This window comes from Verrucomicrobiaceae bacterium (assembly GCA_016713035.1).
In the GTDB taxonomy this organism is placed as follows: Bacteria; Verrucomicrobiota; Verrucomicrobiia; order Verrucomicrobiales; family Verrucomicrobiaceae; genus Prosthecobacter.
In genome coordinates this window covers 286,838-517,523 of the sequence record JADJPW010000004.1, presented here as the reverse complement: position 1 = coordinate 517,523, position 230,686 = coordinate 286,838, and the positions used below count along the sequence as shown (strand labels likewise).

The 230,686-nt window shown below is 59.2% G+C and carries 177 protein-coding genes, 2 tRNA genes, 3 rRNA genes and 15 pseudogenes (2 of these 197 cut by a window edge); 95 read left to right on the top strand and 102 right to left on the bottom strand.

The genetic code is table 11. From position 1 onward, the window contains the following. Together IPK32_16370 and IPK32_16365 are read left to right on the top strand one after the other, a co-directional pair. On the top strand, positions 1–312 hold the 3' portion of the coding sequence (locus IPK32_16370) for a DUF2200 domain-containing protein (GenBank protein MBK8093502.1). 81 nt of this gene lie to the left of the window's left edge; only the last 312 of its 393 coding nucleotides appear in the window; its start codon lies off the left edge, out of view; it ends in the stop codon at positions 310–312. A 40-nt stretch (positions 313–352) separates the two neighbouring features. Then, positions 353–805 carry an SRPBCC family protein gene (locus IPK32_16365; GenBank protein MBK8093501.1) on the top strand — a complete coding sequence of 151 codons (453 nt, stop codon included), beginning with the start codon at positions 353–355 and terminating at the stop codon, positions 803–805. A 149-nt stretch (positions 806–954) separates the two neighbouring features. Here the strand turns inward: IPK32_16365 and IPK32_16360 are convergent. Both IPK32_16360 and IPK32_16355 read right to left on the bottom strand, forming a co-directional pair. After that, positions 955–3,619: pseudogene (locus tag IPK32_16360) on the bottom strand (DUF1592 domain-containing protein). Between the two features lie 9 nt (positions 3,620–3,628). Beyond that, complete coding sequence (locus IPK32_16355) at positions 3,629–4,828, bottom strand: hypothetical protein (protein ID MBK8093500.1); 1,200 nt, start codon at positions 4,826–4,828, stop codon at positions 3,629–3,631. A gap of 188 nt (positions 4,829–5,016) precedes the next feature. Between IPK32_16355 and IPK32_16350 the strand changes: the two genes are divergently transcribed. Further along, positions 5,017–6,366: a metallophosphoesterase gene (locus tag IPK32_16350; GenBank protein ID MBK8093499.1), complete on the top strand. Its 1,350-nt coding sequence runs from the start codon at positions 5,017–5,019 to the stop codon at positions 6,364–6,366. A 55-nt stretch (positions 6,367–6,421) separates the two neighbouring features. On the opposite strand, the gene IPK32_16345 is transcribed toward IPK32_16350, so the two are convergent. After that, positions 6,422–7,807: a hypothetical protein gene (locus IPK32_16345; protein ID MBK8093498.1), complete on the bottom strand. Its 1,386-nt coding sequence runs from the start codon at positions 7,805–7,807 to the stop codon at positions 6,422–6,424. A gap of 132 nt (positions 7,808–7,939) precedes the next feature. Between IPK32_16345 and IPK32_16340 the strand changes: the two genes are divergently transcribed. The 3 genes from IPK32_16340 to IPK32_16330 all read left to right on the top strand — a co-directional run bounded on the left by IPK32_16340 (position 7,940) and on the right by IPK32_16330 (position 11,456). After that, a complete protein-coding gene (locus IPK32_16340) occupies positions 7,940–9,511 on the top strand; it encodes a long-chain-fatty-acid--CoA ligase (GenBank protein ID MBK8093497.1) in 1,572 nt (523 codons plus the stop codon). 65 nt (positions 9,512–9,576) lie between these two features. After that, positions 9,577–10,176, top strand: a complete 600-nt coding sequence (locus IPK32_16335) for a hypothetical protein (GenBank protein MBK8093496.1) — start codon at positions 9,577–9,579, stop codon at positions 10,174–10,176. Next, a complete protein-coding gene (locus IPK32_16330; GenBank protein MBK8093495.1) occupies positions 10,173–11,456 on the top strand; it encodes an MHS family MFS transporter in 1,284 nt (427 codons plus the stop codon). Before IPK32_16335 ends, IPK32_16330 begins: the two co-directional genes overlap by 4 nt. Before the next feature lies 1 nt (position 11,457). On the opposite strand, the pseudogene IPK32_16325 reads toward IPK32_16330, so the two are convergent. Together IPK32_16325 and IPK32_16320 are read right to left on the bottom strand one after the other, a co-directional pair. Beyond that, positions 11,458–12,572: pseudogene (locus IPK32_16325) on the bottom strand (thiolase family protein). 63 nt (positions 12,573–12,635) lie between these two features. Then, positions 12,636–14,074: pseudogene (locus tag IPK32_16320) on the bottom strand (malonate decarboxylase subunit alpha). Between the two features lie 207 nt (positions 14,075–14,281). On the opposite strand from IPK32_16320, the pseudogene IPK32_16315 reads away from it, so the two are divergent. From IPK32_16315 to IPK32_16305, 3 genes and pseudogenes are all read left to right on the top strand, one after another. Then, positions 14,282–15,872: pseudogene (locus IPK32_16315) on the top strand (putative DNA binding domain-containing protein). 23 nt (positions 15,873–15,895) lie between these two features. Continuing rightward, positions 15,896–18,475 carry a VWA domain-containing protein gene (locus IPK32_16310; GenBank protein ID MBK8093494.1) on the top strand — a complete coding sequence of 860 codons (2,580 nt, stop codon included), beginning with the start codon at positions 15,896–15,898 and terminating at the stop codon, positions 18,473–18,475. A 78-nt stretch (positions 18,476–18,553) separates the two neighbouring features. Then, the gene (locus IPK32_16305; GenBank protein MBK8093493.1) at positions 18,554–19,306 is read left to right on the top strand and encodes a DUF695 domain-containing protein; all 753 of its coding nucleotides are present in this window, start codon (positions 18,554–18,556) and stop codon (positions 19,304–19,306) included. Positions 19,307–19,353: 47 nt separating this feature from the next. Here the strand turns inward: IPK32_16305 and IPK32_16300 are convergent, their stop codons facing one another. The 6 genes from IPK32_16300 to IPK32_16275 all read right to left on the bottom strand — a co-directional run bounded on the left by IPK32_16300 (position 19,354) and on the right by IPK32_16275 (position 26,622). After that, positions 19,354–20,526, bottom strand: a complete 1,173-nt coding sequence (locus tag IPK32_16300; protein ID MBK8093492.1) for a hypothetical protein — start codon at positions 20,524–20,526, stop codon at positions 19,354–19,356. Between the two features lie 438 nt (positions 20,527–20,964). After that, positions 20,965–21,279 carry a hypothetical protein gene (locus IPK32_16295; GenBank protein ID MBK8093491.1) on the bottom strand — a complete coding sequence of 105 codons (315 nt, stop codon included), beginning with the start codon at positions 21,277–21,279 and terminating at the stop codon, positions 20,965–20,967. Between the two features lie 45 nt (positions 21,280–21,324). Next, entirely contained in the window at positions 21,325–22,584 is a 1,260-nt protein-coding gene (locus IPK32_16290; GenBank protein MBK8093490.1) for a glycosyltransferase family 1 protein, read from the bottom strand. Between the two features lie 34 nt (positions 22,585–22,618). After that, positions 22,619–23,533, bottom strand: coding sequence for a sugar phosphate isomerase/epimerase (locus IPK32_16285; protein MBK8093489.1), 915 nt, complete (start codon positions 23,531–23,533; stop codon positions 22,619–22,621). A gap of 42 nt (positions 23,534–23,575) precedes the next feature. Next, a complete protein-coding gene (locus IPK32_16280) occupies positions 23,576–25,945 on the bottom strand; it encodes a ComEC/Rec2 family competence protein (protein MBK8093488.1) in 2,370 nt (789 codons plus the stop codon). Between the two features lie 23 nt (positions 25,946–25,968). Continuing rightward, positions 25,969–26,622, bottom strand: a complete 654-nt coding sequence (locus tag IPK32_16275) for a hypothetical protein (GenBank protein MBK8093487.1) — start codon at positions 26,620–26,622, stop codon at positions 25,969–25,971. 106 nt (positions 26,623–26,728) lie between these two features. Between IPK32_16275 and IPK32_16270 the strand changes: the two genes are divergently transcribed. The 3 genes from IPK32_16270 to mtnA are packed head-to-tail and all read left to right on the top strand — an operon-like array spanning position 26,729 to position 31,159. Continuing rightward, positions 26,729–27,571 carry a carbon-nitrogen hydrolase family protein gene (locus IPK32_16270; GenBank protein ID MBK8093486.1) on the top strand — a complete coding sequence of 281 codons (843 nt, stop codon included), beginning with the start codon at positions 26,729–26,731 and terminating at the stop codon, positions 27,569–27,571. Positions 27,572–27,620: 49 nt separating this feature from the next. Next, the gene (locus tag IPK32_16265) at positions 27,621–30,068 is read left to right on the top strand and encodes a U32 family peptidase (protein MBK8093485.1); all 2,448 of its coding nucleotides are present in this window, start codon (positions 27,621–27,623) and stop codon (positions 30,066–30,068) included. Beyond that, a complete protein-coding gene (gene mtnA, locus IPK32_16260) occupies positions 30,065–31,159 on the top strand; it encodes an S-methyl-5-thioribose-1-phosphate isomerase (GenBank protein ID MBK8093484.1) in 1,095 nt (364 codons plus the stop codon). The genes IPK32_16265 and mtnA overlap by 4 nt, the downstream gene beginning before the upstream one ends. On the opposite strand, the gene IPK32_16255 is transcribed toward mtnA, so the two are convergent. Then, positions 31,125–31,721 carry a cyclic nucleotide-binding domain-containing protein gene (locus IPK32_16255; GenBank protein MBK8093483.1) on the bottom strand — a complete coding sequence of 199 codons (597 nt, stop codon included), beginning with the start codon at positions 31,719–31,721 and terminating at the stop codon, positions 31,125–31,127. The genes mtnA and IPK32_16255 overlap by 35 nt on opposite strands. 56 nt (positions 31,722–31,777) lie before the next feature. Further along, positions 31,778–32,842 (bottom strand): hypothetical protein, encoded by a 1,065-nt coding sequence (locus tag IPK32_16250; protein ID MBK8093482.1) that lies wholly within the window; start codon positions 32,840–32,842, stop codon positions 31,778–31,780. A gap of 303 nt (positions 32,843–33,145) precedes the next feature. Here IPK32_16250 and infA point away from each other — a divergent pair, with 303 nt between their 5' ends. From infA to IPK32_16235, 3 genes are read left to right on the top strand one after another with little or no spacing between them, the layout of a single operon-like run. Next, positions 33,146–33,469 carry a translation initiation factor IF-1 gene (gene infA, locus IPK32_16245; protein MBK8093481.1) on the top strand — a complete coding sequence of 108 codons (324 nt, stop codon included), beginning with the start codon at positions 33,146–33,148 and terminating at the stop codon, positions 33,467–33,469. A 42-nt stretch (positions 33,470–33,511) separates the two neighbouring features. After that, positions 33,512–34,051, top strand: coding sequence for a ribonuclease H-like domain-containing protein (locus IPK32_16240; GenBank protein ID MBK8093480.1), 540 nt, complete (start codon positions 33,512–33,514; stop codon positions 34,049–34,051). Continuing rightward, a complete protein-coding gene (locus IPK32_16235; GenBank protein MBK8093479.1) occupies positions 34,051–34,452 on the top strand; it encodes a hypothetical protein in 402 nt (133 codons plus the stop codon). Before IPK32_16240 ends, IPK32_16235 begins: the two co-directional genes overlap by 1 nt. Here IPK32_16235 and IPK32_16230 read toward each other — a convergent pair. Then, positions 34,447–35,340 (bottom strand): hypothetical protein, encoded by an 894-nt coding sequence (locus IPK32_16230; GenBank protein ID MBK8093478.1) that lies wholly within the window; start codon positions 35,338–35,340, stop codon positions 34,447–34,449. The genes IPK32_16235 and IPK32_16230 overlap by 6 nt on opposite strands. Before the next feature lie 72 nt (positions 35,341–35,412). Continuing rightward, positions 35,413–36,006, bottom strand: a complete 594-nt coding sequence (locus IPK32_16225) for a hypothetical protein (protein ID MBK8093477.1) — start codon at positions 36,004–36,006, stop codon at positions 35,413–35,415. 156 nt (positions 36,007–36,162) lie between these two features. On the opposite strand from IPK32_16225, the gene IPK32_16220 reads away from it, so the two are divergent. Both IPK32_16220 and IPK32_16215 read left to right on the top strand, forming a co-directional pair. Then, positions 36,163–36,411: a hypothetical protein gene (locus IPK32_16220; protein MBK8093476.1), complete on the top strand. Its 249-nt coding sequence runs from the start codon at positions 36,163–36,165 to the stop codon at positions 36,409–36,411. Between the two features lie 156 nt (positions 36,412–36,567). Further along, positions 36,568–37,392: a type II secretion system protein gene (locus tag IPK32_16215; GenBank protein ID MBK8093475.1), complete on the top strand. Its 825-nt coding sequence runs from the start codon at positions 36,568–36,570 to the stop codon at positions 37,390–37,392. 83 nt (positions 37,393–37,475) lie between these two features. Here IPK32_16215 and IPK32_16210 read toward each other — a convergent pair whose 3' ends face one another. The 4 genes from IPK32_16210 to IPK32_16195 form a co-directional block, all read right to left on the bottom strand. Beyond that, positions 37,476–38,927 (bottom strand): DUF1501 domain-containing protein, encoded by a 1,452-nt coding sequence (locus IPK32_16210; protein MBK8093474.1) that lies wholly within the window; start codon positions 38,925–38,927, stop codon positions 37,476–37,478. 19 nt (positions 38,928–38,946) lie between these two features. Beyond that, on the bottom strand, positions 38,947–40,017 hold the full coding sequence (locus IPK32_16205; GenBank protein MBK8093473.1) for a DUF1553 domain-containing protein: 1,071 nt from the start codon (positions 40,015–40,017) through the stop codon (positions 38,947–38,949). Further along, complete coding sequence (locus tag IPK32_16200; GenBank protein ID MBK8093472.1) at positions 40,010–42,358, bottom strand: DUF1549 domain-containing protein; 2,349 nt, start codon at positions 42,356–42,358, stop codon at positions 40,010–40,012. The genes IPK32_16205 and IPK32_16200 overlap by 8 nt, the downstream gene beginning before the upstream one ends. 64 nt (positions 42,359–42,422) lie before the next feature. Beyond that, positions 42,423–42,854 (bottom strand): type II secretion system protein, encoded by a 432-nt coding sequence (locus tag IPK32_16195; protein ID MBK8093471.1) that lies wholly within the window; start codon positions 42,852–42,854, stop codon positions 42,423–42,425. Positions 42,855–43,049: 195 nt separating this feature from the next. On the opposite strand from IPK32_16195, the gene alaS reads away from it, so the two are divergent. The 3 genes from alaS (at position 43,050) to IPK32_16180 (ending at position 47,512) form a co-directional block, all read left to right on the top strand. Continuing rightward, a complete protein-coding gene (alaS, locus tag IPK32_16190) occupies positions 43,050–45,971 on the top strand; it encodes an alanine--tRNA ligase (GenBank protein ID MBK8093470.1) in 2,922 nt (973 codons plus the stop codon). A gap of 129 nt (positions 45,972–46,100) precedes the next feature. Beyond that, the gene (locus tag IPK32_16185; protein MBK8093469.1) at positions 46,101–46,883 is read left to right on the top strand and encodes an ABC transporter permease; all 783 of its coding nucleotides are present in this window, start codon (positions 46,101–46,103) and stop codon (positions 46,881–46,883) included. After that, complete coding sequence (locus IPK32_16180; GenBank protein ID MBK8093468.1) at positions 46,880–47,512, top strand: ATP-binding cassette domain-containing protein; 633 nt, start codon at positions 46,880–46,882, stop codon at positions 47,510–47,512. The genes IPK32_16185 and IPK32_16180 overlap by 4 nt, the downstream gene beginning before the upstream one ends. A 27-nt stretch (positions 47,513–47,539) precedes the next feature. Here the strand turns inward: IPK32_16180 and IPK32_16175 are convergent, their stop codons facing one another. Beyond that, positions 47,540–47,956 (bottom strand): DUF4339 domain-containing protein, encoded by a 417-nt coding sequence (locus tag IPK32_16175; protein MBK8093467.1) that lies wholly within the window; start codon positions 47,954–47,956, stop codon positions 47,540–47,542. Positions 47,957–48,152: 196 nt separating this feature from the next. On the opposite strand from IPK32_16175, the pseudogene IPK32_16170 reads away from it, so the two are divergent. The 3 genes and pseudogenes from IPK32_16170 to IPK32_16160 all read left to right on the top strand — a co-directional run bounded on the left by IPK32_16170 (position 48,153) and on the right by IPK32_16160 (position 52,012). After that, positions 48,153–50,095: pseudogene (locus tag IPK32_16170) on the top strand (potassium transporter Kup). A gap of 85 nt (positions 50,096–50,180) precedes the next feature. Continuing rightward, positions 50,181–51,320, top strand: a complete 1,140-nt coding sequence (locus IPK32_16165) for a DUF4118 domain-containing protein (GenBank protein MBK8093466.1) — start codon at positions 50,181–50,183, stop codon at positions 51,318–51,320. A gap of 17 nt (positions 51,321–51,337) precedes the next feature. Beyond that, the gene (locus IPK32_16160; protein MBK8093465.1) at positions 51,338–52,012 is read left to right on the top strand and encodes a response regulator transcription factor; all 675 of its coding nucleotides are present in this window, start codon (positions 51,338–51,340) and stop codon (positions 52,010–52,012) included. Here the strand turns inward: IPK32_16160 and IPK32_16155 are convergent. The 5 genes from IPK32_16155 to glmS all read right to left on the bottom strand — a co-directional run bounded on the left by IPK32_16155 (position 52,005) and on the right by glmS (position 57,206). After that, entirely contained in the window at positions 52,005–53,411 is a 1,407-nt protein-coding gene (locus tag IPK32_16155; GenBank protein MBK8093464.1) for a sulfatase, read from the bottom strand. The genes IPK32_16160 and IPK32_16155 overlap by 8 nt on opposite strands. A 1-nt stretch (position 53,412) precedes the next feature. Then, a complete protein-coding gene (locus tag IPK32_16150; protein ID MBK8093463.1) occupies positions 53,413–53,730 on the bottom strand; it encodes a sulfotransferase in 318 nt (105 codons plus the stop codon). Positions 53,731–53,769: 39 nt separating this feature from the next. After that, on the bottom strand, positions 53,770–54,387 hold the full coding sequence (locus IPK32_16145) for a sulfotransferase (GenBank protein MBK8093462.1): 618 nt from the start codon (positions 54,385–54,387) through the stop codon (positions 53,770–53,772). A gap of 192 nt (positions 54,388–54,579) precedes the next feature. Further along, the gene (locus IPK32_16140) at positions 54,580–55,323 is read right to left on the bottom strand and encodes a hypothetical protein (protein MBK8093461.1); all 744 of its coding nucleotides are present in this window, start codon (positions 55,321–55,323) and stop codon (positions 54,580–54,582) included. A 32-nt stretch (positions 55,324–55,355) separates the two neighbouring features. Next, entirely contained in the window at positions 55,356–57,206 is a 1,851-nt protein-coding gene (gene glmS / locus IPK32_16135; protein ID MBK8093460.1) for a glutamine--fructose-6-phosphate transaminase (isomerizing), read from the bottom strand. Positions 57,207–57,302: 96 nt separating this feature from the next. On the opposite strand from glmS, the gene IPK32_16130 reads away from it, so the two are divergent. Then, a complete protein-coding gene (locus IPK32_16130; GenBank protein ID MBK8093459.1) occupies positions 57,303–58,346 on the top strand; it encodes an FAD-binding oxidoreductase in 1,044 nt (347 codons plus the stop codon). Here IPK32_16130 and IPK32_16125 read toward each other — a convergent pair. The 6 genes from IPK32_16125 to IPK32_16100 all read right to left on the bottom strand — a co-directional run bounded on the left by IPK32_16125 (position 58,343) and on the right by IPK32_16100 (position 65,636). Continuing rightward, positions 58,343–59,929, bottom strand: a complete 1,587-nt coding sequence (locus IPK32_16125) for an RNA-directed DNA polymerase (GenBank protein ID MBK8093458.1) — start codon at positions 59,927–59,929, stop codon at positions 58,343–58,345. The two genes, IPK32_16130 and IPK32_16125, sit on opposite strands and share 4 nt — an antisense overlap. Positions 59,930–60,243: 314 nt before the next feature. Further along, positions 60,244–61,938: a metal-binding protein gene (locus tag IPK32_16120; GenBank protein ID MBK8093457.1), complete on the bottom strand. Its 1,695-nt coding sequence runs from the start codon at positions 61,936–61,938 to the stop codon at positions 60,244–60,246. Beyond that, a complete protein-coding gene (locus IPK32_16115; protein MBK8093456.1) occupies positions 61,935–63,689 on the bottom strand; it encodes a hypothetical protein in 1,755 nt (584 codons plus the stop codon). Before IPK32_16115 ends, IPK32_16120 begins: the two co-directional genes overlap by 4 nt. Before the next feature lie 99 nt (positions 63,690–63,788). Continuing rightward, positions 63,789–64,223: a TPM domain-containing protein gene (locus IPK32_16110; protein MBK8093455.1), complete on the bottom strand. Its 435-nt coding sequence runs from the start codon at positions 64,221–64,223 to the stop codon at positions 63,789–63,791. Between the two features lies 1 nt (position 64,224). After that, positions 64,225–65,028: a TPM domain-containing protein gene (locus IPK32_16105; protein MBK8093454.1), complete on the bottom strand. Its 804-nt coding sequence runs from the start codon at positions 65,026–65,028 to the stop codon at positions 64,225–64,227. Continuing rightward, positions 65,028–65,636 (bottom strand): LemA family protein, encoded by a 609-nt coding sequence (locus IPK32_16100; GenBank protein ID MBK8093453.1) that lies wholly within the window; start codon positions 65,634–65,636, stop codon positions 65,028–65,030. The genes IPK32_16105 and IPK32_16100 overlap by 1 nt, the downstream gene beginning before the upstream one ends. Positions 65,637–65,727: 91 nt before the next feature. Between IPK32_16100 and IPK32_16095 the strand changes: the two genes are divergently transcribed. Next, positions 65,728–66,333: an rRNA methyltransferase gene (locus IPK32_16095; protein ID MBK8093452.1), complete on the top strand. Its 606-nt coding sequence runs from the start codon at positions 65,728–65,730 to the stop codon at positions 66,331–66,333. Here IPK32_16095 and metH read toward each other — a convergent pair. Next, positions 66,327–70,109 (bottom strand): methionine synthase, encoded by a 3,783-nt coding sequence (gene metH, locus IPK32_16090; protein ID MBK8093451.1) that lies wholly within the window; start codon positions 70,107–70,109, stop codon positions 66,327–66,329. The two genes, IPK32_16095 and metH, sit on opposite strands and share 7 nt — an antisense overlap. Before the next feature lie 185 nt (positions 70,110–70,294). On the opposite strand from metH, the gene bioB reads away from it, so the two are divergent. The 5 genes from bioB to IPK32_16065 all read left to right on the top strand — a co-directional run bounded on the left by bioB (position 70,295) and on the right by IPK32_16065 (position 78,479). Next, a complete protein-coding gene (gene bioB, locus IPK32_16085; GenBank protein MBK8093450.1) occupies positions 70,295–71,338 on the top strand; it encodes a biotin synthase BioB in 1,044 nt (347 codons plus the stop codon). A 525-nt stretch (positions 71,339–71,863) separates the two neighbouring features. Beyond that, positions 71,864–72,859, top strand: a complete 996-nt coding sequence (locus IPK32_16080) for a hypothetical protein (GenBank protein ID MBK8093449.1) — start codon at positions 71,864–71,866, stop codon at positions 72,857–72,859. A gap of 149 nt (positions 72,860–73,008) precedes the next feature. Further along, a complete protein-coding gene (locus IPK32_16075; protein MBK8093448.1) occupies positions 73,009–74,526 on the top strand; it encodes a ThuA domain-containing protein in 1,518 nt (505 codons plus the stop codon). Positions 74,527–74,650: 124 nt separating this feature from the next. After that, the gene (locus tag IPK32_16070; GenBank protein ID MBK8093447.1) at positions 74,651–77,815 is read left to right on the top strand and encodes a LamG domain-containing protein; all 3,165 of its coding nucleotides are present in this window, start codon (positions 74,651–74,653) and stop codon (positions 77,813–77,815) included. A gap of 49 nt (positions 77,816–77,864) precedes the next feature. Next, positions 77,865–78,479, top strand: a complete 615-nt coding sequence (locus tag IPK32_16065; protein MBK8093446.1) for an aquaporin — start codon at positions 77,865–77,867, stop codon at positions 78,477–78,479. A 150-nt stretch (positions 78,480–78,629) separates the two neighbouring features. Here the strand turns inward: IPK32_16065 and IPK32_16060 are convergent, their stop codons facing one another. Continuing rightward, the gene (locus IPK32_16060; protein MBK8093445.1) at positions 78,630–78,902 is read right to left on the bottom strand and encodes an HU family DNA-binding protein; all 273 of its coding nucleotides are present in this window, start codon (positions 78,900–78,902) and stop codon (positions 78,630–78,632) included. Positions 78,903–79,029: 127 nt separating this feature from the next. Here IPK32_16060 and IPK32_16055 point away from each other — a divergent pair, with 127 nt between their 5' ends. Further along, positions 79,030–79,572 (top strand): gamma carbonic anhydrase family protein, encoded by a 543-nt coding sequence (locus tag IPK32_16055; protein ID MBK8093444.1) that lies wholly within the window; start codon positions 79,030–79,032, stop codon positions 79,570–79,572. A gap of 55 nt (positions 79,573–79,627) precedes the next feature. Next, complete coding sequence (locus IPK32_16050; GenBank protein MBK8093443.1) at positions 79,628–80,314, top strand: bifunctional nuclease family protein; 687 nt, start codon at positions 79,628–79,630, stop codon at positions 80,312–80,314. Between the two features lie 6 nt (positions 80,315–80,320). Here the strand turns inward: IPK32_16050 and IPK32_16045 are convergent, their stop codons facing one another. After that, positions 80,321–81,652 carry a hypothetical protein gene (locus IPK32_16045; GenBank protein MBK8093442.1) on the bottom strand — a complete coding sequence of 444 codons (1,332 nt, stop codon included), beginning with the start codon at positions 81,650–81,652 and terminating at the stop codon, positions 80,321–80,323. Next, complete coding sequence (locus IPK32_16040) at positions 81,612–82,961, bottom strand: PQQ-like beta-propeller repeat protein (GenBank protein ID MBK8093441.1); 1,350 nt, start codon at positions 82,959–82,961, stop codon at positions 81,612–81,614. Before IPK32_16040 ends, IPK32_16045 begins: the two co-directional genes overlap by 41 nt. On the opposite strand from IPK32_16040, the gene IPK32_16035 reads away from it, so the two are divergent. Beyond that, positions 82,960–83,184 carry a hypothetical protein gene (locus IPK32_16035; protein MBK8093440.1) on the top strand — a complete coding sequence of 75 codons (225 nt, stop codon included), beginning with the start codon at positions 82,960–82,962 and terminating at the stop codon, positions 83,182–83,184. The genes IPK32_16040 and IPK32_16035 overlap by 2 nt on opposite strands. Positions 83,185–83,370: 186 nt before the next feature. Here IPK32_16035 and recG read toward each other — a convergent pair whose 3' ends face one another. Beyond that, positions 83,371–85,437: an ATP-dependent DNA helicase RecG gene (gene recG, locus IPK32_16030; protein ID MBK8093439.1), complete on the bottom strand. Its 2,067-nt coding sequence runs from the start codon at positions 85,435–85,437 to the stop codon at positions 83,371–83,373. Positions 85,438–85,450: 13 nt separating this feature from the next. Continuing rightward, positions 85,451–86,590 (bottom strand): Gfo/Idh/MocA family oxidoreductase, encoded by a 1,140-nt coding sequence (locus IPK32_16025; GenBank protein MBK8093438.1) that lies wholly within the window; start codon positions 86,588–86,590, stop codon positions 85,451–85,453. 103 nt (positions 86,591–86,693) lie between these two features. Here IPK32_16025 and IPK32_16020 point away from each other — a divergent pair, with 103 nt between their 5' ends. The 6 genes from IPK32_16020 to IPK32_15995 all read left to right on the top strand — a co-directional run bounded on the left by IPK32_16020 (position 86,694) and on the right by IPK32_15995 (position 94,032). Further along, positions 86,694–88,784 (top strand): response regulator, encoded by a 2,091-nt coding sequence (locus tag IPK32_16020; GenBank protein MBK8093437.1) that lies wholly within the window; start codon positions 86,694–86,696, stop codon positions 88,782–88,784. Between the two features lie 54 nt (positions 88,785–88,838). Further along, positions 88,839–89,222: a BlaI/MecI/CopY family transcriptional regulator gene (locus IPK32_16015; GenBank protein ID MBK8093436.1), complete on the top strand. Its 384-nt coding sequence runs from the start codon at positions 88,839–88,841 to the stop codon at positions 89,220–89,222. A gap of 15 nt (positions 89,223–89,237) precedes the next feature. Beyond that, complete coding sequence (locus IPK32_16010) at positions 89,238–91,316, top strand: SLBB domain-containing protein (protein MBK8093435.1); 2,079 nt, start codon at positions 89,238–89,240, stop codon at positions 91,314–91,316. A 50-nt stretch (positions 91,317–91,366) separates the two neighbouring features. Beyond that, on the top strand, positions 91,367–92,332 hold the full coding sequence (locus IPK32_16005; protein ID MBK8093434.1) for an amidohydrolase family protein: 966 nt from the start codon (positions 91,367–91,369) through the stop codon (positions 92,330–92,332). Positions 92,333–92,998: 666 nt separating this feature from the next. Beyond that, positions 92,999–93,898: an IS630 family transposase gene (locus tag IPK32_16000; protein ID MBK8093433.1), complete on the top strand. Its 900-nt coding sequence runs from the start codon at positions 92,999–93,001 to the stop codon at positions 93,896–93,898. Next, entirely contained in the window at positions 93,895–94,032 is a 138-nt protein-coding gene (locus IPK32_15995) for a hypothetical protein (GenBank protein ID MBK8093432.1), read from the top strand. The genes IPK32_16000 and IPK32_15995 overlap by 4 nt, the downstream gene beginning before the upstream one ends. Before the next feature lie 154 nt (positions 94,033–94,186). Here the strand turns inward: IPK32_15995 and IPK32_15990 are convergent, their stop codons facing one another. Both IPK32_15990 and IPK32_15985 read right to left on the bottom strand, forming a co-directional pair. Further along, positions 94,187–96,754, bottom strand: a complete 2,568-nt coding sequence (locus IPK32_15990; GenBank protein MBK8093431.1) for a discoidin domain-containing protein — start codon at positions 96,752–96,754, stop codon at positions 94,187–94,189. A gap of 84 nt (positions 96,755–96,838) precedes the next feature. Beyond that, a complete protein-coding gene (locus IPK32_15985; protein MBK8093430.1) occupies positions 96,839–97,573 on the bottom strand; it encodes a DUF1080 domain-containing protein in 735 nt (244 codons plus the stop codon). A gap of 107 nt (positions 97,574–97,680) precedes the next feature. Here IPK32_15985 and IPK32_15980 point away from each other — a divergent pair, with 107 nt between their 5' ends. Next, positions 97,681–98,361: an rRNA pseudouridine synthase gene (locus IPK32_15980; GenBank protein ID MBK8093429.1), complete on the top strand. Its 681-nt coding sequence runs from the start codon at positions 97,681–97,683 to the stop codon at positions 98,359–98,361. 43 nt (positions 98,362–98,404) lie between these two features. On the opposite strand, the gene IPK32_15975 is transcribed toward IPK32_15980, so the two are convergent. Next, positions 98,405–99,322, bottom strand: coding sequence for a TIM barrel protein (locus IPK32_15975; GenBank protein ID MBK8093428.1), 918 nt, complete (start codon positions 99,320–99,322; stop codon positions 98,405–98,407). A gap of 166 nt (positions 99,323–99,488) precedes the next feature. On the opposite strand from IPK32_15975, the gene IPK32_15970 reads away from it, so the two are divergent. Further along, positions 99,489–100,634 (top strand): cytochrome P450, encoded by a 1,146-nt coding sequence (locus tag IPK32_15970; GenBank protein MBK8093427.1) that lies wholly within the window; start codon positions 99,489–99,491, stop codon positions 100,632–100,634. Between the two features lie 118 nt (positions 100,635–100,752). Here the strand turns inward: IPK32_15970 and IPK32_15965 are convergent, their stop codons facing one another. Continuing rightward, entirely contained in the window at positions 100,753–101,733 is a 981-nt protein-coding gene (locus IPK32_15965) for a tetratricopeptide repeat protein (GenBank protein MBK8093426.1), read from the bottom strand. Positions 101,734–101,843: 110 nt separating this feature from the next. On the opposite strand from IPK32_15965, the gene IPK32_15960 reads away from it, so the two are divergent. Then, entirely contained in the window at positions 101,844–102,623 is a 780-nt protein-coding gene (locus IPK32_15960) for a DUF1080 domain-containing protein (GenBank protein MBK8093425.1), read from the top strand. Positions 102,624–102,632: 9 nt separating this feature from the next. On the opposite strand, the gene IPK32_15955 is transcribed toward IPK32_15960, so the two are convergent. Then, the gene (locus IPK32_15955; protein MBK8093424.1) at positions 102,633–104,321 is read right to left on the bottom strand and encodes an SUMF1/EgtB/PvdO family nonheme iron enzyme; all 1,689 of its coding nucleotides are present in this window, start codon (positions 104,319–104,321) and stop codon (positions 102,633–102,635) included. Positions 104,322–104,730: 409 nt separating this feature from the next. Between IPK32_15955 and IPK32_15950 the strand changes: the two genes are divergently transcribed. Beyond that, positions 104,731–107,313 carry a c-type cytochrome gene (locus IPK32_15950; GenBank protein ID MBK8093423.1) on the top strand — a complete coding sequence of 861 codons (2,583 nt, stop codon included), beginning with the start codon at positions 104,731–104,733 and terminating at the stop codon, positions 107,311–107,313. 3 nt (positions 107,314–107,316) lie between these two features. On the opposite strand, the gene IPK32_15945 is transcribed toward IPK32_15950, so the two are convergent. From IPK32_15945 to IPK32_15935, 3 genes are all read right to left on the bottom strand, one after another. Beyond that, the gene (locus IPK32_15945; GenBank protein MBK8093422.1) at positions 107,317–108,516 is read right to left on the bottom strand and encodes a hypothetical protein; all 1,200 of its coding nucleotides are present in this window, start codon (positions 108,514–108,516) and stop codon (positions 107,317–107,319) included. Between the two features lie 22 nt (positions 108,517–108,538). Beyond that, complete coding sequence (locus IPK32_15940; GenBank protein MBK8093421.1) at positions 108,539–108,856, bottom strand: hypothetical protein; 318 nt, start codon at positions 108,854–108,856, stop codon at positions 108,539–108,541. Between the two features lie 104 nt (positions 108,857–108,960). Continuing rightward, on the bottom strand, positions 108,961–109,401 hold the full coding sequence (locus tag IPK32_15935) for a hypothetical protein (protein ID MBK8093420.1): 441 nt from the start codon (positions 109,399–109,401) through the stop codon (positions 108,961–108,963). A 149-nt stretch (positions 109,402–109,550) separates the two neighbouring features. On the opposite strand from IPK32_15935, the gene IPK32_15930 reads away from it, so the two are divergent. Together IPK32_15930 and IPK32_15925 are read left to right on the top strand one after the other, a co-directional pair. Beyond that, the gene (locus tag IPK32_15930) at positions 109,551–109,892 is read left to right on the top strand and encodes a sulfatase-like hydrolase/transferase (GenBank protein MBK8093419.1); all 342 of its coding nucleotides are present in this window, start codon (positions 109,551–109,553) and stop codon (positions 109,890–109,892) included. Positions 109,893–109,895: 3 nt separating this feature from the next. Beyond that, positions 109,896–110,867, top strand: a pseudogene (locus IPK32_15925) (sulfatase-like hydrolase/transferase). Between the two features lie 19 nt (positions 110,868–110,886). Here the strand turns inward: IPK32_15925 and IPK32_15920 are convergent. After that, entirely contained in the window at positions 110,887–111,576 is a 690-nt protein-coding gene (locus IPK32_15920) for an SGNH/GDSL hydrolase family protein (GenBank protein MBK8093418.1), read from the bottom strand. A gap of 151 nt (positions 111,577–111,727) precedes the next feature. Between IPK32_15920 and dusB the strand changes: the two genes are divergently transcribed. Together dusB and argS are read left to right on the top strand one after the other, a co-directional pair. Then, the gene (dusB, locus tag IPK32_15915) at positions 111,728–112,741 is read left to right on the top strand and encodes a tRNA dihydrouridine synthase DusB (protein MBK8093417.1); all 1,014 of its coding nucleotides are present in this window, start codon (positions 111,728–111,730) and stop codon (positions 112,739–112,741) included. 394 nt (positions 112,742–113,135) lie between these two features. Continuing rightward, positions 113,136–114,887 carry an arginine--tRNA ligase gene (gene argS / locus IPK32_15910; GenBank protein ID MBK8093416.1) on the top strand — a complete coding sequence of 584 codons (1,752 nt, stop codon included), beginning with the start codon at positions 113,136–113,138 and terminating at the stop codon, positions 114,885–114,887. A 208-nt stretch (positions 114,888–115,095) separates the two neighbouring features. On the opposite strand, the gene IPK32_15905 is transcribed toward argS, so the two are convergent. Beyond that, positions 115,096–115,338 (bottom strand): hypothetical protein, encoded by a 243-nt coding sequence (locus IPK32_15905; protein ID MBK8093415.1) that lies wholly within the window; start codon positions 115,336–115,338, stop codon positions 115,096–115,098. Between the two features lie 12 nt (positions 115,339–115,350). Between IPK32_15905 and IPK32_15900 the strand changes: the two genes are divergently transcribed. The 5 genes and pseudogenes from IPK32_15900 (at position 115,351) to IPK32_15880 (ending at position 119,540) form a co-directional block, all read left to right on the top strand. Then, positions 115,351–116,136, top strand: coding sequence for a hypothetical protein (locus tag IPK32_15900; protein ID MBK8093414.1), 786 nt, complete (start codon positions 115,351–115,353; stop codon positions 116,134–116,136). After that, the gene (locus tag IPK32_15895) at positions 116,133–116,459 is read left to right on the top strand and encodes a hypothetical protein (protein ID MBK8093413.1); all 327 of its coding nucleotides are present in this window, start codon (positions 116,133–116,135) and stop codon (positions 116,457–116,459) included. The genes IPK32_15900 and IPK32_15895 overlap by 4 nt, the downstream gene beginning before the upstream one ends. Positions 116,460–116,622: 163 nt before the next feature. Then, on the top strand, positions 116,623–117,933 hold the full coding sequence (locus IPK32_15890; GenBank protein ID MBK8093412.1) for a PQQ-binding-like beta-propeller repeat protein: 1,311 nt from the start codon (positions 116,623–116,625) through the stop codon (positions 117,931–117,933). A 55-nt stretch (positions 117,934–117,988) separates the two neighbouring features. After that, positions 117,989–119,030, top strand: a pseudogene (ruvB, locus tag IPK32_15885) (Holliday junction branch migration DNA helicase RuvB). Positions 119,031–119,054: 24 nt separating this feature from the next. Beyond that, positions 119,055–119,540 (top strand): hypothetical protein, encoded by a 486-nt coding sequence (locus IPK32_15880; GenBank protein MBK8093411.1) that lies wholly within the window; start codon positions 119,055–119,057, stop codon positions 119,538–119,540. Between the two features lie 103 nt (positions 119,541–119,643). Here the strand turns inward: IPK32_15880 and IPK32_15875 are convergent, their stop codons facing one another. The 6 genes from IPK32_15875 to dnaN form a co-directional block, all read right to left on the bottom strand. Next, complete coding sequence (locus tag IPK32_15875) at positions 119,644–120,435, bottom strand: hypothetical protein (protein MBK8093410.1); 792 nt, start codon at positions 120,433–120,435, stop codon at positions 119,644–119,646. Between the two features lie 231 nt (positions 120,436–120,666). Then, positions 120,667–122,301 carry a PQQ-binding-like beta-propeller repeat protein gene (locus tag IPK32_15870; GenBank protein MBK8093409.1) on the bottom strand — a complete coding sequence of 545 codons (1,635 nt, stop codon included), beginning with the start codon at positions 122,299–122,301 and terminating at the stop codon, positions 120,667–120,669. A 79-nt stretch (positions 122,302–122,380) separates the two neighbouring features. After that, on the bottom strand, positions 122,381–124,651 hold the full coding sequence (locus IPK32_15865) for a PQQ-binding-like beta-propeller repeat protein (protein ID MBK8093408.1): 2,271 nt from the start codon (positions 124,649–124,651) through the stop codon (positions 122,381–122,383). A 259-nt stretch (positions 124,652–124,910) separates the two neighbouring features. After that, positions 124,911–125,831, bottom strand: a complete 921-nt coding sequence (locus IPK32_15860) for a type II secretion system protein (GenBank protein MBK8093407.1) — start codon at positions 125,829–125,831, stop codon at positions 124,911–124,913. A 268-nt stretch (positions 125,832–126,099) separates the two neighbouring features. Then, positions 126,100–126,708, bottom strand: a complete 609-nt coding sequence (locus IPK32_15855) for a hypothetical protein (GenBank protein MBK8093406.1) — start codon at positions 126,706–126,708, stop codon at positions 126,100–126,102. Positions 126,709–126,760: 52 nt separating this feature from the next. Further along, entirely contained in the window at positions 126,761–127,858 is a 1,098-nt protein-coding gene (gene dnaN / locus IPK32_15850) for a DNA polymerase III subunit beta (GenBank protein MBK8093405.1), read from the bottom strand. A 73-nt stretch (positions 127,859–127,931) separates the two neighbouring features. Between dnaN and IPK32_15845 the strand changes: the two genes are divergently transcribed. Then, positions 127,932–128,852: an SDR family oxidoreductase gene (locus tag IPK32_15845; GenBank protein MBK8093404.1), complete on the top strand. Its 921-nt coding sequence runs from the start codon at positions 127,932–127,934 to the stop codon at positions 128,850–128,852. A gap of 8 nt (positions 128,853–128,860) precedes the next feature. Here IPK32_15845 and IPK32_15840 read toward each other — a convergent pair whose 3' ends face one another. After that, on the bottom strand, positions 128,861–129,460 hold the full coding sequence (locus IPK32_15840; GenBank protein MBK8093403.1) for a hypothetical protein: 600 nt from the start codon (positions 129,458–129,460) through the stop codon (positions 128,861–128,863). 149 nt (positions 129,461–129,609) lie between these two features. Here IPK32_15840 and IPK32_15835 point away from each other — a divergent pair, with 149 nt between their 5' ends. Continuing rightward, a complete protein-coding gene (locus IPK32_15835; protein MBK8093402.1) occupies positions 129,610–130,296 on the top strand; it encodes a sigma-70 family RNA polymerase sigma factor in 687 nt (228 codons plus the stop codon). A gap of 25 nt (positions 130,297–130,321) precedes the next feature. Here IPK32_15835 and recR read toward each other — a convergent pair whose 3' ends face one another. From recR to IPK32_15820, 3 genes are read right to left on the bottom strand one after another with little or no spacing between them, the layout of a single operon-like run. After that, positions 130,322–130,930, bottom strand: coding sequence for a recombination protein RecR (recR, locus tag IPK32_15830; protein MBK8093401.1), 609 nt, complete (start codon positions 130,928–130,930; stop codon positions 130,322–130,324). Beyond that, positions 130,927–131,817: a hypothetical protein gene (locus IPK32_15825; protein ID MBK8093400.1), complete on the bottom strand. Its 891-nt coding sequence runs from the start codon at positions 131,815–131,817 to the stop codon at positions 130,927–130,929. Before IPK32_15825 ends, recR begins: the two co-directional genes overlap by 4 nt. Positions 131,818–131,826: 9 nt before the next feature. Continuing rightward, entirely contained in the window at positions 131,827–132,711 is an 885-nt protein-coding gene (locus IPK32_15820; GenBank protein MBK8093399.1) for a uracil-DNA glycosylase, read from the bottom strand. Between the two features lie 148 nt (positions 132,712–132,859). On the opposite strand from IPK32_15820, the gene IPK32_15815 reads away from it, so the two are divergent. The 7 genes from IPK32_15815 to IPK32_15785 all read left to right on the top strand — a co-directional run bounded on the left by IPK32_15815 (position 132,860) and on the right by IPK32_15785 (position 143,962). Further along, entirely contained in the window at positions 132,860–133,531 is a 672-nt protein-coding gene (locus IPK32_15815; protein MBK8093398.1) for an ABC transporter ATP-binding protein, read from the top strand. Further along, positions 133,528–136,692, top strand: a complete 3,165-nt coding sequence (locus tag IPK32_15810) for an ABC transporter permease (protein ID MBK8093397.1) — start codon at positions 133,528–133,530, stop codon at positions 136,690–136,692. Before IPK32_15815 ends, IPK32_15810 begins: the two co-directional genes overlap by 4 nt. Before the next feature lie 211 nt (positions 136,693–136,903). Beyond that, a complete protein-coding gene (locus IPK32_15805; GenBank protein ID MBK8093396.1) occupies positions 136,904–137,374 on the top strand; it encodes an RNA-binding protein in 471 nt (156 codons plus the stop codon). A gap of 154 nt (positions 137,375–137,528) precedes the next feature. Beyond that, positions 137,529–139,751 (top strand): prolyl oligopeptidase family serine peptidase, encoded by a 2,223-nt coding sequence (locus tag IPK32_15800; protein MBK8093395.1) that lies wholly within the window; start codon positions 137,529–137,531, stop codon positions 139,749–139,751. Between the two features lie 231 nt (positions 139,752–139,982). Beyond that, positions 139,983–140,252: a hypothetical protein gene (locus IPK32_15795; protein ID MBK8093394.1), complete on the top strand. Its 270-nt coding sequence runs from the start codon at positions 139,983–139,985 to the stop codon at positions 140,250–140,252. 129 nt (positions 140,253–140,381) lie between these two features. Then, positions 140,382–141,296, top strand: coding sequence for a universal stress protein (locus IPK32_15790; GenBank protein MBK8093393.1), 915 nt, complete (start codon positions 140,382–140,384; stop codon positions 141,294–141,296). Then, on the top strand, positions 141,293–143,962 hold the full coding sequence (locus IPK32_15785; GenBank protein MBK8093392.1) for an HAD-IC family P-type ATPase: 2,670 nt from the start codon (positions 141,293–141,295) through the stop codon (positions 143,960–143,962). Before IPK32_15790 ends, IPK32_15785 begins: the two co-directional genes overlap by 4 nt. A 170-nt stretch (positions 143,963–144,132) precedes the next feature. Here the strand turns inward: IPK32_15785 and IPK32_15780 are convergent, their stop codons facing one another. The 8 genes from IPK32_15780 to IPK32_15745 all read right to left on the bottom strand — a co-directional run bounded on the left by IPK32_15780 (position 144,133) and on the right by IPK32_15745 (position 152,525). Further along, a complete protein-coding gene (locus tag IPK32_15780) occupies positions 144,133–144,597 on the bottom strand; it encodes a hypothetical protein (GenBank protein ID MBK8093391.1) in 465 nt (154 codons plus the stop codon). A gap of 3 nt (positions 144,598–144,600) precedes the next feature. Beyond that, complete coding sequence (locus IPK32_15775; GenBank protein ID MBK8093390.1) at positions 144,601–144,762, bottom strand: hypothetical protein; 162 nt, start codon at positions 144,760–144,762, stop codon at positions 144,601–144,603. Beyond that, positions 144,752–145,480: a hypothetical protein gene (locus IPK32_15770; GenBank protein ID MBK8093389.1), complete on the bottom strand. Its 729-nt coding sequence runs from the start codon at positions 145,478–145,480 to the stop codon at positions 144,752–144,754. Before IPK32_15770 ends, IPK32_15775 begins: the two co-directional genes overlap by 11 nt. A gap of 36 nt (positions 145,481–145,516) precedes the next feature. Beyond that, entirely contained in the window at positions 145,517–146,548 is a 1,032-nt protein-coding gene (locus IPK32_15765; protein MBK8093388.1) for a DUF4917 family protein, read from the bottom strand. 21 nt (positions 146,549–146,569) lie between these two features. Further along, positions 146,570–146,758 carry a hypothetical protein gene (locus tag IPK32_15760; GenBank protein MBK8093387.1) on the bottom strand — a complete coding sequence of 63 codons (189 nt, stop codon included), beginning with the start codon at positions 146,756–146,758 and terminating at the stop codon, positions 146,570–146,572. Beyond that, complete coding sequence (locus IPK32_15755; GenBank protein MBK8093386.1) at positions 146,755–149,094, bottom strand: N-6 DNA methylase; 2,340 nt, start codon at positions 149,092–149,094, stop codon at positions 146,755–146,757. Before IPK32_15755 ends, IPK32_15760 begins: the two co-directional genes overlap by 4 nt. 117 nt (positions 149,095–149,211) lie before the next feature. Further along, positions 149,212–149,973 carry a DUF3800 domain-containing protein gene (locus IPK32_15750; protein ID MBK8093385.1) on the bottom strand — a complete coding sequence of 254 codons (762 nt, stop codon included), beginning with the start codon at positions 149,971–149,973 and terminating at the stop codon, positions 149,212–149,214. Positions 149,974–149,975: 2 nt separating this feature from the next. Beyond that, positions 149,976–152,525 carry a DEAD/DEAH box helicase family protein gene (locus IPK32_15745; GenBank protein ID MBK8093384.1) on the bottom strand — a complete coding sequence of 850 codons (2,550 nt, stop codon included), beginning with the start codon at positions 152,523–152,525 and terminating at the stop codon, positions 149,976–149,978. Positions 152,526–152,857: 332 nt separating this feature from the next. Here IPK32_15745 and IPK32_15740 point away from each other — a divergent pair, with 332 nt between their 5' ends. Both IPK32_15740 and IPK32_15735 read left to right on the top strand, forming a co-directional pair. Beyond that, positions 152,858–154,180 (top strand): HlyC/CorC family transporter, encoded by a 1,323-nt coding sequence (locus IPK32_15740; protein ID MBK8093383.1) that lies wholly within the window; start codon positions 152,858–152,860, stop codon positions 154,178–154,180. Between the two features lie 226 nt (positions 154,181–154,406). Next, positions 154,407–155,687: a dihydroorotase gene (locus IPK32_15735; protein MBK8093382.1), complete on the top strand. Its 1,281-nt coding sequence runs from the start codon at positions 154,407–154,409 to the stop codon at positions 155,685–155,687. A 36-nt stretch (positions 155,688–155,723) separates the two neighbouring features. Here IPK32_15735 and IPK32_15730 read toward each other — a convergent pair whose 3' ends face one another. The 6 genes from IPK32_15730 to IPK32_15705 form a co-directional block, all read right to left on the bottom strand. Continuing rightward, positions 155,724–156,527, bottom strand: a complete 804-nt coding sequence (locus IPK32_15730; protein ID MBK8093381.1) for a class I SAM-dependent methyltransferase — start codon at positions 156,525–156,527, stop codon at positions 155,724–155,726. Between the two features lie 132 nt (positions 156,528–156,659). Further along, a complete protein-coding gene (locus IPK32_15725; GenBank protein MBK8093380.1) occupies positions 156,660–157,172 on the bottom strand; it encodes a hypothetical protein in 513 nt (170 codons plus the stop codon). A gap of 11 nt (positions 157,173–157,183) precedes the next feature. Further along, positions 157,184–157,516 carry a hypothetical protein gene (locus IPK32_15720; protein MBK8093379.1) on the bottom strand — a complete coding sequence of 111 codons (333 nt, stop codon included), beginning with the start codon at positions 157,514–157,516 and terminating at the stop codon, positions 157,184–157,186. A gap of 53 nt (positions 157,517–157,569) precedes the next feature. Beyond that, positions 157,570–159,030, bottom strand: a complete 1,461-nt coding sequence (locus IPK32_15715) for a DUF1501 domain-containing protein (GenBank protein ID MBK8093378.1) — start codon at positions 159,028–159,030, stop codon at positions 157,570–157,572. Positions 159,031–159,054: 24 nt separating this feature from the next. Next, entirely contained in the window at positions 159,055–159,546 is a 492-nt protein-coding gene (locus IPK32_15710; GenBank protein ID MBK8093377.1) for a hypothetical protein, read from the bottom strand. A 20-nt stretch (positions 159,547–159,566) separates the two neighbouring features. Then, positions 159,567–162,605 carry a PSD1 domain-containing protein gene (locus tag IPK32_15705; GenBank protein ID MBK8093376.1) on the bottom strand — a complete coding sequence of 1,013 codons (3,039 nt, stop codon included), beginning with the start codon at positions 162,603–162,605 and terminating at the stop codon, positions 159,567–159,569. A gap of 121 nt (positions 162,606–162,726) precedes the next feature. On the opposite strand from IPK32_15705, the gene IPK32_15700 reads away from it, so the two are divergent. Beyond that, a complete protein-coding gene (locus IPK32_15700; GenBank protein ID MBK8093375.1) occupies positions 162,727–163,986 on the top strand; it encodes a tyrosine--tRNA ligase in 1,260 nt (419 codons plus the stop codon). Positions 163,987–163,990: 4 nt separating this feature from the next. Here the strand turns inward: IPK32_15700 and IPK32_15695 are convergent, their stop codons facing one another. The 3 genes from IPK32_15695 to IPK32_15685 form a co-directional block, all read right to left on the bottom strand. After that, entirely contained in the window at positions 163,991–170,086 is a 6,096-nt protein-coding gene (locus tag IPK32_15695) for a DUF3857 domain-containing protein (protein MBK8093374.1), read from the bottom strand. 63 nt (positions 170,087–170,149) lie between these two features. Beyond that, positions 170,150–170,848, bottom strand: a complete 699-nt coding sequence (locus IPK32_15690) for a DUF1080 domain-containing protein (protein ID MBK8093373.1) — start codon at positions 170,846–170,848, stop codon at positions 170,150–170,152. Positions 170,849–170,856: 8 nt separating this feature from the next. Then, positions 170,857–172,458, bottom strand: coding sequence for an OmpA family protein (locus IPK32_15685; GenBank protein MBK8093372.1), 1,602 nt, complete (start codon positions 172,456–172,458; stop codon positions 170,857–170,859). 156 nt (positions 172,459–172,614) lie between these two features. Between IPK32_15685 and IPK32_15680 the strand changes: the two are divergent. Continuing rightward, a pseudogene (locus tag IPK32_15680) lies at positions 172,615–173,390 on the top strand (SDR family oxidoreductase). A gap of 47 nt (positions 173,391–173,437) precedes the next feature. Here the strand turns inward: IPK32_15680 and IPK32_15675 are convergent. Next, complete coding sequence (locus IPK32_15675) at positions 173,438–174,058, bottom strand: sterol desaturase family protein (GenBank protein MBK8093371.1); 621 nt, start codon at positions 174,056–174,058, stop codon at positions 173,438–173,440. Positions 174,059–174,378: 320 nt separating this feature from the next. Between IPK32_15675 and IPK32_15670 the strand changes: the two genes are divergently transcribed. The 9 genes and pseudogenes from IPK32_15670 (at position 174,379) to IPK32_15630 (ending at position 183,687) form a co-directional block, all read left to right on the top strand. Further along, positions 174,379–175,803 (top strand): phosphatidylserine/phosphatidylglycerophosphate/cardiolipin synthase family protein, encoded by a 1,425-nt coding sequence (locus IPK32_15670; protein MBK8093370.1) that lies wholly within the window; start codon positions 174,379–174,381, stop codon positions 175,801–175,803. A 105-nt stretch (positions 175,804–175,908) separates the two neighbouring features. Then, positions 175,909–177,411, top strand: a complete 1,503-nt coding sequence (gene xylB / locus IPK32_15665; protein MBK8093369.1) for a xylulokinase — start codon at positions 175,909–175,911, stop codon at positions 177,409–177,411. A 149-nt stretch (positions 177,412–177,560) separates the two neighbouring features. Then, positions 177,561–178,283, top strand: a complete 723-nt coding sequence (locus tag IPK32_15660) for a choice-of-anchor E domain-containing protein (protein MBK8093368.1) — start codon at positions 177,561–177,563, stop codon at positions 178,281–178,283. A 141-nt stretch (positions 178,284–178,424) separates the two neighbouring features. Beyond that, the gene (locus tag IPK32_15655) at positions 178,425–179,168 is read left to right on the top strand and encodes a c-type cytochrome (GenBank protein ID MBK8093367.1); all 744 of its coding nucleotides are present in this window, start codon (positions 178,425–178,427) and stop codon (positions 179,166–179,168) included. A 54-nt stretch (positions 179,169–179,222) separates the two neighbouring features. Then, the gene (locus IPK32_15650) at positions 179,223–179,801 is read left to right on the top strand and encodes a histidine phosphatase family protein (GenBank protein MBK8093366.1); all 579 of its coding nucleotides are present in this window, start codon (positions 179,223–179,225) and stop codon (positions 179,799–179,801) included. A 22-nt stretch (positions 179,802–179,823) separates the two neighbouring features. Further along, positions 179,824–181,011, top strand: coding sequence for an exo-alpha-sialidase (locus tag IPK32_15645; GenBank protein ID MBK8093365.1), 1,188 nt, complete (start codon positions 179,824–179,826; stop codon positions 181,009–181,011). Positions 181,012–181,067: 56 nt separating this feature from the next. Further along, the gene (locus IPK32_15640) at positions 181,068–182,186 is read left to right on the top strand and encodes a glycosyltransferase family 1 protein (GenBank protein MBK8093364.1); all 1,119 of its coding nucleotides are present in this window, start codon (positions 181,068–181,070) and stop codon (positions 182,184–182,186) included. Continuing rightward, a pseudogene (locus tag IPK32_15635) lies at positions 182,183–183,003 on the top strand (UDP-2,3-diacylglucosamine diphosphatase). Before IPK32_15640 ends, IPK32_15635 begins: the two are co-directional and overlap by 4 nt. A gap of 24 nt (positions 183,004–183,027) precedes the next feature. Beyond that, positions 183,028–183,687 (top strand): hypothetical protein, encoded by a 660-nt coding sequence (locus tag IPK32_15630; GenBank protein ID MBK8093363.1) that lies wholly within the window; start codon positions 183,028–183,030, stop codon positions 183,685–183,687. A gap of 66 nt (positions 183,688–183,753) precedes the next feature. On the opposite strand, the gene IPK32_15625 is transcribed toward IPK32_15630, so the two are convergent. The 8 genes from IPK32_15625 to IPK32_15590 form a co-directional block, all read right to left on the bottom strand. Continuing rightward, positions 183,754–184,011 carry a hypothetical protein gene (locus IPK32_15625; protein ID MBK8093362.1) on the bottom strand — a complete coding sequence of 86 codons (258 nt, stop codon included), beginning with the start codon at positions 184,009–184,011 and terminating at the stop codon, positions 183,754–183,756. A gap of 191 nt (positions 184,012–184,202) precedes the next feature. After that, positions 184,203–184,817, bottom strand: coding sequence for a hypothetical protein (locus tag IPK32_15620; protein MBK8093361.1), 615 nt, complete (start codon positions 184,815–184,817; stop codon positions 184,203–184,205). Between the two features lie 330 nt (positions 184,818–185,147). Then, on the bottom strand, positions 185,148–185,303 hold the full coding sequence (locus tag IPK32_15615; GenBank protein ID MBK8093360.1) for a hypothetical protein: 156 nt from the start codon (positions 185,301–185,303) through the stop codon (positions 185,148–185,150). A gap of 40 nt (positions 185,304–185,343) precedes the next feature. Continuing rightward, positions 185,344–185,463: a hypothetical protein gene (locus IPK32_15610; protein ID MBK8093359.1), complete on the bottom strand. Its 120-nt coding sequence runs from the start codon at positions 185,461–185,463 to the stop codon at positions 185,344–185,346. Positions 185,464–185,475: 12 nt separating this feature from the next. Beyond that, positions 185,476–185,697: a hypothetical protein gene (locus IPK32_15605; protein ID MBK8093358.1), complete on the bottom strand. Its 222-nt coding sequence runs from the start codon at positions 185,695–185,697 to the stop codon at positions 185,476–185,478. 81 nt (positions 185,698–185,778) lie between these two features. After that, positions 185,779–186,345 carry a hypothetical protein gene (locus tag IPK32_15600; GenBank protein ID MBK8093357.1) on the bottom strand — a complete coding sequence of 189 codons (567 nt, stop codon included), beginning with the start codon at positions 186,343–186,345 and terminating at the stop codon, positions 185,779–185,781. Then, positions 186,308–186,643 carry a hypothetical protein gene (locus IPK32_15595; protein MBK8093356.1) on the bottom strand — a complete coding sequence of 112 codons (336 nt, stop codon included), beginning with the start codon at positions 186,641–186,643 and terminating at the stop codon, positions 186,308–186,310. Before IPK32_15595 ends, IPK32_15600 begins: the two co-directional genes overlap by 38 nt. A 47-nt stretch (positions 186,644–186,690) precedes the next feature. Continuing rightward, positions 186,691–187,593, bottom strand: coding sequence for a hypothetical protein (locus IPK32_15590; GenBank protein ID MBK8093355.1), 903 nt, complete (start codon positions 187,591–187,593; stop codon positions 186,691–186,693). Between the two features lie 362 nt (positions 187,594–187,955). Between IPK32_15590 and IPK32_15585 the strand changes: the two are divergent. From IPK32_15585 to IPK32_15570, 4 genes and pseudogenes are all read left to right on the top strand, one after another. Further along, a pseudogene (locus IPK32_15585) lies at positions 187,956–189,495 on the top strand (sulfatase). 65 nt (positions 189,496–189,560) lie between these two features. Next, the gene (locus tag IPK32_15580; GenBank protein MBK8093354.1) at positions 189,561–190,085 is read left to right on the top strand and encodes a TSUP family transporter; all 525 of its coding nucleotides are present in this window, start codon (positions 189,561–189,563) and stop codon (positions 190,083–190,085) included. Between the two features lie 48 nt (positions 190,086–190,133). Beyond that, on the top strand, positions 190,134–190,442 hold the full coding sequence (locus IPK32_15575) for a hypothetical protein (protein MBK8093353.1): 309 nt from the start codon (positions 190,134–190,136) through the stop codon (positions 190,440–190,442). Beyond that, a pseudogene (locus IPK32_15570) lies at positions 190,346–191,538 on the top strand (hypothetical protein). The gene IPK32_15575 and the pseudogene IPK32_15570 overlap by 97 nt, the downstream one beginning before the upstream one ends. Here the strand turns inward: IPK32_15570 and IPK32_15565 are convergent. The 9 genes and pseudogenes from IPK32_15565 to IPK32_15525 form a co-directional block, all read right to left on the bottom strand. Further along, positions 191,535–193,435: pseudogene (locus IPK32_15565) on the bottom strand (RecQ family ATP-dependent DNA helicase). The pseudogenes IPK32_15570 and IPK32_15565 overlap by 4 nt on opposite strands. Positions 193,436–193,585: 150 nt before the next feature. Further along, positions 193,586–193,744: a hypothetical protein gene (locus tag IPK32_15560; GenBank protein MBK8093352.1), complete on the bottom strand. Its 159-nt coding sequence runs from the start codon at positions 193,742–193,744 to the stop codon at positions 193,586–193,588. Between the two features lie 4 nt (positions 193,745–193,748). Next, positions 193,749–195,155 carry a hypothetical protein gene (locus IPK32_15555; protein MBK8093351.1) on the bottom strand — a complete coding sequence of 469 codons (1,407 nt, stop codon included), beginning with the start codon at positions 195,153–195,155 and terminating at the stop codon, positions 193,749–193,751. Next, positions 195,130–195,486 (bottom strand): hypothetical protein, encoded by a 357-nt coding sequence (locus tag IPK32_15550; protein MBK8093350.1) that lies wholly within the window; start codon positions 195,484–195,486, stop codon positions 195,130–195,132. Before IPK32_15550 ends, IPK32_15555 begins: the two co-directional genes overlap by 26 nt. Positions 195,487–195,734: 248 nt before the next feature. Further along, positions 195,735–196,112, bottom strand: a complete 378-nt coding sequence (locus IPK32_15545; GenBank protein MBK8093349.1) for a hypothetical protein — start codon at positions 196,110–196,112, stop codon at positions 195,735–195,737. Then, positions 196,109–196,900, bottom strand: a complete 792-nt coding sequence (locus tag IPK32_15540; protein MBK8093348.1) for a ThuA domain-containing protein — start codon at positions 196,898–196,900, stop codon at positions 196,109–196,111. The genes IPK32_15545 and IPK32_15540 overlap by 4 nt, the downstream gene beginning before the upstream one ends. Before the next feature lie 18 nt (positions 196,901–196,918). Beyond that, a pseudogene (locus tag IPK32_15535) lies at positions 196,919–197,915 on the bottom strand (dihydrodipicolinate synthase family protein). Further along, positions 197,902–198,926: pseudogene (locus IPK32_15530) on the bottom strand (epimerase). Before IPK32_15530 ends, IPK32_15535 begins: the two co-directional pseudogenes overlap by 14 nt. A 14-nt stretch (positions 198,927–198,940) precedes the next feature. Then, positions 198,941–199,966: an SMP-30/gluconolactonase/LRE family protein gene (locus tag IPK32_15525; GenBank protein MBK8093347.1), complete on the bottom strand. Its 1,026-nt coding sequence runs from the start codon at positions 199,964–199,966 to the stop codon at positions 198,941–198,943. Positions 199,967–200,074: 108 nt separating this feature from the next. Here IPK32_15525 and IPK32_15520 point away from each other — a divergent pair, with 108 nt between their 5' ends. From IPK32_15520 to IPK32_15510, 3 genes are all read left to right on the top strand, one after another. After that, a complete protein-coding gene (locus tag IPK32_15520; GenBank protein ID MBK8093346.1) occupies positions 200,075–200,689 on the top strand; it encodes a DUF502 domain-containing protein in 615 nt (204 codons plus the stop codon). Beyond that, the gene (locus IPK32_15515; GenBank protein ID MBK8093345.1) at positions 200,655–200,990 is read left to right on the top strand and encodes a hypothetical protein; all 336 of its coding nucleotides are present in this window, start codon (positions 200,655–200,657) and stop codon (positions 200,988–200,990) included. The genes IPK32_15520 and IPK32_15515 overlap by 35 nt, the downstream gene beginning before the upstream one ends. 346 nt (positions 200,991–201,336) lie before the next feature. Then, positions 201,337–202,071: an alpha/beta hydrolase gene (locus IPK32_15510; protein ID MBK8093344.1), complete on the top strand. Its 735-nt coding sequence runs from the start codon at positions 201,337–201,339 to the stop codon at positions 202,069–202,071. A 3-nt stretch (positions 202,072–202,074) separates the two neighbouring features. On the opposite strand, the gene IPK32_15505 is transcribed toward IPK32_15510, so the two are convergent. Next, entirely contained in the window at positions 202,075–203,436 is a 1,362-nt protein-coding gene (locus tag IPK32_15505; protein ID MBK8093343.1) for a c-type cytochrome, read from the bottom strand. A gap of 108 nt (positions 203,437–203,544) precedes the next feature. On the opposite strand from IPK32_15505, the gene IPK32_15500 reads away from it, so the two are divergent. Genes IPK32_15500 through IPK32_15485 form a run of 4 tightly spaced genes read left to right on the top strand, consistent with a single transcriptional unit; the run spans position 203,545 to position 206,847 of the window. After that, positions 203,545–204,477 (top strand): glycosyltransferase family 9 protein, encoded by a 933-nt coding sequence (locus IPK32_15500; GenBank protein ID MBK8093342.1) that lies wholly within the window; start codon positions 203,545–203,547, stop codon positions 204,475–204,477. Continuing rightward, on the top strand, positions 204,470–205,105 hold the full coding sequence (locus tag IPK32_15495; protein ID MBK8093341.1) for a nucleoside monophosphate kinase: 636 nt from the start codon (positions 204,470–204,472) through the stop codon (positions 205,103–205,105). The genes IPK32_15500 and IPK32_15495 overlap by 8 nt, the downstream gene beginning before the upstream one ends. Further along, positions 205,105–206,034 carry a methionyl-tRNA formyltransferase gene (locus tag IPK32_15490; GenBank protein ID MBK8093340.1) on the top strand — a complete coding sequence of 310 codons (930 nt, stop codon included), beginning with the start codon at positions 205,105–205,107 and terminating at the stop codon, positions 206,032–206,034. The genes IPK32_15495 and IPK32_15490 overlap by 1 nt, the downstream gene beginning before the upstream one ends. A 9-nt stretch (positions 206,035–206,043) precedes the next feature. Beyond that, positions 206,044–206,847, top strand: coding sequence for a purine-nucleoside phosphorylase (locus IPK32_15485; GenBank protein MBK8093339.1), 804 nt, complete (start codon positions 206,044–206,046; stop codon positions 206,845–206,847). Here IPK32_15485 and IPK32_15480 read toward each other — a convergent pair. Continuing rightward, positions 206,804–207,307 (bottom strand): hypothetical protein, encoded by a 504-nt coding sequence (locus IPK32_15480; GenBank protein ID MBK8093338.1) that lies wholly within the window; start codon positions 207,305–207,307, stop codon positions 206,804–206,806. The two genes, IPK32_15485 and IPK32_15480, sit on opposite strands and share 44 nt — an antisense overlap. Before the next feature lie 147 nt (positions 207,308–207,454). Between IPK32_15480 and IPK32_15475 the strand changes: the two genes are divergently transcribed. The 8 genes from IPK32_15475 (at position 207,455) to IPK32_15440 (ending at position 215,858) form a co-directional block, all read left to right on the top strand. Continuing rightward, positions 207,455–208,081 (top strand): DedA family protein, encoded by a 627-nt coding sequence (locus tag IPK32_15475; GenBank protein ID MBK8093337.1) that lies wholly within the window; start codon positions 207,455–207,457, stop codon positions 208,079–208,081. A gap of 386 nt (positions 208,082–208,467) precedes the next feature. Then, positions 208,468–210,012 (top strand): 16S ribosomal RNA (locus tag IPK32_15470). 173 nt (positions 210,013–210,185) lie between these two features. Continuing rightward, positions 210,186–210,261 (top strand) — tRNA-Ala (locus tag IPK32_15465). Between the two features lie 28 nt (positions 210,262–210,289). Next, positions 210,290–210,366, top strand: a tRNA-Ile gene (locus IPK32_15460). A 191-nt stretch (positions 210,367–210,557) separates the two neighbouring features. Next, a 23S ribosomal RNA gene (locus IPK32_15455) occupies positions 210,558–213,399 on the top strand. 141 nt (positions 213,400–213,540) lie between these two features. Then, positions 213,541–213,656: ribosomal RNA gene (gene rrf / locus IPK32_15450) — 5S ribosomal RNA — on the top strand. Together the 16S, 23S and 5S rRNA genes with 2 tRNA genes alongside form the textbook arrangement of a ribosomal RNA operon. Before the next feature lie 226 nt (positions 213,657–213,882). After that, a complete protein-coding gene (locus IPK32_15445) occupies positions 213,883–215,124 on the top strand; it encodes an MFS transporter (GenBank protein MBK8093336.1) in 1,242 nt (413 codons plus the stop codon). Continuing rightward, positions 215,121–215,858 (top strand): type III pantothenate kinase, encoded by a 738-nt coding sequence (locus IPK32_15440; GenBank protein ID MBK8093335.1) that lies wholly within the window; start codon positions 215,121–215,123, stop codon positions 215,856–215,858. Before IPK32_15445 ends, IPK32_15440 begins: the two co-directional genes overlap by 4 nt. A gap of 2 nt (positions 215,859–215,860) precedes the next feature. Here IPK32_15440 and IPK32_15435 read toward each other — a convergent pair whose 3' ends face one another. Then, positions 215,861–216,751: a tyrosine recombinase XerC gene (locus IPK32_15435; protein ID MBK8093334.1), complete on the bottom strand. Its 891-nt coding sequence runs from the start codon at positions 216,749–216,751 to the stop codon at positions 215,861–215,863. Between the two features lie 252 nt (positions 216,752–217,003). Here IPK32_15435 and IPK32_15430 point away from each other — a divergent pair, with 252 nt between their 5' ends. Continuing rightward, positions 217,004–218,032 carry an LptF/LptG family permease gene (locus IPK32_15430; protein MBK8093333.1) on the top strand — a complete coding sequence of 343 codons (1,029 nt, stop codon included), beginning with the start codon at positions 217,004–217,006 and terminating at the stop codon, positions 218,030–218,032. A 214-nt stretch (positions 218,033–218,246) separates the two neighbouring features. Here the strand turns inward: IPK32_15430 and IPK32_15425 are convergent, their stop codons facing one another. Then, complete coding sequence (locus IPK32_15425) at positions 218,247–219,764, bottom strand: arylsulfatase (protein MBK8093332.1); 1,518 nt, start codon at positions 219,762–219,764, stop codon at positions 218,247–218,249. Positions 219,765–219,891: 127 nt separating this feature from the next. Here IPK32_15425 and guaA point away from each other — a divergent pair. Next, positions 219,892–221,413: pseudogene (gene guaA, locus IPK32_15420) on the top strand (glutamine-hydrolyzing GMP synthase). 35 nt (positions 221,414–221,448) lie between these two features. Here guaA and IPK32_15415 read toward each other — a convergent pair. The 6 genes from IPK32_15415 to IPK32_15390 all read right to left on the bottom strand — a co-directional run. Beyond that, positions 221,449–223,500, bottom strand: coding sequence for a hypothetical protein (locus tag IPK32_15415; protein MBK8093331.1), 2,052 nt, complete (start codon positions 223,498–223,500; stop codon positions 221,449–221,451). Between the two features lie 61 nt (positions 223,501–223,561). Beyond that, positions 223,562–224,980, bottom strand: coding sequence for a right-handed parallel beta-helix repeat-containing protein (locus IPK32_15410; GenBank protein ID MBK8093330.1), 1,419 nt, complete (start codon positions 224,978–224,980; stop codon positions 223,562–223,564). 147 nt (positions 224,981–225,127) lie between these two features. Further along, positions 225,128–228,868, bottom strand: coding sequence for a protein kinase (locus IPK32_15405; protein MBK8093329.1), 3,741 nt, complete (start codon positions 228,866–228,868; stop codon positions 225,128–225,130). Positions 228,869–228,904: 36 nt separating this feature from the next. Beyond that, positions 228,905–229,630: a sigma-70 family RNA polymerase sigma factor gene (locus tag IPK32_15400; protein ID MBK8093328.1), complete on the bottom strand. Its 726-nt coding sequence runs from the start codon at positions 229,628–229,630 to the stop codon at positions 228,905–228,907. Between the two features lie 56 nt (positions 229,631–229,686). After that, on the bottom strand, positions 229,687–230,406 hold the full coding sequence (locus tag IPK32_15395; protein ID MBK8093327.1) for a hypothetical protein: 720 nt from the start codon (positions 230,404–230,406) through the stop codon (positions 229,687–229,689). A 24-nt stretch (positions 230,407–230,430) separates the two neighbouring features. Then, positions 230,431–230,686, bottom strand: partial view of a hypothetical protein gene (locus IPK32_15390; protein MBK8093326.1) — the final stretch only. It continues 326 nt past the right edge of the window; the window shows 256 of its 582 coding nt (coding positions 327–582); its start codon lies beyond the right edge, outside the window; the stop codon is at positions 230,431–230,433.

The following is a 230,686-nucleotide window of genomic DNA, read 5'->3' as shown; positions in this document are numbered from 1 at the left end:
CCGCTCTACATCGCCAAGGCGGAGAGGAAGGGGCGCACCAAAGCGGAGGTGGACACGATCATCCGCTGGCTCACCGGCTACAGCCCGCAGCAGCTTGATGCAGTGCTAGCCGCGCAGAGTGACTTTGAGACTTTTTTCGCCCAAGCTCCGCAAATGAACCCGCAGCGCAGTTTGATCACGGGTAGCGTCTGCGGCGTGAGAGTGGAAGAAATCGCTGACCCGCTGATGCGTGATCTGCGCTATCTCGACAAACTCATGGATGAACTGGCCAAAGGAAAGGCCTTGGAAAAAATCCTGCGTCACCAGCCATGAACACGGAACCGAAAGACTGCATCCTGCTCTCCAAATAACCATGCCCAGCCACACCATCACCCTTCATCGCGTGCTCAAAGCGAAGCCCGAGATCGTTTACAAAGCCTTCCTCGATCCCGATGCTCTTTCTCGCTGGCTGCCGCCGAATGGCTTTCTGTGCAAAGTCTTCCATCTCGAGCCAAAAGTCGGCGGCACTTTCAAGATGGCCTTCACCCAGTTCAGCAGCGGCCACACGCATTCTTTTGGAGGCGAATACCTCGAACTCGTGCCGAACGAACTCCTCCGCTACACCGATGTCTTTGATGACCCGAACCTGCCCGGCACCATCGAAGTCACCGTGAAGCTCAAAGCCGTCTCCTGCGGCACCGAGCTCAGCGTCACGCAGGCCGGCGTTCCCGAAGTGATCCCGGCAGAGATGTGCTACCTCGGCTGGCAGGAGTCGCTGCAGCATCTCGCGATGCTCGTCGAAGGCGGACCGCCTGCTGAGGCATAACCCCATGAACCAGCACGCCGAGCATGAGGCGCTGGTCTGGCCCCGTGCGATGCGGAGCGGGAGTTTCTGCAAGGCCAGACAGTGCATGCTGACACTACGGCGCTTTCTAACCAGGCATGATTCATCAGAGGCAGCTAGGCTCGGTGAGCTTACTTTGTCCTGAACTCGTAACTGCTGACAAGCGCATGGATGAACTCCCGCATAGCGAGTTTCTTCTTCCCGGCCTTCGCTAACATATCATCCACCAGCGGCTCATCGCGAAAGCCGAGCGGTCTTCCCAGAGCGAACTCGATCAAGGCTTCACTGAAGCTGCGGGCGAAGGCGTCGGACTTGCTGGCGATGATGTTTCGCAGCTCGAAGTAGTCTTTAAACGCGGGGCCTTTGTGGAAGGCCGCGGCGGAGTCGATGGTCCAGGTCTTCTTGCTCTTGGGGTCGGGTTTGCCGTTGGCGTCGAGGGCGGTGTAGCTGTCTTCGGTGCGCCATTGGCCGGCGGCGTCGAAGTTTTCGAGGCCAAAGCCGATGGGGTCGATTTTGCGATGGCAACTAGCGCACTGCGGGTCCTCCTGATGCGCGAGGAGTCTCTCGTGCGTGGTGAGCACTTTGCCCGCGAGGCGTGTGATGGCAGGCACGTTTGCAGGAGCGGGCGGCGGCGGGTCGTGCAGGAGCTTGCGCAGTACCCAGGCGCCGCGCTCGACGGGGCTGGTGCGTTCGCCATTGCCGCCCATGAAATGAATGGCTGCCATGCCCAGCAGGCCGCCGCGCGGCGAGTCCTTCGGCAGCGACACTTTCTCGTAGCCTTCGCCCTTCACGCCGGGGATGCCGTAGTAGTGAGCGAGCACGCGATTGATGACGACGTAGTCGCTTTTCAAAAGATCACGCAGGCTGGCGTTGTGCTTCAAGATGTGCGCGATGGTCTCATGGATCTCGCCTTTGGCCGCGACCTTCGTGCCGGAGTCAAAACGCGGATACAGCGCGCGATTCACCTCAAAGAAGTCGATGCGATCCAGGCCGAGCCATTGATGGACAAAGGCCGTCAAAAAGCCCTCCGAGCGCGGATCATTGAGCAAGCGCTCGGTTTGAGCGGCGAGCACTTCGGGCTTCGAGAGATCGCTTTTACGCAGCTCGGTATCTGGCGGAGCACTCCAGAGGAAATACGAGAGCCGTGTGGCGAGTTCGGGCGCGGTGAGCGGCCTACGTTTGTCATCGGGCGAAGGCTCCGCGAGGTAGAGAAACATCGGCGAGGCCAAAACGACCGCGAGTGTGTCCTTCAGCGCGGCCACGGGCTTGTCACCGGCTTTGCGGCGCACGTCGTAAAGGCTCATCAAGCGATCCACATAGTCTGACGGCGGCGTGGTGCCGCGAAAGGCCTCGGTGGCGAAGCGCTCGAAGGCAGCGCGGAGCTCAGTAGCGGCGGGTGCGGGCGATTTGTCATCGAGCGGCAGCTTCAGGGCGGCAAAACCGGGCGGCACGGGCTTGGTGGCATTCGGCACGCGCTCTACTTCGATCCAGTCCACCCATAGCGCCAGGCTCGGGGCCGATGCCGTTGCGTTTCACGGCTTCGGCACGCTTGCGATTGCCTTCTTCGTTGGTGTCCCAACTGCCTTTCTCGCGGAAGAAAAGCGAGCGGTTCTCTCGAGTCAGGTTGCCACGCGTCAGGGAGAGCGGAATCTCGATGGTCTGAGGTTGCTCGATGGTCCCGGTGATCTCGTAAGTGTTCAGCACCTTGCCTGTGCGGGCATGGATGCCGAAGTCGAGGAAGCGACGCTCTGCAGGTGTATCCTTCACGGCCGCTGCTCGCACGCGGACGATGTAATCTCCCACCGGCCAGTCAAAAGGCACCAGCAGCTCGATGTAGTTCACGTTCAGCTCCGCTGGATGTCGCGTCTGCGTGCCGAGGTAGGCCCCGCGATCCACATCCGGCATCTGCGTGTAATACTCGTGATACTTCAACCAGCCCGCTCCGAGCGAATCATTCGCGAGATCGGCATCGTTCTCGCCTTTCTTATCAAAGCCAAACGTGCGCGGATTCGGGGCACCAGGGATGCGTGCCCACTCGCGGCGGAGGCGTGATTCGCTATTTTTCACCTCCTCGCGGATCTTCGCGACGATCTCCTTGTTCTCCGGCTTCGCCATGGCCTCATCGACTGCCTTCACCCACTTCTGCGCACGCTCGCGGGCATCGATTTGATACTTCACGAAGTCTTTCACCTTCGGCGTCGTCGTTTCGGCCTCGTAGTGCAGCTTCTTTGTGACACTCGCCGCCGTTTGCCACGCAAAAGCCTCCTCCAGCGCCTCGCGACCGAGCGCCTGATACTGCTCGATCTGGTTTGCCGACATGAAAAGGTTCGAGCCTACGGTATCAAAGGCCCCAGAGCCACCATCTGGCGGCAGCTCCGCCACATTGATCTCCACGCCGAGCAGTTCCCGCAGCGTGTTTTTGTATTCGCGACGATTCAGCCGCCGCATCGTGATCACGCCCTTTTGATCGCCCAGCGTCCTTCGGGCCGCGACCATCACATTCGCCAGATCATCGAGGAAATCCGCCTTTGCAGCACTCGAGGGCTGTTTCTCGTCTTCTGGCGGCATATCGCCCGAATTCATCGCATTGAGCACCTTCTGCCACTTTTCGGCGATTTCGACATTCGTGATCGCTACCGGCAGATCATCGACGCGGAACTTTCCTTTCTGCTTTTCCGGCCCATGGCAGCTCACGCAGTGCTCTTGGAAAAGGGCACGATGTTTTTCTGGCATCGCCGGATCGGCAGCGAGGAGCGATTCAGCAGTGAAAATGGCGAGAAGGAGAGCGCGGAGCATTGGGGAGCATTAGTTGAGTAGCAGATGAAACACACGCAGCGCATGGCCGGTGGATCTGGCATCGGTTGGCGCGATGATACGGACCTTTGCCATGTGGCTGCCAGGTGGGAGGCTGTCGTCTAGGATGAGTGCCCAGGGTAGATGCAAGCCACTGCTCCACTGCGTGAAGGTATTGGATTGCCGAAACTCGCCGCCATCGATGCTGCACTCGATGATCCCAGCATCTGGCCCAGCGGCGATGAAGAGACCGCAGCCAGTGCCGGTGAAGCTGAACTCAAACGCTGCGCCAGACTGCGTAGCGACAAGAGCGGGCACATCGACAAAACCAGCTCGCGTGCCTTTTTTATCCGTGGGCCTCCACGCGGGCTCCAGCGTGAATCCTTGGAGGTTCTTTGCCTCCGCGATGTTGCCGAGGCGGCCTTTGGCATAGCTTTGCGCATCGATCATGGCTGGCAGAGCGTGCGGTTTTGCGGCATCGGCCAGCGGTTTGGCAAAAGCGGCATCGAGCATGCGGGCGACGCTGTTGGCGTAGAGCTGATGACCAAAGGCGGAGGGATGCAGGCCTTTAAAGTCCCTGTCCCAGGTGAATTCTCCTGCGTCGATGCGGTCGGTGACTTCGAGTGAGAGATTCAGCGATGGATTCTCATACGCCACGGCCACTTTTTCATGCTGTGCGATGGAGGTGGGCACCTTGCCCTTATGGTAGTCGTCCATGTGCGGTGGCATGACAAAGTGGAGCTGCACGATGTCGGTGAGTGGGCTGACACTGCGCATGTGGCGCACCACGCCCTCCATGCCGCGCAGCATCTGATCGGGTAGGGTGGGGATGTTCGAGCTGTCGTTCACCGCCGCTTCGACAAAGAGCAGATCGACCGGCCCTTTTGACAGCACATCGCGCTCCAGTCGGAACGCATGTGGCACAGAGCCCATCGAGCCGATGCCAGCGTTGATGAAATCGAATTTCGTGTCTGGGAATTTTCTGGTGAGGTAGTCGCAGGTGTGCTGCCGCCAGGCTCCGCCTGCCGTGATGGACCCACCGAGGAAAATCACCCGACCGCTCTTTTCCTGCGAGAATTTGCGCTGGCAGTTCGCCAAGCCGCCTCGCAGTTCATAGTAATCATGTCCCTTCGGTAATTTCGCGGGATCGTAGGTCGTCTGGGCGCTGAGAAACGAGCTCAGCAGGAGGTAAAGGACAGACAGGGATTTCATGGGGCGACAACAAACGTGTGTGCATGGCGATTTTCTCGCCAGCGGACCTGTTTGGCTGCATTGCTTGTTCGATTCGGTGGGATCTGGTTCGATTTGGACGTGGGAGTGAGGCGCTACACTTACCGTTTGCTGACAAATCGACAGCGTATGCTTGATCTGCTGCTGACAGACCTGGATAGGATGAGCGAATGAGAACTCACTACGCTCTGCTGTTTGCCCTGCTGCCCCATTTTTTGATCGCTGCTGTGTCGGATGAAAAGCCGAAGGGCGGAGGCAAAGGCGGCGGGAATGGCGGAGCAGGGCAGGGCGGGCAGGTGGAGCCAGCGGTGGTGCCACCGTATTTATTCAATGTGTGGCTGTGCAGGCCAGGGGCAGACTCCGTGACGGTCAGTATGCTGGCGTGGGAGGCAATGGAGGCTTTCATCGAGTATGGTGATGGATTGAAGACGCCAGCGCTGAAGCTGAAGGCTGGCGAGCCTCAAAACATCGTGCTCGACGGTTTGAAGCCCGACACGGCTTACAACTACCGGCTGACTTATCGCCGCGCGGGTGGCGAGGCGGTGCAGGATGTGATGCGCAGCTTTCACACGCAGCGGAAGGCTGGGCAGAGCTTTTCCTTTGTCGTGCAGGCAGACTCACATCTCGATAACAACACCGATGTCCGCGTTTACCAGCAATCCCTGGCCAATATGCTCGCGGAGAAGCCGGACTTCATGATCGACCTGGGCGATACGACGATGGTGGACAAGTTTGGCAAATTCTTCCGCCGCTCCGAGTCGCAGTACAAGGCGCAGCGCTACTACATGGGCCGCATCGCGCATAGTGTGCCGGTTTTCATGGTGCTGGGGAACCACGACGGCGAGCGCGGCAGTGACCCTGAGATGTCTGAATGGTCACTGGGCATGCGGCACACCTATTTCCCGAATCCCACCGATGGAAATGATAAGCATAGCTACTTCGCTTTTGAGTGGGGGAGCGCACTTTTCATCGGCCTGGACCCTTTTTGGGCCACGATGCAGCGTGGAGCCTCTGGGTGGGACATGACTCTGGGTGAGAAGCAGTATCGCTGGCTGGAAAAGACTCTCGCGAGCAGCAAGGCGGCGATGCGCTTTGTCTTCATCCATCACCTCGTCGGCGGCCTGGGCCGTGATGTGCGCGGCGGGGCCAAACCTGCCGCCTACATGGAATGGGGCGGCAAAAACGCCGACGGTAGCGAGGGCTTCACACAAAACCGCCCTGGCTGGGAAATGCCGCTGCATCAGCTCTTCAAGAAGCATGGCGTGAACATCGTCTTCCACGGGCATGACCATCTATTCGTCAAAGAGGTGCCACAGCCTGGTCACCCCAGCGGCGGCACTCGCAGCGCTGAGGAGTATGGCTACGGCGGTGTCATCCTCGGCAGCAGCGGACATCTGCGAGTCAGCGTCTCAGCGAGCGAGGCCAAAGTGGACTACGTGCGCAGCATCGTGCCCGGTGTGACGCGATCCGATCTGGAAAATGGAGCGGTGGAGCACAGCTACACGATCACGAAGCCGTAGTTCAGCAGGTGGTTTTCAATGCGGCGATTTTTTCGACGCCGGTGCTGGATGTGATTTACCGGGCCAGAGCACGCAGCACTTCTAGCGCCTTGGTTTCAAAGAGCCTTTGCCACTCTGGGGCGACGATGACATCGCAGTCCTCCTGAGCATAGCCGCTGTTTCGCCGTTGCTGCTCGGTGGCGGTGTACCAGATGTAGCCGTTCGTGTAACCAGAGACATGGGCGTTGGCATCCTGCGCAGCTTTTTTGATGTTTAGGCCCACCTGCACAGTGATTTCACCGGGGAAGGTGACGATCTTGAATGCACCCACTCGCAGGCCGCAGACTTCGGCGTCTAGCGTGAGGCTGTTTGCAGCTTTGGTCTCGGCGAGGTGTTTTTTCAGCAAAGCGAGGTTGGCATTCAGTCGCGTGAGTTTTTCCATGATGGCGACGTTGCCGAGATAGGCCTCCACGAGCGCTTTGTTGTCAGCATCGAGCTGCTGGAGCGGCTTGGCGTTGTCGAGATAGCCCTGGGCGTAGTGTGAGGGTGTTTCGGGCCATAATTTGTGCTGCATGAGCAGCGGGAGGAAGGTCTTGAAATTGATGTTCGTGGTCTTCAGGGCCGCGACGAGGGCTTTTTGCTCGGTTTCGATGTTCGAGATGCGTTTTTCGAAATCTGCGGCTCGGGGCAGTGGGAGCACTTCGCGGCTGATTTTCAGTGTGGCGTCGTTTTGCGGCTCAAATCGACGCAGAGCGGCCAAAACGCTCGCTCCGAGCATGGTGCCGAGTGGCTCGGCATCCGCGGGGCGGCTGACCTCTTTGTAATGCACCGGATTGATGTCTCCGCCGCAACCTTGGACAAAGAAGGCCATCGCGCCGGTGGCTTCTTCGATGACCTTGGAGGCAAAACCGGGATAGTCCGCCGAGTTGCCCTTGCTCGGAGGGTTCATGATCGGATGGCAGGAGAACTGATACACGACCGCAAAAGGGGAGCCGTCTTTTTTGCGATCCAGCCGCAGGAGGCCGATCTGCGGATCGATCGGCCCTGTGCTGAGCACGTCTTCATCACGCGGCATCGAGTAGGCGCGGCGCATGTCGATCTGCGTGCCATCTTTGAGGAACATGCGGCGGTTTTCGCTGATGCGGCTCTCATTACCGGTCCCCGCGCTCACTTTGACCGGAACGAGGCTCTTCGCGGCATCTTTGACGGCTTGGACGACGAGCTGCTGCAAATCATTTCGAACGATGCCGTGGCAGTGGCTGGCATTGATGATGACCTCGTCGGCGATGCCGCTGAGTTCCTTCCGCACATTCGAGAGGAAGCCATTGCCGATGCGTCCGATGCCTCCGATGGCCACCGCATCTACGGTGATGAGCACAGCGGTCGTTTGATCGCTCTTTAAAACGAGTGCTTTGGCAAAACACGGATCATTCACCGGCACGGTGCGGTCGGTGATGTCCATTTTCGCGATGCCTGCGAGGATTTCGGCATGTAGCGGCAGTGTGAGGAGGAGAGAAAAGAGCAAGAACTTCATGGCTTTCCCACCAAACGACGATGGGAGCAGGGTTTCAGCCGCGTTCTTTGGAACCACCGCATGGAAATACCCCTTTCTCCCCTCGATTTTGCTCGCCGTGCGCGGCGTCTTTACCCGGACCGCGAAGCTCTCGTCGATGGTGCGCTGCGCCTGACCTACGAGCAGTTCTTTGAGCGCTGTGACCGCTGGTCTGCTGCGCTGCAATCACTGGGCGTGCGGCAGGGTGACCGCGTGGCGCTGATCTCGCCCAACACGCACTCGCATTTGGAGGGCTACTACGCTGTGCCGCAAATCGGCGCCGTGACAGTGCCGATCAATTTCCGGCTCACCGCACACGATTTCGCCTTCATCCTCAAGCACAGCGGTGCGCGGGTGGTCTGCGCCCATGCGGACTACCTGGATGCGGTGGATCGCATTCGAGCCGAGGTGCCCAGTGTAGAGCACTTTGTGGCGCTGGAGGGCGAGAAAGCTGGGTGGCTAGACTACGAGGCGCTGATCGCTGCTGCTTCACCGGTCTTTGAAATCGCAGCCATCGCCGAGACGGACATGATCTCGCTCAACTACACCAGCGGCACCACGGCGAATCCGAAAGGCGTGATGGTCACGCACCGAAATACCGCACTCAACATCATGGGTCATCTCATGCACACGCAGATCACCAGCGCGGATCGCTACCTCTGGGTGTTGCCGATGTTTCACGCCAATGGATGGTGCTTCACCTGGACGATCACGGCCGTGGGTGCCAAGCACATCTGCCTGCGCAAAGCCGACCCGAAGGCGATCTTTGAAACCATCGCCCGAGAAGGGATCACACTGCTCTGTGCGGCCCCCACGATTCTCATCAGCATCGCCAATGCGCCGGAGGAGTTGCGACGCACTGCTCCGAGGGGTGTGCGTGTTTTCACCGCAGGTGCGCCACCCGCTGCGGCCACCATTGAGCGCATCGAAGGCGAGCTAGGCTGGGAGATTATCCATGTGTATGGCCTCACAGAGGTCTCACCCATCGTCACGATCAGTGAGCCACGGCCAGAGCATGAAACGCTGGACCCCACAGCCCGTGCCCGCGTGAAATCACGCCAGGGCGTGGAGTATCTCGGCAATGCGGAAGTCCGCGTCGTCGATGACGAAGGCTGCGAAGTGCCGAAGGACGGCTGCACGCTCGGCGAGATCATCATCCGTGGGAATGCGGTGATGGCAGGCTACTACAACGATCTGGCAGCTACCGCGAAGGCCATCCGCGATGGATGGTTTTATAGTGGTGATGCTGCTGTGGTGCATGCGGATGGCTACATCGAGATCCGCGACCGCTGGAAGGACATCATCATCAGCGGTGGGGAAAATATCTCTTCCGTCGAGATCGAGGGCACGCTGCTCCGGCATCCAGCGATTCAAGAAGTCGCTGTCGTCGGCCTGCCGCATAAAAAGTGGGGCGAAACGCCGCAGGCCTTCGTCGTGCTGAAACCAGGTGCGACGACGACCGAGGCAGAGCTGCGCCTGTTCTGTCGGGATCATTTAGCGCACTTCAAAGTGCCGCATGGCTTCGACTTCATCACCGAGCTCCCCAAAACCGCCACCGGCAAAATCCAGAAGTATGTCCTGCGTGGCGGCCGAGCAAACATCGCGGCGCAGTAAACTACACGGCCTGCGGATCAGGTCTTGACTCAAGTGTGGCGGACATGATTCAATAGGAGACCATCATGAAAAATAAATTCCTCCCGTTTATTCTGTTCGGTATTCTCGGTGCATTCTCAGGCATCGAGGCACAGCAGCCAGACAAGGCCGCCCAGGCAGAGATCGCCAAAAAATATCCTTCACTTCGCCTTCAGATCAAAGTGGGGAAGCGCAATAAGCCGGTCCAAGGATCAAGCTTCATGAAAATCATGACGATGACGCCAGAGGTCGTAGTCGAGAGTGCATCCACGCAGCCGATTGCGGCCATGTCAGCCACTTTTCTGCTCATCACGATGGAAACAGAGTCCAAATACAGGCGCGGTGACGAGCTGCTCACCGTGGCTACAAATGAAAGTCTGGAAATCCCCGCTGTGCCGAAAGGCGTGCGGCGGAATTTTGAATTCGCCCCGCTGGAGTCACGCTACGACTCCGATCGTGATGCCACGAACGTCGGCGGACAGGTGTACAAATACTACATCGCGGCGGTGTTTGCCGACGACAAGAAGCTCCTCCACTTTGAGACGAATTGTCCAGAGCTCGATAAGCACCTCAAAGCGCACCCCGAGCTGAGGGAGAAATTTCTGGCCATGAAACCTGAGCAGACTTTTCGCACGCGTTTCCAGTGAGTGCGGCTACCTCCACGCGCCGCGTTGTGCTGGCGAGCTTCATCGGCACCACCATCGAGTGGTATGACTTCTTTCTTTATGTCACGGCGTCCGCGTTGGTGTTCGGAAAGCTGTTTTTCACGCAGATGGACCCACTGGCAGCGACGATGGCTTCCTTTGCCACGAATGCGGTCGGATTCTTCGCTCGGCCGCTCGGAGGCATCGTTTTCGGTCACTACGGGGACAAGCTAGGGCGCAAGTCGATGCTCGTCACCACGCTCATGATGATGGGGCTTGCGACCTTCGCCATCGGGCTGCTGCCCACATATGATCAGGCAGGCATCCTCGCCCCAGTGCTGCTGGTGGCGCTGCGCTTTATTCAAGGGCTAGGTGTCGGTGGTGAGTGGGGTGGCGCGGTATTGATGGCCGTGGAGCATGGGAAGGCTGGGCAGCGTGGTTTTTTAGCTAGCTGGGTGCAGGCTGGGGTGCCTATCGGATTGCTCATCGCGACGGGTGTGTTTCGCACGCTTTCATCGGTCATCCCGGAGGAGTCCTTCCTCGCTTGGGGGTGGCGTATCCCATTCTTGATCGGCATTTTGCTCCTCGGCGTCGGCATGTTTATCCGCCTGCGCATTCTGGAGAGCCCGGTCTTCACAGAGGCCAAAAAAGCCAATGCTACGACGGAAATGCCGATCCTGGAGGTCATCCGCCGCTATCCGCGCAATGTGCTGCTGGCGATGGGGGCACGCTTTGGTGAGAATGCCTTCTTTTACATCGTCACGGCCTTTGTCCTCACCTATGCCACGCAGCAGGCAGGCTTCTCGAAGGATCAAGTGCTCCAGGCGGTGCTCATCGGCTCTGCGGTGCAGTTTTTCGCTATTCCGTTCTTCGGTTGGCTATCGGATCGCATCGGTCGGCGGCCCGTGTACATCGGCGGGGCTGTTTTGATCATCGCTTTTGCCTTTCCCTTCTTTTGGCTCATCGACACGCGTTCTACCGCTGCGCTTGCTGTTGCAGTGACGAGTGGGCTCATCATTCACAGTGCGTTGTATGGACCGCAGGCGGCGTTTTTCAGTGAGCTCTTCGGCACGCGGGTGCGATACAGCGGTGCATCACTCGGTTATCAGCTCGCCTCACCGATGGCGGGCGGGCTCGCGCCACTCATCGCCACGGCGCTGCTGGCACAATCGGGCGGGAAGCCATGGCCGGTAGCGCTATACCTCATCGGCATGGCCGCAGTCTCGATCCTTTCGGTGTTTTTCGCCGAAGAAACGAATCGCAAGTCACTGGAGCAAGACTGACTCAGCGCTCCACCGCCATCGCGATGCCCATGCCACCGCCGATGCACAGACTAGCAATGCCACGCTGATAGCCTGCGTCCTCCATCAGGTGTAGCAGCGTCACCAGCACCCGCGCACCACTAGCGCCGATGGGGTGGCCTAGTGCGATGGCACCACCGCGCTGATTGAGCCGCTCTACATCGAGTCTCAGCTCCTTGGCGCAGCCCAGCGTCTGCACAGCGAAGGCTTCATTGATTTCCACAGCATCGACCTCATCGAGCCGCCAGCCTGTTTTTGCCAAAACGGCCGAAATAGCTCCCACGGGCCCCAAACCCATCAAAGCCGGATCACAGCCCACAGCCGCTGTCGCGACGATTTTCGCCCGTGGAGTCATGGAGGCTGATTCTGGCCCCAAAACGACCCATGCGGCCCCATCATTGATCCCAGAGGCATTTCCGGCCGTCACGGTGCCGTCTTTGCGGAAGGCGGCCTTGAGCTTCGCGAGCGATTCGGCGGTCGTATCGGCACGCGGGTGCTCATCACGGCTCAAACCGGCCACAGGGATGATCTCGCGGCTGAAATCCGCCTCACTCACTCGCAGCTGACTGCGTGCGGCGAACGCATCCTGCTCTGTCCTTGTGATGCCGAGCTTGTCCGCGATACGCTCCGCCGTCTCGCCCATGCCGATGTGCAGCAGCGGGTCACTCAGTCCATCGACAAAGAGTGCATCCTTCAGCGCCGCATCACCGAGCTTCCGCCCCCAGCGCTGATCCATTGCATAGTGCGGAGCGCGGCTCATCAACTCCACGCCGCCAGCCAGAATGAAGTCACTTTCACCGCTGGCCACCGCTGCTGCGCCTAGACCCACAGCTTTCAGGGATGAGCCGCAAGCCATGTTGATCGTGTATACGCAGGCACCTCCTGCGGCAAACCCAGCTTCAGACTCACTTGGCGTGCCACATTCATGCCGCAGCCCGCTTGCAACACCTGACCGAGGATGACTTGGTCGATTTTCGCGTCGATGTGCATGCTCATTGCCAGCTCGGTGGCCAGATCTGCTGCGTGCAGGTCTTTCAATGCCCCACCGAATTTGCCAATGGCCGTGCGCTTTGCGTCGTAGATGAATACAGGTCTCATAAAGATATGGGGGGCTAGAAGGACATCATGGCCCGCCATCCAGTGGATGGCAAAGTAAGTGATTCACTCCATCAACAGCGGGCGGAATTCCATCTGGTCGAGCACATCACGCTGCAAATCGAATCCAGGCGTCACCTCGACCAATCGCAGCCCCTGCGTCGTCAGCTCAAAGACCGCACGCTCCGTCACATACAGCACCTGCTGTCCGCGTGCGATGGCGGATGGCCCGTGAAAGCACACATGCTGCGTGCTGCGCACGAACTTGGCATTCCCTTGGCCAGAAAGGTGCAGCAAAACACGACCTTTCGTGCAGCGTGGCTGATATTCACGAAGCCGCCTACACCGGAGAACCGGCCTGCAAAGCTCGCCACATTCACACTACCCTCTGCGTCGATCTCCACTGCGCCTAGCACCGCGATGTCGAGCCCGCCACCGTCGTAAAAGTCAAATTGCGATGGCTGATCCGTCACCGCCTCTGGGAAGTGGCTGCACCCGAAATCCAGCCCGCCTGCCGGCACGCCACCGCTCGGGCCGCTCTCGACGGTGAGCGTGAATTCACTCAGTCGCCCCGTTTCCGCCGCCACGGCAGCGACCGTTTCGGGCAGGCCGATACCGAGATTCACCACATGGCCTCGTTTGATCTCGCGCAGTGCCCGTGTGCCGATGCGCTTGCGGTCACTATCACTCATCGGCGGCAGATCAAAAGCCGCGTTCGAGGTCACGAAGTCCGCATTGAACACCGTCGCGAAAGTCTGATCATGCTGCACTCCACCACTCGGCACGATGTAGTCCACCAGGATGCCTGGCACACGCACCGATTTCGGATCTGGCAGCGCATCCACCACGCTCTCCACCTGCGCGATCACGATCCCGCCGTGATTCTTTGCCGCCTGTGCGATTGGTAGGACCTCACTGATCAGCGCCTCATTGGCCATACTCAGATTCCCGCGCCGGTCCGCATACGTCGCCCGGATCAGTCCGACATGGATCGGGATCGACTTGTACCGCAGCCACGTCTGGCCATCTAGCTCCACACGCTCGACCAGTGGCTCCGTCGTCCGTGCATTGAGCCGCCCGCCTGTATGGATGGGGTCGATGAAGGTATTCAGCCCCACCTGAGTGAACAAACCGGGCCGCTTTGCCGCGATCTCACGCGTCAGCACGCTCATGACTCCTTGCGGCAGATTGTAGGCCTCCACTTCATTCGCTAAAGCCAGCGCACCCAGCTTAGGAGCGAGATTCCAGTGTCCACCGACGATGCGCTTGAGCAAGCCTGCATGCGCCAGATGATTCAGCCCACGCTCCAGCTTATCCCCCTGGCCAGCGCAGTAAAACAGCGTCAGATCATTTGGCGTGCCCGTTTTTAAAAAGCGCCGCTCCAGGGCCGCCGTGAGCATTTCAGGGTGCCCTGCACCGACAAAGCCGCCCACCGCCACCGTCTTACCAGATGGGATGGCCGCGACAGCATCATCAGCAGAGGATATGAGGGCAGGGGCTCGCATGAAGCGCGGAGTCTTAGGCGAGTCGTATGGAATATCCACGCAAAGTTCATCGCCCGCCCACTCGCAGCATGGAGGGCAGACCTTCTCAGCCACACTGCGCCTGAAACACTTTCAGCCTTTCCGGTAATTGAAATCCCCGCTCCGCCGCCGAAAGCATCGAGCAGTTATCCAGCCTGCCACGCCCAATCCATCACTCATCACTCCCCGATGCCCCTGCCCATCGACATCCAAGACCTCTTTACCGGCCGCGTGGTCGAGTGGGAGCGTCTGGAGTTCAAGGAAGGCTGGAACCCCGAGGCGGCGCTGCGCACCATCTGCGCCTTCGCGAATGATTTTCATAACTGGGGAGGTGGTTACCTCGTCTTTGGAGTGGAGGAAAAGGATGGGCGTCCCGTTTTGCCGCCGAAGGGCCTAGAGGCCGCGCAGGTGGATGCGATCCAAAAGAAGCTGCTCGAACTCGGCCGCTCCGCGATCCAGCCCTCGTATCATCCTCTGGCCGTGCCGACGACGGTGCAGGGGCAGGCTCATCCTCGCCGTGTGGGCACCCGGCGGACAGGCGCGGCCTTACAAAGCCCGCACCTCGCTCGGCAAAGACGCGAAGGAATGGGCCTGGTTCATCCGCCACGGCTCCTCCACCGTGCAGGCTCGCGGTGCGGACGAGCAGGAGCTGCTCTCGCTCGCCGCGAAGGTGCCCTTTGATGATCGCACGATGCCCTCCGCGAAGGTCACGGAGCTCTCGCGGGAGCTGATCGTGCAGTTTCTTCAGGAGGTGGAGAGCGATCTCGCTGGACCGGCGGCGGACATGCCGATGGAGAAGCTGGCGCAGCAGATGAACCTCGCGGATGGCGCGGGCGAAACCCTCGCGCCGCGAAATGCAGGCCTGCTTTTTTTCCACCCGGAGCCGTGGCGCTTCTTTCCGCAGACGCAGATCGATGTGGTGTGGTTCCCGGATGACACGGGCGGAGATCGCTTTGAGGAAAAGACCTTCCGTGGCCCGCTCGCTCGCATGCTGCGGGAGGCGCTGGACTACATCCGGCGGAATTACCTCAAAGAAATCGTCATCAAGCACGCAGACCGCGCCGAGGCCACTCGTGTGGAAAATTTCCCGTATCCCGCCGTCGAGGAGGCGGTGGTGAACGCCATCTACCATCGCAGCTACGAGGAACGCGAGCCGGTGGAGGTGCGCATCACGCCGCATGAGCTCATCGTGCTGAGTTTCCCCGGCCCGGACCGCAGCATCAGCCTCGACGATCTGCGCCAAGGCCGCGCCGTGTCCCGTCGCTACAGGAACCGACGCGTGGGCGAGTTTTTAAAGGAACTCGACCTCACCGAAGGCCGCGCCACCGGCATCCCGAAAATCCTCCGCGCCATGCAGCGCAACGGCTCCCCGCCCGCCCTCATTGAGAGCGACGAAAGCCGCCTCTCTTTCATGATCCGCCTCCCCGTGCATCCCGAGGCGGCGCATTTGCTGCTGGAGGAAAGCGACCCAGTGACCGTACAAGTCACAGGGCAAGTCACAGGGCAAGTCACAGGGCAAGTCACAGGGCAAGTCACGCCGGAAGTGGAGAAGCTGGTCCTATCACTTATTGATACGATGAGCCGACTTCAGCTCCAGACTGCTTTGGAACTGAGCAGCCGGACTAACTTCGAGGAACGACACCTAAAACCCGCCCTCTCCAGCGGCCTCATCGAAATGACTCGCCCCGACAAACCCAACAGCCGCCTGCAAAAATATCGCCTCACGGACAAAGGCCGCGCCTGGCTGGCTCAGCATCGGCCCAGCAACCTGAAACCTTAAACTTGGAACCTTGAACTGACCTCGTGGACTGGGAATCACCCAAACTTCTGCTTTTGATCCTCCCGGCGCTCGCGGCGCTGTTGTGGATCGAATCCGCGTCTTCGCATCCGATGACGGGGTTGCGGAAGAGACTGCTGCTGGTGGTGCGGGCGGTGATCGTGATGCTGATCATCGCGGCGCTGGCGGGACCGGCGCGGGTTTCGCAGACGGGGCGGAAGGCGCTGGGCATCGTGGTGGATGCGTCGCAAAGCATGGGCGAGGAAGGGGCGAAGAAGGCGATGGAGCAGGCGCGGCGGCTTCAAGGCGAAGCGGGCGGGATCGATAGCTTCATCGTGCAGCTTGGTGCGAAGCCGGATCTGCTGCCGGAAAAGGCCACGGAGGCCGAAACGCAGAATTGGCAGGTGAAAAACGGTGGCGACAGCCATTACGCGGCGGCGCTGGAGTATGCGGAGGCGATGTTTCCGCCGGGAACGAGCCGCAATGTATTGATCATCGGCGATGGACACGAGACACGCGGCGATTTGCTCGCCGCAGCACGCGAGGCGGCGGTGAGCGGCATCAAAGTGCATGCACTGCCCATCGCGGGACCGAAGAAACCGGATGCGCGGGTGCGGTCGCTCATTTCGAATCGCTCGCGGTTGTTTGAAGGCGCGAGTTTGCAGCTCACGGCCACGGTCGAGAGCACCATTGAAGCGAGCGGCGTGCTGCGACTCTTTGAAAACGGCATCGAGGTGGAAAAACGGCCTGTGCAGCTCAAGCCGGGTACGCCGAGTGTGCTCACGTTTCAACGCACTCCAGCAACGCGGAGCATTTACCATTATCGCGCCGCTTTGGACGGCATCAGCGGCGATACCTTGCCAGGGAACAACAGCTCGCTCGCTATCGTCGATGTGCGTGGGCGGTTGCGCATGCTCTACATCGAGAGCGATGCGGCGGAGGCTCGCTACCTCACGCAGGCGATGGAAAAAGAGGGCGTGGAGCTCGATTTGCGACAGCCGGGCAATCTGGCTTTCAGCCTCGACCAGCTCGCGGGCTACGACGGGGTCATTTTGAGCGATGTGCCCGCGCATCAGCTTGGTGAGCCGCTCATGAACATGCTGCGTGATTACATCGACAAGCTTGGCGGCGGCTTGCTCATGCTCGGAGGGCCGGGATCTTTCGGCACGGGTGGCTACTATCGCACACCGATCGAAGAAACGCTGCCTGTGAGGCTCAAAGCGCCGGATGAAGAGGAAAAGCAAAGCGCGGCCGTGGCCATCGTGATGGACCGCAGCGGCTCGATGGCTGGTGAGAAGCTCGAAATGGCGAAAAGCGCCGCTATCGCCACCGCCGAGGTTTTGGGTCGCAACGACAGCATCGGCGTGTGGGCCTTTGACAGTGAAGCACACGTCGTCGCGCCGATGACGCGGCTCACCTCCACCGCCGCGGTCACCGGCCAGATCGCCGCCGTGGCGAGCGGTGGCGGCACGAACCTCGAACCAGCCTTCAAACTGGCTCGCGAGGCTCTTTTGCGCGTCAAAGCCCGCGTGAAGCACATGATCGTGCTCACCGATGGCCAGACGGCGGGCGGTGGTTATGAAGCCTTTGCGTCGCAATGCCGTGGTGAAGGCATCACCATCTCCACCGTGGCGATTGGCGAGGGTTCCCACGTTGCGCTGCTGCATGCCATCGCGAGCGCGGGTGGAGGTCAAAGCTACTCGACGACCGATGCGAGCACGATCACGCGCATCTTCACGCAGGACACGCTCATGCACACCGGCCGCATGATCCGCGAGGAGCCCTTCACGCCTCAACTCGTCGAAAAACATCCGATGCTCGCGGGCTTCGAAAAATGGGACAGCCCGGATTTGCTCGGCTACGTCAAAACCACGCGTAAAGCCGCCGCGCAGTCGCCACTGCTCACCGACACCGGTGATCCGCTGCTGGCGCATTGGCGATTCGGCCTCGGCAATGTCACCGCGTTCACCTCCGATGCGAAAAGCCGCTGGGCTTCGCTGTGGATCGCCCGCTGGCCGGGTTACAGCCGTTTTTGGTCACAAATCCTGCGTGAAACGGCTCGCCCGCCGCAGGGTCGCTTCATGGATCTCGCCACAACGATGCAAGGCGATGACGCGAAGATCACCGTCGATCTTTTGAGCGATGCGGGCACCCGTGCGAACAACGCCGCTGTCACCGCCGAGGTCTTCCACATCGTCGCCGATGCCCTCGGTGCGCCGATGAAGCCCACGCAGCAGCTCACGCTCACCCAAACCGCCCCCGGCGAATACAGCGGCCACTTCCAGCCAGATGAAGCCGGCGTGTATCTCATCCGCGCCCGCAGCGGTGCCGAAATGGTCAGCGCCGGTCTCGTGCACAATCCGAGCAGCGAAGCCAGCCTCGGCACCGTGAACGAAACACTGCTCCGCGAAGCCGCAAATCTCACCGGTGGCGAGTTTTTGGCCGAAAACGCCGCTTTGCCGAACTTGGAGACGACCAAAGCCATGCAGCACATCGAGCTGTGGCCGGACTTGGTGCTCGCGGCATTGCTGCTGTTCTTGATCGACACCGTCATCCGCCGCTGGGAGCACGCGAGCGGGATTTTGGCGGTGGTGTTGAGAAAGTAGCCCTGTTCCTGCGGAACAGGGTTTGCGCTTGTTGCACAGCAACAAGGCTACTTTGGTCTCGACACTGCGAAGGCCGCCGTGCTAGACGAAGGTATGAGCGTTGTGCCTGAACAGAACTGGGAAAGCTACCTTTATCGCACCGACAATGGACCGGTGATTTCCACTTTTTACACTGAGGCCGATAAGATCGAGCAAAGTCGTTTCCCTCATTGTGCCAGGATCATTATTCCGATCCAAAAGCCGAATGAAAACGGTGGGCCTGCCAATGAGGAGGCGGATGTGCTTTGGGCGATGGAGGATGATCTGGCGGCTCTCTTGACAGAAAATGAGGCTGATTGCCTCATGGTCGGACGGCTCACCCACTCTGGAAAACGCGAGCTGGTGTTTCAAGTGGGCGATTGGGACCAGTTTCGGCCTTATGTAGGACTTTGGCTGAGAGAAATCGACGCTTACGAAGGCATGGATATCTCAGAACATGAAGGTTGGGATTTTTTCTTCGATTCGGTTTGGCCCTCGCCCGAATCATGGCAATGGATTACGGACAAACGCGTCGTGGCGTCATTGATGGAGAGTGGTAGCGATCCAGAAAAACTTCATGTGATTGAATACTGTTTCAGAGGCAGCGAGCAGCCTTTGAGAACCCTGGCACAGGTTTTGTCGGGGCGAGGTTATCAAATGATGGAACTGTCTTCGTCTGAAGAGAGGCTGCTGATGTCAAAAACTATGCCGCTAGACATGCAATTAATCGGGCCGGAGTCGGTCTATTTAATGCATCAAGCAGAAAGTTTAGGTTTGGAGTTTGATGGCTGGGGCGCACTTTCGGTCAAGTAGCCCTGTTCCTGCGGAACAGGGTTTGCCCTTGTTGCGCAGCAACAAGGCTACTTTAGCCCTCGCAGATACTCCAACGCCGCTGCGCGGAATTCCGCCTCGGTCGGAAGCTTCCCGGTGCGTTGCTGGAAGTCCGCGATGTGTTTCCTCGCCCACGTGAAGTAGCGCTGATGCGTGTGCCAGAGGGGCTGCTTTTCGTTCTTTTCGTTGATGAGCCAGAAACCGCCCGGTTTATCGGGGGTGCCTTCGTTGTCGTAGAGTTCCCAGTAGAGCACGAAGGGGCAGCCCCATTCGAGCGCGGCGATCATGGTCTCGATGCTCTTTTTGTTTTGCACCTCCGGCGAGTAGCGACGCGCGGGGAAGCCGTATTCGCCGATGAAGACGCGTTTGCCGGGAATGCCTGGCTTGGGCTTCAGCTTCGACTCGATGTGGTTGAGCGAGGCGTGGAGATCGTCGCGGATGCCGCGCTGCAAGCTGTCGTAGCAGGAGTAGCTGACGAAATCGACATCTACCTGCGGGAGGATGTCGTTGGTGAGGCATTGGCCGCCTTTGAGGAAGGGCTCGACGAGGTTTGCCTCGGTGTAGTGCCAGACTTCGACGTTTTGATGCGGCGTGTCGCGCTTTGCGTCGTCGATGGCCTGCTGGCGGACCTTGAGCCAGGCGATGAAATTGTCGCCAAAGTGCTCGGGGAAGGGCTGTTTAGGGTCAAAGTGCGGTCGCAGGTGCCAATCGCCCTCCCAGTGACCGAGGTAGAATTTTTTGCCGCTGCCACTGTAAGTGCGCAGCAGGTGCGCGGTGAGGTCAAACATCTCGCGTTCCTCCAAATCGCGTTCCTCAGGCTTGAACGCGCCCGCGCTGCCATGCGTGGTGAAGGGATAGGCCCAGATGAAAACGTGCGTGAACGGCATGTCGAGCACCGCGCGATGCGTCGGGTCCTTCGCGGCAATCTCCGCGAGGGTTTTCAGCCCCAGATCATTGTTGAGCACATTCGCCTTCATCTTGCCAAACGAGGCCTGCTTCGAGATCGAGAACTTCATGATGCCCGACCCCAGCTCCGCGATCAGCTTCGCACTCTCTAGCAAGGGCTCGTCTTTCGTGAACTGATACCGCGCGCCGATGGCCTGCGTGCCGAGGAGCATGTTCGGCGGCTGCGCCGCCAATGACGAAATCAAAATGACGAATGAAGAAAAGAGGAGAGGCCAAACGACCTGTTTGTAGGTCATGGTAGTGTCATGTCTCTAGGCGGAAGTGATGTTAGTTCTATGCGTCTAAGTATACCGTCTGGAAACTGGTAGTATAGGTGGTTATCGTCTACTCCACGCGTTACTCCATAGTGTCCGTATAGAAAGTCGGGTTTGTGAGGTGGAAATGTCGATTGGACAGTCCATGTGCCGGAACTGCTGTCTTTGGTGAAAATCGCCAAGTGCTCGTTTGGTGAAGATTCGGAGGCACATTCGTGAACGACGATCGTGGTATTCGTTGGGCTGCGAAACGTGCTGATTGAATCGCCTTCCGGACGGCCCATAGATGCAACCCAATCCTCATCGAATACACTGCGAACACGAGCGAGCTCTTTGGCAGACTTTGAATCGATAAGCGTCAGTGATGCGTAAGTGTGAACGGAGTCTTTTGGGGACCAACGCACCTTTGGAGCATCCAGTTCATCGATTTGTGCAACATAAGGCAAGTTTACTTGGCTTGTGCATGCAGCAAGCAATGTCAGAGATGTTATGATTAGCAGCGGTTTGATCATACTTGATGTCGCGGAGTTCGGCGGGGCGGGTGCTGAAGAAGTCGTAGGCGACTTTGTTTTTGGCGGCCATTTCTTGGAAGGTTGAGTACACGATGCCGTCGTCGGCACCGGCGAAGATGGGCTTGGCGGTCTTCAGATCGTAGAAGCGGGCACAGAGGACCTCGGTGGAGGCGGGGTCCGCGATGTAGTCGGTCTTGCCTTGGTCGTTTTTGGTTTTACGCATCGGTCGGGGACAGGCTGGGTGGCTGTGGCTTGGTCATGGCAGCACCTAGGGTGTGGCGCGAGTCACTGGGTGTTTCGCATGTGATTCGACCCAGCGCAGTAGCACGTCGGTATCTGGTTTCACGGCGAGTAGCCCGGCGTACTTCTGCGAGGTCTCTCGGAAAGAGGGCTCGGTGAGCAAGCGGCGTAGTGCTGCCGTGACACGCTCGGGCTCAAAGTGGTCTGGCTGGATGCTCAGGCCTGCTCCCATGCGCTCGATGCGGTCTGCATTGTCTGGCTGATCATGTGCCATGGGCATGATGAGCTGGGGCACACCTGCGGCAAAGGCCTGTGAGAGCGTGCCGATGCCGCCATGATGGACCAGAGCTGCGGCACGCGGTAGCAGGTGGCTAAAAGGTGCATACTCCACCACGATGCAGCCCGGCGGCAGATCCGCAGGCACCTGGGACGGGTAGCGAGTCAGTAGCATCGCACGCCTGCCGAGTCTGCGCATGCTTTCCACGGCTGTTTGGAAAAAGCGGGCGGCCTGCTTGTTCGCACTGCCTGCGGTAAAGAGCACGGGCGGCTCTCCAGCGTCTAGAAAGGCGGCAAGCTCTGGCGAGAGTGCTTTCCCACCGCCTAGGTCCTCTAGCGGGAATGTCCACTGGAGCATCTCTCGCGGCCAGTCTGGCTGTGGAGCTGCGAACCAGTCGGGGAAAAGCATCAGCGTGCCATCGGGCGAGTCCCACCAATCCCGAAAAAAGCTGCGAGGAGGGGCCACGCCGTTTTGTTTGCACAAGGCACGCAATTTCGGCATCACGATGAAATCGACTGGGTTCGGCAGAGATAGAATGAGCTTTTTGAACCACAGGGGGCGTGTGCGGAAGCTCTTAAAGGCCGGATGCAGTAGCGGCGGCTCATACGCACTCATCACAGGTGCTGGCTGCATGTGCATGGTGATCAGCGGCACGCCCAGCTTCTCCCGTGCGAGCCGTCCTGCGATGGCTGTCACGGGCGCTAGGATCAAATCCACGGGTGGATGACTCTCCACGGCGGATAAATAGGTTTCTGCCAGCTTGATAGCCTCCTCGAACAAGGCTTTCGGGCCCTGCAAAAGCTGCCAGATGCGTGGATCTTGGAGCAAGGCCTCAAAATCCTCAGCACGGCCCAGGGGCACGCATTTCAGCCCCTGATCCAGGATGTGTTTCTCAAATAGACAGGACGTGATCATCGTCACCTCATGACCACGGGCTTTCAGGAGGCGGCCCAGCCACATCAGGGGAAAGACATCTCCCGCGCTGCCTAGTGGTAAGAGGTGGATGTGCATGTGGAGGGATCTAGCGGATGGGCGGGTATTTGCGCTATGCCAGCAGCGGCCTGAGCATGTCGCAAATCTCTGGCACTCGGACAAATGGGTCTTCTTTTGTCTCAAACTCCAGGGTGAACCAGCCTTGGTAATTCGCATCGCGCATGATCTGGATCACACGCTTCACATCACTGGGCTCGCCTTCCTTTGCTCCCTCACGCTTGATTTCCATCTTGAGCTGCACGTTGACCGAGTACGGGGCGATTTTGGCCAGATCTGCATAAGGGTCCGCTGTGTGGAAATTGCCGCTATCGAGGTTGATGCCTGCCCAAGGGCTTTTCGCGGCACGCACCATTTTGATCAGGTTATCCGGCAGTGCGACGATGCCGCCGTGGTTCTCTAGGCCAAGGAAGACGCCTTTTTTACCTGCGTAGTCGAGGCACTCTTGGTAGGAGGCGAGGCAGTTCGCCACCGCCTCTTCTTCACTGAGGCTTTTTTCCTTGGCACCGGCAAAGACGCGGATGTGCGGCGCACCCATGATGGCGGCGTAGTCGATCCATTTTTTCGTGTAGGCGATCTGTTCGCTGAGTTTGTCACCTTTTGGCAAAGCGAAGTTATTGCCCACGGCAGTGCCAGTGAGCTGCACACCGCGCAGGTAAGCGCGGCGCTTCACTTCGAGCAAAAAGGCCTCATCCACATCGGGTGGGAAGAAATAGCTCGTCACCTCGGCTCCAGCCACGTTGTTGTCACCGCACCAGTCGATGAAGTCCAGGATGCTCCAGGGCTTGCGGTCGCTTTTGGGCTTTTGTTCCTTGTCACGCATCCATTGGAAGTACTCGCGGAAGCTGTATGCGGCCACGCCGAGCTGCATGCGGCTTTTGCCGGGGCGGACGATGGGCTCGATAGCGGATGCAGAGGAGGCAGCGAGGGCGCTGAGACTGGTGGTGATGAAGTGACGGCGTGTGGACATGGCGGTGATCTGAGAACGCCCAGGGAAAGCTGGATCGTGCCGTTATTCAACTGCTACGGCCTGTTTTCGTCGAAGGGCGAGCTCGGCGGCACCGCGCAGGGGTTGGACGCGCATTTCATCTGCTTGCAGCTCGATCCTGATGCCGCCGGTGGCAGATGGATTGAGCAAAGGCACCCGCTGCTCGGTGCACCAGGACTCCAGCCTCGCGGGCATTTTCAGCAACAGACGACCAGGCTCTGCAGCGTGGATGACCACCCTCGGAGCCGCTTTTTGGAGGAACTCCGGGGAGCCTGCTTCATCGCTCTCGCAGTGGCTCTGGATGAGGACGTCGCAGCGGATGTCTGCGCCGGACTCCAGCAGAGCCTGCTCGGTGTTCCAGCCCGCATCGCTCGTCCACAGCAGCCGCCAGCCGTGTAGATCTGCCCGCAGCACCATGGCGCGATCATCGCCACGTCCGGTGCGTGCATGGGTGCCGGGATGCAGGCAGATGAGACGCGTGTTTTTTTCATCCGCACCTGGGCAGAGGCCTGCATCGGTGGGTAGAGCCTTGAGCAAGGGGGTGAGCGAGCCGCTTTGCAGGCTGTGCAGCACCGAGTTTGCCGGGGCGGCCATCTCTTGTTCCACCGCACTGAGATAGAGTGGTGGATGGCCAAAATCTGGCGCTACCGCATCCACCGCGCCGACGTGGTCACGATCATTGTGACTGAGGAAGATGCCCTCCAGGTGATTCACGCCTGCGTGGCGCAGCGCAGGCTTCAGTTGAGCACGGTAATCCTGCGTATGACCTGTATCGAGCAGCCAGTCACGCCCATCCACACGCAGGTGGTTTGCGGCACCGCAATCCGGCATATCCAGCACATGCCACGTCGCAAAAACCTCTGCTGAGCGCGGAGTGGAGCTGACGTGGAGATTCGCCCCAGGCAGCGCCGCGAACCACGCCGCGCAGTAGATCATCGCACGAGCTAGGGCCCAGTTCGCACAATTGATCGTGGAAAGCAGGCCGCTGAGATGCAGCGCCGCGCTGATCATGCCCATGCATGTCACTGCCAGTGATAGCGTGGAGAGCGGCACCAGCACCAGATTTGCCACCACGGCCACGGGCGTGATGCTCTGAAAATGCAGCCAAATGAAAGGAACACTGCCCAACCATGCCGCCACTGACACGCCCAGATTCCCACCGATCCAGCGCCGTGCATCACGCATGCGGAGCTGCCACCAGCTCGCGTGTCGATCAGGTAGAAAAGGATCGAGCTCCATCCATGGGCGCAGTTTTTCGGAGAGCGAGTCCGACCACATCGAGATGCCCCACAGCACACCGAAACTCAGCTGAAAGCCTGCTAAGAAAAGCTGATGACTATCCGCCACCAGCACCAGCAGCGCGGCCAGGCCCAGGGAGTTCTGGAGCGAGGAGCGGCGATCCGCCAGCGTGGAGAGCAGCATCACCGCGATCATCCACGCCGAGCGTGCCGCCGAAGGGCGCCAGCCCGTGATGAAGGCATAGACAAAGACCGTCGTGATCATCGCCACCACCACCCGCGAGCGGCGCTGGCGCAGCATCCGTAGCATCTGGCCGATGATGATGCCTAGCAGACCGACGTGTAGTCCACTGACGGCGAAAACATGCAGCGTACCACTATCTCGAAAAGCCTCCTCCACCTCCTCCTGCGCCTCCTCGGCCACGCCCAGCGCCATCGCACGGATCACACCTGCCGTGGCCGCATCCTGCGCGATGCCACGCGTTAGTCGCTCTGCGATCCAGCTCCGTGAGGCCTCTGCCGCATCCAGCAAAGCACAGCGCAGCGGCTCACCACGGCCAGGGAGCACACGCACCGCCTCCGCGTCGATGCGGCCCACGAATCCACGCCGCAAAGAGTGCGTCTCGGAGTCAAAGCCGCCCGGATTCATCCGCACACGCGGCACGTGCAGCACACCCCGCAGCTCATACTGCCCTGCACCGGGGAAGCTCACCCCACGTGGCAGCCTCACTAGCAACTCACCCGTTTGCTGAATGCTCCTACCATCCGCGAACACCACGCTGTGAAAATGGATGGCCGCATTCGCCCGATTCGGCAGCACGCGGGATTCGTGATCAGGCCGCAGACTACCACGCACCGTCACCACTGCGCGGCTCTCTGCCTGAGATAGCAGCATGGCACGCAGCGGATGACGAAAAGTCGCCTCCAGATGCAGGGCATGCAGTGCGGCAAAGACACCGATGCATGCCACCAGCGCCAGCCACACACGCCGCCACATCAAAGCCAGCGCACTGAGCCCCAGCGCCGCGCCACAGGCACTGGGGGAGTCGATGGCACCATACTCCGCGATGAGCAGGCCCCCTGCTGCGGCAAATGCGGCGAGCAAGAGCGGATTGAGCCGCGCCCAGGCATTGAATCGGCCCACGCTGGCACACATACGCAGCACAGTGAGGGTTTTGCTCAGCTCTGCGATGCGGCGCTAGCTAGAGCCGCCTTGTTTTTCTGCTCCTGGATGTGCTTGAACTCGAGCTGCTCGATTTCGCTGATCTTGTGGTAGGCGTTCGCGCTATGCCGTGTGCCGGGGAAGTTGCCGATCACTTGCTCCAGAATTTCACGCGCCTCAGCGTAATCATGCAGATGCGTCATATTCACCTCCGCGATGCGGAACATGATGAAAGCCGCATCATCCACCGGCCACTCGCGGCTCTGGAGATGCTGCCTGAGCTCATTGAGTGCCATCTGCGGCTCATGCAGCCGCTCCGCATACACCTTGGCAATTTCTGCGACAGGGAAGGGGTCCTCTGGCTTCTCCTCCATCATCTTTTTGTAGAAGCCGATCGCGGCTTCATAGTTGCCCTGCGAAATGCTGGCGGCCGCCTTCATCATGTCATCCTGCTCTGTCTCCTCCCCACTGGAGAAAACGGCCTGCCCCATCGCATCCCCGATCCACGGCAGCAGGTATTTCACCGCCAGCACACCACCCACGCCACCCAGTGCGATGAAATAGACCAGCTTCATCCCATCACTGGCCGCCATGACTTTCTGATAGGCGAGGTAGCCTCCGATGAGGACGAGCACGACGATGCAAATTCGGATCAAGAGCTGGTTGTTCATGAGCGGGAGAGGTGAAAAAGCTGCTCCAGGCTATCAAACCGCCCTTCACACGCCAAGCGCGAAGTTTGGCAAATCCGTGCTCGCTGTCACGTTTGGCATCCTCGTCATGAAAATCGCGCATTGTCAGTATGAGTCGTGGGTGGGTGACTTCGAGCACAACCTCGGCCGCTTCGAAGAAGGCCTCAAAAAGGCCGATGAGGCCGGTGCGGCACTCGTTTCCTTCCCCGAGTGTTTTCTCACCGGGTATCCTGATACGGAGGAATTGGCCCGCAAGGGTGCCTTTGCCGTCGATTCACCACCCATCCGCCGCGTCTTGGAAATCACCGCTCGCTATGCCGCAGCGGCCATCGTCGGATTCAATGAATCGCGTGGTGCAGATCTCTACAACACGGCGCTGGTCGCCCATCACGGCCAGTTGCTCGGCCAGTACAGCAAATGTGCGGCCTATCAGCGATTTCACCGCCAGGGACGTGAGTTTCCGGTGTTCGAGATCGCGGGTTTGAAGTTCGGCGTGCTCATCTGCGCAGATGGCGGCTACATCGAGCCTGCACGCATCCTCGCGCTCAAAGGAGCCCGTGCCATCATCGCCCCACACTTCAATTACATCTCCGCCACGGGCCTGATCCGGCATTTCATGAAAGTCCGTGCAGATCACGCCGCCCGCGCCGTCGAAAACAGCGTCTATTTCGTCCGTGCGAACAATGTGGTGCTCGATCCGGCCAAAAGCGGCATCATCAAAAGCGAAGGCGTCGGTTACGGCGATAGCTACGTCATGGACCCGAGTGGAGAAATCATTGTCCAGAGCCGCCGCCATGCGGAGGACTTCATCACGGCGGAGCTCGATGTCTCCAGCCGTTCAGATACGGCCTGGGGGCTGACCAAGTCGGCTTGGAGCCTGCGGGAGTTCGGAGCTATCGCTCAGGCGGCGATGCAGGATGGGAAAGGATGATTTTCTGAATGACGAATGGAGCATGCAGCACGAATGACGGTGTCTTTTCATGCCTTCTCCTGCTTCCAAACCCGAACTCCTCTCTCCTGCTGGCAACTGGGAGTGTGCGCGTGCCGCTGTGGCCAATGGCGCGGACGCGATCTACTTCGGCATGCCGCGATTCAATGCACGGCTGCGGGCGGATAACTTCACCGCGGAGGATTTGCCAGAGCTGATGAAGTTTCTCCACGAGCATGGGGTGAAGGGCTACGTGGCCTTCAATACGCTCATTTTCACCGCCGAGCTGCCAGATGCCGCGGCGCAATTGCGCCTGCTGGAAAGCTCCGGCGTGGATGCCGTGATCGTGCAGGATCTGGGCCTCGCACGCATGGTGAAGGCTCTCACGCCGGGTCTGCGACTGCATGCGAGCACGCAGATGACCATCACATCGCCGGAGGGGCTAGAGTTCGCCCAGCAGCTCGACATTGATCAGGCCGTGCTGGCACGTGAGCTGTCACTGCGGGAGCTGGAGCGCTTCAAGGACTCGCCCGTGCCGCTGGAGGTCTTTGTGCATGGTGCGCTGTGTGTGGCGTATTCCGGCCAGTGCCTGACGAGTGAGTCGCTAGGAAGGCGCAGCGCGAACCGTGGCGAGTGTGCCCAGGCCTGCCGCATGCCGTATGAAATGCTCGTCGATGGCGTGGCGCGTGATCTCGGGGACAAGCGCTACCTTCTCTCCCCACAGGATCTCGCAGCGGTGGATGAAATCCCGCGCCTCATCGAGCTAGGCATCCGCAGCTTTAAAATCGAAGGTCGGCTGAAGACGCCGGAATACGTGGCGGCGGTCACGCAGGTCTATCGTGCGGCGATGGATCGTGCGCTGGCGGGGAAGCCAGCTCCTGCGACGGAGGATGACCGCTATGCACTGGAGATGACCTTTTCACGCGGCCTCTTCACTGGCTGGATGCATGGTGTGGATCACCAGCAGCTCGTGGGTGCTTATTATGGCAAAAAACGCGGCCCCTACGTCGGCGCCGTCACTCGCATCCTCGGTGCGGATACGCTGGAACTGAATGAGCTGCGGCTGGACATGAAGCCCGGTGATGGCGTGGTCTTTGAAAACCTGGATGACACGAACGCGGAGCAAGGGGGCAGCATTTATGAGCTACGCGGCACTCGCATGAGCTTCCGCCACGGGCACTTGCGCATGCAGGACATCCCCACCGGCACGCGGGTCTTTAAAACGAGTGATCCAGCGCTGAACCGCGCCCTGCGTCAGTCGTTTGAAAAAGACATCCCACAGCGAAAGCTGCACCGGCTCGATCTCATGGTCACCGGCATGGCGGGTGAACCGCTACGCGTCAGTTGCGGCGCGGCACTGGTCAGCTCCTCCATGCCGCTGCAAGCCGCGCTGAAACGGCCACTCACGCCTGCGGCCTTCATTGATCAGTTCAGCCGCCTCGGCGGCACGGCCTATGAGCTCGGCCAAGTCGATTTCCAGGTCGAGGGCGAGGTGATGGTGCCCGTGAGTGAACTCAATCGGATGCGGAGAGATTTGGTCGCCGCATGCGACATGCAGCCTGCGCAGCTACCTGCGCCAAAGCGGGCTACGAGCACGCTGGAAGGCATGCTGGCCGCTGCAAAAGCCCCCCAAGAGGCACCTGGAGCCCCCAAACAGGAATTGTTCGTTCTTTGCCGCACGAAGGAGCAAATCAGCGCGGCACTCGAATGCGGCATTTCCCGGCTGTACCTCGATTTTGAGGATATTCGGCGCTATGGCGACGTGGTGGCGGAAATCCGTGATTCGGGCTCCAAATCGGAAATTTGGCTGGCGACGCCGCGCATCCAAAAATCCGGCGAAGCGGGCTTTTTTAAGCTGATCGAACGTGCGAAGTCGCATGGCGTGCTGATTCGGAATCTGGGAGCCATTTCACACTTCAAAGAGGCCGGTTTGCCGATCACGGGCGATTTTTCGCTGAACGTAGCCAATCCGCTCACGGCAGAAATCTTGAAGAAGACGGGCCTGGAGCGGCTGACGATCAGTTACGATCTGAATATCGAGCAAGTGCTCGACCTGCTGGGTGGAGCACCACCGGCGTGGTTCGAGCTCACACTGCATCAGCACATGCCGATGTTTCACATGGAGCACTGCGCCTTTGCGGCGTTTTTGAGTGAGGGGACGAATTTTACCAACTGTGGGCGTCCCTGTGACCGGCACCGCGTGCATCTGCGTGATCGCGTGGGCATGGAGCATCCGCTGAAGGCCGATGTGGGCTGCCGGAACACGCTTTTCAATGCTGTGGCGCAAACAGGAGCGCAGTACTTCACCGCGCTGCGTCAGGCAGGACTGGGTGCCTTCCGCGTGGAGCTGCTGGAGGAGGACGGCGCGGAGTCTGCACGCGTTTTGAAGACCTACCAAGAGCTCCTCGCCGGCAAGCGCGATGCGGAGGCGATCTGGCGTGACCTGAAAGCGCAAAGCCAGCTAGGTGTTACTCGCGGGACCATGGCAGAACTCGTATGAACGTAAATCAACAACCTTATCGCACTGTCTGGATGCCACAGGATGGCGTGGTACGGATCATTGAGCAGCGGCGGCTGCCGTGGGCATTTGAGACGGCGGATCTGACGAGCGCTGCGGCGGTGGCGGAGGCGATCCGTGACATGGCGGTGCGCGGTGCGGGCTGCATCGGGGCGACGGCGGGTTATGGCATGGCTTTGGCCGCTATGGAGGCGCGGAGTGAGGCGCAGTTGGCCGAGATGGCACAGATGATGATTTCCACGCGGCCTACGGCGGTGAATCTAGCCTGGGCGGTGCAGCGAGTGCTGCGGGTGCTGAAGAATTTGCCGCAGACTGAGTGGAAGGCTGCGGCGCGGCGTGAGGCGGAGATGATCGCGGATGAGGATGCGGCGGCGTGTGCGCAGATCGGGGTGCATGGGCTGGAAATCCTGCGCCGGATCGCGGCGGGCAAGCCGGATGGCGTGGTGAATGTGCTGACGCATTGCAACGCAGGATGGTTGGCCTTTGTGGACTACGGGAGTGCGACGGCTCCGATCTATGCAGCGCATGATGCAGGCCTGAAGGTGCATGTGTGGGTGGATGAGACGCGTCCGCGCAATCAAGGTGCCAAGCTCACGGCCTGGGAGCTGGCGCAGCACGGGGTGCCGCACACGGTCATCCCGGATAATGCGGGTGGGCATCTCATGCAGCATGGCATGGTGGATGTGGTGATCACGGGGGCAGACCGCGTGACGCGCTGCGGCGATGTGGCGAATAAAATCGGCACGTATCTGAAGGCGCTGGCGGCGCGGGACAATGGGGTGCCGTTTTATGTGGCGCTGCCGTCCTCGACTTTCGATTGGGAGATGGAGGATGGTGTGAAGGGTATCCCGATCGAGCAGCGCAGTGGCGATGAGGTGGCGTGGATGGAGGGGCCGGATGCGAGCGGGCAGCTCCAGAGCATCCGCGTGACTCCGGCAGGCAGCGCGGTGGCGAATCATGCCTTTGATGTGACTCCGGCACGGCTGGTGACGGCGCTGATCACGGAGAAGGGTGTCTTTGAGGCGAGCGCAGCAGCTCTCAGCGACTGCGCACGGCTTTGCGGCTGGCGATGATGCGCTTTTTCGGCGGACGGGCGAGTTTGACGGCTTTGACAGTTTTCACCGCCTTCGCGCTGCGTGTGTTGGCCTCACGGAGCTCGCGCAGTTCTTTCTCGACCGTGGCGAGGCGGCGTGAGGTGGCCTCCAGCTTCCGCACGACGAGACGGGCGACGAATTCGTAGAGTGAGGCGTGGAAGTCTGGGTCTTCCTCACGCGGATGGATGTCCTGGAGGAATTTTTGATCGACGGCGAGGCAGACGGCCTTGGTGCTGGCGAGGACGGAGGCGAGACGCCGGTCCTGATTGACGAGGGCTAGCTCACCAAAGACCTCACCTGGGCGGGCGATGGCGGCGACCTTTTTCCCGCCGACGTGGACCTCCAGCTCACCACTGAGCAGGACGTAGATGCGGGAGTCGATGCTGCCCTCTTTGATGATGGTGTCACCGGGCTCGCACTGGAGGAGGCTGCTGGAGTTCAAAACCTCGTCGAGCTGCTCCTCATTGAAGCTGCTGAGTGCGGGCACCGTGGTGAGGGGTGAGCCCTGGCGCTCGTCATGGATGTAGGCGAATTCTTTCATCGGGAGTGCGCTGATTCTGTCAGGAACGTGATGCTGCCGACAAGGAAAAGTTTTGCTCATTTTACACCGCTCTTCACAGCCGCGTCGTAAGCGGGCCAAAAGGCTGCGGGGGGCTGGAGGTCTTTCCCCTGGTCGTCAAAACGGGTGCCGATCTCCTGGAGTGAGAGGCTTTTTGCCACGTCGATGCCGGCGGTGATGTTTTGTGGGGTGAAGACCAAGCGGGTGAGCTGCATACCATTCAGCGGCGACAGATCTGTCACGGGCGTCTCGGCGATGTGTAGGCGCTGGAGTGCGGTGCCGCTGAGTGGGGTGAGATCCTTCACCTTTGTGCGATGCAGGGTGAGGCTGACGAGGGGGACGGTTTTGAGTGCAGAGATGTTTTCCACCGGGCAGCCGGTGAGCCAGAGCATCTGGATGGGGCATTTTGCGATGCCGCTGATGTCGGCGATCTGGGACTCGACGGCGTTCAGTTCGATGAGTGGCATGCCTTCCAGGGCACTGAGATCACGCACGGGGGTGCGGCTGAGGTAGAGCTTTTCCAGCGGCATGCCACGCAGTGGGGAGAGATCCTGGGCCTTGGTGTCTTCGAGGTAGAGCTCGACGAGTTTTTTGCCCTGGAGTGGGCGCAGATCGCTCACGGGCGTCTCGCTGAGGTCTAGGGCGAGGGGCTCGATGTGCTGGAGGAATTTCACATTGTCGATTTTCGCTCCGCGCAGGCTCAGGGCGATGACTTTGCCCTCCTGGATGTTGAATTCGCCATTGCCCTCGTAGGCAGGATTGTGGTGCTTCACCTCGATGTGCATCTTCTCCGGCGTCCAGTGGACATTCACGGCTGCTTCAGCCGTTGGGGGTGTTTTTGGGGCCTCTGGAGTTGGCTGAGGTGCTGCGGTGGCCACTGGAGCTGCTGGGGCAGGGGATGGCGCCGTATTCTTGGCATCATCACCGCACTGGCTGAGGAGTGGTAGGATCAAAAGCAGAGGCAGAAAGGGCAGGCGCAGGTTCATGCCGCGCCGCATGCCGGAAAACTCGCTGCCATGCAAGGAAGAAGTGTCCGGGCGTGTATCCTGACTCTCCAGGGGCTGCTGCTGGGGCTGGGCTTTGGTGATTTTCCGCCTTGTCATCCACGCCTACGCGTACATCCTGCCCGGAACATCGTCTCTTTTAAGTATCCATCCATGCAGAACCGACCCCCGAATCGCGGCCCATCGAACCAATCCTCCCGTAGCGGCCCGCCGCATCGTAGCAGCGGCCCTCCCCGCGGCATTGTTGGCAGCAGCGGCCCGCCTCGCGGTATCGTCGGTGGCAGTGGCCCCCCACGCGGCATCGTGAGTAGCAGTGGCCCGCCTCGTGGCATCGTCGGTGGCACAGGTAGCGGAGCGGCTGGTCCTGGCATCGGTGCACCGGGTGCCCGTGGTGGTAGCCCGATGCAGCGCAGTGGCGGTATCGGCAATACACCCCATCGTGGTGGCGGTCAGAACCGTGGCGGCGGCGGTGGCTCACAGCGCCGGCCTGAGCCAGAGCCAGAGATCAAGCAAAAGGAAGAAGCCATCGAACTCGAAGGCGTGGTGTCCTCCGTACTCGCCGGGACGATGTTCCGTGTGAAGCTGCGCACTGGGCATGAAGTGCTCGCCCACATCTCTGGTAAGATGCGGAAGAAATTCATCCGTCTAGTCATCGGTGACGCGGTGAAACTGGAAATGTCCCCCTACGACGTGAACAAAGCACGCATCGTGTACCGCATCGGCTAATCGGGTGCCGCATTCTCCCACCTCTCTCCCTCCGCAGCCCCGATGGCAGGTGACATCGTCTATTTTGACTTGGAAACACGCCTGACCGCTGGTGACGTGGGTGGCTGGGGTAATAAGCACAAGATGGGCATCTCCGTCGCCTGCACCTACAGCACGCAGGCAGAGGAATACCGCATTTACACGCAGGATGAGTCCGCAGATCTCGTGGAGCAACTACGCCGCGCGGATCTGGTGGTGGGCTTTAATCATGTGGGTTTCGATTATGAGGTGCTGCTGGGTCAGTGCCTTTTTGATTTCCGCGATCAGCTCAACAGCCTCGATTTGCTCATCGACCTCGAAAAAGCCCTCGGCCACCGGCTGAAGCTGGAGGCCGTGGCCGCAGCATCCCTCGGCATGGGAAAGACGGCGGACGGGCTCGATGCCATTCGCTGGTGGCAGCAGGGCAAGATGGACCTCATCGCCGAATACTGCTGCTACGATGTGAAGGTGACCAAATGCGTCCATGAATACGGAGTGAAGCACGGCCATGTGAAGTACCATGATCGCAATGGTCGCGAGCAATCCGTCAAAGTGAACTGGTGATGAAGTCCGCGCTTTTCGAGCTCATTCGCCGCGCCGCGTGGGCTCCCGCACTCGTGCTGGTGGTGCATCAAATCGTGCTGCGCACGCCCTGGCGGCGTGATTTGGATTTTTGGATGCATTTTTCCGGTGGGCTGGCCGCAGCGTATCTATGCTGGCATGGGGTGGAGTCCTTTCAGCCCTGGATCGGGACGCTGACGCGTGTGGGGCGGGTGCTTTTCGTCTTCGCCTTGGCGCTGACCATCGGGGTGTTTTGGGAATTCGCGGAGCTGGCCTCGGATGTCTTCCGTGGCACACGCATCCAGCAGGATGTGCGGGAGACGATGCACGACCTCATCGCTGACTCCTGCGGCGCGGCACTGACTCTCGCTATGATGCTGTGGCGGACGCGGGGCCGATCATAGCCCCAGGTGCCCGAGTGCCAGCAGCCCATAGTAGGTGTACTCGCAGTCGAGCGTGTCGTCTGTCCAGTTCCCATGAAAGCCGCCCGCCGCGCTCCACAGCGAGTCCACGAAGTCGAGGCAGGGCTCCTTCAGCCGCGAAAAATCTGCCTGCACCGCATCCAGCGCATGCAGAGCCACCGCCGTGCTCAGCAGATCCGGCAGCGGAGCATGTGGCATCGCCAGGAAGCCGCCAGCAGGCAGGCAGCGAGCCATTAGCCACTCCACTGCCTGTGCAGGCGGAGTCATTTCCAAATGACGATGCAGTGCCACCATCGCTGCCGTAGCCGTGGTGGAGCCCACAGGGATGCCGGGCTCATTCGACCACGCTCCATCCGGTGTGCGCAGGCCGCCCATGCACTCTGCCAGCCGCCATGGAGCAGGCGGCAGTGAGCCGAGATCCTGATACGCACCCCAGGCCAGCAGACAGCCGTAGGCGCTGCCTTTTTTCCTCCCTGGAGCCTGGTGATACCCCCCATCCTCGCAGCGGTAGGCCTCGATCCGCCCCGCCAGCTCTTCTTTTGCACTTTGGGTCAAACTCGTGCCAGAGCCCATATTCGCCCAGCAGCGTGCCAGGCAGCACAAATGCACAAAATCCAGCCCCTCTCCGCTGCCGTAGCCACGGAGCCACGGTCGTAGATCCGGCAGCGCCGCCTCTGGCACCAGCAGGGCCTTTAGCCCCTCCATGCCGAACACGCTGTAATATAAATCTGGCCGCTCATCGCGGTCGAGGAAGCCCCCACCATCCACTGCGAGCCTAGAGCGCAAAAACGCCTCCACCAGCGGTGCAGACTCGCCCAGCACCTTCGGCGCAAGGCGGGCGACTTGGAGCATTTCGAGACGGAAAGACATCTTCGCAACAGATCGGAGCGAATAGGTCGAAAAAACAGCTCCCAGAGCCGCCCTCGCCTACTCTTTCGTGGTTTACTCCTTTGCCGTGATCGGAGCAGGGGCCGCCGTGCGCGGCAGCCACGTCGTCATGTCCAGTGTGTAGCTCGTTTCACCTGGAAAGAGCACCGCAAAGCGCTCCACCGGCATCCCCTTGGCCGTGTGATGGATCACCACACTGAGAGAGCCCTCCTTGGTCGCTGACATGGCGTAGCCCTTTGATCCAGCGGGGGTTTTGCCAGTCCACACCCCATGCAGTACCACCACCTCGTCGGGGAATTGCAGCGGCTTCCCATCCGGCGCGGAAAAGGCAAAGGCCAGCTCCGGCGCAAAAGCCCCCGCACCCTCGAAACTCCACTTCAGCACACGGTGAATGTACTCGCTGGCTTTTTTCTTCAAAGCCTCCCGCTGCGGCTCCGGCGTGAGATCGTAGTCCGCCTTCGTCAGCGAAGGGGCCGTATTCGGGTCTGCCTCACAACTACGCGGATCGATCTCCACCGTCACCACACAGCCGCCAGCCCCATCAAAGTCCGTCCGCACAGGGATCTCTGGCAGTGGGTGTGCCCAGGCCAGCGGCGCTGCGCTGAGGAAAAAGAGGGCGAAAAATCGGCGGAAAGGTGTAGCGGTCATGGGGGATGCGAGCCCATTAAACGACCGGATTCCCCCGATCCCACGAAAAAAATGATAGCCGAAGGGGCATCTTTTCGTCTTTAATACCCTATTCCGCGACATCAGGGGCTCCTTGACCGGGGTGCCCCCACGGAACCTCAACCCAAAGACAAACACATGAAAGCCATCCTTACCACCCTCGCACTCGTCACCCTTTCCGTCTCCTCCTACGCAGGCTGCGGCAAGACTGAAGACGTCTCCGGCAAGCTCAAGAGCGTCGATGCTGAAAAGAAAGAAATCGTCATCGGCACCAAAACTCTCAAGCTCACCCCAGCTGTGACCAACGCTGCTGAACTCGTCGGCAAGCAAGTGACCGCCAAAGTCGGCCACGGCAAAGTCGAGTCCATCGAAGCCAAGAAGAGCTAAGACTCATCCTCATATCATCATTAACTGATGTGAAACCCGGAGGCATCCCCTCCGGGTTTTTTGTTCACAGGCACCTCGTTTTCTGGTCCAATCCCGCCGGATGCACGGCCATCCAGGCCGTGTGTCCGCATAACATAAAACATAGATACACATACCATGAAAACGAACACACAACCCACAGCCAGACAGCGCGGCTTCACGCTGATCGAACTGCTGGTGGTCATCGCAATCATCGCCACACTCGCGGCGTTGTCGGTGCCCGCCATCCAGACGATGCTCAAAGCCGGCAAGCAAACCGAAGCCATCAACAACTGCCGACAGGTCATCATGGCCATGAAGCAGTATGCCCAGCGGAATGGCTCCCAATACCCTGATGCCGCCACCGATCCGGTCACAGGCAATACGGCACGCAGTAGCAACGAGGCCTTCCGCAGCCTCATCCGCCAGCGCATCGTCTCCGAAGAAAAAATCTTCGGGGCACCCGCTGGTTACAAGCCCAATGGCGTCATCGGCACCTCCCCCGGTTACGAGCAGGCACTGCTCCCCGGCGAAGTACACTGGGCCATCACCGCTGGTCTCACAGATACCAGTGATGGCGGCATCCCGCTCGTCTATGAAAACCCCGCAGAGCCCACCTGGCCTCCGAAATGGAATGCCAGCGCCGCCGGGCAGATCCGCCCGGGTCGCACCTGGGTCGGCAGCCAGATCGTCATCGGTCGGCAGGACTGCTCCGTCAGCATTGTGGACCTCGATGGGGCCAAAGGCCTCGTCACCGTGCCCACCCTCGGTGCCGGGCTCGACATGTTCACCCAGCCCACAGAGGGCTCGACCATGAATGTGCTCATGCCCGAGCTCCCCGGTGGCACCATCGGCAAGACCCCATCGCCGCCAATTCCCCCCGAAGGAGAAAACAAGGCCCGTGATGGCTTCCCACCGCTGCTCCCCGGTTCTGCTCCTGCCTCCTCACCGCTGAACAACTAACCAGCGATTGCCTCAAAAAACTGATTCATCCACCACACCGCCGGATTGCGCATCGCAGTCCGGCGGTTTTTTTAATTCATTCCTCACACCAGCAAATCCTTCACCACATGCCCGTGGATGTCGGTGAGGCGGTAGTCGCGGCCTTGGAAGCGATACGTCAGGCGTTCGTGGTCGAAGCCGAGCAGGTGCATCACCGTGGCCTGGAAGTCGTGCACATGCACTTTGTTCTCCGCGATGCTGAAACCGAGCTCATCCGTGCTGCCGTAGTCGAATCCGGCCTTCACACCGCCACCTGCCATGAAGAGCGTGTAGCAATCCGGGTAGTGATCGCGACCCAGCACCTTGCTCGCCGCTGTGCGGCCCTCGCGGAAAGGCGTGCGGCCAAATTCACCGCCCCAGATGACCAGCGTGTCTTCGAGCAGGCCGCGCTGCTTGAGATCTTTGATCAAAGCGGCCACGGGCTTGTCCGTGGCGGCCATTTTGCTCGTCAGGCCGGTGGTGATACCGTTGCCCTCGCCGGTGCCATGGAAGTCCCAGCCCCAGTCGAAGAGATTCACAAAGCGCACGCCTTGCTCCACCAGACGCCGCGCCAGCAGGCAATTGTTCGCAAAGCTCGCCTCGCCCGGTTTCGCGCCGTAGGCCTCCAGGGTGGCCGCGTTTTCCTTTGAGATGTCCATCACCTCTGGCACACTCGTCTGCATGCGATACGCCAGCTCATACTGCGCGATGCGTGTGACCGTCTCAGGATGTCCAAACTCTGCCACCTGCTGCTGGTTGAGCTGATTCAGCACATCGAGCGTCTTGCGGCGCATCTCGCGGTTCATGCCAGCTGGATCACTCACGAACAAAACGGGATCGCCCTTGCTACGGCACTGCACGCCTTGATACACGCTCGGGATGAAGCCGCTGCCCCAACAGCCCTGCCCGCCGCTCGGCTGCGTGCCGCTGGAGATGAGGGCTACAAAGCCCGGCAGATCCTGATTCTCCGTGCCCAGGCCATACGTCGCCCACGAGCCCATGGAAGGCCTGCCCTGCCGCGCATGACCGGTGAAGAGCAGCAGCTCCGCTGGCGCATGATTGAACTGGTCCGTCGTCATCGACCGCACCATGCAGATATCATCCGCGATCGTGTGGAAGTTCGGACACGCATCGCTCATCCACATCCCCGCCTTGCCGTAACGCTCAAAGGTGCGCGGTGTGCCCATCAGCTTCGGCACACCCGTGGTGAAGGCAAAGCGCCGCCCTTTGAGAATCGAATCCGGGCAGTCCTGCCCGCTGCGCTTCACCAGCTCCGGCTTGTAATCAAACAGATCGAGATGCGGCGGCGCCCCGCTCATGTGTAGATAGATCACCCGCTTCGCCTTCGCCGCATGGTGCCCATGCTTCGGGATCATCGGGTTCGTCGATTGCGGCAACGCCGCAGCCTCCTGCTGCATCGCATGCATCGCGATGGCCCCGAGGCTGAACTGCCCCGTCGCTCCGAGGAACTGGCGGCGCGTGGTGAACTGGAGTTGGTCGTGAAAAACAGGGTTCATAAAAGCAGGCAGGTTAAAGTTAACGGCGCATCAAAAACTCATCCAAATTCATGACCACATTCGCCACGGCGGTCCAGGCGGCGAGTTCGGGGAGGTTGGCATCCTTTTCAGCGGGTCCGAGAGGGTCCGTGGCCATCTTCGTCGCTGCGGCGGTGTCCTTTTGATACGTCGCGAGGCTTTCCGCATGAAGCTGCGTCAACGCGGTCAACTCATGTGCGACGGGTTCGCGACTGAGACAGAGCTTGAAGAGGTGCGTGAGGCGTTCGGGCGTGGATTTCGCCTCGCGGACGATCCGCCGCGCCATCGCTTGATGCGTTTCGATGAAGACGGGATCGTTCAGCGTCACGAAGGCCTGTAGCGGTGTGTTCGTGCGGCTGCGGCGGATCAAGCAGACCTCGCGATTGCCAGCGTCGAAAGTGGTGAAGCTCGCATACGGCGAATTGCGCCGCACCTCAGTATAAAGGCTGCGGCGATGCGCATCTTCGCCCTTGCTGACCTCCCAGTCGTTGCTGCGACCAAAGGCGGTGGTGAGGCCGAGATTCGGCGTGACGGGGCGCACGGGCACTCCGAACATTTTTTCCGAAAGCAAACCGCTCACGGCGAGCGCTTGATCACGCAGCAACTCGCCCGTGGGACGAAAACGCGGCCCGCGAGCCAGCAGGCGGTTGTCGGGATCGCGTTCGTTGAGTTCAGGAGTCGATTTGGAGCTTTGGCGATACGACTCACTCGTCACCATCAGCTTCAACAGGTGCTTGATGTCCCAGCCGCTGTCCATCAGCTCCGCAGCGAGCCAGTCGAGTAGCTCGGGATGAAACGGCAGATCGCCTTGGCTGCCGAACTCCTCGCTGCTGCGCACGATGCCGGTGCCAAAGAGGCTTTCCCACAGTCGGTTCACGGTCACGCGGGCCGTGAGCGGATTGTCACGGCTCACGAGCCACTTCGCCATCGTGAGGCGATTGCGCGGATCGTTCGCGGGCAGCGGATTGAAGACCGCAGGCGTGGCCTCATTCACTTCATCGCCCAAAGACTGCCAGTTCCCGCGAAGCTGCACTTTTGTCACGCGGCGCTGCTTCGGATCAAGATCACGCATGATCGGCACCGTCACCGGCTTGATCGCGGCGAGTTCTTTTGGTCGCCGCAGCGAGGCGTGTGCGCTCGGCGGCGGATTCTTTGGCGATGTTGCGCACAAAGTAGTCCGTGACGAACTTCTGCTGTTCCGGCGTGCGTTTCGACTGCGCCAGCGCGGCGATGACATTCGCGGGAATCTTCGCCGCTTGCTGCACACGAGCATCGCCGGTGAAACTAAGGCGGAAGTTGCCGAGCGTGTGCTGCTTGAACTCGCTCTTCTGCTCCAAAGTCACGCGCAGCTTCGCGCCCGCAGGCACCACGATGGGCGAGTTCGTCAAAAGCGTGAGCGTGTGCGGCTTTTCAGCCGCGCCACCGACGGCCCAGCCCTTGCTTTTGGCTTCCAGGAACTTCACGGCCTCAAAACCACTCTGCGAGTAATCCGCGAGCGCGGTGGTGAAGCTCAGGGCCACCGGTCCGCTCACCGCAAAGGCCTTTTCCTTCTCTGGCGCGGGTGTCGCCTCGCTCTTCCACAGGATTTGACGCTTTTCATCGAGCAGCACCACGCGGAACCCATCGAGACGCTTGCTCACGCCATCGAGCCGGTTCCACACCACCACGCGATCGACGGGCTTCGCGGCCTTCAGATCGACCTCCCACCACGGATTGTCGTCGTTCCCGCTCGTGTGCGACACGCTGCCCTTTTTGTAGTCGCCGTCGGTGTTGCCATCGTTCGCACGCTTCGCCGCGGCGTCCTGATACTGGCTGCTGTGACTCGCCACGCCCTTTGGCGCGATGTTTTCCGCGCCGCTGAAAACCTGCACCTCGGCGAGTTGCAGCATCTTTTTCGGCCCGGGCAGCTCCACGCGAACAAATCGCGTCAGCGGAGCCGATTTGGCATCTGGCGGCACCACCTCGGCCTTCAGGCTGGTGAGCACAAAATTGCCGAAACCGGCCTGCGGAGCCGTTTCGAGCCTCAACGCGCTCAGTTTGTCGCCCGCGAGCGGCAGTTCGACCGTGTAGCTCGCCGTATCCTTGTTCTTCGCGAGGAGCACGCGACCATCGTTTTCGATCTTCGCGCCGCTTTCGCTCACTTTGACCGGCTTCGGGCTCTGCCAGCCCAAATCACGGGAAAAGCCGCGATCCCACGCGTCGAGCCCGGCGAGCCATTTGGCGTCCGGTTTGCCAAATTGGGCTTCCAAAGCAGCGATCTCGGCTTTCAGCGTTTCGCGCTGCTTTTTCGTCTCTGGCGTGTCAAAGCTGTGCAGCGGCACCTCGTCTTTTTTGTCGCTGTCGGCGCTTTGATTGAGGAAGGCGTAGAACTGGAAGTACTCGTTGATCGTGATGGGATCGTATTTGTGCGTGTGGCACTGCGCACAGGCCATCGTGGTGCCCATAAAGACAGCGAAGGTCGTGTTCACGCGGTCGATGATCGCCGCGTTGCGGAATTCCTCGTCGTCGGTGCCGCCTTCATTTTGCGTCATCGTGTTCCGATGAAACGCAGTCGCGATGAGCTGGTCATCCGTCGGGTTCGGCAGCAAGTCGCCGGCGTTTTGCTCGATGGTGAATTGATCAAAGCGCATGTTCGAGTTCAAAGCGCGGATCACCCAGTCGCGATAAGCCCAGATTTCACGTGGCTGGTCGCTGGGATAGCCTGAGGAGTCCGCGTAGCGTGCGAGGTCCAGCCACTGACGGGCCCAGTGCTCGCCGTAGCTTGGCTTGGCGAGGTAATGGGAGACCATTTCGTCATAAGTGCTCAGTGCTGAGTGCTCAGTGTTCGCTTCGCGGCTTCGCAGCAGTTTGGGCAGGAAGCGGTCGAGTTCTTCGAGCGTCGGGGGCAATCCGGTGAGATCGAGTGACACGCGTCGGATGAGCGTGGCGGCATCTGCCTTCGGCGAGAACTTCAGCCCCTCTTTAGCCAGCCTTTGGGCCAGAAACGCATCCACCGGATTCACTTTGCCGGACTGAGCACTTGGCACCGCAGGCTTCACGACTTTCTCATAGCTCCAGTGCTTCCCCCACTTCGCGCCCTGTTTGATCCACTCTTTTAAAAGTGACACCTGCGCGGGTGAGATCGTCTTGTGCTGCTTCGGTGGCGGCATGATCTCATCCAGGTCCGTGCTCACGATGCGCTCAATCAGGGCGCTCTTGTCTGGATCACCTGGAACCACGGCGATGACGCCGTCGTTGCTCTTTTTGGAGCTGGTTTCGTCATCGAGGCGCAGTCCAGCTTCACGCTTCTTTTCGTCGGGGCCGTGGCAGAAGAAGCAGTTCTCGCTCAGGATCGGGCGGATCTGCTTGGAAAAGTCGATGGGCTCCGCGAGGACGGAGGAAACGAGAAGAAAAGTGAAAAGGGGGCGAATCACAGGCGAATTATACGCTTCGACCACCGTGATTTTTGACACAGAGATGCAGGGGCACGCCCGCTGGTCATGGGTTCGCGGAGTAGTTCCCTTCGGAGGACTCTGTCTGGATGTAGATCAAATCCTGATCGCTGAGGGCCAGGAAGCGCATCGCTCCCGTGATTTCAGCGTCGCCCATGCTGGGGATTTGGAATAACCGCCCCTTAAATGCTCCGCTGGTAGCAGAGCAGCCATCTTTGAGCTTGTAGATACTGGCTTGTTCATCTCCTGACACGACGAATTTTGCCCCAGCGGCACTGGCAAAGGACGCCACATTGGCGATTTCTTGAGCGTTGCGCTTGTCCCTTTGCTCCTTCGCACCCTCATGTGCTACCCTAAAGCCCATAATCGCGATTGTTGCTAGAAAAGCGATCACCACGATGACCGTCAGCAACTCAATCAAGCTAAAACCGTAAGATTTTGGCTTGTAAATTTTAATACGCTTTAGCGGGTAACTCATAGTATGGTAATTACAGCATACATACTTATTCTAAGTTTCTCAAGCCTGGAGTTGAGGAAAATGAGCCCTCTGGGGACCTTTTTTACCCAATCTTGCCCTGCACCTCCCTTATCCCCGTAGTTCATACGGACAGGGAAACGCCTCCTTTACCACTCCATAGCCCCCGCTAACGTCCGCGCTCCTTTTCCCAGCCCCATGTCCGCCAAGATCCCTACCGCCGCCGAAATCCGCGCCACTTTCCTCGACTTCTTCAAGTCGAAGCAGCACACCATCGTCCCCAGTGACAACGTGGGCTACACCAGCCGCGACGGCGCACGCATCTTCACCAATGCGGGCATGAACCAGTTCGTCCCCATCTTCCTCGGCGAGCGCAGCGCGGATGTGGACACCTGGCCCGGCGTTTTGGCCAAAGGCCTGCCCACTCGCGCCGCCGACACGCAGAAGTGCATCCGCGCCGGCGGCAAGCACAACGACCTCGAAGACGTGGGCCTCGACACCTACCACCACACCTTCTTCGAGATGCTCGGGAACTGGTCCTTCGGCGACTACTTCAAAAAAGAAGCCATCTCCTGGTCCTGGGAGCTCATCGTCGAGCGCTTCAAATTCCCGCCGAGCCGCGTCTTCGCCACCATCTACCAGCCGAACAAGGAAAAAGGCGACCCCGCCGACCGCGATGAAGAAAGCTGGAACCTCTGGGCTGAAAAATTCCGCTCCGTGGGCCTCGATCCCGACATCCACATCGTCAACGGCAACAAGAAGGACAACTTCTGGATGATGGCCGACACCGGCCCCTGCGGCCCCTGCACCGAGATCCACATCGACCTCACCCCCGGCGCCATCGAGCTGAGCGAGGACCGCCAGCGTGAAGGCGCCAAGCTCGTCAACGGCAGCGACGCGAGCTGCATCGAGATCTGGAACAACGTCTTCATCCAATACAACGCCAACCCCGACGGCACCTTCACCCCGCTGCCCGCGCAGCATGTCGATACCGGCATGGGCTTCGAGCGCCTCACCAGCATCATCCAGGGCACGAAGAACTTCACCGACTTCGAAACCGCGAAGATCAGCAACTACGACACCGATGTCTTCAAACCCATCTTCGATGAGCTGACGAAGCTCAGCGGCAAGCACTACCAAAGCACGCTGCCCAAAGCCAACGAGCAGGGCCACGTCATGCCTGTCACCGAGCAGGAAAAGATCGACGTCGCCTTCCGCGTCATCGCCGACCACATCCGCACGCTCAGCTTCGCCATCGCCGACGGCATCCAGCCCGGCAACAGCGACCGCAACTACACCCTCCGCCGCATCCTGCGCCGCGCCGTGAAATACGGCCGCACCCTCGACTTCAAAGAGCCCTTCTTCTACAAGCTCGTCGATGTCCTCGCCTCCCACATGGGCGATGTCTTCCCCGAACTCCGCGTGAAGAAAGAGCAGGTCAAAGCCGTGCTGAAGCTGGAGGAGGAGGCGTTTAATCGCACTCTCGACCGCGGCGTGGCTCTTTTTGAAACAGAGCGCATCAATATGGGACGCAGTGCGCAAGCTAGTGCCACCATTGATGCAGTAGGTGAACTGACTCACATCAAAGGGTTTGAAATCTATGTAAGCCCAAAAGGGGTGCCTGGAATCTCAGGAGCATTCGCCTTCCAACTCTACGACACTTTCGGCTTCCCTATCGATCTCACCGAGCTCCTCGCCCGCGAACGCGGCCTCACTGTTGACACCGCAGGCTTTGACAAGCTCATGGATGAGCAGAAGCAACGCGCTCGCGAAGCCGGTCAGAAGAACAAGCAGGTCGTGTCTGTCAGCGAGATCGAAACCAAGGACGCCACCAAGTTCCTCGGTTACGACACGCTCGAAACCGACGCCAAAGTGCTCGAAGTCGTCGCCATGAAGGACAAGACGGCGGTGGTGCTCGACTCCAGCGTTTGCTACGCCGAAATGGGCGGCCAGATCGGCGACAGCGGCCAGATCATCCTTGGTGCGAACACTTTCAAAGTTACAAGCACGCAGAAAGTCGGAAACACATGGCTTCACTTTGTGGAGGACGGCAGCGAGGCAGATGCACCTAGTGTCTTGGGGATTGGGGGGGGGGTAAACCCCCGGGGGTTGGCGCCCCCCCAGGGCACCAGCGTGCGCCTCGCCGTCGATGCCACGCGCCGTCACGCCATCGAGCGCCACCACACCGTCACGCACATCCTGCATTGGGCGTTGCACGAGGTCGTCAGCAAGGACGCCACGCAGAAAGGCTCCAACGTCACGCCGGACAAGCTCACCTTCGACTTCAACAGCGCCGCTTTGACCGCCGCGCAGCTCGCCGACATCGAAAAACTCGTCAACGAGCGCATCGTCGCCAACGACATCGTTTCCTGGACCGAAGTGCCCTACACCGACGCCAAGGCCAACAGCGGCATCATGCAGCTCTTTGGCGAAAAATACCCCGAGAACGTCCGCGTCGTCCAAATCGGCGGTAAAGCACATGCGCTCGATGGTTGGAGCATGGAACTCTGCGGCGGCACCCACACCCGCCACACCGGCGAAATCGGCCTCTTCCGCCTCGTCGCCGAAGGAGCCGTCGCCGCCGGCGTCCGCCGCATCGAAGCCATCGCCGGCATGGAGGCCTACAACGCCGCCAAAGCCGATGCCGACCTCCTCAAGCTCCTGGCAGGCAAAGTCAGCGCCCAAGGTGCCGCCGACCTCGAAAAGAAGCTCGACCAACTGCTCACGCAGCAAAAAGAGCTCGAAAAAGCCCTCAAGTCCGCCCAGCAGCGCGAAGCCTCCGGCAAAGCCAAAGACCTCCTCGCCACCGCCGAAGGCAACGCCATCATCGCCAACCTCGGCGACGTGGATGCCGATTACGCCATGGCGCTGAACGACGCCCTCAAAGGCCAGTTCAACGGCATCATCGTCCTCGCCGCCACCGGCGGCGGAAACGTCACTTTGATGGCGAATGTCGGCAAAGACCACCAATCCAAAGTCCAAGCCGGCAAGATCATCCAAACCATCGCCCCCATCGTCGGCGACAAAGACAGCGGTAAGCCGGACTTTGCCCGTGGAGGTGGCAAAGATGTCTCCATGGTCGATGCAGCCCTCGCCGAGGCTCGGAAGCTGGTCGGGTAACACTGTCGAGTCTTGATTCAGAAGCCTTTACTCTGCGGCGTTCCAAGCTCTGCGGTGTAAATCAGAGTCAAATCGGCGATTCCACGTCCGTTCGTATCGCCCATTAATGCTCTCTCACCGAAAAACCTGATGCGCCTCAATCGCTCCAACGCCTGCTGGCTGGCTCTCGCGTGCATCACGGGGGCTTATATCGTGTTTTGGCTGCTGTTGCTCGGGGCCACTGCGACTTACTCGACACCGCATCATTGGCTGAAGGTGCTGCAATCACCGGAAATCCGCCAAGCGACCTTTTTGAGCCTGGTGAGCTGCACCGCAGCGGCGGCCTTCGCTTTGCTGCTCGCCGTGCCGGTGGGCTACCTCATGTCGCGGAAGGATTTTCGCTTCAAAGCGCTCGTCGATGCGATGCTCGACATCCCCATCATTCTGCCGCCCCTCGTCGTGGGGCTGTGTTTGCTGATTTTTTTCCAAACATGGCTGGGGAAGCAAATCGAGAGTGTGTGGGCCTTCACCTACACGGTGAGTGGCGTGGTGCTGGCGCAGTTCGTGGTCGCGGCATCATTCGCGATCCGCACGATGCGGGGGACGTTTGACCATCTCTCACCACGGCCAGAGGAAGTCGCGCTGACGCTGGGCTGCACACGCTTTCAGGCACTGTGGCATGTGGCGATGCCTGCGGCACGGCGTGGCATGGTGGCGGCCTTTTGCATCGCCTGGGCGCGGAGTCTGGGTGAGTTCGGGCCCATCCTGGTCTTCGCCGGAGCCACGCGGATGAAGACAGAGGTGCTGCCCACCACGGTCTGGCTCGAACTCAGCGTGGGCAATCTGGAGGCCGCCGTGGCCGTGAGCCTGCTCATGGTGGCGATGGCCATGCTCGTACTCATCGTCGTGCGCACTACCGGAGAAAAACCATGATCCAGCTCGAAAACATCACCTGGCAGACCAGTGGACGCGTCATCCTCGATGATGTGACGCTCACACTGCCGCGCGGAGCCTACGCGGTGCTCATGGGCCGCACGGGCTGTGGTAAGACGACGCTGCTGGAGATCCTCTGTGGCCTGCGGCATCCGCAGCGTGGCCGCATCCGCCTGGAGGACCGCGACGTGACGGATCTGGAGCCACGAGAGCGCGGTATCGGCTACCTGCCGCAGGATTTGGCCCTGTTTCCCGGATTACGAGTCGCGGAGCAGATCGGCTTTGCCCTGCTGCTGCGTGGGATGCCTCCAGAGAAGCGCGTGCATCAGCTCGCCGAGGAGCTAGGCATCACGGCGCTGCTGCAGCGCATGCCGGATGATCTCTCTGGAGGTGAAAAGCAGCGTGTGGCCCTAGCCCGTGCACTCGCCGCCAGTCCGCACATTCTGCTGCTGGATGAGCCCCTCTCCGCCCTAGATGAGGACATGCGCGGAGAGGCCGCCGCCATGCTCAAACGCATCCAAAAAGAGCACCGCCTTACCATTCTACACGTTACCCACTCCGAGGCGGAGGCCGTCCAGCTCGCCGAGGTGAGGCTGCGGATGGAAGGCGGAAAAATCAGGATCGAGTAAGGCCGCATCAGCACCGAAAAAGAGCCATCACTTCTTTTTTCCGAAACCAAAGAACTTCTTGAGCACGCCACCAGAGGCCTTGTCATCAGCTTCGGTGATGGTAGGCGCTTTCGGCGCAGTGAGGCGGCGCTTCGGCGCGGTGGCCTCGCCATTGCCATTGGAGATAGGCACGGGAGTGACCGCCACATCTTCAGCGGAAGCTGGAATGACGATCTTTTTCATCGGTCCACGCACTTTCGGCTCCGGGGCAGGCTCTGGCATGTGGGCGGGCAGCGTGGCACTCCACCAAGTGGGAGTGAGTGCCGCCACCGTGCTCCATTCCTCCAAATCAGAATGCCAGACGAGACTCTCTGAGTCGAGCCGGTGCTCCCGTGCGAGTGCGGTCATCTGTGACTCGTCGTAGGGTCCCTCGGCAGCGCCGTCGTGATCAATGTACCAATTCATGCGCCGTGAGAGTAGAGCGTGTTGAGCCGCTTCTCAAAAAGAATGTCATCGGATCGCTCCCCTACCTGATCAGTAGAATCGCATTGTATAACCGGGGCGGCGCAGGTAGGGAATAGACCAGCTTCACACATTTTTAACGCCGCGCATTCGGCCCTTCACTGGTAGATCCGGCCCTATCGCGCAGCCTTTGCTCGTCATGAGTGACCCCGACAAACACGGCCTCCACCAGCTCTCCACCACCACCCTCGTCATCGCGGCGCTGGGAGTAGTCTTTGGCGACATCGGCACCTCGCCGATCTATACGCTGAAGGAGTGCTTCAGCCCTCATAGCCCGCATCACGTCGACCCCACGCATGCGCACATCCTCGGCGTGGTCTCCTGGTGCTCTGGTCGCTCATATTGCTCGTGTGTGTGAAGTATCTCATCTTCATTCTGCGGGCGGACAACAAAGGTGAGGGCGGCGTGCTCTCCCTGATGGCCCTGGCCTCGCATGGCATGAGCGAAAACTCGAAACGCCGTGTGGTGATCGTGCTCCTAGGCCTTTTCGGTGCCGCGTTGCTGTTTGGTGATGGCATCATCACGCCAGCGATCTCGGTGCTCAGTGCCGTGGAGGGTCTCAAAGACGGTGGCGTGCTCGGCGCGGCTCCGACGGATGCTTTGGCGGCCGAGGCGTGGAATCATCACATGCAGTGGCTCATCATGGGAATCACGATCGTGATCCTCATCGTGCTGTTTTCAGTCCAATTTCTTGGCACCGCGAAAATGGGGCGCTTTTTCGGCCCGATCACCGGCTTGTGGTTCGTCAGTCTCGGCGCACTCGGAGCCTCGCACCTCATTAGCGGGCCGGAAATCCTCGCCGCCTTCAATCCCTGGCATGGGTGGCACTTTTTGATGACCGGCGGTCATGCGGGCTTCGTCATCCTCGGCAGTGTTTTCCTCGCCGTGACCGGTGGGGAGGCCTTGTATGCTGACATGGGGCACTTCGGTGCCGGACCGATCCGCCGCAGCTGGTTCTCGCTCGTTTTTCCAGCACTAGGGCTCAATTACCTCGGTCAGGGTGCCCTTTTGATGCACAACCCCGAAGTGGCGCATTCGCCCTTTTTCCAAATGGCTCCTGGCTGGGCTATGCTGCCGCTCGTGCTGCTCGCCACCGCTGCCACGGTCATCGCATCACAGGCTCTCATCACCGGCACCTACTCGCTCACGCTCACCGCAGTGCAGCTCGGCTACCTGCCGCGTTTGAGCATCCGCCACACCTCCGAGCATGCTCGCGGCCAGATCTACATCCCCCTGGTGAACTGGGTGCTCATGCTCGCCTGCCTAGCCCTCGTCGTTGCCTTCCGCACCTCGTCCAATCTCGCTGCTGCCTATGGCGTAGCCGTGACGATGACCATGCTCATCACCACCATCCTCTTTTACTTTGCCGCACGGCATTTGTGGAAATGGAGCGTGCTCAAAACGCTGCCGCTATGCCTCGTGTTTGGCACCATCGAACTCGCCTTCCTCAGCGCCAATCTCGTGAAATTCTTCGATGGCGGATGGTTCCCGCTCGCTGTCGGCGCAGGCATCTTCATCGTGATGACTACCTGGGCCACGGGTCGCCGACTGGTGCGTGCATCCATGGAAAAAAGCTCCCTCACGCAGGAAATGCTCATTCAGAGCCTCGCCTCAGGGAAAGTCATCCAAGTGCCCGGTACAGCTATTTTCATGACCAGCACCAGCGGGCGTGCCCCGATTGCCCTGTTGCATAGTTTGAAGCACTACCACGCCATCCATCAGCGAGTTGTCTTCATGACTTTGATCACCTAAGACGAGCCCGGGGTGCCACCGAGTCGCCGCGTCGAGGTCGAAAACCTCGGCGAAGGCTTCTGGCGTGTTACAGGTCGCTTCGGCTTCATGCAAAAGCCCAACGTCCCGCGTCTGTTGCGCCAATGCGCCGCCCAAAACCTCGAAGTCGAGTCCGAAAAAGCCACCTTCTTTCTCGGACGCGAAATCATCATCCCCAGCGCCAAACCCGGCATGGCTAGATGGCGTGAGCACCTCTTCTCCTTCGCCAGCAAGCTCGCCCAGCAACCCGCGACCTACTTCCAGATCCCCATCGGTCGCGTCATCGAGCTCGGACAGCAGGTTGAAATCTAACGTAGAACGAGTTTTCACACCTTCTTAACGCCGCTGCATCGTCTGTTCACTAGCGATGCTTCATTTCACACGCAGGATAGTTCCCATGAACGACTATCTATCCTCTCCCAAAGCACGCGAGCTCGTGCCAGTGGCCGTGGTGGGGCAGTTTAGCTGGGGGATGACGATCCTCTTTGTGTTGGCTTCGGTGTGCTGGGTGCTGCTGCCTTACACGGGCTATCTTGTCTCCGCGCTTGTGTTTCTGATGGCCATCGTGCTCGCGGGCACGCGGTGGAATCGCGGGCCAGTGCTGGCCATGGGCGTGGTGAGCGCGCTGGTGTGGAATTTCATCTTCATCCCGCCGCAGTTCACGCTGCACATCGAGAAGCCGCAGGACATCATCATGTTCGCCATGTTCTTTGTCGTGGCACTCAGCATGGGCCACCTCATCACGCGCTTGCGGGAGCGTGAAGCCGCACTGGAGCAGCACCACCGCGAACGTGAGCAATTGGTTGAGGCCAAACATCGCGCCGAACTCCTCGCGGAGTCCGAGCGACTGCACCGCACACTGCTCGATAGCGTGTCGCATGAACTGAAAACTCCCATCGCCATCATCCGCACAGCTTTGGATGGCCTGGGGCAGGGGAATGCCTTCGCGGCGGAGATCGAAACAGCCAATCGCAGGCTCCAGCGCATCGTGGAGAACTTTTTGGAGATGACCCGCGTCGAGTCCGAGGCGCTGAAGCCACGTCCCGACTGGTGCGAGATCAGCGATGTGCTCCACGCTGCCACTACGCCGCTGCAAAAGGAACTCAGCAAGTATCCACTCCGACTCAGCGGCACCGATGATCTGCCACTGATGATGCTCGATAGCCGCTTGCTCGCCCAGGTTCTCGGTAATGTGCTCCACAACGCCACGCTTTATGCGCCAGCAGGCACGGAGATCGAAATCCACACCGCATTGACGAATGGCACGCTGGAGCTGCGAGTCCGCGATCACGGCCCGGGATTGCCCATCGGCACGGAGGACCATGTGTTCGATAAATTTTACCGCGCCCCCGATTCACCCGCCGGAGGCACGGGTTTGGGTCTCGCCATTGCTCGCGGCTTGATGCGGGCCATGAAAGGCGACATCGAAGCGCACAATCACCCCGAAGGCGGCGCGGAGTTTGTTCTTCGCGTAGAACGAGTTTTCCAACTCGTTCCCTCCGACTCACCATCATCCCCAACCTCTGAAACGAGTTAGAAAACTCGTTCTACGACATGAGTAAAGCCCTCATCATCGACGACGAACAGCAAATGCGCCGCCTGCTGCGCATGGTGCTCGAATCGCGTGGTTACGAGGTCTGCGAGGCGGCTGACGGCCAGCTCGGGCTGCAAGAAGCCGCGTTTCAGCGCCCCGACGTGGTGCTGCTCGACCTCGGCTTGCCCGGACTCAGTGGGATCGATGTTTTGAAGCGCCTCCGTGAGTGGAGCGATGTGCCTGTGCTCATCCTGAGCGTCCGTGATCAAGAAACCGTGAAGGTCGAAGCCCTCGAACTCGGCGCCGATGACTACGTTACCAAGCCCTTCGGCACCGCCGAGCTGCTGGCACGGCTGGATGTCATCCAGCGTCGGCGTTTCACCCGGCAGAGCCCCGAAATCATCGCCGGAGCCCTAAAGCTCGATCTCCTCCACCATGAAGCCACTTTGGCCGATACTCCCATCAAACTCACGCCCACAGAGTTCGCATTAATAAAGGTGCTCGCCGAGCACCCGGGCCGCATCGTCACGCAAAATCAGATCGTGAAGCAAGTCTGGGCCGGTCAAAGCAGCGACCCTAGCGAAGGCCTGCGCGTCCACATCAATCACCTGCGCAAAAAGCTCGGCGAAACCGGCCCACGCATCGTGAACGAGCCGGGTATTGGTTATCGGTTGGAGTCAGAAACGGTTATTTGAGCGGAGCCCGTTTCACTTCCACCACGCTGGGCACATCCTTGTTCATGGCGTCGTAGGCGACTTTGAGGCGCTTCACCTCGTCGGGGTGTTGGTTGGCGAGATCGCTTTGCTCAGTGGGATCGTTTTGAAGGTCAAAAAGTTGCATCGCGGCCGGTTTGACGCCTGTGGTGACTCCGGGATGTGAATCGAGATTATACTGCTCGTAAGGGGCAAGGATCGTCACTCCATCTGGAGCGCGGGGATCGAGCCATCTGCCATCTGGGCGGGGTTTGAGCAGCATCTCACGAGCGGGCAGTACATGCAGCTTCCACCGCGCATCGCGGATGGTGTGCAGTTTCGGCCCCTGATGGCCGAAGATGAACTCATGCGGCGCTTTGGCCTCACCAGTCCAGATCGACAGCAAATCACGACCATCGAGTACGCGGTCATCCGGCATCTTAGCACCCGTGGCAGCGAGGACAGTGGCGAAAAGATCCATCGTCACCGTGAGTGTGTCATTCACGCGGCCAGCAGGGATTTTCCCCGGCCATCGGGCGATGCACGGCACACGGTAGCCGCCTTCATAATTGGTGCCTTTCATGCCACGCAGGCCGCCGCAGCTTCCGCCGAACCACGCGCCGTTGTCGCTGGTGAAAAGCACCAGCGTATTGTCATCGAGCTTATTCGCTTTCAGCGCATCCAGCACAGCGCCGACGCTGTCGTCGAGATCGAGCAATGCATCGCCATACAAGCCAGCGCCGCTCTTTTGGTAGTTCTCCTCGGAGGCCGCCAGCGGCTTGTGCGGCATCGCCTCGGCAAAGTAGAGGAAGAAGAGCCTCTTGGCATTTCGTGCGATGAAATCGACCGCTCGCTCTGCGTAACGCGTGGTCAGCGTAGCCTGCACAACCGGGTATTCCGCCACCTGCGTGCCCTCCAGCACCTGCACGGGCCGCATGTCGTTCGAATACGGGATGCCGTAGTACTCATCAAAGCCACGATCCGTCGGTAAAGTGTCTGGTTGGTGCCCCAGATGCCATTTTCCGACCATGCCGGTGGCATAGCCTGCCGTCTTCAGCACCTGCGCCAGAGTGACCTCTGTTTTTGGCAGTGTGAGTGCATCTGCCAGCGGGCCACCATCGGGTGCAGGATTCTGCGTCATGCCGCAGCGCCAGGGATAGCGCCCCGTCATGAGTGAGGCACGCGTGGGAGCACAAAACGGCGCTGGCGTGTTGAACTGCGTCATCCGTGTGCCCTCGGCTGCCATTTGGTCGATGCGCGGTGTTTTGAAGCGCGGATGCCCATAACAGCCCAAGTCCCCGAAGCCCAAATCATCCACCAAAATAACGACCACATTCGGTGGCGTCGCAATAGCGCAGAGCAGAGGGCAAAACGCGATGAGGAGGAGCAGGCTGTGCTTCATATTAGGTGGGATAGCCAAAAGCATCGAAAGCAAAACGCCATTGCGTAGCGATACGAGCACGCAGAGCCTCATTATGCGGGTGCTTATTCTTCTGGTAGCCGCTCAGGCTGGCGCAGTAGCTGGTGACTCGTTCGCAGGCACGGGCAATCTCTGGTAGGGCGAAGGCATCGTAAATATTGCGGATGGTGCCGACAGGATCGCGATCAAGGTTTTCGTAGCGCACTTCGATCAATTGCCCGGCAGGGACACATTCTCGATCATGGAGATAACGGCGCATAACCACTTCATAGGCCTGGAGGGTGTGTTCTTGGTAGTCCAGACCTGGATCATCATGCCAAGAAAGACCTGGAACGAGTGCTTACCAGAGCTTCTGCATGGAATGGAACACCTCATGTGGATCTCGCACGATGTGAATGAATCGGGCGTCAGGGAAGAGCTCCAACAGCAGCGGAATGCGGCAGGTGCTTGTTGGATTTTTAAATAGGATCTGCCTACTGCCTCCAGCGGCGTAGCTGATCTTTTTCACCAACATGCGATAAGTGTCTTTGAAGCGCTGGAGCTTTTCAGCGGGCACATTTTCTAGCAGTACCGATTCACTGAAGTGATGAATGAGCCTGCGTGGAAAGTAGAAACATTTGTAACTGCAAATATCCCCCAGGATGCCTAGTGCCATTTCCTCCTCCTGAGCAGACTCCAGAGTCATGCGCACATTGTCCATGCCGCGTGTGGCAGGCAGCGCCGCGCGTAGGAGGGCAAGCTCCGGCCTAGTAATGCACATGAATTGGCGTGGCAACGAAGTCTGGAGGTAGGAGATGAAGGCAAAACGCGGATCAAGGGCGAGCAAATTATGCAAATGCGTGGTGCCACTGCGAGCATGGCCGATGATGAAAATCGGAGGCGCAGATAACTGGTGTGCTCGTATCGCACGATCATACAAAAGCCGCTCCAATTCCGCAGCGGGCTGCCGCAGAAGCATGGTAGCGATCGTGCAAAGGCGAGAAGGTAGACTGCGGCGGCTGTAAGGTGCGTTTTCACGATATTCCGACCAAAAGTGACTCCACGAGGACGAGGCCATTGGGTGGACGATGGCGGGATTTAAATACCAGGGGGAGACATTCACAAGAAAGCGGGAGTATGAGTGATCTTAGCCGCTTTCAACGAGCCTCAATCACTTCTCCTTGTCCAGAAGTGACTGCATCATGGTTTGGATGCTCTCATTGGCCTTCGGGTCTTTCGGCAATGCATCGAGGATGTTGCGCAACTGTTGAAGGTATTTGCAGTCACTCAGATTGGCACTGACAGCGGAAAGATGCTCACGCAGCTCATTGGTGGCACTCTGGGTCGTGAGTCGTAGATCTGGGGCGATCTCTGTAGGTGCCTCCGCAGCGATGCTGTTGCAGACTTCCAACACGCGTAGCCATAACCCGGTGTCGATGAGATGGGACAGGTCGTCGTCCTGCATCTCGTGCAGCAGGCGGCTCATTTCATCCTGCGTCAGGCTTATTTCCGTGCGCAGCTCTTTCCACTGCTCCATTTCGGCCATTTTGCCCTGCGCCATGAGCCGCGGCATGATGCCATCTCCCACACCGATCATGCGGCAGTAGGTGACGAGGTCTTGGTTGTTGTTGCGGAATTGCTGTGAGTCCGTGGCCTGCCAGATGAGGTGGCTCTCTGCCACGAGACTGCCGAGGATGAGTGCGGCTTTCGCTCGGTCCACGGGCGGTGTGGGTGGTGGTGGGCGGAAATAGAGCCGCCAACGGGCTTTCGCCGTTTTCCCGAGAGCATCGAGGAATTCTGCGGGTGAGGTTTTTTTCGCCGCGATGAGCGCTGGGGTCGATTCCTGGCCGCAAACTGCCCTCAGGCCGCAAAGCAGGCCTAAGGCGAGGATTTGGCAAAAAATTCGGTTTTTCATCAAGCGTGGTTTTAGACGGGGAAAGCCCATCTTTACTCGACTGTGACGCTTTTCGCCAGATTTCTCGGTTTATCGACATCACAGCCGCGAGCGACGGCGGTGTAGTAGCTCAGGAGCTGTAGCGGGATGACATTGAGCAGCGGCGTGAGGTAGCTGGGACAGTCGGGCACGTAGATCACATCATCGGTGATGCGCTCCAGCTCGGTGCGGCCCTCGGTGGTGACGGCGATGACCGGGCCTTTGCGGGCGCGGACTTCCTCGATGTTGCTGACGTTTTTATCAAAGACGGCGTCGTCCGGCGCGATGAAGACGCTCGGCATGTCGGGCTTCACCAGTGCGATGACGCCGTGCTTCAGCTCGGCGCTGGGGTGGCCGCTGGCGTAGATGTAGCTGATCTCCTTCATCTTTAGCGCTCCTTCGAGTGCGACGGGGTAGTTCGCCTGGCGGCCCATAAAGAGCATGCCCTCGGCATGGCAGTGCTTCTCGGCGATGGCCTTGATCTTGTCCGCTTGCTTCAAAATGGTCACGATCTTGTCGGGGATGGCCTCCAGCTCATCAATCATCTCCAAGCCATCCACGCTACTGAGGTGGTGGATGCGCCCGAGTAGCAGGCTGATCAATGTGAGGATCGTCACCTGCGAGGTGAAGGTCTTTGTCGCTGCCACGCCGATCTCCGGCCCAGCGTGGATGTACACGCCGCCGTCGCTCTCACGCGCGATGGTGCTGCCGACAGTGTTCACGATACCGAGGCAGCGGATGCCTTTGCGCTGGCCCTCGCGCATCGCCGCGAGGGTATCAATCGTCTCGCCGCTCTGGCTCATGACGAATTGCAGCGTATTCTTGTTCGCCGGCACATTGCGGTAGCGGAACTCACTCGCGATCTCCACCTCCGTCGGCACGCGTGCCAGCGTCTCGATCAGATACTCACCCACCATCGCTGCATGATACGCCGTGCCGCAGCCTGCGAGGATGATGCGGTCGATCTGCGCCAGCTCACGCGGCGTCATGTTTAGCCCTCCGAGGATGGCGGTGCATTCATCGCGTGAAAGGCGGCCACGCATCGCATTGCGCATCGCAGTGGGTTGCTCATAGATTTCTTTGAGCATGTAATGCGGGAACTCGCCCTTCTCCGCATCGTCCGCAGTGAACTCCACGCGGCTGACCTTCACCTCCGCAGGCACACCCTGGTGTGATTGCACATCGTAGCTGTCCTGCGTGATGGTGACGATGTCGTAGTCATTCAGATAGACCACGTCACGCGTGTGATTCACCACTGCCGCCACATCGCTGGCCAGAAAGTGCTCATTTTTACCGAGGCCGATGATCAGCGGGCTGCCCAGCCGCGCCCCGACGATCACGCCCGGTAGATCCGCATGCATCACTGCGATGCCGTAGGTGCCCTTCACACGACCGAGAGCGGCCTTCACTGCACCGACGAGCCGCTGCATGCCATCTTTCTCGGTCGATTCATCATAGTAAGTGCCGACGAGATGTGACAACACTTCCGTATCTGTCTGGGAGTGAAACACATGCCCTTTGGCGACAAATTGATCCCGGATCGTCTGGTAGTTCTCGATCACGCCATTGTGCACCAGCACCAGTTTGCCGCCCTGATCGGGATGCGGATGTGCATTCTCATCCGTCGCTGGTCCATGTGTCGCCCAGCGGGTGTGGGAGATGCCCATCGTGCCCTGCGGGGCCGCCTGCTCCACTGCCGCACGCAGATTATCGATGCGCCCTGCCTTCTTCACGATGCGCAGCCCATCCACGCCATTGAGCGCCATCCCCGCCGAGTCATAGCCACGGTATTCCAAACGACGCAACCCATCGAGAAGGATGGAGCTTGCCTGACGAGTGCCGATATAGCCGACGATGCCGCACATAGATAATTTTGAGGTAAGGGGTGAAAAAAGGGGCGAACCCTTACTCCCTGCCACATCCTGCGCTACTTATTCGTTTTTCGGCCCAACCTACTCTACATGCCTCCCCGCATCCTCATCATCGGCCAAGGCCTCGCTGGCACCGCGCTTGCATGGCGGCTGTGGGAGCGTGGCGTGCCGTTTGTGCTCGTGGACCGCGAGGAGGCGGTGACATGCTCCAAAGTCGCAGCCGGGCTCGTCACTCCCGTCACAGGCATGCGGCTGAAGGTGAGCTGGCGTTTTGAGGCGTTTTACCGTGAGGCCGTTTTCTTTTACCGCCGTGTCTCGCAGACATTGGACACGCGTTTTTTCTTCCCACGCGGTCATGTGCGCCTGCTGAAGGATGAAATCGAACGCGAAAAATGGCCGCGTCGTCTCGCCGAAGCCGAGGTGGCAGACTTTGTCACCACGCAGTCACCGCAGCTCGATGCGGAGGTTTTTACGACACCGCATGAAGGCTTCCAAATGCGCCACGCCGCCTGGATGGACACTGCGGCCTATCTCGACGCCAGTCGCGGCTTTTTCGCCGGACACGGTCAGTATCAAAAAGCCGATGTGAGGCCCGAAAACGTCGTTTCGGATGAAAAGAGCGTCACCTGGCGTGGCGAGGCCTTTTCGCACGTCATCTGGGCACAGGGCTGGGAAGCTGCGAGGCATCCGTTTTTCGCCTGGGTGCCCTTTCAGAGCGCCCTGGGCACCATCCTGACCGCGCAGGCCGACCTGCGTGGTGAACGGCGCATCCTCAATCGCGGCTGCTGGCTGCTCCCGATGAAGGACGGCACACTGCGAGCCGGATCGACCTACGAATGGCAATTCGCAGGCCCCCACACACCCTCCGAGTCCGCCGTGGCCGGTTTAGAGACCAAACTACGTGCACTGGTGAAAACACCGCTCCAAGTCCTCTCTTCCCAAAGCGCCGTGCGGCCCATCATCAAAGGCAAACAAGCCCTCTGCGGCACACACCCGTCCCACCCCCGCGTCGCCTTCCTCAACGGCCTCGGCTCCAAAGGCACCCTGCGTGCCCCCTGGCTCGCCAAGCAACTCGTCGAGTACCTTCTCGACGGCACCACCCTAGACGCGGAGCTGGATTTGCAGGGGAACTAAGGCCTCTTTTCGCCGAGCATATCCCATGCCTTGAAGAGCTTTTCGCCCTGCTGCGGGTTGATCATCTTCACATATCCGAGCATGCCGCTGACCCAACCTGTGAAGTTGTCGTGGCCGATGCGGTTCTGTGCAGGGATGCTGGTCTTTGCAGCCTGGTGCAGGATCGCTCGCAGTTGACGGCGGGTCTTGCGTGGGACGTTGCAATGATCATTCACCACCACGCCAGTGACGCTTTGCTGCGCGTTGCGGCGCTGGATGCGGGTTTTCGCTTCGTTCACCTCGAAGTGCTCGTCCTTCACGATGTGGTGGAGGCGGCTGAGGATCAAAGCGGTGGCTTTCGCTGCTTCGTCATCTGTAGAGAAGGTCAAATCGTCGGCGTAGCGCGTGTAGGTCCAGCCATGCTTCGCGGCGAGTGCGGCAAAGCGCAGATCGAGCTTCCGGGCGCAGAGATTGCTCAGCGCGGGGCTGGTGCAGGCTCCTTGCGGCAGCGCTCGCGGCCCGGTGGCGACGTGGAAGGTCTGCCCATCATACTCGACGGTGCGGCGCGGGCATTCTGTGCAGATCAGCGCCAGCACAGTCGCTACCGAAGGCGAGTAGCCGAGCTGCTGAAAAATGCCGCGCACTCGTGGGAGGGTGATGCTGGGAAAAAAGTCCTTCAAATCCGCATTCAAGACCACGTCCTTGCCCGTGTGCGAGCGTGCGTTCGTTAGCGTGCCGCGTCCTTTGACGAAACCATGCGCCACACCGCTCACCGGCACGCGTTCGAGGATGTTTTGCAGGATCCAGCGCTGTGCACGGGCGAGGTCGGCATGCGGCGCGGCGAGTTCACGCACGCCGCCGCTTTTCTTCGGGATTTGAAAGCGGATGTAGTGCGTCACCACAGCCACCTCGGCATGAAAAGCGAGCCAGCGCAGTCGTTTTACCGGCAGTTCGAGTGCTGTAGCCACTTCAGCGGGAGTGGAAAGCACAGGCAGCTTGGCTTCCTGAAGTTTTTCGACATGCGAACGCCGATCCGCCAGTCCGCCGGAGACGCCACGACCGAGGAAGATGATGTCCGAGGCCTTGCGATGAGCGATGGCGGCCTCGCGGTCGGCTTTGCGTTTCGCGGCCTCGGCTTTCTTTTGGCGCTTCAGCTCGGCCTTCGCGGCCTTGTCGGCATTCACCGCAGCCTGACCTTGATGCCGCGCCCAGTTGAAATCAGGCCGCAACTCGGCCATTTTTTCGCCGATTTCATGGATCTGCGTGAGTTCCTCTGGCGTGATGAGCCCCTCGCCCACCATCGCGCGATCAATCATGAGCGTGCGTGGGTCTGTGACGGGCGGAATGACGCTCTGACGGCCAAAAGCGAACAAATTGCTCCAAAGCGGCCTTCCCATGGCCTTTGCCTGTTTTTTCGCCGCTTCGCTGGAAATGGCCTCAAACACTTGCGAGTCGAGATGAGCCAATGTTTGCCGTTTCGGCGGTTGCGGAGGTGTTTTGGCCTGCGGCACGGCATTTCTCACCGGCGTCGTTTCCCGGCGCGGGAGTGGTGGAGGCGTGCTGGAGCCGCCAAAGAGGCTTTTGATGAAACTGAACAGTCCCATGGGTGTGTTCTGCGTCCGAAGAGGTGATGTTTCGAGATTTTCCGGGAGGGGCGCATGCGTCACTGACTACTTGCTCAGGACCAAGTCCGTTCACTCAGGCAATTGCGCATACCACGCACGTGAGAACGTTTGGGTTGCCTTGGCCAAGTGCTGGGTGACGCGATTGCCACCCGAACAACGGGCTTGGGGATGCATGGACGGGCAACTTCATTCGCGGCGGAACACCGCAAGGATGGTCTCAGTGAGCATGCGTCCCCTCTCGGGAAATGTGGGAAAGATCTTTTTCGGTGGTGGCGGCCTCCGTGGTTAAGGGTTCATGTGCGGAACCCAGACCAGAGCCTCTCATACAGAGATGGCGTTCTTGGGTCAACCGGGTTCAAAATCGTTCTGCGGAAGGCGATGAGGTGGCGGCACGGCCCTTTCCTCAGTCCTCCTTTAAAATGATGCGAGCAGTCGCATTTGGCGCGTTTCATCATGCCATCGCGGTCGAGCAGCAGCTCCACGTTTCGTGTCTGCACCTTGCCGATGTGCAGCTTGGTGTCGTTCGGTGCATCGGCGCTACTCATCACGCGAACCTCGCGGTCGGCGATGGCACGTGCGGCTTTCGCCTCCTCGTTCTCTGGCCCGAGCTGCGCCTCGCCGAGCACCTGCGGCATGATTTGCCGCCAGCGATAGACTTGGTGCGGCAGATCAAAGATCACCTGCCCGGAATGCGCGAGATGCTTCAAAGCAGCCGCGGTCATCGCGTCCGAACTCGCCGCCGCGCTCGTCAGCGAGGAGAGGTTCGCGCTTTGTTCCTGCTTCAACGTGGCAGCGACTCTTTCGATCAGTGCCGTGGTCGGTTCCTGCGGAGGATGCAGCAGATCGAGAGCGCTGCCACGCGTCCAGTCATTCGTCGTCCAGCCGGAGAGGCCGAGCGTGAGCTTCATCGGTCCCATGTGCGCGATCCACAGGCTGGGCAGGCCCGTGCCGAGCAGGCACACCTCCACGCGATCGATCAGCGGCAGCAAACGGGCGAGCGTGAGCAGCCTGCGCACGCCCCACACGCGGATCGGCTCCATCGACTGCGCACACGGCGGCGCGGAGCGGTCGATCACACGCTGCTCCCATGGCTCCAGCACCAGCTCTGGCGCACGGCCTTCTACGATCTCAAAACGCAATGCACGCGGGCTACGCGGTGCTTTGTGACGGCGCAGCCAGGCGAGTAGCGAGTACAAGCCCTGCCGCGAGAGTGTCAGGCGTCGCATCGGCAGCGTCATCGCGCCCTGGAGCTGCATGAAGCCGCGCAGCCAGCCTGCGGGCAGGTCGATCTTTTCTTCACGATAGTCATCGCCACCCTGCACATTCACTTCAAAGCCGGAGGGATCGACGGTGAACCGCGCGGGCTGGTAGGTGCGCAGCGTCTGGAAGTGATTAAACAGGTCCCATGAGTAGTCCACATTCGTCGTTCCGCACTGCACGCCACCAGCGGAGGCAAAGCACTCGTCACGCTCCACGCTGAGGCAGCCGTAGCTCGACTCATCCGCGCTGAAGCACTCAAAAAAGACCACGTCTGGTGCCACGGTGATGACTGGGTCGCAGGGCAGGAGCATGCGCCACAGCTCCTGGTCATGCTTACGCAGATGATCGGAGTATTTCGTCCGCGCGGACCAGTAGCGCTTTCGCGCCACGTCGAACTGCTTCTCAAAATCACGCGGGATCGCCTCCTTGTGCTTTGCCTGCACGATTAGCTGCGCTTCACGCGTCGCGTCGTTGCGCATCAGGCGCTCGCGTTGCAGCTCGCCCTTCTTCCATTCGTCGTAAGCTGTTTTGTCGCGGGGTTTGAAGCGCAGGTCGTTGATGACCACGTCATGCAGCGCGGAGATGGCCTCGCGGAAGGCCAGCGGGTTCTTCAGAGCCGCGTCAAAGGCCACCGCGTCCCGCGCCAGGTTCGGCGCGAGCGAAACGACCTGCCCGCCGCTGTTTTCGGCGACGTGGCTGCGTCCGCGATAGGCAAAGGTGATGTTCATGCGGCGGCCTTGAGTTGAGTTTCGGCCAGCGGATGCAGTTTCAGCTCCGGCAGCGCGGTAGTGACCGCTTGCTCCAGATCCGGTCGGAGTGCCAGCAGCGACATCACCGACGCGAGCGCCGCTCGTGCCTCCGGCCCGCGGATCGAGCGCACGGTGGCGACGAGCACGGGCAGCAGTTTTACATCCGGCGCGGCCGCCAGCGCATCGGCGATCTGCCGCAGCGCCTTCAATTTCTGCCTACCACCGCGATGCACGTCCAGCAGCACACTCGTCCACACGGGCGCGAGGTCCTCCGCATTCACCGGCGGCTTTTCGGCACGAATCGTGAGCACATCCACCATGCGCATGCGCAGGTCGGGATACGGCGTCTCCGCGAGCCGGCTCCACAGCGCCGCATCGGCCCAGCCGGTGGAGTTTTCCTGCTCCATCCACGCCCAGGCACCTTCACGGATGCCCGCATTGGCACTGTCAAAGAACCGGCAGGTCTGCGCCACGTTGTAATGCTCCGCCGTGCCGATCTGCGCCAAAACCCAGCGTGCGATCTCGCCGCCCAGGCCGAGGCACTGCGCCCGCCACAAGCCTGCTATGATCGCTCGCTCCGTCGCGTCACGTGGCGGTGTCTTTTCGAGGAAGCGCAGCCCCAGTCGCGAGATCGGCGCGGCCTTCGCGGAGGCAATTTCGACGCGTTGAGCGAGCGAGAGCCGATCTTCGCGCACATGCTTCAACATCGCGTCGCAGAGCAACTGGGCCACTTTCGGGTTCTCGTTCTTCAACAGGACCAACCACGTCTCCAGCGGCCAATTCGCCGCTTCTGCGCAGTTCGCGAGCAACTCCGCGCCGTAGCTCTGCACCTCCTCATCCGCGTGACCGAGCATACGCGTCAAAATCTCCGCCGTAGGTGCTGCGGCGATCATTTTGGCCAGTTCGCGGTGCCACGCGAGCGCCCAGATGCGAACGAGTCGCGACTGCGCCGCAATGACCAGCTCCAGCGCCGCCGTCACACCGCTCGCCGAGCGCCAATGCCGCGAAAAAGACGGTTCTGGCCGCAAATCCGCCAAAGTGCGTCCTTCTTTGAGCGAAGCCCTCAAATTGCTGAACTCCACCGCCTCGCTCTCGCCATGCAGCGCATGCATGAGGCTCCAACTATCGATCAAATGCTCCCCAGCCGCCAAATCCGCATCCGCAAAGCCTGCCAGCGCCGGAACGATGGCCGTGAGATAGTGTGGGCCATCCTTGAAGCCCAATTTGCGAAAGTAGCGCCAAACGCGGCGCTGCAGGTAGTAGCGCGTGCGGTATTTGAAGAGGCGGTGCTTGGGCTTCACCGGTGGTTTCACGGTGATCATCTTACCCGTCATTGGACTGCGAGTCGAGTACTCCAAAACAGGCATCACATCGCGAGGCGTGGCCAGGATTTCAGATTTGATGATTGTACGTGTGGCTTGGTCCCATTTCCGGTCCATTTTGCGCACCCGCCGCACCAGCCGGTCAAATACCACCAGGAACCTCGCCATCGCCGCATCATCGCCACGAGCCTCTGCCGCTTTGAAAAGCCGTTTCACAACGACTTGGTGGCCCTGTTTGTCGAGTGGCAGCTCTAGGTAGCGCTGGATCATCGTGCGTGCCCAAGGCCGGGGATCGTTTTTCCACTTTTCTGCCAAGCTGGCGAGCATCTTCGGCTGGTCCATGCTGCGAATCGTGTCGAGAAACGCATCCGCTCCCGCGCTGAGTTGTTCCTCAGCCAGAAGATGCATGCCGCGTTGATCACTCGAATTTCCCACGGGCGCGGAGTCTGGGGAGAAAGCGAAAAAGCGTCAATGAAAAGTCTTCGGGAATTACTTCAATACACACTGTCACTCTCTTACGATCTCATCAGGCAACTCATTGTGATCGGTGGGCTGCGAGGGGAAATGGGTCGCTAAAACGTCGCCGATTTGCTGTATCACGCGGATGAGTGCGCCGGTGTAGTCCCCGGTGCGGAAGCCCGTGGAGAGCTCGGTGGCGAGGTGGTTCCAGAAGCCGGGGGTGCAATGCTGGTGCAGGGCTTCATCGCCAATGATGGCGAATTTTCGCGCGGTGGGCGCGATGAAGATGAGCGCGGCGTTGCGGCGGGCGGTTTGGTGCATCTTCAGGCGTGCAAAGGCCTCCCAGGCTCCGCGCACGGCATCGGTGACGCTGCGGTTGGTGATCAATACGCGGATCTCACCGCTGGAGCGTGATTCTGCATCGCGAATGGCGGCGAGGACGGCCTCGTCGCGGATGTGGGTGATCATTTCGTCGGCATTCATATCACCAATCGCCACTGGCGCCTCCTCCGCCCGTGCTGCCGCCGCCGTCTGACCAGGAGGAACTTGCACTGGTATCCCAAGACGTGCCGCTGCTGTTCCAGCTCGTGTTACCGATGGACCAATCGTTGTTATTTGACCATGAAGGATGCAAAATGCGCCGACCATCTGGTCCATATAAAACGCCGCCGAGACTTTGTTGCCGTCGTTTATTGAGCCAGACTGCAAAGACGTACAAGCCCATGATTCCTAATATTAAATAAATGGCAGTGTAGTCTTTGCCTGCCTTTTGCTCCGCTACGGTTCTGCCGGTGCCTTTATACTCGCCCTTGGTCGCAGTGATCATTGCATCCACGGCCAGGCTCGCGCCACCGGTGTAGTTGCCACTGCGGAAAAAAGGCTTCATCGCTTCGATGATGCGGTGGCATTCTGCGTCGGTGAGGCTGGCCTCCAGGCCGTAACCGGTCTGGATGCGCATTTTGCGGTCCTGGGTGAAAACGAAGAGCACCGCGCCATTGTCCTTGTCTTTTTGGCCGACGCCCCAGCTCTCGAAGGCACGCGTGCAGTAGTCCTCGATGCTCGAATCCGTGAGCATGCGGGAGTAAATGGCGACGAGGAGCTGATTGGAGCTGTCGCGCTCGAACTGGGCGAGTTTTTCGTTCAACTGATCCGCCTCCGCAGGGCGCACGGCGCGGGTGTAATCATTGAAAAAACGCTGCGGCTTCACCAGCGGCGTCTCAGCAGCGTGGCTGGTGAAAAACGCCGACGTCAGGAGCAGCGCGGCGCAGATGGTGCGCAGGGAGTGCATCAGGGTTGGGCCTTGCTGCCGCCGCCGAAGTTAAAGTCCACTTTGGGAGGCTCTTCGCTGCCTTCCTTGGCTTTGAAGTAGGGCCGCTCGGTGAAGCCAAGCGCACCTGCAAAGAACACACCTGGGACACTCTTGATCTTGGTGTTGAAGGTCTGCACGACTTCGTTGAAACGACCGCGCTCGACGCTGATGCGGTTCTCCGTGCCTTCGAGCTGCGCCTGGAGGGACTGAAAGCCCGCGTTGGCCTTCAAGTCGGGGTATTTTTCCACGATGACCATGAGGCGGCCCAGGGCACCTCCGAGAGCCCCCTGAGCCTTTTCAAACTGGGCCAGTTGCTCTGCATCTTGAGGTGCATTGTTGAGCTGCACTTTGCCGACAGAGGCACGGGCCTCGGTGATGTCGGTGAGCGTGCTTTTTTCGAAGTTCGCCGCGCCTTCGACGGTCTTCACGAGGTTTGGGATGAGATCGGCACGTCGCTGATACACATTTTCCACCTGTGCCCAGGCCGCGTTCACACCCTGATTGGATGAAACGAGACCGTTGTAGCTGCTGACGCCCGCCAGAGCGAGCACGACGAGGATTCCGATGAGGACGAGGGAGGCTTTCATAGCGGCTGCGAGTCTAGGAGGTGGCAGCGCGGTGACGAAGAGAATTTTGGACCAAAATTGCATCCTGAGCAGATGACGCCATGATCGGCGCATGAACGAAAAACCCACTCTCTCCAGCGCCAGCGGCGGTTTGCCGTCTTCCGTGCGGTGGGCGCAGCTCATCCTGCGTGATCGGCTCGGTGCCGGTGACGTGGTGGTGGATGCGACGATGGGCAATGGGCACGACACGCTGTTTTTGAGCGAATGCGTGGCTCCAGATGGTCGCGTGTTTGCCTTTGATGTGCAGGCAGCGGCTTTGACGGAAACGGCGAAACGTGTGCCGATGGAGCGATGCACGCTGATTCATGCCGGACATGAAACGATGCGTGAAAAGCTGCCTGCGGAGCTGCATGGGCAGATCGCGGCGATCATGTTCAATTTGGGCTACCTGCCCGGCAGTGACAAAACATGCATCACCCGCACGGAGACGACGCTCGCGGCTTTGAGTCAAGCCGCCGAGCTGCTCCGCCCCGGCGGCATCATCACGCTGGCCGTGTATCCCGGCCACGAGGGCGGTGCGGAGGAATCCCGCGAAATCTCGAAATGGGCTGCGCAGCTCGATCCGCGTCGTTTTGAGGTGCAGCATCTGCGGCCCGTGAACCGCAGCGCGGCTCCACCGGAGCTGTGGCTGATCTGGCGCGGCCTGCGCACTCAATAACCGAGCCACGGGCCGAGCCAGCGCTCCATTTCTTCGACGCTCATGCCTTTGCGCTTCGCGTAGTCTTCGACTTGGTCCTTTGCGACGACGCTGATGCCAAAGTAGTGCGAGTCTGGGTGCGAGAAATACAAGCCGCTCACGGCGCTGCCGGGATGCATCGCCATACTCTCTGTGAGCTCCACGCCGGTCTTCGCAGTCGCATCGAGCAGGGCGAAGAGAATCTCCTTCTCCGTGTGATCCGGCTGCGCGGGATAACCCGGTGCTGGACGGATGCCACGGTAGTTTTCTTTAATGAGATCCGCGTTTGCGAAGTCGCCGGGCTTTTCATAGCCCCACGCAAACCTCGCCTGCTGATGCAAATACTCCGCAAAGGCCTCCGCGAGCCTGTCAGCGATACCTTTGCTCAAAATGGCCTGGTACGGATCTGGCACGGCATCGAACTCCTTCGCCAGCTCATCCGCGCCGTGAATGCCGACGCAGAAGCCGCCGATGTGATCGGTGCGACCGCTGTCTTTCGGGGCGACGTAGTCGCTGAGGGCGTAGTTGGCGGTGTCTTTCTTGATCACCTGCTGGCGCAGCGTGTGGAAGGTCGTTTTGAGCTTCCCGCCTTCATAGACCTCGATGTCGTCGCCGACGCTATTCGCCGGGAAGAGTCCAAAAACGCCTTTCGCGGTGAATCGCTTCTCCGCGATGATGCGGTCGAGCAGGGCCTGGGCGTCGTTGTAGAGCTTTGATGCCTCGGCCTCGGCTTTGACCTTCATTTCGGCATCTTCATGCGCGGAGGAGAAACGCTTGTCGGCGGCGATCCAGCGCCCACGCAGCTCCCACGAGTGGAAGAAGGGCGACCAGTCGATGAACTCGCGCAGCGTGGCGATGAGCTCGGGGCCTTCGAAAGTCTTCGTGCCGGTGAAGCTCGGCGTGGCGATGTCCTGCGTGCTCCAGTCGAACTTTTGGCCCTTCTCACGCGATTCGGCGATGCTGAGGAGCTGGCGGTCCTTTTTCTTGCCGTACTCCTCTCGGAGCTTCGCGTGGCGTTCCGCGTTTTTCTTCACGAAGTCGGCTCGCTGGTCCTCGCTGATGAGCGAGGTGGTCACGGGCACGCTGCGGGAGGCATCGAGCACATGCACGATGGGTCCGCTGTATTTCGGCGCGATCTTGATGGCCGTATGAGCGGCGCTGGTGGTGGCACCACCGATCAAAAGAGGCTGCTTGAAGCCCAGGCGCTCCATCTCGGAGGCGACGTGCACCATTTCATCGAGCGACGGCGTGATGAGGCCGCTGAGGCCGATGACATCGGCGCCGACTTCGATCGCTTTGTCGAGAATCTTCTGGCACGGCACCATCACGCCCATGTCGGTGACCTGGTAGTTGTTGCAGGCCAAAACGATGCCGACGATGTTTTTGCCGATGTCATGCACATCGCCCTTCACGGTGGCGAGTACGATTTTGCCCGCGCTGCGCTGCGCCGGGTTGGCGAGCTTTTCCTGCTCCATGTAGGGCTGCAAGTAAGCGACGCTCTGCTTCATTACGCGGGCGCTCTTCACGACCTGCGGCAGGAACATTTTGCCCGCGCCGAAGAGGTCGCCGACGACGCTCATGCCGTCCATGAGCGGGCCTTCGATGACGCTGAGCGGCTTGCCGAGCTTCGCGAGTGCCTCGGCGGTGTCTTCGTTGATGAAATCGGTGATGCCTTTGAGCAATGCGTGCTCCAGGCGCTTCTCGACGCTGGCTTCACGCCAGCTCATGTCGATCTCGGCCTTCTTCGCACTGCCAGCTTGGCCTTTGAACTGCTCGGCGTAATCGACGAGCACCTCGGTGGCCTCTTTGTTGCGGTTGAGGATCACATCCTCGACCTTCACGAGCATCTCCTGCGGGATCTCCTCATACACCTCGAGCATGCCGGCATTCACGATGCCCATGTCCATGCCTGCTTTGATGGCGTGATACAGGAACACGCTGTGCATGGCCTCGCGCACCTTGTTGTTGCCGCGGAAGCTGAAGCTGATGTTGCTGACGCCGCCGCTGACCTTCGCGTGAGGCAGGTTCGCTTTGATCCAGCGCGTGGCCTCGATGAAATCGACGGCGTAGTTGTTGTGCTCCTCGATGCCGGTGGCGACGGTGAGGATGTTCGGATCGAAAATGATGTCCTCGGGCGGGAAACCGACTTCATCGACGAGGATGCGATACGCCCGCTCGCAGATGCGGATCTTGTCTTCGTAAGTCGCGGCCTGGCCCTGCTCGTCGAAGGCCATCACGACGGTGGCTGCGCCGTATTGTTTGATCTTGGTGGCGTATTCTTTGAACTTCGCCTCGCCTTCCTTCAGCGAGATGGAGTTCACGATGCCTTTGCCTTGCAGGCACTTCAGACCAGCCTCGATGATCTCCCACTTTGAGGAATCGACCATGAAGGGCACTTTGTTCACCTCCGGCTCGGTTTGCAGGAGCGTGAGAAACTTCGTCATCATCGGCACGCCGTCGATGAGGCCCTCGTCCATGCACACGTCGATGACGTTTGCGCCGCTCTCGACCTGCTGACGCGCGATGGCGACGGCTTCCTCGAGTTTGTTTTCCTTGATGAGCTTCGCGAATTTCGGCGAGCCGGCCACGTTCGTGCGCTCGCCGATCATAAGATAATTCGAGCCGGGGCTGAGCACATACGGCTGCGAGCCGCTGAGGCGCATCGTGTGCGGATCGGCGGGCACTTCACGCGGCGCGAGACCTTCCACGGCCTTCGCGATGGCGGCGATGTGCGCAGGCGTGTTGCCGCAGCAGCCGCCCATGATGTTCACGAAGCCGCTGCCCGCGAAATCCTTCGCGTAGCCCGCCATGTCCGGCGGCAGCAAATCGAAGCCCGTGGGTGCCAGTGGGTTCGGCATGCCCGCATTCGGATACGCCGACACGAAGCAATCTGCCTTCGCGGCGAGTTCTTCGAGGAAGGGGCGCATCTTGTCCGGGCCAAGTGAGCAATTCAGACCGATAGACAGCGGCTTCACATGCCGCATGGCATTCAAATACGCCTCCGTCACCTGCCCGGAGATCATCGTCTCGCCACCGGGGCCGACAGCGGCGCTGATCTGCACCGGCAGCTCGATTTTGTCCTCTTCAAAGACCTCGCGAATCGCCACGAGGGCCGTCTTCGCGTTCAGCGAGTCGAAAATGGTCTCGACCATGAGCGTATCGACACCACCGGCGATGAGGGCGCGGACTTGGTGCTTATACGCCTGCTTCACTTGATCGAAGGTGACGTAGCGGAAGCTCAGATCGCTCAGGTCAGGGAACTGCGTGAGCGAGACGGTGAGCGGCCCGATCGAGCCTGCGACGTAGCGCTTCCGTCCAGTCTGTTCGGCGACGATGTCCGCCCATTTGCGGCACTGACTTGCCGACTCGAAATTGATCTCCCAGGCGAGGTCATTGAGGAATTTGTCCTCAATGATGCCCTGGAAGAATTCCGGGCACTTTTTGCCTTCCCGGAAAAATTCCGCCTGAGCGATGCTCGTGGCCGAAAAGGTATTTGTCTCGATGATGTCCGCCCCAGCCTCCAGGAAGCGCTTGTGGATGTCCTCAATGATGTCCGGGCGAGTGATGGAGAGGATGTCGCCATTGTTTAGGATGTCCTTCTCATTGTCACGGAAGCGCTCACCGCGTGCGCTGGCCTCATCGAGCACGCCCTTGGCCTTGTATTCGCGGATGGTCGTGCCCATGGCCCCATCGATGACCAGGATACGCTGGCGCATGGCGGCTTCGAGTTCGGGACGGCAGTTGGGACGGGCGGGCATGCCCAGAGATTAGCGCCATAGGCGGCTAGGTCAACCCTCGCATCAACGCATCATGATTTGAGGATGCGTAACATGAATCTGATGCATATACTCTGGCCAGGCGGTTCGCCGTTCAGAGCATAGGGCTACTTTTCCCGTGCACCACCGCGCTTCCCGTCCACCATCCCCGGCCCTCCCACTCTCACATGACCTTTTCCGAGCTCCACCGCATCTATCACCAGCCTTTCTTTGACCTGCTGAAGCAGGCCCGCGCCGTGCACGACGAAAACTGGAGTGGCAATGAAGTGCAACTCTGCACACTCCTGAGCATCAAAACTGGCGGCTGTAGCGAAGACTGCGGCTACTGCGCCCAGAGTGCCCGCTACACCACAGGCGTGCAGGCAGAAAAGCTCATGCCAAAGGAGCAGATCATGGAGCGGGCTATTGCGGCCCGTGCCAATGGCTCCACCCGCTTCTGCATGGGTGCCGCCTGGAAAGGCGTGCGCAAAGGAACACAGAAATTCGATCAGGTGCTCGACATCGTGCGGGATGTCTCAAAACTCGGCATGGAAGTCTGCGTCACCCTCGGTGAACTCGGCGCAGAAGAGGCCTGCGATCTGAAGCAGGCGGGCGTCACAGCCTACAATCATAATGTGGACACCTCGCCAGAGCATTACCCGAACATCGTCAGCACCCACACCTTTGAAGATCGCCTACGCACCATCCGCCATGCGCAGGATGCAGGCATGTCCGTGTGCTGCGGCGGCATCCTCGGGCTCGGGGAGACCATCGACGACCGCCTGAAGATGCTGGAGGTCATCTCCAACTTCAATCCGCAGCCCGAAAGCGTGCCCATCAATGCGCTCATGCCCATCAAAGGCACGCCACTGGGGGATAACGAAGTCGTGGATTCCTTTGCCTTCATCCGCATGATCGCCGTCACGCGAATCGCCATCCCGAAAGCCAAAGTGCGCCTCAGCGCTGGCCGCACCAATCTCAGCCGCGAGGCGCAGGCCCTGGCCTACTTCGCCGGCGCAAACAGCATCTTCTACGGAGACAAGCTGCTCACGGCGGCCAATCCGCGTGCCAATGAAGACATGCGCCTTTTGCGCGATCTCGGCCTCGCGCCGCTCGATCCGAATCCCGGCCTAGAAGCCCCCGCTGCATGCTCGGATATGCCTTTCTCACCATGCTGTGCAGAAGGCTCCATCTGCGAAACCAGCCCCCAGGCGACTCTCTGCGCTGCGTAAAGGCAGCGATTGGCTTCTCGACGTCTCCCGCGCAGCACTTCCTCCCAGTCTGATGGGCTGGAGGAGGGTCATTGCTTGAGCCTAGCGGAAAAGAGTAAAGAGTGCTGCCTCCGGCTGACAGGCTTCTGGCACGAACACAACAACCTTGCCCTCATAGAAGCGTTTTGATAGCCTTGAGGCATGTTTGGCAAAAAACACCTCTTCATTGGCATCACGCTCTGGGCTATTGGATCAGGGACTCTTCGCTTGTCAGGCCAGTCAGCCACCAATTTGGTGAAAAACGAGGAAGAACCAGCTGCCGAGCGAGAGACGCTGACTCCACGCGAAAAACAATTCAATGAACGCCGTCTTGCGCTTATCAAACGTCGCCGTCAGGCCATCAGCGGACATGTGGCAGATGATAATGCTTCCAGATTGCTCGCTAAGCTGCCATCCGGTGAAGTGAAGTTGGATAACCGAGACCAAAGGTCCCTGACGCAGAGCCTCTTGGAGGCTTTGGATGTCCCAATTAGCTCGCAGTTGTTGGTGTTTTCAGGGTCGGCGTCACAGGGGACCAAGGTTAATCCGAAAAATCCGCGAGCCATTTACTTCAATGACGAAGTCTATATCGGCGTGGTTCCAGGTGGTTTGTTGGAGATGATCGGCGTGGACGCAAAGATCGGCGGTGTGCTTTACACGTTTCAGGGGGTGGGCACAGGGCGAGCGCCTACCACCACTGGCGGAGCTGAATGTGCACGCTGTCACTCCAGGCCGCAGTCAGGCTATGCGCAGGGTTTTTTTGTTCGATCCGTCATCCCGAATGACAGTGGGATGATGGTGGGTGCTGAGCTGTTAGGCTTTGAGGGGCATGAGCGCCCATTAGGGCGTAGGTTTGGCGGTTGGTTCGTGACCAGTGCTCACCCAGACATCTTTGGCAGATCTGGACTCGTTGCAGAAACGGATGCTGCGAATTCCAGGCGCATCATGGGTTACAGGTCCATCCAGCCCGGACAGCTTTATGATCCTAAGATGCATCTCGGGGAGACGAGCGACATCCTGGTGCACCTCCTGCACGAGCATCAAATTGGTTTTCACAACCATGTCGCGCGAGTGCTCATGAGCGCGGAGGACGACGGTCTCGAGAATGGTCAGCGCGTCATGCCGACTCATCAGCGGGACGTTGATGATTTAGTTGAGTACATGTTATTCCGCCGAGAAGCGGCGCTACCTGAGAATGGAATCGTAGGGAACCCGCAGTTCATTGCGGACTTCAGCCGCAATCGCCATGCGGCCAAATCGGGCGCTGCGCTGAAGGATCTCGAACTGACGACGCGGCTCCTCAAGCACCGCTGCTCCTACATGATCTACACTCGCCCATGGGCAGAGATGCCGCCAAAGGTGAAGAGTGAAGTTTATGCAAAACTTCACGCTGCCCTCTTCGGCAATGATGTGAGTGGCCGCCATCTGCCTAGAGAAGAAAAGCGCCAGATCATTCAAATCCTGAGAGACACACTGCCCGATCTGCCTGCCGATTGGAAGTGACGAATTTTATTGTCGCCGAGAACCCAAAAGCATAAAATCAAGCCATGAGCAACCAGACTTCCTCCACGAAGGCCTACCCAGGTTCCCTGTTTAGTTGTCTTCGAGCATCTCCACTGGAATCCTTGAAACTAGTCCTCTTGAGTTGCCTCATGTGCACCGTCATCGCTCATGCACAGGTAGCAGAGGTCGAAATCGCGGAGCTGCGGTTTGATCGTCGATTTGAAAGTGGTGCCACCGGCGAGGCACCCACTTTTCCCGCTTGGATTACGGGGGTTAGTCAGCAAGGAGGCGCTTTTTATGATGAGCCAGCTTCATGGCAAGTGCCAGACACCGTTGCAGATGGCACAGGGCGATTAACCATTCATCTCGATCGCTCCAAGCTAAACGGCGACCTCGCCACCACGATTCTCTTCTCGGCCGTGCAGGCCACGGATGTCGCCGTGCAGTTGTTTGATGATCAGGGTCGTGTCGTGGTGGTCGATCTATTCGGCAATTTGGTGGAAGTGAGTGCGGCGTTTACCACCAACACCTTTGTCATTCCTTTAACCAAGTATCCGACGGCATCCAAGATTGTCATTCGTCACGTTCACGGAGCTGTGGCGATCTACGGCGCTGTTCTGTATCCTGTCATCGGTGAAGGGGTCATGGATGATGAAGAAATCAAGAAGCTCGCACGCAAGCTCGGTGACCCACTCAGCCCGGAGAATCCGATCGTGAAGAATCTGCAACACATCACCGCATTGCCAGCAAAGCCAAGTGTGACGACTGCGGCACCTGCGCAGGTATCCGTAGCCCCCCAGGCAGCAGCGCCCAAAAGCAAAGCCATGCCTGCCGCAGCGACCATGGATTGCGGCCCGGGAGTGGGCATGGGATGCATGTGCGGCGTGAGACGCTCCACTGCTGGTGGACCACCCATTCTTTTGGTGCCGCCGGAACTGCCAGCGATCAAGCCCTTCAAACGCCCTCTGGCTGTCCTGGTGGAGGATTCACACGGCGGCACGGATATTTACAACGAATATAACTTCGGCTCCGCTCAGCTAGCCCGTATTCTCAGAGCCCAAGGAGCTAAAGTGGACAGCACCCGTGATGTCCCAGGGTACGACGCGACAAAAGGGCTCACCCGCGAGTTACTCGATCCGTATTCCATTCTGATCTTCAACGGCCGCTTCAATGGCCGCAACTACCCCTTCAGTGATGCTGAAATCAGCGCGGTCAGTGATTGGGTCCGTGCGGGTGGCGGACTCTTAGTGACCAGCTCATCGCCCACCGCTAGCGATCACTTGGATGCCTACTTTTACAATCCGCTCATCAGACCTTTCGGCCTTCAGTTCGGCTGGGAAAAAATCGAAGGCCAATATAAACTCGGCACTGAGGACTCCAAGCATCCCATCATGAATGGGCTAACCGAGTTCGCCATTTACCACGGCATCTCTGTGATCCCAACATCAGAGGCTATCGACGTCGCTCATGTGGGCAACAAAAGCGTGATCATGGCTAACCAATATGGCAAAGGACGCGTCATTGCCTTCGGTGCCGGCAGTGCGGTTCAAAACCAAGCTCTCAATTCACGAATCATCAACAGTAGCTCCAGCCGCATCGTCAATGCGAACACGAATCTGCTCATGAATCTGACGCTCTGGCTGTCTGATGCCGAAGCGGCGCAGTAGTCGGCAGCTCAGCATCCGGCCAAGACGATCTGGGTCATGGATTTGACCTGCTTTTTATGAATGGGCAAAAAAGCTCCACGGCTTCGATGAAAGACCGGGTGCTCCAGACTGCTTTTCTTCATCCATGTCCTTCCGCTACCTCCTTTTGTGTATTCTGTGCTTTCCGTGGTCAGCCCTCGCCCTGCAGGAAACCTGGGAAACGGGCTACAGCGGCGAGGACGTGAGTGGGAAGCATGTGCTGGGGCATTGGTCGTTTGAGAAGACGGATGCGCTGAAGCTCCATGGCGCGGTTTTGAGTGCGAAGGGCCGCTTTGGCAGTGCTTTGGAGTCGTTTCCGGGGTTTCCAGTGGAGGATGTGCGGCATGCGGCGCTGGTGAGCGTTCTGCCTGTAAAAGGGGCGTTCACATTGGAGATGTGGATCAAGCCGAAGATGGCATTTAAACCAGAGCTGCGCTGTTTTTTGCTCGATAAGAAGTATGTCGATCAAACCGACTACCAGTGGCAGATCGGCGAGGCGGACAAAGGCGGACTGCGACGCATGTGGGTGACGCTGGGCTTCGGTGCGGAGTCGCGGACGATCTATTCGCTGCCTTTTGAGCTGAAAACGGACGCGTGGCAGCATGTGGCCTTCACTTATGATGGCGCGGGCGAAGGGCGATTTTATCGAAATGGAGCCTTTGCAGGTGGTTCACGGCTGCAGGGCGTCGGAGCCGTCGTTCCGGGCAAAAAGGAGCTCAGCATCGGTGACCGGCTGGGGAGCAATTACGGCGGTTTTCCCGGTTTGATCGACGAAGTGCGTGTTTGTGATGGAGTGCTGAGTTTCGAGCGTGTCGCACTGCAAATCGCTGCTTCGCGGAGTGTCTGGCGGCGCATGGAGACGGCCAAACCCATCGCCATTACCGTCACCAACCTCAAACGCGACGTTTTGAAGTCCGCCACGCTCAAAGCCAGCCTCGCTGGCAAGACAGAGGAATTCCTGCTGCCGGATCTGGCCGCAGGAAAGAGCTTCACCGCGAATTACTCGCTCAATACCGCGCTCAAAGCGACCACCTATGAGCTACGAGCACACTTTGCGAGTGGCGACTACTCGACAGAGCAGAGCACGGTGCTGAAAATCGTGCCACGCATGCCCATACGCATGCCAGTCATCATGTGGGGTGGCGGCGGGGATGAGATCGCACGGATGAAGGACATCGGTTTTACCCACTTCATCGGTCTCGGTGCCGATTATGGTGAAATCTGGCAGCAGAAGAAACTCGTGCCACCAGCGAAGCCAGAAGTGATCGCGAAGAACCGTGTCATGCTCGATACCGCGCTGGAAAACGACCTCGGAGTCATCGCCAGCCTCTCACCCGCTCACGCTTTGGAGAGTGATGTGAAAATTCTCCGTGTGGACAGGGCAGGGAAGCCCTACACGCGGCAGGACATCGCCGCTTCGATGCCCGAGTTTGCGCCCTTTTTCCAGACGGTGGGGCAGAGCGTGGCGCGGGCCTATGGTGATCATCCAGCCTTCACCACGGCACTGATCGACACGGAGGTGCGTGACTCCAATCAAGTCAGCTTCAATCCCACCGATGTGGAAGCCTACAAAAAATTCGCCAGCGCGGACATTCCTACTGAGGTGATGTCGAAGGGGGGCGTGGATTGGACAAAGCTGAAGGACTTCCCCGCAGACCGAGTCATAGCGGACGATCACCCAATATTAAAATATCTGCGTTGGTTCTGGACCGTGGGAGATGGCTGGAACGGTCTCCACACCGCACTGCACAAAGGCGTGAAGATGAATAGTCGTCTCTGGACATTCTTTGATCCTGCGGTGCGGCAGCCGAGCATCAGTGGTGCGGGTGGCGGCGTGGATGTACTGTCTCACTGGACCTACACCTATCCAGATCCGCAAAAGATCGGCATGTGCGCCGATCAGCTTTTCGCCATGAGTGCTGCGAGTGGCAAAAACCAGCGTGTGATGAAGATGACGCAGCTCATCTGGTATCGCTCACAGACGGCACCCATCAGCCAGAAGGCGGCGGGGGAGCTCGTCGCGTGGGAAGATCACGATCCAGAGGCTGCCTACATCACCATCGCGCCACTGCATCTCAAGGAAGCCCTTTGGACCAAGATCGCACGGCCTATCGAGGGCATCATGTATCACGGCTGGCAATCGTTGGTGCAGACGGATAGCCCTGGGGCTTATCGTTTCACGAATCCAAACACGGCACCGGTTCTGAAACAGCTCATCAAAGACGTGATCGAGCCACTAGGCCCGACGCTGATGTCGATTCCCGATGAGCGGAGCGAGGTGGCGTTTCTGGAGAGTTTCACCTCGCAGATGTTCGCCCGGCGCGGCGGCTATGGCTCGAACACAGGCTGGGAGGCAGATGTATGGCTGGCGCTCCAGCATGCGCATGTGCAGACGGACATTATCTTTGAGGAAACACTGCTCAAAAATGGCCTCAGTGGCCGCAAGGTGCTCGTCATGCCATTTTGTGATGTGCTGACGAAATCCGTCGTCGCCCGTATCGCAGACTGGCAGAAGAAAGGCGGGAAAATCGTAGCAGATGAGTTTCTGTGCCCGGCTTTGAAGGCCGATGTGCTGATCCAGAGCTTCAAACGCGAGAAGAAAGCCGCCGAGGACAAAGCGAAGGTGCTGGTGCTGGCAAAGTCGTTCAAGGCGCGGCCACAGAAAGTCTCCTGCGACAATCCAGAGATCATCACTCGCATGCGCCGCTTTGGGGACGCGACGTATGTCTTTGTGGTGAACGACAAGCGTGAATACGGCAGTTACGTCGGCCAGCATGGCCTCGTGATGGAGAATGGCTTGCCCGCGAGTGGCATGGTGAGCCTGAAAGCAGAATCGGCCAATGTGTATGAGCTCACCGGCACCCAGTTCATCGTGCCGAAGCGCGGCGATGACGGCAGCAGCATGGGCTGGAAGGTCGATTTGGGGCCTGGTGACGGGAAAATCTTCGTCGTGCTGCCAAAGCCACTTTTGGGCCTGAAGCTCGATTTACCGGAAAATGCCACCGCAGGCCAAAAAGCGGCCATGAAGCTGCAAATCACCTCCACGGGTGATGCGCCGCTGAGGGCGGTGATTCCCGTCAAAATCGCCATTCGCGACGCGAACGGCGTTTTGACCGAAGGAAGCGGGTATTATGCCGCAGTAAACGGTGTGGTGGACTTGTCGCTCGATCTGGCACCGAATGATGATTCCGGCACCTGGGAGGTCCGAGTGAAGGAACTCGCAAGCGGCATGGAGGCCGTGAAATGGATGCAGGTGAAGCGTGATTTATAGACTTTAGGCCTTGCCAAGGTGGCTTTTTTCTGCTGGAATGCAGCCCCTTATGAAAAAGTACATCTCTGAAATCATCGGCACCTTCTTCCTCGTCTATACCGTGTGTTGCACGGTCAGCACCAATCAGCCGCTGGCGGCCATCTCCATCGGTCTCGCACTGGCCGTCATGGTCTATGCAGGTGGGCATCTCTCTGGCGCACATTACAATCCCGCTGTGACCGTCGCGGTGCTCCTTCGTGGCAAAATCGGCCTCACCGATGCCATCATTTACATCTTCTGCCAGACCGTGGCCGGCGTCGTCGCTGCCATGGTCGCTAAAACCCTCGTCGGTGCCGGCACAGATCCCAAACCCTTCCCTATCGACAATTTGATGCTCGCTGAAGCGATCGGCACCTTCGCCCTGGCCTGGGTGGTGCTCAACGTCGCCACCACCAAAGCGAACAACAACAACAGCTTCTACGGCGCGGCCATCGGCCTTACCGTGACCAGCGGCGCAGTGGCAGTGGGTGGCGTCTCCGGCGCAGCCTTCAATCCTGCCGTCGCTACTGGCGCTGTGGCCATGGGCCTGCTCAATGGTGGCCAGCTCTGGGCCTACTGGGTCTTCTGCATCCTGGGTGGTGCAGTCGCCGCCATCGTCTTCAAGGCGATCAAAGCAGATGATTAATCCGTAGAGACTCTCCCAAAATCGAACTCCTTCGAGCCCGTCCGGTCTGCATGGCCTGACGGGCTTCTTATTGGCTTGGCTCTGGGATGCGGGCACAAAAAAAGCCGCAGACCACTTTGTGGGCTGCGGCTTTGGGTGCTCTGGGTCAGATTACAGAGATTTCTTGAGAGCGGTGGAGGTCACGAAGCGGACGCTCTTGGAGGCCTTGATCTTCATGGCAGCGCCAGTCTTTGGGTTGCGGCCAGTGCGGGCCTTGCGGGTCACAGGCTTGAAGGTGCCGAAGCCGATGAGCTGCACGGGGCCTTTCTTCACTGCTTTGGCGATGGAGGAGAGCACTGCTTCGAGAGCGTCGCCAGCGGCACGCTTGGAAGTTTCGCCGCCGAGGGCTTTCTGAACTTGTTCGATCAATTGCGCTTTATTCATGGGAGGTGTTGTTGGTGTTGTTGATTGCTTGACCCGTAAGGAAAAATCGGGCACGCGCTCTATGAGGCGAATCGCATGATTCCGTCAAACCCAAAAATACCGCAACCCTTGATCCCAGGCCGAAAAGATGAGCACCACGAAACTGAAAAACTTCTTGCTTCCTAGCTCAACACCCTCCGTGCATGAGAGTGTTTTCATCGCTCCGGGGGCGGTCGTGGTCGGCGCAGTGGACATCGCGGAGCACGCCAGTGTGTGGTACGGCTCCGTGTTGCGTGGCGACATCAACCGCATCGTCCTCGGGCCGCGTACGAATGTACAAGACGGCTCCGTGCTGCATGTGAGTGACGATTGTGCCTGCATCCTCGGTGCAGACGTGACGGTGGGGCACCGGGCCGTGGTGCATGCCTGTGAGGTGGGTGATGAGGTGCTCGTGGGCATGGGCGCGATCATTTTGGACGGTGCCGTCATCGGTCCGCGCTGCGTCATCGCCGCAGGTGCCGTGGTGACAAAGGGCAGCATCATCCCAGAGGGCTCACTCGTCGTCGGCACGCCTGGACGCATCGCCCGCACCCTCAGCCTGGAGGAGCAGCGTGCCAATGCGGCCCTCGCGGCGAAGTATGTCGAGGTTTCCCGCCGCTACCGCGAGCTGGGCATGCAGGCAGGGCATTGAGGAAAAACAACAGCCCCGTCTTGCCATCACGTCGCTCCGTTCTTTAATCTCACTCATGAATCAGGAAGTCATCGCCGTGCAGGTGCGTGCCGTCTTGCCACTGGAGGGCAGCTTTGCCGTCTTCCTCGGCAACTCGGACAAAACATTCGTCATCTACGTGGACGAGGGAGTCGGCGCAGCCATTTCCATGTTCATGCGCGGCGTGGCAAAGGAGCGCCCACTTACCCATGACCTCATCGCACACATTCTGCTGGCCTTCGGTGGCAAAGTGGAGCGCGTCATCATCAATCACGTCGAAGGCAGCGTCTTCCACGCCCGGCTCATCCTCTCCGCAGAGAACGAGCTCCACATCCGCAAAGTCGTGGAGATCGACGCACGCCCCAGTGATAGCATCGCCCTAGCGGTGCATCAAAATGCGCCCATCTACGTCGCGGCGGAGGTTTGGAGTGCTGTCGATGACGTGAGCGAAACTCTCGCCCGCATCGAGGCAGAGGGGCTCAAATCCACCGCCGAGGCCATCGTGCCCCCTGGCGTGGAGGAAATGGTCTCCGATGAGGACGGCGTGGAGGATGAAGACGTGGCCGATGAGGTGGAGGACGAAGAGCTCGCGGCCTTCTCCGACGAAATCATCGACGCTATCGCGGATCAATCTGGCATCTCTCCGAACAACGACACCTACGATGACGGCTACGGCCATCTCGATGATGACGACGAAGAGGGTGAAGAGTGGAAGAAGGGCTGATCTCCATCACTCCCGCAGCACTTCGAGCCCGCAGAGCAGCGTTTCCCCCTCCTGAGCCGTCAGAGCCACGGTGAGTGTGCCATCCGTGATTTCGACATCCGGGATGGTTTTGATCTGAGCGGTGAGTTCAGCCGGTTGGATGTTTTGCGCAGCCATTTTGCCCTGCACCGAGACATCGAAACGGCGCTTTTTTGAATCTGGCGCTGAAAAAGTCAGCTTCAGCGTGCAACGGCCATTTTTGAGGCCGCTCAGTGTCACTCGGCGTAGCCCATGCACACCGCTAGCGGCCACCCAGGGCCAGCCTTCGCCTTTTTTCATCCACAGAGAGTGCTGGTAGAAGTACTCAGGCTTCTCAGGCTCCGTCTTGAGTTCGATTTCGGGCGAGGGGCCACCCACACTCGGGTAATCGAGCCACAGCGTGCCATCCCGCGTCTTGCGGTCTCCTGGAGCACCGAAATTGATGCCGATGCGTTGGATTTTGCCATTCAGCGCGGCCTTCGGCACAGCGCCCCAGGTGGCCCATTGCTCGAAGTCCTCGGGCATTGAGTAAAGCGCGAGGCCCATCGGCAGCGGGTAGCTACAGGTGCATCCCTCATAAAAATAAGGCACATTCAAAATGCCTCCCGCAGGCACGATGCTGTTCGTGCAGCCGCTGCGTGGGCCACTGATGTGCACAGTGCCGCTTTCCACCTTCTTGTCATAAAACGCCGCCGTGCCGCTGCGGAAGGTGAAAATGCCGCCGTAGTCGAAGCCGCCGTCACAGCCATAGCTTTTCGGAAACACACGCGCTTCTTGTTCCAAGGTGAGCGGATTGATCCGCAGGCCCGCTTTGGGCTGCTCGGGCGACCAATCGTTCTTTTGCTCAGGCGGACGATACTGTGCCTGCTGGATGCTCTGCATGTCCACGGTGCCAAATTTCGCGCGGAGCTCCGGCTGCTCGTATTCATCGAACACGCGACCGGTGTAGATGTCGCTGAAAACAGGCGCGAGGAGCTTGTAATCGACCTTTCCTTTGCGGTTCGTGGCATCAAGCCAGTCCTTGTCCGCGGTAATCATCACGCCATCGACGATCTTCGGCTGCGGCGAGCGCTTGAAGTTGCTCAGCGCATCATCAAACCACAGCATGCCGAGCGGTGCCTGCACGCGCGTGTCTTCACTCGGCTTCCAGTCGGCGAGGTAGTTCGTGGAGCCGGTGAGTGCGCCGCGTGTGTAGAGGAGTTTGGCACCTGGGCCGACAACTTTGCCGCCATTTGGACGCAGCATCTCGGACCATGGTTCGTGTCCTTCGCCTTCGAGATCAAAAATGATGCTGGCAAAGTAGCAAGGCAGCTCGGTCATGACTCCCAACGACCACGACGCGTTCACCATAAAGTCCTGCTTTTCTCAACCGGAAACCTGCATCGTAGTCTTCGGCCAAAACGACGAGATGATATTGGCTATTGAGCAGGATGGCTTCGATCAATCCGGGCTTGTTTGGACCAATCATGAGAGCGTAACCACGATTAGTGCCTGCCGCAGCGATGGCAGCTTTTGCGAGGTCTTCGTCTGCTTTTTGAAGGATAATTTCCCGCTTCCAGCGCTTCGTTTCGCCGCTACCGGGGCCGTAGGCGCTCAAGACGCCGTCGGTGGTGACGACGAAGCATTTGTCATCGGCGAGGATGACGCTGTGGGCATTGGTGAAGGTGTCAAAGGGGACTTCTTTGTCGGCGGCGTTGAGGGTGCGCTGGATGCCTTTCTGGCCTTCGGCTCGCGGTTTGTCCTCGTGGCGTTTCGCGCTGATGGCTTCGTCAAAGAGAAGGCCGCGGCGGCGGAGCTTCGCGGCTTCTTTTTCAGCGGGCGTCGAAGCGAACCAGCCACCTGTCAGCCGACCAGCGGACGGTAGCTCGAATTCTTTGATCGCACCCGTCTTCAAATCCAACCGCGCCGGATACGCCGTGCTGCATGGCACGATGAGATCCTCGCCGTCGATCAGCAAATAGCCCTGCGGCGCGAGGCCACCCATGGCCTCGGTGGCGTGTGGATGCGTGCCGTAGAGGTAGGAGCAGCGGTCGTTTCGCCAGATCTCGGTGCCGGTGGCGGCATCGCAGCAAAATACGAACGTGCCTTCGAGAGGCCAAACACCGGCGGCGAAGTAAACGCGGCCCTCTTTGGCCACCGGTCCGCCGCGCACGGGCCACACGGAGATGAGGCGCTGATTGCCGAGAAGCAGTCGATTCGAGGGAACGGCCCGTTTTTGCCAGACAGTGCTGCCATCGGCGAGTTTCACGCAGCGCACGATGCCGTCGTCAGAGCCGAAGATGGCCGTTTCGCCGACGATGACAGGCGCGAAACGCACGGGCCCATCGGCGAGTGCTCGCCAGAGCTCTTCGCCGCTATCCGTATCGAAGGCGATGATGCAATCCTCGCGTGAACTGCCGACGAGGAGGCGCTTTCCGGCCACGACGGGCTCGTAGCTGCGATCGAACTGCAAGCGCTGTTCTTTGAAGGCCGGGCGCAGTGGTGGCAGCTCGCGTGACCAGAGCAGATGGGGCTCTGCGGGCATTTTTTGCGTCGTTGCGGCCGTGCGGCCGGGGTCGTGCCTCCACATGGGCCAGTCGGCGGCGTGAAGAGTGACGGCGAAAAAAACGAAGGTGGCAGAGCGGAGCATGACAGGCTTACTCTACGGCATGATCGCTTTAAAACTCACCCCACTGCTCGCGATTTCCTTTTCGTCCGAAGAGGAAGCACGGCGCATGATCGGGCTTTTTGTCGTCGCAGGCATGATCGCGCTCATTTTGAAGGGATTCTTCATCGCACGATGGTTCGCCAATCGACGCAAGAAGCGCCAAGAAGCGGCAGCGGCGAAACGTGCGAATCGTGACGCTGCCTAGCCTGCATTTCTCACACTCCGGGTAAAAAAACACCTCAGTCTGTTTTCGTGTCCGCCTTGTCGGAGTGCTCAGTGCTTAGTGCTCAGTTGATTTCCTCCTGGTGATTGCCACTGAGCACTGAGAACTGAGAACTTCGTTCCTGAAATTGTGTGAGAAATCCAGGCAAGCGTGTGCCCGTTCATCACCTCACTGCATCATGGCCTGGGCTTTCTCTGGAGTCGCGACTTCCTCGCGGAAGGCGGCTAAAGCTGGGCGCTGGAGCTCTGGGTCCTCCTCCAGCACGCGGTCGGCCAGTTGGCGTGCGAGGCGGACGAGCCGTGTATCCGCCAGCAGCTCTCCGAAGCGCAGCGGAGCGTCTCCACTCTGCGCATGACCGAGGATGTCGCCGGGGCCACGGCGTTTCAGATCTTCCTCCGCGATGAGGAAGCCATCCCGCGTCTCCTCCATGATGGCGAGGCGTTGCTTGTTCTCCTCATCCTTGTCATCGACAAATAAAACGCAGTAGCTGGTGTGGGCTCCGCGTCCGATGCGGCCACGCAACTGATGAAGCTGCGCTAAACCAAAACGGCCCGCGTCATGGATGAACATGACGGTGGCATTGGGCACGTCGATGCCTACCTCGATGACGGTGGTGCTCACCAGGGCATCAAAGCGGCCAGCGCGGAAGCGCTTCATCACGTCCTCCTTTTCCTCGGGGCTCAGTTTGCCGTGCAGGAGGCCAACTTCGAGCGGGGCGAGCTGCTTGGACCACTCGGCGTGGCCTTTGACCGCGGCTCCGGCATCCACTTTGGCGGATTCCTCGATGAGTGGATAAACGATGAAGCCCTGGCGGCCTTCCTCGATCTGATCGCGCAGGAATTTCGCGGCCTCAGCCTGCTTCGACTTCGCTCGCACCTTGGTGATGATTTTCACGCCATCGCGTGGCCGCTGGTCGATGGTGGAGACATCGAGATCACCATAAACGGTGAGCGTGAGCGTGCGCGGGATGGGCGTGGCTGTCATGACGAGCACATCGGGTGTGTTGGACTTACGGATGAGCTTTGCTCGCTGTGCGACGCCGAATTTATGCTGCTCGTCGATCACGATGAGGCCGGCATTGGAGAGCAGCTCGTCATCAAAGAGCAGCGCATGCGTGCCAATGACGATGTGTGGGCGATGCGTGTCGTCTTTTTTGTTCCCCGTCCGCAGGGCGATGGTGAGTCCCAGTGGCTCCAGCCACTTGCGGGCGTTTTGGGCGTGTTGCTCGGCCAAAATCTGCGTCGGGGCCATCAGCACGCCTTGAGCACCGCTCTCGACAGCGCGGAGCATGGCGGCAAAGGCGACGACGGTCTTGCCGCTGCCGACATCGCCGTGGAGCAGGCGGTTCATGGGGATGCGGCTGGCCATGTCACGATGGATTTCGTCCAAACAGCGACTTTGGGCCTCGGTGAGCTGGAAGGGCAGTTCGGCCAAAAAATCTCGCAAAAGCTCGCCGGAGCCATTTTGCGGCCTTCCGCCTGCGTGGATCATTTTTCGGCGTCTTTGAGCGACGCGGAGCTGGTAGCCGAAAAACTCCTCCAGGGCCAAATAGCGCCTCGCAGTGGCCAGCGTGGCCTCATCGCTGGCGAAATGCACCTCTCGCAGGGCCTTGGCGCGGCTCATGCCGGCGAACTCGCTCTGCGCGGAGGGTGTGGGCAGTAGGTCGCTGATGAAATCGGGCGGCAGATGCTCAAAGACATGCCATGCAGCCACGCGCAGCGCCTTCTGCGTCATGCCTCCGCGTAGCCTGTACACGGGTGTGATGCGCCCGGTGTGGATTTTGGCCGCTTCATCATCGCCAGCGCCTTTGATGACCTCGTACTCCGGGTGCACCATCGAGAGGCGGCCTTTGAATTCCTTGATCACGCCGAAGACGATCAGCTCCATGCCCTCGGCGAGTGATTTGGACAGCCAGGGCATGCTCCACCACTTCAGCGTGAGCTGCTGCCCGAGTCCGCCACCGGCCTGCTCCACCGTGGCCTCGAAAGTCCCTTTTCCACGGCCAAAGAATTTATTCGCACACTTGGTGATGATGACGTGATGGCAGGCTGGCAGCTCAGAGGCCTGAAAAGCCAGCGCATCCATCCGCCGCCGGTCCTCATGCCGGAAGGGCAAATGCCAGACCACATCCGCCATCGTGCTGATGCCCTCTTTCGCCAAAGCACGCGGCACATGCGTAGGCATGCCGGGGACGGCGAGGAGGGCGAGCTGGAGGTCTGGGAACACGCGGCCCATGCTGGCGAGTGCATCACCAAACCGCGAGCGGATTCTCCCGTTTCGTGAGCGGTAGTGTGACGCGTTTGCCGCCTTGGATGTGGGATTCAAAGACGGCGCTGATCATCTCGATGAGCTGGCGACCGTGGGCGGCATCGCAGAGTGGTGCGCGGTCCTGCTCGATAGCGGCGAGCAGATCGAGGCCGGGGATTTCATGGCTGGCGACTCGGCGTCCGATTTCTTTGTCCGGGAGGATCGGCTGGCGGGCTTCTTTGCCCGCCTGAATCCACGCGAAGGGCTCCTGGTCCATGCGGAAGTCGATCACGCCCTGATTGCCAAAGATACGCAGGCCAAAGGATGCCGGATCGTCGTAGGCAGGCTTTTTCTGGCGTGCATCATGGATGCTATCGAAGAAGAGCGGGACGCCACTCTGCATCTCGAAGCGGGCATGCACCTCATCACCCGTGAGTGGGCCGATGCCCTCGTCGCCGTCTTTGACACCCGCTTTGGTGGCGGGTTTGCCCTTTTGATAAACACCTGCCGTGCAGGCCAGCGCGGCACCACCTAGGGCGAGTGCGGTGCCCATGACATGGGAGCCCAGCACCCACATATCTAGCCCGCCGCCGCGTGCGTCTTCTTTGCCCCGGCCACGCATTTCGATCACTTGGCCGATGGCACCGCTGGCGATGAGCTTTGCCGCCTCGGCCAGGGCAGGGTGGTAGCGGTTGCGGTGAGCGATGGCGATCTTGGTGCCGGTTTTGGCAGCGGCAGCGATGACCTCATCCGCCTCGGCACAGGAGCGCACAAAGGGCTTTTCGATGTAGATGCCCCTGGCACCGTGCTCGATGGCGGCCAGCAGCATGTCGCGGTGCTGGTCGATCTGGCGCGGGCCGATAGCCACGATGTCTGGCTTCTCAGTGGCCAGCATGGCCCGGTAGTCGGCGTAGGGCTTGCCGGTGCCGATTTTTTTCATCTCCGCATCGAGTCCCTGCGCATCTGCATCCGCGATGGCGGCTATTTCCGTAGCGGGGATGGCCTTCCACATCGTATCCAGGCCGTGGCCGTAGTTCCCACGGCCCGTGTGACCGATGATGGCCACGCGGTATTTTTTATCTGCGGCGAAAGAGGACAGAGGGAGAGCGGCGAGGGCGGTGAGGAGATGGCGGCGGTGCATGGCGTCCGTCTGAACGCCACATGCGGACTCAAACCTGCATCGTCTGCGCATTCGACAGCGCATAAAGGCGGTGCAACATAGGCTCTCTACGAATCTACCCCGCATGGCCGCACCCACTGCCCACGCTGCTGAAAACGAGCATGACCTACGACTGCGCATCCATGAGCAGGAGGCCATGCTGCATCGTCTGCGCATGCGCCTGCCATATCCGCCCGCAGGCGGGGTGGATGAGCTCGCGCGGAGTGAGGAGCGCTTCGCCCTGGCTGTGCGTGGCACCAATGACGGCATCTGGGACTGGGACATACGGACCAATGAAGTCTTCTTCTCCCCGCGCTGGAAGAACATGATCGGCTACGAGGACGAAGAGCTGGCCAATACCTTCGCCGCCTTTGAGCAGCTCATCCATCCAGAGGACCACGAGCGGGTGCTGCGTGAGCTACAGGCCTACCTAGCCGGCCAGATCGAGCGCTATGCCGTGGAGTTCCGCTTTCGACATAAAGATGGCTCCTGGCGCTGGATTCTCGCCCGTGGCCGTGCCCTGCGTGATCCTGATGGCAAGCCCTACCGCATGGCGGGCTCGCACACCGACATCACAGAGCAAAAAAACACCGAAGAGCAGCTACGCCACGCCCGCCTCGCTGCTGAGGCTGCCAATCGTGCCAAAAGTGCCTTCCTCGCGAACATGAGCCATGAAATCCGTACGCCGATGAATGGCATCATCGGTATGGCGGAGCTGCTGCTGAAGACGGATCTCGACCCCAAGCAGCATGAGTACCTCCTGATGCTGAAAAGCTCTGCGGAGAGTCTGCTCTCGCTGCTCAATGACGTGCTCGATTTCTCCAAGATCGAAGCTGGCAAAATGGAGCTCGATGAGCAGGACTTTGATCTGCGGCACACCATTGCAGACACGCTGCTCGCTCTGAGTGTGCGTGCGATGCAGAAGAATCTCACGCTCACACACACCGTGGCAGAGGACGTGCCCGCCATGCTCCTGGGGGATGATGGCCGCCTGCGGCAGATTTTCATCAATCTCGTGGGCAATGCCATCAAGTTCACCGATCGCGGCGGTATCTCCATGAGCGTCCGCATCGAAAGCCGTGCGATGGACCGCGTGACACTGCATTTTGAGATTCGCGACACGGGCATCGGCATCCCGCCGGAGTCCCAGCCACGCATTTTCGATGCCTTTACGCAGGCAGAGAGCACGACGAACCGTCGCTACGGTGGCACCGGGCTCGGGCTAGCCATCTGCCGCGACCTCGTGGAGCTCATGCATGGCCACATCTGGGTGGAGAGCGAGCCTGGCCAAGGCAGCACCTTCCACTTCATCGCGAATTTTGGCAATGCACGCGGCACAGAGACAGCGCCAGCCATCACCGCTGGTGCCGCAGGCATGCTCCCACTGGCGGAGAAGCCCATGCACATCCTCGTCGTCGAAGACGGGCGTGTGAACCAGCTCGTCGCAGCGAAATTGCTCGAAGACCGTGGGCACAAAGTCGATGTCGCCTCGAACGGACTCGAAGCCGTCGATGCCGTGCGGCAGCACAGCTTTGACGTCATCCTCATGGACGTGCAGATGCCAGAGATGAATGGCTTTCAGGCCACTGCCGCCATCCGCCAGATCGAGGAAAAGCACGGCGGCCATGTGCCCATCATCGCCATGACTGCCAATGCGCTCAAAGGCGACCGCGAGCAGTGCATCGCCGCAGGCATGGACGACTACGTGGCCAAGCCCATCCACAGTGCCGATCTCCTGCATGCCGTAGAGCGTTTCATGCATGGCCGAGCGGCTGCCCCACCGCGCCAAGAGCTCTCCGAGGCAGTTTTGAGTGAAAAACCACGCCGCCGCACTGCAAGCGCCTTCAAGGCAGAGGCCTTCATCAAGGCCGCTGGCGGCCCAGAAATGGCGCGGGAGCTCATCGCCATTTACGCAGAAGATTCGGCCCAATTCCTCCAAAGCGCCTCTCAGGCCCTCACGGCTGGAAACGCCGTCGCACTCTATGAGGCCGCACACTCGCTCAAAGGCATGCTCGGCGTCTATACGGCCACGCGTGCCTCTGAAACAGCCTCACACCTTTGTCACCTCGCTCAGGACGGCGATCTCTTCGGTGCCCGTGCTCTTTTAGAGAAGCTCAAAAAAGAATGCACCAAGCTCGGCACCGCCCTGGAAAGCCTCAAGGAGCGTGTAGGCTGAAAAATCAACCTTAGGCATTGACAAGCGTGCCGCCATGGGCTGAAAATTCAGCCCATGAAAAAAACGCCCCCACTCAGTCGCCGTGAACGTGAGGTCATGGACATCATCTTTGCTCGCGGTGAGGCCACGCTTTCGACGATCTCAGAGGACATGGAGTCCCCGCCCACGCGGCCTGCGCTGCGCTCCATCCTCACCATCCTGGAGAGCAAGGGCCATCTCCGTCACCGGCAGGAGGGGCGAGAGTTCATTTATCTCCCAGTGCATTCGCGGGAGGAGGTGGGCCAAAGCACGCTCAGTCGGGTCATCGGCACCTTTTTTGGCGGATCGCTGAAGCAAGCCATGGCCGCCTATCTCAGCCACCCGCAGACTCAGCTCACTGAGGCGGATGTCACCGAGCTGCGCCGCTTTCTCGATCAGGCCAAACGCAAAAAATCCTAACCCACGCGACTCACCATGCACCTCAGCCGACTCCTTCACTCCACACCGAGTTGGCTACTCGATGTGGCGATTCAAAGCACCGTGCTCCTCGTCATCGCGGGCGCTGTGACCACGCTCGCGCCACGACTGTCTGCGGCGCGGAGACACTTCATCCAGGCGGCCTCGTTGCTCCTCATCCCCATCATCATGCTATGCAGCTCCCTCGCTCCGAGCTGGCGCATCCCGCAGAGCATGTGGACGGCTGCTCCTACCCACACCGAGCAGCATGCGGATCCCTTCGCCGCTACTACGGCACTGCCAGCAGTAGCTACGAATATCTCCATGATGGTGAGCCCGGCTGATGCCGCCCCTTCATCCATCTGGGCATGGATTTGGCTCGCCGGCATCGGTGGCGGATGCATCGCCATCGGCTTCGCGGCACGGTCACTGCGGCGATTGAGCGCATCCTCACATCCAGTCGCTTCGCCGGAGGTGCAGCGGGCCTTTCAGGAGGAAACGGCATCCTTACACCTCCAGCATCGTAACATCTGCCTACGCATGAGCCACGACTGCCCAGTGCCGATGACCTGGGGCCTGCGGCACCCAGTCGTGCTCCTGCCACCACAGGCTGCGGAGTGGCCGCAGGATCGGCTACGGCTTGTTCTACGGCATGAGTTGGCACACATCGCACGTGGGGATCACCTCATCTCACTGCTCACCACAGTCTCCGCATTTCTGCTATGGTTTCATCCACTCACCTGGCTCATGCTGCGGGCTAGTCAGCTCACCCGTGAGCAGGCCTGCGACGATCTCGCTTTCGCCCAGAGCGATCAGAGTGCGGCTGACTTCGCGCAGGAGCTTTTAGCCGCCGTCGCATCGCTGGGCACACCTTCGGGTCGCCGTTGGCTGCCACTGGCACTCGCCATGTCCATCTCCGCAGGTGCCAAAGCCATGCGCTTCCGTCTGGCGAATATCATTCAGCCAGATCGCACACGCCAGAGCTACTCCGCCGCGCAAAAAGCAGCGCTGCTGCTGCCGCTACTGATCGGTAGCTTCGCACTGGCCGGGCTAACGGCCTGTCGCAAAGCCGCCACCCCACCCGCAGCAGCCAAAGACGCCCAAATCCTAGTCACTAGCCGTTTCATCAGCGTGCCCGTGGACTCCCCCGTACTCGCTGAAGCGGGACTCGTGCTCAATGATGGCTCCGATCTGCAAAACCTCGGTATTTTGAACGAGGAGCAGATCAACAGCCTGCTCAATAAGCTCGCTCAACAAAAAGGCGTCCATCTCCTGAGTGCCCCGAGCGTCACCACACGCAGTGGCCAAAAGGCGACCATGGAAATCACGCGTGAATTCATCTATCCCACCGAATTCGAGCCTGCAAAACAGCTCGCCAAAGACCAGCCCGTCATCCCCACGACCCCCACAGCCTTTGAAATGCGTCCCGTCGGCATCCGCATGGATGTCACGCCGGAAGTGGGAAGCAATGACTCGATCGAATTGGTCATCAGTCCTGAAATCACCAGCTTCGAGGGCTTCATCGACTACGGCTCACCCGTTCGGAAAGCTGGCGACACCACCGGCACTCCGCTCACACAGAATGAAGTGAAGCAAGCCGTCTTTCACAGCCTGAAGACGACGACGAGCGTGGTGCTCCAAGGTGGTCAAAGCGTTGTCTTCGGTGGTCTAGGCAGACCACATGACTCTCAGCTCACTGGCAAGCCCGATTTCAATGCCGCAGCGCCCCATCTCACCACGGATCGCCTGCCAGAGACCCAAGAGCTCATCTTTTTCGTCATTCAAGCCAAGAGGATCGAGGTCACGGGAGCCCCTATGCAGCCTGCCAAGCCGAAAACAGCCTCCCACAGCCCCGAAGAGCCTACTGTGACCATTTTCGGCCAAGTCAGACGCCAGGGCAAATACACGCTCAAACCCGGCATGACGGCCCAAGACCTCATTTCCCAAGCAAATGGCCTATCAGAGCACGCAAACGCTACCAAAGCAGAACTCGAGCGCGGCCCGCAAAACGCTCGCACCAAGCAAAGTCTCGATCTCACTCGCGAAGGCACCAAACCACTCGAAAACGGCGACATCCTCATCGTGCCCGAGCGGTGAAAATGCTCGTTCCTGGAGAAAGGGCAGAACTCACCGCGTTTGTGACCGTGATGAACCGCCGCCACTTTCTCCACGCCACCACCGGAGCCGCCCTCACCTCCTGCTCGACCTTCAGCGCACCAGACTCGCTCATCATCGACACGCATCAGCACCTTTGGGATCGCCGGGTCATCAGCCCGCCATGGCTCCAGGATGCCCCAGAAGTGCTGCGGCACGATTTTGTGACCGCGGATTACCTCCAAGCCAACGCCGGTCTGAACGTGAAGGCCATCTACATGGAGGTCGATGTGGCACCGAAGGATCATATCCAGGAGGCGGACGACATCGTGGCCCAATGCCGCGCTGGAAACACACCCACCATCGCCGCCACCATCGGCGGCAGACCCGCTGCGGATGATTTTGAGGCGTATGTAAAGCGCTACGCAGGCAATGGCATCGTAAAAGGCCTGCGCCAGGTGCTTCACGGCGGATCCACGCCTGCGGGATACTGCTTGAGCCGTGATTTTATCCGTGGCGTTCGCACACTCGGCAAACACGGCCTCAACTTCGAGCTCACCATGCGCCCCACCGAGCTGAAGGACGGTGCCAAACTCATCCGCGAATGCCCGGATACGCGTTTCGTGCTCGACCACTGCGGCAACGGTGATCCGAAGGCCTTCAACCACAAACTCGCCCCCGGTTTGAAGCGAAGCTGCACCACCAATGAATGGAAGCGCGGCATTGATGCCGTCGCCGCCGCCCGCGCCGATGTGATGTGCAAGATCAGCGGCATCGTCGCCTTCGTCCCACCGGGCCAATGGCATGCCGAGGACCTTGCCCCCGTCGTGAACCACTGCCTCGACACCTTTGGCCCCGACCGCGTCTTCTTCGGCGGCGACTGGCCTGTCTGCCTCCTCGGCAGTCCCGTCCGCAGCTGGGTGGATGCGCTGAAGCAGATCATCTCCTCACGCCCCACCAGTGAGCAGCGGAAGCTGTGGAGCGGGAATGCAGTGCGGTTTTATGGGCTGAAGGTTTGAAGACCTCCCGGAGGGAGGAAAGAAATTAGCCGGTGGTGCTACGAAGTCGCGAAGCGAAACCACCGGATCATCGCGAAACATCTTCAGTTCACGAAACGCGTCCTGAAAGGACGCAAGAAGTTCGCTTTGCGAATGAAGCATCCAAAACGCCGAACAGCGCTTCTCGCGTCCTTCCAGGACGCTGTTCAGCAGGGTGTGGCTATTAGGGTGATCCGGGGGTTCTCAGCCGCTTCGCGGCTTTCACCCCGGCTAATCTCTTGGCTCCTCCGGGAGCTGGACTCTCTTGAGATATTCTGCTACTTCACCGAAGATATCGATGAAAGTTATCTACCCATCCAACAAAACGGTCTCTATCTGGATTGGAACCTTCTCGTCTGAGTCAGACTTTGACTTAACGGTGGAGACCGCTGTCGTGCCAGTTCTTGGCCTGCCCGTTGCCATAGAGTCAACCTGCGAAATCAGTTTTGAGAGCGAACCCGTTGCGATCCACGCGCTCTTAGAAGGATTTTCTGGGTGGGAAACATTTATCGAGGCTGCAAAAGCTTCAGCATCTGTCTGTGGGATACAAAAGGCCAATGCAGCTCTAGTTTGCTACTAGACCGGTTCTCAAAAAGAATGTCATATTGAGGCTGTACTTTTTAGAATTGCGGTAATTAATAGGCGGCGGTGGCCCGCCCGTGCATCACACTCAATCTCGAAAACGCGACCTTGGAAGAGGTCGGCGTGGCGATGGATTGCTCACCCACGAAGAAGGGCTTTCGTCGGCTTCAAGCGCTGCGCTGGCTTTATGAAGGCAAGAGCCGCGAGCAAGTCGCTGACCTCTCAGGCTTCAGCCTGCGGCAGGTTTTGCGCTTTATCCAAGCCTTCAATCTCGCCGGCCTTGATGGTCTCATTCCTGGGCGTAGCAGCGGCCGTCGCCGAATCCTGCCCAAGGAACAAGTGAACGAAAAAATTCTGCCTCTCATCGAAGATCCGTCGCTGGCTGGACAGAGCCACTGGACTGCGGTGAAGTTGCACGGCTGGATCAAGCAGAACCTGCAAACGCAGCTCGGCTACAGCACCACCGTGCGCTATCTCCACGAGCACGATTACCGCCTCAAAGTTCCGCGCCCCTGGCCGCTCAACCAGGATGAGGACAAGCGCCAAGCCTTCTGCCAAAAGCTCCAGCGCTGGGTGGCCGATCCGAGCGTCGACCTGTGGTTCAGCGACGAAAGCGGCTTTGAAGGCGATCCGCGCCCGCGCCGCACCTGGACCAAGATCGGCAAGGTGCGCCACTCACCTTATCTCGGCGAGCACATCCGCTACAATGTGTTTGGCGCAGTGCGGCCCAAAGATGGAAGGCTCGGCGCACTGCTCTTCAACCTGTGCGACAGCGTCACTTTTCAGGTGTTCCTTGACACTCTAGCTGAGGAGAATCCGCACGTGGCAGGACGCCGCGCCATCCTGGTGCTCGACAACGCCTCATGGCACAAGACCAAGAGTCTTAACTGGCACCACTTTGAGCCCGGAGTCTGCCACCACGCTCGCCCGATCTCAACGCCATCGACCGCTTGTGGCTGCGCATGAAGGCCGACTGGTTCAACGGCTGCATCGCCAAGACTTCCGCGCAACTTCAGGACCGTATCATCGAGTCCCTACGCTCTTTGTTCGACCAGCCATCCATCCTTCAGTCCCAGTGCCGCCCAAAGACGCGTTTATGACATCCTTTTTGAGAGTCGGTCTATATCTCATGCATAGACGCACCAGCCAATTGGCAGACTTTGAAGTTCCTGGGGTCGTTCTCGGGATCCGACAACGATGGATGAAATAACCGAGGAATGACCCGATAGCATATCCGATCATTGGGTGTGGTCCTCACTTCTTCACCGCCCCGAGCACCTGAAGCTCATGAATGGACCAGTAGGTGCCCTTCGCTTCACCGAGTTGGGAGATGCGGATGGATTTGGCTTTCGTGGGCTGGGTGAAGAGGTAGTCGATGACGCCGGCTTCGCCCTCGCCTTGCAGCGTGGGTTTCTCCCATTCGGTGCCGTTTAGGGAGAGCTCGATTTTGTATTGGCGGGGGTAGTCGTTGCGGGATTTGCCGGTGTCGAGGGTGAGGCCGGTGATGTCGGTGGGCTCGGGGAGGTCGATTTGGAACCACATGTCGGGGCTCTGCGGCTTGCGAGTGTCCCAGCGGGTGGCGAGGTCGCCGTCGATGGCTTTGGCGACTTCTTTGTCGTTGTGACTGGCGGTGAGTTTCCACGCGGCGCGGTTCGGCAAGGGCTGCGGGTAGAGGGCGCGGAGTTCTTCGATGGTCCACGGAGTGACGCGTTTGCCGAGTTCTTTGCGCAAGGCGGCGACTTCTTTTTTGTCCACGAGCTTGCCGCTATTTCCAAAGGCTTTGCGGATGTAGCTGGCGACATCAGCGATCCATTGGTCGTTGTTGGTGGCCATGGGAACCATGGCGGCTTCGTAGGTTTTGCCGTCGATGGGACCGGCGAGACCATTGAGCATCACACGCACGATGGCATCGCCCTGCACGGCGGTGCGTGATCCGGCGAGCGGTGGGGCGAGTGTGGCACCTGCGCGACCAGCGATGGGCATGCCCGCGCCGTCGAAGCCGTGGCAGGCAAAGCAAAGCGAGCGGAAGATCTCCTGGCCGCGTTCGAGCTGCTTCTTTTCATCCTTCGTGAAGCTGCCGCTGATCTTTGGTGCCTCGACAAGCAACTGCGCGCCGATTTCCTTCACACCGACGCTGGCGGAGGTCATGAGCGTCATCTGCGCTTCGTCTTTCCATTTGGGCCAGTTGAGGTGCTTCGCCGTGTAGAGCGTCTGGAGCACCACAGTGGGGTCTTTGTCGGCCTTGAGGGCTTGGATGTCGGCGATCAAAGCGGTGTCGCCTTTTTTGAGCAGCGATTCAGCGACGCGGATGGCGCTGGCGCGGACTTGCGCGTGCGCGTCCTTCATCGCAGCGCGGAGAATGTCCGGCGTGACGGCATCGAGGCCTTCCAGCGTCCAAAGCGCATGCAGGCGGGCGAGGTGATTGTCGTGCTTGAGCAGCGAAACAAGCGCCGGGACCACGGATGGGTCGTTTTTGACGATGAGCATGCGCTGCGCGGTATCACGCCAGAAGCCGTTCGGATGCGTGAGATGCGCGACGAGCTGTGTGGGCGTTTCGCCGATCATTTTCGGCTGCGGGCCGGGTTTGTGGTCTTTGTGCACGAGACGCCACACACGGCCATGACCAGCGACGTGCTGCATGCCGGTGGGCTCGATGGCTCCGCGGAGGAAGCTGCCGGGTTTGACCCAATTTCCTTCCTGAATGATGCCGCGATACGCATCAACGATGTAGAGGCAGCCATCGGGGCCGGTGGTCATGTTCAGCGGGCGGAAATTCGGATCGCTGCTGCGGATGAACTCGCTCATCTGCTCCTCATACGGGTTCGCGACGGTGGTGATGCCGTCTTTGATCTCCACCGTGGCGCGGCGGATAAGACGACCAACAGGCTCAGGCAGGAAGACGTTGCCATAAAGTTCCTTCGGCAGGCGATCCCCGCGATACACGGTCTGTCCGGCGCAACCGGTGAAGTGGTTCAAGCGCTTGTCCTCCGGCGAATGGAAGCGTCCGGGGCCGCCCTGGAAGTCGCCGAGCCCGACGATGGGCCACACGGTGTCGAACTTCTCGCTCTTTTGCTGCATCACATTGATCGCGGCATACAGAATGGGTGCCTGGTAATTCCACAGGCCTTTTTCGCCGCCGGCATTGCTCCACCACATCTTGCCGTAGTCATCCTGAGCCAGGCCCCACTGACCGCCATTCGGCGCGGTGTTCTCTTTGAGTGCCGGCTGCTTCTCGCCAGCCCAGCGCAGGCGGTAGCCGTTGTAGGTGGTGTAGATCCAGTTATCCAGGCCCCACACGAGACCACTGGGCTGATGCTCCATGTTTCCACCACGCGGCCCGCCGACATACCAGGGCGCTTGCTCATCGGCCACGCCATCGCCATTTGCATCGCGATGCAGCGTGATGTCATTCGTGTTCGTGATGCCGACCAGCACCCGATCATCCAGCGGCAGCACCATGCGGGGTAGCAACAGGTTGTCCATATAGACGCTGTGTTTGTCGAAGACGCCGTCGCCCTTCGTCGATTCATGCAGCGAGATGCGGCTCTTCGGCGTGAGTTCGTCCGTGCCGTCGATGTCCTGCATGTAGGTGCGCATTTCGACGACGTACATTTTGCCATCGCCATCAAAGGCGATCGCCATCGGCTCTTTGATGAGCGGATCGCTCAAAACCAACTCCAACGAGTAGCCATCCGGCAACTGGATCGTTTTCAGCTCTTCCTCCGGGGTCTTGGCCTGGATGGGGAAGGTGTAAGTCGGGTTTGTTTGCGCAAATACTGCGGAACTCGCGAAGGCGAGGATGGAGAGAATACGAGGGGTCATTTTGAGGGGCGCAGTAGTCGTGAAAAGGGGCGGAGGTCTTGCAACCACCGCCCCAATGATTCTGCGACCGCTTGGCCACTCGGGCTATTTTTTGGCGTCGGCTTCGGAGAGGATCTTTTTCGCCTCATCCGCGTCGATTTCGTGCACGAAGAGATTCCGCCAGCGGATCTCGCCACCGTGGGTTTGCAGCATGATGGGGCCTTTGGCGGGGTAGGGGATGGCTTTATCGGGATAGTTCTCCATCGGAGCACCATCGACGACGAGCTTGTCATTCAGCCACACCCAGGTGCGGGCTCCGATCTGGCGGATGCGAAAGCTATTCCACTCGCCGAATTCTTTGTCAGCGATCACGAGCGGATCACGTCCTGGAGTATCGGGTGTGTTGTTGAAAAGACCGCCGGAACCGAGATGCGGACGACGTGTGGGCTTCGCTGGATCAAAGACCTGATTTTTATCCCAAATCTGCACCTGCGGCACACCGCGCAGGTAGATGCCGCTGTCGGCTTTGGCGACGGTCTTGTATTCGATGAGGAACTCCATGTCGCCGAACTCCTGCTCGGTGGTGGCGTAGGGGCCGTGACCGTAGTTGACCAGCTCGCCGTTCTCGACCTTCCAGTTGGTGGGGAATTCCTCGCGCATTTTTTTCAGCGCAGCGTCTTTCTTTTCACCGGTGAGCTTCTGGACGCTGTGTGGATTCAGCCCATACCAGCCAGTGAGGTCTTTGGCATTGAAGATGGCCTTGAAGCCAGCGGGAGGCTCGGCGGCGTGGAGGGTGACGAGTGAGAAGAAGGCGGCGATGAGCGATGCGGTGTGTTTCATAGCGGTCTTGTTCAGTCGCAGGCAGCGCGGAGCTTCTTTCGCGCTTCTGATGTCGTGGGCACTTGGCAAAGCGCCTTCTGTGGAGCATGGGGACATAGTTTTCCTCCATGCGCCGCCTCGATCAGATTCTCTCCTCCCTCGGTTACTGCTCACGTCGCGAGGCTGCGGCGTTCGTCAAGGATGGCCGGGTGAAGTGCGGCGGCGTGACACTGAATAGGGCGGACATGCGTGTCGATGCGCATGCGATCACGCTGGATGATGATCCGCTGGAGGCCCCCGATGGTCTGCTAGCGGTGCTGCACAAGCCCATCGGCTATGTTTGCACGCACAATGGCGACGAAGGCCCCACGATCTATGAGCTACTGCCGGATCAGTGGCTGCGGCGAAACCCCGCCGTGACGAGTGTGGGCCGACTGGATAAAGAAACGAGCGGACTGCTGCTGGTAACGGACATCGGCAGCATCGTGCATCAGCATACTTCGCCCAAGTCGGCGGTGGAGAAGGTGTACATCGCCACTCTGGACCGCGATCTGGAGCCAGGCCTGATTGAAATATTCGCCCGTGGCGAGGTGATGCTCCGTGGCGAGGAAAAGCCCTGCCTAACCGCAAAGCTGGAAATCCTGGATGCACGCAGCGCACGCCTGACGCTCACGGAGGGCCGCTACCACCAGGTGCGGCGCATGTTTGCCAGCCAGGGTTGGCATGTGGAGCATCTGCACCGCGAGCGTGTGGGTGAATACACGCTCGATGGACTCGCGGAGGGCGAGTGGCGGCTAGTGGAGGCGTGAGTGAGTCTCGCTCGGACCATGCGGGGAATCACTGGCACCCACTTCACTCCACGGAGCAGATTTGCACGCCCTGCTTCAGTGAGGCGAGCTTGTCACTGCGCTTTGGGATGAATTCCTGGCCCAGCCAGCCGGTATAGCCAGTTTCTTGGATAGCACGGATGATGGCGGGGTAATTCAGCTCCTGGGTCTCATCGATCTCGGCGCGGCCAGGGACGCCACCCGTGTGATAGTGTGCGAAGAACTCGTGATCGCGGCGGATCGTGGCGATGACATCACCCTCCATGATCTGCATGTGGTAGATGTCATAGAGCAGGCGGAAGCGCGGTGAGCCCAGTTTTTTGCACAAAGCGACGCCCCAGGCGCTGTGATCGCACATGTAGTCCGGGTGGTTCACTTTGCTGTTGAGCAGCTCCATCACCAGCGTGACGCCAAGCTTCTCACACAGCGGCAGCAGGCGCTGGAGGCCCAGTGCGCAGTTCTCCAGCCCCTGCGCATCGCTCATGCCATCGCGATTGCCGCTGAAGCAGATGACCTGCGTGAAGCCCGCCTCCGCGCTAGCCTGCAAAAGCGGCTCATAGGCCTGCACGAGCAGGTCGTGATGCTCCACGCGATTCCAGCCCTTCGGGATGGGGCCGATCTTCACGCCATCAGGTCCATCAATGGTCGGAAAGCTGACCATGGCGCAGTGCAGACCATGTTTCTTCACCGTGGCAAAATCTGGCGGATCGAGCAGCTCGATGGAGCCAAGGCCGATCTCTTTGGCTGCGAGGCAGAGATCCTCCAGCGGGATGTCCTTGTAGCACCACTTGCACACGGAGTGGCGCACTTTGCCCTTGCCACCTGCGGCTTGATCTGCGGCAGTGAGCTGACTTTGCAGCATGGCGGCGACGGCGCTCACTCCAGCGAGTGTGCCGAACTGACGGCGAGAAAAAGCAGGCGTGGTGATGGATGGGCTCGACATAGCCCCGCAGCCTACACAGCGCCGTAGGCCGCTGTCACGAGGAAATCCGCCGCCGAGCACTTTCGCTCGTAGAATGAGCACCTGGGGCGCAAGAATTGCCCGCAAGCTGTGCTTTCCTCCAGGGCTTCATTCGCCATTTTGGGCTCTCCTTCGTTATTTACATCACATGTCCGCTTTTTCAGATCCTTTCCAAGAAGCCCGCGCTAGCACGGGCGTGATGCAGTGCCCATTTCACGGTGAAAACATCACCATGATCCTCCGCCATGAAGATGTGCGAAAGGCATCAAAGGACTGGCAGACCTACACCTCGAATGTGCCCTTCCGCGTGCCCATCCCATCAGAGGAAGACGTGCGCAGCATGCGCCAGCTCCCCATCGAGACCGATCCGCCAGAGCACACCGACTACCGCGCCATCGTGGAGCCCTTTTTCCAGCGGGCAAAGGAGCCCGCCATGATCGCCCAGGTGGAAAGCCTCCTCAGCAGCATGCTCGACCAGGCCTTGAGTCGCGAGAGCATCGAGATCGTGAATGAATTCGCCCTGCCCGTGCAGTCGCGGGCGCTGACCTACCTGCTCAATACCAGCGAGAGCGAGGCAGACACCTGGATCGGCTGGGGCATCCATGTCTTCAAAGTCACTGGCGGAGAGTTCAAAAAAGGCACCGTGCTGGAAGACTACCTCACGCAGAAATTTGACGAAGCAGCGGCGAATCCAGGTGGGGCGGACTTTTTCTCCGCGCTGGTGAATGCGGAGTATCGCGGCAGTCGGCTGACGCGTGAGGAATGCATGGGCTTTGCCAATCTGGCCTTCGCAGGCGGTCGTGACACGATCATTCACACCATCTCCTGTGCCCTCGGTTATCTGGCAGAGCATCCAGAGGCGCTGGAGTTCCTGCGGGCCGATCCGAAGCGCATCACACTCGCCAGTGAGGAGTTTTTCCGTGTCTTCATGCCACTCACCCACATCGGTCGTGTGTGCCCCGCCGACACGGATGTGAATGGCGTCACGGTGAAAGCAGGTGAGCGCATCTCCCTCTGCTGGTCCTCAGCGAACTTCGACGAAGCGGCCTTCCCCGCGCCTGCGGAGGTGCGGCTCGACCGGAAACCCAATCCCCATCTCAGTTTCGGCTTTGGCACGCATCTCTGCCTCGGTGCCCCACACGCACGCCTGATCCTGCGCACGCTCCTGAAGCTCCTCTGCGACCGTGTCCGCCGCATCCACATCCTCAAAGCCGAAGAACGCATCGAGCACGAAGCGAAGTTTGACCGCACACTCGGATATGACTCGCTGCTCGTGAAAATGGACCCTCTTTAATCGGTGGTCACCTGACTACTGAGTCCGCCGTAAAGACAAAATCATGATTTGGTCTTTGCTGAGCCCAGCCAGAAAAAACAGCGAACAGCGAACTGAGAACCGGGAACTGAAGAATCCCTCACTCCACGCCCGTCAGCTCAAACAGGTTCTTCGGCTGCGGGCGCTTGCCTTCGGCCACCTCTGTGATGATGCCCATGAGCGTGAGATTCACCTCATTTTGCGGCTGCTGCTTGAGGGCTGCACGCATCGTTTTTTGCGCAGCCTGGGCATTGCCATGGATGAGATAGGCCACTGCCAGATTACCCAGCAGCTCGGGGTTCAGCGGATCTTGGCCTACAGCTTCCTCAGCCGTCTTCACCGCCTCTGCGCTGCGACCTAGCTCCAGTAGGGCACCGCACAGTTCACGCGGGATCACAGACTCATTCTTTTCGATCTCGTAGGCACGAGAGAGCACGGCCATCGCTTTATCGCAGCGGCCCAGTGCATGCCAGCCTTTGCCGATGAGCCAGAGCAGCCGCCAATTCTCGCCAGAGCGGTCCAGCACGATCTCGAGCTGCTCGATGGCACGCTGGATCTCGACCGAGGACTTTTTGTCCACGGGAGAGCCGGGATTGCGCACGTTTGAGGTGATGACATGGCCTGCCTGCTGGAAGATCGTATCCAGGGTCGCCTGCTCACGTTGTGCCTTCGCTTCGCGTGCGGCCTCACCATCTTCAGCGGGCTTTTCACCCGCCTTTTCTGGGTCCCAATCACGCGGCCCCACCACCGTGCGGACATTCTCGCCATTGATCCAGGCGATGGTGGCCTCCTTATAAGTCCCCAGGCAGAGCCACGGGCACGGTGGACTGACTTTTTGATCAAAGGCATCACAGAGCACCGCATCATGCCCGTCAGATACACTGAGCCCCATCGACTCCAGCTCCTCCATGAAAGCGCTAGCCTCCTCACCATCGGTAAAGCTCACTCGGGCCAGCGACGAGTCCGCGCAAAAAGTCTGGTTCGGCACATTCATGATGAAAGCCTCTGCACCGCCCGGATAGCGGTGAACGATTGCCTCGTTTCTTAGGACGACAGTGAATGCTTCGATTGCGATAGCCATGCCCGGATCAATGACGCGTCGTGGCAGGATGTCTAGTGTGTGGTTGTCAGGTTGTTTTTACGCGTTTTTGGGCAAACACCGCTTTCTACGTGCGTTCTACCGCGCCCACCATGAATCGCCTCCTTCTCTTCGCTGTACTCGCCTTTTCCTCCGCCCTGGCTCAGGACGGCTTCAAACCACTCTTCAACGGCAAAGACCTCACTGGCTGGGATTGCAATCCGGAGCTGTGGAAGGTGGAAAACGGAGAAATCGTCGGCACCACCACGGGGCCGGAGCAGCTCGCGTATAATCAGTTCCTCATCTGGCGTGGTGGGAAGGTCAAAAACTTCGAATTGAAGGCCAAAATCCGCCAGAAGGGCAACAACACCGGTATCCAATACCGCAGCAGCGAGAACACCGACAAAAAATGGTCCATTCGCGGCTACCAGTGCGACATCCACCCGAACGCCGCCTACCGCGCGATGATGTATGAGGAAGGCGGTCGCGGCATCGTCTCGCAAAACGGGCAGAGCGTCGTCATCGACCCCTCCGGCGTGAAATGGCTCGCGGGCGAGCATGATCCCGTCGAGGCCGACATCGCCGAGTGGCATGAGTACACCGTCATCGCGAAGGGAAACCATCTCGTGCACCAGATCGATGGCAAAACGACGATGGAGCTCACTGACTTCGAGGAGGTCAAACGCACGCTCGAAGGCCTGGTCGCCTTCCAGATTCATCGCGGTCCCGCCATGGAGGTCCACATCAAGGACGTGATGCTCAAAGAACTGCCGGAGGGTGGAGTGATCGACTTCGCCACTCATCCCATCCCCAGCGATGCCCAGATCATCGAGGCAAAGGCCGCGAAGAAGAAGGCCAAAGGGAAGAAAGCGGAAGCCAAGAAGAGCCGCTGATCGAGTCGGCTATTTGGCCTGCAACCGGTAAAAAGCCGCATTGTCCGTAGAAGTGAATTCAAACTCTAGCTCCCCCTGCGCGTTGAGTTGGATTTGTGGCACCGTCATCGGGAATGGAGTGAAGTTGATCAAGTTGGCCGATTTTTGAATGCCCAAGGTCAGTTTGAAAGCTCCCGTTGTGGCATTTCGGGTCAAAAGCGGTGTGCCGACATTTAGTTCCTGTACTTGCGTGTTGCTGTACAATCCTGCGCTGTTCGCTCCTGAGAATAATGTCGTGACGAGTGCAGTCTGATCAGTCTGCCAATCGAAGCCGAGCGCGGCGAGCTTGTACTCTGCGGCATCATTCAATCCGTCGTTGTCAAAGTCAGTCGTTGGCGAATAAGCCACTCCTGTCAGAGCTAGATCAAACACCCCTTCGTCAACATCGCTGTTTGCAAAGTGGAGCGACGCAGCGCGTGTCCCGGTGGAACTGCCCGCAGGCACAAAGGAAACCAGTATTTGAATCTCCTGCGCGGCAGCGATGATGACGGGTGGGACTAAGTTCGTGCCAAACTCAGCTCCCTGTGCTCCATCCAATGTTGCTCCGGAAATGGTCAAAGGCCCGGTGCCGGTGTTGCGAATGATGAGCGGGATGATCCCCTGAGTGCCGATGATCACGCTTCCAAAGTCCAGCGTGGAATCCCCGTCTATCAGATTCACTTCGGAGTGCATCACCTCGATCTCGGGGCTGCTGCTACCCGCAAGACGAAATCCAAAGACATTGTTTTCAGTGGCGGGTGCGATTTGATTGCGCCCTGCGCCCTGCATCTGAAGCAGCGCTCCGGAGTTGTTTGCCCACCAGGTCCCCCCTCGGATGATGCGGTTTGAACCGGATGAGGCGTCAAGGACTTCGTAAACATTCCCTGCTTGATCAAAAGTGCCATGGGCGCTGGCCGAGGCTGAGAATGCTCCACCAGCCGTCAGGTAGTTTTGCGATGAATTTGTCGTGTTTTGCTGCGTCACCGACAGCAGACCGAAGGGGGCTGAGCTTGCCGTGTAATAGTTTGCCTGATTGGGCAGCGAACCGATCTGATTTCCAGGCGTGGTATTGCTGCGCATCGGATACAGCCAGTATCCTCCAGTGCCCCCATTTAGCGAGGGGTCGTGATAAGCGGCCTTGTACCATTCATCCTCCGATGGAAGATAGACCCGTGCGCCAGGATTGCGATTGATGATGCCCGATGTTGCTCCACTGAGGGGGTATGCCCCCGCTTCAGTCGTCGAGAGGTCTTGTGAGCCAGTTGGCTCGCCATTGTGCATCCAGTTCGCCATGCGGGCCGCGTCGAACCAGCTAACGTATGTCACAGGACGGCTGCCATCACCAATCACCGTATATGAGTAGCTGCCTGGAGAACCCGAACGGGTGATGCCCGCCACATTGAGATCCGTGCCCAGTTGTGTGTTGTACAAATTGTAGGTGTCAGAGGCAGCGACCGCATTGAGAAATGACGCATACTGGTTTAGCGACACTTCATATTTTCCGATCCGGTATGCATAATCTACTCTGCCATAGCCCGTAGAATCGGAGGCGTTCCCGATATTTCCAACCGTGATGAAATCGAACGGTGTAAGCGCCAATGACAGGCTTTGCATTACCAGCACCCAGAGCGCCAATACAGGCCCCCGTCCGCGCTGATAATGAAGCTCGGCGAACTTCATATTTGATGGTGCTTGTGACATGGCGAGCGTAAGTAAGGTGTGTCTTGAGGCACGACTGGGCTGGAGAGTCACAGGCCATGCTTCATAGGAGTAAACGAACGAAACTTGGCGGTTACCATGTGCCGATTGGTCGGGTGTGGTTGAAATTTGACTTCCGAACTCGGTCGAATCCCCTATCAAAGAAATGTCTTTTCCATTAGAACCCGATGACAAAGGGAAGACCGACAATAAACGCATCCAGTTATGACCGATCGTCAGTCTGATACACACGCAGATGTTTGCCAGATCCGACACAGCTTTTGCTGGCAGGTTTTGACGAGGGCGGACGTTTAACCACGCCACACCCACCATGAAACGACTGCTTTTTACCTCTCTGCTACTCTCCGCCCTGGCTTTGCCGTGCTCTTTGATGGCCCAAGACGCCAAAGGGAAGGGAAAGGGCAAAGCCAAGCCCAAACGCCCCGATGCGGTCGGGCCTGCCATCGGGGCGAATGTGGCGACGCCGGTGTCGAACATCAAGACGCTGCCGGATTTCAAGGTGGAGCTGATTTACAGCGTGCCGGGCGGAGAACAGGGCTCGTGGGTGAATCTGACGACCGATGACAAAGGCCGCATCTACGTGAGCGACCAGTATGGCATGCTCTACCGCTTCAAATCGCCCGCCGCAGGCCAGACACTGAGCCAGGGCGACATCGAAAAAGTGCCCGCGGACATCCGCGGCGTGAACGGCATGCTTTTCGCCTTCGGGGCGCTGTATGTCGGCGTGAACGATTACGAGAAAAAGATCCCCAGCGGCATCTATCGCATCACCGACAGCAACGGCGATGACATGCCCGACAAGGTCGAGATGCTGCGCGAGTTCGACGCGGGCAGCGATCACGGTGTGCATGCCATTTTAAAGACACCGGACGGCAAGGGCCTTTACCTCATCAGCGGCAACAACGCCGTGCTCAAAGAAGGCCCGAAGGCCGGCACGCCGGACAGCTCGCCAGTCGCGAAGCTGTGGGGCGATGACCACCTGCTTCCGCGCATGCCAGACGGTCGCGGCCACAACCGCCACGTCATGGCTCCCGGCGGCATCGTGTATCGCTTCACGCCGGATGGAAAGACCTTCGAGATCTTCGCCAGCGGCTTCCGCAACATCTACGACGGCGGCGTGAACCGCGATGGCGAGCTGTTCGTGTATGACGCCGACATGGAGTATGACTTCAACACCTCGTGGTATCGCCCCACGCGCATCAACCACGTCGTCAGCGGCGCGGAATTTGGCTGGCGCAACGGCGCGGGCAAGTATCCCGAGTTCTATTATGACAACCTGCCCGCCACGCTGAACATCGGCCCCGGCTCGCCCACCGGCTGCACCTTTGGCTACGGCGCGAAGTTCCCCGCGAAATACCAAGAGGCCTTTTATGTGCTCGACTGGAGCTGGGGCAAAATCTACGCCGTGCATCTGAAGCCCAATGGCAGCACCTACACCGCCACCAAGGAAGAATTCGTCACCGGCGGCCCGCTGCCCGTCAGCGATGCCATCATCGGCAAAGATGGCGCGATGTATTTTACCATTGGCGGCCGCCGCGTGCAGAGCGGGCTGTATCGGGTGAGTTATGTGGGGAAAGAGAGCACGGATTTGGTTTCACCCATCAAAATGCGGACCGCAACCACGCCAGAAGACGCCGCACAGCTTGACCGCCGCTCCCTCGAAGCCTTCCACGGCAAACAAGACCCCAAAGCCGTAGCGACAGCCTGGCCTCATCTGAGCAGCACGGATCGTTACATCCGCGCTGCTGCCCGCACGGTGCTGGAGCATCAACCGCTTGTCGAATGGCAGGACAAAGCGCTCGCCGAAACCAACACCACCGCGCAGCTCGAAGCCCTGCTCGCTCTCACACGCCGCACGGGCGTTTGCGCGACGCATCGTGAGGCGAACCACGTCGTCAACACCGCCGCTCGCGATGCCATCCTCGCCGCGCTGTTGAAGCTCGACTTCACCAAACTCACGCCCGAGCAACGCCTCGCCTATGTGCGCCTCACGGAGATCGTGTTGCACCGCTTCGGCAATCCGGACGACGCCACCGTCGCCGCGATCATCGCAAAACTCGATCCCGCGTATCCGGCGGACAACTTCGAGCTCAACTGGCTGCTCACCGAAACACTCGCTTACCTCCAGGCACCGAATGCCGCCGCGAAAGGCATGGCACTCATCGCCGCCGCCGAAAGCCAAGAGCCGCAGATGGAGTATGCGCGCAGCCTGCGCTTCCTCACCGCTGGCTGGACACCGGAACTGCGTACGCAGCAGCTCGAATGGTTCCTCAAAGCCGCGAACTACAAAGGTGGGGCCAGCTTCGACAAGTTCCTCGAATTCATCCGCAACGACAGCCTCGCCACCTTTACCGACGCCGAGAAAACGCAGTTCGCCGAACTCATCGCCAAAAAGCCCGAACGCAAAACCGCCATCGAAAACGTCGGCGCCATGTTCGTGGGCCGCACTCCGACGATGTGGACGCTCGATGAACTCAGCGCCGCCGCTAAGACCGGCATGAAAGGCCGCAGCTATGACAATGGCCGGAAGATGTTCAGCGCCGCCGCTTGCTACACCTGCCACCGCTTTGGCAACGCTGGCGGCATGACCGGCCCTGATTTGACCGGCGCAGGCGGACGCTACAGCCCCCACGACCTGCTCGATCAAATCATCAACCCCAGCAACGTCATCAACGAGCAGTTCGCCCCCATCGTCGTCACCAAAAACGACGGCAGCATCATGACCGGCGTAGTCGTCAATCTCAGCGGCGACGGCGTCACCCTCAACACCGACCTCACCGACCCCAACCAGCGCGTGAACGTCGATCGCAAAGAAGTGAAAAGCATCGAGCTCAGCAAAGTCTCCCCCATGCCCCCGATGCTCCTCGCCATGCTCAAGAAAGACGAAATCCTCGACCTCCTCGCCTACGTCCTCAGCGGCGGAAACAAGGAGCACGCGATGTTTACGAAGTAGTGCCTATTCCTCGTCATCCTCTGCCTGCCTTGCTTTATCATGTTTAAGCACATCAAAATATGGCTCAAGCCAACGCTCACCGTATAGTCGTTTAACGATCTCAAGGTGCTCTTCTGGTGCCTCATTAAGGATTGAATCCAAATAAGCAATAAATTCCCCCTTGTTGTCCGTCGAATGCACTAGCGCCTTGCAGTATGACAGCCCCCTAACCCTTTTGGACTTGAGCAATCCGTGCATCTGTGAGTCGACAAAAATTGCATCGCAGTATGGCAAGTAGGCAGCGATTGCAGACACGTCGTTCAAAGGCATGTCGTTATCCAACCTCCAGTTGCCTCCAATCACCCGCTGCGAAATCTCTGCATACATCAGGCTCGAGAGCTGAATGTAAGGACATCCGCTCACTTCTCCCGATGTTAAGAAGATCAAAGCAGTGCTCAATGCATCGCCCTTTGTGTCCACATGCCTCTCAAAACGTTCCCTCAATTCTCGTAGCAGCCTCAGTTCAGATCCCATCATCAAATTGAAGAACTCGTTTTCGGCTGCTGGATCTCCCTCGTTTGTTTTCAATCTCAAACCCAATACTTTAATGTAAAGCTGGCGCGTGCTATCACCAAGAGCACGAAGCTCCTTCTCATACATAGTTCTGAACGAAGGCTTATCTCTTAGCCATCCAGCATAAAGAGAGCTGATTTTTTTGCGATAATGCTCCCCCTGGTTTTTGTTTCCCTCTTTTTCTTCAACAGATGGATACCAGTTGAGAGTGATATTGAATTTGTTTTTCGGCCAATCATGAAGTCTACCAGTCACTGCATGGATTTGATTGATTCCAGAAACCGATGCGCCGCCAAGCCACGCATCCGCACACTCAATGACTTGGGCATTTCGAATGGAATCCCAGTAATGGAATGAAGTTCGTCCAGATAACAGTTCCCAAACGCGCTTATGTTGAGCAAATGCAGCGGGCTTTTCTGGATCAAGAATCGAGGATTCCAAGCGGTGAAAAGGCGACTCTGGGCAAACTATCAACTGTAGCTTCACCAACTGATGCAGCTTTTCAAAAGCAGCCCTCACGAACCCCAAGTCAAAACTAGGTTGGAGCTTCCGAGATTCTGGGAAATCCGGGTCGAGCATCTTCACCATTCGGCTCAGCAAGCACTGATCTAGGTAGATAATCTTCTTTTTGACCCCGCTAAGCGACTTCATGACCGGAGCTTTGAAAAGATTTTCAGGAGACCCAGGGTGCCAGTGGGAAGGGTCTCGAAGTGCAGCATCGGAAGTCCTCGCGATTGAGATTGAGCATCAGACAGAGAAAATTGACCGTGCGCGGCTCCAGCGTGCGCAGTTTCGTGACCACTTGGCGGAGTTTCTCGTCCCCATAGTGCCTGCGCACTTTGTGCCAGCCTTCCAAGCCCCCGCGCTCGACCACGCGGGCGATGACCTGCTTTTCGTGTTTGGTGAGATCAAGCGTCGCGAGGTCGGTGTCCCAAAACAACGCCCTTGGCAGGCCAAGGGGCGTCAGGGAGCTGGACTCGTTCAATTTCATTCTTGGATGCTATTCGCCCGTTCTGAAACCTCAACCCCCGATCTTTGGCTGCCCCAAATCAACGAAAACACTTTCCTGGAGACAAGGCTTGTCCGTGAAAGTTCTCAAGGCATGAGAGCATTGATCTCCCGCATTGAGAAAAAATAGCTGCCCATGATCCATGCTAGAAACACTCCCATCGCGAGGGTCTGTAGCATGGCTGATCTGCTGCGGTGACGGATGAAGGACTCCGGCAGTGATGCCTTTAACAACTGTTTCTGGATGACGGCATGCGAGGTGTAGGCCGTGGAGGCAAAAATGAACAACATGTAAATCACCAAGGCCACACTCATGCCAAAGATGGAGGGGTTACACACGGTTGTGAATGCCACATAACCGAGCATGCCTATGACAGGGAGGAGGGAAACGATAGCCGAACTGCTGATCTGTTGATCCATCAGGCGGGCCTTTTCCTCAACGGTCAAAGCTGCAATCGCTTTTTGATCCCGACGCTGCATGAAGAATGTGAACAGCATGAAGAGGCTCAATGGAATAAGTGTGTTCATGAACGCGAGGCTAACAGGCTGATTTAAAAACTCAATCTTAGACTGACAGAGGGGCTTCAAGCGGTTGTTTATGTCCACTGACATGAAACGCCTCTTCCTCCTCTTCGCCCTCTGCCCTCTGCCCTTCGCTCTTCGCGGCGCAGCCGAATGTGCTTGTCATCATCGCCGACGACCTCGGCTACGCGGACATCGGCGTGCATGGCGGGAAAGAGGTGCCGACGCCGAATATTGATGCGCTGGCGGCATCGGGGGTGCGGTGCACGAGTGGGTATGTCTCAGCGCCGTATTGCAGCCCTTCGCGGGCGGGCTTTTTGACCGGGAAGGCGGCGACGCGGTTCGGGCATGAGTTCAATCCGCATGTGGGCGATGAGGCAAAGCTCGGCCTGCCGCTCGATCAACGCACGATCGCGAATGTGATGCACGACGCAGGCTATGCGACGGCCTTGATCGGCAAATGGCACCAAGGATTCGATGCGGCGCATCATCCGTAGTCGCGCGGGTTTGATGAGTACTTCGGCTTTCTCGTCGGCGGGCACAATTTCCTGCTGCACAAGGACGCGGAGCCAAAATTCGGCACGGCGCACTCGCACGACCTCATCTATCGCGGTCGCGAGCCGCAGAAGCTTGATGGCTACACGACGGATTTGTTCACGGATGAGGCTTTGAGCTTCATGAATCGCCACAGTGGCAAGCCGTGGTTCCTTTACCTGGCCTATAACGCCGTCCACACGCCGCTGGAGATCGTGGAGAAGCATCAGAGCCGTCTGCCAGCCGAGGTGAAGAATCCCGCACGGCGCGGTTATCTCTCGCTGCTGCTCGGACTCGATGACGCCATCGGCCGCATCACGGCGGAACTCAAAGCGAAGCACCCGAACACGCTCGTGTTCTTCTTCAGCGACAACGGCGGCAGCGGAAAGCGCCCGTTCTTTGCCACAAACACCGGCATCAACACACCCCTGCGCGGCGACAAAGGCCAGGCGCTTGAAGGCGGCATCCGCGTGCCGTTTTTCGTCTCTTGGGCCGGCAAGCTGCCTGCGGGCAAGGTGTATGAGCATCCCGTGAGCGCACTCGATGTGCTGCCGACGGCCGCGAGTGTGGCAGGAACGAAAGCGCCCAAAGGAACCGAAGGCGTAAACCTCCTCCCGCACCTCAAAAGCGAAAAAGCCGACGCACCGCATGAATCACTCGCGTGGCGCTTCGGGCCGCAAAAGGCCATCCGACGCGGAAAATGGAAACTTGTCGATTTCCGCGACTTTGAGGCCAAAACGCAGTCCGGATGGCAGCTCTTCGATTTGGACGCTGACATCGGTGAGACGAAAAATCTCGCCGCGGAGCATCCGCAGCTCGTCGCGGAGCTCTCGAATGCCTGGGACGACTGGAACGCGAAAAACGTGACTCCGCTCTGGCCCGGCACGCCGAATGAAGATCCTACATCGCCTCAGCGGGCGGCAAAGAAGGCGAAGTGATGCAGGGCTTTAGGAATCTCTATCGAGTGGCCAGAACCTTGGAGATTTCTTCTGCGACTTTCTTGGCCAAAAACTCATAGCCTTCAGCACCGTAGTGCAGGTCTTTGGGATTGTGCAGACGATCGAACTCAGGCGCTATGTATGCATTGAGGTCATTGATGATGACGCCGTTCTCGGCCATGACACGGGCGGCGATGTCGTTGTATTCCTTGACGCTGCCAAAGCGGCGCGATGGGTTCAGTTCACCTTCCGGTATCGGCGTGGTGCTGGCCCAGATGAGTGTAGCGCCAGTCTGCTTCATGCGGGCTACGAGAGTGCGGAGATTCTTCTCGTAATCAGCCGCCTCGACTTGGCGTTTGCCATCAGGCATGAATTTCAAGTCGTGGATGCCCCAGTTGAAGTGAATGACATCCCACTTCCCAGTTCCGAGCCATTTTTCGATGTTTGCTGTGCCGTTCTTGGTCGGTCCGCCGTTTTGTGGGATGCGGTGCACATTGGCCTTTTTCTCCAAAAGCTTTCGAGTCGGCAGTGTGTAGCCCATGGAGATCGAGTCCCCGATGAGCAAAACGCGTGGCAGACCAGCCACATCTTGGATCGGAGCGGTCACAGTACTCGCCGCACGCTTGATCTTCCCTTTGGCCTCCGGTTTTTCGCTCTGGGCCTGAAGAGTCAGTGCGAAGGACAAGAGGAGGAATAGGGCGTATTTCATGAGATTGGCAGTAACGCGACATCCAGAGACATTTGCTCAAAAAAGCATGTCAATAGCTGACCTCACTTCTTAGGGCCGAGGTGTCGAGGGGCGAGAATGACAGCAGCTATCCATTCGACATTCTGCATTCGTCATTTATCAGCCAGCCAGCATGCTTTCCTGGCTCTCCAATGGTCACTTTCCCCTCTACCTCGCTCCCATGGCGGGTGTCACGGACGTGACTTTTCGACGCATGTGCAAGGAGCTAGGCGCGGATGTCATGGTGACTGAGTTTGTGAGCGCAGAGGGCATTTTGCAGCGTGATGACCGCACCCGGCACTATACCGAGTTTGATGATGCCCAGCGCCCGCTCGGAGTGCAGCTTTTCGGGGCAGATGGGGTGCGCATGGGCGAGGCCGCGCGGAAAATCATCGACTGGAAGCAGCCCGACTTCATCGACATCAATTTCGGCTGCCCGGTGAACAAGGTCGTCTCCAAAAACGGCGGCTCCTCCCTGCTCAAAGACTGTCCCTTGCTCCAAAATGTCGCCGCAGAGGTCGCCAAGGCCGTCCCCATCCCCGTCACTGCCAAGATGCGCATCGGCTGGGACGCCGAAAACATCAACGCCGTCCAAGTCGCACGCATTTTGGAGGATAGCGGCATCCAGGCCATCGCCGTCCATGGCCGAACCCGTGCTCAGGGCTACACCGGCCTCGCCGACTGGGAAGTCATCGCCCAGGTCGCCGACGCTGTGAAGATCCCCGTCATAGGTAATGGCGACATTCACACCGGCCAAGACGTGCAGCTCCGCCGCTCGCAGACGAACGTGCGTGGCATCATGATCGGCCGCGCCGCCATGACGAATCCGTGGGTCTTTGGTGAGGCGAAGCACTTCCTCGCCACCGGACAGCAGGCAACACCCGCCAGCATCGAGGACCGCTTCAACTTCATGCGCCGCCATTGCCAACAAGCCATCGCCCATGATGGCCGAGGCCGAGAATTCGAGATGATCCGCAGCATGCGGAACCGCCTCATGAACTACACCAAGTCCATCCCTGGCGGCAAATGGCTCCGTCAGCACTTCAGCCACGTCTCCAGCCTCGCGCAGCTAGATGACATCCTCGCCGCATATTTCAGGCATCAAGAGGAGCTCATGCAGGCACAGGAAGAAGCGACAGCGCCCTGAAGTTTCACGCGGCAGCTTTCAATTCTACTTTCAAATACTGGCTTGAGAATGACTGGGGATGCATGGAAATAGGCCGCAGCAGCCGTCTAACGGCTACTTTCAGTTTTTATCCTCAAGGTGTGCTTGGAGGCTACTTGCCGAAGTTGTTTCGGGGTCTGCCAACTGAGTTGCGACATTCTGCGGCGTGTGATAGATCAGCGCATGACTGTGACCTTGGACATCCCAGAAGGCGTGGACTCGTTTCATTCGAGGGTGCTTTGAGCCAGTTGCAAGCGGCAGGCTTTCGTTTGTCAGTGGCCGTCATCGAAGAAGCCCGGCGGCGGGCTCAGCTGCGTGTTTGAGCCACTGAATCCGCATTCGACATTCTGGTTTCGTCATTCACTGTCCGCTCCCCATGTTCCGCGCTGTCCTTACGTCCCGTCTCCAAGCTGCTTTCTCTGCGGCAGGCATCGAATTGCCTGCTGGCTTCACTCCGAATGTCGTTATCGCGTCTGATGCTCGCTACGGCGACTACCAGAGCAATGCGGCGATGGTTTTGGCGAAGCAGGTGAAGGCGAATCCGCGGGCGCTGGCGCAGCAGATCGTGGACAAGCTGGACGTGGCGGATTTGTGCGAAAAGACCAGCATCGACGGGCCTGGGTTCCTCAATTTCACGCTCAGTGCGGCTGCTTTGGCGCAAAGGCTCGCGGTGATCGTCTCTGATGACAAAGTCGGCGTGCCAGCGGTGGTGCAGCCGAAGACCATCGTGGTCGATTTCTCCGCGCCGAACATCGCCAAGCCGATGCACGTCGGCCACATCCGCAGCACCTTCATCGGTGACTCGCTGGCACGCGTGGCCCGCTTCATCGGGCACAAGGTCATCACCGACAACCACGTCGGCGACTGGGGCACGCAGTTTGGCATGATCATCCATGGCTGGAAGACGCAGCTCGATCAGGCGAAGCTCAAAGCGGACCCGATTCATGAGCTGGTGAGTGTGTATAAAGCCGTCAATGCGGCGTCGAAGGCGGATGAGAGCGTCTTGGAGACTTGCAAAGGCGAGCTGGTGAAGCTGCAGCAGGGCGATGCCGAGAATCTCGCCATCTGGAAGGAGTGCGTGCGGCTCACACTGGAGCAGCTCGAAAAGGTGTATTCCACGCTCGACATCAGCTTTGACCACTACCTGGGCGAGAGCTTCTACAACGACGCTTTGGCCCCGCTGGTGGCTGACATGCTCGCAAAGGACATCGCCACCATCAGTGACGGTGCGACGGTCGTGTTCAGCGATGGCAGCGTGAAGCCGGAGGCCGATCCCTTCCTCATCAAGGAGAAGGACGAGTGGAAGGCCGCGCCGTGCATCATCCGCAAAGGCGATGGCGGCTTCCTCTATGCCACCACGGACCTCGCTACGATCGACTACCGCGTGCGGGAGTGGAAAGCGGACGAGATCTGGTATGTCGTGGGTGCGCCGCAGCAGCTGCACTTCCGCCAGGTCTTCGCCGCAGCGCAGCGTCGCGGTGTGACCACAAAAATGACGCACATCGCCTTTGGCAGCATTTTGGGGCCGGATGGCAAGATGTTCAAAACCCGCAGCGGCGAGACCGTGGGCCTGCTGGAGGTCATCGACGAGGCCATCGAGCGCTCCCGCGCTGCTGCCGATGAAAAAGAGCAAGGCTTCACCGCTGAGGAAAAAGACCAGATCGCCCGCATCATCGGCTCTGGAGCCGTGAAATACGCCGAGCTCAGCCAGAACCGCCTTACCGACTACAAATTCAGTTGGGACAAAATGTTGAGCCTACAAGGCAACACCGCGCCTTATCTGCTGAATGCCTACGTCCGCACTCGCAGCATCTTCCGCAAGCTCGATGGCGAAGTCACCCTCACGCCCGATTTAGTGCTCACCGAGCCCGCTGAGCGTGCCCTGGCGATGAAACTGGCCCAATTCGCCGAAAACGCCCACGACATCCTCGACGACCATCGGCCGAACCTGCTCGCGAACTACCTCTACGAGCTGGCCTCGGCCTACCATGCCTTCTTTGAAGCCTGTAACGTCTTGCGAGCTGAAGGCACCGTCAAAAACACCCGCCTCACGCTCTGCGAAGCCACCAGCCGTGTGCTGAAGACCGGTCTCGGCCTGCTGGGCATCCAGACGACGGAGCGGATGTGATCAGGCCTTCTTTGGCTTCGGCATTTTGATGGCCGCAGTCGATTGGGATGTCTTCCGCATAGTGCAGCCTGGGCTGGAGGGCTGACTGGGAGTCGGACCTGGGGGGGGGTGACGTCGGCGATCAAGACGAGGGAGCCGAGGAATGGAAAAAGATGGCGTTTGATGTTCATGACGGCAGAATGCTGACAGCCCGCACAAAGACCGTCAATCACCATCTCATGAGCCTGGAACCCAAGCTGCCAGCGAATGTCTCAGCGGTCTTAGCACCGCTGGACTGGGGGCGCTGGGCGATGCTGAAGTTGCTCGGCCCGCTGGCGAAGCCGCTGGTGCGGCGGCGTGAGCTGCGGGTGATGGTGGCGGGTTGCGGTGTGGTGGGATTTTCGCTCGCTGCGACGCTGATTTCGCCATTTTGGCTGTTGGCGCTGGGGCCAGTCATCTCGGGGTGCCGCATCTGGTGGCGGATGTGCGCTACCTGGTGCTGCGGACGGGGCTGCATCGGCGCCGTGACCTGTGGCTGCCGGTGGGTGTTCCTTTGTTATTGGCGGGAGCCTCCAGCTACACCATGACGAGCGGGCTGAGTGCCTGTGCGGCGATGGCGGTGCTGGCTCGCGGCTTGTGGTGGCGGAAGGTGATCGCTTTAGCGGTCATTGCCGTCTTGCTGGCTGCGGCATGGTCTGTGGGGGATCTGGCGGCACTGATTTTTGCCCATGCGCATAATTTCATCGCGGTGATGCTGTGGTGGTGCTGGCGGCCACGGAGGGAAATGCGTGCGCAGGCGGTGGTGCCGCTGCTGTTTCTCACTGCCTCTGTTTTGCTTTCCATGGGCTGGCTCGTGCCGTGGGAGCGAGGCATGGCGTGGCAACCGGCGGGCCTGGGGCCGGATTATCATCTTTCGTTTCTTGCTCCCGGGTTGGCAGAGCCGTGGGCGCTGCGGCTGGTGCTGCTGTTTGCTTTTGCTCAATCGGTTCACTACGGCGTGTGGCTGCGGCTGATCCCGGAGGATGACCGGCCGCAGGAGACGCCACGCACCTTTCGAGCCAGCGCCCGCGCTTTGCAGGCGGATATGGGGACGCCGTTGCTGGTGGGAGCGCTGTTTATCGCCCTGGGCATCGCACTGTGGTCGGTGTTTGATCTGGCTGCCGCGAGGGAGAATTACCTGCGCATGGCGCTCTTTCACGGCTACCTGGAGTTGATCGCGGTCACATGGCTGTTTGTGGAGCGACCAGGTGGTGAGGAGGTGCCCGCATGAGCATCCATGAGTGGCATGAGGCGTTTCTCCTCACGCAGATCGTCGAGGTGCCGGTGTATCTGCTGGCGGGAAGGGAGCTACCGCTGCCAAAGCGTGTTCTCTATGCCTTCGGTGCGAGCACGATCACGCATCCGATCATCTGGTTTGGCCTTCCTTGGGCGGGTGGCCCGTATCTGCTGCTTTTCCTCGTTGCAGAGACTTTTGCGGTGATGGGCGAGGCACTCTGGGGGCTCGGGTTGGGCGTGCGGAGGCCTTGGATGGCGGCCTTGCTCGCCAATACGGCCAGCGTCTGCGCCGGGCTGGTCATTCGGCATGTTTTTTGATCAATGAATCACCGCACTCACCACGCTGGCCCCTTTTTATCCACAGATTACGCAGGTTTCACAGATGGGCTCAATCGGTGAAATCTGCGTAATCGGTGGATGGATTCTCATGTTTCGCTTCCGACGCAAACTCGGCGCTTCCTGCATCGTTGATGGCATCTGCATGCATCGCCGCCTTTTTACCCTTTCTTCGTTCTTTGCTCTTTGTGCTCCGCTTTTTGCCGAAAACTGGCCGCAGTGGCGCGGACCGCGGCTCGATGGCACATCGGCGGATGTGGGCTTTCCGATCACTGCGGAGCAAAATGTGACTTGGAAGATCGAGTTGCCGGGGAGCGGCCATGCATCGCCAATCGTGTGGGAAGACCGCATTTTTAATGTGGCAGCACTGGCCGAAAATGAGGAGCGTGTGCTGCTCTGTCATGAGCGCAGCAGCGGAAAGCTGCTGTGGCAGTCCACCGTGCTCAAGGCCCCACCCGAGGGCACGCATAAGCTGAACTCACTGGCCTCCAGCACGCCAGCGACCGATGGGGAGCGCATTTTCACGGCTTTTCTCGATAACACGCCCACGGAGGCCACGCGGAAGGCGAATGAGGGCCGCGTCATTCCAAAGGGCGAGGTGCCGAAGGGCACCGTCGTGGTCTCTGCGCATGATTTCAGCGGCAAGGCACTCTGGCAGGTGCGGCCGGGCCTTTTTTCCAGCAAGCACGGCTTCTGCTCCAGTCCCATCGTGTTTGAGGACAAAGTGATCGTGAACTGCGATCACGATGGCGATGGCTACATCGTCGCTCTGGCCAAAGTGGATGGCAAAGAGCTCTGGCGCATCGAGCGGCCGAACAAAACCCGCAGTTACTGCGTGCCGCTGCTTCGCGAAATCGGCGGACGCATGCAGATGGTGCTCAGTGGCACGATGTGCGTCACCAGCTACGATCCGCACACGGGGAAGCTGCTGTGGATCATCGATGGCCCGACGGAGCAATTTGTGGCCTCCATCGTCTTCAGCGAAAAGACGGGCCTGCTCTACATGACGGGCGGTTTCCCAGAGCACCACCTGCTGGCCATCAAGCCGGATGGCAGTGGCAATGTCACGAATACACACATCGTCTGGCGGACAAATAAAGGCGTGGCCTACGTCCCATCACCCATCGTGGAGGGGGATCACTTCCTGATCGTGTCCGATAGCGGCGTGGCGCATTGTTTTGATGCGAAAAGCGGCGAGATCGCCTGGGAGGAGCGTTTGCGTGAGCATCACGCCTCACTCACCAGCGCGGAGGGGCGTGTGTATTTCGTGAACGACTTTGGCATCCTGCGCAGCATCAAGCCGGGTGCGAAATACGATTTGCTGGCCGAAAGCGAGTTGGGGGAAAAAGTCTTCGCCAGCCCGGCTCTGAGCGAGGGCCAGATCTTCATCCGCAGTGACAAATCACTGCTCTGTCTGGGCAAACGCGGTCCAAAGACGGCAGGGCTGGTGAAATAAGCCAAAGATGGAGGCTGCAAAGCTTGGTGCGGGGAGCCTGTGACTCAGCCCGTAGTTGCCAGCATTTCAAACCGGGCCTACATCACAGGCCGTGAATCCTGCGCTGAACGAACCTGACTCTCCCTTTGACCTCGCCCTCCGCCCAGCGGACTTCGAGGAGTTCCATGGGCAGACAAAGGTGAAGGAGCAGCTCCTCGTGATGGTCGAGGCAGCGAAGATGCGAGGCGAGGCGCTAGATCATGTGCTGCTCTGTGGCCCGCCAGGACTGGGGAAGACGACACTGGCCAATCTCATCGCTACCGCTATCGGCACGAAGCTGCACACCACCAGCGGACCGCAGATCGAGCGTGCGGGCGATCTGGCTGGCATCCTCACGAATCTGCAGGAGCGCGATATTTTATTCATCGACGAAATCCACCGCCTGCACCCGAGCGTGGAGGAGTATCTGTATCCAGCCATCGAGGACTTCCGGCTGGACATCATCATCGACCAGGGGCCGAAAGCGCGGACGATCCGGCTCGACCTGCCGCCCTTCACCTTGGTGGGGGCCACCACGCGTGCAGGGAAGCTCACGTCGCCGATGCGTAGCCGTTTTGGCATCCCGAACCGACTGGACTACTACACCACAGAGGAGCCTGGAGCACATCCTGATGCGCTCCGCACGATTGCTGACCGTGCCCATCGAAAAAGACGGCGCACACGAGATCGCCCGCCGATCCCGTGGCACACCGCGTATCGCGAATCATCTGCTACGCTGGGTGCGTGACTACGCCCTCGTGAAGGCGCAGAACATCGTCACTGGCGATGTCGCTCACGCTGCACTGAGCATGCGTGACATCGACGAAAGCGGCCTTGATGACATGGATACGCGCATCCTGGAGGCCATCATCGGCAAGTTCGATGGCGGCCCCGTGGGCATGGGCAGCGTCGCGGTCGCTGTAGGAGAAGACGCGAGCACTTTGGAGGACGTGCATGAGCCCTACCTCGTCATGCAGGGCTACCTGAAGCGCACACCGCGTGGTCGAGTGGCCATGCCCATCGCCTACAAGAAGCTGGGCATTCCACCTCCTGTGCGTGCACAGGCGGAGCTGTTCTGAGTCATCCTTTTTACCTCCCCGTGTATGTGGCTCGAACTCACCACTCTCTGGCAAAGCATCCGCGACCCGGAGTATCTGCACCTGCTCATCGAGCCGCTGCCGCTCTACGGGCTGGGGATCGGGCTGATGATGTTTGTGGTGGCATATGTGTTTGGCGAGCGGCGTAGTCGCACGCTGGCGCTGGCACTGATCTGCATCTCCTGCTGCAGCGTGTGGCCGTACACCGATCTGCGTGAGAAAGCCACGCCACGGATCATCGCCACACGCCCTGTCGAGTACAAGGATGTGATCCAGGCCCAGACGCAGCTCCGCGCAGGGTGGAACTGGCCCTACTACCTCATGGCGCTGGTTTCCTTCCTCGCGCTGTGCACCGCGCATCGGCCCCAGGGGCGACCCTTTCTATTCACCGTCGTACTCGGTGGGGCGCTGCTGTTTTGGTTTAGCATCTGGCTGCACAAAAAGGAGTGTGAGGTCTATCACCGGAACATCATCCGCCTCGGCCCACGCTGAGTTTCACAGATCGGGGCACTTTGAGCCGGAGCTGCGAAGCGGTGCTGGCAGATCGAGGTGGAGGCTGGAAATTCGATGGTATTTCTCCGGCGAATATACTGGCTTATTTTGAACGTGGCGACGTGGAGACTGTGCGAATCGCGCTCACTGAATGGCCGGAGGCGAGCGTGTCGGCGATGAACTGGAGAAATCCGCCCGCAGGTCGGCAAGGGATGACATCGAAGGGAATGAGCGTGTCCTCGAAACGGACGAGGTTCTTCGCGTGGGCATCAAAGACACCGAGATTGTCCTCGGCGCGGTAGTAGCCGCAGGCGGTGACTTTTTCGAAGCCCTTCGAGGCGAACCATTCGTCGATCTCCGCCAGTGTGACGGGTACTATGTCGAAGCGAGGCTGGGAGGTGACAATGGCGAGGTCGTCTCCTTGGTCGATGATGCCCTCCAGGCGGTTCAGGCCGGGAACGAGCTCGTTCTGCAACAGAAGGCGTTCCAGATACTCGACGGGCGATGCTTCCCAAAGCTGAAAGCGCCGAGCCTCCATGTCCGAGGCCACCAGCGCGAGGTCCATGCCCGGTGCGAGGCCGAAGATGCCGTCGCGTGTGACTTTGAAATAACGATCTGTGGCCTCGTTGTGGAAAATGTCATGCTCCTGGCCGCCACGAATGACCTTGGGAGGCAAATCGGCTTGGCTCAGCAGCAGACCCAGACCTCGCGCCCATTCACGAAGGTTTTCCTTCTGCCGGGCGAGCGTGGGCGGCCGAGATGTGACTCCATCTGCCGATACGCCTCCTCCGAGGTGACGGTACGCCGCGAGGACAAGATCCGATCCATCTGCTCCTGGGTGAGCAGCGGCTTGACCGGCGGCTGGCTGGTTTGTGTGAGGTTCATCGGCGTGCATGCGGAGGGTAGTCCAAGGCGGTCGAGACGCAAGATGCGGCTTGCTAGCGAGAAGTTAGCACGACTTTGCAGGATAAGGTGATCCGTGGGCATAAAAAAGGCGGGCCGTTTTGCGGCCCGCCTTGGTGAGAAGTCAGATGTCAGAAGTTATTAATCCGGCATCAAGACAGAACATCAAATCAGCCGGTTCTCCCTGCGTGGGAGGTGCGCTATCAAAGTGCCGGATTAATAATCACTGCGCACCCGCCGCTGGAGTCTTGGCACCTTCTTTGAAGCAGTAGAGGTGTGTGTGGGTGGTGATGTAGAGGGCGCCGTTGGCGGCGACGACGCTGCTGAGCAGCGGGGAGGGGAATTCGATGGTTTTGAGTTCCTTCAGTTCCTTGCCTTCGGCGAGGATGAAGAGCTCGCCTTCTTCGTTGCCGATCCAGACTTTGCCGTCGGCGACGAGGGGGCTGGCCCAGATGTGGCCTTTGGTGTCGAATTTCCAGTATTCCTTGCCGGTTTTGGCGTCGAGGCAGAAGAGGCGGCCGGTGTAGTCGGCGGCATAGACGAGGCCGTCTTTCACGGCAGGGGTGGAGATGGAGCGCTCGATGCCTTTGAAGGTCCAGACGGCTTTGCCAGTGATGTCGCCGGTGCCTTTGGGGTCGATGCAGCTGAGGCAGCCGAGGCCTTCGCCGTGCTCGGGGTCTTGGCCGATGGGGACGTAGATGAGGCCGTCGGCTACGGTGGGGGTGGCGATGATCTCGCTGGGGCCGTCGTATTCGACGTATTTGATGGGTTCACCGGCGGAGTTTTTGCGATACTCGGGTGGATTGGCGTCGTAGCGCCAGTGCTCGGAGAGGATATCGAGGTCTTCTTCATTCTTTTTGGTCTCGGGGGCCATGGAATAGACCCAGCCGTCACCAGCGGCGAAGATGACTTGTTTTTTGCCGCCGAGTTCGAGGTAGTTCGGGGAGGACCAGGAGCAGTGGAGGACGCGCTGGGAGGCGATGCTGTCCTGCTCACCCATGAGCTCACCAGTTTCGGCATTCAGCATGATGAAGCTGGGGCTGTTGGGGGCGGGGATGTTGGTGTGGGTCCAATCGACGCCGTTGCAGGTGGGGACGAAGACTTTGCCATCGACGACGAGGGGGAAGCCGGCGGTGGCGTTGTGCTGGAAGACGCCGAGTTCTTTGTACATGTCATACACCCAGAGGATGTCGGCATCGGTGTTGCCGGGGGCGATGGGGGCGGTGTTTTTGCCGTCTTTGTCGAGCGGGGCCATGAAGGTGTTTTCTTCCTGCATGCCCTGGTTGCCGTCAGAGAGGCCTTTGACGTCCATGCAGATGATCTGGCAGCGGTTGCCAGGGACGTAGGCTTTGTCGCCGACGATGGTGGGGCTGGCGCAGATGCCGAGGTATTCCCAGTCGTTGACTTTGCCGGTGCCCATCTTCGGGGAGACGAGCTGCCACTTAAATTCGCCGGTGTATTCGTCGAAGACCATGACGATGCCGCGGTCGCCAGCGTGCTTTTCATCGCGTGGCGATTCGTTGTTGGTGCCGACGAAGACTTGGCCGTTGGCGATGACAGGTGTGCCGTAGGTCTGGGAGCCGAGCTTGGCCACCCAGAGGCAGTTCTTGGTGGTGCTCATGTCGATGTCCTCGGCACCGGGGGCTTTGTTGGCCTGCTCGGCGTTCGGACGGAGACGGCCTGCGGCTTTGGGGGCGGCTTTGGGGCCGTATTTTTTGCCGGGTTCAAAGTCGATGGGCAATCCTTTTTCGTCGGATACCATGTTGCGGGTATTGCTGCCGCCCCACTGGGAGTAGTCGGCTGCTTGGAGCGTGGCAGTGAGGGCCAACGCAAGGAGGAGGGTGGGTTTCTGGAGCATGGAGCGTGGGGTGTGGAAGCGGAGGGCTAAGGGCGAAGTGTCAGAGGTCAGAAGTTAGAAGTGAAACGTGAACTGTGGATCAGTTCGGTGTCACACTCAGATTGTCGATGTACATGCGGCGCTGGTTTAGCGGGGTGAAGCCGAAGAGGCCTGGGGAGCCGCTGGCGTGGACACGGGGGAGCTTCACTTCGATGGTCCAGGCGGCGGGCTCGGCGGTGCCTTTTTCCCACACTTTGGCCTGCACGACGCCGGAGCCATCTGCGGCGGCGGCGACGCTGGTCTTGAAGGTGTACCACTTGTTGGCGGTGAGCTTGAAGGGGACTTCTTGCTTGAGACGTTCGAGGTTGGAGGAGACCTCCAGTTTGCCGGCATTGCCACGGAGGCAGATGAGGTAGCGCTGGTGGATGAAGCCGATGTCGGACTTCGAGCGGGCGTTGCCTTCGGTGAGCACGTCGGCCTGCATGGTGTAGTTTTTCAGGTGCGATGGGGCGAAGAAGACGCTGGCACGTTGGAAGAGCAGGCGGTCAAAGCTCTTGCCGAAGACCTTGTTGCCGTCTTTTTCCATGACCTGGAATTTGAAGCGGGCACCGATCCAGGGGAGCGGCGGGTAGGCGAATTTGTAGGCGGGATTGTTCTGCGGATCGACGGGGAACTCCTCGGTGAGGGTGTAGCCTTCGAAGTCCTCGGTGATGGGCAGGTTTTTCAGCGCACGGCCGCGGATGGTGCCGAAGAGGCCATTTGGCGCGGTGCCTTTGAAGGCTCCTGCGCTGATCTTTGCATCGGGGGCTACGACGAGCTCGCCAGCGTCGTTGAATTTGCCGTCCATGGTGGCTTTCACCTTGGCGGTGGGCGGGATGAAGGACTCCCACTTCACGCCTTTGATGTCGTTTCCGACGACGAAGCCGTTGGCGTCGATGCTGCGGATGCGGAAGGCTTGTTTTTCACCGGCGAGGATGACGGTTTCGGCAGGGATGATCTGGAGGGCGACGGCTTTGCCCGCTTTCGGGATCTCGGCGACGGGTGCGGCGTCCACTTTGATGCCGCTGTTCGGGATAGCAAAGGTGTAGAGCTTTTCAGTGGTGGTCACATAGAGCACGCCGTCGCACACGCTGGGTGCTCCAAGGCACTCGCCTTCGAGAGCGATTTCCTGGACGATTTCGCCGTCTTTTTCGCTGGGTTTGATGACGATGAGCTTGCCAGCCATCATCGGGCAATAGAGCAGGCCATCGACGTAGAGCGGGGAGGAGTGCAGATTGGCATTGGAGAGCTTCTTTTTCCAGATTTCGGCTCCAGTGTTGGCATTGATGGCGAAAAGCTCGCCGCCGTCGGAAAGCTGATAAATCGTGTCGCCGACGATGACGGGTGAGGAGCTCGTCGCACCGATGGGGAAGCGCCAGAGCTCGGCAGAGGGCTCCAAAGTGGCCGATTCCGTGGCGGGTGGCACGGGGGCGGTGAGCTTGGTGGGGAGCTTCAGGGCGATCATGCGGCCTTTGTCGCTGCTATCGACGTTTTCGTCGTTGTGGATGGCGATGAGCTTGTCGCCGCCATGGAGCACGACACTGGGATTGACGCCATTTTTGCAGAAGGGGAATTTCCAGTAGGGTTTTCCGTTCCGCGTGTTCACACAGACGATGTGGCCGCAGCCAGTGGTGTAGTAGCCCACACGCTTGCCATCGCGAGTTTCGAGCACCGGCGTGGAGAAGGAACTGTCCACGGGCGGGGAGACACCAGGTAGGGACCACCAGACGAGTTCACCGGTTTTTTTGTCGAATCCGTAAATGCGATCCGCAGCAGGGCCATCCGCGCCCCAGTTGGAGAAGATGTAATGCACCAGCACATTGTCGCCCTCGATGACGGGGCTGCCGACGCGGCTGTTCGGGAAGGTCATACGGCCCAGGTCTTCCATGAGGGGCTTTTCGAAGACTTTTTTGCCGTCGAACTCGAAGCAGTAAAAGGTGCCGGCATTGCTGACAAGGTAGATGCGCTTCGTTTCGGGGTCGATGGTGGGTGCGCCGATAGAGTAGCGGTTGTAGATGGAGTCGCTGAGGTAGTCTGGCAGCTCGTGTTCCCAGAGTTTGGTGCCGGTTTTGGCGTCCAGGCAGGTGAGTAGCTCGATGAGGTCGGTCGTCTCGCCTTTGTAGCCCCAAAGGATGACTTTGCCGTCGCAAATGATCGGCGTGCCACGGCTGCGTGCGGCGTAGGTCCAGGCGGGAGCTTCGGCGAGCTTTCCAGCGGCAGTGTAGTGCTCAAGGGAGACGCCATTTTGCAGTGGGCCGCGCCAGTTGGTCCAGTCATTGGCAAAAGCAGAAGCGGAGAGCAGAGTGAGGAGGGCGGAGAGGCGGGGTAGCATGGGGAACGAGATGAGAGAGGATAGAAGGTAGAGGAGAGAAAATAGAAAAAGGAGGATAACGGAAGAATCGGGAGGGAGGGGTGGGCGGCAATGCGTTTTTCATCCCGTCCATTGAGGATGTAGCGTATCCTTTGTCGTTGGAAAATGGGGCGGGGGGGCAAAACGCGGTACCAGAGCGTGCTCTTGCGAAGGGAAATGAAAGAAAAACCCCGCCTCGGCTGACCGGGGCGGGGTTTCGTGTGTGGCTAATGATGCTACATTAGTTGCCGAGGGCACCAGCAGGCGGTGCTGCGGGAGCGGGCGCTGGGAGGGCTCCAGGCAACTGGCCAGGCATGGCTCCAGGCATTTGGCCGGGGAGCTGACCAGGGAGTTGTCCAGGCATTTGACCTGGGAGCTGTCCAGGCATCTGGCCAGGCAGGCCGCCACCCAGAGGATTGTTCGGGTCAAAGGGCTGCTGGTTCATCATGCTGGGGTCGCTCATGCCGCCGCCCATCACCTGAGGATTGAGGATCTGCTGCACCTGACCAGGGGTGGCCTGGGTGAAGATGTCGAGTCCGCTGGCCTGGGGTTTCGGGCCGACCATGCCGGTTTTGCCCTGAAGGTCCACCACCTCGGAACTGCCGTCATTGCGGCCGATGATGACTTGTCCGCCTGGCCATGTGCGGCCGGGCTTGAGCTGACCAGCGGCGCTGGCGTTCCACATTGGGGGCCAGCTCATTGAGGCGACGTTTTCATAGACCAGCGGCATGTTGCCGGGGCTGGTATCAGTCATGCCCTGGGTCATGGCCCAATGGTTTTCATTGATCTGAAGAGCCTGGCCATAGGTTGGAGGGGAGCCGATGTCGTTGTTCGGGTTGTAACCGGCTGGGCAGCCGAAGATGCGCTCGTCGGTGACGATCTGCTCCTGGATCATGAAGCGGAAGGCGTCATTAGAGTTCATGGGGGTGCCGCCGCCTGTGTAGGGGTTGGGCACGGTATCAGGGTACTGGCTGTTGTTCTTGGTGGCGAACTGCTTGAGCGAGAGGATGACCTGCTTGCAGTTGCTGACGCCCTTCATCTGGTTGCCCTGACGCTGGACGCTGTTGTATGCGGGGACGGCGAGGCTCGCGAGGATGGCGATGATGGTGATCACCACCAGCAGCTCGATGAGCGTGAAGCCGCGGATGTTTTTTGTTCTCATGGGTATGGGTATGTACTTACTTATAGGTTGGTTCGGAAAAACGGTGTTTTGCCGCATTTCCGAGGGGATTAGAACAAAATACACCCTGTTTGGCGAGTGCTTTTTTCCCGCCTGTATGGGCTAGTGGTTCTTCTGCGAAATGTCCATGGACTCGATTCGCCGTGATTCAGCGATGATCAGGCCGCATTGTGAATGCCCTGTTCTAGAGCTTGGCGGGCAACTTCAGGCTCTTCTCGGTCCGTCGAGATGGCGGGATGCGGTGGGCGCTTTAGGGGACGACAAAAATCTTCTGCGTGTAGGGGCAGCGTGCTTTTTGACCCGAGCGGAAGTCCGAGACGTCGATGTCACGTCCGAGGGGGTCAAAGGGGCTCTTCACAAAGCCTGGCTTGCTGCGTTTTGCGGTAGTCAGGCCACTGTTGGTCGTTGGTGGCTTGGGAGTCGGCGGCGGCGCAATTGGCTCCATCTTGGGCTTGGCGACCTCTGGGGTCTTGACGGTGGGCCTGGAGGAATCTGGCGGGGTGACAATGATGGGGGAGGGTGGTTTTGTGCCGCCATCTGACAGGCCTGGCTTGGTGATGACCTCGGGTGGGTCGATGGACATTTCTTGCCCAGGGGGCTGGACGTTGGCGGTGTCCTCTCGCGGGATGTTGCGCGTGCTAGGAGGGGCATCGGGCTCGCCATAAGCATCGAGATACCTCGTATCACGTGGGGTGGGGGCTTCCTCCATGCCATAGCGCCGGTCACCAGGGCCGCGATCTAGTGGGTAACCACGCTGCCCATAGGCTGGCGGGCGTGGTGGCCCGGGCGGCGGGAACATGTTGTAGCAGGAGGGGAGGATGAGGAGCGCGGTGAGCGCCGTCAGCGCGTACGTTTTCATGTCTTGCTGGGCTGTTGGGTGAGGAATGCGCGGATGAGACGCGGTCGCGGCATCAGCCATTCACACGCATGGGCATGAGCACGTAGAGGAAATTAGTGCCACTGCGGACGACTCCAGGGCTGATTTCGTCGATGAGATGAAGATGAATCTCGTCGCTGCTGAGGTTGCGCAGGGGGGCCATGGCGAACTCAGGATTGAAGGCGATGGTGATGTTCGCGCCTTTGTAGTTGATTGCGAGAGTCTCGCGGGCTTCACCGATGTCGGGAGAGGAGGCGACGATTTCGACTTGGCCGCTCGTGAAGATGAATTTCACGCTGTTGGACTTGTCAGAGGCCAGCAGGCTGACGCGGGAGATGGCACGCAGGAAGGCCTCGCGCTCGATGGGGATGCGCTCTTTGGCCTCACCAGGGATGACTTGGCGGTAATTGGGGTAATTGCCGTCGATGAGCTTGCTGACGAGCAGGCTATCACCGAGGTCGAAGCCAACTTGAGAGCCCGTGACCTTGATGGTGACCAGCCCGCTGTCTCCCAGCAGGCGTGAGAGCTCATTCACAGCCTTGGTCGGGATGATGATTTCACCTTCCTGGCTCTGTGGGAACTCCATCTCCTGCTCGATCATAGCGAGGCGGCGGCCATCCGTGGCGACCATGGTCAGTGCATTGTCTTTGAAGCTGAAAAGGATGCCATTGAGCACGTAGCGTGTCTCATCGGTCGAGATGGCGTAGCTGGTGCGGCGCAGGCAGTCACGCAGGGTCTGCTGTTCGATCTTGAACTCGCGTGCATCATCAAAGCGTGGCAGAGCGGGGAATTCCTCACTGGTGAGCCCTAGGACTTTGAAGAAGCTGGGGCCGCTGCGGATGGAGGCGACATTTTTCTCATCCACTTTGATTTCGATCATTTCCGCAGGCAGCTCACGCACGATGGTGGCGAGTCGGCGGGCGGGGAGGGTGGTAGCGCCGGCCTCAGAAACCTCCGCCGGGACGGTGCAGGTCACCCCCACGTCCAGATCGGTCGTGGTCAGCTCCAGAACGCCATCACGGGCCTTCAGCAGCACATTGGAGAGGATCGCCAGCGTGGTGCGGGAGCTGACGACGTGCTGAACTTGGTTGATAGCCCCCAAAAAGGCTTCTTTGCTGATGCTAAACTTCATAATTGCCTGTGATTGGTCGTGTTGTTAACAACGACGCTGTGAATTGGCAACGACATTGAGCGGAAAATTCCAGGTGTCTAATGCGGAATCGTCTCTGGCGACATCTGCGCCCCGTGTCCTCGTTCTCGGTGCGAACGGGGGGCTGGGGCGTGCCCTGGTGCGGGAGCTTGCGCACACCTGCTTTGTCACCGCTTGGACTCGTGCGGACCTAGATCTCTCCCAGCCGACTCAAATAGCCGCCAGGCTCCAAACACTGGATTTTGATGTTTTGCTCAATCCTGCGGGCCTGACGAGCCCAGATATCTGCGAGCTCCAGCCCGAGCTAGCCCACCGTATCAATGCGGAGGCCCCAGGGCACCTGGCGGCGGCCTGTCAGCAGCGCGGGGCACGATTTATCCATTTCAGCACGGATTATGTCTTCAGTGGGGAAGGGCGGGAGCGCTGGCCGGAGGACGCAGAAACGCTGCCGATCAATGAATATGGGCGCAGCAAGCTCGCTGGAGAGCGTGCCGCAGCGGAAAACACAGATCGGGTGCTCCTTGCCCGTGTCTCGTGGCTTTTCGGCCCAGATAAGCCCTCACACCCCGATCAGATCATTGCCCGTGCTTTGCAGTTGAGTGAGTTATCCGCGATCACGGATAAAACCTCCGCCCCGACCTTTACTCGCGATATTTGCACCTGGATCGCAGGCCTGATCCACGATCACCCGCAGCTCTCCGGCCCGCTGCACCTCTGCAACGGCGGCAGCACCTCCTGGCACGGATGGGCAGAGGCCGCGCTGGAGATCGCCCAGAGACTGGGGCTGCCAGTGCTCACGACAGAGCTGGGCAGCAGCGCATTGACCGAGGCCACTTTTTTCAAAGCTCCACGCCCACGCCACACGACGCTGGATAACACACGGCTGGCGCAGCTCCTCGGAGCCCCGCCACGGGACTGGCGAGCGGCGCTGGAGGCTTATCTCACTGCGCAATATGGGGACCGCAGCAGCAGTTAGGCTCGTTTTTACTTCACCTCGCGTGGAGCTGCGTCACCGATCTGGATGGTCGGCGCTTTCGCGTCCTCACTGATGATTAGCGAGACCCAGTGGCCATTGGCGGCATGCGCGGGGAAGCCGCAGGCGAGAGCATATTCACCTGCTTCGTCTGGGGTGAATGAAAAGTCCGCCTTTGCAAAAGCCATGCCCTGTTCCGGCTTTGGCACCCCTGCGCCATCGAAGTAGGGAGCCCCCATTTGTGGCTTCTTGAGCATGTCTTTCTCCACCACGAGCAGGCTGTGAGGAATGGGGCTGGGATTGATGAAGGTCACATCGACAGCCCAGTCTTTCGGGATGGTATAGACGAGCTTGCCGTGGGCATAGCCATTGAAGTTCATCCCATAATTCGCCGCCGTGTAGGTCGCCACGAGCGTAATTTTCACCGATCTGGGTTTTTCGCCGAGTTTGAGGAAATCCGCCTCCGTGATGCCTGCGAAGAGTTCTTTTTTCAGTCCTGGAATCTCCATCGCCGTGTGTTCATGGCCCGCAGGGGCCGCAGCGGGCTGCTGGGCCTGGAGGGAGAGAGTGCCAACGAAGACGAGAGTGGCGAGTGCGGCGGATTTTTTCATGCGGCGCGGATGAAAGCAGACCGCAGACGCCGCGCAATGAGGTTTTGGGCTTCTGCGACTAACACAGGCGGCCGTGGTTCATTCATTCCTGCATCTCCTGCCTTGCCTACTTCCTGCCCGCCCTTACTATCGCACCCCGCCCGCCCCAAATGGCCGATGAACCGAAAATCCCCAACGAAGAGCAAATCCTCAAGCAATTGAAGGAGTCGGGCTCACCGCCGACACGCAAGACGCTCATCGAAAGGCTCGATAACTGGGACGATTGGGCCTCCTGGGATGAGTTTTACCGCACCTATTCCAGCTTTGTCTTTCACGTCGCACGCAAGGCAGGCCTCAGTGATGATGAAGCGGGTGATGTGGTGCAAGAAACCTTCATCGGCGTCGCCAAAAACCTGCAAAAGAAGAAATTCGATACCAGCCTCGGTTCCTTCAAATCCTTCCTGCTCAATCAGGCTCGCTGGCGCATCCTCGACCAGTTTCGCCGCCGTAAAAAGCAGCAGGACCGTGAGGCGAACCTCTACGCCGGAGAAGAGCCAGATGACCGCCGCACCGCCCCCATCGATCGCTGTGCTGACCCCAATGGTGTCGCCCTCGAAAAGCTTTGGGAGAAAGAATGGCAGGACAAGATCATGGACATCGCCCTGCGTCGGGTGAGGGCGCTCGTCTCACCGCGTCAGTTCCAAATTTTCTCCTGCTACGTGCTCAAAGGCTGGAGCCCTGAGCGTGTCAAAAAGGAGCTCGGCGTGAATGCCGCCCAAGTCTATCTCGCGAAACACCGAGTGGGCCGCATCTTGAAGCGCGAGGCCGCCAAACTGGCTGAAACAGACGGAGAGTGATCGCTGAGCATTCTCTATAGCGTGATCAATCGACTTTTCTGCGGCCGCTGAGAGCTTGGTAGAGCGTGAGCTCATCCACATGGTCGAGGGCTCCGCCTGCGGGCATGCCTTGGGCCAGGCGGGTGATGGTCACCTCGCTTCGGCGGAGTAGATCCGCGAGGTAGCTGGCGGTAGCCTCACCTTCCACATCAGAGCCGAGTGCGAGGATCACTTCTTCGATCTCCAGGCTTTTGGCACGCTCTTCGAGCTGGGCGATGCGGAGGTCCTCGGGCGTGATGTTATCGAGCGGGCTGAGTTTACCACCGAGGACGTGATACAGGCCATGATACGCTCCGCTGCGCTCCAGGCGGAGCACATCGGCAGCTTGCTCGACGACGCAGAGGAGGCGGCGGTTACGCTTGCGATTATGACAGAGCATGCAGGCGCTGCCTTGCTCGATGAAAAAGCCGCATTCATCGCAGGCGACCACACACTCCGCCAGGGTGCTGAGCGTCTGTGCGAGCGGCATCACACGGTCTTTGCCGCCCTGCATCAGCCAGATCATGAGCCGCTCCGCACTGCGTGGCCCGAGACCGGGGAGTGATTTGAGCTGCGCGATGAGGCGCTGGAGTGGGGCGGGATAGTTGAGGCTCACGGTTTCTTGAGTGTCGATGCTGGCCCTAGATCGAGCCCGAGATGTGTTTTTAAATACACCGCTAGCACGGGGATGAAGTCGTTCACGAATCTCTCCCGGTTCACCGTAGTGTCACGGAGTCGAGTGCGGTTTGCTTCCAGTTGAAAGCCGGTGGTCTGGCCTGTGCAGTGCCGTGCGACAGTGTAGCCACCTTTGAAGTAAGGCTCATCTGGCACCGGCATCTGCGGACTAGGTGTGCAGCGCCAGCCGCGTGCGGCCAGCAGTGCCCCCATGCTCTGTGGGCCATGCAGCAGCTCGGTGTAGCTGCGGCCACTGCGTTGGAGGAGCATGGCAATGCTGCTCTTGGAGGAAAAGGCGGCAGCGTTGATCGTGGCGGCGTCTTGGGATAGCTCTCCCGGAGAATGCAGATAGCCGAGCTCGATGCGCTCGCCTTTATGGTTCTGGCCATGCATGTCGATGAGGAAGGCATAGCCATGGCGTGCGATGGCGGTATCGCGGGCTTTTTCGATTAAGGCGTGATACTCGCCCCAGCTCTGGGCTGCGGCGGCATGGCCTTGGGCAGCCTCGGAGATTTCGCGGTTCGGATCGAGCTTGCTGCGGTGCAGGTGGCTCATGATGCAGTGCGGCCGCCGTCCATAGCGCACCACGAGCTGCTCCATGATGAGGCGTGTGAGCTCCTGCGTGTTCGCATCAGCACCGGTGACGCCGCGGGTGCGGTCTGGCAGCTCTTTCGGCTTCAAGGCACCACCATGGGGTGAGCAGAGGATGAGGGGTAGATCACCCGCGATGTATTCCACATACTTGGCGCTGCCAAAGTGCTGCTGCGGGATGCTTTGAGCATGCAGCAGCGCACCCAGAAGCAGGAAAAAGCCAACGAAGTGTTTCATGCTCTTGCTCTATTTGGCTTTGAAGTAGCCGCGTTGTTTTTCAGAGATGGGCATGCCGAGCTTTTCCATCACTTGCAGCATGTCCTCCCACACTTGGCGCTTGGTGAGCATGCCGCCGTTGGTTTTTTCCTCACGCAGGATGTAGCTGGGATGAAAGGTGATCATCACCGGCGTGCCGTGGAAGTCCTGGAAGCGTCCTCTCAGGCGATTGACGCTGCCGTCAAAGCCCAGCCCCTTTGCGGCGGTGCCACCGAGAGCGATGATGGCCTGTGGGCGGATGATGTCGATCTCCGTGAGCACAAAGGGCAGGCAGGCAGCCATTTCATCCGGTGAAGGCGCTCGATTGGCGCTGCCTTGATTGTCCAGGGCCGGACGGAATTTGCAGATGTTGCTGATATAGACCTGTGAGCGCTCTAGGCCCATCGCTTTGAGGATTCCGGTGAGCTTTTGGCCTGCGGGGCCCACGAAGGGCTCGCGAAGGCGTTCTTCCTCAGCGCCGGGAGCCTCACCGATGAGCATGAGTTTCGCATCTGGGTCGCCGACGGAGAAAACCATCGTCTGGCGCAGCGAACCGAGCTTTTTCACCGGTTCCCAATTTTCTGCCTGGGCGGCGAGCGAGGCGATTTTTTCCGCACGAGTGCTTCCAGAGACTTGGAGCAGCTCTAGGCGTGTGCGGGTCACTTCTGGCGCTTTTTCGCGGAAAGTCCGCACCTCGGCGGTGGGAGCCGTTTCGAGCTTTTTCGGCGTTTCGGGCTCTGGCGGGCTCTGGACGGGTGTTTGGCCATGTTTTCCGAATGCTTTTGCCAGCACACCGGGCCGCAGCAGCACATGCGTCTCGCCTTTCATCTGGCGATGGAGCAGGTGGTCACGGAGGAGGGCGGTGGCGGCAGACATGGGGATCAATGAGGGCAGAATGACGAAGGACGCTGCAATGTCGAAGGCTGAATGATGAATTTCCCGCAGTGGGAGGCGGCGAGTAGCGTTCTGGTTGATGTGCGCTGCTATTTGATCTGTCTGCATGTAGTGCCACCTATCCTTTGTCATGCTCCTCGCTCTCCAAAACATCTCCAAGTCCTACATCGACCCTGGCAGTGGCCAGAGTGTGCCGGTGCTGAAAAACATCTCACTCGAGATCGAAGCGGGCGAGTCGGTGGCCATCGTCGGCCCATCTGGCTGCGGGAAGAGCACTTTGCTCAATATCCTGGGCACACTCGATACGCCAGACAGCGGTGAGCTGCGATTGGATGGCGAATCTTTGGCTCAATGCAGTGCCGAGCATCTCGCAGAGGTGCGCTGTCGGAAGATAGGCTTCATTTTCCAGCTTCATCACCTCATGCCGCAGTGCAGCGTGCTGGAGAATGTGCTGCTGCCCACGCTAGCGCTGAAAAATCCCGCCCCAGATGCCAAAAGCCGCGCGGAGTCGCTGCTGGCGCAGGTGGGGATGCAGGACCGCATGCGCTGGCGGCCTGCGCAGCTCAGTGGCGGTGAGCGGCAGCGGGTGGCCTTTGTGCGGGCGCTGATCAATGAGCCGCGTCTCATCCTGGCAGATGAGCCCACAGGTGCCCTCGATGAAAAAAATGCCGATACGCTGACCTCGCTGCTGCTGGATCTGCAAAAGGCCACTGGCACCACGCTCGTCATGGTCACGCATCATCCCGCACAGGCAGCGCGGATGGGCCGTGTGCTGAAAATCCATGAGGGCAGCCTCGTATGACACGTCTCCACTTCATCCTCACCTCGGCGCGGCATTACTGGCGTGGGCACTTGGGGCTGCTGCTGGGGGCTTTTCTCGCCTCGGCCATCCTCGCGGGCTCGCTCTTTGTTGGCGATAGTGTGCGGGCCAGTCTGCGACGCATCGCGGCCCTGCGGCTCGGCAAAGTAGAGCGCGGCGTGCTCGGCGGAGATCGCTGGTTCACCGAAAAGCTGGCGCGTGACTCCCACAGCGTGCCTTTCATCTTCGCCACGGGCTCTGCCAGCGCTGGCAGCGGCGGCGTTCGCGTGAATGGGGCGCAGATCCTCGGAATCGACGCGGATTTTGGCAAACTGAGCCCGAGTGGCAAAAGCATCGCACTCGGCAGTGGTGAGATCGCGCTGAATGAGCCGCTGGCACGCAAACTGAATGCCAAAACCGGCGACAGCGTGCTGCTGCGTCTGGAGCGGCCCAGTGCCATCTCACGCGATGCGCCACTCTCCGGCTCCACGAATGAGCAGGTCACGCTGCGACGCACGGTGAGCCAGATCGTGAGCGCAGAGGACTTTGGTGCCTTTCAGCTCATCGCCTCGCAGATCACTCCCGATACAGCTTTTGTCTCCTTGGCCGATCTCCAGCGCCAAATCGAGATGGAAGGCCGCGTGAATGCCGCCCTGGGCACGCTCGATGCCTCAAAGCGCACGATCGAGGATTTCGGCCTGAAGCTCCTACGAGTGGCCGGTGGGCGCAAAGAATGGGAAGTGAGCACCAGCCGCGTGTTTCTCGATCCCATCCTCGCGACGAAGCTGCTGGCTCGCCCGCAGGCCTATGGCGTGCTCACCTACTTGGTGAATGGCATCACGTCATCGAAAGGCGGCACACCTTATTCGATGATCACGGCGGTCGATCGCATTCAGAAGTCCGAAGGCGGCGCTCAGAAGTCAGAGGTCACGATCACACAATGGCTGGCAGACGATCAAAAGCTCGCTCTCGGCGACACGCTCTCTTTAAAATACTACACGGTAGGCTTGGGGCGTGAGCTGAAGCAGGAGAGCGCGGATTTCAGCGTGGGGAGAATCATCCCGATGAACGATGCGGAGGTGAATAAGGCTTGGACGCCGGAGTTCCCCGGCGTCTCGGACGTGGATAACTGCCGCGATTGGGAACCAGGCATCCCCATGGATACAAAAGCCATCCGTGATCAGGACGAGAAGTATTGGGATGACTACAAAGGCACGCCCAAGGGCTTCATCAGCCTAGCGGATGGTCAGCGGCTGTGGAGCAACCGCTTTGGCCAACACACGGCGGTGCGCTTTCCAGACGCGGGTGAAGATGAGGCGGTGCTGCGGCAGCAAATCGCCTCGCACCTCGATCTGGTGGACATCGGGCTCGTCACGCGGGATTTCGGTGCGGATGCCGCTGCGGCGGCGAAGGGCAGCGTGGACTTCGGTGGGTTATTCATTGGCCTGAGTCTGTTTTTGATCGCTGCGGCGCTGATTTTCGCGGCCTTGCTCTTTCTCTTCACGCTGGAGCGGCGTGCAGCGCAGTCCGGGCTCTTGCTCGCGGTGGGCTGGACGCCACGCAGTGTGCGGAATGCCTTTTTGATCGAAGCCGGCGTCATCGCCGTGCTGGGAGTGGTGCTGGGCGTATTCGGCGGTGAGCTGTACACGAAATCCGCCCTCGCAGGGCTGGCAGGTGCCTGGAGCGGCGCTGCAAAAGGACTGGCGCTGCATTTTGAAGTGACGGCCCTCACGCGTGTCATCGCCGTCGTCAGCACGCTGCTGGCCGTGCTGCTGACGCTCTGGTGGGTGAGCCGGAAGATCTTCCGCACACCCGCCCGCGAGCTGCTCGCTGGCTCGGTGGCTGACACGCCGCTCGTGGCGCAGAAGGCCGCCTCGATGCTGCCTGCGCTGCTGTGCCTCATTTTGGCACTGGTGCTGATCCCTGCGGCGATGTTCACCACAGACCCGATGGCGGTCAGTGGCATGTTTTTCGGCAGTGGCATGCTCCTCATGATCGCTGGCATCCTGCTGCTGCGTGGCTGGATGCGCCGTGATGGCAGCTCGCTGGCGCAGACGCTCACACAGATCGGCCTGCGGAATATCTCCCGCCGTCCCTCACGCAGCCTAGCGGTGACGGGCATGATGGCGGGAGGCATCTTCCTCGTCGTCGCGGTGAATGCCTTTCGCATGGACGCGACGGAGAAGGGCACCGGTGGTTTTGCGCTCATCGGCGAGTCTGCGCTGCCGGTGTATGAAGACCTGAATAGCAAAACTGGACGCGACACCTTCGCTCTGGATGAAAAACTGCTCACCCACACACGCGTGCTGCCGTTTCGCCTGCGAGAGGGAGATGACGCGAGCTGTTTGAACCTCAACCGCGCTCAAAAGCCGCAACTCGTCGCCACGAACCTCGAAAAGCTGAGTGCGCACTTTCCAGCCATCCCGCTGGCCGAAATCCAAAACCCCAAATCCGAGATACCCGCCGTGGTGGACCAAGCGACGGCCATGTGGGGCCTGGGCAAAGGCGTGGGCGATTTGATCGAATTCACCGCAGCGGATGGGCAGGTCTTTAGCGTGAAAATCATCGCTTTGCTGACGGGCTCCGTTTTGCAGGGGAAAGTCATCATCCCAGAAAAAGACTACTTGGCGAAATATCCCGACGCAGCGGGCTACCGGCTGTTTTTGATCGAAACAGATGCCGCAGAAGAGGTCAGTGCCCATCTCACTCGACAGCTCGAACAACGCGGTCTAGCGCTGGAGCCTGCAAAACAGCGCCTAGAGGCCTTTTTGGCCGTGCAGAACACGTACATCGGCATTTTCACGATTTTGGGCGGTTTGGGCGTGCTGCTAGGCACGGCGGGCTTGGGCGTTTTGCTGGCTCGCCATGTGCTGGAGCGCCGTGGAGAGCTGGGACTCATGCAGGCACTCGGCTTCCGGCAGGGGGCACTGCGGCGGCTGATCCTCGGTGAGCATGCGGTGCTGCTGGCACTCGGAGTGGTGCTGGGTGTCCTCTCTGCGGCACTGGCAGTATGGCCCGCGCTGCGTCAGGGTGGCGGCGAGTTGCCCCTGGGCTTCCTCAGTCTGTTGGTCGTGGGGATTTTGCTGCTGGGACTGCTGGTTTGCTTCGTTGCGACGATGTTTGCGGTGCGGGGGAGACTGATCGAGGCGATCCGGCGGGAGTGATCTTTTTCTACCCCGCAGTGCCCACTCCCCCCCCTCGGAAAGGCTAAAACTATCGGTTGCCTTCTGGGCGAAGTGCGTCGAAGCGTGCGGAGTCACGTTCACCTGATCAAGGCTGAGTCGAGTGGTTCATCAGGTCAATGCTTGCTGTTCCGTAATCCTTTCATGGAGCTTGAGGATGCCCGCACGGGGAGGCGTCACCCATTCAAAAGATATGAACACCAAAATGTATGTGGGCAACTTGCCCTTCAGCGCCTCCGTCGAGGATATTACCAGCCTCTTCTCACAGTATGGGGGTGTCACTGACGTCTTCCTGCCCATGGACCGTGTCTCCGGCCGTCCTCGTGGATTCGCCTTTGTCACCATGGACACACCCGAGGCCATGACGGCCGCGATCGAGGGTCTCCACGGTAAAGAATTCGGCGGACGCAATCTCGCCATCAATGAAGCTCGTCCGAAGGAAGAGCGCCCACAAGGCGGCGGCTACGGCGGCGGCGGTGGTGGTGGCCGTGGCGGCTACGGTGGTGGTGGCGGCGGCGGCGGTGGCCGTGGCGGCTACGGTGGTGGCGGCGGCGGCGGTGGCCGTGGCGGCTACGGTGGTGGTGGCGGCGGCGGTCGTGACCGCGGCGCTCGTGACCGTGGCAACCGTGGTGGTGGCGGCTTCGGCGAAGAAGGCGGCTATTAATCCATAACCCTGATTTTTCACACAGCGGCATCCTGGCAACGGGATGCCGCTGTTTTATTTTTCACCTGCGCCAATTCGTTTCTATCTGGCTGTGAGAAAGGCTGCGCATGCTGCGTCTGCGTTATCTCCGAATCCACACCTCCCATCCCTGCTCATGCGTTTTCTGCTCCCACTTTTCCTCCCGGCAATCGCGCTCGCCCAGCTCGGGCCCAATGGTGCCACAGCCTCCTTTCGCGGCAGTCTGCCTCCGAAGCCCACTGCGGCACTCTCCGCTGATCAAGAATCGCCCATCGAAGCGCGGCTCAAGGCACTGGTCGCTGACTTCCAGGCGGTGAAAAAACACCCGCGTGCCGCCGATGCGGAGATTTTCCTCAAAGCCGTGCGCTACGCCATCGACTTCGATGAGTGGTATGACAAAAAACCGCAGGACAGTGTGAGAAAAGCCAGTGCTCTGCTCGATGAGGCTGCGAACCGCATCACGGGCCTGAAAGGCAACACCACGCCATGGCTCGATGGCACCGGGCAAAAAGTGCTCGGCTTTTACTCGCGGCTAGATGGCTCTGCGCAGCCCTACGGCGTGGAGATCCCTGAGGGGCTCGACTTCAAAGCCAAAAAAACTCCCATGTGGATCTGGCTGCATGGCCGTGGAGACACCGCTACGGATCTGAACTTCGTTTACAGCCGACTCATGGCGAAAAAGCCGGGTCAATTCCAGCCCGCAGGCACCATCGTCATCCATCCCTTTGGTCGCTACTGCAACGGCTGGAAGTCCGCCGGTGAGATCGACGTCTTCGAGTCCCGCGACGATGCCATGCAGCGCTTCAACATCGACTCCGACCGCGTCGTCATCGCTGGATTCAGCATGGGCGGCGCAGGGGCTTGGCATCTTGGGGCGCATTTCCCAGATCAGTGGGCCTGTGTGCATACTGGAGCCGGCTTCGCCGATGTGAAGCGCTACCAAAAGCTCACACCGGATAAATTCCCCGCTTGGTATGAGCAGACACTCTGGGGCGTCTATGACGTGCCCGATTACGCACGCCACTTCCTGAATGTGCCGCTCATCAGTTACAGCGGCGAAAACGACGCCCAGCGTGATAGCGCCGAGTACATGATGGAAGTGCTCGCCGGACATGACATGCATCCGCCGCACTTCATCGGCCCAGGCATGGGGCATAAATACCACCCAGAGGTCATTAAAGAGGTGCAGGCTGCGATCGAAAAAGCTGCCGCAAAAGGCCGCCAGCGCTTCCCTGATGCAGTCCACATCCAGACCAAGACACCCTACTACGGCCGCGTGAAATGGATGAACCTCCACGGCATGGAGGAAAGCTGGAAGGAGGCCCGTCTCGATGCCAAAGTGACCTCCGGCGACTGCATCGACATCCAGACACGCAATGTCAGCCGCATCGTCATCTATCCACCACCGCAGGCACGAAAAGGCGGTGGCAAACTCCGACTCAACATCGACGGCACCACGCTGCATCTCACCGTGGGCCCTCAGTTGCCACAGTTCGAGACCTTCCTCAGCCCTGGCCCGAAGGTGCCCGGCTCCCTCTGCCGCCTCATCAAAGAAAACGGCCAGTGGCGAGACTACGGCAATGACACGCCCTTTCAGCACGAAGGCCCCGCAGGTGGCAAGCCCTCCTCCCATCCCGGCCTCATGGACACCGCCTTCATGAAGCCCTTCATCGTCATCCTACCAGATGGAAAATCATCCTCTGCTGCGGTCGATGCCTGGGTGCAGGCCGAGTCCACGCACTTCCTCCAGCGCTGGCGTAGCCTCATGCGCGGTGATGCACGCGTCATGCTCGCTTCACAGGTGCCGGACGTGCTCGCTGCGGGCAAGACACACAGCCTCATCCTCTGGGGCACACCCGAGTCGAACTCCTGCATCCGCAGCCTGCTCAAAAATCTCCCTCTCACTTGGGACACGAAGCAGGTCGGCATGAAGTCACTCAGCCCCACCTACGACGCAGCCACTCATGTGCCTGCTTTGACCTATCCATGCCTCCAATCCCCCGGATTCGAGGTCGTCATCAACTCCGGCCTCACCTTCCGCGAGGCGCATGATCGCACCAATTCTCTGCAAAACCCGAAATTGCCCGACTGGGCCATTTTCGACATCACCCAGCCCCCTAGCGCAGAATCCGCCGGGAAAGTCATCGCCGCAGATTTCTTCGACGATCATTGGCAGGTGAAAAAAAGCTCCCACGGCCAAGTAAGTGCCGCGCAGTGCGCTGCAATGGCACCAACAGGAGATACTGGTTTCAAGTATCAGAGATTTCGTCTTCCCAGTGCTCTGAAACAGGGAAATGCGAGCCTATGCCAGAAAATTCAACGAAGAAGAGATTCGCCCGTCACAGCCTACTGGCGTTGAGGTTTTGCCACTTTGAACCTGACACTTGAAACCGGATTTTGGGGTGAAAACAGCATTCCATCTCTGGTAAGTGCCACTGGACCGCCTTTTTCATAAGGGCTGGAGCCGACTAATGGTTTCTGGTAGTGTCTATCACGGACATCGAAGTCTTTTATTAAAAACACGATTCGACATTCTGCCCGGTACTGACGGAGTCAACGTACCGTCAGCAACCGCTAACTCACCAATGTCATGCATAACATTGTCCACGGTCACGATTGCACGCTTCCTTGCCCCTGGGTGGGCACTGAGCACTGCCTCCTCCACATGCTACGCGAGGATGTCCTCCACGGCGGAAAGCTCTCCTACGGGCAGCTTTCCGGCCTGCGGGAGACTTATTATCCGCATAATCTCCCACTCTGCGTCTGTCCTGGTGGCTACCTGCGTTGGCGCACTGGTGCCCCGGTGCCCATGGTCGATGCAGCCTCGCATAATTGGGTCGATGATGGCCCTGGCCTGTAAGCCTGTTTTTATCTACCGCACTGTCACTCTTCTTTGGATGACGGTTTCAGATCTATAGCCGCGCCAACCCACGAGCTCACGCGTCTTAGAACTTAAGCTCGTTGAAATCCATCATTATACCATCCCGCCATGAGTACTTCAGCCACCCCTTCTTCACACCAGAAGACGATCCTCGTCGCAGTGGACTTTTCCACTGGATCACGCGCAGCATTGGAGCACGCCATCCGCCTCGCCGCGCAGAAAGGCATGCGCCTGCATGTGCTCCACGTTGTTGACTCCGTCTCACTCGCCCTGCTGGCAGAGCGACATCATGAAACATATGAGTCCGCCGTCCACACCGCCACGCTGAGCGGGCGCAAGGCGCTGAAAACCTGGCTCGCCCAGTCTCCCATGCCCGGCTCATACGATGAAACTCTGGTCATCGGCCATCCGCTGCATGAGATATTAGAGCACGCCAAGTCCATGCGGGCAGATCTGCTCGTCGCAGGCATCGCAGGCGTCGGTGGGAACACTCTCGGCGCTGGCTCCACCGCCTCCAAGCTCACCCGCAAATCCTCCTGTGACATCCTCCTCGTGCGCTCCGGTCATCCACAGCCCTTTCAGCGCCTCATCGCTGCGCTGGATTTTTCCTCACTCACAAAGAGCATCGTGCAGGCCACGCGGGACTTGGCCCTGGCAGAGAGCGCTGAGGTGGACTGGCTGCATATATGGTCAGACCCAGGGCAGTTCATGCCTGTGATTGGTCCACTAGGCGAGTCGGGCTTCACCACGCTCCCGGTCGATGCTACGAAGATCGATGAACAGCTCCGCCAGCAGCTCCATGAGCAGGTGCAGGCAGCCTCCGCAGGCCTCAAAACAAACGAAGTGCTGTGTGAGGACTCACGCGTCGGCCATGGCATCGCCCAGCATGCAGAGGCGTGCGGAGCAGACCTCATCGTGCTCGGTGCACACGGGCACTCTGCATTACATTATGTCCTGCTAGGCTCTACACCCGAGCGATTGCTCACGCGGCTGACCTGCTCCATGCTCGTGGTGAAAAAATGACGCTTGAGAAGTCACCTCCACCTTCTTGGCATGCCTGCACGGTGGGCGATGCTCTCAGCACCCTGCGGAGTGACATGCACGCCGGCCTCTCCACGGCAGAGGCCGCCTCACGCCTCACCCAGCACGGACACAATGAGCTACCTGAGGAGCAGCATAAACCGCTGTGGCAGGTCTTTGCCGCGCAGTTTGCTAGCCCACTGATCTACATCCTCTTTGTTGCTGCGATCATTTCCTTTGTGATGGGGCACGCCAGCGATGCGGTGGTCATCCTCATCGTGGTGATGGTGAATGCCGTCATCGGAGCCATCCAGGAAGGCCGCGCAGAGCACTCCATGTCCGCTTTGCGAAAGCTCTCCTCGCTCAAAGTCCGCGTCGTGCGCGATGGGCATGAAACCACCATCGAAGCACGCGATCTAGTGCCCGGAGACATCCTCCTGCTCGCCGCGGGTGATCAGGTCGGTGCAGATGCCCGCTTGATCGAGGCAGCGGCGCTGGAGGCCACCGAAGCCACGCTCACCGGCGAGTCGTTGCCTGTTTTAAAACACACCGACCTAGCGCCGGAGGATGCAGGCCTGGGTGATCGGAAAAACATGATCTACTCCGGCACGCACCTCACCGCAGGGCGTGGAAAGGCCGTCGTCGTCGCCACCGGGCTGCAAACAGAGGTGGGAAAGATCGCCCGCATGACCGCCACGGCCGAGGAGCCGAAGACACCGCTGGAGCAGCGGCTAGCGCAGTTCGGGCGCTGGCTCGTGGCGGCGAGCATCGTGCTCTTTGTGCTCGTGATCGCATTTGGGCTGCTGCGTGGCATTCCCTTCGTGGACATCTTCATGGTCGCCATCAGCCAGATGGTCTCGATGGTGCCAGAGGGGCTGCCCGTGGCCATGACCATCGCGCTCGCCGTCGGCATGCAGCGTATGGCGCGGCGTGGGGCCATCGTGCGCCGCCTCGCAGCGGTGGAGACGCTCGGCTCCACGAGCATCATTTGCAGCGATAAAACAGGCACGCTCACCAAGAACGAGATGACCGTCACCACCCTGGTGCTGCCAGATGGCCGACGCATCGAGGTCACGGGTGCGGGTTACTCACCAGAGGGCCGCCTGCTGTTTGAAGGCACCGACATCGACGATGCCGCACTGCGCCGCCTCCTAGAGGCCTGTGTCCTCTGCAACGACTCCCAACTCGTGCGGCCCGATGCTGAGGACAGCCGCTGGCGTGCGCTGGGAGATCCCACCGAGGCCGCACTGCTCACCGTGGCGCTGAAAGGCTGCGTCGAGCCTGAAACCCTGCGCAGAGCGCACCCACGGCACGCCGAGCTGCCCTTTGACTCCGCCACGAAGATGATGGCCACACAGCACAGCAGCCGCGTCATCATCAAAGGTGCCCCCGAGTGCCTTTTGCCGCTGTGTGATCTCCAACCGATCGATTTGGCCAATGAAATGGCCGCACAGGCACTCCGCGTCCTCGCCGTCGCCGAACTCGAAAATGGACAGATCGACGAAAAAGCCGGATTTGAGCCCTTTCGTGGCAAACTGCGCTTTTTGGGCCTCCTGGGCCAGATGGACCCACCGCGTGATGAAGTGAAAAGCGCTGTCGCCGAGTGCCTGGATGCTGGCATCCGCCCCGTCATGGTCACAGGGGATCACAAAGCCACCGGACTTGCCATCGCGACCGCTCTGGGCATCGCAAAGCCCGGCGACATCGCGGTTGATGGCCCTGAACTGGAGCGGATGCCCGCACACGAGCTGCGTGACAGCCTGGACCGCATCTCCGTCTTTGCACGCGTGCACCCCGCGCAGAAGCTACGCATCGTCGAGGCCTTCCAGTCGCAGAAACACGTCGTCGCCATGACCGGCGATGGCGTCAATGACGCACCCGCTCTCGCCACCGCCGATGTCGGCGTTGCGATGGGCATCACCGGCACCGAGGTCGCCAAAGGTGCCGCAAAGATCGTCATCACCGACGACAACTTCGCCACCATCGTCAAAGCCATCGAGGAAGGCCGCCTCGTGTATCAAAACCTCAAAAAGGTCGTCCTCTTCCTCTTTGCCACCAGCATTGATGAGGTGCTCGTGCTGTTGCTGGCGCTGCTATGCGGCTACCCACTGCCGCTCGCCGCCGTGCAGATCCTTTGGATCAACATCGTCACCGAGGGCACCGTGACCGTGAACCTCATCATGGAGGGCCTGGAGGGCGATGAAATGCGCCGCAAGCCCACCCCCACCGGCGAGCCGCTCATCACCACGGCCATGTGGCAGCGCATGGTGCTCATGGTCAGCACCAGCGTGGTCGCCATCTTTGGCTTCTTCATCTGGCGCTTGCAGAGCGGCGTGCCCTTTGAGCTCGTGCAGACAGAGACCTTCACTCTGGTGGCCATCAGTCAGTGGTTCAATGTGCTGAACTGCCGCAGCGCCACGAGATCGAGCCTCAGCCTCGACGTGCTCAAAAACCACTGGCTCATCGGAGGCATGCTCCTCGGAAACGTGCTCCACCTCCTCGTCATCTACACCGACACCCTGAACCACGTCTTCCACACCGTCCCCATCCCACTCGCAGACTTCCTCCTCCTCGCCCTCATCGGCAGCAGCGTCCTATGGACCGAGGAAATCCGCAAGTGGTTCGCCCGGCGGCGCGAGACTTTGAGACGGGGAGACGTGAGACCATGAGAGGTGAAAAGTGATGTGGGCACTTCTGCCCGCTGTGCTGGGCTCTTTGTTCGGGGTTCTCTTCGCGGCTTCTGTAGTCCCGCCTTCAGGCGGCGCAGCCATTGGAGGGAGCGCTGGCATTCGCGCCGCCTCTTTCATTCAACCAAGGAAGACAAGGAACGCACGGAAGCTCACTGCCGAACAACGCGGTGATACCACGAGGGGCGTGCTTTCTCAAAGGCGCGGCGACGGATGTCCTTCACGTTCTTGCGTGGATCGAAGAAGAACAGGCCTTTGGCATCGTGACCGGAGACGACCCAGTGCCAGGTGCCTTTGGCGCGGTTCCATTGCACGGCCACGAGCGAATCAGGCGGCACCTTGCGCCAGGTGCGGCATTTCACTTGCCGGCCCAGCCGCAGCCCGAGAGGTTTGAGCATCGCCCGCAGGTGCTCGGGATAGGTGCGTTGGTTGGACTGTTTCCGTTTCTTCTTCAGCACCTCATGGGCGAGGCGGTGGGCATCGCGAAAGCTCAGCCGGGCGAGCATGGCCACACAGGCCACGCCGCAGGAGGTGCCAGTTTGCTGCACGACACGCTGGATGGGGCGGGTGCGGCGCTGGCGGGACTTGCGTTGCAGGGCAGTGAGGGAGGCAGCCATGGGTCAGTCGCGGGCCGCGGTCTCTTCCTCACCCCACACACGAGCCAGGGTGGCCTGGATTTTGGCTTCCATGCGGGTGATCAGCTCCCGGTTCGCTGCCACCAGCGCCTGCTTGGTGCTTGATAGAGGCTGGTTATTCTGTCTCAAAACGATCTCATTCAGCAACAAAGTTTTGACGGAGGGTTTGGTGGAGGGACTCGATGCAATCGAAGCCAAGGTGGGAAACCACTTCGTCGGGCATGTCGAGTGCAGCGCAGATCTCGACGTCCTTTTGGGAAAGGTAATGAGCATGAATCAGGGCTTCCCGAATTTGATCAGCATCTTCAGTATACTGCCGGTCATTGGGATTGCTGCTTTCCTTCAGGAAGCGGACATAGCAGCGCTGGATGGTGTGGATGGAGTGGGTTTGGATTTCATCCACGATGCGGAGGATTTCCCGAATCTTGATGTCGAGCGCAGCTTGGGTGCTGAAGAAGATGTTGCCGTTGGGGTGGGCGGTTTCGTTGCGGTCGTCCACTAGCTTGGCGTAGGTGCCGATCTTGCCGTTGTCGCAGGCGATGAGTTTGAGGAAGCGCAGCATCGTGCGCTCGGGCACGACGCTGAAGGAGAAGGGCGAGGTGGCAGCGAGCAGCCCTTTCTCCACATCCTTGCCAAAGCCGATCAGGCCTTTTTCAAAATCCTCTGGCACGCTTTGTTTGATCTGCCAGATGTTGAAATAGACGAAGCTCATCGTGAGCATGTGGTAGGCGAGAAAGGCGAACTGGTATTTGTCGTGCGTGTAGTTCGTCTCGAAGGCGTCCCACAGGAATTTGATGTATTCCTGCTCCTTCGGGGTCTTGAAGGAGAGCGGCAGGTAGTTGGCGAGTTCGGCAGCTTCTTCCATGTGGGTGCATTTTAACTGGCGCTAAATCTATCCGGTTTACTTCCAGACTGACGCACTTGCCGCGTCATAAAACTTGACCTCCAACGGCCTCCGATCCGGTCTAAGCCTAGCAATTGCTAAGGCACGACGAATGATCGTTTTGTTCACTGGGGAACTAGGGTCGCCGTAAAGGCTTACAAAGAGCTGAGATGTCTTTCCATGCCGACCGATCCGGTCATTAAAGATGTGGTCGTCACTCTCATCTAGAGAATGGCCATAGACGACGATGGCGCCCTGAAGTTCCGTGAATGAGCGATACATTTTGCAAAGATAATCATTGTGCCTGATTCGCTCCAACTTCTCGTCACTCGTTCCTTCTGACACGAAGACAGGGTAAAATTCCTGTTTTAACGCTGCGCGGATTTGGTCAACCAAAGGGACCATGGTATTGATCCAGGTGAACTTCTTCATTTCAACGCCGGTATCATAAAGATGCAGAGCCCCATGCAGATATCTCACCGTTTGAGATTTTGAGTTGTCTGGATCCCACGAAACGTAACTGGCTCCGGGGTCGTCAGCAGGCTTACGGAATCCGTCATCACAAGGGATTTCATCATCACCAAGCTCGTCCTGCATGAGCGCCCAATAAAGGAGCAGGTCATAGTTCAGGGTATTGATGCTCTTATAGCCACGCACAAACTCGCGGCAGTTCAGATACTCGTCCGACTCTATATTATGGGGCCTATTGGGGTGCGAATCCGCAACCGCGCTCACTAGCACCTCCCGAAGAGCATCGGCATCCTTACAGGCTCTTTCCTTGGCTTTCACATCGCCGGGGGCATAAAGTTCACAGATCAGCGCGAAGTTCCGCAGAGCACGAATCACCGCTTCGAAGTTTGTGGTCGAAAGGCGATCGAATGCTTTACGTGCTCTGGCGAGGGACGAAAAATCCGCTCGATCAAACAGCTTGTCGTATCGAAACAGATCTGGACGGCAAGCAATGCTGAATCCATTGCCCAGAAGAAGGTGACGGCGAGTATCAGCCTTGGAGAGAACGTCGTCGTAGGATATAATCGTTGGTGCGGGCATAGCAGCTAATGGTTGAGGAAACTAATCAGAAACAGCTTCAACACACGGCGAATCCTCACCCCACACACGGGCCAGGGTGGCCTGGATTTTGGCTTCCATGCGGGTGATCAGCTCCCGGTTCGCCGCCACCAGCGCCTGCTCCGCCTCGATCTCCGTCACGATGGCGCGTTGGGTTTCCAGCGGGGGGATCGGGATAGAATATTCCTTCAAGATCTGTGCACTAAGGTTGCTTTGGTCCCACCACGGGCTTCGCTTATTTCTCGCAGATGATCGTAACGAGATTGGAGGACTCGGAATAGGTAGCGATGGTCGAGCAACTTTCCTTTGGGCATAAACGCGGCACAGGCTTGGTTAATTGAAGCATCAATGCCAAGAATGGCGACCCTGCCACGCGTGACTCCTTGTCCATACATTGCCATGAGCACAGTTCCCTTTGGGACAATCCATGTGGATGAGTTGTCGAGACCGTCCTTTGTAATGAACTCGTTCGCGTGTTCAATAATACCATAATCAATAAGCGTCGTTGTCACCCATGGTATGTCTCCGTTCCAGAATGACTCATTTGATCGACTGGGGGTGCCTCCAGACTTGATTTCGCAGACTTCGCCAAGCTCCACCATCGGCCAGTCGGGGTGGATGGGGATGTGGGGGCGGTAGTGGTTGAGAACGGCGCGGGCTCCATCGATGACTTTCTGGTAGCCCTCGATCTCCGCCACGATCTCCTGCTGCACCTCCAGCGGCGGCAGGGGGATTTCAATCGTCTTCAACGTGCCAACGGAAACGAAGTTGAATGACGTCTTTCCGGATAACCTGATGAGTTCGTCTTTGAAGCGGCTTGAGACGAGGAAAAGATATTTTGGTAGCAACCGATCAGCGAAGGTCTTTTTCACTACCAGACCGTTGAATTGCTGGTTGGTCGTCAGTTCGATCTCAGTAAATGCAAACTCACCGACTGACGCCGTGCAGCAGAGAAGCACAGAATGCTTGGGGAGTAGCTTGAGGCTCGTTTCATTTAGCCCCTCAGCGGTCACAAATTTCTCCGTCTTCTCAATTATTCGCCCATTCTTCCGAATGTCTTCGACAGTAAACCAAGGCACAGTCCCATTTTCCCAATAGCGGGGTTCTTGCTTGGACGGCGTTGAGCCGTTGAAGATGTCGCATACTTCGGAGAGCGCATAAGAGGGATACTTTTCGCTTTTGACCGCGCCCTCCCGATACCTTTCCCCGCTCAGGTTGTAGTCGCCATTCGCCGCCACTTTGCTTTTTGGGACGATGAGGCCGGTGGTGAGCTGCATTTCGCTCATGTCGTTTTCGGCTCTCAAAGCCTCCAGATAGGCTTCGACCTCGGTTTGGACCTGCGGGAGGTCGTTGGCTTCGATGGCGCGGCGCTGGGCACCGAGGCCGAAGCCGTCGTTTTCCACTTTGAAGAAGGCGATGGTGTCGCTCTGCTTCGCGAGGGCCTTGTCGAGCAGGAGGATGGAGGTCTTCACCCCGGAGTAGGGATTGAAGCAGCCGGCAGGGAGGGAGATGACGGCGACGAGGCAGGTGTCCACGAGCATCTTCCGCAGTTCCACGTAGGCGGTCTGGCTCTGGAAGATGATGCCCTCCGGCACGATGATTCCGGCGCGGCCCTGCGGCGTGAGGTGCTCCGCCATGTAATCGACAAAGAGCACCTCGCTGCGCTTTGCCTGGATGGAGAAGCGCTTGTGCGGGCGAATGCCGCCCTTCGGCGACATGAAGGGCGGATTTGCCAGGATGACATCCGCCAGCTCGTTCCAGCGCTCTTCCTGCGTGAGGCTGTCGTATTCGTAGATGTGCGGATCGGTGAAGCCGTGGAGGTAGAGGTTCACCAGGGAGAGCCTCACCATGTCGGGCGAGATGTCGTAGCCTTTGAAGTTCTTCGCGAGTTTGCCCTTATCGTCTGGCGTGAGGGTGCTCTGGCCCTTGGCGTTGCGGTTGGTCTTGAGGATGTGCTTGTAGGCGGAGATCAGGAACCCGGCGGTGCCGCAGGCGGGATCGAGCACGGTTTCGTGCTTCTGGGGCTTCAAGATCTCGACCATGAAGTCGATGATGTGGCGCGGGGTGCGGAACTGCCCGGCATCTCCCTGGCTGCCGAGCACGGAGAGGAGGTATTCAAAGGCATCGCCGAGGCGCTCGCTGTGGTCGTAGCGGAACTCGTCGATGATTTTGAGGAAGGCATTGAGCGTCTCGGGATCGCGATACGGCAGGTAGGCGTTTTTAAAGATGTCGCGGAACAGGGCGGGCAGGCCCTCATTCTCCGTCATGCGGGTGATGCCATCGGCGTAGCAGCGCTGCTTTTCATTCCCGGCCTTCTTCATCAGCTCCGCCCAGCCGTAGGGGGCGAACTCTCCTTTGAAGAACTTCCGCTTCCCGCCCAGCTCCACGGCCTCGGCGTCCATATCGTCCATGAACTTGTAGATGAGGGCGATGGTGATCTGCTCCACCTGCGACTTCGGATCGGGGACCTTGCCCACGAGGATGTCACGGGCGGTGTCGATGCGGCGTTTGGTGTCTGTGTCGAGCATGGAGGGGAAATGGGGATTTGACGGAAAGGGGAAAGCGGGAGAGTATTCGAGCAAGTTGGGTTGGAAATGTCCGGCCGGCGCTAGGCTCTTGGAAATATCCGAGGGCCTTTCGCATTTCTAGGGGACACGCAGGAGACCCGTTTTGTCGAGGCCGCCACCCGCATCTCGGTAAAACTTCGTTTTGAGGATGTCGAAGGCCCGATTGGGCTGGTGTGGACGAAGATGATGCAAGCCAATGGGTCGGGCGATGAGATCGGCGAGCTGGAGGCCAGCGGAGTTCGAAGCTTTGGGCACCATGACGAGGTCAAAAGGGAGAGGTGAGGCATGAACCGGTGTGACATCACAAAACCGGCGGAAAGTCAGCTCTAATTCCTTGTCTTCCTTTCTGCCGCGGCATTCGACGATGATCGGCGTGCGGAGCTGAGACTGCCCCTGGCTGGAGAGGAACTGATACACACCATGCAGGCCCTTCTCCATGGCGAAGTCATACACTCCGATGGCGGCCTCTACCTGATGGCGGGATGCGAAGGCAGGCTTATCAATCACAACAGCGACCAGAGTGGCGGGCAACGAAGCCATGATGTCATTCAAGCCGGACAGAAAGGCTTCACGCCGGGTTTTGTTCAAAAGAAAGGCGAAGGAATCACAGGGCTTCCGGATTTCATGCTCATGCAGAACAATCTCGTCATGCCCCCAATGCTTCATTTTGAACTGCTGAAGCTCGCGGCAGACCTTTTCAACGTAATCCGATTTTCGAATGATGGCGAAGGCCAGCACAAAGGCGGAATACTGGGGGTCAATGCTGGTGAGGCTGTGATCACCGCTCTCGTCCACGAAGACGAGGTAGTCACCGAACGGCATGGCTGCGGCTTCACTCATGGCTAGGCGACGAACTGGTTCACCGGCACATAGTCGCGGATGTATTGAGGCACCAGCTCGCGGAACTTTTTCGGCACGGCCTTGAAATCGGCGATGGAGAACACCGGGTTCGCAGCGAGATCGCCAAATTCTTTGGCTTCGATGATGTGGCGGATGCGCTCACTGGTGGCGTAGGCTTTGAAGAAGGTCTTCAAGGCGGGGATAGCCTCGGCTTCCTCCCCGCCGGGCTTCACATCGGCGAGGAACTTGGCAAATTCCTCCTCCAGCAGCTCGTCCTTCGATTTGAAGCCGGGGATGAGGCCGAAGACCTTTTCCAGCACCTCGCGGAGTGAGAGACGGCGATCCACGCCAGCGGCCTTGCGCAGCTTTTCGAGCGTGTAGTGCTCCGTGGGCTTGTCGAGCAGGTGCTCATGAATGTAGTCGATGACATGCTCCCAGCGTCCGGCCTGCACATCGGCGGTGACGACGGGGTCGGCCTTTACGGTGTCCTCGAATTGCTTGAAGAACATGCGGTCCACCTTCATGCCCTCGGGGCCGATGGTGTCCTCCTTCAGCGTGGAAACGATGTCCTCCCCGAGGTGCTCGTAACCACCGCTGGGCGTGGGTCCGCCACCGGTGCCGCCTTCCTCTCCGCCGGTGCCGCCGGAGGGACGCGGAGTCTTGATGACCTCGTCGTAATCGAATTCCTCCTCGAAGTATTCGCAGTTCGCGAAGAAGTCGAAGAGCTTGAAGCTCGTCTTTTGCGGCTGTTTGACCTCGGACTTCATGTCCTCATCCCGCAATTGCTCGCGGAAGTCGTGTTTGCGTGTGCCACGGCCTTTGATCTGGATGAAATCCGTGGGGGAGAAGATGGGGCGGAACAGGCCGAGGTTCAGAATGTCCGGGCAGTCATAGCCGGTGGTCATCATGCCGACGGTGACGCAAACACGGGTCTTGCTGGTGCGATACTCGGGCAGGACGTGGCCGCTGCCCATGAGATTGTTGTTGGTGAAATTGATCGTGTATTGCTGAGCCTCGGTGACGTGGGAAGTCACCTGCACAGCGAAGTCCGACTGGTAGCGCCCCGGCCAGATGACATCCGCCATCTCATTGAGGATCTGCGTGAGCTTCGCCGCATGGTGCTGGCTGACAGCGAAGACGATGGACTTCCCAAACTCTGCGCTGACGGGATCACGCAAACCGTTTTCCAGGAAGGTCTTGCAGAAGAGCTGGTTCGTAGCCGGGGAGAAGAACCGCTTCTCAAACTGGCGGATGCGATAGACCTCTTTGTCATCGTCTTCACCATCGTCCTCCTCCTTGGCATCAACGACGAAGCCGGTGTCTGACAAAAGCTGGGTGGTGATCTCCGTGCGGCAATCGACGACCGTGGGATTGATGAGGAAGCCGTCCTTCACCCCATCGAGCAACGAGTAGCGGAAGGTGGGCTGACCGTCCTCGCAACCAAAGGTGCGATAGGTGTCCAGCATGAGCCGCCGCTCATACTCACGCGGGTCTTTTTGATGCGCCTCGTCCTTGTCGAGGTTCTTGAGGTAATCCTTCGGCGTGGCGGTGAGGCCGAGCTTGTAACCGATGAAGTAGTCAAACACCGCCCGAGCATTGCCGCCGATGCTGCGGTGTGCCTCATCGGAGATGACAAGATCGAAATCCGTGGGCGAAAAGAGGCGCTGGAATTTGTTGTCAAACAGCAGGGACTGCACGGTGGAGACGACGATCTCAGCGTGCCGCCAGTCATCGCGGTTGTCCTTGTAGATGACGGTCTTGTAGTCCTTCGCGAGCAGCTTGGTGAAGGCCTTCCACGCCTGATCCTCCAACTCCAGCCGGTCCACGAGGAAGAGCACGCGCTGCGCATTTCGCGTGCGCAGGAAGAGCTTGATGAGCGCGGCGGAGGTCAGCGTCTTGCCGGTGCCGGTGGCCATCTCCAGCAGGAAGCGCGTTTTGTTTTCTCCTACGGCCTTCTGAATCGCATGGATGGCCTGGATCTGGTAGCGACGCAGAAAGCGTAGCCCGTGGGTCTCCTTGTAGCGCTCCCGCTCGGCCTCATTTTTCCATCCCGCTTCGCTGAGATACGACGGGCGCTGCGTAAGCACGACGAAGTCCTCGGCGACCATTTCCGCCGCGAGGCTGGCGGGCATGGGGATGATCTTCTGATACCCGGCCACGGACTCCGGCGAAGGAAAACTGGTGATGACCTGCGGATTGCCCTGCTCCAGGTCCCAGAAGTAGTGTAGGTTTCCGTTCGAGAGGATGACGAAGCGGCATTTCTGCGAGCGGGCATAGCTGCGGGCCTGCTCCTTGCCCACCAGCGGGTTCTTGTCTTCCGACTTGGCCTCCAGCACGATGAACGGAAAGCCTTTTTCATTCAGCAGCAGGAAGTCGATGAAGCCCTTCTTGGCCTTCTCGAAGTTCTGGCCCAGCGCGTCGATGTCTGCGGCTTTCAGAGTGACGCTCGGCTCCAACTGGATGTTCGCCGGTCCCTTCTCATCCGCGAAGAACCGCCAACCCGCCGCTTCGAGCAGTTTGTTGATCTTGATGCGGGCGGAGGCTTCTTTCATCCGTGACAGGCGGGATTTTTCTTATTCAAGCAGGGAATGGCACGGATGGCAAGGTTTTGGGACTGGCAGGCGGGAGGACCAGGAGTGGGCAAACCAGTCTGCCTGCGTGCGGGCAGCGAAGTTGCCTTGTTGCTGTGCAACAAGGGATGAAGGGCCTGTTCCGCAGGAATAGGGCAACGATGCGCGGGCTGCGGAGGAGGAGCGTCTGCGAGGGGAGGGGGACAGGCTTTCCGAGGTGTGGGCGATGGGGGTTGTTTCGGGGCGAAAGGTGCGGCAGACTGCGGCTCCATGGTGGCACGGCTTGCTCCACATTTTGTTTCTCCCCACTTCGCATGACCGAACTCCTGCTCATCCTTTTGCTTCTCGTGTTCAACGGTGTCTTTGCCATGGCGGAGATCGCCATCGTTTCGGCGAAGAAGGCGCGGATGATGGATCGGGCTGAAAAGGGCAGCCATGGGGCGCGGTTGGCGCTGAAGCTGGCGGAGAATCCAGAGCGTTTTCTGAGCACCGTGCAAATCGGCATCACGCTGGTGGGGGTGCTGGCGGGGGCCTTTGGTGGGGCGAGCCTCGCGGGCTATGTGACGCCGTGGCTGGAGCAGGTTCCTTTCCTAGCGGGACATGAGGAGCAGGTGGCGTTTGGGCTGGTGGTCGCCTTCATCACCTACCTCTCACTCATCATCGGTGAGCTGGTGCCAAAGAGCCTCGCTCTGAGAAACGCTGAGGGCATCGCCTGTGTGATGGCGGGGCCGATGAACTGGCTTTCGCGGGTGGGGAGCCCGCTGGTGTGGGTGCTGGAGCTGAGCACGCGGACGCTGATGCGCTTTTTTGGCAAACCACAGGCTCCCAGTGGCCCCACGACGGCAGAGGTGGAGGTGCTGCTGCGCGAGGGACTCATCACAGGCAATGTGCGGCACGAGGAGAGCGAGCTGGTGGAGGGCGTCTTTGACCTGCGGGAGCTGAAGGCAGAGGAAATCATGCGCCCGAAGCCGAAGGTGATCTTTCTGCATGTGAACGATGCAGCCGCGAGTGCGGCGGAGGAGCTGGGCGATGGCGTGCGGCAGGTGGTGTTTCCCGTTTACGGCGAAACACGTGATCATGTGGAGGGCATGGTGTCGCTGCGGGCCTTGTTCCTCTCTGTGGCGGCTGGAAAGACGCAAATGGTGAGGGAGCTGATGCGTGAGCCGGTTTTCGTTTCCGATAATCAACCAGCGCTGACGCTGCTGGAGGAGCTGCGCACGGCCTCCCACCACGCGGCGATGGTGACGGACGAGTTTGGCATCGTGCGTGGCATGGTGACGATCGAAGACCTGGCGGAGGAGATCGTGGGGGATCTCGCATCCAATCGCCCTAGCACGTCCATGACACCACAGGTCCGTGAAAACGGCCCGCAAAGCTGGCTGGCCGATGGCATGACGGAGATCGACGCCGTGAACGCGGTGATTCCCGGCTTTGAGGCCGTGGCCAATGCGGAGGACGATGCTTTTCAAACGCTGGCAGGCTTCATCATGCAGCATCTGGAGCGTCTGCCACGGGAGGGTGAAAAATTCACCGTGGGCGGCTATGAGATCGAGATCATCGACATGGACCGCCAGCGGATCGACAAGGTGGGTGTGCGGCGGCTCATAGAGGCTACGGCACTGGCTACCGAGCCGTAAAAGTCTCTGGAGCGGCAGCGCTGGCGCTGTTTTTCCACTCCAGGGACCTCGGCACCATGCTGCCGGGCATTTTTGAAGCTGCTGGTGCTGGCTAGCTACGGCGCCGGGTCACTTTTCCGACTGCTGCGCCTGCCCCGCAGTCTGAAACGGGCGGAAGATTCAGCCTCCAGATTTCAAATCATGATTTCCAATCCCCGGCGGATGTGCTCCGTGTAGCCACATCCGCATGAAACGCCTCTACCGCCACGCCCAGATCGCCAGCGAAGACTCTCCGAAGCTCCAACAAGCCGATGTACTCGTCGAAGACGGCAAAATCATCGGTGTAGCCCCCAGCATCGAAAAGGCTGATGGGGCCGAGGTCATCGACTGCACTGGCCGCGTGCTGATGCCGGCCATGTTTGACATCCATGTCCACGCCCGCGAGCCCGGGCAGGAGGACAAAGAAAACATCAAGTCCTGTGCGGAAGCCGCCATCAATGGTGGCGTCACCGGCTTTGTCATGATGCCGAATACCGCCCCCGCGATCGACAATGCGGGCGTGGTGCGCAGCGTGCTGGAAAGCGCCCGCCGCACCCGCATCGGCCCCAGCATCCTCACCAGCGGTGCCATCACCAAAGGCCGCAAAGGTGAGGAGCTCGCGGGCATCGCCGCCATGAAGGCTGCTGGAGCCGTGCTGCTCACCGATGATGGATACACGGTCCATAATCCGCAGGTCCTGCGCCGCGCCATGGAGTATGCCCGAGACCACGGGCTGGCGCTGGCTAGCCACTGCGAGGTCAAAGAACTCAGCGGCAAAGGCTGCATGCACGAAGGGAAAATCAGCTACGCACTCGGCCTGCCCGGCATCCCCGCTATTTCAGAGGAAATCTGCATCGCACGCGACATCCGCCTCGCGGAATTCACCGGGGTGCATCTCCATATCCAGCACGTCACCACGGCGGAAGGCATGCAGACCATCCAGCGTGCAAAGGAGCGCTGCATCCGCGTCACCTGCGAGGTGGCCCCTCATCACCTCATTTTCCACCACGAGCACATCGGCGACTACGATACGCATTTTAAGATGAATCCACCCCTGCGCACGCCGGAGGACAATGCGGCGCTGCTCCAGGGGCTCAAAGACGGCTTGTTCGACTGCATCGCCACCGATCACGCCCCGCACACGCCTTTTGAAAAGAACCAGGACTTTGCCAGTGCCCCTTTTGGCATCACTGGCCTGGAAACTGCCCTGCCCAGTCTCTACCATCACTTCATCGCGAAAGGCCACCTCGACTGGTGCCACATCGTGAGGCATTACAGCGCCGCGCCGCGCCGCATGTTCCAGCTCCCAGCCGTCTCGATCCAGGAAGGCAGCGCCGCTGAGTTCATCCTCTTTAATCCGCAGCGCTGCACCACCTTTAGCCGCGAGTTCATGAAGTCTCGCAGCGTCAATACACCCTTCCTCGACCAGACACTCTCTGGCCTAGTGGAACGCGTCATCTACCGTGGGGAAGAGCTGCTAGCGCGGTGAGAGGCGAGTGCCCCGCGCGGGCTGCGCAGAGCCGCCTCAGCACGCCTCTTTGCGCAGGCACCAGGAGCGATACTCCACCTCGCCACTGCGCAGGGCCTCATACACGCGTGAGCCTGGGATGCCCGCGAAATCACGGCCCAGAGCATGCAGAAACGTGGGCAAGTGCTGCACGATCAGGACGCTGCTCCGCTCAGCATTCATCTCCATGCCCCGCAGCACCTCCTGGCTGATGTCACGCGTCTGCACCATCTCCAGAGTGGTCTGCGCCATCGCGGCCTTCCAGGGCTCGATGTCTGGCTGAAACCGAAAATCCGCATACAGTAGGTGCCCGCCCGGCTTTAGCACCCGCGCTACCTCGGCCAGAAATCCTGGGAAATCCGGGTAGCAGTGCGATGCCTCCACATTGATCACCGCATCCAGTGAGCCCGTATCAAAAGGCAGCCGCTGCGCATCCCCCTGCACGAACTGCAGCCCCTCCTGCTGATGACGCCGCTGGCAGAAGCCAATCCCCGTCGGGTTCAGGTCCAGCCCCGTGTAGCTCGCAGGCCGCAGCGTGCGACTCAGCCACGCCGCACCTCCACCATGCCCGCAACTGACCTCCAGCACCCTTTTTCCACTCAGATCGACCTGGGTGGCCACATGGTGATAAAGCTGGATACAGCCCCGATTCGGCTCATCCGCCGCATCGAGCCGCAGCCCCACGGGCGGGTCCGATTCAAAAGCGTAATTGAGAAACAGCACCTCATCGCCCCGCAGCCTCCGTGTCAAAAAAGGATACCACAGCGCCCAGATCGCTTTGCGCACGGGCGGACAGGAGAAAAGACGTTCGAGCAAGGACATGCAGGCAAGCTTTACTCGAAAGCACGCCTACGAGGAGCAAAAATCGTTCGGCGTTTTCAAAATTCAGCCACAGCATCCAATCCGCCTCATTCATGGATGTGAGAGCATCACCACGCCAAGCTGACGCGATCATCACGGGAGCTTCTTGGCCTCTGCCACCGCCTGATTGAGCACTTGGTTCGTCCGCACGATCCACTTCTCCTCCATCGGCGTGTCCCAGAGCAGTTTGCGCACCTTTTGCTCATCCAGCCGCTTCGTCGCCAGCAGGAAAGCCAGCAACCGCACATCCTTCGGTCTCCCCGCGAACAGCTTCGCCACCGCCATGTCATGCGGATCGAGCGCAAACACCCGCGGGCACCCCTCCAGCGGCACCAACCGATCCCGAAAGTCCGGCGGGAAACAATCGAAGGCGGCGGGCCTGACGATGTCGGCGTAGTAGCCGAACATCTGGAAGAATGAGCTTTCCTTGATGCACTTTGTGAGCATCTTGCCGATCTCTTCACTCCAAGGGTCGAGGATGAAATCCGCGTCGTTGGTGTTTTCGTAGATCGTCGTAGTCTCGGCGATGTCCGGAAAGGTCGCGAAGGCTGATGCGGAGCCGAAGACGATAATCCGCACCTCTGGCACCAAGGCTGCCGCAGCCATGGCCATGTGATTCAATGCCTGGAGCTGCATAAGAACGGTTCACTTTCCGCTTCGCTTAAAACACCAGGAAAGGGGGCGAATCCTTTGAAAAACCGCGTCTCCTCGTCATCCGCCCGCAGCACATCTCCCAGATGTCGAAGACCGCCGTGAGATTGTTTTGCGTGGACGATCAAGTCCTTCCACTCTGCTAGTCTTTTAGCCGCCCAGTGACCTCGCTGGGTCCAGCGCTCGATATTCTTCAGCGGAATATCCAGCAGCGCTGGCTCACGCTCAAACTTGTCTGCCAAGTAGCAGAAGTAAGCGTGCTCCAGCTTGTCGCCAGTGTCATCGTGCTCGTCGTACATGATACAGATTGTAACCGGAGGCTCAGGGGCTGCCAAGCGGCAGTTTTAGTCCCTCACCCGATGATCTCCTTGATCGGATGCTGGCTCTCCACGCCGGTGAGGCGTGCATCGAGGCCCTGGAACTTGTAACTGAGGCGCTCGTGGTCGATGCCGCACTGGTGGAGGATGGTGGCGTTGATGTCGTTCAGGTGCGCGGGGTCGGTTGCGATGTTGTAGCTGAAGTCATCGCTCTCGCCGTAGCTCACGCCGCCTTTGATGCCGCCACCGGCCATCCACATGCAGAAGTTCCGCGGATGGTGGTCGCGACCATAATTCGTCTGCGAGAGACCGCCCTGCGAATAGACCGTGCGGCCAAATTCACCGCCCCAGATGACGAGCGTGCTGTCGAGCAGGCCGCGCTGTTTGAGATCGGTCAAAAGAGCGCCGATGGGCTGGTCGGTGTCGCGGCATTGGAGGCGGATGTCGGCAGGCAAATTGCCGTGCTGGTCCCAGCCGCGATGCAGCACCTGCACCACGCGTGTGCCGCGCTCCATGAGCCGCCGCGCGAGGATGGCGCTGGCGGCAAAGCTGCCCGGCTTCAGCACCTCGGGGCCATACAGGTCGAGCGTGGCCTGGCTTTCCTGTTTCAGATCGACCAGTTCCGGCACGCTCGTCTGCATGCGGAAGGCCATTTCATACTGCGAGATGCGCGTCTGGATTTCGGGATCGCCGAACTTCTCAAAGCTGTGCGCATTCATCTGCGCCAGCGTGTCGAGCATCGCGCGACGGTTCGCGGGCGAGACGCCGTCCGGGTTCTGCATGTAGAGCACGGGATCGCCGACGGCACGCAGGGCCACACCGCTGAATTTGCTCGGCAAAAAGCCGCTGCTCCACATGCGGGTAAAAAGCGCCTGCGCCATCGCCTTCGCACTCCAGTTCGGCGTGAGCACGACAAAGGCCGGCAAGTCATTGCTCTCGCTGCCGAGACCGTAGCTGAGCCACGAGCCGAGGCTCGCAAAGCCAGGCACCTCACGTCCCGTCATCACAAAGGTGCAGGCCGGGTCGTGGTTGATCGCGTTGGTGTGCACGGTCTTGATCAAAGCGATGTCATCGACGTGCTTCGCCGTGTGCGGCAGCAACTCGCTCACCCAGCGCCCGCACTGCCCATGCTGCGCGAACTTGAACAAACTCGGTGCCACCGGGAACCGCGCCTGCTTGCTCGTCATGCCCGTCAGCCGCTGCCCACCCTGCACACTCGGCGGCAAATCCTTGTCATACCACTGCTGAAGCCCCGGTTTGTAGTCCCACGTGTCGAGCTGCGACGGGCCGCCATTCATGTGCAGATAAATCACCGCCTTCGCCTTCGCTGCGAAATGTGGCAGTCCCGGTAATGGCTCATGCACCTGAGTTTTGGAAGCCGCAAAAGCATCGCCACCCATCGCATACGTCAAACCGAGCCCGCCGAGTCGCAGGCCGGTCTGTCCGAAGAATTGGCGGCGGGTTTGGAGGAGATTGGATTCGAAGAGGGGATTCATGGGAAACTTAAATGAGGTCTTGATTCAACGATTGAGCGCTTCCGTTGGTGCGTCTGAGGCGAAAGGCTGCAGAAAGGCGCAAAATTTCTTCGTGACCTCTTCCACGGAGCCAAAAACCTTGTCTTGAGCGAGGGACAGATCGTCTTCGAGACAAACAAGTGCGTAGTAGATATCACTCTCGAAATCTTGGAGACAAACCAGGAGATATAGAGGTTGGAGTAAGCGCGCTGCTTGATTTGGAGAGCGCGAAGCAATGTGCCAACATTGCCCCAACAACATTCGAAGAGGCAATCCCGTTGTCGAACTTCCAGGAACGTCGGCTAGAAGACTTTTGACAGCACTGGCTGGTTTGGTGTTGGCTAGACACAGTTCGATGAAGGCATGGTTGGGCTTCTCTTCCCTTTCGATAACTTTTTCTGCCCAGCGGACCACTTGAGAAACTTCACAAGTCTCCAAAGACAAACCTAGCCGGAAGAACTCGGCCATATCTTTGTCAGTTGTGAGTTTGTTGGTCATAGCTTCAGAAAGGCCACCACCTAATTCCGCGTGACGGTTTCATCGAGGTTGAGGACCAAATTGGCGATCAAGGTCCACGCGGCGGTTTCAGCAGGTGCGGCGATCTTCTTCGGAGTCGATTCACCGACCAAAATCGCCTTCTCGGCGGCTTTGGGGTCTTTTTGATACAACTCGCGTTGTTTCGCCAACGCGGCGGTGAGCATCGTCGTCTCCTTCGCGTCCGGTTTGCGGCTCAAAACAGTGCGGAAGAGCCATTGGAGGCGTTTTTCATCTTCTTGACCGGCTTCAGCGATCACGCGCTCGGCGAGCGCTCTCGCGGCTTCGAAGTGCTGGACGTCGTTCATGAGCTGGAGGGCTTGCATCGGCGTATTGCTGCGTTCGCGACGGGTGCAGCTTTGTTCGCGGTTCGGCGCATCGAAGTTGCTCATGAAGGGCGGCGGGGCGGTGCGCTTGAGGAAGCTGTAGAGGCTGCGGCGGTAGAGCGCGGGGCCGTGGTCTTGGAGGTAGTAGCGCGTGTTGCTGTCGCCGTAACCGACGGGTTCCCAAATGTTTGGCGGCTGGTAGGTGCGCACGCCGCGACCGCCCATGTCGAGGTTGATGAGGCCGCTGACGAAGAGCGCGTTGTCACGGATTTGCTCGGCATCGAGACGGATGCGTGGGCCGCGAGCGAGCAAGCGGTTGTCAGGATCGAGGCTGAGGAGGTTTGATTCGACGGGCGAGGATTGTTTGAAGGCTTTGGTCATCACGAGTTGCTTGATGAGCTGCTTCACATTCCAGCCGCCCTTTTGAAAACGCACCGCGAGATCATCAAGCAGCTCAGGATGGCTCGGAGGTTCGCCCTGGGAGCCGAAGTCGTGGCTGGTTTTGACCAAACCGATGCCGAAAACCTGCTGCCAGAAGCGGTTCACCGTCACGCGGGCCGTCATCGGGTTTTCAGGAGCCACGAGCCAGTTCGCGAGATCGAGGCGCGTGGCGCGAGCACCGGTTTTCTTGAGCGGATGAAAGGCGGCGGGCGTGGTGGGCTCGACCTTGTCGCCGAGTTTGTTGTAGGCACCGCGCATGGCGATGAAGGTGTCGCGCGGCTTTTCTTCATCGCGGAAGACGAAGGTGCCTGGAATCGCCGAGTCAGCCGCTGCGCGGAGGTTTTTCGCGGTTTCCCACGCGATGCGACGCTGCGCGATCTCCTCGTTCACAGGCTGGGCGACGCGGGCGAGGTAAAAGCGCAGCAAGGCCTCGCGCTGCTTCGCATCGGTGACTTTGTCCGGCGCGGTCATGAGCGTCTTCAGCTCGGCGGCGGGCACATCGGACGGATTCTTCTTGGAGCCGCTGACCTGCTTCCACCAAGTCGTGAAGGAGGTCAGCGCATGCTTGTCCGCGGTGGTCTTGCCACTGACTTCGAGGCGATCCCACATCACGACACCGCCGACTTGCTGGAGGCTGATCGTATTGAGGCGAGTGCCGGGCTTGAAGCCGAGCACGGCCGCCGGATCGACGCTGAGCTGGGTCCACACGCCGGGCTTTGGCAGCTCGCCGACGGTGATCGCGTTTTCCTGGAAGTAAGTGAGCCCTTCAAAGGCTTTCGCATCGCCCCACATGAGTCGGCGGCCATTGATGTTGAGACAAAGCACGCGTGGCGGGCTCAGCGGATCAACGCGTGCCCACACGCTGATGCGTGGCGATTCCGCGAGCACCACAGGCGTGAGTTGCGGCGTGAGAATTTCCTCGCTGAACTGCCCATTCGCGATCCGCAGCACTCGCTGGCCGGACTTTGCGCCATAGGCGGGCTTGTTTTCCCACACGCTGGGGTTTCGCGTGGTGTTCTTCGTTTCCATGCCGGGAGCGAAAACGTCGTCGAAAAGCACCTGCGTGATGGTTTGAGCCTCGGCGGCCTTTTTCTCGGTGTAGGTGGCTTTTTGCGCCGAATCATCGAGAGCCTTCAGCGCGGCATTTTCGGCGGTGATGGCCGCATCGAGCGCTTTTTGCTGCTCTGGAGTTGGGAGTCGCAAAAAGGGCTCTGTGGACGAGATGTTCTTGTCCATCGCTGGATCGGCACCGCTGTAAAAGAAGGCGTAGAGCGAGTAAAACTCCGCTGTGGTCAGCGGATCGTATTTGTGATCGTGACACTGCGCACAACCGCCGGTGAGGCCGAGCCAGGCCGTGGTGAGCGTTGCCGCGCGGTCCACGGCATAAAGATGGCGATACTCCTCATCAATCGCGCCGCCTTCACTCGTCGTCACATTGCAGCGTGAGAAGCCCGTGGCGGTGATTTGATCCGGCGTGGCATTCGGGAGCTGATCGCCCGCGATCTGCCACACGGTGAATTGATCAAACGGCAGGTTCTCATTGAAGGCCTTCACCACCCAGTCGCGATAGGCCCAGGTGCTGCGCTCGTTGTCGAGATGCAGGCCATGCGTGTCCGCATAACGCGCCACATCCAACCAATGCCGCGCCATCTCCTCACCGAAGCGTGGCGACTTCATGTACTGGTCCACCATGTCCTCGTAGGACTGGCCTTTGAGGAAAGCATCCACCTCCGCCAGCGTCGGCGGCAGGCCGGTGAGTGTGAAGGACACGCGGCGGATCAGCGTCTCGCGATCCGCTTCATCCGCAAAGCCCAGCTTGTCCTTCAATTGGCGTTCGGCGAGCAGGCTGTCGATGCTCGCTCCGGCCTTCTCGGCAGGTTTTTCAAAGGCCCAGTGCTTCTGATACGACGCCCCCTGCTCGATCCAGAGCTTCAGCATGTCCTTCTGCTTCTGCGTGAGCTTCTTGTGCGACTTCGGCGGCGGCATGAGGTCGTCTTCGTCCGTCGTGATGATGCGCTGCCAGACCTCGCTCTTCGCCAAATCGCCCGGCTTGATCGGAAACGCGCCGTCCTTGGCCGTGTAGGCACCTTCCGGCGTATCGAGCCGCAGTTCGGCCTCCCGCTTCTTCGAATCAAAGCCGTGGCAGGCAAAGCAGTTCTCCGAGAGGATGGGGCGGATGTCTCGGTTGAAGCTGAGCGGCTCCTCTGCCGCCGCAGCGGTGGCCAGCAAAAGCAAAATGGGTGCGTAACGGATCATGAGCGGACAACATACGTCATCCGCGATGAGGATTCAGGCGCTTCGTTTGGCAAAATCCCGCCAAGGCGGAAACTAGCCTGTACCTTGACACTCCGCCTAGCCGCTCCACAAGGAACGCTCCATGCCCACAGACCTCATTGCCGATCTCGAATGGCGCGGCCTTTTGAAACAGGCCAGCGACCTCGAAGCCATCCACGAAGCGCTCAAAACGCCGCAGACCTTCTACTGCGGCTTTGATCCGACTGCGGACAGCCTCCACATCGGCAATCTGCTGCCGCTCATGGCGCTGCGCCGCGTGCAGGAGCACGGGCACAAGGCCATCGCCATCCTCGGCGGCGGCACGGGGCTCATCGGCGATCCCAGTGGCAAGGCAAATGAGCGCACGCTGAACACACCCGAGACCGTGGCCCAATACGTCGAAAAAATCGGCGTGCAGGTGCGCAGCGTGCTCGATCCAGACAAAACCATCGTCGTGAACAATGCGGACTGGATCAGCTCCATGAGCGCTGTGCAGCTCCTGCGGGACATTGGCAAAAATTTCTCCGTCTCTGTCATGCTCGCCCGCGATAGCGTGGCCTCGCGGCTGGAGAACGGCATCAGCTTCACGGAGTTCACCTACATGATTTTGCAGGCGTATGACTTTGTGAAGCTCTTTGACCTGCATGGTTGCCGTTTCCAGATTGGTGGCAGTGACCAGTGGGGGAACATGGTTTCCGGACTCGATCTCATCCGCCGCATGCGTGGCGAAGCGGCGCACGTCATCACCTTCCCGCTCATCACCACGAGCAGCGGCAAAAAATTTGGCAAATCCGAAGCCGGTGCCATCTGGATGGATCGTCACAAGACGAGTCCGTATGCCTTCTACCAGTTCTGGGTGAACAGCGAAGACCCGGACGTGCCTCGCTTCCTGCGCTACTTCACGCTGCTGTCACAGGAAGAGATCACCGCTATCGAGGCCGAGCACGCCGCGCGTCCCGAACTGCGCAGCGGCCACAAACGTCTCGCCGCAGAGGTCACGAAGCTCGTTCATGGCGAAGCGGAGCTGCAAAAGGTCATCCTCGCCTCCGAAGCCCTCTTCGGCGGAGCCGATCTGGCCACGGCTGATGTGGGCACGCTCATCGAGGCCACGGCCTCTGCTCCGAGCTGCGAAATCGATCTCGCTGCGATCCCAAGTGTGCCTGACCTGCTGGTGCAGCTAGGCCTCGCCACCTCCAAGGGCGATGCGAACCGCCTGCTCAAAGGCGGCGGCTTCTACATCAACAACAAGCAAGTCGCGGCAGACACCCCCGCTACGCTCACTGCGGCAGATTTCCTGGATGGAAAGCTCTGCGTGCTGCGCAAAGGCAAGCGCAACTACGCGACGGTGCGGGCACGGGAATGATACATCATGGCTTCCGCAGTTCCGCGAGGCGTTTGTTTGCCAGGGTGGCCTCGCGGGTGTTGTGGTCGAATTTCACGTAAGTGCTGAGCGCGGTGATGGCGGCGTCTTTGTGACCGAGTGCAGCCTCCGCCATGCCGAGTAGGTAGTGGTAGTCGTAAATGGTGGAGAAGATTTTGATGCCTTCCTTCGCGGCCTGGGCACATTTTTCCCAATCGCGGCGCAGGAAGGCATCCTTGGCGATGAAGAACCATTTTTCATGTGGATCGCGCAGGCGTGAGCTGATGTAGGTGGTGAACTCCGTCGGGACGAGCGAGGGATCCTCCAACTGGGTGGCGAAATAAACAACCGCCGTGGCCTTATCACCGTGAGGGGACATCCAGGCACCGATGAGCTCCCTTTCGATGATCTGGCGCATCTGGTCGGTGGCGAGTTCCTGCTCATCTTTCATGTCGAGGAGGCGATAGGCATGGATGGACTCGTCAATGAGGCCGCGGCCGAGGAGTTCGTCCGGCTCGATCATGTTGATGAGTCGTTTGAGGCCAGCCTTGTCCTCGCGCGCCACGAGTGCAGTGAGCAGACGTGCACGAGCGAAGGACTGGCGGTTCGGGGTTTGCAGCGTGGCCAGCGCGGCAAAGAGATCTACCTCCTGGCCGACGCGGAGCTTCATCGTGAAGTCATGCAGGCGCAGAGCATCTTGAGTGGAAGGCATGTCCTGGCGCGCGCGCCAGGGTTTGAGCACTTCATCGAGCTTGGCGAGGGTCGGAGGATCATCCAGGTCCACGAGGCCCGAGGCATCATCGACGAGATTGGCGCGGATTTCATCATCAGGGGCTTTTTCCAGTGCGATGTGCAGCATTTCGAGCGCAGCGGGCACGAGCTTCTCATTACGCGGCAGTGCTTGGACGACGTGAATCCAAAAATCGAGATCCTCGCGCGGCCAGGAGCTCTTTTGCACCTGCTGGCGGAACAATTGGAGCTTTTCCTCATCCGGCATGTCGAGCGGGTCGTCCGAATCCATGGGCTCCGGCACAGGTTTGGCCCCTGGAGACTTGGCGACGTGGCTGGCGAGGAACCAGGCCTTGAGGGCATCATGAACGGGTTTGAGCTTTTGGGCCGCGTTGATGGTTTTCAGGGCCGCAAGCTGCTGCGCGGCTTTTTGGCGTGCGGACTCCTCATCGTAGCGGGCGGTGGACATGGCCTTATAATGACGACGCGCCTGCTCCAATCGGCCCGCTTCGGCGAGACGGTGCGCGCCCGAGACGGGTGTTCTCAATGGCAGCACAGGTTCACTGCTACCTGCTTCGGCTAGGCGACGGATGCAGCGCTGGAGGGACTCGAGCGAGATGTAGTCGAGCGTGCCTTTGAGAATTTCCGTAGCCAGCGCTTCGGTGGCGTCGAGGTCCTGCGGATCGACACGGGCATAGCGGCGGATGGCGGCGAGCTCGCCAGACAAATCTTCGCGCAGATGATCGAGCAGGGGCTCGGCCAGCGCGTGGCGCAGCGGGGCGTGGAGGTCGTTCCAGTAGCTTTTGCGTGCCGCGAGCCAGATGGTGAAGGCACGAACCGGACGCGGCAGGTTCTTTTCGTTCTTGAGCGCATCGAGCCCGCTTTTGAAGGCCTGCATGTCCGAGGAGATGACAGGCAGATACCAACCAAGATACTGCACAGCGCTTAAGCGCCGCTGCTCCGGCTGCTCGGAATCCAGTGCGACGAGGCAGCAAAGCTTTACCGCCTCCGGTATGGTGAGTGACTTTTCATTGCCCGGTGCCATGGCCTCGTCCGGGTCGGCTGCTTTCTCGTCCTTGAGATCCTTCGGGCGCATGTGGTCATACCAGGCGGGTTTTTGGGTGCTGAGCCAGGCTTTGACGGCGAGCGCTGGTCCATCGCCACCTCCTCCGCCATCCAGCAGCGTCTCGTAGCGCTGACGGAGCTGGGTGAGGCCATCTCCGGCGTCTTTGTTGCGCTGATCGTCGATTTCCGCCTTCAGCAGCGCGAGTTCCTCGGCACGCATGTTCTGTTTTTGATAAAGGCCGGCCAGGGATTTGACCGTCATCGCGCGGTTGCCATTCGGATCGGAGCTGGCGAGGCGCTTGACGAGCGCAGCGGTCGGGGCGGCGAGGTCTTTGCCGGTTTTGACCGCGGCAACGGCCCACAGCCGCAGCATAGTGAGACCGAAGTCATCTTTGGAACCGTTTTTCTCCAGGTAAGCGCGGGCGATGTCGATGCCGGACTGCGGCGAGGTGCCGTCGATGTGAGCAATGGCCGCCCAGATCGCGACGCGGGCGGATTGAACTGCTTCTGTGAATCCGCCGACATCATGGATGGCGATGACGAGCTTCCTGTAATCCGCCACGATCTTCTCCAATGCGGGAAGGCCCATGCTGGCGAGCGTGCAGAGCTCCACGGCCATGCCGGGCTGCCAGCGTGCCGCGTGACCGAGCAGGCGCACGGAGTCGAGCACGTCCTTGTGAAGCCCTGCATCGCTGTTTTTGCGCAATTGCTCGCCAAACGCACTGAGGGATGGAATGACGGGAACAAGCGGATCTTTCACATCCCGCGCGGGAAGGTGATCACGCTCAAAGGCCTGCCACACGGGCCACCAGCGCGCGCTGTGCTCCCACCATGCACGGAGAGCCTTTTCATCCTCGGCGAGTTTCAGGAACGAGGTGACGTGGTCAGCCGCCGTGGTCTTTGCAGTTATGGCGGGTTTGATGGCGCGCAGGTCGCCGAGCAGCTCGAACGCGGTTTTTTCATCACCAGTTTCGAGTGCGAGAAGGATGCCCTCCAGCAGACTCGTGGGCACGGAGTAGTAGGTGGGGTATTTCCGCAACAGCCGCAGCACCTCAAATACTTCCGTAGGCTTCCCGCGCGCGACCGCGCAGTCCTTCACGCGATCAATGGCACTGAGGCGGTAACCATCATCAATGCCAGGCCGCTGGATGAGTTCACGCAGGATTTCGGCTTCTTCTGCGCGCTGGTCGCGGCGCTTCAGCATGAGCGCGCGCAGGAAGCGCGCCTCCACGTGCGGATCGCTCTGCGGCGGCGTAGATTCACATAGCTCGATGAGCTGCATCATCAGCGGCGGTGGCGCGGCGGTGACCTGTTTGCGGTCAAGTAGCTCGACATAGGTCGCGGCGCGCCACAGTCGCTCGCCATACCATGCGCCGGGCTCGAAGCGCACGAGCGACTCGACCGCGAGCCGCGTGAGCTCCGCGTAGTCGTAGTTCTCGCGCTGGAGAGCCTTCTCGATGGCGGCGGTGAAGTCCTCCTGCGTCTTCAGCGTGTCCGGCACCTGCCATGCAGGCAGATCGTCCGGATGCGCGGCGAGCCATGTATTCAGACGCTCACGGATGCCGCCAAACAGGCCCTGAGCCTCCGATCGCACCCGCGCGGAGGCGAGCGCGTCATTGTATTGCTTTCCAAAGCGATCCTCTTCGCCAAAAGCGGCGAGAGTTTCCGCGAGCAGGCGCGCATCGGCCGGCTTTTCGAGTGCGAGGTCGTTCACCGAGGCCGCCAGAGCGCGCATCTGCTCCGCAGTGCGCGGCGTTTCTTTGGCCAGGAACGCGGCGACGGATTTTTTCAGCGGTTCCGCCTGGCCGAGCCGTGCATGCAGGATGCAAACACTCTGCAGCAGCGCGGCTACATCGCCATCATGTAGGTCCAGGCCGGCCTGCGCGGCTTCGAGTGCTTTTGCTGGCTCTTTTTCCTCCAAGATCTGGCTGCGCACGGTTTGTGCCCAGGCGCGGCGGAAGGTGCTGATCTCCTTGTGCCTGGCGATCCCCTCCAGCAGCTCCAGCGCCCCGGCGTCCTGCTTCTGGCCGCGCAGCGCGATGGCGAGCACATACTCCGCGAACGCGCTATCCTCGACCGGCATGCTACCTTTTTGCGCCGCGAGCAGGCCGCGCAGCCGCCGCACGGCCTCCGCGTGCTTTTCTTGCATGTGCTCCACGTAGGCGATCTGCGTCTGCGCAAAGAACTGTGCGTGCGCGTCCTTCGGAAACCATTCAATCATCTTTTCGTAGGCCTTCCGGCGTAGGTTCAAGTCGCCATCAAGCGGAAAACGCTCCGCGATAAGGTCGATCTGGCCCTCGCCGCTCGGCATGCGGGGCATGGTGGCCAACGAATCCGCAGGCGGAGCACCCGCGCCGTCCGGCCCTACATTTCCCGCCGTCTCCATTGTTACCGGTTTGTCCAGCCACGCGCGCAGCGCCGCCACCGACTCCATGAAGTCCTGCACTTCTGCCGCAGGCAGGCGGGATGATTTCACCTGAAAGCTCAGCTCCGCATGTAGCTTCCCACCTTCCAGATTCCACCGTCCGGTGCCGCTGCCGTGCTCATGCGTGACGGTCAATGGAGCCGGCACCGATGCCGGGCGCACGCCTGTCGGCAACGTGATCACGGAATGCGTGCTGTTCCGGTCACGCCACATGAAGGCGTCCGTCTGACGCGCCTCACCTGAGCCAAAGTCCGGCAGGTAGCTCACATCGAAGGGAAAACGCAGCGTTGGCGATCCCGAGGACGGCACGATGAAATAGGCCTGGATGCGATAGGGCGCTCCAGACTCCCGCGCCATCGTTTTGATGTCGATCACGCCTGCTCCCTGCCAAACATCTTCGAGGTGCTTGCGCAGGCGGTCCTTCAACTGCTCGCGCGTGCTGGTCTTCTCGATGTTTTGGAAATAGGTGCCGAGATACCCGTCTGCCTCCAGCGTGGCCCAGCCGGAGAGCTCGCCTGTCGCGGACATCTGCGCGTCCAGATTCATCGCGTAATGGCCGGCATCTTGTCCAGGCGTACGCATCCAGCGCTCGGGTTTCGACATCACAAGCACATCACGCTCCGCGCTGCTCGGAGCCAGCATGCCCGGCGCGGAGCCCTCGATAGTCGGATCGCAAAACACCGGCCCATCAGGCAGGTCGGCGACAAGGATGGCATGATTGAAGTCACGCCAGTCCGCGCAGCGCCTCTCTACCCGGCCGAGGTGATTCGTGTTCACCAGCACGAGATGCGCGGGGATGTTTTTGTGCCGCAAAAGGGCCGCCAGCAGCGATGCCTTGTCCTTGCAGTCGCCATACTGGTGGTCCCAAACCTCCGAGGCTGTATGCGGCTCGATGTCACAACTGCCAAACTCCAGCCCCACATAGCGCACGTCATTCGCCACGTGTGTGTGCAGGATGTCCAGCACCTCGCGCGGCGACTTCGCGGCAGCGGTCCACTTCTCCACCTCTGCCTCGAGCTTTTTGCCCAAAACGAGGTTCTTTTCCGCCAGCGGGCGATACCAGTCGGCGAATTCCGTCCAATCACGCAGCGTGTTCAGCCGCACGAGCGGCCCCGTCTGGTCGTAAGGCGCGCGTCCTGGCTCACTGCGTGTGGGCAGTGTGCGCTCCACCTCCCAGGTCCAGCGCTGACGGCCGCTTTTCAGCTTTTCCACGACCGGATCGGGCACGCCGGCCCCGAGCGGCGTGAGGTTCAGCCGTTTTGCATAGTCCGCAGGCAGTTCGGAGACGGCGCGGAGTTGCCGCACTGGCCAGCCGTAGCGAAAATCAAATGAGGTCACGTAATGCCCCGGGATGCGCGGCTTTTTCTCCTCTGTGACGATGATGAACTCCGTCACCGTGCCCGGCTTCACATTCGGAAAGATGACCACCAGCTCCCCGCTGTCGTTGTACAGGTCGTAGTCTGCCTCTCGCTGCGGGGTTTGCAGAAAGCAGGCCTCGGGCTTCACCTCTTGGCGCAGTCCGTCCGGCTGAATGCTGCGCGCCAGCACCAGGTGCGGCGTCTGCGTGCTGAGCCGGTAGGCGTTCACCTCGCGCCCCAGCCCCTCCGCACCGCTTTGGGAGATGGCGCGGCAGATCTGGTGCTCCACGATGAGACGGGTGCCGTCTGTGCGCACGTGTTGCAATGTCTCGTCGAGAATGATCCATCCATGCTCAGCATCCTTCGGCGGTTCGCCCGCGTTTTTCAGCACTGTCTCCAGCGGCACCAGCAGCGGCGCGATCAGGGCAGTATAATCCCTTGGCGGACGTGTCGAAACCGGCTGCGCCAGTCCTGCCCCACTCATCAACACACTGAATAACGCGGCAATTGAAAGGCTCGTTTTCATAAACATGCCCTGCCTATCGAAAACGTCGGAAAATGGCAAGAACAATGGTGCTTCGTCGCATTCTCATCGCGTCTTCCACACTTTGACATCATCGACCTGGGTGGATTTGTTCACGGCGAGGGTGATCATGCGCTTGGTGGGGTGGGCGATGCCTTCGCTGGTGAAGGTGCCGATGTCCTGGCCGTCGATCTTTACGGCCATGGTGCTGGCGGTGATGGTGATGTGCAGGGTGTGCCAGTCGCCGGGCTTGAGGTCGAGTTTGAAGGTCTTGGTTTTGGTTTTGAGCAGTGCGGCGAGTTCTGGGGATTTGTCGCCTGCTTGACGACGCTCACGGATTTTGTTGTCCATGCCGCCGGTCTTGGAGTCCATGATGGTGAGGGCTTTGTTGGTGACGCGGGCGAGGCAGAGGTGCCCGGCGTGGACGGATTTGAGCTCACGATCGACGAAATCGACTCCGAGGTCGTCACCGGCACTGAGGTTGAAGCGCAGCTCGACGATGCCGTCCTGAAATGCAGCGTTGTGGAAGATGGCGACGCCGTGGTCGGCCTCTGCGTGCTTGGTGACGTGCATGATGCCGTCTTTCAAATCGACCTGTTGGTGGCCTTTGGCCCGCCAGGGGCTGTTGGTGGTCCAGCCGTTGCCGATGTCTTCTTTGCCGGGTGTTTTTTCATCGCGGGCAAAGTCGTCGGAAAAGAGCAGCGTGGGCTCTGCGGCGACGAGGAGCTGGTTGAGGAGGCAAAGGGCGAAAAGCGCGGTTTTCATTCAGCGGGCTAAAAGTCGAGGTAGATCTCCGCGCGGCGGTTGTGGGAGCGGCCTTCGGGGTCGTCGGTGCCATCGGCTTTTAAGTTGGGGCTGAGGGGTTGGGCCTTGCCGAGTCCTACGGTCTCGATCTGGGCGGCGGGGACGCCGAGGGCGGCGAGCTGGCTTTTGACGGTGTCTGCGCGGGTCCGGGAGAGGTTGACGTTGTAATCGTCACCGCCGAGGGCGTCGGTGTGGCCAGCGATGCGGAGTTTTTTGCTGGGGTCTGCCTTCATGATGGCGGCGATGATTTGGATCTGCTTCAGAGCACGGGGATGGAGCACGGCTTGATCGTATTCGAAGTAGAGGGCTAGGCTTTCGCCGCCGCGAGGATTGGTGACGATGGGGGCGTAGGGGATGCCGAGGCGGCTGGCGTTTTGGGCAAAGGAGCCGAGAATTTGAGAGAGATTGATGCCGGCGACTTTCCACGGGGTGGTGGGGGATTCACGTTTGAGCTCGAGGCCGAATTCGGTGCTCTGTTGGAGGGATTCGGACTCGACTTGCGCGATGACCCAGGAGACTTCGGGGTTGGCGACGGTTACGAGGAGCGGTTTGCTGGGCTTTAGGCGGTAGTTTCCTTCTTCGAAGACGATGCAGAGCCCGGCGAGGCGTTCGACATGGACTTTTTGGGGGTCGATGTAGTCGCGGGCGGCTGTGAAGTCGTGATTGAGCAGGTGTTTGACGAAGTCGGTGGAGAAGGTGAGTGCGTCGGGGGTTTCTTCGATGACGAAGAGGGATTTTTTGGGTGGGGCGGCGGTGGTGGCGGTGCCGCTGCTGCTGGGGGCTGCGCTGGGTGGTGGCGGGATGGGTGGTGGGGAGGTGGCGCTACCAGGGGTGGTGGGCATGGGCGGCACGGGCGGGGCAGGGGTGGTCACACTAGTATCCGTGGCGACAGTGGGTGCCGGAGTCTGCGGGGCTGCGGCGGGTGCTGTGGCGGTAGTGGTGAGCGCGGCGGCGGCTTCTTTTGGCAGGGTGATTTTGGCGATTTTCCAGCCCATGCGTTCATCGCGCTCGAGATCGAGCTGGAGGCGCAGGGGATCGGTGCTGCCAGTTTTCGTGAGTGGAATGGCGATGCGTGTGTGGTTTTCGACCTGTCCGAGGAGTTCGACTTGGTCGGCGGTGCCGGGTTTGAAGCCCATGTTTTGGAGCTGTTGGAAGAGCTGGGCGGCTTCAGCGGCCTGTGCGGGGTCGCTGGCGGCGGCGAGCTTGCCTACGGCGGCGAAGTCGTTGCTGGCGAGGCTTTGGGCCATTTGTTTGCCGAGGTCCGTGGGCCGTGCGAAGCCGAAAACGGCCTCGGTAGCGGCTTTGGGGCTGCTAGGAGCCGGTGAGGTGGTGGAAGGAGCTGTGGGGCCATTTTCAGCTTTGGGGCTGTTTTTGGCCGTGGACTCCGCAGGGGCTGTCTGGGCTGTTTGAGCCGTTGGCGTGGTTTTTTCTGCCTGAAGCCGTTTTTTGGTGAAGAGGAAAAAGACGGCGGTGCTGATGCCGAGTGCGGCTAGCACGAGGAGCACGGGGGCGAGACTGTTGCCTGTGGCTTTAGGACGGGGTGCGGTGCGTATGGGGGGATGCGTCTGCATGGACGAGGGCGGAGGAGGGGGCTGGACTCCGGGAGGGAGGGCTAAGATGCCACCTGCGTGGGGATGGAGGCAAGGCGAAAGTGGCACAACCTCGCGTGGAAGTGTGCGCAGAGCTTGCCGTGAGCAGCTTTCGCTCCAGCTTGAGGGCTCGCACTTATGTTTTCACTCTCCAATAAAAATGTCGTCATCACCGGGGCGGGCTCCGGTATCGGTAAGGCTATCGCGCTGTTGTTTGCCAAGCAGGGAGCAGCGGTGGAGGTGCTGGATTTGGAGCTGAAGGCGGCACAGGAAACGGTGGAGCAGATTTTGGCAGCAGGTGGGCGGGCTACGGCGCGTGCCTGTGATGTGGGCGATGTGGCGGGGTGAAGGCGTTGTTCTCTGAAATCGCAGCAGGGAATGGCGGACGGATTGACATCTTGGTGAACAACGCTGGCATCGCACATGTCGGCAATGCGCTGAATACGACGGAGGCGGATATGGACCGGCTTTACCGGGTGAATATCAAGGGCGTGCATGCCTGTGCGCAGGCGGCGCTAGAGCGGATGACGGTGAGCGGTGGCGGTGTGATCCTGAATATGTGCTCCATCGCGGCACAGATCGGTCTGGAGAACCGCTTTGCTTACTCGATGACGAAGGGGGCAGTGCTGATGATGACCATCTCGATTGCGAAGGATTTTATTAAACAGGGCATTCGCTGCAATTGCATCGCTCCGGCGCGGGTCCACACGCCGTTTGTGGATGGTTATCTGGCGAAAAACTACCCTGGCCAGGAGGCGGAGATGTTTGAGAAGCTCAGTGCGGCTCAGCCGATCGGTCGCATGGCGAAGCCAGAGGAGATCGCAGCGCTGGCGCTGTATCTGTGCAGCGATGAGGCCTCTTTTGTCACCGGGTGCTCTTATCCGATCGATGGTGGCGCAGTGAATCTGCGCTGAGGTGGCGCTGCTGCTCAGTGGCTGCACGAATGGCGGGGCAGGGCACGTCAGGCACGATGTGTCACCTCGCGAAAGCGGTCCTCATAGTGCGTGTGATTGGTGCCCATGAGGCGGTCCCAGACATTGAAGTAGAGGCCGTAATTTCCGCGCATGGATTCGTGGTGCATGGCGTGATTGGTGGGGGTGTTCAGGAACTTGCCCAGCCAGGTGTCCATGAGCCAGCGCGGGCTGTATTCATAGCCAGTGTGGCCTACGACATTGAAGAGGAGCTGCCACAACATGAAGACTGCAAATGCAAACGGATGCACTGGTAGAGTAAAGGCGACGAGAGGGAAAATGAGTGCCTGCATGAATGCCTCTGGCGGTGCAAAGGCGTAGGCGGCCCAGGGGCTGGGATTGGTGGAGAGGTGATGCACGCGGTGAAACCAGCGGAAGAGGGCACGGTGATGCATGAGCCGGTGCGTCCAGTAGAACCAGGTATCATGCACGACGATGATGAGGCCGATGCTGGTGACAAACCAGCCCCAACCATGGATGGCGAGATCGCGATACATGCGCGTCCACCCCTGCCGCCAAGCCCAGAGAGTGGCGGCACCGACGAGGCCGTAGATGAGGACGGTGAGCATCGACCAGCGGATCTCTCGCCAGACATCGGATTTGGCTGGCATGCGTGGATTGATCTTCCGGTGCTGCCATTGGCGTTTGAAGAGGACGTAGCCCAGTAGCCAGGCTACTCCGGCTCAGCTCATGTAGCGCTCAAAGTTATCGAGGGCGATGCCGAGTGTGAGTTTCTCAAAGGACGGCAACTTGAGCGCAAGGAAGACAGTCGTAGCAAGTGGCATGGCGCATGATTGGCCGCTGCGGAGTGCGGTGCAACTGTGGAAACAGCCGCCTACTGCGTGTAGCGGATGGAGATTCTATTTCCTGGCTTGATCGTCCTCGTTTACGGTAGAGGAGGATGTCTGATTCCGCATTACTCACTGTTTTGATGCAACGCTGCTTATCGGTGGCTGCTCTCTGCCTGCTGGCGCAGTGTAGCACACCCAAGGGGCTGGAGATGATGCCGACAAAAATCACCCGTGTGCCGGTGGTGGAGCAGTTGGCGCATTTGTGGCGTGCTTCCGTGGGCTCGCTGGCTCGCGCCCCGGTCTCGACCACGAAGGCGGTCGCTCTGAGTGCCGCGCAGCGCACGCATGCCTTCTTTGCGGGTACGACGCCGCTGCCCACCATCGAGACTCTGCCCCCTGATGCGCCAGCGCCAGGCACCGAGGCTTTTGAAGCTCTGCTGGATGCCCAAAAGCTGCCAGCGCGGAGTTCTGGTAAAGTGCGGCTTCTCGTCGATGGCGCGGAGTTTTTTCCAGAACTCGTGCGCGAGGTCAAAAATGCCCGCACGAGCATCGATTCGCAGGTTTTCATCTTCGACAATGATGACACGGGGGTGCGCTTTGCGGACCTCCTGCGGGAAAAATCCCGCCAGATCCCGGTGCGTGTGTTTATCGACGGTCTGGGCACGCGCACCGCTCATAAGGTGAATCCTGAGACACCTCCGCCGCCTGGTTTTCAGCCTCCAGATTTCATCGGTGATTATCTGGTGCAGGACTCGGATGTGAAACTGCGGGTGACGACGAATCCGGCGCTGCTTTGTGACCACACGAAGCTACACCTCATCGACGGGCGCCTCGCCTACATGGGCGGGATGAACATCGGGCGTGAATACGAGAGTGAATGGCATGATCTGATGGCCCGCGTCGAGGGGCCTGTGGTGCTGGATCTGGCAAATATCTTTCAGCGGCATTGGGATGGCGAAAGCTGGGTGCGGAACTGGACCCTGCAAAACGCCCTCCACCGGCGAGAGGCGGCAGGGGTGAGCCCGCAGCAGGTCGCGGGGGCATATCCGCTGCGGGTGCTACGCACCTATGTGGCCAAGGGGCGCAAGGAAATCGCCCGGGCACTGCGCACGGCTGTGCAGGCGGCACGGCAGCGTGTGTGGGTGCATACGCCTTATCTGGCTGAGGAGGGGATGATCAGCGACTTCCTAGATGCAGCGCGGCGTGGGGTCGATGTGCGCATCATTCTCCCTGGTGCAAACGACTCTGGCATCATGAATACGGTGAATCATACCAGCGCCGCTAGGCTCATCGCCGCAGGTGTGAAGGTGTATGGCTACCCAGGCATGACGCACATGAAAGTGGTCCTGTGTGACGGCTGGGCCATGTTCGGCTCTGCCAACTGCGATACCCTGAGCCTGAAGCTCAATCGAGAGCTGAATCTGGCCTCCTCCGCACCGCCATTCGTCCAGTCGATCCAGCGCCGTGTGTTTGAGGCAGATTTCTCACTCTGCCAGCGGCTCACACAGGCTGCCGCAGAAAAAAAGGGCTCCACGCTCATGGGCGTGATCGGGAACCAGCTCTGAGGATGGTGGTTGCCTGAGAGGGTGTGAAACAGTGCATTTTTGAGCTTGGAAGCAGGGGGCTTTTCGCCGAAAAGCGGCGGTTCATCTCCACCTCCGATTTTTATTATGTACTTCCTCGGCATCGACAGCGGCACCCAGAGTTCCAAAGCCATCGTACTCGACCTCGATACGGGCAACATCATCGCCAGCGGGCACAGCACGTATGATTTGATCGAGGGACTGCCGCCAGGGCATCTGGAGCAGCAGCCTCAGACCTGGATCGACGCAGTGGATGCCTGCGTCATGCAGTGCCTAGAGCAGATCGGCGCGGCGAAATCCCAGATCGCCGGCATCGGCGTGAGTGGCCAGCAGCATGGACTCGTGGCACTGGGGGCAGATGACCAGCCCGTGCGAGCGGCAAAGCTGTGGTGCGATACCTCCACACAGGCGCAGTGTGCAGAGATCGCGCACCACTTTGGCGGCCAGCCAGGTGTCATCGCGCTGGCTGGCAATGCCATGCTGCCCGGCTACACCATCCCTAAGCTGCTCTGGATGAAGCAGAATGAGCCGCAGAACTTCGCGAAAACGAAATCCATCCTGCTGCCCCATGATTACATCAATTTCTGGCTCAGTGGCGTGAAGCGTATGGAGTACGGTGACGCCAGCGGCATGGGCATCCTCAATGTGAGCACCCGGCAGTGGGCGTATGAGATCTGTGACTTCATCGACCCGAGCGTGCGTGGCATGCTGCCGCCCCTGGGCTCGTCCAAGGAAGTGCATGGCACCTTGCGGCCTGAATTGGCGAAAAAGTGGGGGCTCTCGGAAAGCGTGATCATCTCTGCTGGTGGTGGTGATAATATGATGGGCGCGATCGGCACCGGAAACATCCAGCCTGGAGTCATCACCGCCAGCTTTGGCACCAGTGGCACACTCTATGGCGTGGCGAGCGCTCCAGTGGTCGATGGGCAGGGCGAGGTGGCGGCCTTTTGCGACAGCACCGATCAGTGGCTTCCCCTGGTCTGCACGATGAATGTCACCGTCGTCACCGAGCAGGTGCGTGAGATGTTCGGCTGGGATTTAAATCAACTCGAAGCGGCCATGAAATCCGCCCCCCAAGGTGCAGAGGGAGTCATGTTCCTGCCCTATCTCAATGGCGAGCGCACGCCGAACTTGCCCAACGGCGCTGGCGTCCTGCATGGACTGCGCACGGGCAATATGACGCCTGCGAACATGGCCCGTGCAGCGGTGGAAGGTGCCACGCTTGGCTTAGCGTATGGTTTGAAGCGCTTCCGTGACCTGGGCATGAATCCGACAGAAATCCGCCTCACGGGTGGTGGCAGCAAAAGCCGTACATGGCGCCAGATCGCCGCTGACTGCTTCAATGCCGAGGTCGTCACTCTGAACACGAGCGAGGGGGCCGCTCTCGGCGGTGCCATCCAGGCTGCCTATGCCCACGCCAATCAAGGCGGAGCAGAAAAAGTGAGTTATGCCACCCTGTGCGCCAAATTGGTCACTTTGGACGAATCAACCCGTTGTAAGCCTGAAGCCGCCAAAGCTGCTCAATATGCGGTGCATCTCGAAAAGCAGATGGAACTCACCGGGCGGCTCCAACAAACGGGCTGGCTGTAAATTGTAAAATGGCCTCAGTAGGCAAACGGGGGATTTGTCAGGCGATTGTGATCAATTCTGACACTCAAATGAGAGAACAATTACAGCTTTGAGCTGTCTCTGGTTTTTACGGCAGCGCATGGTGATTTACAATTTACCACCCACGCACCATGACCACATTTACAAAAATTCGCTTTGCCATCGCGATCCTCGTCATGATCACAGCAGGCAACCGCGCTCAAGCGAATACCATCACCGCTGGAAGCGGAAGTTTTGGCACGAATTGGACCAATGCTGGCGGCTCCAGTTTCAGCCAGAATATGAATTACAATCTGTTCAACTCCAGCCTTGGCACCCTCAATAGCGTGACATTCTGCCTCACGGTCAAAGGATATGGTGATTGGATGGCCGATTACGGCGGTGACGGCAAAGGAGACCAGATACTCGACATCACCCTGACTGGTGGACAGTCCTTCAACGTGGATGGAGGCAATGGCTGGCTGGGAGCAGGCTGGGTCCCCGTGATCAATAACTACGATGTCTCCAGCACGGTCTTCCTCAACGATGTGGCCACCCCATTTTGGATCATGTCGCCACAGAATGGCCCCTCGTTTTCATGGTCTGATCAGTCCGCTTTCAATCTGCCGAACATTTCTGAATTCATCGGCATTGGTACCGATAGTGCCACTTTCAGCAGCAATGCGCTCATCAGCTATTTCACAAATCCCTCAGTCACGATGGCGCTGGAAGGGCATAACTTCAACTGGTCGGCCAATTGGCAGTTGAAATACGACTACACACCTGTGCCAGAGCCAGGCTCCGCACTGCTCCTGGGCAGCTCCTGCGCCCTGCTGCTACGTCGCCGCCGTGGGGCCAAGGCCAATGTGGTCTGAAAATGGCAATCACGGATAAAAAGTTCTGAAATACGGAGCACGGGCATGAAGCCCGCGCTTTTTTTGTCATCGACACGCTCAGGCATGGCAAAATAGGGTGTAGCAGTGAAGCAAATTCTCTCTGTTGCGTTATGTTGCGCCATGAAGCTCCGACTCATACCGCTGTCCATCGCCTCGGCTGCTCTCGCCTGTGCGAGTGCCGCCGTTTTTTCTGCCGAATCAGCGCCTGCCCCCATGCCGCCTGTTGGTGTCCTCGCCCCCGGCGTAAAGGACGGGAAAGTCATCTTCGACACTGTCTGCGCAGCCTGTCATGGCACCCAAGGCGAAGGAAAATCAGAGCTGAAGTCGCCCGCCATCGCAGGCCTACCAGATTGGTATTCAAAACCCCAGATCGAAGGCTTCCGCAAAGGACGGCGTGGCCATGATGTCAAGGACCCGCAATCACTGATGATGGCAGCCATCGCAAAAACTCTCCAGCCAGAGCAGATCGATGCGGTCGTAGGCCACATGGCGAAGCTGGAGCGTGTGACGCCCGCAGGCATCGAGCGTGAGCCCAAAGATGCAGATCTCGCAAATGGCATGTTGAGCTTCCAAGAGCGCTGCATGGAATGCCATCGCTACAATGCGAGTGGTGAAATGGCCTTCGGTAGCCCGCCACTCATAGGCCAGCAGGGGTGGTACATGATCTCACAGATCGAGAAATTCAAAAATGGCCAGCGCGGCACCGTGAAGGGGGATGTGAATGGAGCAAAGATGGTCCTCTCCTCCTCCTTTATCGAGGATGAAAAAATGCTCCGCGACATCGTCGCCTACATCCTCACACTTAACCCAGAGCCTGCCGCACCCCCAGATGTCAAAAGCCCCTTTGAGACAGGCACGAGATAAGACCTTGAACCCGAAGCAGCATGGCTTAGAAACGGCGCTCTCAAATCGCGCTGAATGAAGTACCTCACGGTCATCCGCCATGCCAAATCTAGCTGGGATCAACCCGGCGTGCCAGATCATGACCGCGTGCTCAACGAGCGCGGGAAGCGAGCTGCACCCGCCGTCGCCGCATTTTTGCACCGCACCTACTTTGGCGGTTCTGGGGGCGAAAAACTCCTCCCCAGCCCAGATCACTTACTCAGCAGCACGGCCATGCGTGCCCTCACCACGGCCAAAATCATGCAGGAGACCTTCTCCATGTCTGCGGACACGCTGCTGCTCGACTCGAAGCTCTACCTCGCTGCCCCCAATACCATTTTGGAGACCGTACGCAGTCTGGATGAAAAGTGGCAGCACGTCTGCCTCTATGGACACAATCCAGGCCTGCATGAGTTCGCAGACAAAATGCTCGCCCGTGCCAGTGTGCCGAAGATGCCCACCTGCACCGCCGTCATCCTGGCTCTACCACATGCCTACTGGGGGCTGGCGGACTGGCATCTGGCCCAGCTTGTCGGCTACATCACCCCGAAATCGCTGGAGCGTCGCTTCCCAGAGCTCTACGGCGACATCTCGCAGGGTGATGGAGATGATTGATGCTCTTCAGTCTCGTTTTTCCATGAAACACCTCCTCGCCACCCTGCTGCTTTGCAGTTCGGGGCTCTCTGCAGAGCCCTTTCTCGAAAAACAAGACCTCTTCCACGTCGGCGATGATCCTTCGTATAAAATCTACCACATCCCCGGCATCGTCGTCACTGCGAAGGGCACCGTATTAGCCTGGTGCGAGGCCCGGCGAAAAGGGGGTGACTGGGACGACATCCATATCCTCCTGCGTCGCAGCACCGATGAGGGCCAGACGTGGGACAAGCCACGCAAAATCGCCCAAGTCGAAGGACCGATCACCAAGAACCCCTTCGCTCTGCGCATGAAAAACGTCGATCTCAAAGACGTCACCTACAACAACCCCGTGCTCATTGCGGACCGCGACGGCACCGTCCACATGACCTTCTGCGTCGAGTACATGCGTTGTTTTTACCAGCGCAGCCGCGACGATGGCCTCACATGGTCAAAACCCGTCGAAATTACCTCCACCTTCGACTCCTTTAAAAAGCACTACGACTGGAAGGTGCTCGCTACCGGGCCGAATCACAGCATCCAGCTCAAAACGGGCCGCCTCATCGTGCCCGTGTGGCTTTCCACCGGCACCGGTGGCAATGCACATCGCCCCAGTGTCACGGCTACGATCTTTAGCGATGATTCTGGCCAAACCTGGCTCCCCGGCGACATCGCCGTGCCCTGCACGGACGAATGGATCAATCCGAACGAGACCGTCGCCATCGAACTCAGCGATGGGCGTGTCATGCTAAACGTGCGCAATGAATCGAAGGCGCATCGTCGGCTCATCACCACCAGCAAAGAAGGTGCCACGGGCTGGAGCACGCCCGTTTTCGACCAGGCACTGCTAGAGCCCATCTGCATGGCCGGCTTGGTGCGGTATGACCATGGAGGGAAGAGCCTGTTGCTCTTCTCCAACCCGCATAACCTCGACAAAGCGAAGGGGAAAGCCGATCCTGGCGTCAGCCGTGATCGCAAAAACATCAGCATCAAGATCAGTGACGAAGAAGGCCGCACCTGGCCTCTCAGCAAGGTGCTAGAGCCCGGCCCCAGCATGTACTCGGACCTCGCGGTAACGCAGAGTGGCACCATTCTATGCTTTTACGGCAGCAGCGACAAACCGGGCTTCGCGGGTGCGGGACTCACGCTCGCACGGTTCAATCTGGAGTGGGTCAAATCACCCGCGCAGTGACGCTTTCGTCACACGTGGCGCTTGGCATCGGGCGTGCCTGCTGTTTGTTTAAGCTCATGCGCATTCTCATCGTCACAGACACCTACCCGCCGGACATCAATGGCGTGGCTAGGTCTCTCCAGACGCTTTGCGATGGTCTCGCAGCCCTTGGACACACCGTGGAAATCGTCACCACGCTGGAGTCGCGTGCGGATGAGCCGTCTCTGCCACGCCATGTCATGCCGTCCATGCCTCTGCCGGGGTATCCAGGTCTGCGCATCGGTTTTGGCTCCGCACGGCAAATGATCGAGTTGTTCGATGCATTTCATCCACAGGTGCTCTACGTCGCCACGGAGACCCCACTGGGCATCGCGGCCATACGTGCAGCGGGGAAGCGGCGCATACCTGTGGTCAGTGGCTTTCATACGAATTTTCAAAGCTATCTCGAAGACTATCACCTGCCCGGCATGGAGACGGTGGCCTCCAGCATCCTGCGCACGATCCACAATGCCACAGCGCGGACGCTCACTCCCTCCCAAGACACGGCAAATATGCTCACACAGTGGGGCATCCAAAACGTCGGTATTTTGGGCCGGGGTGTGGATACAGAGCTATTTTGCCCAGCGAAGCGCAGCATCGCATTGAGACAAAGCTGGGGCGCTGACGAAACGACACCTGTGGCCATCTACGTCGGGCGCATGGCACCAGAGAAGAATCTACCGCTCGCCGTGCGTGCCTTTGATGTGCTGCGGGCGGCCCACCCTGGTGCCAAAATGGTCTTCGTAGGGGATGGTCCCCGCCTGGAGGCCATGAAAGCTGAGCACCCTGATTTGATCTATACCGGTGCCTGCCGCGGAGAGCCCTTAGCCGCGCATTACGCCAGTGGGGACTTATTCCTCTTTCCGAGCATGAGTGAGACATTCGGAAATGTGGTGCTAGAGGCCATGGCGAGTGGTTTGAGCGTGGTCGCCTTCGATTACGCGGCTCCGCGCCTTGTCATCAAAAATGCCGAAAATGGCTGGTTGGCTCCCTTGGGCGATGAAGCCGCCTTTTTGGCCCAGACAGGCCGCGCGGCTGAAAAATGGACCGATCCCGCCCTGCGCAGCACCGCACGGCAAAGCGCCACCGATTACGGCTGGGCCCGCGTGATCGCTCAATTCGAGTCCGAGCTCACTCACGTCATCCCATCGGCATGAAATCCAAGCTCCAGTGCAAAACAGTCATCATCTCCGATGTCCATCTGGGCATGCCGGACTGCAAAGCGGCGCAGGCGGCCCATTTCCTGCGCCACACGCACTGTGAAAAGCTCATTCTCAATGGCGACATCATCGACGCCTGGCACCTCGAGCGTCTCGGGGGCTGGAATCATGCACACACAGGCTTCGTGCGCACCGTGCTACGCAAGATGGAGAAGGAAAACACCCAGGTCATCTACCTGCGTGGGAATCATGATGACATCCTCGACCGACTCATCCCTATGCGGCTGGATAATCTCATCCTCACCAATGAATACGTCCACAGCACGGCAAACGGGGATTACCTCATTGTTCATGGAGATGGATTCGATGCTGTGACGACCAATCATGCCTGGTTAGCGAAGCTAGGCGGCTACAGCTACAATTTCCTCCTCCGCTTCAACCGCGTCATCGACTGGGCACGAGCCCGGCTGGGGAAGAGCCCTTCTCCCTCGCCAAGTGGGCCAAAGCCAAGGTGAAGGCCAAAGTCAGCCCCATGGGCCGCTGGGAGGAGCAAGTGGTGGAGCTCGCTCGCTGGCGTCAGTGTGCAGGGCTCATCTGCGGTCATATCCATACACCTGCGGATAAAAAACTACCGCATGACATTCACTACCTGAACTCGGGTGACTGGGTAGAGTCTCTCACCGCCATCATCGAGCCAGAGGACGGGCGCTTTGAGATCATCACATACGACGCCTTTTGCCAGCGCACTGGCCGCGAGCCAAAAGAAGCTCTCGAAATTGTATCAAAATCGTCACATGATGAAGATGTGATCTGATAGTCTTTTCCGCCACGCTCTACTATGCACGACCATATCCTCTCCACCTACAATGCCTCCATGGACCGCCTACGCCAAGATGTGTTGGCAATGGCTAGCATGGCACGAAAAAATCTCGCCTGTGCTCTGCGTGGCCTCCTCGAGCGTGATACAGATCTTTGCAATGCCTCCATCGCCGCTGATCAGGATGTGAACGAGCTGGAAAAAGCCGTCGATAAACTCGGCATGCAGGTGCTGGTGAAATTCCAACCCACAGCGCATGATCTCCGCGCCGTGATGGGCACCATCCGTGTGGCGAATAACATCGAGCGCATCGCGGATCAGGCCAGCAGCATCGCCAAGCGTGCCCGGATCATCAATAATCTGCCCGAGATACCCGAGGTGAAGCTCATCCAGCCTGTGTATGAGCTTTGTGCCCGCAATCTGGAGGCTAGCATCCAGGCTTTCATCGACGGCGACTCCGAGGCCGCGGCTGCCGCTCGTAAAATGGATAAGAACCGACGCTGCGGAAAAAGCGCTCGATCGAGACCTCATCGCCGTGATGGAGACTCGCCAAGCGGCCTTGGAAGGAATACATCCACCTCATTTTCATCGCTCGTTTTCTCGAACGAGTCGGTGATCACGCGAAGAACATCTGCGAGGACACCGTCTTCATTGATCGAGCAGAGGATATCCGCTTTATGAAGGGTAAACGCTCAGACGAGTCTCCGGCGGAGAATTGAGCAGGCGGATTTCAGTGATCAGCGTCACTCAATGGTGCATCCACTGATGAATCCAGCCTGCTAAGGGCCGCGATACCACCAGCACCACCAGCCACTCCATCGCGAGGCTGAGGCGGCGGGAGTTCTGCACGCTCTTCTGGGAAAGAGTGAGCTTCTTTTTCCGGCGTGAGGCTGTGGGGGCAGACTCCATCGGTGGCAGCATGTCCAGCGTGGCCAAGCGGTGTGCCTTTTGCAGACGCGGAGCATCAGCGATGAGGCACTCCAGGCGGTGGATCTCCTCGTTCACGCGTGAGGCTTGACGCTGAAGCTGCGTGGCTTCGTGAGGTGCGGCGCGGGGGCTCGTCCTAACTCAGTCGCGGTTTTCCGGACGGCGTGAGCGCACTTTGCGATTTCAGAAGAGAAGAGAGCCATGGTGTGAGCGAGAAGGGAGGTGAGGCGTTTCAGTTTCAGGGAAAAAGACGGACCGCTGTCAGAACATCAGTTTGCCAGCACTAAGCCGACAGCAGAGCGGCGATCGGCGCGCCGTGAAGGCGTGCCCCGGCGCAGCCAGATGATCAGTTCTTCTGAGCCGGTGGCATACACCGGTGCATGCTCGGTGCTCTCTGCCTCTGTCGCAGGGGTGGCTGCGTGGTGGCTCATCGCTGCGGCGACGGGATTCGACTCATGATGACGCAGGGACTCGAGGTCTGCGCAGGCCCTTGGAATAATCTGCCTCAGCGTCTTCGATGGCACAGAGGCGTGGTCGAGTTCTTCATCCACTTGGCTCCGGTGCCATTTTTCTGGCTGGAGACTCTTGAGGATGTCGAGGTGGCGTTTGAAGTCGTCATGAGTGACACTGAGCTCTTCGACACGCTTTTGAGCGTCATAGAGATCACGCTCCACGCTGCTCGCAGAGCGGGCGATTTTTTCCAAAAGATCACGTTTGCCCGCGACGAAGCGCTCTTGCTTCACTCGCAGCGTCTCGAGGTGCTGCTTTTGGCGCTCGATTTCCTCCTGCTGCATGCGGAGTTGGAGGAGTTGCTCTTGGGCGACTTTGACCTTGTGATCGACGTCGTCAGTGAGGATGCGTTCTCCGGAATTCAGGAGCGTCATCGAAGTGGAGGGAGTTCCTCTTCAAGGTGCCCTGGGGCAGCGACAGTGGCTGTGGCAGATGCGGGAGCTTTACGAGTCATATCAGGCGTTCAATTATTTATTCAGCGCCTTAGATATTATAGATCTCTTAAATAATCCAGATTTTTCATTCTGCTTTTGCAAAAAATACGGAACCCCCAGTAACTGCCGTTATGAACAGTAGTAGCCCCAGACTTAGTCCCTCTAAAGGTAGATTCGGCGGCGGCATCGCGGCTTCCGTCGAAGATAGCGTCTGCCAGGAAGGGATCAGCACCAGCGCCATCCCCATGAGGATGTAGAGAAAGCTGCCGATCAGGCAGACCGTGCCTCAAAGCCAGAAACAATGCGTGCTGGATTCGCCTCGCGGAAATTCGGCAGCAAGGCACCGAGTGACAGCGCCAGTGAAGTGAGCCCATAACTCATCATCATCATCGCCAGCGCAAGGAACAGCATACGCTGTGGTGGCATGCCCAGTGAAAGCCCGAAAGGCAAACCAACAGTGTCATCATCAGCGCCAGCACACCCCGCACCCTAGGCGCAACTTGAGAGTGAGGATGCGCTGCAGCAGCAAGGGAGAGAGCCCCAAAATCCACATCCTCCGCCCCTCCAGACTGAACTGCGGATACATAAAAGCGAGTCGTCAAAGTCGAAAGGCCAAGCAGCAGACCAGTAGATTCAAGTGACAGATCACCGTGGACCAAAAGGCATTTTGCAGATCATAACCCATGCGCCGTAAATTCGCGGAATAGATCAGCAACAGGCCGAAAATGATCGCGCATTGGCCCCACTGCACAGGCTCACGTAAAAAAATGCGCACTTCCTTTTCCAAAATGGCGAACGAGGCACGATCCAGAGCCAGCATCCGGCGCAGCCACTCAGATCCGCGAGCAGGCTCGGCTGTGATGCGAGCATTTTCAGCCCGGCGAGTCGGCGCAGCCTCTCATCACGCGATCCCACGCCGGTGGGAAGATTTTCCCGCCATCCACCCCGTCACCACCAGCGCCACCAGCGCATGACTCAGCAGCACTGGGTGAAAAAACAACGCCCGGCTCATACTGCCACGCCCAGTCCGAGATACCGCCTCAGCAACCCAAGAACTAGGTAGCAATGGATGCATGCAGATCTCCGTGTGCTTCAGGATTTCAGTGACTCCCATCGCCACATCACCCGTGCGCACTGCATTGAAATCGAACGTCATGAACTCCCACAACGCCGCTCCCAGCAACATCACCGCCAACGCAGCAAAAGGCCGCCACCACCAGCGCCGCGCATGCCGCACCAGCAGTAAGAGCAGCCATGTCGATAAATTCGCCGCGATCCCCACCAGGCAAATCAAAGCAGGAGCCGTGGAGAGAAAGAACCCCGCCCCAGCATCATAAATGCGGCCCAGCGCCAACAAAATCGGAGCACTCAGCACCACGGGTCCCCAGCTCGCCAACAACATCCCCTCGAGCGTCTTCCACATCACCAGACTACGTGGAGAAAGCGGCAGCGCCACCTGCCACTCCATATCCTTCTTTCCGGAACAAGCCCATACCCGTGATCGTCGCATTCCGAGAGAACCAACATGACGAAAAGAAGAAAAACAGCAGATAAACCAGCCTCTCTGCCAGCAGCGGCCCCAGCAGTGGAATATTCATGATGTAATCTAAGCCACGCCGAACCATCAGATACGACGCCACCGCGTAGAATGCCAAAAACGTCCCCACCGTGATCGCAAGCAGGCGGTTCTGGCGCAGGCCATGCACGGTCTTGTTTACCAGCATCCGCCAGTGAAATCGCGCCAGCAGCCCCGTGGTAGCTGCCACCGTCATCCTGGCCCTCCGCTAGAAAGTGATGCATCCATGCTGCGGGGTTATTTCTTATCGACCATTTCTGCCAGCTTATACTCTAGTTCCGCGATCTTGTAACCGTCTTCACGGGCCTTCTTCCGAGCATCCGCCTCTAATTGGGCGATTTTCTCCTCCAGCTCCTTCACACGTCGATCCCCACCCGCGCCCTGTGGCGCTGGAGCAGGTGCCCGCACCACCTCCACCGTCTTGATCGGCGCACTCGGCACCCCCACCGCCGTCATGAATTCCTTCTGCACCATCGCCAGTCGGTTCTCCGTCGCAGCGAGCGTCTTTTGGAGTTGAGCGAGCTTCGCCTCACTTTGAACCCTCGATTCCACAGCCTTGTTCAGCTCATTCTGCAAACCACCTTCAGCCAGAAAAGCTTCATGCTCACTCACCACTCGTTTCAGCTCCGCATCCCGCTCATCGAGATCCTTCTTGGTACGTGTTCCAAACTCCTGCGCCTCTGCCAATCGCCGATCCAGATCACTCGCCCGCGCAGTCTGGGCCACCATAGCCTGATCCAGTGCCCGCACACGGCCTGCTCGGCGCTCGCGCCATCTCAAGATCTTTGATCCGATCCAGCGTCGGGCCAATTTCGCCGCGACTTCACGCGTAGCAGTCAAATCAGCCTCCAAGGCAGCAATGCGCTGTTCCGCATCCCTTTGACGACGTTCCGCCGATTCGCTTAGCGCCGTATAGCGAGAGTCCAGATCCTCATACCTCGCCCCAGACTCATCCAGTCGCCGTTTCGCCTCTACAGCCGCCTGATCGGCATCTGCCTGAGCAGAACGCCTTGCCGCATCAGACTCAGAGCGCAAACCATCAAGCTCCGCAGCCGCCTGAGCGGACATTTCGGCCATTTTTTCCGCCCATACCACCAGTCCACCACCGACTGTCAGCGCCGCCAAAAGAGCGCCGGACACGGCGTCCCCAGACCTGGAATGAAGCTCAAAAACATCCGATTACTTAAAACAGTTCGTCCAGTTCCTGTCCAGTCCACAATCACACCAGAGCAAACAATCATCCCCAATCCGCGAGAGGTGAAACCTTCGGCAACTAGCCTCCTCCGTGAAATGCCGTGCCCGCGAGTTCGCTTCCTACGAGGTTGAGCTATGCGAATATTCAAGGCTTGCAGGCTGTGCAGCATCACGAGCTTGAGGACCCGTCGGGCGGTTTTCGGCACCAACTTTAGCTGTTATCCGAGAGGCTCTCCGTTGCGCGTTACAGCTTTTGAACTGTTGTCCATGCGAAGAATCCCAGCCCAGCCTGCGTTCCGTTGCCTGCCATGTCTCTTTCTCGCTTCTTTGTCGCTTTTCTTGCTCTTCATGCGGTGCTGCATGCCGCGCCTCCGAACATCCTTCTCATGCTCGTCGATGACATGGGTGTGATGGACACCTCGGTGCCGTTTTTGACTGGGGCGGATGGCAAGCCGGTGAAGCACCCGCTCAATGAGTACTACCGCACGCCGAATATGGAGCGGCTCGCGGCCCGTGGGGTGCGCTTCAATCAATTCAATGCCATGAGCGTGTGCTCACCCACGCGCATCTCCATCCTGACCGGACAAAACGCCGCCCGCCACCGCACCACCAACTGGATCAACCCCGACAAGGACAACGCCGGCCCTCAAGGTGCACCCGACTGGAACTGGCGCGGGCTGAAGAAAGGGGATGTCACCCTGCCAGCTCTGCTGCGGGGCGCGGGCTACCGCACCATCCACGTCGGCAAAGGCCACTTCGGCCCCGCAGGCTCCGAGGGGGCTGATCCGATCCATCTCGGCTTCGATGTGAATGTCGGCGGGGCTTCCATCGGTGCTCCAGCTAGCTACTACGGCACCGAAAACTTCGGCGGGAAGGGCAAGGGCAAGAAAAAAGCCCCAGGCAAAGCTGCCCGCTCGAGCCATGCCGTGCCTGGATTGGAGCAATACCACGGCCAGGACATCTTCCTCACGGAGGCACTGACTCTGGAGGCCAAAAGCACGTCACGAATGCCGTGCAGGCCGAAAAGCCCTTCTTCCTCTACTTCCCGCAATATGCCGTGCATGCGCCTTTCAACAGCGACAGCCGATTCGCCGCGAATTACGCCAGCTCTGGCAAGCAAGCTCCAGCGCAGGCCTTTGCTACCCTGATCGAAGGCATGGACAAATCCCTCGGCGACATGCTCGACCACTTGGAGTCCTCGAGTCGCGGAAAACACGCTGGTCATCTTTTTGGGCGATAACGGCAGTGATGCCCCGCTCGGTCACGAGCATGCCGTGGCCTGTGCAGCGCCTCTGCGTGGCAAAAAGGGCTCCCATTACGAAGGCGGCGTCCGCGTGCCCTTCATTGCTGCTTGGGCGAAAAGCGCTGCGGACAATGCACATCAAAAAGCCTCCCCATCACCCCTGGTGCTGTGCAGAGCCAGCTCTCTGCCGTGTATGACATTTTCCCCACCGTGCTAGGCCTCGCAGGTGTGGAAAAACCGGCCTCCCATGTCATCGACGGGCGTGCGCTCGGCTCCCTCCTCAGCGGTCAGCGTGATGCAGGCCGCGAAGAGACCTTTTGATGCATTACCCGCATGCACCGCATCGCTCCCATTACTTCACCACCTACCGTGATGGAGCGTGGAAAGTCATCTACCACTACTTCCCCACCGAGGTGTCTGGTGGCAGCCACTACCAGCTCTTTCACCTCGAAACAGACCCCTACGAGCAAAAAGACCTCTCCCAGTCCCATCCCGCCGATTTGAAGCGCCTCCATGGAAAACTCATCGCCGGGCTCGAAGCGCAAAATGCCGTCTATCCCGTCGAAAAAGATGGCACCACTCGTGTGAAGCCAAAACTGCCGTAAGGGCGGGATGCTGCCGAATCGCTGCTCGTGACCTGGGAAACGCTCCTTTGCTCTTCTGCGCCGGTTTGAGCGCTGGCTTCATCGACTCCATCGCAGGCGGTGGCGGGCTCATCTCCGTCCCCGCGCTTCTGTGGGCTGGGCTGACGCCGCAGATGGCCCTGGGCACCAATCAGCAGTCCACCTGGGGCACCCTCATGGCCGTGCGGAAATACACACGGGCAGGCTTCATCGACTGGCCGCAGATGCGCCTGCCCATCGTCGTCACCCTTCTTCTTTGCCAGCCTGGGCACATGGACGGTCACCCAGTTGAGCAATGCCGTGCTGAAGCTCATCGTGCCATGGATGCTGCTCGGCATCGCCCTCTACGTGCTGCTCAGTCCAGGCCTGGGAAAGACCGCATCGCAGGCGCGGATGAGCCTGGCCGCCTTCGCCTGTGCCGCAGGCTCCGTGCTGGGATTCTACGATGGTTTCTTTGGTCCCGCACAGGCGCCTTCCCGGCCTTGGCATGCATCTCCCTGCTCGGGCTAGAGCTGACACGCGCCACCGCCTTCACCAAAGTGGTCAATCTCGCCAGCAATGCCGCCTCCTGATCGTCTTTGTGCTCTCTGCCCGTGTGAACTACGAAAATCGCCGCCGCTATGATCGCCGGGCAGCTCATCGGTGGCCGACTCGGTGCTGGCATGGCCATCCGGCATGGTGCCGGTTTCATCCGCATCATCTTCATCGCCGTCGTCTTCACCATGGTGGAAAACTACTGTGGGAGCAGTTCGCCGCCGGCTAAAGCAACCTGTCGCAGTATCCGCCACAGACATCGCCAAGGCGTCATTTGCAACGCCGCCGCTCACAGCGTATCTCGCCACCCAACCAGCCCCCAAAACGCAGGAAAACCGTCCAATCCGCCGCCATTGAGCGCACCTTTCTCCAGTTCGACCTATCTCGATTGTTGAGCACCGTTTTTTTAAGCCCACAGAGGGTCGGAATATCTGCATCCTCATCGACCTGCCTGATCCCGATGAGGCCAAAAACATGTCCTTTCTCCGAAATCCCGCCCGCGCCGTGCAGCAGCGTGCTTACCAGCACTTTTTCACCTCGGTCTCAAGAACGGCGTCGCCATAGGGACTGACCGGTGGTGAGATCTATGCCTATATGCAAACGACCGGCAGCAATCTCGACCTCCCAGACCGCTGCGTCGATATGAGCGGGACAGAGCTCAGTCTGGGAGCATGACGTCTATCCCCATCACGACATCATCCTCTGCATCTCCACCTTTTCCGCCACGGCACCGCTCACTGCCTTTGCCAAGCAGTATGGATTCCGTGGAGCCACACTCCATGGCGTCAATGATGTCATCCTTCATTCCGGCCTGGCCGTCGATTACGAAGACGTCAGCCGCGACGCGGAAAACTACGCCTCGCCATGACGCGTGCTGATTGGGTCGAGGATCGACTTTACCGTCGAAAACGGCCCAGACATGTCCATCCACCTCGATCTGAGCCGCCAAGAGGCGCAGAAGAGCCACGGCCTCTGCCAAGGCGACATGCCCGACATCGCCAATCTACCGGCCGGAGAGGTCTATTTCGTCCCCACCGGCGCAGAGGGCACCTTCCCGCTGAAATACGAAGACGGCACACTCCGGCAAGCTCACGGTCACCGGCGGTCGCATCATCCGGGCAGAGCTCATCGAAGGGTTCAGTCCACCATCGACGAGCACAATGCGGAAACTCCTCGATGATCCTCGACCGGCGTGCTCGGAGGGCTCGGATTCGGCACCCAAGTCCTCCCCCGTCTCCGGCGCGGACATTCAGGACGAAAAAGTGCTCGGCACATGCCATCAGGCCACGGGGCGTGACGACCACCTCGGCGGCCACATCACGCCTGCGCAGTTCAAGCGCCACCAGAACGCCACGCACGATGACATCCTCTCTTCGCTCCGCATAAACGCCCAATTTTGACATCAAACAGGCCCGAATGCACCGCGATGGAGTCACCACCGTCCTCATCGAGCACTTCCAGCCCTCACGCTACCTTCTCGATGCCCTTTAGCCCGCGTCGTGCTTGGTGATGAGTTGAATAAACTCAGGCAGGTAAGTCGTGGCCTTTTTGTCGCCGACTCCGCGGATTTCGCGGCCTGAGGCGATGGTTTTGGGTTTGAGGCGGGTCGCGAACTCCAGCGTTTGATTGCTGAAAATGACATACGCGGGGACGCCTTCGGATTGAGCCAAGGCGTTGCGATGGCGCTTTAGCTTATCAAACAGAGCCTCATCGAAGCCCAGCTCGCGGGCGGCGAATTCTTCACTTTTGGCCGTCTTGCTGGTTTTCGATGGTTTGGTGGCCTGCATCATGGATGGCCAGCGGAGCTTGATGTCATCCGCATTTTTCATGGCGGCGGCTCCAGCCTTGGTGAGCGTGACTTTCGGGTATTCGTCCCCTTCGGTGAGGAGGAGGCCATTCTTCTCCATTTCCACGAAGAGAGGATGCAGTGCCTGGGTGCCGGATGTTTTTTGAGTAAGCCGTAAGTGGTGAGCTGATCGAGCCCTGCATCGACGATGTCTTTCGATTTGCTGCCGACGAGCATATTGATGATGCGGCCTTTGCCAAAGCGGCCCTCCCAGGTGCCATCTGCGCGGCGAATGGACATGCGGGCGATGCCGCTGAGTGCCTGGCGGAGCATGGTGACCTCTTGCTCGGTGCCGGTGCGCGGTGGCTGCACGCCTTCAGCACGGCAGACATCGCAGGAGCCACAGGGGGTGCTTTCTGTCTCGCCGAAGTAGCGCAGGATTTGCTCCTGGCGACAGGCTTTGTCGTCATAGCAGAGCTCGATCATGGCTTTGAGCTTGGCACGGTCGCGGCGGTCTTTTTCGGCGAGGGCTTTGAGGTCGAGCGGCAGTTTGCTGGCTTTGAGATCGGGCTGGAGGAGCCGCGTGCCGCGAATGCGCTTCCCTGGGATGTCGAATCGCTCGATGACATCCATGCGGCTGAGCAGACTCAGCGCGGAGCTGATGGACATGCTGTTTTTCGCACCGGCGAACTGGGTGATGTCGTCGATGCTGGCATGCACCTCGTGCGCGGCATCGCTGCGGTTCAAAAGCGCCTGGTAGGTGAGGCGGATGATTTCGGGAGATGGATTCGCTCCTTCGATGAAGAACTCCTGCGTGCGAGTATCCGCGAAATTGAAGTACAGATCGCACTGGGAGGGCTCGCCATCACGTCCAGCACGGCCTGCTTCCTGATAGTAGGCCTCCACACTGCCAGGGACATCGAAGTGGGCGACAAATCGGCGTCGCTGCGGTCGATGCCCATGCCGAAGGCGACAGTAAATGATGCCGGTTTTGTGCTGCTGGATGAGCTTGATGAGGCGCTCGTATTTATCGGCGTTCGATTTGGTCTGGAGGATGTTCAGGCTGAGGTTCGGCCGCTCGAATCCACGGATGGCGACAAAGGGATCACGCAGTTGCAGCACTTTCGCGATGTCGGCACGGACTTCAGGCGTGGCGGTAGCTGTGAGAGCGATGACTTGGGGTCTTTCAGGCCTGTCGAGCGCTTCGCCGAGGCGCATGTAGTCGGGGCGGAAGTCATGGCCCCACTGCGAGGCAGTGCGCCTCATCGACGGCAAAGAGTGCGATTTGCACGCCGCGTAGCGCATTGGTGAACATGCGGCTGCGGAAGCGCTCTGGGGCCACGTCACGAGTTTATACTCCTCACGCTTGAGTGCTTCGATGCGCTCTTGCTGCTCGGCGAGGGTGAGGGTGCTGTTGATGACGGTGGCGGGGATGCCGCGTCGCTCCAGGGCATCGACCTGGTCTTTCATCAGTGCGATGAGCGGACTGACGACGATGGTGACGCCGTCCATGACCATGGCGGGGAGCTGGTAGCAGAGCGACTTACCGCCGCCTGTGGGCATGATGACCATGGTGTCGCGTCCGCTTAATACCTGGGCCATCACGGTTTCCTGACCATCTAGGAATTCACGATGGCCAAAGTATTTCTTCAGAGCTTCGCGGGCATCGTGGATGGGCTGATGGTCAGTGGAGGGGGCTTCTTCGGGCACGAGGGATGAGTGGGATGCGGACGACTGATGTCGAGGGGTGCTTTATGGCTTCACCGCGGGCAGTTTGTAGAGGACCAGGCCGGGGATGCGGGCGATTTCGCGGGATTGCGCTTTGATCGAGGGAGGGAGCGTGTCTTTCCCGCATTCCATGAGGTAATCGATGCCGACATGGCGGGCAAAGCGTAACGACCATGCGTCCATATTTTCATCTGGCCGCGGCGGGACGAGCTCCAAGGGACGACTCACGCCGTAGTAGCGTGCCACGCCAGTGCCGCCGCGGAGCTCTGACTTCATGGGAGCGATACGGATGCAGCGTGCCTCCAGCGTGGCCGCCAGAGAGCCGTGGATGGGCAGCCACCAGCCTCCATCCGATTTGGCGAAATAACCGACGGCACGGCCTGCGAGAGCTTTTGACGGTATCGAGTTCTTCGATGCTCCAGGGGCGTTCATACACGCTGCGTTGCTGCTTCGGATCTGCCACGCCCATGATGGTGCCGATCACGATGAGTAGTGCCGCGACTCGGCGCAGCCAAGAGGGCGTCTGAGCACGCTGGATGAGCAGCGCGAGTCCCCAGACGCCCGCAGGCATCACCAGCAAGGCATGCGCCATGATGATGAAGTGCATATTGTCCGCCACGCCAGCGAGCAGTCGGTATCCGAAAAACGAGCCCACCAGCGCACTCAGCGCCATCCAGCCGATGTGGCGTGTTTTGGCCTCCTGATCACGCGTGAGGGTGATGATGCCGGGTAGCGAGAGTGCGCCGAGGATCAGCGCCACCGCGCAGTCACGCACACCCAGGTGCAGCGTGGTCCAGAGATGCTGGAGGCTCCATTCGATGAGTTTGCTGCCCTCAGCCTTTGGCAAGCCGACGCCGCAGACGAAATGCAGCGTGGCCCATGCTGCGACGAGCACAGTGATCACACACACCGCGAGGCGTAGCATGGCGCGATCACGCCGGATCACGGCGCAGCAGCCCAGCACGCCTGCCATCACCCCGCCCGTAGCGACGACATGCGGCGAGGCGATCGCGGCACATGCCAGCAGTGCCGTGGCCATGGTGCCCTGGCCTTTTTGCCAAAACAGCAGCGCTGCCAGTGCTGCGGCAGCCTCCAGCTTATAGCTAAACATGTAAGCCAGACTCAATCGCGCTAGATGCAGAGACTCCGTGGCGGCAGAGAGGCGCGAACCAATGCTGCCCGAGCTGGCGTAGGGCTGCACGCTCACCAGCGAAGCTGCGCCGATGAGTAGGCTGCGCCCATGTGACATGCTGGTGATGCGCCGCAGCACCGCTCCCGCAGTCAGCACCAGGATGATGTCCATCAAGGCACCCGTGACGTGCATCAGCGCCGCCAGCGGCATCATGCCAGTGAGGGAGATGAGCGCTGCGGCGATCCACATCGGTCCCCAGTGATACCAGATGTCCCGACTCGCGGCGGAGCCTACCGCATACTCACCGAGGGTGGAGCTCCATCCATCCGCCACACGGGACTCCAGCAGGCCACGGCTGAGATTGCTAAAGTGACCATAATCCGTGTGCAAGATGCTCACTCGCCCATCCCAGCCCACCCAGCCCGTGTTCCACCACTCAAAGGCCGCAGTGGCCACGATCACGCCGATGAGCAATATGGCGTTCTTTGGATGAAAAAGCAGTCCGCAGGCTGCTCGCGGCACTTTTTCTCCAGGCCCAAAGCGCCATCGCGATCTGAATGACCGGAATCAGCGTGACATACGAAACTCGGCGCAGGACGAAAAGCGCCGCTAGACCGGATAAAAACAGCGTTCCAGCCGCCATACGCAGCGCGAGCCGCTCCAGCCAATCTTCCCCCGCCGCGCTCGTGGGCAAGAGTGCCACTCCGAGCAGCCAACACAGCACACACAGCGCCAAAAGCGCCGTGCCACAGACGAGGATGCCTGGATCAAAGGAATTCGGGAACAGAGGCATGAAGGCAGAACTTTAGTGCTGGACTAGGCACTTGCGCAAGAATGGGCAGCCCTTCTCACTGCATGTGCCGCTTACTTCTGCGCTTCCTTGTCCTCGGCGCGGAGGCTGTCCTTCAGGCTGATGAAATCGGAGAGCAGAAAGATCACGGTAAAAAAAGGCCAGCAGCACTTCCATCATCGTCACCAGCTTGGCTGGCACTGTCTGCGGCGTGACATCGCCGAAGCCGAAGAAGGAAAAAATTCAGCACGCTAAAAAGAAGAACTCAAAGACCTGCTCCGCGCGGCTCCATTCCGCATTGATGGAGCTGAAGTTGGCCGCATTCGCCGTCTGAGGCACCAGAAGTCGAACGCAAAGGAGAGCGTGATCTGCACCATATTCACGCCCATGAGGCCTAGCACGCGGTGGTAGGGCATGTTGTTCCGTGTGGCGAGCAGGATGTGGGTGAGGTTTTCCACAAAGAAGAAAACCGTCTTCGCCAGTGCCAAGCCCAGCACCAGCAGACAAAAACCCTGCATGCTGAGAAAGCCCTGTGGCCACAGCCATTGCAGCACGGCGGCGAGCAGCACGATCACGGCGATTTCTCCGCCCTGCCGCATGGAGCCCTGGATGAGTTGCTGGCGGGTCATTTCTGTTTCGCTTCGTAACCGGGGAGCGGCTTGCCATCCTCGCCCAGCTTGCCGCAGGACCACAGCAGGCCGCGTGTGACGAGATCGAGGTAAATCGGGTCTTCCATGGTGTGGTTGCCATGGCCCAGCGTGGTGCCGAAGACCTTGCCTTTGCCATACTGGTTCACCCAGATGACGTGGTGGTCTTTCTTGGTTTCCTCACCATAGGCCGAGGCCAGCGGGGTGAAGTTCTCCCAGAGCTTTTCGTTCTTGTAGAGCTCGTCTTTGGTGTCGTTCCACTCCTTGGGGAAGCCCTTCATGATGGGATGTGCCTCAGCGACGTTGCGTACCTTCAGGTCGCGGTTCTTTTCATGGCTCATGGATGTCTGGCCCACGCATTTGCGCCATTCATCGGTTTTGGCAGTGCGGTAACTGTGCGTGGAGCAGTGCAGCATCACGGCGGGCACGCCCTCAAAGTGTGGTTTGGCGATGCCTTCGACGAAAGGCACATCCGTCACCGCACCGAAGCACTCGTTATGCACCACCACATCGTATCCAGCGGCCCAATCGGGCTTTTTGTAAATGCTGACCTGATGCGTGCGGTCATCCTTCACGCGTGATTCCTCATGCACGATGGTGAACTCCACATTCGCACGGGCGCTGATGCCCTCCGCCAGGATGAGCTTCTGGTTCGCATAGTCATGGCAGCAGCCACCGCAGACCATGAGCACCTTCAGTGGCTTCACCTCCTGTGCGGGGCTCGTGGAGGAAGGCGGTGAGGGTGAGTAAGGCGAGGAGGGCTTTTTCATGGGGGAGGATGTGTGGACTTAACGCAGCCATTTGTCACGGTTTTCAGCGACAAAAGCATCGTCGTGGAGATGGGGGTAGGCGGCATAGACGCGGTCGATCTCGGCGAGTTGGCCGGGGCTCAGCGTCTCGTGCTCATCGAGGCACCACAGGCCCTCCAGCAGGCCCTGGCGGCGTAAAACCTCGTGCAGACCGGCGATGCAGCCTGCAAAACCGTTCGCGGCATCAAAGAAGGCGGCGTTGCAATCGGTGACCTCATTGGCGAGTTCGAGCAATGCGGCCGAGACGGGCTCGGTGCGGCAGCGGCGTGGATTTGCACGGCTTTTTGTGTCCACACGCTCCAGTGGCCCAGGAGGCCGCCGACGATGCGATTGGGCGAGATCAGGTCATGCACGATGGTGTCGTCATTGCCGGTGTAGAGGGCGATGTCGCTGCGCCCGGAGTCCGCGACGGCGTGGATGACATCCAGTGTCTGGTAGCGATTGAACGGCGCGATCTTGATGGCGACGACCTTTTCGATTTCGGCAAATTTTCGCCAAAAGGACCGTGGCAGCACGCGGCCGCCCACAGCCGGTTGGAGGTAAAAACCGACGATGGGCATGATTTCGGCGATTCGGCGGCAATGGGCGATCAAATCGGCCTCGGGGGCCATTTTGAGTGCTCCCAGGCTCAAAAGGGCCGCATCGTAGCCCAATGACCGCAGCAGCTCCGCCTCTGCCAAAGCCTGCGGCGTGAGTCCGCACACGCCGCCGATGCGGACGAGGCGGCGTGCATCCTTTTAAATTCCTCTGCGGCCAAGGTGAGCACTGGCTCAAAGAGCGCGTGTTTCGCATCACGGATGGCGAACTGCGTGGTGTGCACTCCCACGGCGATGCCGCCTGCACCGGCGTCATGGTAATAACGCAGCAGGGCACGCTGGCGGCGCTCATCGAGCTGCCGCGCGGAGTTGAGCGCGAGCGGGCATGCCGGGATGACTAGCCCACGCTGCAAAGCGGCGCGGACATCAAAATCTGCCATCGCGTGATTCATAGTGCGTGGGTTTGCCGAGTGAGGCACCACCGCGCTGAATCCACTGCGCGGCCCACTCGATGAGATCGCCCTCACTCACAAAGGGAGCCCCGAGCGTGACGACGGAGCGTGTGGCATTGCTCAGGAGTGCATCCGCAGCCTCCTGGCCGATGAGGCGCGGTGTTTTGCCAAAGAGCTCGCCGAGCTGCAGCGCCGTGTCACGCACAGAGAGTGTGCAGAGTGCCTGTGAGGTTAAAAACTTGAGCAGGGGATGAAGCATGTGCCAGGGAGAGCAGGGATAGAGCATTGGCATCTCCCTGCCAGATGGTATTGAAGTGGCCCATCGTCACATCCACGGGCTCCTCTGCCCACACTTTGCGAGAGCAATGTCGATGAGCACGCCGTAGCGCAGATCACAGGCGTAATTGAGCCGGATCAGCGACACCGGTGTGCCGCGTCGCGGCTGAAGTGCTCAAAGATTCGCTCACGGCCCAGGCAGGCTCATGGCATACTCGCCCGCTGGCTGCGGGCATCTTCTTCACGGCTACCACCATGATCCACGGGCGTGAGGCCATACACATTGCCGGTGGAGAAGGCGACGATGCGGCTGCGGCTATACCGCTCGCACACGATGCCGGGCAGCCACGCATTCATCGCCCAGGTGAGTGATTCATTGCCAGTGGCACCGAATTTCATGCCTGCCATGTAGATGACATTCGCCGCGCCGGGCAGGTAGGCCACGGCGTTCGCATCCAGCAAATCGCGAGCGACGACTTCGATACCGTGCTCGGTGAAGGCCTCCATCGAGCCCGGTGAGCTGAAGCGTGAAACGGCGATGACTCGGCGCGGCGTGCCCGCCTCCTCACTCGCCCGCTTGATCATGCGTGCGAGCGAGGGCCCCATCTTGCCCGCGGCTCCCAGTACGATGAAGTCACCTGGCACCTGGCGCATCAGGTCGATCACTGCGGGTGTGGGCCTGGAAAGGCGTTCTTCGAGGTCAGAAAGGTCGCGTGGAGACATGGGATCGTGAGCTCTCAGCAAAAATGCGCTCCGCGTGTATTCACATAGAGCGAGTAGAGGCTCTGGGAGGCGGTGATGAAGAGCCGATTCCGCTTCTGGCCGCCAAAGCAGACGTTGCTGGCAGTTTCTGGGAGTTTGATGAAGCCGATGAGTTTGCCATCGGGGTTGAAGACGTGGACGCCGTCAAAACCATCGCCGATCCAGCCAGCGCTGGCCCAGAGATTGCCTTCGACATCGCAGCGGATGCCGTCGGAGTTGCCTTTCGATTTGGGGTCGGCGAGCTGGCCTTTGTTCGTGGCGAAAACCTTGCCGTTTTTCACTGTCTTGCCGTCCACGTCATAGACGCGGATGTTTTTCGGGCTGCCGGTATCGACGATGTATACTTTCTTGTAGTCGGGTGAGAAGCAGAGGCCATTCGGCTTTTCCAGGTCTTCGGTGATCTTGGTGATCTCGCCGCTGGGGTCGATGCGATAGACGGATTCTTTGAGGTGGAGCTCACCTTTGTTGCCCTCGTAGTCCATCATGCTGCCGTAGCCGGGATCGGTGAACCAGACGGAGCCATCCGGGTGCACCGCGCCATCATTCGGGGCGTTGAAGGGCTTGCCATCGAACTTTTCGGCCAGCACGGTGACTTTGCCATCCAGCTCGTAGCGGACGACGCGGCGTGTGCCGTGCTCGAAGCTGATCTGGCGACCGTGGAGGTCAAAGGTGTTGCCGTTGCTGTTGTTGGCGTTGTTGCGCATGACGCTGACGTGGCCGTCCTCGGGCAGGTAGCGCATCTGGGCATTGTTGGGGATGTCGCTGAAGACGAGGTAGTTGCCCGTGCCGTTCCAGGCGGGGCCTTCAGCCCACAGCATGCCGGTGTGGTGGCGGCGGATGGGGGCATTGCCCTGCACGAGTTTTTCAAAAGACGGATCGAGCGCGATGACATCCGGGTCCGGGTAGCGCTCGGGCGTCTGGCCCGACCAGTCGCGGGCGAGAGCGGAGGTAGCGGTGGCTGCGGCGAGGGAAGTCAGAAAGGAACGGCGGTCAGTGGTCATGGTGCGGCGGTTTTAGCGGGTGTGGGGGTGATTTGGCAAGGCAGGAGTACGAATAAGCAGGATCGTTTTTTGACGTCGCCTGCTTTACGTCGATAGTTCCGCCTCCAGATGACGACTGAGCCACCCACTCCACCTCCGACGATCGATGCCATGCCCAAGGGCTGGGTCGTGTGGGTGCGAAACAAATTCATCGCGGGCCTCGCGATGGCGGTGCCGCTGATCGTGACCTTTTGGATCCTGCAGTTCGTGTACAATCTCCTCCACGGCTGGAGTGAGGGCCTGCTGGGCTATGTGGCCGAGATGCTGAAGGAAATCGCCGGGCGTGAGGTGATCCGGCTGGATGATCCGCTGGTGCGGCGTGTCACGGACTTCGTCGGCTTCATGATCCCGCTGGTGGTCATCGTGGCGCTGGGGATCATGGCCACGAACGTCATCGGTGCCCGCATCGTCAATGCCACGGACAAGCTGCTGCTGCGTGTGCCTTTCATCGCTGTGATCTATAAGACGCTGAAGCAGGTCATCGACAGCTTCCGCAGTTTTGGAGCACGGCAGAATCTGAAGCGTGTCGTCTATATCGACTATCCCATCCCCGGCACACGCATGCTCGGCTTTGCCACGGGCCAATTCTGCGATCCACAGAGTGGCAAGGCCATGACCAGCGTGCTGGTGCCCACCCTCACCCAGTCCCATGACCGCGCTGCTACTGGTGGTGGACTCCGATAAGATCACCGATGCTGGCATCAGCATGGAGGATGCGATGAAGCTCATCCTTTCCGGCGGACTGGTGGGCCCACAGGCCACTGTGCCGCCGCTGAATCAAAAAAACGCCGCCGCTGCGATCCCAGAAACCGCTGCACCCGCTGCCGCACCCATCCCGGTGAAAAAAGAAGAGCCCATCCTGCCCATCGGTCTGCCGCGAGCAGAGGACTTCGACAGCGGAGACACGGAGATCCTGGCCGAGGCGCTGGGAGGAGGAGGGCCGCGCTCGCCGCTGGCTGCCGTGGAAGAAAAATCCGGTCTGTGACGCATGATCCCGCCAGGCATTCTCCTTCTGGCCATCCTCTGTCTGCTGCTGCTCAATCAGCACCTCCAGCCAAGCTCACGGCTGCGCTGGCAGATCAGGCTCCTCACTACCGAGTTCGGGCATTGGCTTGCGCTGCTTTGCCTGATCATCGGTTTGTGGAGATGGAATGAGAGTGCAGCCTATCTCGTCATCCCACTCCTAGCGCTGGATTTTGCCCGACCCGCTTTTCAGGCCTGGAAGATCGCACGGGCTCGAAAACGGCCTTTTTCGATCCTGCGGCTGTTTTGGCCCTTTGGGCAAGGAAACGGCGTTTCGGTTGAGAGACGGCCTTTTTGGCAAAAGGGCGATGAAGAGGCTCGATGTGGTGATTTATCAGCCTCCAGGGGCCTCGCAGGCCGTGAAAAGGCGCTGCGTGCTCTCTTTGCACACGGGTGGCTGGGACAGCGGCGATCCCGGAGAATTCCGCCGTGCCAACAGTGCCCTCGTCGCACGCTGCGATGTCGTTTTGCTCTCCTTCGGCTACCGACTCGCCCCTGAGCATCCGTGGCCCGCACAAATCGACGATGTGCGCCGCGCCGTCGCCTGGACGCGGGAAAATGCCGCCACGCTCGGCATCGACGCGGAGGATTTGATCCTACTCGGTCGCAGCGCTGGGGCACAGATCGCCACCGCCTGTGCCTACGGCTGCCAGGAACTGAGCGTGAAGGGCTGCATCGCCGTGTATGGCCCATCAGATATGTTTTTCGCCCGGAAGTGGAGCTACCCGAATGACATCCTGAAGTCGCTGAAGCTCGTCCTTCAATACATGGGCGGTGAACCCGAGGCCGTGCCGCAGAACTATCACAGCGCCTCCGCCACCCAGCATCTCCGTGAAGACAATCCGCGCACGCTACTCATCCACGGCAGCTCCGACTGCCTGGTGTGGGTGGAGCACAGCGCCCGCATGCACCGCATGATCGCCGATCCCGCCCGCTGCGACTTCCTGGAGCTACCCTGGGGCGATCACGGCTGTGACTTCTTCCCCCACAGCCCCGGCGGCCAGCTCACCCTCTCGGAGATGGCGCACTTTTTGCAGAGCTGAGCTTCAGTCCCCGTAATTGAATGGATCACTGAATTTCGGATTCGTCGCGATAGCGGAATCAGAGAGTGACTTCATGAAGGCCACGAGTGAGGCTTTCTGCGCAGCGGTGAAGTGCGGGCGACGCACGCCGCCAGGAGGTGGCAGGCGCAGGGGAGGGGAGAGATTCGGATTATCGACCACTTGGTTGCTATAAAAGTCCACCACCTGCTCCAGCGTGGCAAAGCGGCCATCGTGCATGTAGGGCGCAGTCAGCTCGATGTTCCGCAGAGAGGGCACTTTGAACTTCCCATTATCAGTGGCGACTCCCGTGATCGCACCACGCCCGAGATCGACGTAGGGGAACTCCAGGCCGTTATTAAAGATGTTCGGTCCGGGCACGAAGTTATCCGTGCCGTGGCAGGCACTGCAGTTGCCGGGGGCATTGAAGAGCTGGCGGCCCTGCTCCTCCTGCGTGGTCCAATTCGCACTGATCGCGAAGTTTGCAGCCCGTGCGGCATCATACTTCGACTGCACGGAGATGATGGAGCGGACGAACTGCGCCAGCGCACGGCTAATGCGGTCGGAGGTGACACCTGGGCTGCCAAACACCTGATTGAAGAGATCTGTATAGAAAGGCTCTGCGCCGAGGCGTGCCTCCAGAGCGGGGAGCGTCATGCCCATCTCCACCGCATTCTGGATGGGCTGGAGCACCTGCTCCTCCAGCGTGGCAGAGCGCTCATCCCAAAAGAAGCTGCGGCGCTGATACCAGCGTGCATTGCTCAGGCCCATGCTGTTGCGACCGGTGAGTCCGCCCTCAAAGCCGACACTGAATCGGCGTGGGTCGGAGAAGCCATGCTGCTGCTGGTGACAGGAGGAGCAGGACACCGTGTGATTGAGCGAGAGGCGCTTGTCGTAAAAGAGAATGCGGCCCAGCTTGGCACCTGCGTCCGTGGTCACGTTGGTCACTGGCATGTTATCCTGCCCGAGGATGGGATTCACCGCAAAGGCCGGCGGCAGCACGGTATTATCATAGTCATACGGCGTGGTGGGGAGCACCAGCGCGGTGGAGGTGGTGCTGGAGAGGCTCGATTGCAGCGTGGCATTGTATTCCGTGCGGTAGAAAAGACGCGTCGTGCCAGCCGCTGGTGTGTAGGCACGGGTGAGATGGCCATTGTGCACCTTCAGCGTCTCCAGATTCGTCCAGTTGATCAGATCGGTGGAGTATTGCAGTCGCCAGACGTGGTCGCCGGGGTCTGTGATGGTGATGTGTGCCGAGCCAGCCACGGAGCCTGGGCTGAATCCGATGTCCGCGCCGGTGGGGAGCTGGGCGGTGGCTGTGCTAGCTGCCAGTAGTGCTGTAAGGAGGGAGGGAAGGGAGGTTTTCATGAAGGGAGTCACTTGCTTCACCCGATCAGAGACTCTGAGGATAAAACCAGACAATGGGGCTAGATGAATGCTTGTTTATTTTTCGACCATGACGCACCAAAAGGCCCCATGCAGCCTCCATCTACCACGCCCCGCGTTCTCGTCATTCGTGGCGGAGCTATCGGCGACTTTATCCTCACACTGCCCGTGCTGCGGCTGCTGAAGGACAGTATCCCCCTCTGCCACCTGGAGGTGATGGGCTACCTGAGCATCGCCACGCTCGCACAGGCGGCAGGACTCGCTGACACCGTTCGCAGCCTAGATCACCGCACCATGGCCGCGCTGTTCGCGAAGAGTGCCGCCATCGACGAGGCACTAGCCGAGCACCTGCGTAGCTTTAACCTCATCGTCAGCTATCTCTTTGATCCAGATGGCCATTTCCGCGCCAGCATGGAGCGAATCGGCGTCAAGACGCTGATCGAGAGCCCGCACCGCGTGCAGAATGACGGCACGCACGCCTCGCGGCAATTGGCACGGTCTTTGGAAAAACTGGCCTTTTTCCTGGAGGAAGAGCATTTGCTCAAAACGCACTTTCCGCGTCGAAACGTCGAAAAAGGCCGAATCGCCATCCACATCGGTAGTGGCTCCGAAACGAAAAATTGGCCGCTCGATCGCTGGATGGCCCTGGCGGACAAAATGGGCGATGCGGAGGTGATTTTCATCACCGGAGAGGCCGAGGAGGAGCGCGGCATGCGGATCACGGATCGGCCAAATTGGCATGCACTGCCGCTGAGTGAGCTCGCGAGTCGCCTGAGCACCTGCGCGGCCTTTTTCGGTCATGATAGCGGCATTTCGCACCTCGCAGCAGCTTGTGGCGTGCCATCGCTGCTGCTTTTTGGCCCGACCGATCCTGCCGTATGGGCTCCCCCGCAGCCTCACGTCACCATTTTGCGAGAGGAGAGCGGTGACCTGAAAGCGTTAGAAATCGAACGGGTGTTTTTCGCCGCACGGCAAGTTGTCGCAGCGGCGGAACGTGCTATGCAGCCTCACGATCATGTCTGACCTCATCAAACCCGCTCGTTTTCGCACTCTCCTCATCCTCGGCGCTCCTGGCAGCGGCAAGGGCACCCAGGGTAAGGTGCTCGGCTCCGTGCCACGCTTTCATCATCTGGCCTGCGGGGATGTTTTCCGCTCGCTGGATACACGCACGCCACTGGGGCAGAAATTCGTCGAATACAGCAGCCGTGGTGAGCTGGTGCCGGATGATGTGACCGTGCAGCTCTGGCATGCGAATGTGAAGCAGCGTGTGGATGCGCACGCCTTTAAGCCGGAGATCGACTTCCTCGTACTTGATGGCATCCCGCGCAATGTGGAGCAGGCGCAGCACATGGAGCAGCACATCGAGGTGGTGAAAGTCTTTCACCTGAGCTGCCCAAACCGCTCTGAGCTGGCTCGCCGTCTGCGCAAGCGTGCGCTCAAGGACAACCGCTTTGATGATGCGAATGAGAGCGTCATCCAAAACCGCTTCGCCACCTATGATGCGGAAACCAAGCCCATCCTCGACTACTACGGCAGTGATCGCGTCATCGAAATCGACGCCAGCCAGGCTCCGGCCAAAGTGCTCTACGACATCCTCGGTGGTGTCATGCGCCTGGAGGAGTGGAAGGAAATCGAGAAGATGAAGATCTGATGCGCATTCTTTTCATCGGCACCGGAGACATCGGGCTCCCCTCTCTAGAGTGGCTGCTCAATACACCAAAGCACCAAGTCGTCGGTGTCGTGACGCAGCCGGACAAGCCCGTGGGCCGCAAGCAGGTGCTCACACCATCGCAAATCAAGGTGCGAGCCGAAAAAGCAGGCCTGCGAGTTTTTCAGCCACTGAAAATCCGCCACGCGGTCGATGAATTGAAGTCCTTCGATGCGGAAATCGCCGTCGTCGTCGCCTATGGGCAGATTTTGTCACGAGCCGTGCTGGATGTGCCGCCGCTGGGTTGCCTGAATATCCACGCCTCGCTCCTGCCACGCCATCGCGGTGCCGCACCCATCCAGGCAGCCATCCGTGATGGAGATCAAGAAACAGGCATCACCATCATGTTCATGGATGAGGGGCTCGATACCGGGGACATGCTCATCAAGCAGGCGATGCCAATTTTACCGACTCATACGGGCGGCTCGCTGCATGATGAGCTGGCGCAGCTCGCCCCATCCACACTGGAGGCCGCGCTGGACCTCATCGCTGCGGGTCATCCACCGCGTGAAAAGCAGCAGGAGTCACTGGTGACGCATGTGCGCAAGCTCACTCGTCAGGATGGGAAACTCGACTGGGCTCGCTCAGCGGATGAACTGGAGCGTCTGGTGCGGGCCTTCACGCCATGGCCGGGCACGCATTGCCTGCTGAACGGCTCACAGCTCAAAGTCCATCGTGCCGCCCTGGTCGAGGAGGCCGATGCCTGCCCAGCCCCAGGCACTGTCGTGAATGCGAATGCGGAGGGTATCCTCGTCAGTTGCGGTGTAGGTCTATTAAGGCTCACAGAAGTGCAGATGGAAGGCGGAAAGCGCCTGAATGCGGCTGAGTTCCTGCGCGGGCATCCGCTTGAGGTAGGGGATTCCTTGGCGTAAGAGGCGAGCATGCTCAGCGACCTCCAAAATGCCCGCCCAGATACTGCCATCGTTCTCGGCTCTGGCCTAGGGGCTGTGGCAGAGGCATTTGGGATCGAAAGCGAAATTCCCTATGATGAGATCGCGGGCTTAAGCGCCTCCACCGTGCCAGGACATGCCGGGAAATTCATTTTGAGCCGTCATGAAGGTAAGAGTGTGCTAATCGCACAGGGACGACGCCACCTGTATGAAGGACTCACGGCACATGAGGTCACTGCAAGCATCCGATTCATGCACCGCCTCGGCGTAAAGCGCATCGTACTGACCAATGCGGCTGGTGCGATACGGGACTCCTTCCATGTCGGAGGTCTGATGCTCATCACCGATCATTTGAATCTCCAAGGCACCACTCCGCTGCTCGGGGGCCCCCACTTTCATGATATGAGTGAGGTGTACTCCATGAAGTGGCGGAGTAAATTCACCGCTGCAGCTTCAGAGGTGAACCTGACGCTACATACAGGCGTCTATGCCGCGCTGCTCGGGCCGCAGTATGAAACACCGGCAGAAATCCGTATGCTGCGCACGCTCGGAGCAGACGCTGTGGGCATGTCCACCGTGCCAGAGGCCATCCAAGCACATGCGCTAGGCATGGAAGTGGCTGGTATTTCGATGCTGACGAACTGGGCCTCTGGATTAAAGCCTCAAATGCTGCACCACGTGGAAGTCGTAGAGGTGGGGCAGGCCGCCAGCGCAGAGCTGGCGCAGCTGCTCAAGGCGGCGCTATCAGTGGTTAGCGATTTTTCTTCGCCAGTGCACGCTCCTCTTCCTGCATAGCTTTGGCGAGGTTTACAAAGTCGCCCTCCTCGCAGCAGCGAACAAAGCCTTCTGCATAGCGCTTTAGATCATCCCACTCGGAGCGGATCTGGCCAGCCTCCTCGTCATTGATATGACTGTCAGAGGCAGCCTTGCTGATAGCGGAGAGCACGTCTGCGAAGCGCATAACGATCTCTTGGGTGGCTGGGACTACCTCAAATCCTTTGAGGCACTTCGTGGTAGGGTTCCGCACAAAGACGCCGCCTGCCTTCTGGCAGAGCCAATGGATAAGCTGCTCATCACCCGTGATGTCGAAGAGCTTCTTCACGCGGTCGAGCGGATTGGATGCGCCCTCTCCCTTATAATCTTCACCCGAGGCCCACTTATAGACCAATGAGCTAGAGATGCCGAGCTGAGAGGCGACCTCTTTGACATTGGAGTTTTTGTCGATGGCCTGTTGGATAACTTCGTGGGAGTCCATGAGCTAGTTCTCTCAAAACAGAAGGATCTTGGCAAGAGGTAATGCGAGGAGACTAGTAAAGAGAGGGCTAGAGTTTTTGTTGGACGCAATAGGCTCAAGCCTGAGATTCGCACTTCTCCATCCCCCCCAGACAACTTAGAATCAGACATGAGCAACATCATCGACTTCATCCTCCACGTGGACAAGCATCTGCAAACCTTTGCCGAGCAGCACGGAACACTCATTTACGTTCTACTCTTCGCGATTGTCTTCTGTGAGACAGGCTTGGTGGTGACGCCCTTCTTGCCCGGTGATTCGCTCTTGTTTGCAGTGGGGGCATTGGCTGCGCAGGGCTTTATGCGCATTGAAGTCGTGATCCCGCTCTTGGTGTGCGCGGCGATCATCGGCGATAACTTGAACTACTGGATCGGACGAAGGAGCGGCGGGTGGATCGTGAACCAACGCTGGTTCAATAGAGATTATCTCGCGAAGACAGAAGCGTTCTTCGTGAAGCATGGTGGTAGAGCAATTGTGATCGCACGCTTTGTTCCCATCGTGCGCACGTTCGCTCCATTCACCGCAGGCTTTGGCCGCATGCAGTATCGCCGCTTTCTAATGTTCAGTCTTGGTGGTGGTATCTTCTGGGTACTGAGCATCGCATTGCTTGGCTATGCGCTTGGCAACATCCCAGTCATCAAGAGTAACTTCAAACTAGTGTCCTTGATGATCATCGCAGTGTCGCTGCTCCCAGTGGTAATCGAGTTCATCAAACATCGTCGTGAAGCGAAAAAGTGAGTTTGCGGAAGTTGAAGGTATTTGAGTAAGTCAAGCGCAAGAACCGGGTCGGAGTGGAAAAGTCGGAAGTAGTAAAACAGGGAAAATGGAAAAAAGATCAAAATGTCCTTGCGCAGTTTCAGAGTTGTACTAGTCTGTTTGCCCGCCAGCGAAAAACGGCGGCTGAAAAACGAAGCGAGCGAGCAGCAAAAGCAGTTCACTAACTTCGAGTTTCAGAAACGATCTTTTAGAAAACAGAAGCAGCAAAACTCAGCGAAAGTTGAGCAAGCTGCATGAAAACAAAAAGGCTAAATTGTGCGCTGCATGCCGAGCATTAGCATGCAGCTGTGATCAGGAATGATCACGGTCTCAATTTGGCTGACTTTTATTAAAGTCAGCACCAATATTTTTTGGAGAGTTTGATTCTGGCTCAGAACGAACGCTGGCGGCGTGGATAAGACATGCAAGTCGAACGGAATATCATGAGTAGCAATACAAGTGATGTTTAGTGGCGAACGGGTGCGTAACACGTGGATACATTCCGGGAAGCGGGGGATAGCCCAGGGAAACTTGGATTAATACCGCATGTGATCGAGAGATCAAAGACGGGGACCGCAAGGCCTGTCACTTCCCGATTGGTCCGCGGCCTATCAGCTAGTTGGCGGGGTAAAAGCCCACCAAGGCGACGACGGGTAGCTGGTCTGAGAGGACGACCAGCCACACTGGAACTGAGACACGGTCCAGACACCTACGGGTGGCAGCAGTCGAGAATCTTTCACAATGGGGGCAACCCTGATGGAGCGACGCCGCGTGGAGGATAAGGTCTTCGGATTGTAAACTCCTGTCATGTGTGAACAAGGTTGCGGGGCTAATACCTTTGCAAATTGATGGTAACACAAGAGGAAGAGACGGCTAACTCTGTGCCAGCAGCCGCGGTAATACAGAGGTCTCAAGCGTTGTTCGGAATCACTGGGCGTAAAGGGTGCGTAGGTGGCGTGGTAAGTCAGATGTGAAAGCCCGGGGCTCAACCTCGGAACTGCATCCGATACTACCATGCTAGAGTACTGAAGAGGTGACTAGAATTCTAGGTGTAGCAGTGAAATGCGTAGATATCTAGAGGAATACCAAAGGCGAAGGCAGGTCACTGGGCAGTTACTGACACTGAGGCACGAAGGCCAGGTAGCGAACGGGATTAGATACCTCGGTAGTCCTGGCAGTAAACGGTGCACGTTTGGTATGGGCGCAATCGACCGCGCCCGTGCCGGAGCTAACGCGTTAAACGTGCCGCCTGGGAAGTACGGTCGCAAGATTAAAACTCAAAGAAATTGACGGGGACCCGCACAAGCGGTGGAGTATGTGGCTTAATTCGATGCAACGCGAAGAACCTTACCTGGTCTTGACATGCATTGTGTCTCTGGTGAAAGCCAGATAGGGTAGCAATACCCGCTTTGCACAGGTGCTGCATGGCTGTCGTCAGCTCGTGTCGTGAGATGTTGGGTTAAGTCCCGCAACGAGCGCAACCCCTGTGATTTGTTGCCACCCGGTTTACCGGAGCACTCGAATCAGACTGCCTAGATCAACTAGGAGGAAGGTGGGGACGACGTCAAGTCCGTATGGCCCTTACGACCAGGGCTGCACACGTACTACAATGCCCAGCACAATGTGAACCGATACCGCGAGGTGGAGGAAATCAACAAAACTGGGCCCAGTTCAGATTGGAGTCTGCAACTCGACTCCATGAAGTCGGAATCGCTAGTAATGGCGCATCAGCTACGGCGCCGTGAATACGTTCCCGGGTCTTGTACACACCGCCCGTCACATCATGGGAGCTGGTTTCGCCCGAAGTGCGCACGCCAACCGCAAGGAGGCAGCGCCCTAAGGCAAGACTGGTGACTGGGATGAAGTCGTAACAAGGTAGCCGTAGGGGAACCTGCGGCTGGATCACCTCCTTTCTATGGAGAATTGTCCTGAGACGCTCTCACGTCTCATCTGGATAAGGTCGAAGCTTCGCTGATTAGCAATAATCAGACAGCTCGCGAATGAAGAAATTCACCGCAAAACCTTTATGCGTGCCAATGTTAGGCGCAGCGTGCAATTTAGTCTTTCTGTTTTCAATGTTATGAGCGGGGGTATAGCTCAGTTGGTAGAGCGCTAGCTTTGCAAGCTTGATGTCAGGAGTTCGAGTCTCCTTACCTCCACCAACTCCAAGTGATCATGCTTGGAAATTACGGGCATGTAGCTCAGTTGGTTAGAGCACCGCCTTGATAAGGCGGGGGTCACTGGTTCGAGTCCAGTCCTGCCCACCACCCTCTCATTTCATCTTCTTTTTTCACAGGTCCATGTTCCTTGACAACTGCATACAGGGTAGAAAACAAAATTAATTGAGCAATTCTTGAGACCGAAAGGTTTCAAAACACAAAAGATAAAGAATAGAATCAAGCGTAACGACTTTCCGGCGACACTTCGGTGTTGCCATCAAGGAAATCGTTCATACGCAATGCAAGATATATAGGGTATGTAGTGGATGCCTTGGCACCAGAAGGCGATGAAGGACGTGGTAAGCTGCGATAAGCTCCGGACAGCCGCAAGCAGGCATTGACCCGGAGATCTCCGAATGGGATAACCTGTGACGATTCATCTCGTCACGTTCCGCTCTGAATCAAATAGGAGCGGAAACGCAATACCGCCTGAAGTGAAACATCTCAGTAGGGCGAGGAAAAGAAAGCGAATGCGATTCCGTCAGTAGTGGCGAACGAAAGCGGATCAGCCTAAACCGGAGGTTTACCTCCGGGGTTCGGGGCCCGATATGGTAGTTGAATGGTTAGGTGAAGCGAATGGAAAATCGCTCCAAAGAGGGTGAGAGGCCCGTAACCGAAAACCAAACAACGCCTAGGGATTCCCAGAGTAATACGATCCACGTGGCATTTCGTATGAATATGTGCCGACCACGGCATAAGGCTAAATACTATCTGGTGACCGACAGTGAACAAGTACCGCGAGGAAAGGTGAAAAAGAACCGCCGTGAGCGGAGTGAAATAGTACCTGAAACCACATACCTACAAGGTGTCAGAGCCGGCTTGTCCGGTGATGGCGTGCCTTTTGCAAAATGAGTCTGCGAGTCAGTCTGTGTGGCAAGCCTAAGTCCTTCTGGGACGGAGGCGGAGCGAAAGCGAGTCCGAATAGGGCGACAAGTCGCACGGGCTGAACCCGAAGCGGTGGCGATCTACCCATGGCCAGGTTGAAGCGTTGGTAATACGACGTGGAGGACCGAACTGGTGAACCTTGAGACGTTCTCGGATGAGCTGTGGGTAGGAGTGAAAGGCTAATCAAGCCCCGTAATAGCTGGTTCTCCCCGAAATGTATTTAGGTGCAGCGTCATGCGCTGATCGAGGGGGTAGAGCACTGAATGAGCTAGGGGGCACACCCGCCTACCAAACTCAATCAAACTCCGAATACCCTCGAATGTAGCATGGCAGTAAGACAGTGGGGGATAAGCTTCATTGTCGAAAGGGAAACAGCCCAGCCCTGCAGCTAAGGTGCCCAAATAACGCTCAGTGGAAAGGAAGTGAGATTTCATTGACAGTGAGGATGTTGGCTTAGAAGCAGCCACCATTTAAACAGTGCGTAATAGCTGACTCATCGAGAGATCTCGCGCCGAAAATGATTGGCGATAAGCGTTATACCGAAGCTCTGGATTGTACCAACTACGGTTGGTACAGTGGTAGGGGAGCGTTCTGTGAGCGTCGAAGCTCGAAGGTGACTGACAGTGGAGTTCACAGAAGTGAGGATGCAGACATAAGTAACGTTAAGGGCGGTGAAATCCCGCCCCGCCGTAAACCCAAGGTTTCCTGGGCAACGATCGTCGTCCCAGGGTTAGTCGGGAGCTAAGTCAAGGCCAATTGGCGTCGGCGATGCACAGAAGGTTAATATTCCTTCACCGGCTACGGTTAAACCATAGGTTCGCGGAAATTGAGAAAGCATGGCTGTTGAATGTGCCAGAAGGAGGCGGGGTAACCCAAATCCGGTCTTTTGATCCGACCGCCGAGAAAAGCCTATGGCCCTTCCCGTGGCCGCCCGTACCGCAAACCGACACAGGTGGGTGGGTAGAATATACCAAGGCGAAAGAGTGAAACCTCGTTAAGGAACTCTGCAATCTAGTCCCGTAACTTCGGAAGAAGGGATGCCCACTTTTAGTGGGTCGCAGTGAAAGGGGACAACCGACTGTTTATCAAAAACACAGCATTGTGCCAAGACGAAAGTCCAAGTATACGATGTGACACGTGACCAATGCGGAAAGATTAAGGCAAGGGGTTAGCCGCAAGGCGAAGCTCTGAACCTAAGTCCCCGTGAATGTCGGCCGTAACTATAACGGTCCTAAGGTAGCGAAATTCCTTGTCGGGTAAGTTCCGACCTGCACGAATCGTGTAACGAGTTGTCCGCTGTCTCAACGAGGGGCTCAGTGAAATTGTATTAGCAGTGAAGATGCTGCTTACCCGCAGAAGGACGGAAAGACCCTATGCACCTTAACTGTAAGCTGTCACTGGTCGTTTGGTTTCCATGCTTAGAGTAAGTGGGACGCTTTGAAGTGTAACTTTCGGGTTACGCGGAGCGGTCGATGAAACACCACCCTTGGGTATTGAACGATCTAACCGAGGCCCTTGAATCAGGGCTCGGGACCATGTCAGCCGGTCAGTTTTACTGGGGCGGTATCCTCCCAAAGAGTAACGGAGGAGTGCGAAGGTTGGCTCAGCGCGGTTGGCAATCGCGTGACGAGTATATTGGCATAAGCCAGCCTAACTGTGAGACCTACAAGTCGAACAGATGCGAAAGCAGGCCAAAGTGATCCGGCGGTTTAATGTGGAATTGCCGTCGCTTAACGGACAAAAGGTACGCTAGGGATAACAGGCTGATTTCATCCAAGAGTTCATATCGACGATGAAGTTTGGCACCTCGATGTCGGCTCATCGCATCCTGGGGCTGGAGAAGGTCCCAAGGGTCCGGCTGTTCGCCGGTTAAAGCGGTACGCGAGCTGGGTTCAGAACGTCGCGAGACAGTTCGGTCCTCTATCCTCTGTGGGCGAAGGAAAGTTGAGGGGTTTAATTCCTAGTACGAGAGGACCGGAATTAACGCACCTCTGGTGTTCCAGTTGTTCTGTCAAGAGCATCGCTGGGCAGCTATGTGCGGAAGAGATAAGCGCTGAAAGCATCTAAGTGCCAAGCTCCTCCCAAGATAAGCTTTCCCTGAAGGATCGTGGAAGACTACCACGTTGATAGGTCTCGGGTATAAGCGTAGTAATGCGTTCAGCTTAGAGATACTAATCATCCGTTTGTCTTGCATTGTGTTCGATTTCCATCCAACACAGTTTGTTTCGAAAGCTCGAAAGATTTTGTTTTACCTATATGCAGTTGCCAAGGAACTTGGACTTTGCTCCGAGTGTCCCCAGACACTCAAATCACAGCCACACGGCTCGTGATTTGCAGTCTGGTGACCATGGCACAGTGGCCCCACCCGTTCCCATCCCGAACACGGAAGTGAAACGCTGTTGCGCCGATGATAGTTGGGCGATAGGCTCCGCGAAAGTAGGACGTTGCCAGTTTAATCCACCCCGCATTTCGAAAGAAATGCGGGGTGTCTTTTTTTACACGCAGTGTTTATTCATTTCTTCACGCCAGCCATTTCTTCGCATTTCAACCTTTGAGGTTTAGTCCTAACCCGTTCAGCTCATGCAAACTTAAATCAAAACGGGTTTTACGATTGGTTTACTGCAATAGGCTCCAATCCAATCGACGTATAGTCCTTCGTCATTGTTGGCTCAAACCTCCATGGATTCAAAACGCTCAAATATTTGGAAGTGGTATGTCTGTGGACTGCTACTGCTAGCGACAACGATCAATTATATGGATCGCGTCACTTTGGCGAACGCTTCTATCCGAGTGACAAAAGAGTTTTCGCTTAGCGAGGAACAATATGGAAATTTGGAGCTGCTTTTTGGATGGGCATTCGCTTTTGGATCGCTGGTATTTGGATTGTTGGCAGATCGCTTTCGAATTTATTGGCTATATCCGTTCGTTTTGGCCGGTTGGTCCATTATGGGAATGGTTTCAGGTTGGACCAGTAGCTACCACGAGCTGCTACTTTGTCGGTTTTTGCTCGGTTTTTTTGAAGCCGGTCACTGGCCATGCGCACTAAAAACAACGTTTTCTCTTCTGACTGAAAAGGATCGCACAATGGGCAATAGTGTATTGCAAAGTGGCGCGAGCATTGGCGCCATTGTTACGCCACAAATCATGAAAGCACTCATGACTGACGAAATTGGATCATGGCGCGGCGCTTTTGTGATTGTGGGGGCAACAGGGTTGGGATGGGTCCTGCTCTGGTTTGTTACAATGCGGCCCAGCGAATTGGATACAGCTCCCCAAAATACGAAGGTTACTCATGGTCGGAAAATTTCCGAATTAATTTTCAGTAGCCGATTTTGGGCGCTAGCTCTTCTAATCACAGGAACTCAAACGGTTTGGCATATTTATCGCGTTTGGATGATGAAGTTTCTACAGACTGGCCGGGGTTACACTGAGGCGGCGGCGCTCGACTTTCAAAGTGCGTACTACATCGCTACCGACGTAGGCTGCATTTTTGCCGGCATTTTCTCAATATTTCTGGCGAAGCGCGGGTTCGATGCGCATCAATCACGCCGATGGGTTTATGCGGGAGCATGTTTATTTACATCCATGAGTGTTTCGCTGCCGTGGCTGACTCAAGGATGGTTGCTGTTAGGGGTTCTTCTCATTATCGGTGCTGGCGCTTTGGCTCTGTTTCCGTGTTATTATAGCTTCGTACAGGAGCTATCCCCTTTGCACGTCGGTCAGGTTACTGGTTTATTGAGCATGTGGGTCTGGGCTGTGACTTCCCCGCTTCATAAATTCTTTGGATGGATCGCTGATAAGACAGGATCATACGACGAAGGTCTCGTGATAGCCGGAATCGCACCTTGGATAGGCGTGATTGCGATGCGCTTTTTCTGGGATTTGCCAAAACATCGCCCTAACACCACTTTGGGAGCGTGAAGAACAATCTACTGCTCATCGACATTGGTAACGGGCGCACAAAATTCGGCCTAGCAACTAGCGACGTCATTTTAGAGCGACGTGAGCAGGCCACGCGGGATATTTCTCCAGAAACCATTCATCAAGTCGTAACCGGTTGGTCTTTTGGTCGAGCGATTTTGTGTAGTGTTGTGCCAAAAGCGGTCGAGGCTTTCACTGAGGTGCTCGGAACTAAATTAACCGTTTTGCGGCATGATACTCCCATGGGAATTGGTATTCGATACCCTAAGCCTGAAACCATCGGACCAGATCGTTTGGCAAATGCGGTCGCGCTCTCCTCGATGCATGGAGCACCTGGCATCGTTATTGACTTTGGCACTGCGGTTACTTTTGATATTTTGAGTGAGGATCGCAATTATATCGGAGGGGTGATCGCCCCCGGGTTGCGCCTCATGACCGATTATCTTCACGAGCGCACCGCGCTACTACCACGCGTGGAGTTGAGTGAGCCAACTAGCGCCATTGGCACATCAACAAAAGACGCCATTCTTGCTGGGGCCGCTATCGGTTATCGAGGTATGGTAAAAGGTATCCTAGAGGCCCTTCGCAAAGAGCTCACTGCACCGAAAATCGTCGCGACGGGTGGCGATGCTGCGTGGATCATCAGCGGTATGGAGGAAGATATTGCCGTAGATGCAGACCTCACTCTTCATGGACTCAGAATCATTGGGCAAACGCCTACTTTGAAGATGTGAGCTCATGCCCTAGGGTGCGCGGCGTCATAGACTTCCTTCATTCTCTGTGTGGAGACGTTCGTGTAGATCTGCGTTGTGCTGAGACTGGCGTGTCCGAGTAAGCTCTGAACGCTGCGGAGATCTGCGCCGTTGTTCAGCAAGTGAGTTGCAAAGCTGTGGCGGAATTTATGCGGCGTCATATGGACGGCCAGTCCGCTTTGGACCCAGTATTTCTTTACCACTTCGCTGATTGCGATGAGTGACATGCGTCGGCGAACTTTGCTGATGAATAATGCACCGTCATGTACCCGTGCCTTATGCCGATAGCGCTGGAGCGCCTCCAATGCGGGTTGGCCTAGCGGGCAGAGACGCTCTTTGCGGCCTTTGCCAAAAACTCGCACAATTTCTCCAATCGGATCCACATCGGTGACATCGAGTCCAGCGAGTTCACTTAAGCGCATGCCGGTGGAGTAAAACATCTCCAAAATGGCCGCATCACGCTCTGGAGACCAGGAGGCTGCCTGTTTGTCTTTAGGCGACTTCAGAGGCAGTGCGAGCATTTCCTCGATTTGCGTCTGGGTGAAGACTACGGGCAGTTTTTTCTCCAGTTTTGGCAATTGCACGTCCAATAGTGGATTGTGAGTCCAGTCGCGTCTGCGGGTGAGCCATTTGAAGAAGCTACGTAATGCCGCAAATTGCAGTCGTATCGTGGCGCGGCCCCTTTCCTGCTTCATGAGGTGGAAAAGGAATGCGCGAAAATCATCCGCCGTGAGCTGGTCCCAGCCTTTAAAGGGAGTCCGCCACTCACGGAACTGACGCATTGCCAATTCATAGTTCCCCAGCGTGCGCGGCGAGCTGCGTCGTTCTGCATCCATGTAGCACAGGAAGTCCTCTGCGAGTTGGTCGCGGGTCATTGGTGGGGATTCCGTCTCATTTTCTGCCATGGTACACCCAAAGTGCGAAAAAGTGGCCTCTAGCAAAGTCTTTTGGTCTGGGGCGGCACTCCTTGTTTCTGAGTTGCAAGCTAGGCGAACAGAGAACACAGAACGGAGCCCCCTGCACACTCTCCATGCTCCCGCGAATTTTAGACCGCTACCTCGCACGCCAGATCGGAATGGCGACGCTTATCGGTGTGGGCTTACTCAGCGGCGTCATGGTGCTGGGCAATGTGTATAAAAAAGCTCGATGAGCTGCTCGGCAATACGGAGCTGCCCCTTTCGGTCGTCATGGAGTTTGTTGGACTGGTGGTGCCGTTTTCGCTCATTTACACCATCCCTTGGGCATTCCTCACGGCTATCCTGCTAGTCTTTGGCAGGCTATCGGCGGACAATGAACTCGTTTCCATGCGCATGAGCGGGATGTCGATGATCCGAATATGTCTGCCGGTCTTTGCATTGGCCTTCGTATTGGCCGGAATTTGTTTTTGGGTGAATGTGGAATTAGCTCCTGCTGCGAAAGATCGCATGAAAAGGCTTTTTTACAGTGTCGTGGCGCAGAACCCTGAAACGCTTTTCCAAGAAGGCCAAGTGCTCGATAAAATGCCAGGCTACCGCATCTACACGGGCAAACGTGAAGGCACGAAACTGAGTGACCTACATATCATGAAACTTGATGCGGGAACAGGTGCCTCCTACATCCGTGCAGATGAAGGTGAGCTGCATACCACGCCCGGTTCCCTTAACTTTTCCCTCAACCTGCGTGGTATGAACACGGAAGGTGGCGTGGCAGCGTCCGGCGAAGGAATTCCGACCACACTAGGCATCCGAGATGCGTGGTTGGCATTTTCCCTCGAGGAGTTGCAAAAAGACACCGTGCGGGTGAATGCCAGCATGAAGACCACATCCGCTCTCTCCCAGGAGGTGGATACATCGAGGGACATCTTCACGGATGCTGAAATGACCCCTCAAGAGCGCTCACTTTCCCGAACAGAATTGCATAAGCGCTATAGCTTCTCTCTCGCCTCCATCACTTTCGCCCTTGTGGGTATCCCGCTCGGTGTGACTGCGCAGCGGCGTGAAACCAGCGCCGGCTTCGTCATCGGCATCGCTACCGCTTTGGTGTACATGGCATTCATCATCATGGGGGATGCCATGAACGATAAACCGGCCGCATTGCCGCATCTCATCATGTGGGCACCCAATGTGATTTTTCTCGGGCTTGGAGCTTGGTTGTTTCGCCGCCTGAGTGCCAGGTAATGCCGTTTCACTGTCTCGGAGCCCCCTCCTATGACTCATTGTCCCAGCCAAAAGTCTGCCACTGCCTCCGCTGCGCCGTCCAGGCACCAAAGCTGCCATCACACTGCGCATCGCATTCCCACCCACAGCACAGTCAGATCACTGCGTCATGATTACGGAGATCGTCGCAGATCGTTGGCTGCTGTTCCCTGGAGAGGAGAAATAGCAGGCCTCACTACTTATCCAGAGCGGGGAATTTGAACTCGGCACTGTTGCGATGCTCGCGTGCAGCGATCTCTTGGATCTTCGCGACGACGTCTGGATGCTCCGCAATGACGTTTTTCGACTCTCCGGCATCGTTTTCTAGATCATAGAGTTCCTCGGCCGTTTTTGCGCCGCGTTTGCTCTTTGGGCCAGCGCTTAGGCCTGTGCGGATGTACTTCCATTTCCCCATGCGCACACATTGCTGGCCCCCGTAGCCAGTGAACTCACGGTAGAGGAAATCTCGGCCCACATTGCCTTTGCCGCGCAGTAGTGCGGCGAAACTAAGCCCATCGATGTCACTGCTGGCTTTCTGGATGCCGCAGAGATCGAGTAAAGTCGGCATCCAGTCCTCAAACCCGGTCACAGCCGTGCTGGTGCTGCCCGCCGCGACTTGGCCCTTCCAGCGCACGATGCCAGGGGATCGGATGCCACCTTCATAGAGCGTGCCCTTGCCATCACGCAGCCCACCGCTGCTATCAAAGAAAGCTGCATCGACACCGCCCAGACCCTGATGCGTGCCATGGAGGGAGCCATTATCGCTGATGAAGATAAAGATCGTGTTCTCATCCAGCCCGAGATCAGCGATCAGCGTCATCATTTTTCCGATTTCTCGATCCATGCGTGTCACCATCGCCGCGTAGGCCGCCCTGGGGCGGAAGTGGGGCGTGTAGCCCTTGCCGCCGGGATAAGGTGGATCATCAAATTTGCCTACATACTCCGCTAGCGAGTCATCTGGCACCTGGAGGGCGAGATGCGGCACCGTCGTGGGCCAATACAGAAAGAAGGGCCGTTCCTTGTTCTCGCGGACGAAGTCCAGCGCAGCGTCTGCGATCAGATCTGCCGAGTACTCGCGGCCCTGAAAGCGCTTGTAGCTCTCTGGCTTGCTCGGGTCCTCATCGGGCCTGAGTTTGTCATTGGAGGGGAAGGGGGCATTCTTCAGATCAATGGTTTTGTCATTATCCCAGAGATAGGTGGGATAAAAATTATGCGCTACACCTTGGCAGTTGTAGCCGAACCAGCGATCAAAGCCCTGTTTGAGCGGCTCCCCGGTGCTACCAGGCCCCCCGAGGCCCCATTTTCCAAAACCACCCGTCACATACCCGGCTGCTCGGAATGCCTCTGGCATTGTCTGAGTCGCATCAGGAATGGGAAACTGGCCCTCGTGCTCCGGCTTGCCCATTTTAGGGAGCCCTTTCGCGTTATCAGCCTGTCGATTATCACGGATGAAGGCATGCCCAGGGTGCATGCCTGTCATCAACACGCATCGCGAAGGGGCACACACGGCATTCCCACTGTAATGATCCATCAGCTTCATCCCCTCTGCCGCCATGCGGTCCAGATTCGGCGTGCGGATGATTTTCTGGCCATAACAGCCCAGATCCCCGCGTCCCAGGTCATCGGCGAGGATGAGAACGACATTCGGCTGACGAGCTAGCACCGCTGTGGCGAGGCAAAAGAAAAGGAAAAGGGATTTCATAAGCGGGGGCATAGGAAACGCCTCTCACCCTGCATTCTTGTCCCGGTCTGCCTTTGGCTCCAGATGGGGCGGGGCGGGCGGGAGGGCTGACTGCTGCTTGCAAGGGCCGCCGCTCTTCGTAAAGGCTGCTACCTTCCCCATGACGCCCCAAGAAGTCGCCGTCCTCGATTACGGCTCCCAGTATTCCCAGGCTCATCGTCCGCCGCGTCCGCGAGCTCGGCTTCGTCTCACACCTGTATCCGCCTGCGGAATTGGCGAAATTACAAAATCCAGGTGCCATCATCCTATCCGGCGGCCCGCGCAGCACTTCGGAGAAAGATGCACCGGATGTCGATTTCGACAAACTGATGTCCTTTGGCGTGCCGGTGCTGGGCGTGTGCTACGGCATGCAGCTCCTCAATATCAAGCATGGCGGCACCGTGAAGCCCGGCGTCACCCGCGAGTACGGTCCTGCCAAGCTCGTCGTGACAGATCACGCAGACCTCTTTGATGGCATCTCGCACGAATCCCAGGTCTGGATGAGCCATAGCGACACCTGCGCGAATCTGGCCACCACGACGAAAGTCATCGCGGCCAATGAAGATGCCGTCCCCGTGGCGCTGAAGTGGTCGGATCGCTGCTGGGGCATCCAGTTTCACCCAGAGGTCACGCATTCGCATGAGGGCACCGCCATCCTGCGGAACTTTTTGACCAAAAGCGGGGCGCAGCTCGCCAAATTCGACATCCAGGAGTTCAAAGCCCAGATGATCGAGCGCATCAAAACGGAAGTCGGCAATCGCGAAGTCATCTGCGGCGTCTCCGGCGGCGTGGACAGCACCGTGCTCGCCGTGCTCCTGGCGCGGGCGGGAGTGAAGGTGCGCTGCATCTACATCGACACCGGCCTCATGCGTCTGAATGAGTCTGCTGAGGTGAAAGCACTCTTCGGTGAAGTCGGTGTCCCTATCGAGCAGATCGACGCCAGCGCCATCTTCCTCGGAGCGCTCAAAGGCATCACCGATCCAGAGCAGAAGCGCCGCATCATCGGCACGCTCTTTGTCGAAGAATTCTGGAAAGTGGCCGACAACGTCGAACTGCTCGCCCAGGGCACGCTTTATCCCGACGTCATCGAAAGCGCCACCAGCGGCAGCATTGCCAGCAAGATCAAAACGCATCACAATCGTGTCGATCGCATCATGGAGCTCAAAGAGCAGGGGAAAGTGCTGGAGCCGCTCGCAGAGCTCTTCAAAGACGAAGTCCGAGCCCTCGGCGCCAGTCTGGGCATCCCGCACCGCGCTTTGTGGCGGCATCCATTCCCCGGCCCCGGCCTCGCCGTGCGTATTCCGGGCGAGATCACGCCCGAGCGTGTCGCCATCACCCAGCAGGCCGATGCCATCTTCATCGGCGAGCTCCGCCGGAGTGGCTGGTATGAGCAGACATGGCAGGCCTATGCCGCGCTGCTGCCAGTGAAGACCGTCGGCGTCAAAGGCGATGAGCGCAGCTACGAGCAAGCCATCTCCCTGCGTGCTGTCATCAGCGAAGATGCGATGACCGCCGATTGGGTGGAGCTGCCATATAGTGTGCTGCGGAATGCATCCAATCAGATTCTCAACCGCGTCAAAGGCGTAAACCGCGTGCTCTACGACATCAGCACCAAGCCGCCCGCCAGCATCGAGTGGGAGTGATCGAGGCCGCAGGCGTGGCTTTGTGCTCTCCAAAATCACTGACTCAGTGGCAGTAGCGTCTCCACACGGAAGAAGAGATGTGGCGCGGCTGGGCCAGTGAGCTGGAGTGAGCTGGTGCCGCCAGTCTGCGTGGCTCCAACTTGCGTCCAGGTCAGTAGATCACTGCTGCAAAACACCTTGTAGATGCGGCGGGCACTGCTGTTCCAGCCGAGGTCTATTTCACCGGTGCTGGGATTGTGGGTGAAGTCGGTGATTTTTAGCTGACTGCCTGCACTGTAGGGATTGCTGTCGGCGAGGTATTCGAGGTAGTCGCTGACGCCGTCGCCATCGTAGTCGCTGTTGGGGCTGAATCCGAGATTGGCCAGATTGGGCGTGATGCCGGCGTTTTGTGCCTGCTCCTGCTCCCAGGCATCTGCGATGCCATCCCCGCTGCCGCCAACAGCGAGGAGTTCTGTATCAGCACCGGGATTCATGCGTGTGGTGAGGCTGCCGAGGTGGATCCACCCGCAGTTCGCGGAGTAGGCGTAACCGCTGAAGGCACCGGTGGTGAGATTCACGCGGGGGGGCGCAGCGATGGCGGGATCAAAGGTGATCCAGCCGATGTTTGCGCCATACGCATATCCACTGAGGCCGCCTGAGCCGTCGTGATTCACGCCGATGTCACCACCGGTCTGCGTGTACTGGCTGCCGCTGCCGGTGGGTGTGCCATCGCCGAGGTCGATCCAGCCTACGTTGGAGCTGTACACCTTGCCATGCAGCATGGTGGCCTCGATGACCGGTGCGTCGGTGGCGAGCGGATTCGTGCGCCAGTTCAGCCAGCCGAAGTTCGCGGCATAGGTGTGGCGTGCGGTGGCGGTGATGGTGGAGGTGGAGGGAGAGGCGAGGATGAAGGATTGATAGTATCCCGTCGAAATAAGGCTCGGAGCCATGCCTGCGAGGACACCAGAGCTATCGACCGCTACGGGGGAGTCCCTTTCAGTCGTGCTGCCATCGCCGAGCATACCAAAATAGTTATACCCCCAAGAGAAGAGTTCACCGTCTGAGGTGAGTGCGAGCATATGATAGGAACCGCCTGAAATGTGAGTGACGACCTTACCGGAGAGAACTCCACTCGTATCCACCGCTACTGGTGTGTCGCTACCCGAGACTGTACCATTGCCGAGCGCATATAAACCCCATGTATAGATCAGACCATCAGAGGATAATGCAGCACTGGAGTTAGCGGTGCATCCGACTTTGATGATGCTTTTAGAGGCGAGCACTCCAGTGACATCCACAGCGACTGGTACGTTGCTACTGACAGAAGCGCCATTTCCTAGACAACCCGAGGCGCCAATTCCCCATGAATAGACATGACCATCTGAGGTGCAGGCTAGCATGTGGGCCAGGCCTGCGCTGATTTGCGTGACGACTTTTCCAGAAAGCACTCCGCTTGTGTTGATTGCCACGGGGACAGTGCTGTTCGTGTTGGTGGCATTACCAAGCTGACCAACGCTATTGCTTCCCCAGGTGAAGACGAGTCCGTCAGAAGTTGCCGCAGCAGAAAATTCACCGCCGCAGGTTATGGCTGTGACGCTTTTACCAGAGAGAGCACCGGCCATATCCACTGCCACCGCAGTCGTGCTATCCGTGGTGCTGCCGTTACCGAGTTGACCTGAACTATTCTTACCCCATGCAAAGAGCAGGCCATCGGATGTGAGAGCAAGGCTGTGGTAATAGCCGGCGGCCACCGCGACGACTGTCTTGCCTGCTAAAGCACCCGTCATCGAGACTGCGACTGGACTGTAAGGATTTGCAGTAGTGCCATCGCCGAGTTCCCCATTGTAGTTGTAACCCCAACCATAGACCGTCCCGTCAGATGCCACAGCTAGTGTGTGGCTGGCGCTCGCACAAGAACTCAAAGCGACGATTGTCTTTTCGGAGAGCACACCACTAGTATCCACGGCCACAGCCGTGAGGCTATCTGTGGTGGTGCCGTCACCGAGCTGTCCAGCGCTGTTGCCTCCCCACGAGAAGGGAGTGCTAGCAGCCTGTGCGGCCAGGGTGCCGCCCCAGATCGCGGCGAGGATGAGTGTTTTCGTTTTCATGGCGGTGAAGAGAGGTGTTGAGGGTTTTGATTTCTCATTCGACAGCTTGGGGCTGCCAGCTTCACAGGCTGAAGTTCGCGAAAGGATTCACCGGGGGCGGAGCGGAGGGCAGCATGGTGGGGGCTAGACCACCAGCGCCTGCGGCTGGCTGCATGGGGGCGGTGGTATTGGCCCGCAGGGTATTGCGGATGACGATGTTTTGATCGGTGGTGAGTTCGATACCGTTGTCGCCATTGGCGAGGGCGCTGTTTTGATCGAGGGTGTTGGCATTATCGCCCTGGAAGCCGTCGTCGATGTTCTGACTGGCGGTGCAATTGCTCAGGCGGCAGCCATTACCGAAGCGGAAGCCGTCACCACTACCTGGAGGGCTGCCGATTTGGCCTGCGGTGCCGTTTTTGTCCGCTGTGCAGTGGGTGAAGGTGCATTGGCTAGTCACCAAGAACCCGTCGCCGGTATTGCTCTGAGCCAGGCATTGCAAAAAGTTCGTGGCATTGTCCAATACAGGCGGTGTGTTCGGCGGGGCGATGTTTTCGACCAGGAAGCCGTGATTGAGATTGAGGATGCTGTTCACATTTTGCAGCGTGCAGGCATTCCGCACATGCACACCCGCGCCACCGCAGCTCTCTGCGGTGCTATTGAAGAGGGCGCTGCCAGAGTTCAGGTCAAAACCGGTCACGCCGCAGGTGCGCACGCTACAGCCGCCGACGCTGCCGCTGTGCGCAGTGACGATGCCGCAGCCCGCGACTTGATTCACGGTGCAGTCGGTGACACGGGAGTTATCCATGCATTGAATGCCGGTGCCGCGGATGCCGGAGGCATTGCAGGAGGAGATGACAGCGGCCTCACCGGCAAAAATGCCACTGTGCGGTCCAGGGCCAGGTGCCTGTGGCCCGGGTGCCCAGCCTGCGCTGGTGCGGCACTGATCCACCAGGCCGGAATTACCGATCTTGATACCATAGGTGTCCGCACCGCCGACATCTACGCCGGTGACGACACTGAAATCATTGAGCTGGATGCCGGTGCTCCATTTTCCGATGATGCGGCCATTGATGATCTTCGTGCGCACGACGGTGCCAGCGACGCCACTCTGCGCCTCGATACCGATGGGGCCCACGCCTGCGCCCGTGTAGCGCACCTCAAAGCCGCCAAGATCGATCGTGACATTGTCCGCCGTGATGAGGATGCGCTTGTCGAGATTCTCCGTGAGGTAGTAGCGACCTGGATTGGCCAGTACGTAATGGCCGAGGGAGCCATTGAGATTGGTATTAGCAGCAGTGCGGTTGGGGATGTGCTCCCCGGCGTCGATTTGCATCAGGGTCTTCATGCTTGGTACGGGTGCCATGGCACCATTGAGAGCACGTTCATTCGGGTAAGGATAAGCCGCACCGGGAGGCGCGAGCTGGCCCTGGCCGTGGGCGAGGGCAGGGATGAAGAGCAGGGCAGCTGCCGCGAGACGGTAGAGGATGGGTGTGGATTTCATGGTTGAGATGAAGGCGTTTTTTGACCTTTGCATCTCTCCCTCTCCCGGAGTGCTAGAGCTGAGTTACAGGGATTGTGAAAATATTTTCCTCAGTTGGGTACCTGTCACTTCTTGGTGTTCTTTCGCGGTTGAAAGTTAGCCCCGACGTCACTGTGGGGCCGCGGCGGGAGCTGCGAGTGGGCGCTTCTGCGGTTCTGACTTGATGTGGCGCAGCGGATTGAGGCGCTGCATCTCCGCCTGGCGCTGTGGGCTGCGCGGGGATTTTTGGATGAGAGCGAGGTAATCCTCCAGCGTGTGCTGGGACCACGGACTGAGCGTGCGCAGGCCAGTGTGCGTGAAAAGCCACTCTGCGAGCGACCCCCAGGGCTGCTGCTCCGCAGTGAGGCTATTGGCAGGCGGCAGCAGGCCACGTGTGACCCCGCGCCCAGGGTATTCTAGGAACTCGATGCTGCCCTGTGGTGTGACACGTCGTGAGACATGTGTTTCCGCTAATCTCAGAAACCACTCAGGTGCAGGGCTCATCTGTGGCGGTGCTACATCCAGCAGCATGACTTCCCCCAAGCCCACCGTGAGGGCCATCCGGGTGCCTGTGGCGTCCAGCGCCAGTGCCTTGCCTGCGCCACGCACTCGGAATGGCTGACCGATGAGCGTGCGTGTGCCAGCATCCCCCACGGCGGCCTGATTCGCACCGCAGATGGCAAAGCGCCGTCCGTCTCCGCTAAAGCACACTCGGAGCACCGGCTCTGCGAGGTGAATGGGATCCGCTAGCGGCGTGAGCAGCGTGCTGTGCCAGAGAGCCGCTGTGCCGTCGGAGGAGCCGGTGAGCAACACTTTACCATCCGGGGAAAATGCGGTGCTCGTGACGCGACTCTGGTGCAATGAGTGGTGCATAGGGCGATCTCCACGCGGCGAGAGGATTCGTACATGCCCGTTGCTCAGGCCGAAGGCGATTTTGCGGACACCCGCGTGGATGGCGATGGCGGAGAGGCGCTCTGCTTGCAGATTGAGCGGTTTTTCTTCTCCTGTGAGCCACACACGCACGCGGGTGGACTTCTGTGTATCCGGGCTGGTCTCCGCCCACACTGCCGCCTGACCGTCTGGGGAGATGTTTGCCAGCGCCCAGGTCGTAGCAGGGTCAGCGTCCACGCGTTTGATCACGCTGCGACCATCTGTAGGCACCTCCATGAGTGTGCCGTCAAACAGCGCCGCTAGGAGCGGGCCTGATAAAGTCTGCTGTAGGGCTAGCGCGGGGCTCTGCCACTCTGCCACGCCCTCAGACTCCGTATCGGATAGGTTCCAGAGCCAGGAACGCGCATCGTCCGTCGTTTGCACGAGTTGTTCGTCACCAGCGGTGAATGCTAGCGCATCATGAGCTCGCGTTTCCCCCTTCATGCTGGCTTCTTTCGCGAGCACGACCGCCGGATGCACCAGCGTGGAGTGCTGGAGTATCTCCAAAGCCGTGCCTGAATCCCGCAATACAGCCATGCAGCGTCCCAGGCTGCTCATGCACACAAACCGCGCACGCTGCGGCCTGCGTAGTGTCAGTGCTGGCCCGCCGCTGCCGCGCCACAGCCGCACAGAAGAGTCTGCGGAGACGATCTCCGCGACTTCCCCACCCTGGCTGGTGAGGATGCGGCGCACAAGGCCTGGGGATTCCAGCGCGGGCAGCACATCTATTTTTCTCTCGATGTCCGTCCAGCGAACGCGCAGATCTGTGCCGCCGCCGGCACTGATGAGTTGGGTGTGCTGGCGGGTTAGTGCCAGCGCGGTTACTGGCCCTTCATGCAGCCGAGTCGGCTCTGGTAGGGTCTCTGCGGGCGTCTTGGCATATTTCACTGCCACATGGCCGCTGGTGTCCCCGGCGGCGAGGTATCCCAGAGGTCCGAGGCCTGTCAGCACGGAGACTGCGGCTGGTAATTGCATGAGCTTGCGTGCTGGCCGTGCACCGCGTTTTTCGAACTCCCATACCTCTCCACGGTCGCTGCCGACGATGACCTGTGGATTATTTGGTGCAGGCTGGATATGGGTCACCGCGCCTGGGATGCTGCCGATCTGCCGTACGGACTCCAGAGCCCGTCCCTCTCGGATCCACAGAGAGCCGTCCGCGCAGCCGATGAAGATGTCCTCGGACTTCACGGATGCCGCTAGCGATCTTACTGGCTGCGCAGACTGCCAAATGCTCGTTTTAGCCACCGCTCCATCTTCCATGAGGTCAGCCAAGTGTACTTGCTCACGCTCGTCCGCCCAGACCAGCGTGGCACCATTGCCAGAGAGTGCGAGGTTCGTCACTGTAGCCTCCAGCGGGTATTCATGCTGTCTCCAGGCTCCCTGGTCAGTGGTTTGGAAAAGCATCAGGCGCTGATGATCCTCTTTTTCAAAAAGCACCGCCAGCACCTGGCCCTTTGCATTCACCACACCGGCATTTTCCTTCACCGTGCCCCACTTTGGGTCCAGCTGGATGACTTCACCGACAGGCTGTGGCGTCTCATCCTGTGCCAGCATCATCTGTAGGTCAGCGGCCGCCTCGGCAAAGACTGGCTGCTGCCGCAATGCGCGTGAGAGGCTGGCTATCGCGCTCTGTGCATCCCCTTCGCGCTTGTAAAACTGCGCCACGTCAAAGTAGGCATGGCCCAGCGTGCGGCTTAGCTCTGCCTCACGGCTTAAAATGACACGCTGTGCCGCCTCCACGTTTGCGCGTGCCTTTTGCTCTCGCTGGTAGAGCAGCGTGCTGACGGTCAGCCCTACTAGCACGGCGAGGAGTGCCACCGCACTGCCTGCTACCAGCGGTAGGTGCCTACGCGTGAATTTTTCCGTCACATACGTCCATGACTTCTCCCCGGCCAGCACCGGCTCATCCTGGAGGTGGCGCTGCACATCCTCCGCAAATGCTGCCGCGCTGGCGTAACGCAGACCCGAGCTTTGCTGTAAGGCCTTGCGCGTGATGGTGTCCATGTCACGCCTCTCCGTGCGTGTGAGCAGTAGTGTGTCAGGTAGTGTGGAGGGTGGTGTCACATGCTGAGCCACCGTATAGCGCCGCGACTGTGGATCTGCTTGCCGTTCCCACTTCAGTGGTGTGTACCCCGTGATCAGCTCATAGAGCACCACGCCCAACGCATAAAGGTCAGAGCGCACATCCACATCCTGCGAGCCACCTGCGGCCTGCTCGGGACTCATGTAGCCTGGTGTGCCCACCATCTGGTGAATAGCGGTGTGCACACCACTGTCCTCCTCGCTTGCTGCGGTCTCCAGCACCTTCGCGATGCCGAAGTCGATTACTTTCACATTCCAGTCATCACCGTCCACAGCCACCAGGATGTTCGAGGGCTTCAGATCGCGGTGTAGCACGCCTTTTTCGTGCGCATGCTGCACGGCGTCACAAATCTGCCGGAATAGCTCCAGCCGCTCATCCAGCGGCAGCTTATGCCGCTCGCAAAAACTCGTCACAGGCTCCCCGCGCACCAGTTCCATCGAGAAAAACGGCACCCCGTCCTCTGTCACTCCGCTGTCCCACAGCCTCGCGATCCCAGGATGCTCCATCCGTGCGAGCGTCTGCCTCTCCATCTCAAAGCGTGCCAGCACATTCGCGCTGGTCACCTGTGGCTTCAGTACCTTCACTGCGGTCTCGCGCCGCACCGGCTCGCGTTGGAGTGCTCGGTAAACATTCGCGAAGCCTCCTTCGCCGATTTTTTCCTGAAGCGTGTGTCGGGGCAGTCTTGGCAGTCCAGGCTGCGGTGCTGCGGCCTCAGTGATGATTGTTACCGCATCATCAGTTGCCTCATCCAGCGTATCATCATCACCCATCATTCCGCGTAGAAGGCACGCCGGGCAGAAAGAGCGCTCCTCGCGGCTTTCCAGCGGCGTATGGCAGGTTGGGCAAGTATCAGGCATTGTCATTCGGTTGCTCCAAACACGCGTTTTAGGCTCTCAGTTGCCAAAAAGCTCCAGTAGGTGTCGAAGCTCATCCTCCACCTCTGCGGCGCCACCCACGGTCAGTGCCACCTGCTCACGCAGCAGCTGGCGGTAGCGCGTACGCAGGCGGTGGACCGCCACTCGCACACTGCCTTCGCTTTGGCCGAGTTTTGCCGCAGCCTCCGCATGGTGTGCCTCTTTGCCATGGGATGTCAGGAACTCACTCAGCACGCGAAAGTGCTCCGACTTGCCCTGGCGGACCTGCTCCGCCTCCAGTGCCCGCATCGCGTGCTCCAGCAGCGCCACCGCCCAGCGCCGCTCATAAAAAGCATCCGCAGACAAACCATCTGCACTGCGAGCACACACTGCCTCCACCTCCCTCGTATCAAACTCCACGCGTTGGAGTCGCCCTCCGCGCTTCACCGCTGCCGCATCACGCCGCCAATTGGAGATGAAGCGCTTCATGGAGCCCAGTAAAAAGGAGCGCATCCGCCCTTTTTCACTGTCCGCAGTCTGGATCGTCTCCTCCTGCATCAGGTGGAGGAAGAAAGACTGCGCCACATCCTCTGCCTCCTCCGGTGCCATCCCGCTGCGCCGTGCGAATCCATACAGCGGTGCCCAATAGAGGCGGCACAGCGTCCCAAACGACTCCCGCGCCAGTGTATCCGCTCCGCCCGCCAGCCGCACCTGAGTCCAGGGCGTATCGGGAAATTGTCCAGCTCGGGTAAAAGAAGGCTCCATCACCCAAAAAGATCAGGATCAAGAGCACGTCACCTGTTTTTCTTGGTGCGAGTGAATCAGGGTGGAGGTAGCGGGATGTCGTCGTTGGCGGTTGGTGCAGCTTGTGGGGCTGGGCGTATCACAGGCGGAGTGATTTGGGGCGGTGGACTTTGTTGGATCTGCGGTGGAGCAGGCGCGATAGCGGATGGGGCTGATGCCGCTGGTGGCGGTAGCAGTAGATTGGCGTTTCCGGGAGTCGGAGCTTGGCGTGTGGGCAGGCCACTCGGGGCTCCGGGGCCTAGGCGGGGCTGACCAGGCATTCCTTGGCCGGGGATGCCCTGTGGAGCTTGGCCGGGTATGCCAGCGGGCCTCACCGTTTCTTCAGACGGAGCAGACATGCCGTCGTTTTGACTGAGCCAGCCGACTTGCTCGCCTTTTTGGAGCTGGATGCGGGTTTTGCTGTCGGTGATCTCGCCGGTGATTTTGCGGATTTTGACGCCGATCTCGTTTTCAGAGCCGATCTTCGTCGAATAGACCATGGAAGTGGTTTTATCGACGATCATGGCGACGATTTCGCCCTGAATCTCATACATGCCGGAGAGGCTGAGATTGTCGATGAAGCTGGGACCACCGACGACCTCTGGTGCGGGCAAATCCTTGGTGGTGAAGATGCTTCGCTCCCATAGCGGCGCGAAGTGTTTCAGCTCAGGGAAGGGGACGGGTGCGTCAGAAGCTTCCTCTGCGTGCAAAGGGAGCACACAAAGCACCGAAAGGACGGAAAGAACATTCCGAATCATGAATCGTGGAGTGTGAGTCATAAATTAATTCGCTTTGGTGACTTTGGGGGCCTGCTGTTGGCGGTAGAACTGGGTGAATTCGACCTCCGCATTGATGGATTTGCTGCTGGGGTTGATCTGTAAGCGGGTGATGCCGATGAAGCTTTTGGGCTTCTGCAATGCGTGGAGCCAGCGGTAGAAGTCCTCTTCCTTCACGCCGTTGAGCGTGACCTTTACGGCAGCTCGGTCAAAGGCGTTGAGCTGCTCTGCTTCATCGAGCGGCAGGCCATCAGGGCCGAGA

Coding starts and splice junctions, on each gene's coding strand:
- IPK32_16335 (MBK8093496.1), top strand. CDS start 9,577: ATGAAAAATAAATTCCTCCCGTTTATTCTGTTCGGTATTCTCGGTGCA.
- IPK32_15550 (MBK8093350.1), bottom strand. CDS start 195,486: ATGCCTCTGTTCCCGAATTCCTTTGATCCAGGCATCCTCGTCTGTGGC.
- IPK32_16050 (MBK8093443.1), top strand. CDS start 79,628: ATGAATCAGGAAGTCATCGCCGTGCAGGTGCGTGCCGTCTTGCCACTG.
- IPK32_16035 (MBK8093440.1), top strand. CDS start 82,960: ATGACAGGCTTACTCTACGGCATGATCGCTTTAAAACTCACCCCACTG.
- IPK32_15690 (MBK8093373.1), bottom strand. CDS start 170,848: ATGAAAACCGCGCTTTTCGCCCTTTGCCTCCTCAACCAGCTCCTCGTC.
- IPK32_16065 (MBK8093446.1), top strand. CDS start 77,865: ATGAAAAAGTACATCTCTGAAATCATCGGCACCTTCTTCCTCGTCTAT.
- IPK32_15825 (MBK8093400.1), bottom strand. CDS start 131,817: ATGAAACACTTCGTTGGCTTTTTCCTGCTTCTGGGTGCGCTGCTGCAT.
- IPK32_15905 (MBK8093415.1), bottom strand. CDS start 115,338: ATGCGGCACCCCGAGATGACTGGCCCCAGCGCCAACAGCCAAAATGGC.
- IPK32_16250 (MBK8093482.1), bottom strand. CDS start 32,842: ATGACAAGGCGGAAAATCACCAAAGCCCAGCCCCAGCAGCAGCCCCTG.
- IPK32_16285 (MBK8093489.1), bottom strand. CDS start 23,533: ATGTCCACACGCCGTCACTTCATCACCACCAGTCTCAGCGCCCTCGCT.
- IPK32_16235 (MBK8093479.1), top strand. CDS start 34,051: ATGAAGTCCGCGCTTTTCGAGCTCATTCGCCGCGCCGCGTGGGCTCCC.
- IPK32_16265 (MBK8093485.1), top strand. CDS start 27,621: ATGCCTTCTCCTGCTTCCAAACCCGAACTCCTCTCTCCTGCTGGCAAC.
- IPK32_15640 (MBK8093364.1), top strand. CDS start 181,068: ATGCGCATTCTCATCGTCACAGACACCTACCCGCCGGACATCAATGGC.
- IPK32_16205 (MBK8093473.1), bottom strand. CDS start 40,017: ATGCGTGATCTTGATCCGAAGCAGCGCCGCGTGACAAAAGTGCAGCTT.
- IPK32_15610 (MBK8093359.1), bottom strand. CDS start 185,463: ATGTATCCGCAGTTCAGTCTGGAGGGGCGGAGGATGTGGATTTTGGGG.
- IPK32_16020 (MBK8093437.1), top strand. CDS start 86,694: ATGGCCGCACCCACTGCCCACGCTGCTGAAAACGAGCATGACCTACGA.
- IPK32_16110 (MBK8093455.1), bottom strand. CDS start 64,223: ATGAATGCCGACGAAATGATCACCCACATCCGCGACGAGGCCGTCCTC.
- IPK32_16140 (MBK8093461.1), bottom strand. CDS start 55,323: ATGAAAAACCGAATTTTTTGCCAAATCCTCGCCTTAGGCCTGCTTTGC.
- IPK32_15655 (MBK8093367.1), top strand. CDS start 178,425: ATGAAGCTCCGACTCATACCGCTGTCCATCGCCTCGGCTGCTCTCGCC.
- IPK32_15820 (MBK8093399.1), bottom strand. CDS start 132,711: ATGTCTGCCGCCACCGCCCTCCTCCGTGACCACCTGCTCCATCGCCAG.
- IPK32_15945 (MBK8093422.1), bottom strand. CDS start 108,516: ATGAAGTCGCTTAGCGGGGTCAAAAAGAAGATTATCTACCTAGATCAG.
- IPK32_16025 (MBK8093438.1), bottom strand. CDS start 86,590: ATGCACCGCCGCCATCTCCTCACCGCCCTCGCCGCTCTCCCTCTGTCC.
- IPK32_15660 (MBK8093368.1), top strand. CDS start 177,561: ATGACCACATTTACAAAAATTCGCTTTGCCATCGCGATCCTCGTCATG.
- IPK32_15415 (MBK8093331.1), bottom strand. CDS start 223,500: ATGAAAACGAAAACACTCATCCTCGCCGCGATCTGGGGCGGCACCCTG.
- IPK32_15400 (MBK8093328.1), bottom strand. CDS start 229,630: ATGGAGCCTTCTTTTACCCGAGCTGGACAATTTCCCGATACGCCCTGG.
- IPK32_16120 (MBK8093457.1), bottom strand. CDS start 61,938: ATGAACATCACCTTTGCCTATCGCGGACGCAGCCACGTCGCCGAAAAC.
- IPK32_16095 (MBK8093452.1), top strand. CDS start 65,728: ATGAACGAAAAACCCACTCTCTCCAGCGCCAGCGGCGGTTTGCCGTCT.
- IPK32_15790 (MBK8093393.1), top strand. CDS start 140,382: ATGAGTACTTCAGCCACCCCTTCTTCACACCAGAAGACGATCCTCGTC.
- IPK32_15685 (MBK8093372.1), bottom strand. CDS start 172,458: ATGCAGACGCATCCCCCCATACGCACCGCACCCCGTCCTAAAGCCACA.
- IPK32_15715 (MBK8093378.1), bottom strand. CDS start 159,030: ATGAATCCCCTCTTCGAATCCAATCTCCTCCAAACCCGCCGCCAATTC.
- glmS (MBK8093460.1), bottom strand. CDS start 57,206: ATGTGCGGCATCGTCGGCTATATCGGCACTCGTCAGGCAAGCTCCATC.
- IPK32_15880 (MBK8093411.1), top strand. CDS start 119,055: ATGTGGCTCGAACTCACCACTCTCTGGCAAAGCATCCGCGACCCGGAG.
- IPK32_15995 (MBK8093432.1), top strand. CDS start 93,895: ATGAAGGCCGACTGGTTCAACGGCTGCATCGCCAAGACTTCCGCGCAA.
- IPK32_16105 (MBK8093454.1), bottom strand. CDS start 65,028: ATGCACTCCCTGCGCACCATCTGCGCCGCGCTGCTCCTGACGTCGGCG.
- IPK32_15960 (MBK8093425.1), top strand. CDS start 101,844: ATGAATCGCCTCCTTCTCTTCGCTGTACTCGCCTTTTCCTCCGCCCTG.
- IPK32_16195 (MBK8093471.1), bottom strand. CDS start 42,854: ATGAGTTACCCGCTAAAGCGTATTAAAATTTACAAGCCAAAATCTTAC.
- IPK32_15955 (MBK8093424.1), bottom strand. CDS start 104,321: ATGAAGTTCGCCGAGCTTCATTATCAGCGCGGACGGGGGCCTGTATTG.
- IPK32_15705 (MBK8093376.1), bottom strand. CDS start 162,605: ATGATCCGTTACGCACCCATTTTGCTTTTGCTGGCCACCGCTGCGGCG.
- IPK32_15765 (MBK8093388.1), bottom strand. CDS start 146,548: ATGCCCGCACCAACGATTATATCCTACGACGACGTTCTCTCCAAGGCT.
- IPK32_15965 (MBK8093426.1), bottom strand. CDS start 101,733: ATGGCTATCGCAATCGAAGCATTCACTGTCGTCCTAAGAAACGAGGCA.
- IPK32_16365 (MBK8093501.1), top strand. CDS start 353: ATGCCCAGCCACACCATCACCCTTCATCGCGTGCTCAAAGCGAAGCCC.
- IPK32_16300 (MBK8093492.1), bottom strand. CDS start 20,526: ATGACCTACAAACAGGTCGTTTGGCCTCTCCTCTTTTCTTCATTCGTC.
- IPK32_15600 (MBK8093357.1), bottom strand. CDS start 186,345: ATGGAGTGGCAGGTGGCGCTGCCGCTTTCTCCACGTAGTCTGGTGATG.
- IPK32_15940 (MBK8093421.1), bottom strand. CDS start 108,856: ATGAAATTGAACGAGTCCAGCTCCCTGACGCCCCTTGGCCTGCCAAGG.
- argS (MBK8093416.1), top strand. CDS start 113,136: ATGTTCCGCGCTGTCCTTACGTCCCGTCTCCAAGCTGCTTTCTCTGCG.
- IPK32_16175 (MBK8093467.1), bottom strand. CDS start 47,956: ATGAATTGGTACATTGATCACGACGGCGCTGCCGAGGGACCCTACGAC.
- IPK32_15510 (MBK8093344.1), top strand. CDS start 201,337: ATGAAGAGGCTCGATGTGGTGATTTATCAGCCTCCAGGGGCCTCGCAG.
- IPK32_15875 (MBK8093410.1), bottom strand. CDS start 120,435: ATGCACGCCGATGAACCTCACACAAACCAGCCAGCCGCCGGTCAAGCC.
- IPK32_16350 (MBK8093499.1), top strand. CDS start 5,017: ATGAGAACTCACTACGCTCTGCTGTTTGCCCTGCTGCCCCATTTTTTG.
- IPK32_16345 (MBK8093498.1), bottom strand. CDS start 7,807: ATGGACATCACCGACCGCACCGTGCCGGTGAATGATCCGTGTTTTGCC.
- IPK32_15895 (MBK8093413.1), top strand. CDS start 116,133: ATGAGCATCCATGAGTGGCATGAGGCGTTTCTCCTCACGCAGATCGTC.
- IPK32_15815 (MBK8093398.1), top strand. CDS start 132,860: ATGCTCCTCGCTCTCCAAAACATCTCCAAGTCCTACATCGACCCTGGC.
- IPK32_15855 (MBK8093406.1), bottom strand. CDS start 126,708: ATGAAAACGTACGCGCTGACGGCGCTCACCGCGCTCCTCATCCTCCCC.
- dnaN (MBK8093405.1), bottom strand. CDS start 127,858: ATGAAGTTTAGCATCAGCAAAGAAGCCTTTTTGGGGGCTATCAACCAA.
- IPK32_16210 (MBK8093474.1), bottom strand. CDS start 38,927: ATGAACCCTGTTTTTCACGACCAACTCCAGTTCACCACGCGCCGCCAG.
- IPK32_16115 (MBK8093456.1), bottom strand. CDS start 63,689: ATGCATCTTCTGGCTGAGGAACAACTCAGCGCGGGAGCGGATGCGTTT.
- IPK32_15525 (MBK8093347.1), bottom strand. CDS start 199,966: ATGACCACTGACCGCCGTTCCTTTCTGACTTCCCTCGCCGCAGCCACC.
- IPK32_16240 (MBK8093480.1), top strand. CDS start 33,512: ATGGCAGGTGACATCGTCTATTTTGACTTGGAAACACGCCTGACCGCT.
- IPK32_16295 (MBK8093491.1), bottom strand. CDS start 21,279: ATGCGTAAAACCAAAAACGACCAAGGCAAGACCGACTACATCGCGGAC.
- IPK32_16355 (MBK8093500.1), bottom strand. CDS start 4,828: ATGAAATCCCTGTCTGTCCTTTACCTCCTGCTGAGCTCGTTTCTCAGC.
- IPK32_16290 (MBK8093490.1), bottom strand. CDS start 22,584: ATGCACATCCACCTCTTACCACTAGGCAGCGCGGGAGATGTCTTTCCC.
- IPK32_15495 (MBK8093341.1), top strand. CDS start 204,470: ATGTCTGACCTCATCAAACCCGCTCGTTTTCGCACTCTCCTCATCCTC.
- IPK32_15975 (MBK8093428.1), bottom strand. CDS start 99,322: ATGTCGAGCCCATCCATCACCACGCCTGCTTTTTCTCGCCGTCAGTTC.
- IPK32_15700 (MBK8093375.1), top strand. CDS start 162,727: ATGCCCACAGACCTCATTGCCGATCTCGAATGGCGCGGCCTTTTGAAA.
- IPK32_15395 (MBK8093327.1), bottom strand. CDS start 230,406: ATGATTCGGAATGTTCTTTCCGTCCTTTCGGTGCTTTGTGTGCTCCCT.
- IPK32_15695 (MBK8093374.1), bottom strand. CDS start 170,086: ATGAAAACGAGCCTTTCAATTGCCGCGTTATTCAGTGTGTTGATGAGT.
- IPK32_15990 (MBK8093431.1), bottom strand. CDS start 96,754: ATGACCCCTCGTATTCTCTCCATCCTCGCCTTCGCGAGTTCCGCAGTA.
- IPK32_16015 (MBK8093436.1), top strand. CDS start 88,839: ATGAAAAAAACGCCCCCACTCAGTCGCCGTGAACGTGAGGTCATGGAC.
- IPK32_15865 (MBK8093408.1), bottom strand. CDS start 124,651: ATGCTACCCCGCCTCTCCGCCCTCCTCACTCTGCTCTCCGCTTCTGCT.
- IPK32_16100 (MBK8093453.1), bottom strand. CDS start 65,636: ATGAAAGCCTCCCTCGTCCTCATCGGAATCCTCGTCGTGCTCGCTCTG.
- metH (MBK8093451.1), bottom strand. CDS start 70,109: ATGCCCGCCCGTCCCAACTGCCGTCCCGAACTCGAAGCCGCCATGCGC.
- IPK32_16125 (MBK8093458.1), bottom strand. CDS start 59,929: ATGGGACTGTTCAGTTTCATCAAAAGCCTCTTTGGCGGCTCCAGCACG.
- IPK32_15670 (MBK8093370.1), top strand. CDS start 174,379: ATGCAACGCTGCTTATCGGTGGCTGCTCTCTGCCTGCTGGCGCAGTGT.
- IPK32_15645 (MBK8093365.1), top strand. CDS start 179,824: ATGAAACACCTCCTCGCCACCCTGCTGCTTTGCAGTTCGGGGCTCTCT.
- bioB (MBK8093450.1), top strand. CDS start 70,295: ATGACCTTTTCCGAGCTCCACCGCATCTATCACCAGCCTTTCTTTGAC.
- IPK32_15605 (MBK8093358.1), bottom strand. CDS start 185,697: ATGCTGGCTCTGGATCGTGCCTCGTTCGCCATTTTGGAAAAGGAAGTG.
- IPK32_16010 (MBK8093435.1), top strand. CDS start 89,238: ATGCACCTCAGCCGACTCCTTCACTCCACACCGAGTTGGCTACTCGAT.
- IPK32_15800 (MBK8093395.1), top strand. CDS start 137,529: ATGCGTTTTCTGCTCCCACTTTTCCTCCCGGCAATCGCGCTCGCCCAG.
- IPK32_15475 (MBK8093337.1), top strand. CDS start 207,455: ATGAGCAACATCATCGACTTCATCCTCCACGTGGACAAGCATCTGCAA.
- IPK32_16145 (MBK8093462.1), bottom strand. CDS start 54,387: ATGCTTCTGCGGCAGCCCGCTGCGGAATTGGAGCGGCTTTTGTATGAT.
- IPK32_16215 (MBK8093475.1), top strand. CDS start 36,568: ATGAAAACGAACACACAACCCACAGCCAGACAGCGCGGCTTCACGCTG.
- IPK32_15405 (MBK8093329.1), bottom strand. CDS start 228,868: ATGCCTGATACTTGCCCAACCTGCCATACGCCGCTGGAAAGCCGCGAG.
- IPK32_16280 (MBK8093488.1), bottom strand. CDS start 25,945: ATGTGTGCCAGCGTGGGCCGATTCAATGCCTGGGCGCGGCTCAATCCG.
- IPK32_15410 (MBK8093330.1), bottom strand. CDS start 224,980: ATGAAATCCACACCCATCCTCTACCGTCTCGCGGCAGCTGCCCTGCTC.
- IPK32_15730 (MBK8093381.1), bottom strand. CDS start 156,527: ATGTCCTTGCTCGAACGTCTTTTCTCCTGTCCGCCCGTGCGCAAAGCG.
- IPK32_16075 (MBK8093448.1), top strand. CDS start 73,009: ATGTGCACCGTCATCGCTCATGCACAGGTAGCAGAGGTCGAAATCGCG.
- IPK32_15795 (MBK8093394.1), top strand. CDS start 139,983: ATGCATAACATTGTCCACGGTCACGATTGCACGCTTCCTTGCCCCTGG.
- IPK32_15740 (MBK8093383.1), top strand. CDS start 152,858: ATGACCGAACTCCTGCTCATCCTTTTGCTTCTCGTGTTCAACGGTGTC.
- infA (MBK8093481.1), top strand. CDS start 33,146: ATGCAGCGCAGTGGCGGTATCGGCAATACACCCCATCGTGGTGGCGGT.
- IPK32_16340 (MBK8093497.1), top strand. CDS start 7,940: ATGGAAATACCCCTTTCTCCCCTCGATTTTGCTCGCCGTGCGCGGCGT.
- IPK32_15675 (MBK8093371.1), bottom strand. CDS start 174,058: ATGCCAGCCAAATCCGATGTCTGGCGAGAGATCCGCTGGTCGATGCTC.
- IPK32_15540 (MBK8093348.1), bottom strand. CDS start 196,900: ATGAAAAAGCCCTCCTCGCCTTACTCACCCTCACCGCCTTCCTCCACG.
- IPK32_15515 (MBK8093345.1), top strand. CDS start 200,655: ATGACCGCGCTGCTACTGGTGGTGGACTCCGATAAGATCACCGATGCT.
- IPK32_16160 (MBK8093465.1), top strand. CDS start 51,338: ATGAGTAAAGCCCTCATCATCGACGACGAACAGCAAATGCGCCGCCTG.
- IPK32_15735 (MBK8093382.1), top strand. CDS start 154,407: ATGAAACGCCTCTACCGCCACGCCCAGATCGCCAGCGAAGACTCTCCG.
- IPK32_15805 (MBK8093396.1), top strand. CDS start 136,904: ATGAACACCAAAATGTATGTGGGCAACTTGCCCTTCAGCGCCTCCGTC.
- IPK32_15650 (MBK8093366.1), top strand. CDS start 179,223: ATGAAGTACCTCACGGTCATCCGCCATGCCAAATCTAGCTGGGATCAA.
- IPK32_15785 (MBK8093392.1), top strand. CDS start 141,293: ATGACGCTTGAGAAGTCACCTCCACCTTCTTGGCATGCCTGCACGGTG.
- IPK32_15890 (MBK8093412.1), top strand. CDS start 116,623: ATGCATCGCCGCCTTTTTACCCTTTCTTCGTTCTTTGCTCTTTGTGCT.
- IPK32_16005 (MBK8093434.1), top strand. CDS start 91,367: ATGAACCGCCGCCACTTTCTCCACGCCACCACCGGAGCCGCCCTCACC.
- IPK32_15485 (MBK8093339.1), top strand. CDS start 206,044: ATGCTCAGCGACCTCCAAAATGCCCGCCCAGATACTGCCATCGTTCTC.
- IPK32_15980 (MBK8093429.1), top strand. CDS start 97,681: ATGCGCCGCCTCGATCAGATTCTCTCCTCCCTCGGTTACTGCTCACGT.
- IPK32_16225 (MBK8093477.1), bottom strand. CDS start 36,006: ATGACCGCTACACCTTTCCGCCGATTTTTCGCCCTCTTTTTCCTCAGC.
- IPK32_15870 (MBK8093409.1), bottom strand. CDS start 122,301: ATGCTCCAGAAACCCACCCTCCTCCTTGCGTTGGCCCTCACTGCCACG.
- IPK32_15720 (MBK8093379.1), bottom strand. CDS start 157,516: ATGTACGACGAGCACGATGACACTGGCGACAAGCTGGAGCACGCTTAC.
- IPK32_16155 (MBK8093464.1), bottom strand. CDS start 53,411: ATGAAGCACAGCCTGCTCCTCCTCATCGCGTTTTGCCCTCTGCTCTGC.
- IPK32_15810 (MBK8093397.1), top strand. CDS start 133,528: ATGACACGTCTCCACTTCATCCTCACCTCGGCGCGGCATTACTGGCGT.
- IPK32_16220 (MBK8093476.1), top strand. CDS start 36,163: ATGAAAGCCATCCTTACCACCCTCGCACTCGTCACCCTTTCCGTCTCC.
- IPK32_15840 (MBK8093403.1), bottom strand. CDS start 129,460: ATGAAAAAATCCGCCGCACTCGCCACTCTCGTCTTCGTTGGCACTCTC.
- IPK32_15560 (MBK8093352.1), bottom strand. CDS start 193,744: ATGGACGCATGGTCGTTACGCTTTGCCCGCCATGTCGGCATCGATTAC.
- IPK32_15520 (MBK8093346.1), top strand. CDS start 200,075: ATGACGACTGAGCCACCCACTCCACCTCCGACGATCGATGCCATGCCC.
- IPK32_16165 (MBK8093466.1), top strand. CDS start 50,181: ATGAACGACTATCTATCCTCTCCCAAAGCACGCGAGCTCGTGCCAGTG.
- IPK32_15545 (MBK8093349.1), bottom strand. CDS start 196,112: ATGACCCGCCAGCAACTCATCCAGGGCTCCATGCGGCAGGGCGGAGAA.
- IPK32_16130 (MBK8093459.1), top strand. CDS start 57,303: ATGCCTCCCCGCATCCTCATCATCGGCCAAGGCCTCGCTGGCACCGCG.
- IPK32_15755 (MBK8093386.1), bottom strand. CDS start 149,094: ATGCTCGACACAGACACCAAACGCCGCATCGACACCGCCCGTGACATC.
- IPK32_15445 (MBK8093336.1), top strand. CDS start 213,883: ATGGATTCAAAACGCTCAAATATTTGGAAGTGGTATGTCTGTGGACTG.
- IPK32_15835 (MBK8093402.1), top strand. CDS start 129,610: ATGGCCGATGAACCGAAAATCCCCAACGAAGAGCAAATCCTCAAGCAA.
- IPK32_15950 (MBK8093423.1), top strand. CDS start 104,731: ATGGCCCAAGACGCCAAAGGGAAGGGAAAGGGCAAAGCCAAGCCCAAA.
- IPK32_15430 (MBK8093333.1), top strand. CDS start 217,004: ATGTGTATAAAAAAGCTCGATGAGCTGCTCGGCAATACGGAGCTGCCC.
- IPK32_15935 (MBK8093420.1), bottom strand. CDS start 109,401: ATGAACACACTTATTCCATTGAGCCTCTTCATGCTGTTCACATTCTTC.
- IPK32_15970 (MBK8093427.1), top strand. CDS start 99,489: ATGTCCGCTTTTTCAGATCCTTTCCAAGAAGCCCGCGCTAGCACGGGC.
- IPK32_15480 (MBK8093338.1), bottom strand. CDS start 207,307: ATGGACTCCCACGAAGTTATCCAACAGGCCATCGACAAAAACTCCAAT.
- IPK32_16180 (MBK8093468.1), top strand. CDS start 46,880: ATGATCCAGCTCGAAAACATCACCTGGCAGACCAGTGGACGCGTCATC.
- IPK32_15860 (MBK8093407.1), bottom strand. CDS start 125,831: ATGAGAACAAAAAACATCCGCGGCTTCACGCTCATCGAGCTGCTGGTG.
- recG (MBK8093439.1), bottom strand. CDS start 85,437: ATGGGCCGCGTGTTCCCAGACCTCCAGCTCGCCCTCCTCGCCGTCCCC.
- IPK32_15780 (MBK8093391.1), bottom strand. CDS start 144,597: ATGGCTGCCTCCCTCACTGCCCTGCAACGCAAGTCCCGCCAGCGCCGC.
- alaS (MBK8093470.1), top strand. CDS start 43,050: ATGTCCGCCAAGATCCCTACCGCCGCCGAAATCCGCGCCACTTTCCTC.
- IPK32_15435 (MBK8093334.1), bottom strand. CDS start 216,751: ATGACCCGCGACCAACTCGCAGAGGACTTCCTGTGCTACATGGATGCA.
- IPK32_16045 (MBK8093442.1), bottom strand. CDS start 81,652: ATGACCGAGCTGCCTTGCTACTTTGCCAGCATCATTTTTGATCTCGAA.
- IPK32_15615 (MBK8093360.1), bottom strand. CDS start 185,303: ATGCCACCACAGCGTATGCTGTTCCTTGCGCTGGCGATGATGATGATG.
- IPK32_15920 (MBK8093418.1), bottom strand. CDS start 111,576: ATGAAATACGCCCTATTCCTCCTCTTGTCCTTCGCACTGACTCTTCAG.
- IPK32_15500 (MBK8093342.1), top strand. CDS start 203,545: ATGCAGCCTCCATCTACCACGCCCCGCGTTCTCGTCATTCGTGGCGGA.
- IPK32_16270 (MBK8093486.1), top strand. CDS start 26,729: ATGAAAATCGCGCATTGTCAGTATGAGTCGTGGGTGGGTGACTTCGAG.
- IPK32_15725 (MBK8093380.1), bottom strand. CDS start 157,172: ATGGCTGCGGCAGCCTTGGTGCCAGAGGTGCGGATTATCGTCTTCGGC.
- IPK32_16055 (MBK8093444.1), top strand. CDS start 79,030: ATGAGCACCACGAAACTGAAAAACTTCTTGCTTCCTAGCTCAACACCC.
- IPK32_16185 (MBK8093469.1), top strand. CDS start 46,101: ATGCGCCTCAATCGCTCCAACGCCTGCTGGCTGGCTCTCGCGTGCATC.
- IPK32_15505 (MBK8093343.1), bottom strand. CDS start 203,436: ATGAAAACCTCCCTTCCCTCCCTCCTTACAGCACTACTGGCAGCTAGC.
- IPK32_16230 (MBK8093478.1), bottom strand. CDS start 35,340: ATGTCTTTCCGTCTCGAAATGCTCCAAGTCGCCCGCCTTGCGCCGAAG.
- IPK32_15745 (MBK8093384.1), bottom strand. CDS start 152,525: ATGAAAGAAGCCTCCGCCCGCATCAAGATCAACAAACTGCTCGAAGCG.
- IPK32_15490 (MBK8093340.1), top strand. CDS start 205,105: ATGCGCATTCTTTTCATCGGCACCGGAGACATCGGGCTCCCCTCTCTA.
- IPK32_16040 (MBK8093441.1), bottom strand. CDS start 82,961: ATGCTCCGCTCTGCCACCTTCGTTTTTTTCGCCGTCACTCTTCACGCC.
- IPK32_16070 (MBK8093447.1), top strand. CDS start 74,651: ATGTCCTTCCGCTACCTCCTTTTGTGTATTCTGTGCTTTCCGTGGTCA.
- IPK32_15425 (MBK8093332.1), bottom strand. CDS start 219,764: ATGCCCCCGCTTATGAAATCCCTTTTCCTTTTCTTTTGCCTCGCCACA.
- mtnA (MBK8093484.1), top strand. CDS start 30,065: ATGAACGTAAATCAACAACCTTATCGCACTGTCTGGATGCCACAGGAT.
- IPK32_15770 (MBK8093389.1), bottom strand. CDS start 145,480: ATGGAAGAAGCTGCCGAACTCGCCAACTACCTGCCGCTCTCCTTCAAG.
- IPK32_15985 (MBK8093430.1), bottom strand. CDS start 97,573: ATGAAACACACCGCATCGCTCATCGCCGCCTTCTTCTCACTCGTCACC.
- dusB (MBK8093417.1), top strand. CDS start 111,728: ATGCTTTCCTGGCTCTCCAATGGTCACTTTCCCCTCTACCTCGCTCCC.
- IPK32_16275 (MBK8093487.1), bottom strand. CDS start 26,622: ATGAACAACCAGCTCTTGATCCGAATTTGCATCGTCGTGCTCGTCCTC.
- IPK32_15710 (MBK8093377.1), bottom strand. CDS start 159,546: ATGACCAACAAACTCACAACTGACAAAGATATGGCCGAGTTCTTCCGG.
- IPK32_15575 (MBK8093353.1), top strand. CDS start 190,134: ATGATCGCCGGGCAGCTCATCGGTGGCCGACTCGGTGCTGGCATGGCC.
- IPK32_16255 (MBK8093483.1), bottom strand. CDS start 31,721: ATGAAAGAATTCGCCTACATCCATGACGAGCGCCAGGGCTCACCCCTC.
- IPK32_15630 (MBK8093363.1), top strand. CDS start 183,028: ATGCACGACCATATCCTCTCCACCTACAATGCCTCCATGGACCGCCTA.
- IPK32_15620 (MBK8093361.1), bottom strand. CDS start 184,817: ATGACGCTCCTGAATTCCGGAGAACGCATCCTCACTGACGACGTCGAT.
- IPK32_15750 (MBK8093385.1), bottom strand. CDS start 149,973: ATGAGTGAAGCCGCAGCCATGCCGTTCGGTGACTACCTCGTCTTCGTG.
- IPK32_16060 (MBK8093445.1), bottom strand. CDS start 78,902: ATGAATAAAGCGCAATTGATCGAACAAGTTCAGAAAGCCCTCGGCGGC.
- xylB (MBK8093369.1), top strand. CDS start 175,909: ATGTACTTCCTCGGCATCGACAGCGGCACCCAGAGTTCCAAAGCCATC.